The sequence below is a fragment of the Simiduia curdlanivorans genome, from assembly GCF_030409605.1.
In the GTDB taxonomy this organism is placed as follows: domain Bacteria; phylum Pseudomonadota; class Gammaproteobacteria; order Pseudomonadales; family Cellvibrionaceae; genus Simiduia; species Simiduia curdlanivorans.
In genome coordinates, this window is record NZ_JAUFQG010000004.1 from 2,520,344 (window position 1) to 2,751,029 (window position 230,686).

Here is a 230,686-nt window from a genome sequence, read left to right on the forward strand (position 1 = left end):
GGTATGCAAATCGTTGCTTGATCTAAATATATAACTAGGGCGCTACTAGGCCCGGTAGAGGAGTTAACCATGAGTATTGATTTTAACGGCCGCGTTGCCATCGTTACCGGTGCCGGTAATGGTTTGGGGCGTTCGCACGCACTGGAACTTGCAAAGCGCGGCGCCAAAGTGGTGATTAATGATTTGGGTGGTGCGCGCGATGGCAGCGGTGGTTCCTCTGCGGCGGCGAAAGCCGTAGTTGCCGAAATAATTGCAGCCGGTGGTGAGGCCATTGCCCACGGCGCTAATGTAGCGAACTTCGATGAAGTGCAAGCCATGGTTGCGCAAACCATGGAAACCTGGGGCCGGGTTGATATTTTAATTAACAATGCCGGTATTCTACGGGATAAAAGCTTTGCAAAAATGGACCTAGCGGATTTCCGTTTAGTGATGGATGTGCACGTAATGGGTTCAGTCAATTGCACCAAAGCCGTGTGGGACATTATGCGCGAGCAAAACTACGGTCGAATTGTGATGACCACCTCTTCATCGGGTATGTATGGCAACTTCGGCCAAACCAATTACGGCGCGGCAAAAATGGCGGTCATCGGTTTCATGAACACCTTGGTGTTGGAGGGGCAGAAGAATGATATTCGCATTAACTGTTTGGCACCCACGGCTGCCACGCGCATGACGGAAGATATTATGCCGCCAGAAATTTGCGCCATGTTGCAGCCCGAAGCCGTTACCGCTGGCGCACTAACCTTGTGCCACGAAGATGCGCCCAATCGCATGATTTTATGCGCCGGTGCCGGTGGTTACGCGTCGACCCGCCTGTTTGAAACTGACGGTGTTTTTATTCCAGAGCAAGAGCAGAGCCCCGAGGCTGTCTTGGCGCAATGGGAGGGCATTTGCGATATCGGCAATCAGGCCGAGTTAGCCAGTGGCTTGAAACAGTCGGAAAAGTTTTTGACCAAAGCCATGGCTTACGTGCAAGCCAATAAATAATATAGGGAAGCGCCACTATGAAAGAAGCCGTTATTGTTTCCGTTGCTCGCACGCCCATCGGTAAAGCCTATCGTGGTGCATTTAATAATGTAGAAGCACCGAGTTTATCGTCTTGGGCGATAAAAGCCGCGGTTGAGCGCGCCGGTATCGATCCGGCGGAAATTGATGATTGTGTTTGGGGTGCAGCTTTGCAGCAGGGCACGCAAGGTTTTAATCTGGGGCGCCAAGTGGCCTTGGCCGCTGGCTTGCCGGTGACCGTGGCGGGCATGAGTTTAGATCGTCAATGCTCCTCGGGCTTGCTGTCTATCGCCACGGCGGCGAAGCAAATTATTGTCGACGGTGCGCCGGTGGTGCTCGCCGGCGGCTGTGAGTCCATCAGTTTAGTGCAAAACGAACACATGAATATTCACCGCATGGTGGACCCAATGGCCATTGCGCATGCGCCAGCTATTCATATGCCCATGTTGGATACCGCTGAGATCGTCGCGCAACGCTACAAAATTTCACGGGACGCGCAAGACGAGTACGCGTTGGAATCGCAATTGCGCACCGCAAAAGCGCAGGCTGCCGGAAAGTTTGCCGATGAAATTGTGCCGGTGACCGCAACCAAATTGGTATTTGATAAAACCACCGGTGCGGCAACGGAAGAGCAGGTGACACTGGCGCAAGACGAGGGCAATCGCCCTTCGACAACGTTAGAAAGCTTGAACGCTTTGAAAACCGTGCGCGACGGCGGTTCAATTACCGCCGGTAATGCCTCGCAACTTTCCGATGGCGCAGCGGCCGTGATTTTAATGGAGCGCAAACTTGCCGAGCAACGCGGTCTTGCGCCACTGGGTATTTATCGCGGTATGGTTGCAGCGGGTTGCGAACCGGATGAAATGGGTATTGGCCCTGTGTTCGCGATTCCTAAATTACTCAAGCGCCACGGTTTAACCATCAATGATATTGGCCTGTGGGAATTAAACGAAGCATTTGCCGTTCAGGTGATTTATTGCCGCGATCAGTTGGGTATTCCCCAAGAGCATTTAAACGTTAACGGCGGCGCCATTTCCATTGGTCACCCCTACGGTATGAGCGGCGCGCGTATGGTCATGCATGCACTGATTGAAGGTAAGCGCCGCGGCGTTAAGTATGTGGTGGTGACTATGTGTGTTGGCGGTGGCATGGGTGCCGCTGGTTTGTTTGAGGTCATTTAATCGCTGTTAACACTCGCGTTTTTTTTGCGTTAACCTGTATTAATTTAAAAGCCCTTGTTGCGTTTGCAGCTAGGGCTTTTTTTTGGCCTTTTTTATAGGCCTTTTTTAAGGGTGCGGGCTGGCGTGGCGAACCACGGCAGCGCTATCGATGGATCGGGCAAAAGCGCCATATAGTGCCTGACTATCTTGTTGCAATCGGCTGGCGCAAAAGGCATCGGCATTGGGTGATTGCTGGTGAAGTAGACTCGACGCTTGCAAGCACAGCGCTAAGCGCTCCATGAAATAGCGCCCGTGACGCAAGATGTCCGTGCCCGCTTGGGTGAATTGTTGCCGAGTTTGCGTTAAATACTGTTGTAGCAAGGGCTGAACTTTTGCTGTCTTGCCAACCTCTAACCAAACCGCGTCGAGGCACTGCGGGCTTTTGCTGATAATGCGCATAAGATCTAAACATTGAACATTGCCACTGCCTTCCCAAATGGCGTTAATTGGCGCCTCGCGATACAAGCGCGCGAGCGGGCCGTCTTCCATCACGCCCATGCCGCCCATACACTCCATCGCCTCGTAAGCGTGGCCAGGTGTGCGTTTGCAAATCCAATATTTTCCCACCGCGGTACCAATGCGCAACAGTTGTTGCTCATGTTCGCTGCTGGCGTTATCCAACGCCTGTGCCATACGCAGGGTTAACGCCAACGAGGCCTCGCTCTCCAGTGCTAAGTCGGCAAGCACTTGGCTCATCAAAGGTTGATCGACTAAGTGCGCGCCGAATACCTGTCGGCGCTCGGCGTGGTGAATCGCCTGCGCCACGGCGGCTCTTTGCCCGGCGCTGGAACCGATCATGCAATCAAAACGGGTTAGCGAAACCATTTCTAAAATATTCGCCACGCCGCGACCTTCGTCGCCAATGAGCCAACCCAGAGCGCCGCGCAGTTCCGCTTCCGACGAGGCGTTGGATACATTGCCCATTTTATTTTTCAGCTGCTGAATTTGCAGGGGATTTTTGCTGCCGTCCGGGCGCCAGCGGGGTACTAAAAAGCAAGACAGGCCGCCGCTTGCATAGGCCAACACCAGGAAGCCATCGCTCATGGGCGCAGATACAAAATATTTATGGCCAACTAACTCATAGAGTTCACCAGCGCCTGGCTGGCCAACCGGGTAGGCTTTGGTGCTGTTGGCGCGAACATCCGAGCCGCCTTGCTTTTCCGTCATCGCCATGCCGAGGGTGAGGCCGCTCTTTTCATACCAGGGTTTATTGCTGGCATCGTAACGAGAGGACTGTATTAAGGGCTGCCAAGCCTCGGCAATATTAGCCTGTTTATTCAAGGTGGGATGGCTGGCAAAGGTCATGGTAATGGGGCAGCCATGACCCGCTTCAACTTGTGCTTGTAAGTAATATTTTGCCGCGCGGTATTGATGACCCTGGTCGCTAGGGTTGAGCCAAGGCGAGCTGTGCAGTTGGTGTTCTATGGCCGATTGCATGAGTTGATGATAGGCGGGGTGGAACTCTACGGCGTCGGTTCGATGGCCAAAGCGGTCGTGGCTTTTGAATTGTGGCTTATGTTGATTGGCAAGGTGGCCTAAATGCAAATATTCGGCGCTGCCACACAGTTGACCAAACTCGGTGAGCGATTTTTTTTCAGCTGTACCGAACCCGCGAGTTGCTTGAGTTAGCGCGCGGTCGTGTGCAAAGCTGTTGTAGTTTTCCAGCGCGCCCGATTGGTTTTCGACATTGTGGGTTTCCGCTAAAAAAGCTTGGGTGTTATTTTTCATCTGCTTCTCCTTTGCCTAAACCGCGCAGGCAAAATGCCACCAAGGGTTTAGTGGCGAGTCGATTGATTATTTTATGATTGGCTTGGTGCAGCACGGCTTCCGCCATGGCGCCAACGATGGCGACGGCGGCGAGCATGGCAGATTGTTGGGCAAATTCGTTGTTTTTTATGCCGGCTTCGATGACGCTTGCGAAGCGCTCAGCCCAAATGGCGCGGTAGCGCAAACGCGCGGCTTCCACCGCCGGCGACACAGGTTCGGCAATGAGGGCGTAGGCAAGCTTTGGGTTGGCGAGTGCGCGCTCGCAGAATGCACTGAGTAACATTTCTAAGGTTAATGCCGCGGCGGCGGTTTGGTTTACCGAATCAAAAACGGCGGTTATCTCGCGCTCTGTAGCGCGCTCAAAAATGGCTACGGCGAGGGCGTCTTTATTGTTGAAATAGCGATACAGGTTACCGCTCGCCATACCCGCTGCGGCCGTGACCTTGCTAATAGATAGATTTTGAAAACCAGATTTTGCCACCAGCTGATGGCCTTTGTGTAGCAGGCTTTCGAGGTTGGCTTGTTTGACTTGATCGGTGTGTTCGGTCGCTTGGTATGCCATGAAGTGAACCTTGATTCATTTCATGGCAGTAAAGCAGGTGTGGGTGGGGAGGTCAATGGGGTGAGCTGCAAGCAACAAGCAACAAGCTATAAGCTATAAGCTGCAAGCTACAAGCTACAAGCTACAAGCTACAAGCTACAAGCTACAAGCTACAAGCGAAAAGCGAAAAGCAAGAGCGAAAAGCAAGAGCGAAAAGCAAGAGCGGCAGGGTGCACATGAGGTGCTTGCTCGTGCCCGTGCTTGAGCTCTTGCTCTTGCTCTTGCTCTTGCTCTTGCTTGCAGCTTGACGCTTACAGCTTGCAGCTTGACGCTTACAGCTAAACCTTACTTCCCTTCTGGGTTATACACCCAAATCATGTTGTTTTCGTGTTTCGATGTATCTTCACCAATGATGACACGGCCGTCATCCAGAATGATGAGGTTGTCAGGGTTGCTGATGCTGTCGGTGGAGCAGGGGTTCACCGCCGCTGTCGCATCGTAGGGGCCGCCCACAACCACAGGTTCCATGCGGCTGGTGTTATAGTTGGCGTCCAAACCGAGGCGGTAAACCACACCGCACAAGTTTTGGTCCAACTGAATGTCACCGCTGTCATCGGCCATACTGCTGGCAATCTCGGACATGGCCACATACATGAAGGGCACTGTGTTGCCGGCCACGCCGTGGTAGTTGATGTTAATACCTTCCATTTTCCGGAACTCGGTGGTCGCGCCTTTTGCGGCGGCGGCTTTTAGGGTTTCAAGGAAGGCATAGCGGTCGTCGCCGACATTGTTATCGGCCCAGTTTTGAATCTCCGCGTCGGTGATGTAGTTGGTAGCACCATCCACGTAATCGGTTTCATCAAAGCCGTCGTAATCAGCAATCCATGTCGCCAGTTGTGCATTGGTGGCGCTACCTAGCTCGATCCAGGTCAGGTTCATACCTGCCCGCGCCGTATCAGAAGTGGCGTCTTGGGTAACTTTGGCTGCGTACAAGGTGCCGGCGCTCAGGTCGCCCGCGGTGCTGGCGATGAACTTGTAAAAGCCTTTGTGAGAACCGTCATCGGTGAGGTAGACGGTTTTCTGATCGGGCATCACCACGGCGTTTTCATGGGCCATACGGCCTAGCGTGAAATGCTTGACCGGTACTGGGTTGGCGGCCAAGGGATCGGTAATCTCGACGATGTAACCGTAGTTATAGGGGTTGGGGTAGGTTCCGCCTAAATAGTCCTGAATTAATTTCACATCATTGTAGCTAGGGTAGCCTGAGGTGTAGCTGGCGTCATTCCAGCGCTCGGTATTTTCGGCTTCGTAGTTTTCTTCCGCTACCAAGGGCGTGCCCCAGGGAGAAAGGGTGCCGAAACAGTTGATGATAGTGCCCAGTACAGCGCTGAAATCGACGTTCATCACATCGCCTACAGACCAGCTACCATCGGTGGCGCGGGTCACTTCCATGCGGCTCACGGCACCGGGGCGATCCTCCCAGCTGGTGTACAAATAGCCTGCAGAGCCGTCGGCGTTACTGGCGACAAAAGCATTGAAATCAGGGTCTTGGGATTGTTTGAGCGAGGCGTTGTTCGCCCCATTGGTAATGGCACCTAAACCGAAGGGCATCGCACCTTGGTAGGTATCGCCGGCGCGGCCCAGTACTTTGTAGCTGCCGGTGGCGAGAATCACTTGTGTCGCTTCAGTTGATCCCGAAGCCGGCACGGCAACGGCCGCTAGCTTAGGATCTAGTTGGTCGAGATCGAAACCTTCAATCACACCCACGGCGGCATTGTTGTCGGGCGCGGCCAAGGTGTCTGATGGATGTTGAACGTTAAAGAACAGTTCGCCGTTGTCGGTTTTGAAGAGCCCGGTAATTTCAGCGCCCAGGGGTACAGTTGCCAAACGGGTTAGGCGTGGTGCTGCGGTAAGGTCAGCGCCGTCAGTGCCATTGGTACCATTAGTGCCATCTACACCGGCGGCGCCTGCTGCGCCAGCGGCACCCGCAGCGCCATCTTTGCCATCGTCGCCGCCGCAGCCTGCCAGTGCGGCAGTTATTGCCAGTGCGAGTAGTGTCTTATAGTGAAGTTTCATGGGGTCTCCCTAAGTTATTGGTGATGTCGCGGTTATTAATGAATGGCTATCGCGCCACGGTTTCTTGCGTTATTTCGGGGGCTGTGGAAGAAGGCCATTGCAAGCGGATATCCCAACCCCGCACGCGGTGTTCGGCGCTGAGCGGTGCTATGGCTTCGTCAATATTTTTCAGCACGTTTTTTGCGGGTAACCAACTGGCATCGCGACCGAACACAAAGCGCTGGGTTCGCACCAGATGGGTGTAGGCTTTGTTGAGTTGTAAGGCGCGTTCCGGCGAGGGTGTGATCAACTGATAGACGTCGGCCTGGGCAACGGCTTCGACCTTTAATGAGCCGTCGGCGTTAAACCATCGCTGCTGCATTTCTTGATTTTGACGAAACTCATCGCCGCCACCGACCCGACGCAAGTACTCGGCTATTTCGGGTTCATTAGAGCTGATGCTGGGGGCGTCGGGCATGCCCTTAAGATTGATATAGCCCCAACCTTGTTTGCCCGTAATTTTGCGGCCAAAGGCAAAGGTTTGGTCAATGGTGCTACCAATTGCAGAGTGGCAGCCCATGCACGCCATGGTTTCTTCGTGGGTCTGTGGCCTTAGCTCACCTTGGCTGTCTTCGATAAAGCCCGTTAACATCCAGCCGAAATTGTTGTCCATGCCTTGGTCGTGATGATTAACAAAGTAGGGTAATTCTTCGTCAACTTTTTCTTTGCGCTCGCGTCGGTAGCGATTGTCAATTTGAGATTCATCTAGGCTGCGAATCTTTTTCATATGGCGCAATTCTTTAAAGCGCGTTGACGGGCCAATGTCGCCGGTGCTCGATACGCCAACATAGCGAACACTGTGTAAAAATTCGGTGCCAAGTGGATACTGTTGTGGCGTAACGGCTTGATCGCTCGCGTCGCCAAAATAATGTGACTGCCACACCAATTGTTCGACCGCCGTATCAAATTTGTTGTCGCCGTTAATGTCGATTTGGTAGTGAACTTCGTTGAACACGGGCACGCTGATAGCTGTGAGCGATTGAATACTCATTTCCACCAAGGACAGGTTGAGCCAGTAGATGCTCGGATCATCGTGGCCTTCGTGCTGGTAGAAGGCCGGTGGTAAACGCATGATGACATCATCCGTTGAGCCATTGGTGGGCCAGAAAGTGCTTGGGAAAGGTTTGTAATTAAAGGCAACCCAATGGCTGCCGTCTTTGGCTAAGCCATTTTCAGAGAAGGCTTTTTGTGGGTCTGCGTAGTGCGCAAGGTCCGGTAGGTAGCCTTGCCATTGCTGTGCTTCAAGCCGATTTTTTAATGGACTATAGTTGTCGGTATTGATGTATTTTAAGATCGCGCTATCTGACACTTGAGCGACATAATCTTGCCTGTCTTCAAATAGATTTTGCCAGTGATTTTTGGTGCCCACCTCTGAAAACATGTAAGTGCCTTGCAGTGCTGCATCGTCTAACCGGTTCATGCGGTACTGGTCTTTGGGGTAGGCTTGGTGACAGACATAACAGGGGTTGTAACGCTGTTCAGTTTTTGTGTAGCACTGCGCGGGAATTGGCGCCTCGCGGTTTAATAGTCGATCGTTTGGTTGATAAACCAGACGTTGGTCTACCGCTGGGAAGTCGCTGAAGGCGTGTGCGGGATCGCCACTAATGTCGCTACAGGCCGCGAGTGCAATGGCAAGTAGCCCTAGGGCAAAAAGTCTAGCGAATAGCAGCATGGTTAACCCTCTATTTGGTGGGGCTAATCTAGAGCAGCTTTGTGTCAAAGGTTTGTTAGTTTTATGGCAGTTAAGCGACACTTTTATGTCTTGTATAATAGTTGTTGCGGTAAATTGATGTGTATACGTTTAATCTGGTTAACTCATAAAAATATGGGGATTTTTATGCGGTATTTATTGCTCGGGCTACTGATAGTGGTCAGTGTTTCTATAGCGCAATTCTCTGCAGCACAAAGTTTTCGTGCAGTGGATCAGTCGGAGTTACTTTACCTACATTTAGACACTGGCTTGGTGGTGGTTGAGTTAAACAGTGTTTATGCACCGAACACGGTGGCGAGAATTAAAACCTTAGCGGGTGCCGGTTTTTACAATGGTAAAAGCTTCTATCGGGTTATCGATGGTTTTGTCGCGCAGGGCGGCGCCGGTGATGACGAGCCGGACCCCAGCCACTCACCTTTGCCGATGGAGGCCCGGCGCATGACCGCGCCGACCGAAGATATTACCTTGGTGCCGTCGCCTGATTTATTTGCGGCATTAACGGGTTTTAAAAACGGTTTTGCCGTTGGTCTCGACACCGATAAAAGGCGCAGTTGGTTGCTGCATTGCCCCGGCACCTTAGGCATGTCGCGCGCTAACGAGCCAGATTCGGCAACCACAGATTTCTATATCGTTATTGGCCAAGCGCCGCGCTATTTAGATGGCATTATGACGGTGTTCGGGCGAGTCATATGGGGCATGGATAAGGTGCAGCAAATTATTCGTGCCGATGTGACGGGCTCGGGCATTATCCCTGCCGATAAACCGCAAACACATATACGCTGGGCCGCCATTGGCGCGGCGCTGCCGAAGGCACAGCAACTGGCGTTGCTGGTGGAGGAAACCCAGGGCAAAGCGTTTGAGGATAAACTCAGTGATCGATTACAGCGCCCACAAGCCTTCTTTTACGAAAAGCCACCCAAGGTATTAGATGTTTGTCAGATTCCGCTGCGGGTTAAATTAGCGAACTGACCAGGCCAAAGCTGGACACAAAGAGCAACACAATACCGAGCCAGCGGTAGAAAATGCGCGCATCGGTTTGCAATAGTTTGTCGTGTAAACGGGAGCCGAGTTGGTGGCCGATAGCGGCGCAGGGCAGCAGCCAACTATGTTGCAGGAGTTGTAAATCGACCTTGGCCCAAAGAAATGCGGCCATTTTAATACTCACCAGAATAAACCAGAGTGCGAACAGCGTGTTGCGTAATTGCTCGCGCGCCACGTGAGTGGCGAAAACCGCAACAATCAACGGCGCGCCGATGAGTGAGGTGCCGCTTACATAGCCGCCTAACATGAGCAAAACCACGTCCATCCAAGGCTGTTTACTCACAAACGGTTTATCGAAAATATAACTCAAGGAGTAGAGCAGTACGATGGCGAAAATAATGCCCGTCATAATATGGTTAGGTAAGGCGAGTAGGCCAAACACCCCAATGAGTTTTGGCACCAGCATGATCAGCAGCGCTTTACTCAGATAAGGCCAAGCCACGCTGGGTGCGGTAGGAGTTAGCGGTTCGGCTATTTTATTGGCCCGCCCTTGCCACAGGGTGAGCGCACTAAATACTAATAGATGCACCGCAATGATCGGTAAATACACTAGTGGTCGATTGTCGATCAGCAGTAAAAACGGCAGCGACAGAACTGCACCGCCAAAACCTAAGCCTGAGCGCACGAAACCGCTCCAGACAAATATGAGCGCAATGCCCAAGTGGGCTAAGGGGCTTAGTTCGGGGAAAAACATAGTTTGCCGACGCTTATTAGCGGTTAGGTGTGCCGTTTACCGGCCTTTTTAAGTGCTTTCTGTGCCTCTTTTTCCGCCTCTAGGGCAGCTTTGCGGGCGCGCTCAGCGGCGATTTCTTCCAGCTCTGCACCAATAACTTCTGGGCTCTCTAGTGTAATGCGGCCCAAGCGTCCGGCGCGGAAATCGGATATGAGAATCTCCCCGGCTTTGTAGAAGTCCACTTGATTAGCCTTCATGCCGCCTCGGCGGGTGCAAATCGCGCTTAACAAGCCGTGGGTATCTTTAGGCAGTTGTTTGAGCGAATAACGCTCTTGCAAACCGGCTGGGTAGTGGGCCATGAGAAATTCGGCCAAGTATTCGCCGAGGTCTTCAAAATCGATCACCGTGTTTTTAATGGCGCTGGTGGCGGCTAAGCGGAAGCCGGTGTTATCGTGTTCGAGCTTGGGCCAAAGCATACCGGGGCTATCGAATAGAATGACGCCATCGGGCAGGTTGATCTGCTGCTGAGCTTTGGTCACGGCCGGTTCGTTGCCGGTTTTGGTCGCCGGGCGGCCGGCCATGGTGTTGATGAAGGTGGATTTTCCGACGTTGGGAATACCGGCCACTAACACGTTGATGGTGCGGTTTTGCTCGGCCTTGTTCGGCGCCAATTTTCGACACAGTTCCGGGATCAGGCTCTTTAGCTTGCCGGGGAAGCGCAAATCTACCGCTAGCGTACGGGTATTGCTGTCTTGCTCAAAGTGCGCCTGCCAGCGCGCCGTCAGCTCGGGATCAGCGAGATCATCTTTACTGAGTAGCTTTATCACGGGCTTGTCGCCGGCGGCCTCGGCGATGACCGGGTTTTGGCTAGAGTGGGGCAGGCGAGCATCGAGTATCTCTACTAATACGTCGATTCTGGGTAGCAGTTCAATCATCTGCTTGCGCGCTTTGTGCATGTGCCCTGGGTACCACTGAATGCTCATTTTTCGGCTCGTTTAGGGTCGATAGAATTGACCCGGAATTTTACCGGTAATTTACCCTCAAGGCGAACCAGGAAGGCTATACTCTGCAGTCGACCTTGGAGGTGAGAGTGCAGTTGGGGATTAAACAAGGGCTTGCAGTATTGGCCATAGGGGCACTTCCTACCGCAGGGGTGATGGCACAGGCTAATGACTTCGGTGTGACGCCGGCATTACTTACTTGGGTGCAGCTGCAATGGGGTGAGGCGGCTAGGGCGAGGGTGGAGGCTTGGCCTCAATCGATGCAGGAAACCAATGTAAGCCAGCCTGATGAGCTTGAAAAATTACGGCGCGCCAATGATTTTTTTAATCAAGTGCGTTGGCTCAGCGATCAAGAACACTGGGCTAAAGAAGATTACTGGGCCACCCCAATTGAAACCCTTGCCACCAATGCCGGCGACTGTGAAGACTTCTCCATTGGAAAATATTTCACCCTGCATCACACCCAGCTAGACCCCAATAAATTGCGCATTACCTACGTAAAAGCCTTGGAGTACAACCAGGCGCATATGGTGTTGGCTTATTATCCCAGCCCGAGTGCCGAGCCGTTAATTCTCGATAATATCAATAAAACTATTTTACCTGCGTCCCAGCGCACGGACCTGTTTCCCATTTATAGTTTTAACGGTGACGGCTTGTGGTTGGCAAAATCGCGAGACAAAAAATTGACCGGCGATAGCGAAAAAAGTTTACCCCAGTGGCGCGAGGTGAATGAGCGTATGCTGCGAGAAGCCGCTATAGAGTAAACCGACTATTTTTTGTTGCCGCGAACCGGCGGGCTATGCTGCGTTGACTGAAAGTGCCAACGCAGCATTAGAGGTTAGACTTTAAAACGGGCGATCAACGAAGTGAGCTCCGACGATGTTGCGTCGAGTTTGTTGGCAATTTCTGTTGAACGGCGTGCGGCGGAGTGGGCGTTTTGGGCTAGCTCTGCCATGCCTGAAACGTTTCTACTAATTTCTTCAGAAGCGTAACTCTGCTCTTCAGCGGCTGTGGCAATTTGCGTATTCATATCGCGAATACGCGAAACCGCTTCGGTGATAGCGCGAATGGAATCGCCGGCTTGACCGGCTAGGTCCACCGTTGCATGGGTTTTTTCCTGACCGTCGCGCATGGCGCGCACCGCCGTGGCGGCGCCACTTTGCACGGTTTCGATAATGGTTTGAATTTCTGCGGTAGACTCCTGAGTTCGCTGCGCGAGACCGCGAACTTCATCGGCAACCACCGCAAAACCGCGACCTTGCTCACCAGCTCGGGCGGCTTCGATAGCCGCGTTGAGTGCCAGTAAGTTAGTTTGCTCCGCGATGCCTTTAATAACACCGAGCACTGTGCCTACACTAGACGTATCTTGCTCTAGCTTGTCCATGGCTTGGGCAATCTTCACCACTTCTTGCGACAAGTTGTTAATCGCGCTCATGGTTTGATCCATTACATTGAGGCCAGCACGTGCGTTGGTATCGGCGGCCTGCGCAGCTTCAGCAGCACCGGCGGCGTTACCGGCAACTTCCTGCACGGTTGCACTCATTTCGTTAATGGCAGTGGATACCTGATCGGTGTAGTGCTCGGTTTTGCCGGTGTGTTGCGAAATTTCAGAGGCCGTTTCATTGATATTTTCCGACGCCAGCGACAGGGAACCAGAGGCGGTTTGCACCGCAGAAATAATGGCGACAATTTCTGACCTCATGGTCTCCAGGTTGCGCGTGAGTTGGCCTATTTCATCGCCACGATTACTGTTGAGTGGGTGGCTGAAGTCGCCGCGACCGAAGCGGTTGATGTCTTGCATCATGCCGTGGATGGGTTTGATGATGTTACTTTTTAAGGTAACACCGAGTGCTAATAGAATTAACACGGCGCCAACGATTAATGAAAAAGCTGCAATGGTCGTTACCCGTTGCGCTTGTACGTCTAGATCATTAGCGTCTTTTTGTACGAGTTGGGCAATTTGATTGGAGGCTTCATCTAAAAGTTTGGCTGGTTCGCGATCAATCCCCTTCACGGCTTCATCGCCGACGGTGGGGTTGAATTCACTAAATACAAAATCTTCGAAGCCCTTGTTGTAGGCAATGAACATAGCCTTGTGGGCATCTCGAAACTGTTCAACTTGGTTGCGGAAAGGGCTGCCATTCATGGCTTGTTCCAAGGATCGAGCCTGTTCTTGAATAAGCTCGTGTTGATCTTTAAAGCGCTGCCAATATTTTTCCCGGTCAGCTTCGTTAGTTCCTCGTAACAGAACATTTTTCCATTCTTGCACTTGTATTTTGAACTGGTAATTCAGATTACTTATGCCACGTTCGTAGGAAATCTGTTGCGCTAGGATTGAGCGGTATCCGTCGATGCTATTACCCAAACTTGATGCAGTGTATTCAGCCACAAGGAACATCACCAATAGACCTGCCCCTACAAGCGACATGAGCCTCGTTTGCATACTGCCAGTCAGCCAATTCATGGTTTCTCCACTGCGTTGAAAATGTTCTTAAAAAATACGTTTAAATAGTTAAATTAACTATAGAAGTGGTACAGCTTTCGTAAGTATATGCAAGATATCGGCAGTTGCCGGAAAACTTTAAGGCAGGGGGGGGGAATTAAGTTGTTGATAGGTAAAATAAAAAGGGTCGCGATCGCGACCCTTTTTATGAAAGTTTTATGACAGTAAAAATTACCAGCCAGTTAACTCTTTCAGTGCAGCGCCAATGTCGGCCAAACTGCGAACAGTTTTAACACCAGCATCTTCAAGGGCGGCGAATTTCTCGTCCGCAGTGCCTTTACCACCGGCGATGATGGCGCCAGCGTGGCCCATGCGCTTACCCGCAGGTGCGGTTACACCGGCGATGTAAGATACAACAGGCTTGGTCACGTTAGCTTTGATGAACGCTGCCGCTTCTTCTTCAGCAGAGCCACCAATTTCGCCGATCATCACGATGGCTTCGGTTTTTGGATCTTCTTGGAACAACTTCAAAATATCGATGAAGTTGGAACCAGGAATTGGGTCGCCACCAATGCCCACACAGGTAGACTGGCCGAAACCGTAGTCTGTCGTCTGCTTAACGGCTTCATAGGTCAAGGTGCCAGAGCGCGACACGATACCGACTTTACCTGGCAAGTGAATGTGACCAGGCATGATGCCGATCTTACATTCGCCTGGGGTGATAACGCCTGGGCAGTTAGGGCCGATCAAGGTAACACCCAGCTCGTCAACTTTTACCTTGGCATCGAGCATATCTAAGGTTGGAATACCTTCGGTGATGCACACGATCAGCTTAATACCGGCGTTAGCCGCTTCTAGGATGGAATCCTTACAGAAGGCGGCTGGTACGTAGATTACAGAGGCTTCAGCGCCTGTGGCTTCTACGGCTTCGCGCACGGTGTTAAATACCGGCAGGCCTAGGTGCGTTTGACCACCTTTACCGGGCGTTACACCACCAACCATTTTGGTGCCGTAAGCAATGGCTTGCTCAGAGTGGAAAGTACCCTGTGCGCCAGTGAAACCTTGGCAAATAACCTTGGTATCTTTATTGATTAAAACGCTCATTATTTGCCTCCCGCTGCTTTAACAACTTGTTGTGCAGCATCGGTTAAGCTGGTGGCGGCGATGATGTTCAAACCGCTTTCGCTCAATACCTTGGCACCCAGTTCGGCGTTGTTACCTTCAAGGCGAACAACAACGGGTACCTTAACGCCCACTTCTTTTACTGCGCCGATAACGCCTTCTGCGATCATGTCGCAGCGCACGATACCGCCGAAGATGTTGATCAGAACGGCTTCTACCGCATCATCAGATAAAATAATCTTGAATGCTTCGATTACGCGCTCTTTGGTTGCGCCGCCGCCAACGTCTAGGAAGTTAGCTGGCTTGCCGCCGTGCAGTTTAACGATGTCCATGGTGCCCATCGCTAGGCCCGCACCGTTAACCATACAGCCGATGTTGCCTTCGAGCGCAACATAGTTAAGTTCCCACTTAGCCGCATTGGCTTCGCGCGCATCTTCCTGTGAAGGATCGTGCATGGCTTTGATTTTTGGCTGGCGATAAAGGGCGTTGCCGTCGATGTTAATCTTGCCATCTAAGCAATGCAGGTTGCCTTCTTCGGTAATAACCAGTGGGTTAATTTCCAAAAGGGCAAAGTCGAAATCTTGGAACATTTTGGCAAGGCCCAAGAAAATCTTGGTGAATTGCTTAATTTGCGCTGCGTTCAAACCCAACTGAAAAGCCAGATCGCGCGCTTGGTATGGCTGAGCGCCAACCAAAGGATCGATAACCGCTTTCAGAATTTTCTCTGGGGTTTCTTCCGCTACTTTTTCAATTTCCACGCCGCCTTCAGTAGAGGCCATGAAAACGATGCGACGGCTAGAGCGATCGACGACTGCGCCAAGGTACAGCTCTTGGGCGATGTCGGTGCAAGACTCAACCAGAATGCATGAAACGGGTTGGCCCTTTTCATCTGTTTGGTAGGTCACTAGGTTGTTGCCTAGCCACTTCTTCGCGAAATCTTCGATTTCTTGCTTGCTAGAAACCAACTTAACGCCGCCCGCTTTTCCGCGGCCACCGGCGTGAACCTGTGCTTTAACTACCCACTTGTCACCACCGATTTCGGCGGCGGCTGCTACAGCCTCGGCAGGTGTAGTTGCTGCTACACCCTTGGATACCGGGAGACCGTATTCGGCAAATAGTTGCTTTGCCTGATACTCATGCAAATTCATGATGTCATTCCACTTTGTGCGATTGCTTTATGTTGCAGACCTTCGCCTACAGATGTTCATAACCACAATACGCTGTACCTGTGATGGTCAGCTAAGAAAACTAGCTGACCCCCTTTAGAACCCTCTCGGGCTTCATACGCCGTATTGTTATTATTTGCGCTTTTTACGGTTGGCGATGTGAATAGCGTGACCATTCACGGCCAGTGCCGCTTCTTTAACCGCCTCGGAAAGAGTCGGGTGACCAAAGATTGTCATGCCGATGTCTTCGGCACTCGAACCAAACTCCATAGCGATGGCAACCTGCTGAACCAAATCGGCTGCTGAGGGACCAACAATGTGCGCACCCAATACCCGATCAGTGTCGGCGTGTGCCAAAATCTTAACCATACCCGCCGTTTCGTTGGCCGCCATAGCGCGACCGCTAGCCGCGAAGGGGAAAACACCTACATTGTAGGGCTCGCCATCGGCCTTGAGTTGTTCTTCGGTTTTACCGACAGAGGCCACTTCTGGGTGGGTGTAAATAACGTTGGGAATGATGTCGTAGTTAACAATGGCTTTTTGACCGGCGATGCGCTCGGCAACGACTACGCCTTCTTCACTGCCTTTGTGTGCCAGCATTGGGCCGCGCACCACGTCGCCAATGGCCCAAACGCCTGGGGCGCTGGTAGAGCACAAATCGTTAACGTAGATGAAGCCGCGCTCATCCAAGTTGACACCGCAGTCTGCCGCTAACAAGTTCTGGGTGAAGGGGCGACGGCCCACGCACACGATCAACTTGTCGAACACTTCTTTCTGCTCTTTGCCGTCGGCATCGGTGAAGGTTACGGTAACGGTTTTTTTCTTGCCTTTGCCTGTCACTTCCGAGCCGGTTACACGACAGTTCAAGCGAATGTCTAAACCTTGTTTGGTGAGAATCTTGCTCGCTTCTTTGGCTATCTGCTGATCCATCATGGCCAAGAAGTTAGGCATAGCTTCGAGCAGAACCACTTTCGAACCTAGGCGGTTCCAAACTGAACCTAATTCCAAACCGATAACACCGGCGCCAATCACGCCTAAGCGCTCGGGCACGGCATCAATTTCAAGGGCGCCAGTGGAGTCGATGATCACATCGTTATCGACCGGAGCGACGGGAATATTTACCGGGATTGAGCCGGACGCGAGGATCACGTTGTCTGCAGACAAGGACTGTACTTTGCCGTCGTGGCCGGTGACTTCAACCACGCGGTTAGCCAGTAATTTACCGGTGCCGTAGAAAGAGGTCACGCCGTTGGCTTTGAACAAGCCGGCGATGCCGCCGGTTAACTGCTTCACGATGCCAGCTTTGCGCGCGATCATGGAAGGCACATCAATTTTTACATCTTTGGTGCTGATGCCGTGAATGCCTAAATCGTCTTTGGCCTCGTGGTACTTATAAGAGCTGTCTAGCAGTGCTTTAGAGGGAATGCAGCCTACGTTTAAGCAAGTGCCGCCGTTAACGCCTTGACCTTCGGCATTTTTCCACTTTTCCACACAGGCTGTTTTTAAACCGAGTTGCGCAGCACGAATAGCGGCCACATAGCCTGCAGGGCCAGAGCCAATTACGATAACATCAAATTTATCAGACATGTTTTGTCCTCAATACTGAATAAATGATGGGGAGCAGGGCTCCCCGAGAAACTAATAAACCCGCTGTTAAATCTCTAATAAAATACGCGCTGGGTCTTCAATCATGTCTTTGATAGCAACTAAGAACTGCACCGCATCTTTACCATCAATTAAACGGTGATCGTATGACAGCGCCAAGTACATCATGGGGCGAATCTCAACCTTACCGTTAACGGCCATAGGGCGATCTTGAATTTTGTGCATGCCCAAAATAGCGGTTTGAGGCGGGTTCAAAATCGGCGTCGACATCAATGAGCCGAAGGTGCCGCCATTGGTGATGGTGAAGGTGCCACCTATCATATCATCCATACCCAGCTTGCCGTCGCGCGCGCGCAGGCCGAAATCGCGAATGGTGTTTTCAACATCGGCTAAGCCCATGTTTTCGGTGTTGCGTAGTACAGGTACTACCAGGCCCTTTTCTGTGGAAACGGCAACACCAATGTCTTGGAAGCCGTGATATACCACGTCGTTGCCATCGATAGAGGCGTTAACGGCGGGGAAGCGACGCAGGGCTTCGGCAGCGGCTTTAACGAAGAAACCCATGAAGCCTAAGCGGGTACCGTTGTGTGACTTTTCGAAAGCCTCTTTGTATTTCTTGCGCAATTCCATCACCGGGCCCATATCCACTTCGTTAAAGGTGGTGAGCATGGCGGTGGTTTGGCTGGCTTCTAACAGGCGTTCTGCGATACGGGCACGCATACGCGACATGGGAACGCGTTTTTCCGTGCGCTCACCTACGGGCATAGCGATGCCGGCGCTTGCAGCAGTCGCTTTAGCGGGTGCTGCCGCGGCAGGCGCTGGCGCAGCTGAGGTGCCTTTCAAGTGATCGATAACGTCGCCCTTGGTGACGCGACCGCCCTTGGCAGAACCATCCACGGCGCTGACATTGACGTTGTTTTCATCGGCCATCTTCCGCGCCGAAGGATTAACCAACTTTTCGTTGTTGGCGGCTGCCGGTGCAGCGGCTTGAGCAGCTGGCGCTGCAGCACTGGCTGCTGGCGCCGCGCCTTCAACTAAGCGAGCGATGACTTCGTTGCTCTGAATGGTGTCGCCTTCTTCTCGGAGAATTTCAGCCAACACGCCATCGGCAGGGGCGACAACTTCTAACACAACTTTATCGGTTTCGATGTCAACGATAAGCTCGTCGCGGCTCACGGCTTCACCGGCTTTTTTGTGCCAAGTGGCGATGGTGCCGTCGGGTACTGATTCAGGGAACTGTGGAGCTTTAATTTCGATACTCATTGTTTTTCTTCCTTAGCCTTGGCCAAATCTGTGAGTGACTGTTACTTAACAGTCAGCGCGTCATCGATAAAACGGTTTTGTTCTTCAAGGTGCGTGGACATGTAACCTGCTGCCGGCGCAGCAGAGGCTTCGCGGCCAGCAAAGTTCAAATACGCCTTGGGTGCGATATTTGAAATCACACGACGCATATGATGTTGGCTGGAATACCAAGCACCTTGGTTCATAGGTTCTTCCTGACACCAAACGAAGTCAGTGAGTTTGCTGTAGGGCTTAATGGCCGCAACGAACTCTTCTTCAGGGAAGGGGTAGAGTTGCTCCAAGCGAATGAGAGCAACATCTTCCTGACCGCGTTCCATTCTGGCTTCGAGCAAGTGGTAATACACTTTGCCGGAGCACAAAACAACGCGTTTTACTTTCTTCGGATTAACCGTTGAATCACCTAATACATTGTGGAACTGGCCATTGGCTAATTCTTCTAGCGTAGAAGTGGCTAACTTGTGGCGCAAAATCCACTTTGGACTCATCACCACAAGTGGCCGACGCATGGGTCGAACCGCTTGACGGCGCAGCATATGGAACACTTGCGCCGGCGTGGTGGGAATGCAAATTTGAATGTTGTGTTCGGCACACAGTTGCATGAAACGCTCTAAACGTGCGCTCGAGTGCTCTGGGCCCTGACCTTCATAGCCGTGGGGCAGCAACATGGTCAGCCCGCATAAGCGACCCCACTTGTGTTCGCCCGAGGTAATAAATTGATCGATAACCACCTGCGCTCCGTTGGCGAAGTCACCAAATTGCGCTTCCCAAATCACCATGGCGTTGGGGGTTGTGGTGGCGTAACCGTATTCGAAAGCCAGTACCGCCTCTTCAGACAACAGTGAATCAAAAATGTCGAAGTTGGGTTGGCCTTGCTTCAAGTTTTGCAGCGGCACGTAACGGCTGGCATCTTTCTGGTTGTGAATAACCGCATGGCGATGGGAGAAGGTACCGCGCCCCACATCTTGACCGGTTAGGCGTACGCGAGTGCCTTCATCGATAATCGTGGCGTAGGCTAAAAGCTCGGCCATACCCCAGTTGATGGGCAGTGCACCGCTGGCCATTTTAATGCGATCTTCGTAAATTTTTGATACCTGACGCTGTACAACCACACCATCGGGAACCTCGCAAATTTGATTGGCAATTTTTTGCAATTGCTTGATCGGCACGCGGGTATCGCCTTCGGCAGTCCAGTCGTGACCAATGTAGGGCGACCAATCGACGAACAAGGTTTTATCGGGCTCGCTGACTAAACCACTGGCAACATGCTCACCGCGATCAAGTGCGGCGCGGTAGTTATCGGCCATCTCTTGCGCTTGCGCTTCGCTCAGTACCTGTTCTGCAACCAATTGCTCGGCATAAAGCGTACGCGTGGTTTTGTGGTTGCGAATTTTTTTGTACATGAGCGGCTGAGTAGAGGAGGGCTCGTCGGTTTCGTTGTGACCGCGACGGCGGTAACACACCAAATCGATAACCACATCTTTCTTAAACTCGTAGCGGTAATCCATCGCCAGCAAGGTGACGAACATCACCGCTTCTGGGTCGTCGCCATTGACGTGGAAGATCGGCGTTTCGATCATCTTGGCAACGTCGGTGCAGTACTCGGTAGAGCGTGCATCTTCGCGCAGGCTGGTGGTGAAGCCCACTTGGTTATTTAACACCAAGTGAATAGTGCCGCCGGTTTTGTAAGCGCGGGTTTGAGACATTTGGAAGGTCTCGGTTACCACACCTTGACCCGCGAAGGCGGCGTCGCCGTGAATGACTATCGGTACAACTTTTGCGCCGATTGGATCTGAACGGCGATCTTGGCGCGCGCGCACGGAACCTTCAACAACAGGGGAGACGATTTCTAAATGCGAGGGGTTAAACGCCATCGCAATATGAACTTCGCCGCCTGGTGTCATGATGTTCGACGAAAAACCTTGGTGGTATTTCACATCGCCCGAGGTAGTAACGAGCTTTTTGCCTTCGAATTCTTCGAAAAGTTCCGCCGGGTTTTTACCAAACACGTTAACCAACGTGTTTAAGCGACCGCGGTGCGCCATACCCAACACAATTTCTTTTGCGCCGTGTGCGCCGGCACTTTTTACTAGGCCGTCGAGCAGTGGAATCATCGCTTCGCCACCTTCGATACCGAAGCGCTTAGTGCCCGGGTATTTACTGTCGAGGTGCCGCTCTAAACCTTCCGCCGCGGTTAAGCGCTCCAGAATATTGAGCTTGATATCATTGGCATAGGCGGGGCGCGAACGGGCGCTTTCTAAGCGCTGCTGTAACCACTGCTTTTCAGAAAAGTTAGTGATGTGCATGATTTCTGGGCCGATATTGCCACAGTAGGTTCGCTCAAGCACGTCGATAATTTCGCGCAGCGGCGCTTCTTCTTTGCCGATAAACAGGTTGCCCGTTTGAAACACTGTGTCCAGATCTGCCGGGGTCAAGCCGTGGAAGGCCAACTCTAGATCGGGCACATGCTCGCGCTTCATTAAGCCTAGTGGGTCGAGCTTGGCGCGTTGATGACCGCGGAAACGGTAGGAGCTGATTAGCTGAACAACCTTAACCTGTTTGCGTTCGTGCTCAATGTTTGTACCACCGGAACCCGGTGCTGCTATCGGGCGCGCACGGTTTTTACCGAGTAATTCGAAATGATCACGGATGACGGAATGCGGTGTGTCTTGAACCACAACGCCGTCAACGCGCGGTAGTTGTTCGAAGTAACGACGCCATTCTTCGGTCACGGCCTTGGGGTCGTGTAAATAGGTATCGTAAAGATCTTCTACATAGGCCGTGTTCCCATCAGAGATATGGGAAGACTTCCGGAGCAGCTCCAACATGCTTTCTTGCATTTTACCCACCTGGTCGATGGGGTACTGTCTAGCTGTGAGGGCGTGAGTGGTTCAGGTCGTTTACACGCCCTAATGCCAACTACATTCAGGATTGGTTCGCACCAATCAAGCGGTTTACCCCATGAAAGCAGTGATGATATTCATCGCCCTCACAGATAGATCGAGCCTAGCCCGACATACCCCTGCTACTTACTAGCGTAATACTAGCCGTTTCATATGTGGCTTCTTTTGGAACCACACAGTTTAGTTCACTCGCTACAACATAAATGCCGTGCAAATAATTTTTTAGTAGGGCATAGATTCAGGAATGATAATTCCGTTCATCTGTACCTGGGTTCCGCACCTTTATAGACCATTCTTTGAATGGTGATCCTGTCGCCTATATTTTTTTAAGACTAACCCCCAACCGAGGTTGGGGGTTAGCGCGACATTCGGTATTACAGGCCTAGGCCTGCCGCTGATTATACAGCGCGTTGTAAAAGCATGTTACGTATGTGGCCAATGGCTCTGGTTGGGTTGAGTCCTTTCGGGCAAACCGCAACACAGTTTTGAATACCGTGGCAGCGGAATACGCTGAACGGGTCATCCAACTTCGCTAGGCGCTCATCGGTGGCGTTGTCGCGGCTATCGGCCAAAAAGCGGTAGGCCTGCAACAAACCGGCTGGGCCGATAAATTTGTCGGGGTTCCACCAGAAGGACGGGCAGCTGGTTGAACAGCAAGCACACAAAATACACTCGTATAGGCCGTCTAACTTTTCCCGCTCTTCGGGCGACTGTAAGCGCTCGATGGCGGGAGCCGGGTTAGAGTTTTGCAAATACGGCTGCACTTTCTCGTACTGGGCATAGAACTGGCTCATGTCGATCACCAGATCGCGAATCACCGGTAAGCCTGGCAGTGGGCGCAGCACTAACTTGTTGTTAGTGACGCACTCGGAGATGGGCTTAATACAGGCAAGGCCATTTTTGCCGTTGATGTTCATACCATCTGAGCCGCACACACCTTCACGGCACGAGCGGCGGTAGGCCAAGGACGCATCCTGAGACTTAATCAGTTCCAGCACATCCAATACCATCAGGTCTTTGCCCTGGGTATCTACCTCATAGGTTTGCATATGAGGGGCTTTATCTGACTCAGGGTTATAGCGATAAATTTCTACTTTTAACATGTCACCATTCCCCAGACTTAGTAAGTACGAGCCTTAGGCTCGAATGCTTCCATGGTTTTTGGCGTGAAGTTTACGCCGCGCTTCTCAACTTTTTTCTCGGTCGGGAAGAACATGGAGTGGCACAACCAGTTCACATCGTCGCGATCTTCAAAGTCTTCCCGAGCATGGGCACCACGAGATTCTTTGCGCTCTTCAGCGGCGATCGCCGTTGCTTCGGCAACTTCCAGCAAGTTTTGCAGTTCCAGTGCTTCAATACGCGCGGTATTAAAGGCATTGCTCTTGTCGGTGATGCCAACATTTTCAATGCGCGGGCGCAGTTCTGCCAGCTTCTTGATGCCTTCTTTCATGAACTCGCCATTGCGGAATACACCGAAATGGTTCTGCATGATGGTTTGCAGCTCTTTGCGCAGGGCTGGTGCGGTTTCGGTGCTGGTCGATGTGTTAATGCGATTTAAGCGGGCCATGGCGCGCTCGATGTCAGCATCGGTAGCGGCTGTATGCTCGACACCTTCGCGCAGGGCTTTCTCAATGAATAAGCCAGAGGCGCGACCGAAAACAACCAAGTCTAGCAGTGAGTTACCACCTAGGCGATTGGCACCATGTACCGATACACAAGCGGCTTCTCCGCAGGCATAGAAACCTTCGATGATGGCATCTTTGCCGTCTTTCATGGTCAGTGCTTGGCCGTGAACGTTGGTGGGAATACCGCCCATCATGTAGTGACAGGTTGGCACCACGGGCACCGGCTCTTTGACTGGGTCGGCGTGGGCGAAGGTGCGCGATAGCTCACAAATGCCCGGTAAGCGGCTTTCCAGAACTTCTTCACCTAAGTGATCGAGCTTCAGCAACACGTGGTCGCCATCTGGGCCACAGCCGTTGCCAGCTAAAATTTCCAATACCATAGAGCGGGCAACAACGTCGCGCGAGGCAAGATCTTTCGCGTTCGGCGCATAGCGCTCCATGAAACGCTCGCCGTGCTTGTTAATCAGGTAACCACCTTCACCGCGACAACCTTCTGTTACCAGTACACCAGCGCCGGCGATACCGGTGGGGTGGAACTGCCAGAACTCGATGTCTTGCACCGGGAAGCCTGCGCGCAGCGCCATGCCAATGCCGTCGCCGGTATTGATGTGTGCGTTAGTGGTTGAGGCGTAAATACGGCCAGCACCGCCAGTGGCGAACACGGTGGCGCGGGACTTAACGTAGACCACTTCGCCGTCTTCGATATTCATGGCGATAACACCAACGACGGCGCCGTCGGCATTTTTCACCAGATCAACAGCAAACCACTCGTTTAAGAACACGGTGTTATTTTTGATGTTGTTTTGGTACAGGGTGTGAAGCAAAGCGTGGCCGGTGCGGTCGGCTGCGGCACAGGTGCGAGCCGCTTGGCCGCCCTTGCCGAAATCTTTAGATTGACCGCCGAAGGGGCGTTGATAGATGCGGCCTTCCTCGGTGCGCGAGAAGGGCAGACCCATGTGCTCTAATTCATACACGGCTTCTGGGCCAACGGAACACATATATTCGATAGCGTCTTGGTCGCCGATGTAATCGGAGCCTTTAACGGTATCGTACATGTGCCAGCGCCAATCGTCCTGCGGGTCGTCGCTGGCAATCGCACAGGTGATACCACCTTGGGCCGAGACTGTGTGTGAACGGGTGGGGAATACTTTGGTAATTACCGCGGTTTTGTAACCGGATTGTGCAAGTTGCAGGGCTGCGCGCATACCTGCGCCACCGCCACCGATGACGATACCGTCAAATGAAATCGTACGCATAGTAGACATGTATTAAAGTCCCCAGAGAATTTCGATGCCCCAAACCAGATAGGTCAGGGTGATCACGCCTAAGCCCATTTGCGCCAGCAGGCGCAAGATGGTCGCTTTGGTACCCATTAATTGGTTGGTGAGATAGTCCGTTAACACGGCCCACAAACCAATCCAGGCGTGCGCAGCAATAGATAGGAGGGTTGCTAGGGTGAAGATGCGCATCCACAGCTGATTGAACAGCCCTTGCCACAGCTCGAAGGTTAAATCTGGCGTGCACGCAATGAAGCCTGCGAGAAAAATTGTGTAGGCGGCCATGACCACGGCGCTGATGCGCTGGATCAGCCAGTCGTAGAGACCGCTGCGCCCAAAGCTAGTTACGGCGGTTACCATATCCATACTCCTAATGCTGCAATAATAACGGCGGCAACTACCAACGCGATTTTCGCGCCGATCCGGCCACCTTCTAAGCTCTCGCCAACACCGGCATCCATAATCAGATGACGAATGCCTGCCACCATGTGATACGCAAGCGCGGCTAAAGTAGCCCACAGGACAAATTGGCAAAGCGGGCTTTGGAAGTGCTCTTTCAACTCTGCGAAGCTGGCCTCAGAGGTCAGGCTTGCTTCTAGAATCCACAATAGAACGGCTACGCCTGCGAACAGGACAACACCAGACATGCGGTGAAGAATAGAAACATAAGCAGTAATAGGAAGATGGATGGTGGAGATGTCGAGATTGACCGGTCTGTTTTTGTTCACGTTAAGTCACACCTTATTGCCCAGAATGTGGGCGGTTCGAGAGAGTATACATAGCACACAATCCCTCTAGCATAGGTAGCAATGAGGCAATTAACCAGCTACCCCCCCTGCAAGACGCGCGAAATTATAAGGAGCCAACATTTAAATTACAAACGAATTCCGGCACTTATGTCCGTATTTGGTGGGGGTTTTACGGTTTTTTTAGTTTGGGCATCCTAGCCAAAATTGCCCGCTGCCGTATTGCTGTTCGGATTGGTCGTTTTGTGTGCAGGCTGCACCAAATTGGGCAAGACTAAGGTCGCAATGGGCGGTTTTGGTGCTTAGCGCTATAATTGACTATCTATTTGACAAAAACAAACTTAACTTTATAGTTGTGCCCGCTCTAAAGGCCATTGCGGTGATTTAGTGCAATATAAGAGGGTATGCAAGCCCCGACGAAGAGACGATTACAACTTGCAGATATAGGAGTCCCAAGATGGCTGAGAAGAAAGCGCAACTGGTAATAGAGGGACGCGATCCCATCGATTTGCCGATGTACTCCGGTTCAACCGGTCCCGATGTTATAGATGTCAGCAGCCTAACGGCCAATGGGTACTTCACCTATGATCCTGGTTTCATGGCCACGGCGGCCTGTGAATCAAAACTGACCTTTATCGATGGTGCCAATGGTGTGCTTTTGCACGGTGGCTACCCAATCGAACAACTAGCAGATAAGTCAGACTATTTAGAAACGTGCTATTTGTTGTTGAATGGCGAACTACCTAACGCCGAGCAAAAAACAGACTTCGTAGACACCATCATGAGACACACCATGGTGCACGAGTCTCTTACAAACTTTTTCCGTGGTTTCCGCTACGATGCTCACCCCATGTCCGTCATGGTGGGTGTGGTTGGCGCTTTGGCGTCCTTCTACCACGATTCGCTCGATATCAATAACCCAGAACATCGGCAGATTTCCGCTCATCGTTTGATTGCGAAAATGCCAACCCTAGCGGCCATGTGTTACAAGCATCATATTGGTCAGCCGTTCATGTACCCAGATAATAGCCTGAGCTACTCAGAAAATTTTCTGCACATGATGTTTGGTACGCCGTGTGATGATCCAAAAGTAAACCCTGTTTTAGCGCGCGCCATGGATAAGATTTTCTTATTGCACGCCGATCACGAACAGAATGCCTCTACTTCTACTGTGCGTTTGGCTGGCTCTTCTGGCGCCAACCCCTTCGCCTGTGTGGCGGCGGGTATCGCAACCTTGTGGGGCCCAGCCCACGGTGGCGCCAACGAAGCCGTGTTGGAAATGCTTGAGGAAATTGGCACCGTTGATAACATCGACACTTACATTGCCAAGGCCAAAGATAAGAGCGACCCATTCCGCTTGATGGGCTTCGGTCACCGCGTTTACAAGAACTTTGATCCACGCGCTAAGGTGATGAAAGAGACCTGTGATGAAGTGTTGGCAGAGCTTGGTTTGGACAACGATCCCCTGTTAGCCATTGCTAAGCGTCTCGAGCAGATTGCCTTGGAAGACCCTTACTTCATTGAGAAGAAATTGTACCCCAATGTCGATTTCTACTCTGGCATCATCATGAAAGCTATCGGTATTCCCACCGAGATGTTTACCGTGATTTTTGCAACCGGTCGCACAGTGGGCTGGATTGCACACTGGAATGAAATGATTTCTAACCCCTACAAAATCGGCCGTCCGCGTCAGTTGTACACTGGCCACACCGCGCGCGATTTCGTCGCTTTAGATAAGCGTTAAGATGTAAAGATGTGCTAAAAAGCCTCGCATATTGCGGGGCTTTTTTGTTGGCGAGACGTAACAATTTTCGGTTCGGGCGCTCAATGTGTGGATGAGTTAAGCCGCTTGTTCGTCCTATCTCAAAATGATGGTTGGGTAAGATAATCGAGGTGATGTATGGGTAAGCAGCAAATGCCAGACGCAGCTACCGCTTTGAAAGGCCGAGACAAGGCGCTGGATATAACCGGTAAGCATTTTGTTAATGGTGTCAGCATCAAAGCGCCTTTTCCGGCGGGAATTGAGTTGGCTTATTTTGGTTTGGGTTGCTTCTGGGGCGCAGAGCGCCGGTTCTGGCAGCAGCGCGGCGTCTATGCCACGGCGGTTGGCTACGCCGGTGGCTACACGCCTAACCCAACCTATGAAGAGGTTTGCGGTGGCGACACAGGCCACGCCGAAGTGGTGCTTGTGGCGTTTGATCCCTCAGTAATTAGCTATGATGATTTGCTGCGCGTCTTTTGGGAGGTGCACGACCCGACCCAGGGAATGCGCCAGGGCAATGACTTGGGCACCCAGTATCGCTCGGTAATTTATACCACCAGCGATAAACAGCTCGAGCGCGCCAAGGCAACTTTTGCCGCCTTTCAAAAAAGTTTAAAAGCGGCGGGTAAGGGCGCCATCACCACGGAGATAGCGCCGGCGCCGGTGTTTTATTACGCCGAGGAATATCACCAGCAATATTTAGCAAAAAATCCGGCTGGCTATTGCGGTTTGGCCGGCACCGGTGTGTGTTTGATGCCCGACTAGGTGCAATGGGTTTCAGCTCGTGGCGACACGGGCTGAGCGATTTTCCTCTGTTACATAACTACACCAATCGCTCCAGCTACCGGGGTAGAGCGCGGCTTCTATGCCGAGCTGTGCCATGGCAAAAATATTGACGCAGGCGGTGACTCCAGAGCCGCAGTACACCGTTGGCGGATGCTTCAGGCTTGCTAAGTGTTGCTGGTTTAAGGCTCGGGACAAGCGCAGTTTTGCCGCTTCCTGGTCTAAGAAAAATCCTTCATCGTCGGTAGCGGTTTGCCACGGCAGGTTGATGGCCCCGGGAATGTGGCCGGCGATAGGATCGATTGGCTCGGTAATGCCCTGAAAACGCGCTAGCTCGCGCGAGTCAATTAGCTCGCCTATGCCGTTTTTGTTGACGATGTCTTGATGATCGCGAATCTTGAGTTGGCCGGGTGTGAGCTGTAGCGGCGGACCATCCTTAGCGCTCGATCTTGTTTCTGCTATTTGCTGGCTCAGCGAAAAATGTTGTTGCCATGCACCTAAACCGCCGTTTAATACCCTCACGTTTTCGATGCCGCAATAGGTCAGTAGCCACCAAGCTCGACAGGCGTAGGCGCCTTTGTGGGCGTCGTACAAAACAATCTGAGAATCTTGGCTAACGCCGCAATCCTGTAGCTTGTGTTGCAAGGCTGAGATGTTTGGCAATGGGTGTCTGCCGCCATGCTCGGCAACGGCAGATGATAAGTCCAGATTCAAATCTAAATAGTGTGCACCGGGAATGTGGCCTGCTAAGTATGCTAGGCGACCCGCCTCCGGATCATTCAATGCGAAGCGGCAATCGAAAATAACCAGCTTGTTTTTTTGCGCTGGTTTTTGCTCAATGAGGGTATTGAGATGGTAAGCGGAAATTAAATAGGGCATGGTGGCAGCTCAATGTTTGCAGACTTTTACGCTGGTGTAAATTCTCGGGCCCGGGTAAGTTCTAGTGTAATTTCTAGTGTAAGTTGGCGCGACTCAAAGTGATAGTCGTGCCGCGACCTCGCACTATTTGCCTGTGGGAAACTTGCCGCTCAGCTCGTAGGCGAAGGCGAGTATGTGTGCCACGGCGATATAAAGCGCTTCCGGAATTTCATCGTCGAGCTCCAGTTGCATGAGTAAGTTCACGAGACTTGGGTTATCGCACAGGGGGATGTCGTGTTCCTGCGCTAGAGCGACAATTTGCTCGGCTAACAGATTGTCGCCTTTTGCGATAACCCTGGGCGCGTTGTCGCCATCGTAAAACAGGGCGACGGCTTGAGTAATGTCTTTTTCGCTGAGTTCAGGCATGGGTATCCAGTAGTGGTTGGCTGAGTCGGTTGCTGGGGCTCGGCATGCGGCCCGCATGACAGTGGATTGGCTCAACCGCCAAGCCTTTTTGTCGGATGGTGTCTACCAATTGGCTGGCGCGATTTTCTATCAGTGCGAGGGTCGAAGGTTGTTCTGCCCAAAGGCTGCACTGCAGCCGCTCGTGTACATAGCGAATGCGGGCGTCGATGGTGCCGAGTGTTTCCACGTTAATGCTCAAGGTGACTTGCCAAACGATGTCGCGTTTTTTGTCTGTTTCTGAGCTGGCCGCGCCTTGCTTTTCTTGTTCCTCTTCGAGCCAATGTTTGCTGAAATGTAATTGCAGCGGTGTGACCTGTTGCTCTATACGCACCGGTAGCTCAATGGTCAGGTTTTTTAAGGTTTTACTGTCCGGTTCATCCACTAAATTGGCCAACTGTTGCGCCGTTATTTTGGCCAGCCACTGCTTGCCAATTTCTGTCAGCGCTTGTTTGTGTTGGGTTTTCTCGGCGCTGGCTTGGGGCATTTTTTCCAGTGAAATACCGAGTAAATTAAGTAGCTGTTGAGCCAGATTGGACGCCTTTAGCGCGTTGGGTTTTGCTGCCTCAGCGGCTGAACTGGGGACTTGCGGGCTGTCTGACAGCAGGGCAAACAGTTGCCAGAGTTGTAGTTTACTGTCTTGTGCTGGGGCTTTAATGGCGTCGACATTTGCTGCTTGCGGGTTAGCCCCTTGGTGTAATTGATTCAGTTTTGCTTCAGAGAAAATACCGCTGTTGTTAATCGCCGCTTTAAGCGCTGGCGCGCTGGTATTTGCCGGCAGGATTTGCGTCAGTGATTGCAGCGCGTTAAGCAGGGTTTTTTGGCCAGCGCTGGCAGGCTTGTTGGCTGTGTTTTGGTTGATCTGGTCGATCAAAAGTTGCAGCGCCTTTACCGCGTTTGCGCTCGATTGTTGTGCGGGCAAGGCTTGGCGCAACAGGGCCTGCAGGGCGTTTCTATCGGACGGGTTCAGTGGGTTTAGCTTGCCGCTGGTATTTGCCGGCTGGGCTTGTTGCTGATCGGCCGGCGCTTGTTGCGCGACTAGGCTCAAGCCCTGTGGCCCCAGCTGAATTTGAACGCGGCTGTTTGGGGTTAGCGCTTGATCGGTGATCATGTTAATCGACTGGCCGCGCAACAGCGCTTGTACCAGAAATAGCTGTTTGGCCTGCAGTAATTGCGCCCATTGCCCGAGAGGGTTTTGCGCCTGACTGGTGCCTGGGGTTGCGCTTAGGTTCGACCCTTGTTTCGACCGACTGGATGCTTGCTGCGCGATGGCCGCCAGCAGGCCCTTGGCTGAGTTGAGCTCGGCGCTTCCAGTCAAGGACGTTGGATGTGCGCCAAGGGCAAAGGCTTTTTCAAGAGTTTGTTGGGCTAAGGGCCTAAGTTCGGCGTTGATAGGCTGAATTTGGCTGATTTTGGCCCACAGTGAAGCGCCGGCAGCAAGACTTTGCGCGATATTACCCGAGGCTGTGCTGCTTGTGGAGCTGCTAGCCGCGGGTGCCGTGTTACTGGGAATGTGGCTGGCCATGAATGATTTGCCGCTCCTGATGTCGGTCGCGTATCGCGTTTGTATTTATGGGGCTCGGCAAATTTCTCAACCGTTCGTCGAGCAAGTTGTTGTTTTTTTAACCACATAGGCGGCCATTGTGGTCCCATCAATTGGCCCTAGGTCACATTTAGCTTTTTGATCTGGGTTTTAAGAGGTGATTGTGACCTAGGGGCTGGTTATAATCGAAACCCTTTTTACTATAGCTCGCTCCTTGTTATCGGCAGGGGTCAGTCTTAATCAATGGTGTGGGTACTTGCTAGAACTACGGGACTTCAGCTGCGAACGCGACAATCGATTGTTGTTCGCGGGCCTGCATGCCAGCTTTGCAGCCGGTGAGATATGGCATATCGAAGGTCCTAATGGCGTTGGCAAGACCTCTTTATTGCGCCAGTTAACTGGCATCTCGCGGGAATTTGGTGGTGAATTGCTCTGGCAAGGGCGGCCGATCGGCGAGTGTCGCTACGATTTTGCCTGCGCTTTGCTCTATATTGGCCATCAACCCGGTATCAAAACCGCGCTCACGGCCCGCGAAAATTTAATGGCTTACTGCCCGGAATCCACTAGTGCTCAAATTGAGCAAGCGTTGACCGACATTGGCTTGTACGGTTTCGAGGATGTTGGCTGCTACCGCCTGTCGGCCGGCCAGCTTCGCCGCGTGGCACTGGCGCGATTAGCCTTGAGCACTCAGCCCTTATGGATTCTCGACGAGCCGTTTACCGCCTTAGATACTCAAGCCGTGGCGGCGCTGGAGCAGCGCTTTGTCGCGCATGCCGCCGCCGGCGGCTGTGTAATTATCACCACGCACCAGAAGCCGAGCATTGACGCTCTCAAGGTATTGGCCTTAGGCGACTATCAACCCGAGGTGCGCTTTGTCTGACTCCTTGGCGCGCGCCTTGGCGCAGCAGTTTTCGCGCGAGTTAAAACTTGCCTATCGCGCCCGCAGCGATTGGGCCAATCCGATGATCTTTTTCCTGTTGGTAATCACTATGGTGCCCATGGGTATCAGCCCGGATGCGAAGTTTCTGGCGATTTTGGCGCCGGGCATGATTTGGGTGGTGGCGCTACTGGCAACCTTGCTCTCTCTGGACGCTTTGTTTCGCGCTGATATGGACGATGGCAGCCTCGATCAGCTACTTATTTCGCCGCATCCCTTGCCGCTATTGGTGCTTGCTAAGATAGCCGTGCATTGGTTGGTGACTGGCTTGCCGTTAACCTTGATGTCGCCGCTCTTGGGGCTTATGTTATCGCTCCCGGCTGAGGGCTATGTGCCGTTAATCATGTCGCTATTGATTGGCACCGCCTGTTTGAGCTTTATTGGCGCCATAGGTGCGGCCTTGACCGTGAGTTTGCGCAAGGGCGGGCTACTTATTTCGCTCATTATCATGCCGTTTTATGTGCCGGTGTTGATATTTGGTGCCAATGGTGTGAGTCGGGCGATTGAAGGTTTCGCCCATACTGGGCAGTTGGCAATTTTGGGTGCGCTATTGGCCTTAGCGGTTGCCACCGCTCCCTTTGCGGTGGCTGGTGCTCTGCGTATTTCCAGTGAGGGATAACCCTACAAATGACAACGATAAAATTTTAGTGAGGACGTAACGTGGCTTGGCAATGGTTTTATCGATTGGGTTCTCCGCGCTGGTTTTACGAAAATACCGGCCGCTGGTTGCCATGGCTGGCGTTGGTCACGTTTTCTTTGCTCGCCTTGGGTTTGGTCTGGGGCTTGGGCTTTGCTCCCATGGATGCCAAACAAGGCAACAGCTATCGCATTATCTATATCCATGTGCCGGTATCATTTTTAGCCTTGGCGGGTTATTACGTGATGGCCATCAATGGCGCCATCGGTTTGATTTGGAAAATGAAACTGGCCGATATGGTGATGAAATCGGCGGCGCCCATTGGCGCGGCCTTGACCTTTCTCGCCTTAATATCGGGCGCTATTTGGGGCAAGCCAACCTGGGGCACCTACTGGGTGTGGGATGCGCGCATTACTTCGATGCTGGTCTTGTTTTTCCTGTATTTGGGCGTAATCGCCTTGCAGGCGTCTTTCGTAAACCAGCAGACTGCCGCGCGCGCGAGCGCCATTTTGTCCTTAGTGGGCACGGTAAACATTCCCATCATCTATAAATCGGTGGATTGGTGGTATACCTTGCATCAGCCGGCCACCTTGAAGCTCACATCAAATTCCACTATCCATCCAGAAATGTGGTACCCGCTGTTAGTGATGATTATCGCCATGTATTGTTTTTACGCCTTGGTATTGATCCTTTTCACCCGCGCCGAAATTGTTAACCGCGAGCGTCAAACCCAGTGGGTGCGCGCGCTCAGTGGAGGCCAGTAATATGACGTTTCAATTTGATTCGCTGCACAGTTTTATCGCCATGGGCACACACGGGCCTTTTGTTTGGTCGGTGGTGGTCATCACGCTTTTGGTGCTGGCTTGGCTGGTACTATGGCCATTAAAATTACACCGCGATGCCTTGGCCGAACAGGCCCGTTTGGCCCGCATTGAAAAAGCCCGTCAAGATCACGCCGCGGCAACGTCTTCCCAATAGGATTTAAGTCATGCACCCGTTACGTAAACAGCGTTTGATGTTAGTACTTTTTGTGGTGGTGTTTGCATCCATTGCCGTTGGTTTGATTGTTTTCGCCCTGCGCGAAAATATTAATTTGTTTTACCCGCCGGAAAAATTGGTCAATGGCGAGGCGCCCATAGATCGCACTATTCGCGCCGGTGGTTGTGTGGTGCCTAAGTCGGTCATGCGCGACCAAAGCTCGTTGCAAGTTTCCTTTGCCATTACCGATGGCATTGCCGAGGTTAAAGTGACCTACGAAGGTATTTTGCCGGATCTCTTTGCCGAGGGCGAAGCGGTGGTGGTGAATGGCCAATTGCACAGCGACGGCGTGTTTGCCGCGCGCGAAGTGTTGGCCAAACACGACGAGAATTACACGCCGCCAGAAGTGGCTGACACCATGGCGAAAAATGCAGAAAAGCAGGGTGCTGAGCATCAGAAAACCTGTGGAGTACTAAATTATGGTTCCTGAGATAGGTCACTTCGCGCTCATTTTGGCGCTCGGGCTCGCGTTATTTTTGTCGACGATTCCGTTAATAGGCAGTTTCTCCGGGCGCGAATTATTTATGCGCTCGGCACCATCCCTCGCCACCGGCCTATTTGTTTTCGTCGCCGTAGCGTTTATTTGTTTGAGTCATGCTTTTTACGTGGATGACTTTTCTGTTAAGTATGTGGCCAATAATTCCAATAGCCTCTTACCTTGGTATTTTAAACTCAGCGCCGTATGGGGAGGGCACGAAGGCTCCCTGCTGCTGTGGGTGTTGATTCTAACCGTTTGGACTTTCGCCGTGGCGGTAAAGTCTGGTCATATGCCCATGGATATGCGCGCCCGCGTCTTGTCGGTGATGGGCATGATTTCGGTGGGCTTTTTGCTCTTTACCTTGCTCACCTCAAACCCCTTTGATCGCCTGTTGCCGTCGCCACCGGGGCAGGGCAGCGACTTAAATCCGCTGCTCCAAGACTTCGGTTTGATTATTCATCCGCCCATGCTGTACATGGGCTATGTGGGTTTTTCTGTTAGTTTTGCCTTTGCCATTGCTACCTTGATTTCTGGTCGCTTAGACAGCGCTTGGGCGCGCTGGTCTCGGCCTTGGACCAACCTAGCCTGGGCCTTTCTCACCATCGGTATCGCGCTTGGTAGCTGGTGGGCATATTACGAACTCGGCTGGGGCGGTTGGTGGTTCTGGGACCCAGTGGAAAATGCTTCCTTCATGCCCTGGTTGGTGGGCACGGCGTTGATTCACTCCTTAGCGGTCACGGAAAAGCGCGGCGTGTTTAAAAGCTGGACCTTGTTGCTCGCCATCTTCGCCTTTTCCTTAAGTTTATTGGGGACCTTTTTAGTGCGCTCGGGCGTGCTTACCTCGGTACACGCTTTTGCCACAGACCCAGAGCGCGGTTTGTTTATCTTGGCCTTCTTGTTAATCGTTATTGGCGGCTCGCTCACGCTCTACGCCTTCCGAGCGCCGGCGGTGAAAAGTTCGGTGTCTTTCGTTGGCCTTTCGCGCGAATGGTTTTTATTGGCCAACAATGTGTTGTTGATTGTGGTGCTCGCGACGGTGTTACTGGGCACGCTCTACCCGCTGATTGCCGATGCCTTAGGTTGGGGCAAAATTTCCGTTGGTCCACCGTATTTCAATGCCTTCTTCATACCCATCATGGGCGTGTTGTGTGTGCTATTGGCAATTGGGCCTTTGACCCACTACAAGCGCACACCGATTGAAAAATTGCTGCGCTGGTTGGCTTGGCCTTTCGCCGGCGCGTTGGTGCTTGGTGTAATTGTGCCCTGGCTGTACGAAACGCCTTATCAGTGGCAGGCGTCTATCGCTGTCGCTATTGCTAGCTGGATGGTGTTGGCGGCGCTGCGCGATTTGCTGAATAAAACGCAGCACCAACATAGCTTTTTGCACGGCTTGCGCAGAATGCCCCTGAGTTTCTTCAGCATGCATTTGGCGCACTTAGGCATGGCCGTTACCCTGATGGGGGTGGCCTTTGTATCTATCTATAGCGAAGAGCGCAATGTGCGCCTGTCGGCTGGAACCTCGCTCGATATAGAAGGCTACCACTTTGAGTTGGTTGAGTTGCGCCAAGTGCGCGGGCCTAATTATTTGGCCGATGAAGCGCATATTATCGTGTCCTCTGAGGGCCAGCCAATCGCCACTATGTACCCACAAAAACGCCGCTACCTCTCTGGTGGGAGTTTGATGACCGAAGTCGCTATCGATGCCGGCTTCTTTCGGGACTTGTATGTCGCCTTGGGCGAGCCGCTCGACAACGGCGATTGGGCCGTGCGCGTGCAGTTTAAGCCCTTCGTGCGCTGGATTTGGCTGGGGGCAATCTTTATGTGTTTTGCCGGTGTGATGACACTCTGGGACAAGCGCTATCGATACCGCGTGTCAGAAAGCGCCAGCGCCGATGCGTCAGTGCCCGCCAAGGCTTAAATTAAGGAAGGTTATTTTGCAGCGTTTGAAACTATTTTTACCTCTGCTGGTTTTTATTGTGTTAGCCGGCTTTTTGTGGCGCGGCTTGGCCTTAGATCCTGCGGCTATGCCGTCGGCCTTATTGGATAAGCCCATGCCAGTGTTTGCGCTACCGACACTGGAAAATGGCGCTGAAAAAGTCACCGAATCGGTATTTCACGGTTCGGTAACACTGCTCAATGTTTGGGCCACCTGGTGTATTTCCTGCCGCGTCGAACACCCCTATTTGGTTAAGTTAGCCGAGCAGGGCGTTCGCATCATCGGCCTGAATTACAAAGACGACACAGCGGAAGCCAAAAAATGGTTAGAGACGCTGCACAACCCCTATAGCTTCTCGATTATTGACGCCGATGGTCGCATGGGGCTAGATCTGGGCGTGTTTGGCGCGCCTGAAACCTATGTGGTGGATAAGCTTGGCGTTATCCGCTACAAGCACGTGGGCGTTGTGGATGAGCGCGTGTGGCGAGAAAAATTACAGCCGTTAATGCAAAGCCTTGGCAACTAATCAAGCGCTGGCCTAGCCGACATTTTGTTGATCCTGATCAAAACCTGCACGCCTTCACTTCGCTACTCTAGAACCATGGTAATAGAGGAGTGAATGCTATGTATATGGACGGTGTTGTGGCTTACGGGATTGTTATTGTTTTGGCAACTTGTGCTGTGGTTTGGTATGTTGGGCGCTATGCCTATCGTCACTTCAAGCAAGATTGTGACGCGATAGACCATCCCAATACCGAGGCTAAGTAACCTGCGGCAGGCAGTTAAAACTCTGACTGTGACATGACTAAACCTGCCTGAGTTGAGTATGGCGATGCAAATCATTGCCATACAACCTTTTCAGTAATGGCGTTCTGCTGTTACAGTTCTAGCTTTTATGTTCTCGAGCTTTAGCTATCGCGCTCGCCGCTTTGTGAGGTTGCGACGGCTTTTTATTATTAGAATAAAAGAAGTGGGGCAGATGGCCAAATTCATCCAAGAATTTTCACAGGCATTAAGTGCAGAGGCGTGCCAGCACCTGATTGATAAGTTTGAGGCATCGGGTCAGGCGCGTGCTGGGCAAACAGGGCAGGGTGTCGACCTTAGCAAAAAGCACAGCTTGGATTTAGTGTTAAATGAGCAAGCTGACTGGCAGCCTGAGCTGAATAGTCTGCAACAGATAACCTATCAAGGCTTATTGCATTACGTAAAGCGTTTTCCTTCCATCATTGCCGGCGCTGTTTCACCCACAGTATTAGATCCGGTAACCCAGCAGCCCAGTCAAATTACGCATGCTAACATTGCCCAGTTTGACGACCAGCTATTGTTGAATGTGATTCGCAGTATTTACCGATTAGGTCATATTAATTTACAAAAATACCCGAGTGGCGAGGGCGGTTATCATCATTGGCATTCGGAAATTTATCCCCATCCAACCGACCCTCAACAAGAAAGCTTGCACCGAGCGTTAGTGTTTATGTATTACCTGAATGATGTCGCGGAGGGTGGCGAAACGGCGTTTATTTATCAAAATATCAAGTTAAAACCGAAGGCTGGTAACTTAGTGCTTTTTCCGGGCGGCTTTACCCACACTCATAAAGGCGCAATTCCTCAGAGTGGCGATAAGTATATTTTAACCTCTTGGGTGTTGTTTAGAGCTGCTGAGGACTTGTACGGCAAGTGATGAAAGACTAAAGAAGAAGGTATTGCCTGTATCCACAGATTGAGTCAGACGAAATATTGTGAAGTGCCTTTTTTCCTGCTAATACTCTTCCTATTCTCCTTTTAAATTCAATTGTTTAGCCCAGTTAATTGGGCATTTAAGTGCTTGTATTGACGCCCTCTAATGTGCATACAGAGCGACGCTTAGCAAGAACCGCACTATAATCAAGGCGCTTAGCGAGGTGGCAGTTGGTTAACCAATGATGGTGGTGGAATGGATGCGATTGTTGTTGATGCGCTTTTACCGAAAAAATAGGCTAGTGCCTTGTGTTTCAGGCCTCTTTATTATGGCTATGTTATTGGTGTCTGCACCGTTGCAAGCTAAGCAGGCAACCGGGTTAGCGCTCGTAGAAGCCCACGCCGTCGGTGATTTACAGCCACATCTATTTCTCAATGAGCATACTGATCCAAATCTTACATTCGAACAAATTAAAACCAAAGCTTTTTATCCGGCCGGTGACAAAGCCTCCTTTCTGCCGTCGACTGATGGTGTGCGCTGGGTAAAATTTGAGGTTCTTAATCAGTCAGCTCAATCCCGTTCTCTGGTACTTGATGCCGGTGTCTCTGTTGCTCGGCAAGTGGATTTATGGGCCAGTAATCCAGAAGAATTGCTCGCTAGCGTTCATATCAGTCAACCGATTCATGCCCGCCCTCTATTTGAAGCAGGTATATTTTTTCCAATCACAATCGCTGCCGGTGAGGTTCGTACCTTCTGGTTGAGATACGACGTTCCCTCGCGCAATGCGAGTGCACCCAAGCTGCTGACCTATGATGAGGTGCTTCGTCAAGCCTATGTAAGCAATGGCTTCCAGTTCTTTTTCTGGGGCATGGTCATTGGCTTGCTCATTTACAACCTAATATTGGGCTTTAAAACACGAGAAAAAATATACGTTTACTATTCCATTTGGGTTAGCAGCTTTTTTCTCCTCTATGGTTCAAGTAACGGGAGTTTGTTTTACCTCTGGCCTGATAATTTTTGGATTGATGGCAAGCTAAACGGCTTCTATTACTTTACCTTTTTAGCCGCCATCGCGCTGTGTCAGTTCACTAAGTATTATTTAAACTTGCACGAGCGGTCCCGGTGGATGTGGTTAAGCCAAGATGTGATGTCAGTTATTTTCGCCTTCGCTTGTATCCTTACGGCAATTTTTGGCGTTAAGGTGGGTTTATTTTTCCAAACCTACGGAATGCTAGTGCTTTCTGTGATTAATTTAATAGTGCCTGCGGTATTGGTGAGCAGAAAGTCCGTTTCGGCTAAAAACTATCTTCTGTCATTCTCATTTATTTTGCTGGCGGCCTTTATGATGGTTTTGGCTGATTTATTCAATCTGCCAGGCCGGTTGCTGTTGAGAGAATTTGGTGTGGACAGTGCATTTTTGATCCAGATGTTGTTCTTGTCTATCGGGGTGGGCGGTCAACTTAATCGGCTAAAAGAACAAACGCAGGCGGAGCGCGCTAAGGCCATTGCGGCCGAAGCCGAAGCGCGGGTAAAGAGCAATTTTCTCGCCACCATGAGCCATGAAATACGAACACCTATGAACGGCGTTTTAGGTATGTCGGAGCTGTTAAGAGACACCCAGCTCGATCACACTCAGCAGCGTTATGTTGATACTATTCACCAATCCGGTAAAGCTTTGCTCTCTGTTATCAACGATATCTTGGATTACTCGAAGCTGGATGCTGGAAAAATGCAGGTGGAGGCTATCAGTTTTAATTTAGAAACTGTCATCGATGAGTGCGCGGCGCTCTTTAGCCTGGCCGCAGTCGAAAAAGGCATTGAGATCAATACCTATATGACAGCGGAAACGCCAAGGCTAATGGTCGGTGACCCGCATCGTGTACACCAGATTCTGTTAAATTTTCTGAGTAACGCTATCAAGTTTACTCAGCAAGGTGAAATTCTTGTGCGCGTTTCACTGACTGCGGATCAGCCTGCGGCTGCGGATGTTAGGGCAGATGCTTGTGCTCAAGGAGAAGGCGAGGCCATTAAAACTGACGCGCTTGTTCGGATAGAAGTAATCGATACTGGTGTTGGAATGACTGCGCAGGTTCAGGAAAATCTATTTAACGCCTATACCCAGGCCGATACTAGCATCAGTCGAAATTTTGGTGGCACAGGCCTCGGCCTGTCAATTTGTAAGCAACTTGCTCAGCTGCTAGGTGGCGAGGTGGGTGTTGCCAGCCAAGAGGCTAAAGGCTCGACCTTTTGGTTTAGTTTTCCGCTATGTTTACCACTCAATTCGGATTCGGAAGCGGCTGAATACGAATGTCGGGAGCTGGATCAGTTGCGTTTGTTGGTTGTGGATGATCACCCAAGTTTCTGTGAGTCCACGAAGGTGCGCGCCGAGCTTTGGGGTATGCAAGTAACAACCTGCGCCACGAAAGGGGAGGCATTAACTTTGGTGGCGCAAGCGTTGGCAGAAGATAGGGCGTTTGATGTGGCGATAGTTGATTTGCGTCTGCCGGATGGCTCCGGTGTTGAGCTAGCACAAGCGTTGAGCGATATTTCTAGCCTTAGGCTGCCACTGTTGTTGGTTAGTGCAACCCGGTATTTACCCCCTAAGGCCGAGTGGCGCGCGGTGGGTATTGCGGCCGTGCTTGAAAAACCCATCCCTGCACAAATGTTGCGGAGGTACTTGGCGCAACTTGTAGGTGTACAAAGCCGTGTGCAGCAACCGGAGCATAATCAGACTACGGTCGAGGGATTTGACTGTTTTCGAGTGCTGGTTGCCGAGGATAATGATGTGAACCGATTAGTCATCAAGGGCATGTTGAAAAAGTTTGGTGTCGAGCCAGTATTTGCCAGTGATGGTGAGGAAGCGGTCGCGTTATTCGATAGAGCACACAGTGACGGCACACCGTTTGATATGATTTTTATGGATTGTGAGATGCCAAATATGAATGGCTATCAAGCGGCAAGCCATATTCGCGAGTATGAAAAACAAGGCGCCTGCCCAGCCTCGGTGTTAATAGTTGGTTTAAGCGCCCACGCGATTTCTGATTACCGAGACAAGGCCTTCGCTGTAGGCATGGATAGTTACATTACTAAACCAGTTAGCCATGCGACCCTGATGGGCGAACTCCAGCGATTGACGGTTCGAATTTAACTCCCACTTAGCAAGTTGTTCGCTATCGATAGGCGGATTTTTTTTTGCTTAATTTTTCCTTGCCCTGTATTTCTAGCTTGGTGAAACAACGCCTTCGCTTAGTTTCTGCCTGCGCTTGGTCACTACCAGCGTTATGCTTCTGAGTCTCACGCATTATCAAACTCGCGCTTTAACTGCGCTACTTGGGCGCCTAGCTTTTGATAGTGTCGCACGCGCTTTTGTAGATAGAGAAACAGCAGGCACAAAAAAGGCGACAGTATTAAAAATGCAATCATTAAGTCGCTGGGCACTGAGGCCGGTAGCAGTAATTTTAGTATAACCAGCACGGCGGTGAAGCTTAGCGATATAACGCAACCCAATTGATTCAAACGCAGGTGTTTAATGCTGGCGGCGTAACTTAAGCGGCGAAACTGAAGCAGGCCATCTGTGCTCCAGTCTGTATAGTCTATAACCTTCCTGTGTATGTTGAACGCGTAGTAGAGCATGATGCCAGCGCTAAGCAGCATGATTGGGCCGGCGATGAGAGTGGCCAGCGAAGCCGGTAAACTGAGAAAAAATAGCCCCGCGAGAAATAACACGCAGGCTTGCACCAGATCTAGGTAAAACCACAGCTTGCGCTTGCGTTGCTGCGCACGCGCAACGCTAAAATCCAATGGCTTATCTGCCGGCTGACTTTGCCAAGTGGAGCGCAGTTCGCCTAAGCCTAGGTCATTCACATTATCGTTGTCGTGTTCTTTATGTTCCATCTTGAGTGCTCTCTACTCGAAATTGGTGCAATCGCTGTTAGCTATTCCAACCTGCGGCTGTAGGCGTTTATTTTTCACCTTCTAAGCGTGCCTTTAATTCTGTTTTGGCGCGGTTGATGCGAACACGCACGGCGCCGGCGCTAATTTGCAGTATGTCGGCAATCTCGGTTGCTGTTAGATCTTCCAACAGCAACATGATGACTTGACGATAAGGCGGGTCTAGGGCGCGCACCGCGTTTAGCAGCAGCTGTTGTTGCTGGCTGCGCTGCAGTTGCCCGGCTGGGCAGTCATCGTTGTGTTGGCTGTTGTCATCGAGCAACTGGGTTAAGTGCTCAGGTTCACAGGACTCAGCTTTATCGCGCACCTGGCGCGCTATGTGATCAACGGCGACATTGTGGGCGATGCGAAAGATATAGGCGCGTGGATTTTCCGCTGAGCTAATGCGCTCAACGGAATGCAGCATTGCACAAAAAATTTCCTGCGCTAGGTCTTCCCGCAATTGTTGATCTGCCTCATAGCCAGACAGCGTTCGCATAATGGCTGCCGAATAGGAGAGCCAAAGCTGCTCGATTCGCTGTTGTTTTTCTTGTTGACTGTCTATTTTTGATCCTGCCTTTTTTGAACGGCCAATATGTGAGGCCGTCTATCCTTTTTCGTTGCCGGCGAGCCTAGGTTTTATTCTGGTGCTGCTGTAGCTGCGCCTTCTCGGTAGTGTTGTGCCTTTGTCCTTGTAATAGGAGTCTGACGGATACGGCAAAGTGTTACACAATTTTTTTTGTAACACTTTGTGTGTCCTATCCGACTGAGGTTATCGAGCACATTGATAAGGCTGACAACCAGCCGGAGACAGTATGAAAATGACCAGGTTCCAGACGATCTTAAAGGCGATGTTAAAGCCGGTGGCTGTCGTAGTCAGCGGCTGCCTGTGTATTTGTTCTTCCGTATTTGCGGCACCAGACAGCTATGTATTGCATAACGCCAATCTCATTGATCCCTACAGCCAGTCCGTCATTAGCAACGGTTGGTTGCAAGTGACAGGCGACAGCATTGTCGCGTTGGGCACCGGTGCTGGGCCAGCCTCAGTGCAGCGCATTGATTTGGCCGGCGCTTACCTATTACCTGGGCTAGTGGACGCACACATGCATTTAACGGCGGGCCCGCTCTCGGTGTCAGTCGAAAACGGCGCGCCTAGCATCAGTATGGCGAGCCAAGAGGACATTACGCGTTTTCATGCGCTCGCGGCCTTGGCTAGCGGTGTGACCTCTGCCTTCAGCCCGGCCGGCGATCCAGTGGCCAATCAAGCTTATGCTGCTAATCAGCGCGCCGGCCTGTGGCGCGGCCCAGCCTTGAGTTATGCAGGTCTGAGCTTTGAGCCTACGCCTATTGTGGGTGGCACTGTCTATCCCCTTGACCCGCAAGCTTGGCGGCAGGAAATTGCACGTCAAAAGGCGCTCGGTGTGAGCCATATCAAACTTTATCAGGGCCTTTCTGAAGCTGAGTTGCGTCAGGGCATCGCACTCGCCCATGAGGCCGGCTTATCCAGCATTGCCCACCTTGATCAAGTGAGCTGGCAGTTTGCGGTGGACGCTGGCGTCGATGCACTCACCCATGCGCTGTTGCCATCGGCCGAACTGTTGCCGGCTGAGGTGCGGGCCGAGTACCAAGCCGGCATCGAACCCGGTAGCAGTCAGTATCTGTACCGTTGGTTTGAGCTGGTGGATTATGACGCGGCACCCATGCAGAAATTGTTCGCCAGTTTGGCGGCGCAAAAGGTCCGTGTGGATTTGACCTTGCTGGTCAACGAGATGATGTATTTCTACCCGCAGTTAGCGGAGTTGTACCCAGAGCGCCGTTGGCAGCAACACCCAGCCATCGCATCGACTTGGCGTCAGAATTTAGGGATGTCTGTGTATAACTGGAGTGAGCAGGATTTCGCCCGTGCGCAAGCGGCCTTTCCTAAGGTGTTGGAGTTGCTGGTGCGTTTGCACCGCGCCGGTGTGCCACTGTTGCTCGGCTCAGACAGTTATGCGGGCGGCGATTGGTTTTGGCGCGAGCTGGCTTTGCACCAATTAGCTGGGCTTGATAATTGGCACATTCTGCAAATGGTTACCAGTACGGCAGCACGGGAATTAAAGCTAGCAAACGTGGGGCGGCTTGAAACTGGTTTTTTTGCGGACCTCGTTATTCTCACCACCAACCCTCTACAGGACATTAGCGCAGTAGAAACCGTCGAGCGTGTTATTCAGCGAGGAAATATTTATTCGATAGCGGCGCTGCGTAAAGAACTTGATGTGTTATCAACCGATTCAATAACTGTAAAACAGGAGTAATAATCATGAACGATTTCCTTAATAACTATTTGGTAGTGGTAGAGCAGAGCAACGCGCTTCAGTTGGTGGTTTTTGCTGTGTTCTTTTTGCTGGTCTACTTTCTGCCCACATTGCTGGCCATCTTTTTTAACCGCCAGCATCTGGCAAAAATTGCGCTATTAAATGTGCCCGCAGGCTTTTCATTTATTGTGTGGGGTGGGCTAATATTGTGGGCTTGCACGGGTAGGGTGGGGCAGGTGTTGGCAAAAAAACTCGGCTAAGTGACGCCGGCTGGCAGCTAAGCCAGCCGGCGATTGGTGGCGGTAGCGTTGCCTTAGGGCTGCGCTATCTGGCTAACAGGAGGTGTCGCTGCGTTGTATGGTTGGCTCTGTAGCCCGCGCCAGCGCCACAAGAGTACCAATACAATGGTGCTGCCGAGCAATGAAAGTATGCTGCCCTCTAAGCCAAATTGACCGCCGCTGACCCAGTCGGGCAGATCCGCTAGTGTGGCTTTAAAATAACCACCAGTTTCGTGCCCGCTTACGTTAAAACCTAACACGCTACCTTGCATCCAGTTCCAACCTAAGTGTAGTCCAGTGGGCAACGCCAGACTGCGAGTGCGCCAATAGGCAAGGCCAAATATCAACGATGCCAACACCAAATCTAAACTGGCTCGCACGGCGGTGAGGCCGTCCATTTCCGGATTGCCGAGATGCCCAAGTGCAAAGACCATCGCCATGATAATTTGCGCAACCATGAAGCCGGTACCGTCGATTAAGCGCTGAAATATAAAACCACGGTGTAACAATTCCTCCAGCAAAGCACCTAGAAAAAAGGTGTAAAAGCCGTAGCCGACAAGCTTGGCGGTTGCGTCTGGGTTAACGTCGAAGGAAACTCCACCCATTAGCCATAGTGGCAGGGCGACCAGTAGCAGCCAAGTGGCGCCGCCGGCAACACCGCCGAAAAATTCTGAGAGCCAGCGGACGTTGCCTGCCAGTCCAACTTGCGCCATCGTTTGCCGTTTGAGTTGCACGCAAATTACCGTTACCCCAAGGACTAGGAAAACCGATGTAGCCTCTACCAACCAGGGCGGCGTATTAAGAGCTTTTAGTGCTCCAGTCAGCAGCCGATACAGCGGCTGCGTGGCGACAATCAAGCCAATGAAAAGGACTATCCACCAACCGTTCCGGATTTTGTTGTCGGCATTGAAGAAAATGTTTTTCACCCGCTTTATCCTTATGTTTATTTTTAAGGGGTCGAATATCGGCGCGCCGCTCACTTTGTGTCAAGCTGCTCGCAGTGGATACGCGTTGTTTAGAGGTTTACTCGCGACCGGTGGTTAGATGGCTTCGGCTTAGTGCTTGGTGCGATCATAAAGGGGGCTGATCTGTGTGCTGGTTAATCGCTCCATGCAACGGTAGCTTTTTATGGCCAATTATCGCGACGATGAGCCAAAGCATCGCGTTTAGTCGGCGCGCTGAGCGGCGGCTTTTATCATCTACCGCAGATGTTGGGATTGCTGCCGGCGTGTAAATTTGCGCTGCATTGAGGTTTCCACGATACTCTAGGCGATTCGTTGTCTACCTTGTTCATGCGCAGCCAAAGCGTGGCAAGCTGGATCATCAACGACTGGAATATTTTCCCGCCGACAGGCCCGACTATGAGCACGCGAGCCATTGACCGGTGTGGCAGCATTTATTCATTAGCATCTGGCCCAGCTTTTCGGCCAGAGTTCGAGCGGAACAGGTCATGAAGCAAAACAAAATTTACAATCAACTCGACGATGTCGTGGCTGAAATATTTGCGCGCGTGGGCAAGCACTTGGTTTTAGCGGCGCCACTCGGTATTGGCAAGCCCAATCGCTTACTAAATGCGCTCTATCTACAGGTAAAGGCCCAGCCTGAGACTGCATCGCTTACCTTGTACACAGCTTTGTCGCTAGACATCCCGTCTGCAAAAAATTGGCTACAGCAACGTTTTTTAGCGCCTTTCGTAGCGCGCCATTTTGGCGTCAATTACCCAGTCCTCGCCTACGTGCAAGATCGCGAGCAGGGCGCCTTGGCTGCCAACGTACGGGTGCATGAATTCTACTTTAGCCCGGGTAGTCAAATGGCGAACCCCGTGGCGCAGCAGAATTATATTTGTCAGAACTACACCCATGTCGCGCGTGATTTGGCCGACGCTGGGGTTAATGTGATTGTGCAACAAGTGGCGCGACGCGGTGAGCGCGTAAGCCTGGGTAGTAACCCGGATGTCACGCTCGATCTCATTGAGCGATTGGGAAAAGCCCAGCAACCCTGCCTGGTTGTTGCCGTGGTAAACCCACAGATGCCGTATTTAAGCGGTGAAGCCGAGCGCTCAATCAATGAGTTTGATCTGCTGCTTGACGATGGCGGCGCCGGTGACCAACTGTATGCCTTGCCGCGCGAGGCGATCAGCGCTACCGATCACGCGATTGGGCTTTATGCGAGCAGTTTGGTGAAAGACGGTGGCACGCTACAGGTGGGTATTGGCGCTTTGTCGGACGCTATTGCCAATGCATTAATTACACGTCATCAGCACAATGCTGATTATCAGGCCGCGCTTTCGCTACTGGCTCCCACCTCTGAAGAGCGCGCTTTAAGTTTGCGTATTGGCGGAACTTCACCCTTTGTGGCAGGCCTCTACGGCGCTACCGAAATTGTGATGGACAGCTTCATGCATCTGCGCAAAGCCGGTGTTTTAGTGCGCCAAGTCTACGATAACATTGCCCTGCAAAAATTACTGGACGATGATCAAATTCGCACACCCCTGCGCGACGAAGATACGGCGCTATTGATAGGCGCGGGGATTATCGAGTCGCCCCTAAATTTGGCTTGTGTGCAGCGCTTGCAAAGTCTCGGCTTGTTGCCCTTAACAGCTAAATTGCAAGGCGAGCGGTTAGTGCTTAACGACGAAGTATCGCTGGGCTTAGATTTAGCCGAACCGGACAATATCGCCCAGCTGAGTCGCCTATTAACGGGCCAATCACTGCAGGGTGGCCGCTATTTAGAAGGTGCTTTTTTCCTTGGTTCAAAGCCTTTCTATCAATGGTTAGGGGCGCTGGCTGGCGATGAGTGGCGCGGTATCAATATGCAGCGCGTCTCGCAAGTCAATGAGCTTTACGGCGGGCAAGAAATGCTAGACCGTGTGCAGCGCAAGCAGGCGCGGTTTTTTAATTCGTGCATGTTGCACACCTTGTTGGGCGCTGCGGCCTCGGACGGTATCGAAGACGGTAGGGTGGTTAGCGGCGTGGGAGGGCAATACAATTTCGTCGCCATGGCGCATGCCTTAGACGATGGCCGTTCAGTTATTATGTTGCGTGCCAGTCGCGTGCAAGACGGTCGAGCGGTATCGAATATTCGTTGGCAGTATGGCCATGTCACTATTCCGCGGCACCTACGGGATATCGTCATCACCGAGTATGGCATCGCCGATTTACGCGGCCAATGTGATGAGGAAGTGATAAAGCGCTTGCTCGCCATTAGCGACGCGCGCTTTCACGCCGAGCTGTTAGCGAGCGCTAAAGCGGCCGGTAAATTGGCGGCGGATTTCGAGCCGCCAGCGCTTTGGAGCCGTAACTTACCGGCCCGGGTAGCACCACTGGCAGAGCTTCCCGCCTTTAGCCGCTACCCCTTTGGTTCAGACTTCGACGCGCTAGAGTTGCGGTTGATCGAAGGTCTAAGCAGGTTACAAGCAAGATTCCAATCGCCTGTTAGCGCTGCGCTGTTAATACTGCGCTCATTATTGCCGGCGCGTGGCTCGGCCGATGTGCATCAGTGCCTAGCTCGCCTAGAGTTAACACGACCCAAAAGCCTCCGTGAATGGTTCGCCGCGCGGATGTTGGCGCGCTTGTTGTAAACTCTCAGGAGCAGCGCTTCATCACTGGGGCAAAAGAGATAACAAACCATCATTCAAGAGAATTCAATGTTAAAGCAATGTCCAGGTACGCTTACGGCGTTATTGATCTTTGCCCTAGCCCTAGTATCCGCACCGGCTATGGCTTGGAGTAATCACGCACCGGGTTCAGCATTGGCATTGGGCGTTATGCCTGAATTGGCAGAAGTGCAAGTCAAAGTCGAGCCGCTAGAGGATTTTCTACGGGCGCAGGCGCCGGCGTTGGAGGCACACTTGGCTGAACAAGCGCGTTTTGCCCGAGGGCATTTTCCACAAGTGCCGGAAGCGCCTGCAAGTTTGCATTTCGGCGCTGACGCAGCCGATCTTCGCACCGCTTTTTTACAGGCTTTACGCTTAAACCCCGAGATAAAATTAGCCGCGTTTGTGCAGTCGTTACCTGGCCAAGCGGATACGGAAGGCTTGCCACAACTTGGCGCCGGCGACGTGGTGATTTTTAACGATCTTGATGCCTGGCAAGCGTGGCAGTTTTTTGCCTTGCGCACTGGCCAAAATGTTAGTGCTTTGTCGGTTCTGGCCAGCGCCGCCGACGAGCCAGATTACGGCCACGACATACATTTATTCAGCGATAACCCCAGCGCCGTAGCAAGCCTTTATCATTTTGGCTTGCAGCCCTTTGGCGATAGCCGTTTCGAGCATTCTTCGCAAGCACCTTTTCACATGGGCTATTTTCACGAGTCGGCTATTATTTTTACTCTCGGTAGCTTTTTAAAAAATACCTTTGCCGATTGGCGTGCCTATCAATTCTTTTCGCTCGCGCAATTCGCCTTTGAGGCCGGCCATCCCTATTGGGGTTATCGGTTTATGGGTTGGGGCTTACACTATGTACAAGATCTCACCCAGCCTTACCACGCCACGGTTTTGCCGGGTAGTGGCACGGCAGATCTTCTGTGGATTTACGCCAAAGATAGCTTGGGCTTTAGTCATTCGAAGCAGACTGTTATCGCCCGCAATGCTGACTTTCACACCTATATTGAAACCTTACAATACCAGCGTTTGGCACTACTGCTTGCCAGTCAAGAGCTAGAGCACCCCTTGGTACAGGCTTATCGTATTAACACCAGTGAGCGCGATTATCCGCCCTATGACTCAAGCTATTTGCGCACTGTTATCGCAGCCGAGGCGCGTCAATCGGCGGATCAATTGGATGCATTGATTGCGCTTAATCAGGTTCAATTTCCTGCTGCACCGCAGCTTCTTGAACAATCACCCTTGCAAACGCTGTTGGTGCAGCTCACCGAGCGATTTGGTGTGCACTCACGCCATGCGGTACGTGCAGTGCTTACCGAAGCGTCTCAGGCTGAAGAGTAGCGGGGTACCCATCTCCAGCAGCCGTTCCAGTCAGTGGCCGCACTAAAGCATCATGAATAGATTTGTGTGAAAAATTGATACATGCCGGCAAAGGTTTGTGGGTTTCTCGTTTCAAATTGATGCCACGCCCGCAGGTCGAGCATCTTAGTATGTGACCCGTGGCTGAGTGTAAACTTGTGAAATGTCTCCGCCGTGTTGAAGGTAAAGCCTTTAAATAATAATTCATTTTTTGTTAAAATGGTTTCCAGCTCGGTGAGTGTAAAGGTGTGCTCCTGCGCATGAAATAGTAAATCTCTACACATGCTGGTTGAGTAGAAGTCGTTGGACTTAAGGCAGTTATCATATTTTTCTCTCTGCGCCGCAATCACCTCATGACGCATCTGGCGAATAGCCGCTTTTGTCCCTTCGCGCGAGTTTTCTTCTCTGAAACCCGCAATTTCTTTGCGCGCTATTTCACTGTAAAGGCCGAGCTTCATTACGCCGTTTTTTACCAGTAAGCCCTTTAGTATTTGTAACCCTGCAATGGGGTCTTGCATATGGTGTAAAACGCCCATGCACTCAATAACATTAAACCTGTCTTTAAGGTCTGATAGCTCAAGGATGTCGGCTTGGTAAAATCTAATGTTTGACAGGTTGAGTTGTGTTGCTTTCATCGTGGCGTAGGCGAGGCTGCGTCGGCTTAGATCTATGGCTGTGATGTGCACATTTGGGAATTTCAGTGCCAATGCGATGGGGTGCTTGCCAGTGCCGCAACCGGCAATGAGTATTTTTAAAGGCTTATCAAAATGTTTGGCTTTTATAAATGGTGGTTTGTTTATGCCATTATGCTTAGCGTAGCCGGCACTATTTTCTAATTTGCTGATATCATGCCAGCGCGGGTAGGGGTTGGCTTCATACTGGCTACCTACGAGCAGAGATACTGCATTGTTAATGGTGGTGAGTGGCTGGATGGCATTGGCGAACTCGAGCTCTTCTTCGTGCTGATAGAGAATTCTCTCTAGGCAGGGCTGGATGTCAGTTGGCCAGTCATTTATCGCATAGTTTAAGAGCTGTGCGCAGTAGGGCTGTTCACTTAAGGGTTCATAAAGGGAGGTTAGCAGCACCTGGGTGGCCAATTGCTTTGCGGTTGCGCTGGGTTTATTGAGTGTGTCCTTAATTTTCTCGTGAATAAGATTTACCGCGTTTGACTCGTTGGTTGAGACGAAGTGCACGTGTTCATTCAAGTCGTTTTGCAGTGCTAGCGCGCATAGGACCGCAGCATCGGCTAGCGCGAGTTTTTCCGTTTGAGCAAAGGTGTCTAGTAAATGTTTGCGTAGCTGGATGAGGAATAACTCAATGTCTGGGTCTGGTAACAAAGCTCGCTTCAGAATCTCTAGAAAAAACACATCTTGTTTAACGTCGTCATAGCGAGATGCATCAAGAATGTTAGTTTGCGCTCGGTTATCGAGTTGGTATTTGTATTTTATGAGGGAAGATGCCAGCGGCGCTATGATGGCGCTATCGAAACGTTGATCCTGTAGGTACTCTATCGCGCCTTTTTCTAACGCCAAACTGTATCTGGTCGCTTCTATGTGCTGCAAACAGTGCCGGGATCTGATAATCAGGTGTTCATGACAGGCGAATAAATTACTAGCGGTTGAGAAGTTATGAAACGCTTCGGTATATTGATGGTTCATGGCTTGTGCTTCAGCGGCTAACACATAACACAGTGGGTTTGAAATGCCGGTAGCTTCGAGTTCAACGACTGTTTTGATAACATCCTGCGCCCGCTCAGCGCATAAATATTGGCAGGCGCGCTTTAGTAGCACCAGATAAGGTTGCTTGATGAAACCACTTCGGCCGACCAGTTGGCGCAGCGCTTGCACATCCCCCGTGAGGAGACATCTGGCAATATCAATAATAAATAGATCGGCAGCGTTGTTGTCAGCTTTGTGGGAGGCGAGAGATAGAAATGTATCGCGGTCTAACTGAGTGATGGTATCTAAGCAAAACACGATTTTTTGATGGCTGACTGTGTCCATTTCTAGCAGTGCGGCATTCATAATTCCCCCTACTGGTATTGGTTGTATCTGGCTTTGCTTCTAGTTTTGCGCCGCTATGGCGGCCTGAAGCGTTTGTTTCTTGGTGCGTTACAGGCTTTATCGGCCGCTTCAAGAGTATGTTAAGAAGAATTGTTTGAATTCTCGGTTGAGGTAAGCGCGGTCTTAAGCTTGCCTGCAGTCACAACATTTTGCCCCTGAGGCTGCCTTCTACATTCGGCTGATGTTGAATGCGGGGAAGAGCCCCAGCGTGCGCCTTTTGGTCTAGGTACCTAAACATCAAGCAAGCCTGTTGGTTGATGCATTGGCATCCATTCCTACTTTGCTCCCGTATACAGGGCATGAAAACGCTGCCACGACATCGCCCTGAACCCACTAGTGCTGAGCTTGTGCATCTCACCATGGTATGGCTTGGCTATCTGGGCCTGTTGCCGTTTGCTGCGGCCTTGGTGTTGATGGCGTTTGCGCAGCAGGCCCAGCTAGGCATGTTGTTATTCAGCTGTTATAGCTGTGCGATTGCGACTTTCTTGGCCGGCAGCTTGTGGCAACCTCAGGTGTCTAATATCGCTTTGGCGCTGGCTTCCAATTTAGTCGTGCTGTTGGCCGTGGGGGCGTTGTTGCTGAGTTTTGTACGCCCAGTGGCGGGGCTGACGCTGTTGGCTCTTTGCTTCTACCTCAGCTTTTTTGCTGAGCGTTTTGCTGCCCGTTCACCGGCTTATGTGCGCATGCGCCGACGGCTCACGGGTACGGTAATTTTGTGCCATGCATTGGCGATTTATTGGGTATTGCAGATATGAGTGCGCTGACCATTTTTTACGATAGCCGTTGCCCTTTATGCGTTAAAGAAATGCTGAGCTTACAGCGGCGCAATAGCGGCCAATTGGGTTTTGAAGATATTTTTCAGCCTGATTTTAGTGTGCGCTTCCCGCATATTAACCCCGAGCGTGCCAACGCGGTATTGCATGGCCAAACGAGGGATGGCGAGCTGTTGCTGGGCTTGGACGTTACTGCGCATGCTTGGGCCTTAGTCGGCAACCCCCTGTTTAAGGTGTTGCGTCGGCCGCTGATAAAACCCATAGCCGATCTCGCCTATGAATTTTTCGCCCGGCACCGCTATCGCATTTCTTATTTGCTCACTGGTCAGGCGCGCTGTAAAGCCTGCGTTGATATAAAGCGAGTCGCTCCGTGAATAGGGCTTTGGTAATCGGTTTGGGCGGTATTGGGTCTGCGTTGCTAGAGCACTGGCGTGCCAGCGGTGCGTTTGATGAGGTGATCGGTGTGGGCAGCCGCGCACAAGGGCCTAGCTCAATACAGTGCTCGCATACTGAAGCCGGTGTGGCTCATACCGCGCAACAACTTTTCCCTTATGTTGGTACTTTTTCCCGCATCGCCATTTGCACAGGTTTGCTGCATCGTGGCGCCATGCAGCCAGAGAAACGGCTGGAGGATGTGCAGCTTGAATATCTGCAGGCGAGCTATTTTGCCAATGCCATCTACCCCTTGCTGTGGCTTAAAGCCTTGCTGCCATTAGTGCAACGCAATGAGTGTGTTATTGCCGCCTGCAGCGCTCGCGTGGGCAGCATTAGCGATAATAAATTGGGTGGTTGGTACAGTTATCGCGCCGCCAAGGCTGGCCTAAATATGTTGTTGCAAACCGCCAGCGTGGAGTATGCACGTCGCGCCAAGGGTGTTCGGTTGCTTGCGTTTCACCCGGGCACCACAAACACACCACTGTCGGTACCGTTTCAAGCGCGGGTACCGGAGCACAAATTGTTTACGCCAGATTTTGTTGCCGATCGTTTGAGTGCATTAATGGACGCTCGGCCAAACGATAATCGCCTACAATTTATCGATTGGAATCATCAACCGATTGACTGGTAGGTTTACACAATGCGTGTGTGGAAGCGTGTTGTTTAACGTTACAGGTGTTGCTAGCCGCCTTTTGAAGCTTCGGCGGCGTAGCGATGCAGGTAATCTGTTAGTTAAAACTGGTCACAAAATCCCGTATACCGTTGAGCAACATTTGCGTGGCTAGAATCACCAAGATCATGCCCATTAATCGCTCCAGTGCACGCGAGCCTTTGGTGCCAATTACTTTCATAATCAGAGGCGACGCCAGAAGTAGGGCAGACGAGGCGCCCCAAGCTAACAGTAATGCGACGCTCCAATCTAAAATTTGATCTGGCTGGTTTGAGCTGAGCAATAACAATACGGCAATGGTGGAGGGGCCGGCGATCATCGGCACCGCAAGCGGCACGATAAAAGGCTCGTCCACCTCAACTGCTTCACCGATATCGTGGCTGACAGGGAATATCATTCGCAGCGAGATAATAAACAACAAAACCCCGCCGGCAATGTTCAACGAGGATTGGGTTAAACCCAAAAAGGCCAGTATGGCGTTACCGGCAAACAAGAAAACTAACAGAATTACCAAAGCAATAATGAGCTCGCGCGCCAACACCGGCGTGCGACGCTTTTTATCTAGGCGCGACAGCACCGCGTTAAAAATGGGCACATTGCCGAGCGGGTCCATAATTAAAAACAGCGTCACCGCCGCCGGCGCGATATCGGTCCAATGCATAGTTTCATCTCTTACTTAAATCGAGGCTTAATAGCGTTACCGCGCTAGTTTAGCAGCTAGGCTGCTGGACAGGCAGTTGAGAAATGTAGCGCTAATGAGCTAGAACTGCCGATAGCGTCACGGTTGGCTGAAATAGGGTATTGGAAGCTGTAAAAGCTAGGAGGATGATTCAGATGCCAATTTTTTTATCTATTTTAGCTGTTCCCCACAGTGATCTATAGTGTTCAGTTCATTTTGTTCGGATAGGCAATTATTGCCAAGGAGAGTCTAACGTGCCAACACCCATTGAGCTAGCTTTAATGAGAACCCGAAAAAATGCAGCTAAAAGTGCATTACTGTTTTTTAAGGAAAAGAAGTCTGTTAAAAGTACCAATAATTTTTTCGATTTTACTAGTGAGAACGATCAGAACACCTTGGATACCTACCGCGGGGTAGCTGCTCGAAATACAATCGTAGATGCATTTGATGATGCCGCAACAACGGGTATTGGTAATTGCGATGAAAAAGGGCGTATTTGCTATTCGGCTCTGTCAAGCAATCCGCTGCTACAGCCGCCCGGTTCTGTGGTTACACTTTGTGAAGCAATACATTACGATCATGTGTTTGTTGTTGTCGCTAACGTTGCCGTTGTTGGTCCAACTTCACTCGGCGGTTTGGGATTGACGGCAATGGTTGTGGATGGTTGGACGCAGGATTGGTACTTTCCTAATCTTGGCTTATGGGATGCGAAAAAGAATAACTTGGGCAATACGCCAAATCCTCGGCAGGGCGTGATCCGTGTAAAAGTAAATTATTATCAGTTTCAGGCTTATACTATGCCGGCAATTATGTGAGCAAATGGGTTGTTACGGGCCGACTTTTAAAATACCAATGTTATTACTTAATGGTGTGCTGGTAACCAGAAGAAGCCATGATCATTGAGAAGGAATGGATAGCCGATGAACAACCAATCTGGCTATTTGGTTCAAAGGCGTAGCCGGCGCCAAATGTCGTTTCGAGCATAACTGGTTTTGTGGTTCCATCTAGCGTCGGCTCGCCTGTGATTCGCTCTGCGTTGGCTTGCGCCTCTATGTAAGAGTCGAAAGCGATAGGAGGGGGTTAAGTAAATCCAAGTCAGATATTTTCCCGCTAATTACCCGTGGGCGTGGTTTGGCTGTGCTGTCGGCTGATTTGAAAGGCGTGAATTATCTACTTGAATTACTGTATGTAAATACAGTAATCTGGTTAGCCGAACACTGTGTGAGGTCCGTATGCCGTCTTCTACTTTTGCAGCCGTGGCCGGCCAAGCTGCTACATCCGATGTGCTAGAGCAGCTCCTGCATACCCGTGCAGACATTTGGCGTGCTCGCTCCGCCACGCAGAGGCGGGAGGTTATTAGCACCGGTTTTCGGGCTCTTGATGCCGCGCTACACGATGGCGGTTGGCCTTTGGGGGCGACTACAGAGCTGTTGTCCGATGGTTTGAATTGGCCATTACTGTTGCCGGCGTTGATGCCGCGCTTACCTGGCTATGTTTTTCTCATTGATCCTCCCTGCGTGCCCAGCGCCGCCTACCTCGCCCATATGGGCGTGGCGCCTGAACAGCTATTGGTACTGCGCAATATCAGTGTGTACGACAATTTGTGGGCTGCCGACCAGGCTTTGCGCGCCGGCGCTAGTGCCTTGGTGTGCCAGTGGCTGCCCAACAAGGGGGTCGCGGATCGGGATTTGCGCCAATTGCAGCAGGCTGCCGTTAAAGGCGGCGCTTGGCATGTGTTGTTGCGCTCGCGCCAAGCGGCGCGCACAGCGGCGCCGGCCGCGTTGCGGTTAGCCGCCGACGTGTGTGATGCCGGTTTGCAGCTCACTGTATTAAAGCAGCGCGGAGGTTGGGCCGGGCAAGAGGTGCAGTTGGCACTCTGGCCGCAACTGGCGGCATTGGCGTTGCAGCCGGTGCAAAACTGGCCTGTGCATTTAGAGGATTTACCGGTGTTGCGGCAAGGTGTTGTGCCCCAGCGCGCGGCGCAGCTGGCGTCACTGGTCAATGGCTAAGGCAACGGCAGCTCAACGCGGTTTGCCAGCGCTAGGCACAGAGACAGGCCGGCTTTATGTGAGTTTGTATTTTCCCGCTTTAGCGCTAGATCATTGGCTGCGCGCAAGTCAGGAAAACTACCCGCTGGCGTTGTACAGCGGTCAGCGTGTGGTCGCGGTATCGTCTGCCGCGCGAGCGGCGGGGGTGGCAGAGGGCATGAGCGTGACCAGCGCCTTGGCGCTGTCACCTCAGCTTTGCTTGCGGGTATTCGAACCAGAACAGGGTTTGCATTTATTACAAAACTTAGCGCAATGGGCTTATGGTTTTACGCCCTACGTTGAGTTGGATGAACCGGATTTTTTGCACCTTGAAGTGGCCAGTAGTCTACGTCTCTTTCATGGACAGGCGATGCTATTAGAGCGAATGGCGCAGGAATTATCCGCATGGCGCTGTGGCGTTTTTATCGGCCTAGGGCCCACCCGCATGGTGGCTAAGCTACTGGCAAAAAACCAAGCCGTAGAGGCAGCCCCCAGCTTGGCCGAACAACAAACGGCGATAGCTGAGCAGCGCTTGGGTGTGTTGTTGAGTGCCTTGCCGGTGTCGCGATTAGATGTATCCGCAGCACTATTGAAGCGCTTGGCGAGCGCCGGGTTTCGCCAATTAGGCCAACTTATGGCGCTACCTTTACGCGAACTCGGTCAGCGTTTTGGTAAAGATGCCGTGGCTTATTTACAGCTTTTGTGCGGTCAGCAAGAAAAGCCGGTCAGTGCCTTAGCCTTAGCGCCGGCGTTTAACCAGCGCCTGGCTTTTATCTATGGGCTTACTGATGTGGCCCATCTGCAGGAGCCTTTGCAAGTATTATTGCGGCAACTACAGCAGTTCTTGCGTCAGCGGCAACTTATCACCCAGCGTATTTGCTGGTGTTTTTGCCATGAAGATAAAACCCAAAGCCAGATCATTGTGGCGGTGCAGAGTGCGCACAGCGATACGGATGAGTTTTATCAGCTCACCGGTTTAAAATTGGAAAACTTGAGTTGGTCTTCTGCTATTGCGCAGGTGGGTTTGGAGGCCTTAGGTCTGACATCGGCCGCACCGGTGGCGAAGGGCTTGTTTCGCGATATGCGCGATAAAAGCGATGATATTGAACGTTTAATTAATCGCTTCTATCAACGCTTTAGCGCCCAACAGTTTTATAGTTATAAGCTGCAAGCGGAGTATTTACCGGATAGGCAACAGTGCCAGCAGTTGGCCTTTGTCAGCAATAAAACCAAGGCCAGCAGCGCTGTTGACCTTGAGGTTGATCATTGGCTATGCCCCTGGCTACTGCATCCGCCGCAAGCGCTTTTGATGCGCGAAAAAAAATTAATGTGGTATAGCGACGGGCAGAGGCAAGAGCTAGAGCTGATGAGCCGGGCCGTGCGTTTTGATAGCCACTGGTGGCAACAGCGCGCGCGCAGGGATTATTTTATTGCCAAGGCGCGGCAGCATTACTACAGCGTCTTTTTCTGTCAGCAGCGGCGGCAATGGTTCATGGCCGGTTTTTATGTTTGCTGAGTTGCACTGCGTCAGTAATTTTAGTTTTTTACGCGGCGCCTCTCGGCCGGAAGAGTTAGTGCAGCGTGCGCACGCCTTGGGCTATCAAGCGTTAGCGATTACCGATGAGTGCTCCTTTGCTGGCGTGGTTAAGGCTCATGTAGCAGCACAGCAGCTGGGTTTTCATTTAATTGTGGGCAGTGAGTTTTGGTTGCATGATAAGCAGGCCAAGCTAGCCCCGGCCCACTTGATTTTACTGGCGCCTAACCGCGCCGCCTACAGTGAAATTTCCGCGTTGATTACCCGCGCCAGACGCCGTGCTGACAAGGGCAGTTATCAACTTTTTTTGCAAGAGTTGCAATTTGGCACCCAGCACTGCCTGGCCATTTGGCTACCGGTGCAGGCGCAAACGGTTGAAGATTGGCAGGGGCAGGGTGGCTTGTTGTCGCGTTATTTTAAGCAGCGCCTGTGGTTGGGTGTTGAGCTGCTGCAGCAATCATCGGATGAAATCTATTATCAGCGCTGTTATCTAACCGCGAGCCAGCAACGCATCAGTATGGTGGCGTGTAACGATATACATATGCATTGTCACCAGCGTCAACCCTTGCAAGATGTGTTGGCGGCTACGCGCTACAACTGCTCGGTGGCTGAATTAGGTGTGCGCCGCCATACCAATGCCGAGCGCTATCTGCGGCCGGTGGAAAAACTGCAAACACTCTACCCCGAGGCACTGCTGCAAGAGGCGGCGCACATCGCCAGCTTGTGTCATTTTTCTATGACCGAACTGCGCTATGAATACCCGCCCGAGGTGGTGCCAGAGGGGTTGACCGCAAGTGCTTATTTGGCGCAGCTAACCTATGAGGGCGCGGCCTTGCGCTGGCCTAACGGCACCACGCCAGCCATGGAAAAGCAATTGCACAAGGAGCTTGGTTTAATTGCAGAGCTGCGCTACGAGTATTATTTTTTAACCGTGCACGATCTTGTGCGCTATGCGCGAAGCCAGCGCATTTTATGCCAGGGGCGGGGCTCAGCCGCCAACTCGGCGGTGTGCTATTGCCTGTTTATAACCGAGGTGGACCCGGCGCAAAGTGACTTATTGTTTGAGCGCTTTATATCCAAGGAGCGCAATGAGCCGCCGGATATTGATGTGGATTTTGAACACGAGCGGCGCGAGGAAGTGATCCAATATATCTACCGAAAATACAGCCGCGAGCGCGCCGCCTTAGCGGCAACGGTGATTACCTATAGGCCCAAAAGCGCGATTCGCGATGTGGGCAAGGCGTTAGGTTTAGACCCGTTATTGCTCGACAACATTAGCCGTAACCTAAGCTGGTGGGATAAGCCCGCGCAGATGTTGGTGCGGTTGCAGGAAGCCAATATAAAATTAGAGGGGCGCTTGGTGCAGCAATTTGTCGCGCTGGTGCAGGCATTATTGGGTTTCCCGCGGCACCTTTCGCAACACGTGGGCGGTTTTATCATCACCAAAAGCCCGATCAGCACCTTGGTGCCGGTGGAAAATGCCGCCATGGCCGAGCGCACGGTTATTCAGTGGGATAAAGAAGATATTGAAGCGTTGGGTTTACTTAAGGTGGATGTGTTGGCGCTGGGAATGCTGACGGCCATTCGAAAAATATTTGATCTTATTAATAGCTACCAAACACCGCCGATACAACTAGCGCAAGTGCCGTCGGAAGATCCAAAAACCTACGCCATGTTATGCCGGGGCGATAGCGTAGGTGTGTTTCAAGTGGAGTCTCGGGCGCAAATGGCCATGCTGCCCAGGCTGAAGCCAAAAACCTTTTACGATTTAGTGATTGAGGTGGCTATTGTTCGGCCTGGCCCAATTCAGGGGGATATGGTTCATCCCTATTTGCGCCGCCGCAATGGCGAGGAAGCGGTTGACTACCCCAACGCCGATGTAAAAGCCGTGTTGGCGCGTACCTTAGGTGTGCCTATTTTTCAAGAACAGGTGATTAAATTGGCGATGGTTGCCGCCGGCTTCAGTGGCGGCGAGGCAGATCAACTGCGCCGCGCTATGGCCAGCTGGGGGCGCAACGGTAACTTGGCAGGTTTTCGCGATAAATTAATGCAAGGCATGGCCGAGCGCGGCCACAGCGAAGATTTTGCCGAGCGTTTATTTCGCCAAATGCAAGGCTTTGGCGAGTACGGTTTTCCGGAGTCCCACGCTGCCAGTTTCGCCTTATTAGTGTACGTATCGGCCTGGCTAAAGTGCCACTACCCAGCCGCATTTTATTGCGGTTTGTTAAACAGCTTGCCCATGGGCTTTTATTCGCCGTCACAGCTGGTGCAAGATGCGCGTCGCCATCATGTTGCGGTAGAAAATATAGATATTTGCGTGAGTCAGTGGGATCACAGCTTAGAGAATTTTCAGGCCAAGGCCGCAGTAGAGGCGGCGCCTTCTGTACGCCTGGGGTTTCGTTTAGTAAAAGGCTTGCGGCCAGACACGATTCAGCGCTGTATCGCTGCGCGGGACAAGAAATGTTTTTCCTCTTTGCAAGATTTACGGCTGCGCGCCCAGCTATCTGACGCGGAATTAGAACTGCTAGCCGGTTGTGGCGCTTTACGGCAATTTAATCAAGATCGCTTTAATGTGCATTGGGATGTCTTCGCGCTCGATCAGGCGCCGCTGTTTAATCATGCGCAGTTGGCATCTAGGGCGGAGTTAGCCAATAGCGAGGTCGCACAGCAGGCTCTGGCACTGCCGCAGGCGAGTAGCTATGACACCCTAGTGATGGATTACCAAAGTCACCATTTAAGTTTAACGGCTCACCCCATGCAGCTATTGCGCGAGCAGGCGGTCTTTAATGGCTGTAAAAATGCGCAAGCATTGTTGGGTGTGGCACACGGTCGCTTCGTGCGTGTTGCAGGTTTAGTGACCGGTCGGCAGCGGCCTGGCACAGCATCGGGTGTTTTGTTTATCACGCTGGAAGATGAAACCGGTAACACCAATGTTGTGGTGTGGGCATCATTGCAAGAGCGCTACCGACGCGCCATTCTCCAAGGGCGTTTATTGCTGGTGAAAGGGGTGGTGGAGCGCGAGGGCAGGGTGGTGCATTTAGTCGCAGGGCATATTGAAGACCACTCGCACTTAATGCCTGAATTGTTATTGAGTTCGCGCGATTTTCATTAGAGGCTAGCTATTTTTATTAGAGGTTAGCTATTTTTTCATTGAGATAAAGCGCACTTGCAGTACGGCCATTAGCTAATGAATATGTCAATGTTTTACGGCTGGCCTGTGCCTAGCTAGCTGAGTTTCATAGCTAGCTGAGTGTCTTAGGTGGCTGTGTGGCCTATGAACGCTGCATCACAGGATACGGGGCCTTCGATTGAAGGGCGGCTTGGCCCTGCAATCGCAACACGCCCTTATAACGAGGTGCGCTTATATATGCCGCCGCTTGACTCGATAATAACTTAACTGGCGCTGAGCCCGAGTTTCGACATTTCATTCAGCCATTTTTCCCTGGAAGCGTTGGTGGAACTTATAATGGGGCCGATCATTCTGCTGGTGACGGCGCCGAAACCGACGAATTTAAGGGTGGCGGTTTTTAACTGCCTGATGGCTGGCGCGCCTTGAAACAAAACGTAATACCAAGGTGGTGTATCCATAGTCATGACGATTCGAGTCGTTTTTCCTTGCAAGAGCTTTTTGGGGATGGACATTCCCTTCTCATATTGAAATGCAAAACCGGGTAAAAATGTTCGATCAATAAGCCCCTTAAGTTTTGCTGGCAGCGCACCCCACCAATTGGGGGTAAAAATAACGAGGTGTTCGCACCAAGTCAGCGCTGCTTGGAAGGCCTTGAGAGAATCCTCTAGAGGTTGATCCTTGGTATAGCCATCGGCTAGATCTACATTGAAGGTCATGTCTGCTAGATTTAGCAGCTTCACGTCATGCTTTTGTCGGGCCGACCTTGCGTAGGTATCGGCTAAGGTATTCACAAAGCTATCTGCTTTGGGGTTGGCCGCCAATACCAATACTCGTTTGCGCATTTTATGTTCTCGCGTTACCTAAAGAAAGCGCATTCTACCGTCTCCCCTTAAGGGGAGAGTCAAGTGTTGGTTAAGATTTTATCTGGGCATAGCAGGCATCCAAGCTGTTAATTTTTCGCTCGATATCCGTGCGTTGTTCGATGAGTTGCGCCCTTATCTCGGTCAAAAATACCTTTATGTTTTCCCAGTCTATTTTGCCATTGCGGTAACTGATAACCCCTTTGAGTTGAGACAGCGCCACCCCTAGCTCCGTTGCTTCCTTAATTAATAGCAGCAGCTCAAGGTCTTGCGTTGTATATACCCTATAGCGCCCCAATCGCGCGGGCGGCTCAATCAAACCTTGCGCCTCATAAAAACGAATGGCCTTGATGGATAAACCCGTTTTCTTTGCTGCTTCGCCAATATACATAACGCGGTATCTACTGCCTTAAAGTTGGATGCTAGGGAGACCTTGCCTTTGCAAGGCGGCTTACTAGTTAACACTCAGTTATTGAAAGGGTATCTGAAATGTCGTCAGGAGACATGTGATATTTCGTTGTGGCGCGCCTTTGGTGTTGGCTAGCCTTTAGATCTGATCGCCATGATTTTTCTAACACTATAAATACCTAAAAACTACGCGATGTATTGGCCCGTGAGCATAATACTGAGCTTGGGCCAAAAATTGATTTCTTCGCTAAAAAATCGCGTTGCTACAATGCCGGGGTAGGCCAACATCTTGTAACCGGGTAGGGCTTGGTTAAATACCCAAAAGCCTAAACCAAATGCGATGAAGCAAATTAAAACGCCTAGTAGCGCCCATTGGGCGCTAAATTTTACATCTGACATAGGAATCTCTTGACAGTTCTTTATCGGTTGGCAAGGTGGTAGCCTTAGTTTACCTTGGGATTATAAGTTTACCTTGGGATTATAAGTTTACCTTGGGATTATTGATCTTGGAGTTATGCAATGTGTGGTTATATCCGGCGCCACGTTGACCCGCGTACCCTGAATGAATTTCTAGCCTTACTTGGGGCTGAGGGAGATTACGAGGGCGCCGAAGATGAGACAGCAAAAATTCAGCACTATTATCCCGCCTTTGGCGGTGACCCTAAAAGAACAATCGATGGACTACTCATCCAAAAAGGGGGTGTCTTGAAGCAGGTGGATGCGACCTGGTGGTACGACTGCCGGGAAGTGGGTGGAGAACTTGAAGTCGGTCAAAGAACAACCTTCAATGCGCGCAACCTCACATCGTTCTACTGGCGCGACGCTATTCGCCATCGCAGGGCGATTGTTATTGCAACCGGTTTGGGAGAAGGAAAAAAGGTAGCCGGCAAGAATAAACACTATTTGGTAACAACCCAGCGATTAATGCTGCTGGGCGCTGTCTATCAGGAATTCCCCGGGCAAAAGTACAGCTGCGCCATCATCACACGCGATACCCATCCACGGTTTGAGCCCTATCACGACAAGGCTTTCCCCTTGTTTCTACCCTACAACGTAGAGTTTTTAAAGCTATGGATGAGCGACGCAGGTGACGAGCACCCGCAAATTGCTCAATTGCTATCAAACCCCAGAATTTTTGCAGACCTAGCGATTACCCCCGTCAAAACATTTAAAGGCGAACTCGCGACCGGCCTGACGGAATTCTTGCACGCCGACGAGCGAGATAGGTGCTAGCAGGTTGTTACAAGGTTGATATTTGAACTGTCTGCTTCTTGGGTATTACTGAACCGTTTTAAGTGGCGGGCCAGTAAATTCCGCTTCGATAATGACGTCAATAGTATCGCCCACGCCCATGGTCGAACCCGGTGCTGGTATGCCCATGGTAAGTCCGAAATCTGAGCGGTTAAAGTTACCGCGCGCGGAAAATCCAATTCGAGCATTGGGGTCAAAGGGGTGGCCGGCGTAGCCGCCGTTAAATGTTGCGTTCAAAATAACCGGCTTGGTGACTCCGTGTAGCGTCAAGTCACCGCTGATTCGCACGGTGTTGGTTTGTGTGGCTTCCACATGGGTAGAGCGAAATGTGATTTGACGAAACTGGGCTGCATCCAGCCATGCTGGGCTCAGTAGTGTATCGAGAAATCCCTCCGGCGGTGCTGGCAGCGCAAGTGAGCGCGGGTCGATGGTGGCAGTCACGCTCATTGCGTTTGGGTTGGCCGGGTCAAACTGCAGCTGTGCGGAGAAGCTTGTGAACCGCGCAGTGTATGCGGAAAAACCTAAATGGTTAACGCGAAAAGAGAGATCGGCGTGGGATGGGTCGATACCATAAGCGCCTGCAGGGGCTTCGGTGATAAAAGGTTTGGTTGCTTCTGGGGCTTGGTTTGGGGCGGCCCAAGTGCTGCTTGTTGTAAGGGTGAGAGCTGCGGTGAGTAGGAGTAGGTGTTTTAGGGTTTTTGTTTTCATGGGGTGGCTCGGTTGGGGAGTGCTGGGTGGTTAGGTTGAGGGTAGTGCAAGTTAAGCAATACTTATATGAAAATTTAACCTGCTAAGGGCTCAGGCAGCGGTCCGTTCACCCTCTAGAGCTTGAATCCGTCCCTTCAATATGTCGCTTGCAGACGACTTTTAATCCAGTGTCGGATTCAATAACTCTATTTTTTTAAACCAAGTGTTCTGTGATTTTAAATTGTTTCTACGTATATTGAATTTAACGTTTTTCGAATTGACTCCTCGTTTTCTGATAGTGGAGCGTAATCTAGCTTTCTGTTTAAGCTTTGGGATAATCTATTTACTTTTTTAGTATCATTGTTCTGAGTCGCGATATCTATCTCTATAACCGCTGGCAGAATATCTTCAATCCAATATCTTGCGGCAGCCTCTTTTTGTTCATTTTTATTTGCGTCTTTAATTAATTGGATTAGGGTGGTTGCTAAATCTAACAGGTATTTGTTTGTCATGATGTCACCAGCTCGTTGCTTTTGGCGTTAAGCCGTTTGGGATGGTGTTTCGAGAGTCAGGGATATATAGCTGCTCCTTTCCACCAGAAAGCTGCCATCCATTTGCGTTCTCTACTGATTGGGACGCAGCATCCCCAATCCAACCATTCAGACCATCCTTTGGAACTGTATATTCGACATACGCGCCGTTATTGTTCCAGTCCTCTAGAACAGCATAGCCACTACGCCATTCAGCTTTTGATGCGGGGAGTGGGTCAGTATTACCTGCACAGTATTAATGATGGGAGAATTTGAGTGATAACAATATCACGTGAAATTTCTCTTGCTGGCGGTGCCACTCCAGCGATGTAGTCACGTCTACTTTTATTCCAAAGACTAAACTCTGGATTATTCTCGGCGCGGCAGTGTCAGCTCGGGCTTAGTCCTATGGTCTCTTCGGAAAAATCAGCGCATACAGTTACGTCACCCGGTTTGCGCGGATGTTTTAGTGGAATATTTTTTTCAGCAAGTTCTAGGTTTTCGATAACCCAGTCAAGAGAGGTTGTTGGGAACTCTTCTTGTTCAATTTTAATTGAGTTGCTGAATTTACTGAGGGGTTCGGCTCTAAAGATAAAGTGTGATCTCGTTTTAGAAAGTTCGATTTTTTCGTTAGGGAATATTTCATAAAATAAATCTGTAACTTTTACTGCATGGGTGCTTATACTGTTAGGATAAATGATACCCAATTGTTCCAAAATTTTGCTCACAGTCTAATTGCCAATAGGAGTTAAGTTGATCGTTGTGACATATCCGCTACTTTGAAGATCCGAGAGCAGTGGCGTGTTGTATGTGCCGCCAAAGAAAGTCGGGTAGATTTCTGTGGTTTGCTCGCGTGCTACCTCGCCAATAAAGTTCTGTACTTTTTTATGCCAAAAAATTTTATAGTATCTAGTCTGGAAAATAATTCGATTATAAATTTTTACATCTATGCGGAGATGTTGGCGTTTACGTTCACGATGTGGTGTCGTTATATTTCTTGTATGTTTACATCTGAGTTTCCTCTCCAGCTTATTCTTTTGAACTTTCCTTCCAGTATTCCCAGATCTCGCAGATGTTCAAACACTTCCGATGGGCACCACTCTTTACCGTCGGAAAAGTAAATGCCCATATTCCTTAGTAGGTTAAAAATCTTAGCTTTATCTTTATCTCCTGAAGTCTCTATTTGTAGATGATTTCCGCCTGAAGCTCTAAATCCTGAAGCAATTAGTTTTTTCATTAACTCGTCGTCGCTGATAGATACTTTTATTGTATTTTGATCAGCTTTTTCGACAAAAGAATATTTCATATTCACTTTACAGTAATCTCCGCTAAGGTTGTTACGTCCTTGGTATCAATTGTTGGTATAGATTCGATAACTATCTCAGGAGCTCCACCAGGAAGGTGGTTTCCTGGTCCTAAGAAATATTGATTGCCTTCTAAAGGACTTCGAGTCATTTTGTCAGCTATATTATCAACTTTCCTGATTTTGAACCCCTCTTTTAGAGTTCCAGGTTCCAGTCCAAAGGCGTTTTCCAACTCTGCTACTTTAGCTGCACTTACACTAGATTTACCATTGAAATCACCGATAACATCTGAAATTCCCTTGCTGTCTGATATAAACGTGCCGTTCCGGCCAATCGTGGGATAATTGTCCCAAGCTGTAGGGCTGATGTTATACCCTGTATTATCTAGTAGCATTTGATTTTGGCGTTTTCTAGCTTGAATTACACGAGTTTCACCAGGGTTTTTGCTAAGATCTTTTTTGTCCTTTGGTTTATTCGAACTAGGCTTATCTGTCTTCGTCTGAGCCGGAGTATCCGTCTTAACATCATCAAAACTACGCTTAACACTCTTCGCTCCGCGTTTGGCTTTGTCGGCTAGGTATTTGCCGACTTTTTTGTTGGCGATGGCGAATTCTGACAGTAGTTTGCCGAGTTTTTCGAATTGTCTGATGAGCCTGGCTTTGCTGGCGATGGCGATGGCGACGCCTAGGCCTACGCCGCCGGTGAGTGCGGTGAGTATGGCGGTGAGTATGATCTCGAACGCTGCTGCACCGCCGAATTCGGCGACTTCTAGCCGGTGCTGGCTCAGCGCGAAATCTTTAATAAATATCCCTATGTCACGCATTAGCGGGCCGTCGGATGTGACTTGGTCGGCGAGATCTAGCGCCTTTTTAATGTCGTCTAGGCTGACTTTGGTTGGGTCGAAACCCAGTACGTCTATCAGTTCGCGCAGCTCGGCGTCTAAATTCAGGCTGGTGAAGGTGTCGTAGAAATTTTCTGTGCCAGAGGCGGTGGCCGCATTTTTAGCGTACCGATACAGCCTTAGCTGCATGGAAGTGAGGTCGTTAACTTCCTTGATCCACTTAGCGAGATCCCAGGCAGCGCCACCCAAGCCTTTAAGGCTGGCCCAGCGCAGCGCTAGGTCTTTGCCGAAATAGCTTAGCTTTTGGAACTCTTCATCAATCTTCGCCGTTTCGGCGCGCTCGGCGATTAAGATTTCATTCAGCGCCTGTTTAATCTTCACCCGCAGTATGGCGCGATCGTCGGCGACGGGTTGTAGGCTGTTGTCTTTCTCGATAATCAGCTGCGAGCGCTCGATGGCGTCGGCTATGCGGTCGTTGTTGCTGCGCACTTGGGTGAAGATGCTGGGCCCGTTAATGACACCGACGTTGACTTGCGGGGTACACAGGTGCCTTGGCAGGTGGTCTGTGCCGCCAAAGAAGGTTTGGTAGATTTCTGTGGTTTGCTCGCGTGCTAGCTCGCCAATAAAGGCCTGGGCCTGGCCTGGGCCGCGGAATAGATTTTTGTTTGAGCAGGTGTCGCTGCCCCAGCCGTGGGTAAGTCGATAGCGCTGACCTTGTGAATCCGTGAGGATGATTGACATGTCCTTGTCTCGTCCCAAATGAAGAGCCGGTATTATCTTTCGGTTTGGCTGAAAGTACACACCTTGGTGAGTTTATCGTCAGTTTTTGTCGATTGCTAGACGCTAATTGGTGCGATGGCACTGAATTGGGGTGCGGCAATGCTAGCAACTCGCAGTGCGCGATAGGTGCTAGAGCGCCTAGCTATCGCTGAGCAGATTGGCTTCATACCCGTTCTTAGCGCGGCCTTTATGCTTCGTGATAGGTCGGGATAATTCGCCGTAGGTGGACTTGAGCCCTGTGGTTATTTGTTAATAGGTTTGTTCTGGTGATTCTCAATCCGGTGCTTTTGTCCCACGATGAGAAGTGGTAGGTTGCTCCGCTGTCGGGGCTTTTACGCTGCGCCAAAATCCCAATTTTTTTGAGTCAATCATGTTGTAACACTTTACAGTGATAGTTAATTTACTAGGTTCGTAATGGACAATGTATTGAATCTATAAATAAAGCCTAATTGTAATGGAATGTGTTGGTAATTCGATTAAATTTTCTGACTTTAATCAATGTTTTTAAAAGGGGTTGTGCATATGTTGTAATTCTGGGTTAGGTTGTGTGGCTACTAAGTATATTTTTTTAATTTCCTTATTTTTCTAGTTACTTCTTCTTATTTTCAAATGGTAATCGGTCGGGCTTGTTGACTTCTTAATATTGTATTAACTAACATCTGGGTGTTGGAGATAATCCGATTATTAAAATTGACAGGAAGTTTAACAATGAAAAAGAATATTTTTATTTCGATAGTTTTTTCTGCAACGCTTGTTGCATCAGGCTTTGCTTTTGCTGGTGAAGCTTGTGATTGGTGGTGGTGGGATTTGGGCATTGTTTGCCATACGCCAAAATAAATTTATGAACGCTTGACACAGCTGTATGATAGCCAAATGGTCGCTGAATGTTTTAGTTTGAAGCTTCAGCGGCTTTTATGCTTGCCCTAATTTTTTATTAAGTATAGTTTGTCTTGTTTTATCCTTGCGTGATGGATGTTGTACTTAATTGCTTCAAGATATTTCCTTGGTCGTAAGAGCATGCAGGTTAATTGTCTTCAGCGTTGCTAAGAGATGCAGTATCATTTTTTAAATTTAATAATTTTTCCTTTTAAGAAATATTCTATTGGCATAAACAGCATCTAAATCGCCTGATTCGTTTTCGTGGTTGGCAGGGCGCCCATCGTAATTTTCAGAAAGCTTCAGTGTTCTTACTTATCTTTCAAGCTAAGTTATGGCATCCAAATTTAGCGTGTCAGTTAGCGGGACACCCACCTTGGTTCCGGCAGGCTCTTAGCTTTTTCGTGGAGTTACTGCGATATCTAGATCTCAGCAGCACCTGAACTTTTGCAAAGGCCATGGATGGCCTGCGAGCGACTCAATACAAGGATGTATTGATGGAGCGGCAAAAGTTTAGGTGGTGCTGGGATTTGGCACGAGCTTTGGTGTGGTTGCGGTTTGGTTTGCGTTTTTAAAAGCGTGTTAATTTCGGCGAAATAGGAAGTGCTGGGCTAGAAGTCTGGCGGACCGGACGGGAATAATTCAGGTCGTCCTGACCTTCACCCTTCGGGCGCCTAATCGGCGTCCAAAATTTCTGTCCTGAAATTTAGTGACTCGCACCCTTCGGGGCCGGCCATCCGCGCTTGTCAGCCGTTGCCCAAATTCGTTCCTGACGATTAGTGACTCGGATCATCGTGACCCTCGGGGCTATGCCCCAACAGCAAAGCTGTTGTCTCAATTTGTTCCCAACAAATTGATCGAACCCGTACGCGGGTGTGGGCTGTAAGGGTGTGGCCTTTGAAGGGGTAGTTAAAAGGGGGCTCAGTTCTAAAGTGAAATTGTAGCGAGAGTCGGGCAGTGGCGGACCGGACGGGACTGGCTCGGACGTCCTGCCCTCGGGGCGTTGCCCGAGGGGGCGGCCATCCGCGCTTGTCAGCCGTTGCCCAAATTCGTTCCTGACGAATTTGTCGAACCCGAGCGCGACTAGTGACTCGGGCCGTCCATGGCCCTCGGGCTTCGCCCACCGCTGTCGCGGATGCCCTAATTTGCTCCCGGCAAATTAGTCGCCCCGCCCAATCCAACACACAAATAAAAAAGCCCTCACGAGGAGGGCTTTTTTGTTTGTACTGGCGGACCGGACGGGACTCGAACCCGCGACCTCCGGCGTGACAGGCCGGCATTCTAACCAACTGAACTACCGGTCCGCATAACCGGTTGGCGTAAGTAACTGCTGTTAAATACTGCCTTATATGGTGGGTGGTACAGGGGTCGAACCTGTGACCTACGCCTTGTAAGGGCGCCGCTCTACCAACTGAGCTAACCACCCGTTGTTCAAGAGCCGCGTATTCTACTGATTAATCGACTTAGGTCAACAACCAAGTTGGGTTTTTTATGGGGTGTTCGCCGACTTTCGCGCTGCTGTGATTGGTGTGTAGGCGTTGCCCAGTGGCGTTGTTATACTCCGCGCTTCTTTTTGAGCCATGAATGAGGAATGCCGGTGGCAATTGGTACTAACAAGGTGGCGAAAGCATGGGCCAGGGTTTCGAAGACGGGGGCACTGCTGTTGCTGGGTGCGGCGTGTTTGTTGGCGTCCATCGGCGCTCAGGCGGTAATCGACGTTTATGAATTTAAAGACGAGAGCCTGCGCGCGCGCTATTTAGTGTTTGTGGAGGAGATGCGCTGCCCTAAGTGTCAGAACCAAAACCTCGCCGGTTCCGATTCGCCCATTGCCGGCGATTTGCGCAAAGAGTTGTATCGGTTGCTGGACGAAGGCAAATCCGATGAGGAGATTGTCGATTTCATGGTGGCGCGCTACGGCGATTTTATCCTTTATAAGCCACGGGTGCAGTGGAATACCTACCTGCTCTGGGGTGCGCCTTTGGTGTTGCTTGGTTTGGGTTTGATTGTTGTGGTGGCGCTGGGTTGGGCCAATCGCCGCAAGGCCACAACGCCGGCTGTTATTAGTGCTGAAGATCAAGCGCGGCTAGACGCGCTGTTAACGAAGAAATCATAGGAAAAGCAGATGACTGTATTTTGGATAGCGGCGCTGCTGATGGCGTTAGTGGCGGGCGTTTGTATCTTGTGGCCTCTGCTGGTTAAGGCGAAAGACGCGGCAGCGGGGCGGGGCGAGACCAATATCTCCATTTATCAAGGCCGCAAGACCGAGTTAGATGCGCAGTTGGCGGCGGGCGAGCTGGACCAGCAATCCCACCAAGCCATGCTTGATGAACTGAATTTTTTACTGCTCGATGATACGAAAGAGGCTGACGCGACAGCGCCGGCGAGCGCCACGGCCAATACCAGCCTTTGGGTGTTGTTGACGGCGGCGGTTTTATTGCCGTTGGTGGCGGGGCTTTGGTATTGGCAGCAGGGCGCCAGCCAAGAGGTGGCGCTGCGGGGCATGATGCAACACATCGACAGCCCACAGGATGCGGAAAAGGTGGTGCAGGTGTTGCGCGGCACAGTGGCCAAAGACCCAGAAAATACCCAGAACTGGTTCATGCTGGCGCGCCTATATATGGAGCTTGGCCAGTATGCCGACGCCACCATGGCGTATTTAGAAGTGGTGAATCGCGAGCCAGAGGCGGCCGAGGTGGTGGCGGAAATGGCGCAGGCGCTGTTTTTGGCATCGAATAACCAAATGACGCCAGAAGTGCGCAAGATCAACCAGCGCGCCCTCCAGCTCAACCCGGAAAACGGTACCTCGTTGGGCTTGGCCGGCATTGATGCCTTCGAGCAAAAACGCTATCAAGAGGCCATAGATCTGTGGCAGAAAGCCATGTCTAAATCCACCCCCGGCAGCCCGGCTTATAACGCCTTGCAGGGTGGTGTAGCCCGCGCTCAAGCGGCTTTAGGCGGCGATGCCGGCGCCAGTGAGCAAGTTGCCGCTGCGCCAGCACCGGCGAGTCAGCCCGATGCGAGCGCTAAGCCGAGCATTCAAGTGCGCGTGACGGCGACCAGCCAGGTGCCGTTAACGGGGCAAACCTTGTTCGTCTACGCGCGCGCTTGGCAGGGGGCAAAAATGCCACTGGCCATTCAGCGCTTGAATGCCAATAGCCTACCTTTAACGGTGACCTTGGACGACAGCATGGCGATGATGGCCGGTGTGTCCCTGTCTAGCGCCGGTGAGTTGGAAGTGATAGCGCGCTTATCCGCGTCTGGCAGCCCGGCGCCGCAACCGGGCGATTGGCAGGCCGCTACCGGGCCTGTGAGCCTTGCCCAAGGCAGTGTGGCGCTGGATTTAGAGATTGCCACACAAGTGCCACAGTAGGGTGAAATAGGGGCGACTTCTGTGTAGAATCGCCCCATCTTTGGGCGCCAAAACATGGCCGGCAGGGACAGCCTCATAGACGCGTCATCCACGCGCTGATTGAACGGCTCCCGTAAGGTTTAACTGCCCATAATTACAGAAAAATCAGTACCTTATTTAAAGAGTGAAACTGTTTCATGCGGCTTAAATGTATCAAGCTGGCCGGGTTCAAATCCTTCGTGGACCCAACCACCGTAAACTTCCCGTCTAACCTAGGCGCCGTGGTCGGCCCTAACGGTTGTGGCAAATCAAACATTATTGATGCCGTGCGCTGGGTGATGGGTGAGTCTTCCGCGAAGAACCTGCGCGGCGAGAACATGACCGATGTTATTTTTAACGGCTCGGCCGGCCGCAAGCCGGTGGGGCAGGCCTCCATCGAATTGGTATTCGATAACTCGGAAGGCAAGTTGCTGGGCGAGTACGCCAGCTATGCCGAAATTTCTATCCGCCGTAAAGTCACCCGCGATGCGCAGAATTTTTACTACCTGAACGGCAACAAGTGCCGGCGCCGCGACATTACCGATATCTTCCTAGGCACCGGCCTAGGCCCGCGCTCTTACGCGATTATCGAGCAGGGCATGATCTCCCGTTTGATTGAGGCGCGGCCGGAAGACCTGCGTATTTTTATCGAGGAAGCGGCCGGTATTTCTAAGTACAAAGAGCGCCGTCGCGATACCGAAAACCGCATTCGCCGCACCCATGAAAATCTCGAGCGCTTAACCGATATTCGCGACGAATTAGAGCGCCAAATATCGCGCCTCGAGCGCCAAGCCCAAGCGGCGGAAAAATACGGCGAGTACAAAAAAGAAGAGCGCGAGTTAAAGGCGCAATTGCAGGCCTTGCGCTACCGCGTGTTGGCGGAACAGGTGGCGGTAAAACGCACGGCGATTCGCGAGCTGGAAGTGGATGTTGAAGCCTTCGTATCGGCGCAAGTGAACAAAGACACGCTGATAGAAAAGTACCGCGTGCAATACACCGAGCTTGGCGACAAGTTTAACGAAGTGCAGGGCCGTTACTACGCCATTGGTTCAGACATTGCCCGCATCGAACAGACTATTACCCACACCCAAGACCGGGTGCGCCAATTAACTGTCGACCTAGAGCAGACCCGACGCGACTGCAAAGAAGCGGAAGAGCACCTGCGTTTGGATGCCGATAAAGCCGAGGGCTGGCAGGCCGAGCTACTGGAAATTGAACCTGAGTTAGAAATGGTGCAATCGGCCGGTGACAACTCCGGCGAGTTGCTGTTGGAAGCTGAAGAGCAGATGCAACAGTGGCAAATGGAGTGGGACGAGTTTAACCAAAGCGCCTCCGAGCCACGGCAAAAGGCCGAAGTTCAGCAGTCACGCATTCAGCACTTAGAGCAGGTGCAATCGCGTTTGCTCGAGCGTATTCGCAAACTGGATGACGAAAAGTCACAACTCACCGCCGGCGATGTGGAAGAAGAAATTGCCGAGCTGAGTGAGCAGTTGTCTGAGCTCGAATTAGACGGCGAAGAAAAGCGTGGTCGCAATGAACAAATCGGCGACGACATCAACGAACTGCGCGAAGCCAATAATCACATTAGCAACACGCTGGATGAAAAGAAAAGCCGCTTGCAAACCTTGCGCGGCCGCCATGCCTCCCTCGAAGCCTTGCAGCAGGCCGCCCTAGGCGAGCAAAACAAAGTTGTGACGCGCTGGCTGGAAAATCAAAACCTAGCCGATAAACCGCGTTTAGCCGAAGGCTTGCGCGTGCGCGATGGCTGGGACAAAGCGGTTGAGACTGTGCTGGGCAATAATTTGCAAGCCGTGTGCACCGATGGTTTAGATTCGGTGGCCGCGGTATTAGATAGCCTAACCCAGGGCCAGTTGTTGTTGGTTGATGGCTCGGCGCAAGTGACCGCCGCAACATCGACCAAAGCGACGACCTTAGATTCCTTTATTGAAGCCGATGTCAGCATCGCGTCTTTGGTGGGCCAAGTGTACGCCGTGGAATCCTTGGCCGAGGCCTTGGCATTGCGTTCAAATTTAAGCGCTAACGAATCGGTCATTACCAAAGATGCCATCTGGATTGGCCCCAATTGGCTGCGTGTTGTGCGCGACACAGATGCCACCGCCGGTGTGATCGCGCGCAAACAAGAATTAGAGGAAATCTCTGCTGAGATTGCTGAGCTTGAAGCGTTAGTTTCCAGCCAGTCCGAGCAACAAAGCCTTGGTCGCGAGCGCTTGAAAGAGTTAGAGCAAAGCCGCGAGCAGTTGCGTCGTTCGCTAGACGAACACGGTAAGCGCTTTAGTGAATTAAAGGCGCAATTGTCTGGCCGCCAGGTGCGGGTAGAGCAAATTCTGGAGCGCAAAAAACGCATCACGGCTGAGGTGAGTGAAGCGCGCGAACAAATGGAACTAGAGGCCGAGAATCTGTCCGAGGCGAGAATGACCTTGGAGGAGGCCATCGATGCCATGGAGCGCGATACCGGTAAGCGCGAAGAGTTAATGACCCGGCGCGATGGCATTCGCGCCAAGTTAGATGAGGCCAGACAAAAAGCCCGTCACGATAAGGATCGCAGTCACGAACTGGCCATGCGGGTGCAATCGCTCCGCACCCAGTTGCAAGCGATTCAATCGGGCATGTCGCGCTTGCAGGAGCAATCGGTGCGTTTAACCGAGCGGCGCGAGCAGCTGGAAGCAGCTTTGTCGGATAATCACGACCCGATTGAAGAATACAAGTTAGAGCTCGAAGCGTTGTTGGAAAAACGCGTTAGCATTGAAGCCGAATTAGGCACCGCGCGCAAAGCGTTGGAAACCGTTGAGCACGATTTACGTGCGGCCGAGCAACAGCGCAACCGCGCCGAGCAAGACGTGCAAAAAGTGCGCGGCAATTTAGAGCAGGAGCGTCTGGCGGCACAAACCTTGGAAGTGCAGAAGCAAGGTTTCGAAAATCAGCTGAAAGAAGAAGAGTTTGAGCTAGAGGCGTTGTTGGAAGCCCTGCCCGAGGATGCCCAAGAAGAGCCCATGGTGCAAACGCTGGAGCAAATCGGCAACCGCATCACGCGCCTAGGCCCCATTAACTTGGCGGCCATTGAAGAATATAAATCGGAGTCCGAGCGCAAACATTATTTGGATGCGCAGAATGCCGATTTGATGGAGGCGCTGGATACTTTGGAAAACGCCATCCGCCGCATCGATCGCGAAACCCGCACCCGCTTCAAAGAAACTTTCGATCAAGTTAACAGCGGTTTGCAGGAGCTGTTCCCGAAAGTGTTCGGTGGCGGCCACGCCTATTTAGAGTTGACCGGTGAAGATTTATTAGACACGGGTATCGCCATCATGGCGCGGCCACCGGGCAAGCGCAACAGCACTATCCACCTGCTGAGCGGTGGTGAAAAAGCGCTCACCGCTATCGCCTTGGTGTTCTCTATCTTCCGCTTGAACCCAGCGCCTTTCTGTATGTTGGACGAAGTGGATGCGCCGCTCGATGATGCTAACGTGGGCCGTTATGCGCGCATGGTTGAAGAGATGTCTGCCCATGTACAATTTATTTATATTACCCATAATAAGATTGCCATGGAGATGGCGCATCAGTTACTGGGTGTGACTATGCATGAGCCTGGTGTGTCTCGCTTGGTAACAGTGGACGTGGAGGAAGCGGCTGAATTGGCTGCTTCCTAATTATTAACTGAGATGTGTTCGACGCAAATTATGAAAGACTTTACTACTGACGCAACGAAAGGATTTCGCCATGCGTGAATGGTTAACGGTCATTATCGCTTGTTTGATTATTGGCGTATTGCTGGATGGCCTTAGGCGCATGCGCGCGGCCAAGCGCGGCGATATGAAAATGTCTTTGAGCATGCACAAGGGCACGAATAAAGATGACCTTGCCGCTTATGGTAGCGAGCTGCCAAACGGCGGTGCGCGCGTTGTGGCCAAGCGCGAAGCGCTTGCGGCGCAAGCAAAAGCGCCCAAGGCGGAGCCTGCCAAACCTGTTGTTAAAGCGGCTGCAGCGAAAACGTCCGCACCGAAAGCCTCTACACCTAAACCCGTCCCGGCGAAGCCCGCCAAACCCGCTGTGCCGCCGGTGACACAGGCTGAACTGGATTTAGACCAACATGTGCCGCTGCTAATGAACGTTGATGATGATCCGGTGGCCGAGCCGCTGGATATGTTTGAAGACGACGACAATCGGCGCGAACCCAGCTTTAGTGCCAGCGCCGATGTCGATGACGAAATTGATGCGGCCGATGCTGTTGAAGCAGAGGATGAAGCCGTTGACGACGAGCAGGATGATTACGACAGGGTGCTTTTTTCTGGCCGCAGTGAATCACCTCAAGCGTCCAGCGCTGCAAGCTTCACAGACGCTGACGAGGCGGATGATGACGCCGAGCCGGAGGAAGTTTTCGTGATCAATGTGATGGCGCCCAAAGGCGAGGTGTTTATCGGCGAGGCGATAAAAGACGCGATCTTAACCGCCGGTATGCGCTTTGGCTCGCGCAAGATTTTTCATATGCACGAAGACCTCGATGGCGAAGGTGCGATTCAATTCAGCTTGGTCAATATGGTGCAGCCGGGGGTGTTTGATTTGCACAAGATGGACCAAATTGAAACGCGCGGTTTGAGTTTGTTTATGACCTTGCCGTCTGAAGCTGAGAGCTTGCCGGCCTATGAGGCCATGGTTAAAGCGGCGCGGTTTTTAGCTGAGGATTTGGGTGGTGAATTGCGCGATGAGCAGCACAGCACCCTAACGGCGCAAACCATCGAGCACAACCGAGCCAGGGTCTCGGAATACGAACGCAAGCTGCAGCTAGCCAAAGCCCGTCAATAAACTTCAAAGGCGCTACGGCGCCTTTTTTACATAAGAAAAAGTATGACTGTTGAAACCTTGTTGGCCGAATACCAAGCCTTAAAATCCCAGCTGAATTACCACAGCTATCGCTACTATGTGTTGGATGATCCACAGCTGCCCGACGCGGAATACGATCGCCTGATGCAGCGCTTGCAAGACATTGAGTTGCAGCAACCCGCGTGGGTGACTGCCGACTCGCCCAGCCAGCGCGTGGGCGCTGAGCCGCTCAGTGCTTTTTCTCAAGTCACGCACGCCGTGCCTATGTTGTCGCTGGACAATGCCTTCGACGAGCAAGATATGCTCGATTTCAACAAGCGCCTGCAAGATCGTTTGAAAAGCAAAGACGATATTGAGTTTGCTTGCGAGCCAAAATTAGATGGCATCGCGGTGAGTTTGCTGTATCGAGATGGGCTTTTAGTGCAGGCTGCTACCCGTGGTGATGGTGCGATAGGTGAAGATATTACCGCCAATGTGCGCACCATCGGCTCTGTGCCATTGCGTTTACAGGGCGAGGGCTTTCCACCCTTGTTAGAAGTGCGCGGTGAAATTTATATGCCGCGTGCCGGCTTTGATTTACTCAATGATAAGGCCCGCGAACGCGGCGAAAAAACCTTTGTCAATCCGCGCAATGCGGCCGCGGGAAGTTTACGCCAGCTCGACCCCAAAATTACCGCCAGCCGACCGCTACAGTTTTGCTGTTATAACGTGGGTCTTGTAGAAGGCGGGGAACTGCCCGAGCGCCACACCGATGTTTTGCAAGCTTTGAGTGGCTGGGGTTTTTTAATTAATGCAGAAATGCGCGCTGTGCATGGTGTGCAGGCTTGCCTCGCTTATTTTGCTGAGCTTGGGGAAAAACGCCAAGGCTTGAGCTACGACATAGACGGCATTGTTTTCAAAGTTAACCACCGCACCTTGCAGCAGCAGTTGGGTTTCGTCGCGCGCGCGCCGCGTTGGGCCATTGCCCATAAATTTCCCGCGCAAGAGGAAATGACCCAGCTGTTAGATGTGGAGTTTCAGGTGGGCAGAACTGGCGCAATTACACCCGTCGCGCGCTTAGAGCCGGTGTTTGTTGGCGGCGTAACTGTGTCGAATGCGACGCTGCACAACCGCGACGAAATTGAACGCTTGGGCGTGATGGTTGGCGATACCGTTATTGTTCGGCGCGCCGGTGACGTGATCCCCCAAGTCGCCTCGGTTATTGTCAGTAAGCGCCCCGTGGATGCGCGCCCGGTGGTTTTTCCCAGCCTTTGCCCGGTATGCGAATCACCGGTGGTGCAAGTAGAGGGCGAAGCAGCGGTTCGCTGTTCTGGCGGTTCCGTGTGCCCAGCCCAAGTGAAAGAGGGAATAAAGCACTATGTGTCGCGCAAGGCGTTGGATGTGGACGGGCTGGGCGACAAACTGGTGGAGCAATTGGTAGATGAAGGCCTGGTTGCCTCCATCGCCGACCTTTACCATTTGCACGAAAGAAGAGAGCAATTATTGGCGCTCGAGCGCATGGGTGAAAAGTCGGCCGACAATTTATTAGCGGCGATTGAAACCAGTAAAAGCACCAGTTTGGCCAAGTTTCTATTTGGTTTAGGTATGCGCGAAGTGGGCGAGACCACGGCAAGATCCCTAGCCGCGCATTTTGGTAAGTTAGACGCATTAATTAAGGCGTCGCACGAGGATTTAATCGCGATTGATGACATAGGTCCCGTGTCAGCGGCCTCTATTGTGGCTTTCTTTGCCGATGCAAAACAGCTCGAGCAAGTACGTGCGTTACAGGCCGCGGGCGTGACCTGGCCTGAGCATGAACCCGTTGCCAAAGATGCGTTATTACTCGCCGGCCAAACCTGGGTGCTAACCGGCAGCCTTGAAACCTTGAGCCGCGATGAAGCGAAAGAAAAGCTCTTGGCGCTGGGCGCGAAAGTGGCTGGCAGCGTATCGGCAAAAACCCAGATGGTCGTGGCTGGGCCGGGTGCTGGATCTAAGTTGGCTAAGGCGCAAGCGCTCGGTATCGAGGTGCTCGACGAAGCTGGATTGTTGGAAAAATTTAAACACTGGGGCGTGAGCTAATGGGTAAGTGTGGCTGGTTATTTTTGTTGTGCACTTTGCTTTTAAATGCCGCCTGCACCACATCGCCACCGCGCAACCCAGACAACCTTTGCGATATTTTTCGCGAAAAAGATGATTGGTATGAGGATGCCAAAAACGCGGAGAAGCGTTGGAAGTCGCCCATCGCGTCGATGATGGCGATCATGCACCAAGAGAGTCGGTTCGTGGCCAAGGCGCAGCCGCCCAGAACAAAAATATTGTGGATTTTCCCGGGCCCAAGGCCGAGTAGTGCCTACGGCTACTCGCAGGCGAAAGATGAGACCTGGCGTTGGTACCAAAATAACAGCGGCAATAGTTGGTCTAATCGCGATGACTTCGGCGATGCGATTGATTTTATTGGCTGGTATAACTATCAAAGTGGGCGCTTGTCTAAGATTAAATCGAACGACACCTACCACTTGTATTTGGCCTACCACGAAGGCCATGGCGGTTTTAACCGGCGCACCTTTAACAGTAAGGCCTGGTTAAAGGATGTGGCGCGCAAAGTGTCGGCTCGGGCCAACCGTTACAACCAACAGCTCGATACCTGCCGCGAGGATTTAGAATCCTCTTGGTGGCCGTTTTAACTTATCCTGTGTACCAATTGTGCAGGAGCGATTGTTGCCCTTGGCGGTTTTCGGTACAGTGCTAAACAGACTTTTTGCCACTATTTAGAGATGAGGCTATGTGCTATGTATAACGATCAGGAGTCTATCGTATACGGTTGCATTAAAGATGTGAGCGGTGCTTTGAATGATCAAGAGCGGCGCAAGGTGAATGCTCGCGCTATGGGCTCGTTGCCCGATGCCGATGATTGGCCCTTTCTGTGCCGAGATATGTTCTCTACACCTGTTATCAATCACTCGCTTAGCCAATACCATACTGACGTTATGCATTTCGGTGCATCCTATAAAGCGGTGGAATACGAGTGGGAAGAGTGGCTGGCCAAGTTCGAAGACCTGTTGGCAGGCATGTACTGGGTCAGTGCTACGGTGCATTTAGAAACTGAATTGTCGGGCACCCATACCTTTACCTGGGAGTCTAATGGTAGCTATCACGCGCCCGGCTCCGGGGGCATTTCGGTACGCTGTGAATGGAGCCACGAGGGCGGTTTACACGTCTAATTCATGGAAACTCTACAGCTAGAGCAGCTGGCGCAAAGCGAGCTGCCGGCGTCACCTATCCGCCTCGCCTATTTTGATATCGACGGCACATTGCTCGATGCCGACGGCAAGCTGCCGGCGCCAGTGATTCAAGCTATCCAGCGCATCCAGCGCCAGGGCGTGTTAACAGCCTTTGCGACCGGCCGGCCACCCTTTGCCACCGAAGCGCTGCAGCGCCAATTATCCATGAATGCGCCGAGCGTGTTTTACACCGGCGCACTGTGTGAGGCCGAGACTATTTGCCACGCCGATCACACCTTGGCCCTGGTGGAGCTGGCGCCGCTGTTGATGCAGGCGCAGGTGTATGGTTTTCACGCGGAAGTGTATTATCGCGACCACTATCGCGTTGAAGCCATGAGCGATATTGGCCATGAACACGCGCGCCACTTGGGCGTCGCGCCGGTGCTTGATAGCATGAGCCGCTGGCCGGATCTGCCCATCTACAAATTGCTCTTGGGCGTTGATTTGACCCAGTGCCCGCAAGGCCTCGCGGCGCTGGAAAAAACTTGGCCGCAATTTCAATTCGCCTATGCCCATCTGCCGTCGCGCCCCCTGTGGCAATTTGCCAGCGTGGTGTCGCGCGAGGTGAATAAAACCACACTATTTCAGCAGTTGCTCACTTATCATGGCCTCGCGCGGGAGCAGGTCATAGCCTTCGGCGACGGCGGTTCTGACTGTGAGTTTTTATTGTCGGCTGGGGTGGGCGTGGCGATGGATAATGCGTCCTCGGCAGTGAAAGCCTGCGCCAACTTTGTGACTCGCTCGTCATCAAAAGATGGCGTAGCCTATGCCCTCGAAAGGCTAGTTCCGCCGCTTTAGGCAGTTATATTCAGTATTTGGATAGTGAATGATTATTGGTCGATTGTTTAAGAAAAAGGGTTCCCTGGCCTTGAGTCTGGCGGCTTGTTTAGCCTTTGTTTTAGCGGCTATTTTGGCCTGGGAGCTGCCTATGAGTGAAGTTTTACGCTTCACCTTGGCCAGCCTTTTAGCGCTTTTGGTAATCATGTTTGCCGCCGCCTTGACGGTGGTTCTAGTGCATCTGTTTGCGCATTTATGGCGTAAACTATGGCACCTTCTCTTTCGTAAAGATTAACTCAATTTTCATGGCTCAAGCCGACGTTAGTGTGCCCAGTGAATATGCCCGAACCCTGCTGCAAACCGTGGCGGAGAACGGCGGCAACCGCGATCAATTGATGGCGGAGCTAGGTATTGCGGAGGCTGAGCTCACGCCCGGTAGGGGTTTCTCTGCGCTTAAGTATGGCAAGTTGTATCAGCGCGTTATGCGGGTGATGCAGGATGAATGCTTTGGCATGTTCAGCGGCGGTAAAGTTCGGCTCGGCTCGTTTCGACTGCTCTGCCTCACGGTCATTCAGTCCACCAATTTGCGTCAGGCGATTGTGCGCTCGGGGGAGTTTTGTGAGATTTGCCGAGGGTTTTTGGTTCGCTCGCGCCTGCTCGAGCCAGCGCCAGGTGTGGCGCGGGTGGAAATGTGCGGCATTAGCTCGGTCTCGCCTGAAGCCTTTGCCGAGATGGTCAATAACGCGACGCCGAACCAAGTGCGCACCAGTCTTGCCGTGTGGCAGCGTTTCAACTCCTGGTTAATCGGTCGAGAGATTCCGCTCACCGGTATCTATTTTGCGTTTTCCTGCCCGGATGAATTTCGCGAAATGGCCGAGTGTTATCCCGCCCAGCTGCATTTCGATCAGGCTTTTACCGGCTACGAGTTCGACGCCAGCTTCCTAGACGCGCCGGTGGTGCAAAATCAAAATACCTTGATGGATTTCGTGCGCTCGGCACCTTACCACTTGGTGATAAGCGATAGCAGCCAGCAGAGTCTCAAGGCCAAGGTGAGGGCTATCTTGTCGAAAGATGTGAGTGGTAGCCAACCCAGCGCCGAGGACGTGGCCTCCCGCTTAAACCTATCGGTCACCACCCTAAGGCGCAAATTGCAAGCGGAGGATACCTCCTATCAGCGCTTAAAGGACGAGTGTCGCATGGAGGCCGCCTTTCACTATTTGAGTTGCCCAGAGTTGACCAATAGTTGCATTGCCGAGCGTTTGGGCTTTGACGAAAGCAGTGCCTTTTTCCGCGCCTTTAAAAAGTGGACCGGCGTGACCCCCGGCGACTACCGCAAAGGCCTAGACAAGCCTTAAATCCCCATCAACGGGCGCTTTTTGCGCCTACACTTGTGCCGAGGCCACCCCTAGGCGCCCAAAAATGTCAGCTAATGTGGTTGATTTCGCTATTGAGAGCCAAGGCGTAATAACGGATTCTGTGGCAATACCCAATCGAATAACCAGAGGTTGATGACATGAGTGATTACAAAGCCCCGTTGCGCGAAATCCAATATGTAATGTGGGAGCTGCTTGGCTATGAGCAGCATTACCAGTCTTTGCCCGGCGGTGACGAGGCGAGCTCAGATGTAGTTAACGCCGTTATTGAAGAGGGCGCGAAGTTCTGTGAGAACGTGTTGGCACCTCTTAATGCCGTGGGCGATAGAGAAGGCTGCACGTGGAACGATGGTGAAGTGACCACGCCAACGGGCTTTAAAGAAGCTTATCAGCAATATGTAGAAGCCGGTTGGCCCTCTATGTGTCACCACGAAGAGCACGGTGGCCAAGGCTTGCCGCAGTCCTTGGGTACGATCCTGAGTGAAATGGTAGGTTCGGCTAACTGGTCTTGGGGTATGTACCCTGGCCTGTCTCACGGTTGTATGAATACCTTAGAAGCGCACGGCACCGCTGAACAAAAAGAACAGTATTTAGGTAAGTTGGTTGAGGGCAGCTGGACTGGCACCATGTGCTTGACAGAACCTCATTGCGGCACCGACCTCGGTATGTTGCGTACCAAGGCAGAGCCCAATGCGGACGGCTCCTATAATATTTCTGGCACCAAGATTTTTATCTCTGCCGGCGAGCACGACATGTCCGAGAACATTATCCATATTGTGTTAGCGCGCCTGCCCGATGCACCGGCCGGTACCAAGGGTATTTCCCTGTTCATCGTGCCTAAATTCAATGTTAACGCCGATGGCTCAGTGGGCGATCGCAACACCCTGAAGTGTGGTTCGCTCGAGCACAAGATGGGCATTCACGGTAACTCTACCTGTGTCATGAACTTTGACGGCGCCAAGGGCTTCCTTATTGGCCCGCCAAACAAAGGCTTGAACTGCATGTTCACCTTTATGAATACCGCCCGCGTGGGTACTGCCTTGCAAGGTTTGGCGCACGCTGAAGTTGGCTTCCAGAAGTCTTTGGAGTACGCCCGCGACCGCCTGCAAATGCGCTCCTTGTCGGGTCCGAAAAACCCGGATGGCCCAGCCGACCCAATTATTGTGCACCCAGACGTTCGCCGTATGCTGCTGACGCAAAAAGCCTTGGCCGAAGGCGCGCGTATGTTGATTTATTACACGGCGCAGCAGGTTGATATCGTTGACCGCAGCACTGATGAAGACGCGCGTAAAGCCGCCGATGAATTGCTAGGTTTCTTGACGCCTATCGCTAAGGCCTTTGTCACCGAAACTGGCTTTGAAGCCGCCAACCTAGGCCTACAGTGCTTCGGTGGTCATGGTTTTATTGCCGAGTGGGGTATGGAGCAGAATGTTCGCGATTGCCGTATCTCTATGTTGTACGAAGGCACAACCGGCATTCAGGCGCTCGATTTGTTGGGCCGCAAAGTGTTGATGACCAATGGCGAGTCGCTCAAGCGCTTCACCAAGATTGTGCATAAGTTCTGTAAGGCGCAAGAAGGCAACGACAAGGTCACCGAATTTATTACGCCGTTAATGGCGATTAATAAAGAGTGGGGCGAGTTGACCATGCACATTGGCTTGCTAGCGATGGAAAACCCAGAGGAAGTGGGCGCTGCGTCGGTAGATTTCTTGATGTACTCAGGGTACGCCACGCTGGCTTACTTCTGGGCTATGGCAGCTGCCGATGCACAGGCTAAGTTAGACAGCGGCGCAGCCGATGCGGCCTTCTACGAAGCCAAGCTCAAGACGGCGCGTTTCTACTATCAGCGCTTGTTGCCGCGTACCCGCGCATTGGTTGATACCATGAAGTCTGGCGCCAACAACCTGATGGCTCTGGAAGCAGAACACTTCGCTTTCTAAACTGGATAGGGCCAAGTGGCATTTACTTTCCAGCAATTGCAGCAGCGATTCGAGACCAGCTTTAGGCCTGAACAGGCCGCTGGGATCGACTCGCTGTTTCAGTATGTCATTCCCGATGGCAGTAATTTCTATATGCGTATAAAGTGCGGGCAGTTAGATTTTAACGCCGGCGACGCGTCATCTACCGCAGACTTAACCATTACCATGGAATGGAAAACCCTTGATGAACTGTTTCAGGGGCGAGTTAGCGGCATGCAGGCCTTCATGTTTGGCCATATCAAAGTGGCGGGAAGCTTGGCCTTGGCGTCAAAGCTGATCGAGGTTTTTGCACCCATAGAATAAAGTTTGAGCTCTACAATACGAGGGGTAATGGCGTAGGCAATTACCTGCACAATAAACACCTAGCCGATAACGATAAAAGTGACGGTGGAGGAGGACACGTGATAGATACAAATAGCACTGTGGTTGAAGTGTTGAACAAAGCTTGCGAAACCTTTGCGGGTAACACAGCGTTCACTTGTTTAGGTCAATCCATGACCTTCGCTGAATTAGATCATTTGAGTTTACAATTCGCCTGTTATTTGCAACAGCGAACCGAGCTCAAGCCGGGCGATCGCATCGCGGTGCAGCTGCCTAATTTATTGCAATACCCTGTGGTTGTGTTCGGGGCCTTGCGCGCAGGCCTCACTGTGGTAAATACCAATCCGCTATATACCCAGCGCGAGCTCGAGCATCAACTCAATGACTCGGGTGCTAAGGCGCTTGTGGTGCTCGCTAATATTGCCGATGTGGCGGCACAGGTAGTAGATCGAACTGCTGTTAAGCAAGTGATTGTGACGGAAGTGGGCGATTTGCACCGGCCCATTAAGCGCTTGCTGATCAACTCGGTGTTGAAATACATCAAGCGCGAAGTACCTAAGGTGTCGTTCAAGCACCAAGTTAGTTTGCGCTCCACCTTTCAAGCGGGCGATTTGAATCGCTATGAGCCCTCTGCCCAAGAGCCGCAAGATATCGCTGTGTTGCAATATACCGGTGGCACAACTGGTGTCGCCAAGGGCGCGATGCTGACCCACGCTAATTTGGTTGCCAATATGCAACAGGTGCGCGAAATGCTCGGTGATTCGGTGAGTATTGGCAAAGAGCACTATGTGGCACCGCTGCCGCTGTACCATATCTATGCGTTTACCCTGCACTGCATGACCTTGCTGGCCGCTGGCTGCCAGTCGACCTTGATTCCCAACCCGCGCGATATCCCAAGCTTCGTGAAAATGATGAAGGGCAAACAGATCACCGGTTTTGTTGGCTTGAATACGTTATTTAATGCGCTCTGCCGCGACGAATCTTTTACCAAGTTAGACTTTTCTTCGCTACATACCACCGCCTCTGGTGGCATGGCGCTAACCACTGAAGCGGCTAAGCGCTGGCTCGAAGTTACCGGCTGCGTGGTGGGTGAAGGCTATGGCATGACCGAGACCTCTCCGGTTGTATCGTTTAATCCACCGGCGGCGATTCAGCAGGGCACCGTTGGTTTGCCCGTGCCTGAAACGGAATTAAAAGTCATCGACGAAGCGGGTAATACCTTAGCGCAGGGCGAGGCTGGTGAGCTTTGTGTGCGCGGGCCGCAGGTGATGAAAGGTTATTGGCAGCGCCCTGAAGAAACCGCCAAAGTGCTGGATGCCGAGGGTTGGCTCAAGACCGGCGATATGGCTGTTATTCAAGAAGATGGCTATGTGCGCATTGTGGATCGCAAAAAAGACATGATCATTGTGTCTGGTTTTAATGTCTATCCCAATGAAGTTGAGGATGTTATTTGTCAGCACCCAGGTGTGGTTGAAGCTGCAGCCGTAGGTTTGCCGGATGAAAAAAGTGGCGAGCAAGTTAAGCTGTTTGTGGTGGTTTCCGATACCAGTTTGACGGAAAAAGACATCATCGCCTTTTGCCGAACTAACCTGACCGGTTATAAAGTGCCGAGAAGCGTTGAGTTTAGAACTGAGCTGCCGAAATCAAATGTCGGTAAAATCTTACGGCGAGAATTAAAGCCGGCCGCCTAAGGGGTTAGCCTAGATTGCAAAATGCCAGCTCAATGCTGGCATTTTTGTATGAAAATTGTTCAATTTCAACCTTATCAAAGACATAGGCTTGCTTGATCGGCGATATTTCGTCAATCTAGTGCAATTCGTTGGACGTAGCAGGAATATCCCATGTGGCTCGATCTGCATCACCCCATGGGGCGTGGGAAAGTCGAATACCGTTTTTTGAAACCTGATGGGCACTTCAGTGTCCGTTTTTTACTGACTCTATTTGTGACTGTGAAAGTCATCGGGCAACGAGGCGCTGGCCAGGTTTTCCAAGTTGTTTCTCATCTAAGGAAGATTACCGTCATATGAAAAGTGCTCTTGTTCTTTCCGGTGGCGGTGCACGCGCGGCCTATCAAGTGGGGGTTTTACAGGCTTTGGCTGAAATCCTTCCGGCCAGCCAGAAAAATCCATTTCCCATTATTTGCGGCACCTCTGCCGGCGCGATCAATGCCCTTGCAATTGCCAGTCACACTGGGTCTTTTCGAGAGTCTGTGACCGATTTGGTTGGCATGTGGCAGAACCTAACCGTCGATCAGGTATATAAAAACTCTTTGGCTGATTTGCTGCGCGGGGTCGGAAAAATAGGGTTGTCTTTCTTTAATCAGGGCGTGGGCAAAGCGCAGCCCATTGCATTGCTGGATAATTCGCCCTTACATCAACTGATTCACGACAATATCCATTTCAAAAATATCGCACCGGCGATTGAAAGCGGCAACTTAGATGCGGTTTGTATTACCGCTATGGGTTATTCATCGGGTGAGTCGGTGAGCTTTTTTCAAGGTAAACCAGAGTTAAGAGGTTGGCGCCGCTACCATCGAATTGGTACTCCAACTCAGTTAGATGCCCGTCACTTATTAGCATCGTCGGCGATACCCACTATTTTCCCAACCGTGCGTATTAATAGAGAGTATTTTGGCGACGGCGCCCTGCGTCAATTGGCACCCATTAGCCCTGCATTGCACTTGGGTGCGGATAGGGTTTTTGTGGTGGGGGTGAGCGGTAATAGAAATCCTGAGCATTGGGGTAAGCGCCGGCCGGTGCGCCATTCACCCTCTATGGCGCAGATCATTGGCCATTTATTTAATGCGGCTTTCGTCGATAGTTTGGAGGCGGATATTGAACATTTAGAGAGGGTCAATAAGTTACTCAATATGGTGCCAGAGGAAAAGCGCAAAGAAGCGGGCTTGCCCTTGCGCACCGTTGAAAGTCTCATTATTTCGCCGTCCCAAGAGCTGGATAAAATTGCCGGTCGAAAAGTGCGTTATCTGCCGAAAACCTTGCGTTGGTTTTTTAGCTCCACCGGTGCAACGGCAAAAGGTGGCGGTGCGACAGCGGCGAGCTATCTACTCTTTGCGCCGCAGTTTTGCTCCGAGCTGATTGAGTTGGGCTACCAAGATACGATGTGGGAGGCCGATACTGTTAGGGCTTTCTTTGCTGAGAAGTAGGTGCAGTACGCGATCAGTGGTAAGTCTAGACGCGCCGTGAGTAAGGTGAGTAGCAGCCGATTCAGCTAAAATATAATAAAAGAACACGAGATTATGTAATGAATGATTCAACTAAGTCCCGTCGTGCAAAGGGCGAGCAAACCCGACAAAATATTTTAGAGGCCACGCTAAGGTTAATTGTTGCGCGTGGCCATCACGCGGTAACCCATCGCGCCGTGGCGGCGGAGGCGGCCGTTAACCTATCCTTGACCACCTATTATTTTAAAGATTTGCAGGAGCTTATCCGGCATGCCTTTGAATTTTATAGCGAGCGTACATCGAAGGCCGTGGGCGATATGTGGACTGCTATTAATAGCCATCTCGATTCCATGAGCGTGGACACGGTAGAGCAAAAGGCCGAGATCGCTGACTGGCTGGCGACCATGGCGGCTGAGTATATTTTAGATGAATTTAAAAATAAGTCCGATAATCTGACCTTGGAGATGACATTGTTTTATGATTTGCATCTTGAGAAGGGGTTGCGCGATATTGGTTATCAATTAAGAACTCGATTTAAGTCCGATTTTATTGCCGTGTGCCATCGCTTGGGGTCGGATCAACCTGAAACTGATGCAGCGCTCTTGTTAGGTGAAGTACAGAGGTTGGAGTACCAGGGTTTAGCCGAAGGTGGTGAACTCACTAGAGAGCAGATATACCAACAACTAAACCGTTTAATCCGCTTGATAATGAAAATTTAATTTCACTGTCTAGAGTGGGGCGCTCCTGCTTACCCGTTACTGTTCTCAGATTCAGTCGCCGTACATTTCCCGCCGCGCATTTTGGCCCGATATAGGGCTTTGTCTGCCCGTTCAAACCATTGCTCAAAGCTATCTTGTTGATGGTATTGGGCGATGCCAATGCTGCAACTAGCCGTGGGGGCGTCAGGGGTGGTTGCCACGGCCAATTTGTTGTGTATGCGCTCGGCGAGTGTGCTTGCGGCTTTTAAATCCGTGTTGGAACTGACAATAATAAATTCCTCTCCTCCCCAGCGCGCGCAAAAATCCGTTTCTCTGACGACTTTGGTCAGGGTGTTGGCAAAGGTTTTCAGGGTAATGTCACCGGCGTTGTGCCCGTATTTATCATTGATACTTTTGAATTTATCCAAGTCTAATATGAGTAGCGTTAATGGAAATTGCTGACGGCGCCAACGGGTAAGTTCTTTCTCTATATGCTCTAAAATACTTTTCCTATTGAGAAGCCCAGTTAAGTTATCGTGTGTTGCCAGAAACAAAAGATGTTGATGTTGGGTCGATAGTTGCGCGTGTACAGCTTTCAGCTCCATGTTTTTCTCGAGCAGTATGCTATTGACCTTTTTACTGGCTCGGTATCTTTCCAACAGCAAGAGCAGTATGAGGATGGAAGCTAGCGCAATTTTCCAAGCCAAGCTGTAATCGGTTTTGGTGGCGATGCTAATGGGGTTCCAGCTGCTGTAAATGCGAGAGTGATCCTGATGTGAGAAGTTGTCTATCGCTAAATTTAAAATTGCCAAGAGTTCTGGATTGTTCTTATGAACCGCAAGGCGCAATTCGTCCCCTTGGGGTAAGTCGGTGGCAATATGAAGGTTGGACAGACCGGCGTTTTGAATGTGCCGTGTAACGGCCAGCAGCGAACCCGCTACGGCGTCCACATCGCCACTCGATACCCGCATTAAGCCCGCAAGTTCCGATGCAACTCGTACCAAGGCGATTTCTGGATGCTCATTGCGCAAGTATTCTTCTTGCATGTAACCGTCGATGACCGCTAGGGATTTACCGTGTAAATCCGAGTAGCCTTTGATCTCGTTCAGGTGGTTGGTGCGAACCACCAACACATTGGGGTCTCTAAAATAAACATCGGAAAAGCTTGCATAGGTCTCTCGCTCTGCCGTGCGATTTAGCATGGGGATAAGGTCGCACCGGCCTTGCTCTAGGTAGTCTAGGGTTTGTCGCCAACGCGACGTTGGTACAAGCACAAAGGGGATTTCGAGGCTTTTGCTCAGAAGCTCCACATAATCTTTTGACATACCGATGTGAACGCCGTTTTTAACGGCTTCAAAAGGCATCCAGTTGGGGTCAACGCAATAGGTGAGTTGTTTCTTTGTGGTTAAGTAAGTGTGCTGCTCAGGGGTAAGCGCCACTAAACTTGCCTGTGTCGATAGCGCGAGGGTGCAGAGGTATAGGCTCAGTGACATTAGCGTCATTTTCAGTAGTCTGAGTGAAATTCTTGGCACTGTTGATCCTGATTGATGTGAGATTGGTCGCGAGCTTGAGAGCTGGTTTCAGTATAGATGTTATCGGGCAGTTTAGCGTTTGTAGGATGGTGCCTACTGCAATGTTAAAAAGTGCCAAGAGCGCGCCAAAAAAAAGGCCCGTATATTCATACGGGCCTTTTCCGATCATTGTCAGATCGCTTTCGGTGCGTTACTCGATTACATCACCACATCCTGAATCTGCACGGCGGCAATGCGCTTGCCTTCGTCTGCAGATTTTTGGAAGGACTCAATTTCATTGAAATTGAGGTAGCGATAAATCTCACCGCTCATGCTATCGAGCTTGTCTGCATAGGACAGGTATTCCGCCGGTGTTGGCAATTTACCCATCAGTGCAGCAACAGCAGACAGCTCGGCCGAGCCCAAGAATACATCAGCGCCGGTGCCCAAGCGGTTCGGGAAGTTACGGGTTGAGGTAGAAATGGCAGTTGAGTTAGGAGCAATACGCGCTTGGTTACCCATGCACAAAGAGCAGCCTGGCATTTCCGTGCGCGCGCTCTTGCGGCCGAAGATGTTGTAGTAGCCTTCTTCCATCAACTGGTGCTCGTCCATTTTCGTCGGCGGTGCAATCCACAGGCGAGTTGAAAGTTCTTCTTTGGCAGCGTCAAGCAATTTGCCCGCAGCGCGGAAGTGACCGATGTTGGTCATGCATGAACCGATGAACACTTCGTCGATCTTGCGGCCAGCCACCTCAGACAGCACTTTCGCATCGTCTGGGTCGTTCGGGCAGCACACGATAGGCTCTTTGATGTCGGCCAAGTTGATATCGATCACCGCGGCGTACTCGGCGTCTTTATCGGCTTCCATCAGCTCTGGGTTGGCCAGCCATTTTTCCATATTGCGTGCACGACGCTCAAGGGTGCGAACATCGCCGTAACCTTGCTCGATCATCCAGCGCAGCATGGTGATGTTGGAGGTCAGGTACTCTTTGATAGGCGCCTGATCTAACTTGATGGTACAGCCAGCTGCTGAGCGCTCGGCTGAGGCGTCCGACAGTTCGAAAGCCTGCTCCACTTTAAGATCTGGTAAACCTTCAATCTCAAGAATGCGGCCAGAGAAGATGTTCTTCTTGCCTTTCTTCTCAACAGTCAACAAACCTTGCTTGATGGCGTACAAAGGAATGGCATGCACCAGATCGCGCAGGGTGATACCAGGCTGCATCTTGCCAGAGAAGCGAACCAATACAGATTCGGGCATATCCAACGGCATAACGCCAGTTGCCGCCGCAAAAGCCACTAAGCCAGAACCGGCCGGGAAGGAGATGCCGATCGGGAAGCGGGTGTGCGAGTCGCCACCGGTACCGACGGTATCGGGCAGCAACATGCGGTTTAACCAGCTGTGGATGATGCCGTCGCCTGGGCGCAGCGATACACCGCCGCGGGTCATGATGAAGTCGGGCAGGGTGTGTTGGGTGTCGATATCCACAGGCTTGGGGTAAGCCGCGGTGTGACAAAAAGACTGCATGGTTAGATCGGCAGAGAAGCCTAAACACGCTAAATCTTTGAGCTCGTCGCGGGTCATTGGGCCGGTGGTATCTTGCGAGCCCACGGTGGTCATTTTGGGTTCGCAGTAAGTACCGGGGCGCACGCCTAGGCCTTCTTTCAAGCCACAGGCGCGGCCAACCATCTTCTGCGCCAAGGTGAAGCCCTTGGTTGAGGCGGCGGGTACATCTGGCTTGCGGAACAGGGTAGAGGGCTCCATGCCCAGTGCGGCACGGGCTTTTTCGGTCAAGCCGCGGCCAATGATCAATGGAATACGGCCGCCAGCTTGCACTTCGTCCAGAATCACATCGGACTTCAATTCAAACTCAGACAGTACCTCACCAGATTCGCTGAGAATTTTGCCGTCGTAGGGGCGCACTTCAATCACATCGCCCATGTTCATTTTGTCGACCGGGGCTTCGAATACCAGCGCGCCGGCATCTTCCATGGTGTTGAAGAAGATGGGGGCTACATTGTTGCCGATACAGACGCCGCCAGCGCGCTTGTTAGGTACGCCAGGAATGTCGTCGCCGAAGAACCACAGTACGGAGTTGGTGGCCGATTTACGGCTTGAGCCGGTACCGACTACGTCGCCGACGAAGGCAACCGGCAGGCCCTTGGCTTTGATTTCGGCAATTTGCTTAAGAGGACCGGTGGTGCCATTGTCGTCCGGCGTTAGGCCGTCGCGCGACATTTTGTACATGGCATTGGCGTGCAAGGGGATGTCGGGGCGCGACCAGGCATCGGGCGCGGGCGACAAATCATCGGTGTTGGTTTCGCCGGTGACCTTGAACACGATCATTTTGGTCGACTCGGGCACTTTGTTGCGCTTGGTGAACCACTCGCCTTTGGCCCAAGATTCCATTACCGCTTGCGCATTGGCGTTGCCAGCTTTGGCTTTTTCTTGCACGTCGTGGAAGGCATCGAACATGAGCAGGGTGTGCTTGAGCTCTTCGGCCGCTGCTTGCGCCAGCTTGGCGTCGTCCAGCAGGCTTACCAGGGTTTCGATGTTGTAGCCGCCCAACATCATGCCCAGCAATTTAACCGCTGATTCGGCGTTGATAAGTGGAGAGCTTGCCTCGCCTTTAGCGACGGCAGAGAGAAAACCGGCTTTGACGTATGCCGCTTCGTCCACACCTGGCGGTACGCGGTTAGTGATCAAATCCAACAGAGTGTCTTCTTCGCCCTTAGGTGGATTTTTTAGCAGCTCAACCAGTTCGGCGGTTTGCTCTGGGTTAAGGGGTTTTGGCGGTATACCTTCGGCGGCGCGCTCTGCGACGTGTTTACGGTAAGCTTCAAGCACGATGAATATCCTCTGTGTCTGTGATTAAAAGCGCCTGGCATGACCTTGGTCATTGGCTAGGTTGCTTTCGTGGCCCGGCTAGCGCTGGTGAGCACTCACTGGGAATCTGGTACGGCATGATTTTGCGCCGGCTGTGTACGCGGCGATGTGAATCATTGGGTAAGCCACTTTTCGGGCTCTTTGCGGGGTGGAAATTCTACCGGACTTACCGGTCTATGTTAAGTGCAGACCTTGTAAATCAACTACTTACATAATGACTATTCATCGAGTGAATGGTTGTTGGCTAGTGTTTTTCTGCCCCGCGGCCTGCCTAAGCATAGCAGCCTTATGTTGCAATGCTGGTGGATTTGGCGGTCTAGATTAGGGTATGGTTCCACCCCTGAAAATCACCTCAATTTAGCCTTGGAACGACCCGCTCAGCCATGTTTAAACCCGTAAAAACGCCCTGCGTTGGTATTTGCTCTACCGGTATCGGCGATAGCGTCTGCCGAGGCTGCAAGCGCTTTGCCCACGAGGTCATCGATTGGAATGCCTATAGCCACGAGCAGCGCGTGATTATCGAGCAGCGCCTAGCCGGGTTTTTGGTGCAGGTGGTGTCGCGCTATTTGGAAATTACCGATGTGGCGGCGCTTAAGGCGCAGTTGGCATTGCAGCGGGTGCGCTACCGCGACGATCGCGACCCCCACTGCTGGGTTTTTGATTTACTGCGCGCGGGCGCGAGCCAAATTCAGGCGCCTGAACACTACGGCTTACGGTTGTTGGTCGAGGCCGATTTGGCGCAGATTAAGTCCGATATCGATGCCGATTATTACGCCTTATCTGTGGCTTATTACGACGCCTATATCGCCCCCGGTTTGGCCTCCCAAGCCGGTTAAAAATTCATTAGCACTAACGACTTTCCTATGACCGCAATTCCAGAAATTAAGGCCTTTTTGCGCTGCGCTACACCGCCGCGCTGGATTGAGGCCGCACTCCAGGCACCCGATATTTTGCTCATTGACCACGCCAACTGCGAGCTTAAGGCGGCGCAAACGGCGCAGGGATTAATGTGGAAATACGGCATGAATAATGTCGAGAAAGGTCCTTATAACCTCGACGATTCGGTGGCTTTTACCCTGTTGAATAAAATGTCCCGTTTGGCGCGGGAAGAATTGCGGCATTTTGAGCAGGTGTTGGGCTTTATGAAAAAGCGCCAGATCACCTATGTACAGTTATCGGCCGCCCGTTATGCGGCCGAATTGCGTCAGGCAGCGCGCACCCACGAGCCGGCAAAGCTGGTTGATACACTGTTGATCGGCGCCATTATCGAAGCGCGCTCGTGCGAGCGATTTGAGGCCTTGGCGCCGCATCTCGATGACGTCTTGCAAAAATTTTACCTATCACTGTTGAAGTCTGAGGCGCGCCACTACCAAGATTACTTGGCCTTGGCCGGGTTGCTGGAATCGTCGGCGGTTATTGAAAAACAGCTGGATAAGTTTCTGAAGCTAGAGCAGAGCTTGATCGAGTCGACCGATACGGTGTTCCGCTTTCACAGCGGCGTGCCTTTTCATGGCGGAGCCGCTGGCGCCTAGGTTTGTGGCGCTACAGCGGCTGTTCGATCAGTTCGATGGCCTTTGGCGAAACGGCCAGATACCAGAGCGACCTGTGCCAATCGCCCAAAACGATACGTTCGGCCTGCTGGCCATTGAGGTTAACGGGGTGTCGCTTGGGCCTGTGGGTATGCCCGTGAACCAATAGGTCGGCGCGGTGGGTGAGCATCACTCGCGCCACTTCGTCGCGATTTACATCCATGATGTCTTCGGCTTTCATCGCCGCCAGTGAGCTGGTCTCGGCCCGTATCTTAGCCGCCAATTGGCGCCGCGCGGCGAGAGGTTGTGCTAATAGTGGCGCTTGCCACTGGGGGTTGCGCGCTTGGGCGCGAAATTCTTGGTAGTCCACATCGTCGGTGCAAAGCGTATCGCCGTGCATCAGTAGCACGACCTTGCCGTGTAAATCTATCACGGTTGGGTCGTTGAGCATTTTTGCGCCGGTGCGCTGACAAAATGCTTCGCCCACCAAAAAATCCCGATTGCCTTGCATAAAGTAGAGGGCGTGGCCGCTGTCGGCATAGGCCTTAAGCGCTGCCTGCACCTCGAGTGCGAGCGGGGCATCGTCGTCATCGCCAATCCAGGCCTCGAACAAGTCGCCCAAAATATACAGGGCATTAGCCTGCTGGGCTGCGTTGTTTAGGAAGTGCAAAAACGCCCGGGTGACGTCCGGGCGCGTTGCATCTAGATGTAAATCAGAGATGAAATAGCTAGTCATTAGGCGGTTACGGTGGCCTTTTGAATGATAACGGGTTCAACGGGCACGTCTTGGTGGCCGCCAGCGCTGCCGGTTTTAACGGCTTTAATTTGCTTGACCACATCCATGCCGGAAACCACTTTGCCGAACACGCAATAGCCCCAGCCCTGCATGTTTTTGCCGGTATGGTTTAAGAAGCTGTTGTTTTTCACGTTGATGAAAAATTGAGCGCTGGCCGAGTGTGGATCGGAGGTTCTGGCCATGGCCAGAGTACCCTCTTCGTTGGTCAGGCCGTTGTCGGCTTCGTTTTCAATTTGATCGCGGGTAGGCTTTTGCGCCATATCAGCGGTAAAGCCACCGCCTTGGATCATGAAATTGTCGATCACGCGGTGAAATATGATGCCATCGTAGAAACCATCTTCAACGTACTGCTGAAAATTGGCGGCGGTTTTAGGCGCTTTGTCGAAATTCAGCTCAATTACGATGTCGCCGAAGTTAGTTTGTAGGGTAATCATGGTATTTCCTCAAAATTCTACCGAATAACGGGTGTTGACCCGTTTGGGAGCCGGCTATAATAGCGCCTTTGTCTGCGCCCGTGAACCAAGGGCGCTCGAATTCACCCATTGTTGAGCTCACATGTCAGATACCAAGCCGCAAAATTTCTTACAGCAGATCCTAAGTCAGGATTTGGCCGATAAAAAGCACACCAAAATTGTTACCCGCTTTCCGCCAGAGCCGAATGGCTACTTGCATATTGGTCACGCGAAATCTATTTGTTTAAATTTTGGCCTGGCGCAGGAGTTTGGCGGCGAGTGCAATTTACGCTTTGACGACACCAACCCCGGTAAAGAAGATCAGGAGTATGTGGACGCCATCGCCGAAGACGTGCGCTGGCTGGGTTTCACTTGGGCTGGTGATATTAAATATGCCTCCAGCTACTTTGAACGCTTTTACGAGTGGGCCATACACCTCATTAAGGCCGGCGATGCCTACGTGTGTCACTTGTCGCCCGACGAAGCACGCGCCTACCGCGGTTCCTTGAAAGAGCCGGGTAAAGATAGCCCGCATCGCAACCGCAGCGTCGAAGAAAATCTGCTCGAGTTCGAGAAAATGCGCGCCGGTGAGTACGATGAAGGCGCCTGCGTGCTGCGCGCAAAAATTGACATGGCCTCGCCCAACATCAATATGCGCGATCCAATTTTGTATCGCATTCGCAAATTAGCGCACCATCAAACCGGCGATAAATGGTGCATTTATCCCACCTATGATTTTGCCCACGGCCAAGAGGATGCCATCGAGGGAATTACCCACTCAATTTGCACCTTGGAGTTTGCCGATCATCGACCGCTGTACGAGTGGTTCATCGAACATTTACCCGTACCAAGCAAACCGCGTCAGTATGAATTTGCCCGTTTAGAGTTAAATTACACCGTGACCTCTAAGCGTAAATTGAAGCAGCTAGTCGACGATAATTACGTAGACGGTTGGAACGATCCGCGCATGCCGACCATCTCCGGCATGCGTCGGCGCGGTTACCCCGCGTCTGCGGTGCGGAAATTTTGCGAGTTAATCGGCGTCACCAAAGCGGCCAGTACCGTAGACGTTGGCATGTTGGAGTTTGCCGTGCGCGATGAGCTCAATGAATCTGCCCCGCGCGCTATGTGCGTGTTAAACCCGCTCAAAGTGGTAATCAGTAATTTTGACGGCGGTACGCAAATGATGACCCAGCCTGTGCATCCCAATAATGCCGACATGGGCGAGCGCCAGTTACCCTTTACCAAAGAGTTGTTCATCGAGCGCGATGACTTTACCGAAGACACTAGCTTGTCGCGCAAGAAATTTAAGCGCTTGGTGTTGGGGGAGTGGGTGCGGTTGCGTGGTGCCTACATCATCAAGGCCGATGAAGCGGTTAAAGATGCGGCCGGTAATATTATCGAGATTAAAGCCAGCCTAGTGCCGAACACTGTGGGTGCGAATCCGCCTGAGGGTATTAACCCACGCGGTGTTATCCATTGGGTGTCGGCCACTGACAACGTCAATTGTGAAGTGCGGTTATACGATCGCCTGTTTAATGACGCCGCGCCAGATGCCGGCGATAAAAATTTCCTCGATGCCATTAACCCTGATGCACTCATTGTGATCAGCAATGCCAAGGCCGAGGCAAGTTTAGCTAATGCTGAGCCAGGCGTGGCTTATCAGTTTGAGCGCGAAGGTTACTTCTGCCTCGATAGCAAATACAGCAGTAAAGAAAAGCCGGTGTTTAACCGCACCATTGGTTTAAAAGATAATTGGGCTAATAACGTTTAGTTTATTTGAAGATGCAAACCCACACATAAATAGTTGGAATTAATGATGTCGTTACAGGTATACAACTCAGCCAGCCGTAAAAAAGAAGTTTTTACACCGATCGATCCGGCGGCGGTAAAAATGTATGTGTGTGGGCCCACGGTTTATAACTTGGTGCACATCGGCAATGCACGCCCGGTCGTGGTGTTCGACACCTTTTATCGGCTGCTGAAATCTCTCTATCCCTCGGTAACTTACGCCCGCAATATTACCGATGTCGACGATAAAATTATGAAGGTGGCGGTCGAAGAGGGTGTTGCTATTAGTGTGGTGTCGAGCCGCTTCGCGGCGGAATATCAAAAAGACATGGCAGCGCTGAACAATCTCGAACCAGATATCACCCCCTATGCCACCGAGCATATTGGCGAGATGATTGCGATGACCGAGCAGTTGGTTGCGAAAGGCCACGCCTATGAAGCCCAGGGGCATGTTCTATTTGCGGTTCAGTCCATGGCAGATTACGGCAAGTTATCGGGTCGTTCCCTGGAGGACATGTTGGCCGGCGCGCGAGTCGAAGTTGCGCCCTATAAAAAGTATGCCGGCGATTTTGTGCTGTGGAAACCGTCTGTCGACGGCGAGCCCGGTTGGGATAGCCCTTTTGGCTTCGGTCGCCCCGGTTGGCATTTAGAGTGCTCGGCGATGATCGAAAAGCATTTTGGTAACACCATCGATGTACACGGTGGCGGCAAAGATTTGATTTTCCCGCATCACGAAAACGAGTTGGCGCAAAGCTGCTGCGCGCACGATAACGAACCCTTTGTGAAGTATTGGATGCACAACGGTTTCGTCAATATCGACGGCGAAAAAATGTCAAAGTCTTTAGGTAACTTCCGCACCGTGCGAGAGTTGCTGGAAAGCTACAGCGGTGAAGTAATTCGCCTGGCGCTTTTAAGTGCCCACTATCGCTCTGATATGGATTTTTCCGTGGAGTTGCTCGAGCAATCTAAAACAAATTTAGACTCGTTTTATACCGCCCTGCGAGCGGTCAGTGATGTCGCCTTAATAGACCTAGATATTTCTGCATCCAAGTTCTATGCCGCGCTATTGGATGACTTGAACACACCCTTGGCAATTAGCGAGTTGCACGCGCTGTCGAAGTCTTTGAATAAGGCCAATGGAGTAGAGCGGGCGGCGTTGAAATCTGAATTTTTAGCCTGCGCCAGTTTACTTGGCCTGCTACAGCAAGATCCAGAGCAGTGGTTAACCCAAGGCGCCGATGGTGAAATTGAAGCGGCAGAGATTGAGGCATTAATTGAAGCGCGAGTGACAGCCAAGGCCAATAAAAACTGGGCTCGCTGCGATGAAATTCGCGATCAATTAAAAGCCGCCGGTGTGGTGTTGGAAGATAGCAAGGATGGCACCAGCTGGCGCCGAGAAAGATAATTCACTCGGAGTGTTATTGATGAATCACATGTTAAGCGGATTGAGGTTTCAGTGCGGCATTGTTTTTTTATTGCTAAGTGCGCTGGTACCTGTGGCGCAAGCGGATATGAGAGAGCTATTGGTTGATCCTGATGACGGTATGCTCGATGCCTCGGCCATGCTTAACACCGCCTGGGGTTTTATGCCGGTTGTGATGCCCATTACTGAACCCGCTGTGGGCTTGGGTTTAGCGGGGGCGGGCGTGTGGTTTCATGAAAAGCTAACCACCACGGCGTCGGGGAAAGTTTATTTGCCCTCGGTTTCGGGGCTTATGGCCATGGCGACCGAAAATGGCAGTCGCGGCCTAGGCGGTTTTCATCAACAATCCTGGGATGATGATAACTGGTCCTACACCGGCATGTTATTCGATGGCAAAGTCTACCTCGGCGCTTATAATGAGCGGCTTGATAAGCAACTCGATTACGATTTGGACGGCAGCTTTACCTTGCACCGCTTGGCCCGTCGTTTAAGTTCTGGCCTGAAGGCCTCGCTGGCCTATCAATGGGCACGCAGCGAAGTTGGGTTTGACGATATCCCCGATGCTTTCAATGATACCAACGCGGCTCTCGAGTTTGGTCTCGAATACGACAGGTTGGATAATCCGCTGTCGCCCATGAAAGGACTAAAAGCCAATTTGACGCTAAAAGATTTTAACGAAAATTGGGGCGGCGACAGCGATTTTCGAATGGTGAAGTTTGATGGGCGCTGGCACCAACCCATGGGCGAATGGCGCTTGGCAACTCGGTTATTATTGGAGCAGGCAACCCAACAAACACCGTTTTATAGTTTGCCCTTTGTGTCTCTGCGCGGGGTTCCCGCCATGGCCTATTTTGGTAACCAAGTCACTAGCCTAGAGGCAGAGGTGGGTTATCAGTTTAGCCGGCGTTGGTCCGGTATTGTGTTTGCCGGTTACGGTGAATCCAATAGCTCACTGCGCAGCATTCCCTTTCAATTCGATGCAAATATTAGCGCCGGTGGGTTTGGCTTTCGCTACTTAATCGCCAAAACCTATGGGCTTCACGCCGGTGTGGATGTGGCGCATAATTCTGACAGTGGCAGTGCCTTGTACATCCAAATGGGTTCCGCTTGGCATTAATGTCGCTCAAAAAGCGATTGTGTAGTCTAGGTAGAAACGGTTATCGGAATCGTCATCGTTAGAGCGAGCAATTGAGTTGTTCCAAATGTCGACAGTATCAATCGTGTTTTGGTAATAGGCGCCTATGTAACGAAAGGTTAGGCCTTTAACACCTTGATGAACAAAGTCGTACTCAAGCACTAAGTTCACCTCCCATTCGCTGCCCTCTACCGCATCATTGTCTGGATTGCTTTCGTAATCCTTGCTGGCGCGGGCACCGGTGCCTCTGGTGTAGGTCAGTGCCCACTGAAATCCGGGTAGAGTGTCGTTCATGTCATATCGGGTTTGGATATGAAATATACGCTCATCTGCGGCGACAAACTCCGAAACTTGACGCTGAGACCAGTCGCGCAAGGTGCCGTGATCTTTGCTGTACCAGTAGCCGTCGAAACCATCTTTACCGTTGCGCGCCAGCATCGTGCCGATATGAAATTTTTCGCCTTCATACTCTGCGAGTAAGCTAACTTTCCTGCCGTCGAGTCCGGTGCCGGCCCTGCGACCGCCGAAGGTGGAATCATAGAGAGCGCCGGCGTCTTGGGCGGCGTGGTAGCGCAGATTTACGTTGAGCTTGGTTTTTGAATTTACCTTAAAGCGGTAACCGGTGTTAATGGATTGACGCTCCAGGTACGCATCGGCCCGTCCCACTTCACCGATAAAATACAGTTGGTCGTTGGCGTAACTTATTCCGGCAATTTGAATATTTGAAATAGTATCACCGGCGTTGTTGGTAAATTTTTCATAGTTATTTGCATAGCGCGGGCTCCATCGATCGGTGTACAGGTAGTGGCCGGACCACCCACCTTTGCCTAGATGAACGGCTCGATGTAAAAATGTACTCGGTGTGGCTCGACTCGCGGAGGATTCGAGTAGGTTGTAGTCCAATACTTGCGCCCCTAGGCTTAGATAATTGTGCTCGTTGAACTTGAGCTTGCCATAGAGTTGGCCGATTTTTGCATAGCCATCGGCGAGGCTGCCATCTGCTTGCTGTTCGAATATATCGCTACTGCGGTTGTCGTCTGGGCCATAGAGTTTCAACGCAGCGTAAGCCGAGGCACCAACCTCCAAAAAACTTGCTAGCTGCTTGTTGGCATAGTTGATTTCAGCGGCTTGCCCCCATTGATTAATTAGCGAGCTGTCTTTACTGCTGCTATCGCGTCGCTTATTAAAATAGAGGTTGCGAAGTTTCAAATTGAGTTGATGTGGCGCGCGCCCGGGCTCAAGCAGTGCATCCACCCCTTGAAGGTCATCGGCTAGAGTGGCTAGGGTGGAGAGTGCCGCCGTGCATAGGAGACAGAGCGGGGGCAGCAATGTACTTGAGCGATTTTTGATCAGTCTTAACATGGCATCTCCGCTGGTATAAGCGCTGTCAGCAATACTAGTCAATGTGGTCTTTATTTGGCCAGATTTAACCCCTAAATTAACAAAATTCGCTGTCTTATCGACTAAGTCTGACACGGGCGATAAGTCGCATTATAATGCCCTACACTCGATAAAATGGCCCAATTCCTATGAGTCAGCCGCAATTTCGCTTCCGGCGTTTACGCCGTACCCAAGCGCTACGCCAACTGGTGCAAGAAGTGCACTTGAACAGTGCCGATTTTATTTGGCCGATTTTTGTCGAAGAAGATATCGATACCCCGGTGGCAATTCAAAGTATGCCGGGTGTTTATCGTTTCCCTGAAGACCAGCTGGCCGAGCAGGTTAAGTTAGCGTGGGATGCAGGCATTCGCGCGGTTTTACTGTTTGGCGTCTCTACCCACAAGGACAGTTGCGGTGCCGACTCCTGGGCCGAGCAGGGTTTGATGGCGCGCATGATTCGCGCGGCAAAAGAAGCGGCGCCCGATATGGTAGTTATCAGCGATAACTGCTTTTGCGAATACACCGAGCACGGCCATTGTGGTGTGGTGGTGGCCGATGATGTGGATAACGACAAGACCCTGGTGAATTTGAGAAAGCAGGTGGTTACGGCCGCGCGCGCAGGGGTCGACATGATTGCGCCCTCGGGCATGATGGACGGCATGATCAGCGCCATCCGCGACGCTCTGGATGACGCCGGCTTTAGTCACATACCGGTGATGTCTTATTCGTCTAAATTTGCCTCGGCTTTTTACGGCCCGTTTCGGGACGCCGTAGATAGTAATTTCAAAGGCACCCGCGCCAGCTATCAAATGAACCCGGCCAATGCGCGCGAGGCGCTGGCTGAGTCGATGATGGATGAAGCCGAGGGTGCCGACTTGCTTATGGTGAAGCCTGGGCTGGCCTACTTGGATGTGTTGGCCGCTATTCGCGCCAATAGCCAGTTGCCGCTTGCTGTTTATCAGGTGAGCGGTGAATATGCCATGATCAAAGCCGCCAGCAACGCCGGCGTGATCGATGAAAAGGCGGTGGTGTTAGAGTCTTTGCTGGCCTTTAAACGCGCCGGCGCCGATTTGATTATTACCTACTTTGCGCTTGATGCCGTGCGTTGGCTGAGCGAAAAATAATTATTATTACCGAGTGATTAATATGAAATCTGTGTCTTTGCTTGTGTTTGGTTTTTTGATGCTGAATATAGTTGCTTGTAGCCCGGAAGTGGGCAGTGACAAGTGGTGTAAAAATATGGCCGATCAGCCCAGTGGCGAATGGACGGCTAACGAAGCGGCGGATTACGCCAAGCATTGTGTCTTTAAAAAGCTTAAATAAATACCGGCCCCGTGCGGGGCGGTAACCTTCCTTAAAGTACCTTCACGTATGTTTTTTTCAGAGCATAGGCTACATTTTTTCCGGCCTTTTGTGGGCAAGTACCGCGAAGTAGTGGCCGAATGCGTACGCTTACTGTATCGACGTTTTTACACCGATCTGTCCGGCTATGGGCAGGGCCGAGATAGAGATTTTATTATCGATGTGTTTTCCGAGGCGATTGCTCGGGCACCGGTATTAGATAGCGACGATGAGTTCTCCGAAGGTCGATTTAAATCCAGCCGTGAACTGGCAGGTTTCATCCTCAATGCGCTGTTGGAGTATGGCTGGCTTGAACGCCAGCTGGACGAGGCGACCTTGCGTAGTTATTTTAGCTTTACCCGCATGGGGCGCGCCTTTACCCAGCCGTTTATCGATACCGGCAATAGCGACTACCGCTCGCGCAATCGCAATACGCGCAATACCCGCAACAGTTTGCAGGCCTTTTACGATAAAGGTGAAGTTTACGATTTGCTCGACGCCTTCGAATATTCCGAGCGCATTATTAGCGATTTTTCCGATGCCATTTCTGAGTTGGATGAGCGTCGCCTGCAGCTGGTGAAAGAGGTTGAGTCGCGCCAGCTTATCGAGCAAGCAGCCGATCAATTTTTTGATTTTATCGACACTGTATTTAAACCGGATTTAGAGGTTCGGCTCTCAGCTGATAACGTGGAAAAATACCGCGACCAAATTTCCTCGCTGGTCAGTAAAATCAGGCGCAGGAGGCCCTATGGCGCGGGCGAACACGCGAATTTACTGTGGCAAACGGTGATGGAAAAAAAGCTGCGGACTTTATTGCCTGGGCGCGTCATCGAGGGCCAGTCGCTGTTAGAAAATATTCTATTCGGTATCGAAGAGCGATTAAAAAGCGCCTGTGAAATTATGTTGCCGGCACTGCGTAGGGCGCTGAATAGTTTCACCGCTAGGGCCGATATTATTATTCGTCAGTTGAGCTATTTACATACGCAAGTTGATCACCCTGTCATCGACGCATGCCGAGTCTTGCGCGAACTGTCGGCCGAAGATCAAGAGGCGAGATTAACTTTGCTTGGTGAACAGTGGGCCTATTGCCGGCCTAATTGGCCTGCTGCAGATCAGTTCACTTTGCGCACGCGCGTCTCCAAGCGCACGGTGCGCGCGGCGGTTGAAGAGCTGCCCGAGCTGGATGTCGAAGCACAAAAAGCACAATTCATCGCCCAGGTACTCGATCAAGCCTTTCATATCTCGCATTTGCATTTGCGTAAATTTGTCGCCGAGCGTCTGCTGCAGACAGGACAAGTTCACAGCCGGCATTTACCCGTTAGCGACGCCGCCGAGCTAATGGCTATGGCGCACTTAATTAGCGTGCAGGGCGAGCGATTGAATTCGGATTTCCGCATTGATGTGACACCTGTGCAAACGGACGAGCAGGGCACTCAAGTGTTTTCGCCCTTGCACGCCAGCGACCCATATTTTACCCAGCGCGAGTCGTTCGTGCTGACCTTGGTAGATACTCGAGAACCAGAAATACATGTCTGACCTTAACGCGCTACTCGAAAAATCCTTGGCGGAAAAAGATTTGCATCGCCAGCAGTTCCAAAGCTTGATTCAACGCTTATTGGATTACGGCATTATCTGCCGCGATGAAAGTCAGATTGAAGCGGATTTCTATGACTTGTTTGTGCGCTGCGAAGGCATTGTGGACGATTATCTGTTAATGGCGGGTATTCGTTTTTACCACGACAAGCGCTTTGAGTATGTGCGTTTGGTGCCGCCCGGTGCGCGTGTCCCCGGCGTTGATGACGAGGCAAATGATGGCCCTGCGGGCGGTGGCTTGCGCGCCAATTTATCGCCTATGGCCGTGGCGTTAACCTTGGTGCTTGCGGTTGAGTATGAGAAGTCCTTGCGCGAGGCGCGGGTGGATGAAAAGGGTTGCGCGAGTTTGTCGCTCGAGGCGCTTAACTTATCCATGAAAAATTTATTGGGCCGAAGTCTACCCGAGCAACAGTTAGAGCGCCGCGCCTTGTTTCGCCAGCTGCGCCAGCTACGTCTTATTCGTATGGCGAGCGACGCCGATTTGCAACAGGGCGATAGCTGGTTGTTGATTCGGCCGATGATTCTCACTTTAGTAAACGAAGATGCCCTAGCGCCGCTATTGGCTGGCGAGGCTAAACACGCGTCATTGTTGACCGACGCGAATGGCGAAGCTGATGCTGATGAGGGTGAGCACTGATGTATTTGCAAAAATTTATCTATGTTAATTGGGGCAATATTCCCTTCGGCGAGTTTGAGTTTGGCCCCACTAATTTATTGTCTGGCGGCAATGGCTCGGGTAAAACTACGGCCGCGGATGCAATCCAAACGGTGATGACCGCCGCCCACGATGGCTTGTTTCACTTTAATCCAGGTCAAGATGAATCGACCCAGCGCGGGCGCGGTGGTAAACAGGTGCGCACCTTGCCGTCCTATGTGTTGGGTTGTGATGATGGCGCCTATGCTCGACCAGATTCTGCGTTTGGTTATTTAGCCGCGGTATTTGCGCCCCATGCCGGTGAGGATGCCGAAGCTTTCACGGCGCTACTGGCGATGAGTGCATTTGTTGAGCGCAGCGGCCAACAAAAAATAGCCCGTTTAGATGAACTTACCTTCTATGTATTGCCGCAAATTAAGTTGCTGCTTGGCGACTTAGTGCGCGAAGACAAGGGCGGCCGCTATGTGCTGCCGAGCGGGCAAATTAATCAGTTATTATGCGCGCGCTACGGTCGAGAAAAAGTCGAGAAATACGATCGGAAAAAAGCCTATTTGTGTCGCTTGTATGGCGCCTTGCGCGGTAAGGATGAGGCCGTTTCCGAGCGCGAAGCTATGAATGCGGCCCGTGCCTTTGCCCGCTTTATGGCTTACAAGCCGATAAAGGCCATTGATGAATTTGTCGCCAATGAAATATTGGAGCAGAAAGATATTGGCGAGGCTATTCGCGATGTCTCGGCCATGCTCAAGCGTATTCACACCATGGAAACCGATGCAAAATCTGTGCGCGAGGCGGCGGAGCGGTTGTTGGCCGCACGCAATGGCGCCGACAGTTTTATTGCCCATTGGTTGGAGTTGCAAGGCTTAGATTATGCCACGGCTAAACAGCACTACAGCGAAGGCCAGAAGGATTATCTAGCTGCGAAAAAACGGCAAAAGGATTTGCGCGCTTCAGTAGATAAGCTTGAGCGCGAAGCGCTACTGGCACAAGAGCGGGCCAATGCGCTGCAAGGCGAAGTTAATGATATTCGCTTACAGCAATTGCAGGTTCCAGCGCTGCGCGATAAAGAACAGCTGTTACAGCAGCAAGCGGCCTTGGAGGCAAGTTTGCACAAGGGCATGGTGCCCTTGCTAGCCGCTGTTAACCAACTGCAGCAAGAGCAAAACAACGCTGCTACCTTCGTTAAAATTCGCTCCGATATTTTACTGCAACAGCTGTGGCCGTCTTTAGCCGATAAACATGTGAGTGAACTTCTAACAAAAATTGCCAGAAAAATTGCCGGTGAACCCGCCGATGTACACGCCTTGGCGACTAAAGATTGGGTCGACTTAGCTCCCTTAGAGCAGCAGCTTGATCAAGCCTTAGTGTTACAACAACTACACAACCAATGGGCTGAACTCTGGTGTCAAACCGATGGCCATCGCGATGATTTGCGCCGGGTGTTAGAGCGGCAGGTGCAATTGGTTGAAAAAACCGATCGCTTAAGGCAGCAGAAAATTCAAGAGATTAGTCAGCTTGAGTCCCTGCAGGTTAATTACCCTGCGGGGGTTCGCTTGGCCCTCGACGCTATTCGTAGACAATTGCCCCAGGCCGATGCGCGAGTGTTATGTGATCATGTGGAAATCCTCGATGCCCAGTGGCAGGCCGCAATTGAAGGTTATATTGGTGGTGCGCGTTTTGGCATATTGGTGGAGCCAGAATTTGAAGCCAAAGCCATTGCCATTGTGCGTGGACTGCCAGGGCGCGATAACCGCGCCCGGGTTATTCAGGGCAGCAAAGCCGCGGCAGACAGCAGCCGTATGCAGGTTGAGCAAGATAGCATCGTCGCCCATATGCAATTTAGCCATGACGTGGCGCGCGATTATTTACTGGCTAGTTATGGGCAAGTGAAGTGTGTCGAGGATGCCAATGCGCTCAGAGGCGTGCGCCGCGGCGTTACTCGCGATGCAATGGGCGCGGCAAACTACACCTTGTTTCGCTGTGACATCGACGATGCCGAACTGGTGTTTGGTCAGCAGGCGAGGTTGCGTGCTAAAGCTGCTAAAGAACTTGAGCTAGAGCAGCTGCAACTGCAGCTGGGTGAAATTCGCGAGCAGGCTAGTTTGTTGCAGCAGCTTTACGGCTTAGTGGCCAAATTGGCGCCCAACAGTTACGCCGATATTATGCAATCCCTCATCGGAACTCAGCGAGAGTTGGAAGGGGTGGCTGTGCGATTGGCGCGTTTGGATGTTAGCGATCATCTCGCCTTAGAGGAATCCCTTGCCCAAGCCAGTGCATTACTGGCTGAGCAACAGGAAAAAATTCGTTCTGCACAAGAATTGCGCATCAAAGAAGCGGCACAGCTGTTACAAGTGGAGGGCCAATGTAAACAGTTGGATCAGCGCCAAGACAGTGCCTTGGAAGTGGTGGAAACCGCAGAGCAAAATTTGTTGGATGTGCAAAGTTTGTGGACTGACTTTAATCCCGAGCAGGCCATTGCGCAAGCCGATGACTGGGCCACATCGCGCTCATTGACGCAGTTGTTGGCAGAGCAAACAGCTTTGCGCGAAGCGTTAGGTAAAAATCTCCGTCGTTTAGATAACCACGTGATGGAGCATAACCAGGGGGCAAAATCCGCCGATCAAGTGGTGTTTGAACCTAATGTTGCCAATCTTGAAAGTCACGCCAACTTCTCGGCTTTATGCCAATTGCAACGCCAGTTAGACGGTCTGTATAACCGCTTTAAAAATAACATTCTCGCCACCCGTCAGGCTGATATCAGTGCTATGAGGGCCAGTTTTAACAATGCCTTCGTTACTAATTTATGCCACGCCATTTACCAGGCCATTAATGACGGTAAGCAAACCCTTGAGCAGTTGAACAAGGAACTCGAACACCATCGCTTTGGAGCAGATAGAGAAAGATTCTATTTTGGCTATTCTTGGGTGCCTGAATTTAAAGAGTACTGGCAATTCTTTAAAGCCGTGATCGACAACCCTGCCTTGGGTGATGGCGAGTCGCTATTCGAAATGAAACTGGATAAAAAGCACGTACAAGTGCGCGATCGTTTAATGGCTATGTTGTTGGATAAAGACGAGCAGCTAGCCTTGCGAGAGTTGTCCCGTTTGGCGGACTATCGCAATTACCGACGCTATGAAATATATAAAGAACCCGAGGGCAAAGAACCTATTGCCCTGAGCCAATACGGCACCGGATCTGGCGGGCAGCTAGAGACGCCGGCCTATATTATCCGAAGTGCTGCCATTACCTCGGCATTTAGATTTAGTGAAGGGCGTAGCCATTTGCGCATGGTGCTGGTGGATGAAGCATTCAGTAAGATGGATGAGCATCGCTCGAAAGAGGTGATTAATTATTTGACCCAGTCTTTAGGCCTGCAGTTAATGTTTATTATGCCGTCGAGTAAATCAGGGCCGTTTTTAGATTTGGTTAGCAATCAGTTTGTGTTTAGCAAATGCTCAACCTCTCAGGCCATTGGCGAGCTAAAGTCGCGCGTACTGGTGGATCGGCAGGTATTAAATCAGGATGCGGTTAAAAGCTTAATGGAGCAGCATCGGCAAACCTTACGTCATCAGGCAAGTTTGGATTTTCTCGAGGAGCTTGAAGGGTTGAATGACTGATTTTCCTCTAGTTCCAATTGGTTGTGATGCCATACTGACTCGTCTTTCACGTCGAGCGCGGCGTTTAAGGGTATCTGAAAATGGCGAATTTTCTTGGCTGTATGTATCCCATAATGATGAGAAGGAGCGGATTGCCTGGGATTTTTTTTACGAACTGCAACGCTTAGATTTTTTGGAGCTGGACAAAAAATCCCTAAAAGATGGTACTGAAGTTGCCGATTTTCGACTTACTGACCTAGGGAAACATGAGTTTGACAGATATACCGGAGCTGATGTCGAAAGGAAAAAGTCTGAAAATTGGAAGCAATGTCTTGAAACGTTGGATTTGACTCGTTTAACCAATGTTGATGCCTTGATTGAGCCGCTTCCGCGAATACCCGGTGTTTCCGATTTGGAATTGATTCAGGCTCATTTGGCCTGTTTAGACGGGTTAATCAATACGCCTTATGCTTTTACCCTTAGATCCCTAAGCGCCCAGTATTTTTGGGGCCTCAGTAAATACTTAGAGCGTTTAGGTGATAAATATCTTTTGGCTATATACGGAGATAATTTACGGAAACTAGCGCCTAGATCTATCTTGGTGAATGTTTGTCTGGCTCCTAAGCAGCAGCCTTGGATTTTTGTTGAAAACCTAGATAGCTTTATTCTATTGTCTGAATTAGGTGCACCGTTTCATGTCATTTATTGTGAGGGGTTTAAACTATCTTCGAGTCGAATTAGAAATAGAAGCAGCGTTAGCCTAAGTTATTCTTCTACTACGTCTAAGGAAGTGCTGGATGATTTTGAAAGAAGTTGGTTCGATGGCGGGCAGGAACAGACATTTTTTTGGGGTGATTTGGATTTTTCAGGCTTGAGTATTTTCCTTGCGTTGAAAAAGGTTTTTCCTGAATTGGAGCTATGGAGGCCGGCTTATAGCGTTATGCTAGCCGCTTTACATCGTGGACATAATTGGACGTGCAAGGGCGAGCAGCTTGCCCCAAGCTTAACTGGAAATATATTTATTGATACAGTAATTGTGCCTGAAATAATGAGATCAAAGCGCTTTTTAGATCAAGAATGGGTTTCGAGAACCCAGCTTTACGAAATTTTGTTTGATCCTTTGAAAAAGTGATATTAAGGTCTCACAGGGTGTTTTGTGACCTGACTTCGTTGATTCATGTCGCATTGATTGAGTGGGTAAGGCCCCGAGCTTAACTGATGTTGAGGCCTTCCCTTATGTAGTTAACTATTCGAGTTGGTTACAGCGCACGAATCTTCAAAAATTTACAACTATTCGTGGGTTCAATTTTTAATTGGGTGCCACTCATGCTATTGGTGGCTTCATAATTGTCCGGCACATTGAGCAGGCCGGTGCCATCGATTGAAATTACGTTTCCTCTAAAATCACAAGAACTATTGCTGTCGCTGTCCCATACGGCCAGGGTTTTGCCTGCGATATTTTCATGAAACTGAACGCAGTTGCCCTTATTGAGATCGACCTCATGCTGAGCGCCATTGCTCGCTAACGCAATACAGGTATCGGTGTTGCTGCCTGAGCCCGAGCCAGAACCTGCATCTGGCTGCGGAATAACCTTGCCGTTAATGCCAATGCGCGCCGTTGATACGATAAAGTCATCGAAGCTGGCAAATACATCCGTTTTTGGCTGCCATTGGCTTTCTGGTGCGCTCGAGCCGCCGAAAAAAGTTGAAAAGTAGAGGTGGTTAATTTTGGTGTTGCTGTGGCCAGCGCCGCGTACCCCGGAATTATCTGAGTCGTTACACACCAGTTGACCATCCAGCCATCCTTGCAAGATGCCGTTGCGCTGGCCCGGAGTATTTAATTTTTGGCGAATTTCAATGTGGTGCCATTGACCGGGTGTCACCTTGGCATGATAGCCTGCCGTGTCCCATAACAAACGATAGGGTTCTGCGCCGCTGCTGTTGTTAACTTCGTAGCCGTGCAAATAAAATTCGAGCTTGCCGCCTTCACGCCACATGAGCCGAGTGGTGAAGCCGTTATCGCCATAGGGAAAGTCAGTGCTGCCGGCTAAACCTGGGAGCTTGCCGCCTTTTACGAAGTCAAAATTCTGGTCGAACTTTACCCAGTAGGACATGTACATTTCGTCGCCGCTACGGCCTATATCCGTTTCCCATGTGGCGCCACTTGGGGTCGATTGATTGCCATTTTTTGGGTACTTTATTTTCGCCGCTATGCCTGTATGACCTGCGGCAATAATATTGACTCGACCTTCATCTGGCCCTTTGGCGTAGCGGGAACTCCAGGTACTTTTGATATCCTTATCGCTGGCATGGCCCACTGGCAGATTCTCAAAGCCATTGGAATAGATCACTTGCGCCTGAGATGCCGTGCAAAAGGCACAGAAAATCAGTGCAAGAGGGTAGTTGAGGTAGGTTGTAATAGGTGTTTTTTTCATCGGTTTTTGCTCTTTGTATTATCGTTTTTATGGCCAGAGATAGCGCATGTCGATACTTAGCTCTGGGGGTCAAGCTTCACTATATTGGGTAGGCTTTTTTGGTAAGGCCACCTTGAGGCAAGGCTACCTTATAGTCCTGTTTGCATTATGTCTGGGGTTTGGCCGGGAGGCTAGTGAAGAATTGGCGTTATTTTGTGCAAGCGATCTCTCGATGCTCAGCGCGCGAATTGGTCAAGATACGAATTTTCCCCTATGCCTATGCTGTAAGCCGCGTGTTATAGGGGTTTGAGGTGGATGGGCGAGCGACGCTGGCGCTGGCGGTTTAGCTGAAAGGGTTATATTAAAAGGCTAATTTAAGAGCAAAATATGAGTAATTATTCACTTTACCATGCTCTAGCTTTGGCATATTATTGATCCATCGTACCACTTAGATGTTTTGCCTTTTCATTGTTGGCTTTGCACCGTAGTCAGTTGTACAACATCAAACTACTAGGGAACCGACTGTCAGGTCGACAAGCCAAGGAGCATGGCGTTATGAATCATCCAGAAACTTTTGGGCTCAATATCCGTGAAATTTTTCATCGGCATTTTGGTATTTCGCGCTTAATACATTTTGCCGCCGGCCGTATGTGGCTTGGCTTTGGTGAAAATGATGAGCTTTTATCGGCACCGGATGTGCGCGGCTATCCAGATTTGTCCAAACTTTACCTGGTCACCTATCTCGATGAAAGTCAGTTGACTTACTTGCAGATTTTGGCGCCAGGCTTCGAGCCAGACTGCATGGTATTACCCAGCCGTCGCGCTAGCGCTTAAGGCAATACCCTAGCGTTGTAGCTGTCTGATCAGCAAGGTTAACGCCTTGCTGAGTTCCGCTATGCCTTCATCGGATGGTTTAATAATCAGCCAGGGCTGGCCAGAGCGGGGGTCTTTTATCCAGCAGCTGGGGCCATCGGCAATGCCTTTTCCGCAATCTGATTTTACATAGGGGTCTAGCCCGAAAACGCTGAAGCGCGCGTTATTGACGCGAATATCGCGGCTATCATTGTCTGCTCTTAGCAGTGTAATGAGCATGTCTTGCTCGATTATCAATTCATAAAAGTGTTTGTTGTCACTCGCTTGGTAAGGCGTGCCGTAGAATTGCAAAAGGCTATTGATGTGTCTTCTCAGGCCCTCTGAGGCGCTAGGGGCTTTGTAGAGCTTTTGTATCTTCTTACTGTATTCAGCTCCAGAAAGAGTTAATTGAGACGGGCCGCCCCAGGCGATATCTTGCGCATTCGACTGTGTATTCGAAACAGGTTTATTTTTCAAGCGAGTGATGCCGGCGAGGGACTCCTTATAGAAGCGTCCGGTTTTACCTGTTTGCCCCACGTATCGCTCGAAGGAGGCGATGGCTTTGGCTGTATTGCCGTCGTGCTCGAGCAGCAGGGCAATGAAGTAATCAAAATCAGCTGGCAGTGCAATTTTTAGCGCTTGGGCATCTTTTTTATGGGCTTTCGCCTCGGCGATATCGCCTCTCGACAGCGCCGCTTCGGTGGCCATCAATAATCTGTCGGCTTCAAATTGCGGATCTAAACCCAGACTACTGATGGGCAGGCAAGTGCAAAAAACAAAAACTAATACTGCACTAATGTGGCCGCGAGCGGCTGGCGGGGTTGGGGTCATACACAATCCTCTGTTATTGCTGGCAGCCGCGTTACTAGCGTGAGTTGCCAATAAGCACAAGATAGCACTGTGTGGGGTTAAGGTTAAGAGGACTGGAAAGCTGGGCCGAGGAACGGCCCAGTTGGTGGCCTAAGAGGCTTGTTCAAACACCTGATGCTCGTCTTCTTCGGGCGTTGCTGGTGCGCTTGCATGCTTATCGATATGGCGCTTGCTGCGCCACTTGGCGCCTTGCTCTTTTACCGCCCGTTCGGCCGAGCTAAATACGCTTTTTACGGCTAGGTGAACACTGTCGTCACTGTGACTAATATTCAGAGGTTTTCCGCCTTGGGTCATCTCTACGCTGACTTCGAACTGGCTGCCTTTGTGGTGATGTTGATGAGGGGCGTTTATAACCACGCGTTGTACGCTTAAACGCTCAGACAGGCGAAATAGCTTATCGAGTTTCTTCTGAATGGTGTCATTCAGTGCCGGTGACGATTCTAAATCTCTGTATACAATGCTCGCAGCTGACTTCATAGAAGTGCTCCTTAAGTTGCTTTGAAATTTTCGGACGTCCTGAGTTACATATTGGCACTGCGAAATAAAAAAACAATCCCTTTGGCTGGTTTTTTTTGATCTGCGTCACTTCTGGCTGTTTTGGTGCGCTTTTCGCTTTTGCAGGGAACTAATGGTGCACACCGCTGTCTGGCAAGGCCTGAGCTGGCTTGTTAATTTTCTTTTAATAAAACTTGAAAGTGAAAACTATGCCCTTAGATATATAGGGCGTCGCCGAATTCGGGGCGCATTATTTATAGGTCTGATCATCGATAGACTGAACTACTTATTGCTCAAATTGAGGATATTATTATGCGTAATTTTGACCTAGCTCCACTCTACCGCTCTGCCATAGGTTTCGATCGTCTCGCTGGTGTGCTTGACTCTCTGTCGCGCACTGAACAGAACCAGCCGAGCTACCCGCCTTACAATATTGAACTCACCGGCGAAGATCAATATCGTATCACCATGGCGGTGGCAGGCTTTGATGACGATGAAATTTCCATCAATGTCGATCAAAATAAATTAACCGTGTCCGGTCAAAAAGGTACCGAAGATAAACAGAAGCAATACTTACATCAAGGTATTGCCGAGCGTAATTTCGAGCGTCGTTTTCAGCTGGCTGATTACGTTCGGGTGGAAAATGCCAATTTGGCAAACGGTTTATTGCACATTGAATTGCGTAGAGAATTACCGGAGGCGATGAAGCCACGCACTATCGCAATTAATGGTGTAAAACCTAAGCACATAGCCGCTGCATAAGCGTTTGCCGCCCCTCAGATGCCCTCTGTGTTGGTGCGCCAGCACAGAGGCCTTTCATACCGATAAAAACCGTCCCTATTGGCGCTGTCTTTGCTGTCACTTGGTTTTTGTTGCCACGCAAGATCAACTCTCATTTTCTGCTGAAAAAAGTGAATATGACCATCACGAAAATTCAGAGGGCGATCTAGGATACTTGAATTTTTTAAGGCGCTTGGCCGATCCGTTGGTGGCGCGAATGCCGGCGGCGAGTGTTGGTTTGGATGTCGGTTGCGGGCCTGGCCCGGTGTTGCAATCCTGGTTGCAAGCCCAAGGCTTTGAGGTGGCGGTATATGATAAGTTTTATGCCCGCGACGAGGTGGTATTGCAAAAAAAGTACGATTTTGTCAGTGCCACTGAAGTGGTGGAGCATTTTCGGCAGCCAGGCTTTAGCTTATTGGCATTGTGGCAATTACTAAAGCCCGGTGGTTATTTGGCGCTGATGACCAAGCGCGTAATAGATTGCGACGCTTTTTCTCGATGGCACTATAAAAACGACTTAACCCATGTGAGTTTCTTTTCCGATGAAAGTTTCAACTGGCTAGCTGCCAGACTGAATGCGCAGCTAGAGTTTATTGGAAAAGATGTGGTGTTTTTGCAAAAGCCGCGGTTACACGGCGCTGAATAATTTTGCCCGTACCGTAGAGCGGTAATCGCTGGGGGTTGTCGCCAACAGTTTTTTGAATAGCCCGGTAAAATGGCCCATGTCGTGATAACCCACTTTGAATGCCACTTCACTAATGGAGAGGTTGCTGGTTTTTAACAAATCCTTAGCCGTTTCTATGCGAATTTCTTGCAGGTATTGCAGCGGTGATTGGCCCGTCGCGGATTTAAAGCGGCGGTTAAATGTACGCACACTCATATCGAAGCGCTCGGCTACTAAGCTGAGTTTTATTTCTCGCCCGTAATTGTCTTGCAGCCACATTTGAGCCTGCATAATTTCTTCATCTGGGTGGTGGCGGGTGCCACCGTCGAAATAACTCGTGGTTTCATAGGAGCGACGAATTTCGTGGGAGAAATGTCTTTCGACGTGCAGTGAAACTGGTTTGCCGTACATGCGCTGGATAAAATGCACGGTTAAATCTGCGAGGGCGTTAACACTGGCGGCGCAGTATAGGCTACCGGCTTGGGAGATAAAGTATTGGCGCTTTAGTTGCACCAAGGGGTAGTCCTTTTGGAATTGGTCGAAGTAATACCAGTGGGTAGTTGCCGCTTTATCGTTTAACAATCCGGCCTCCGCTAAAAAGCAGACGCCCGTGCCAACGGCGCTGATGATAACGCCATTTACATATTGCTCGCGCAGCCAGTCTAGCAGCGCTTTGTTTTTGCGAATGATAGGGCGGGGGTTGCGCCAGAGGCTGGGGATATAAATCATGTCCGGCTTCGGTACGTCGGTGAGATCGTACTCAGGCATAAGCTGGAAGCCGGCTCGTGTTTCCACGGGCGTTTTTTCAACCGCGACGGTGTTAATAGCGAGGCGCTTTACTTGCCGGTCTTGCCCAACCGCAGCACTTTCTGCGGCTTTGAGCATTTCAATGGGGAGTGTCGTACTGGTGGCAAGCATGTGCTCACAGAGTACAAAGGCAATTTGATGCATGTTTAACGCTTCGCTGATTTGTTTAATTTATCGGCAAACAGTTGTTTGGCTGATATGCCTAGAAACTTTGTCCGAACAGGCCGTTATCCTATGCCTTCAAAATGGTCAGTGGCAAGGGATAAACTGGTAATTTGGCTATAAATGCATAATTTGAGGCCAAAGTGCCTTGGATTTGCGACACTTTCCTTCATACACTCCCTCCATATTCCAGTGCGCCGTGTATTTTACCCGCTCTGGCCCATGATTTTTGGCTGCGATCTATTGAGTTAAAAGAGGCATCAGATGGTTAGGTTACCCGTTATTGTAGGGTTTGGTGGTTTTAGTGCGGCGGGTAGAAGTTCCTCGCACCACGCCTATCGCCGCACAGTCATCGACAGTTTAGACGCCAGCTCGCGCAATCAAACCCTGCTTGGTTTGGCGGCGATGATGAAGTTAGTCCGGTTCGATCAAGCAAGCGGCCTGTGGCTGGACTTGGCCGCCGGCGTGGATCAGCTGCTGAGCGAGCAGGCGGTGTTAGACAAGTACACCCAAGCGGCCTTGGATGGCAGCCTGATTCGTCGAATTGAGCCTCAATATTTCGATGTGGATGCGGTGGAGTGGCACAAAAGTGTCGCTTTATCACCTGAGTCTAGCCATGCCACCTTTCTTTCTCGCGAGCGTGATCTACCTGAGCCACTGCCGGCCTGTTGGCAGGTCTCTCCCGTGGATGGCGAGCCGGGCCGAGTCAAAGTTACCATTACCGACATTTTAGAAGCCAAGGTGGATAGTTTGCGTGAGATGCCGGTGAAAGCTGCGGGCCAGTTGCCCAGCGGTTACGACCCAGCCGATCACTACAATGCCCGTTTCCACCCACGTGCATTACAGATGGCTATTGTTGGCGCCTCCGATGCTGTGCACTCCCTGGGTATCGCTTGGGAAAAGGTAGTTGCTGCCGTAAGGCCGGACGAAATTGGCGTTTACGCGAGCAATGCCATGAGCCAGCTCGATGAAAACGGTTTTGGCGGCATGCTGCAACAGCGCTTAAAGGGCGGAAGAGTTAGCGCCAAGCAGTGCCCGCTCGGGTTGAACACCATGCCAGCGGATTTTATCAACGCCTATGTACTGGGTAGCGTTGGCCACACCGGCGCAATCGTGGGTGCCTGTGCGACCTTTTTATATAACTTGCAGGCCGCGATAAACGACATCACGGCCGGGCGTCGCCGCGTTGCTGTGGTGGGTAATGCCGAGGCGCCACTCTTGCCCGAGGTCATGGACGGTTATGGCGCCATGGGTGCTCTGGCCAGCGATGAAAACTTGCGCAAGTTGGATGGTTTAAGTCCAGAGCAGGAACCCAACCACCGCCGCGCTAGCCGTCCCTTCGGCGACAATGCCGGCTTTACTATCGCCGAGTCTACCCAGTATGTGATTTTAATGGATGACGCTCTGGCGCTTGAGCTGGGTGCCGATATTCACGGTGCCGCCACCGATGTGTTTATCAACGCCGACGGCTTCAAAAAGTCAATTTCGGCACCCGGCCCAGGCAACTACATCACCATGGCCAAAGCAGTCGCCAGCGCGATCGATTTGTTGGGCGCCGAGCGGGTGCAAAAGCATTCATTCATTCAGGCGCATGGTTCCAGCACGCCGGCCAATCGAGTTACGGAAAGTGAAATCTTCGATCGCTTAGCGGGGGTGTTTGGCATCGAGCAGTGGCCGGTGACGGCGGTTAAAGCGTATGTGGGTCACTCCTTGGCGCCGGCCAGTGCCGATCAACTGGTGTCTACGCTAGGTGTGTTTAAGTATGGCTTCATTCCCGGCGTTAAAACCATCGATAGGGTGGCTGACGATGTGCACCAGCAGCACTTGCTGATTCCCACTCACGATTTAGATCAGCGCAGCCACGCCATGGATATCGCCTTCTTAAACTCCAAAGGTTTTGGTGGCAACAATGCCACGGCCACTATTTTGTCGCCCAATTTGGTCAACGACATGTTGGCTAAGCGCCATGGCCAACAAGCCTTTGCCGCCTATGAGCTCAAGCGTGCCGAAACTCGTTTGGCCGCGAATGCCTACGATGAACGCGCTACCAAAGCACAGTTCGATACAATTTATAAATTCGGCGAGGGTATGATTGACGAGGCAGAGCTCGGTATCAGCACCACGTCGCTTTCGGTTCCGGGCTTCGCCCAAGCGGTTAATTTAGTTGTGCCGAGTGGCTTTAAGGACATGGTATAGCGAGCAATAAAAACGGCGCCCTAAGGCGCCGTTTTTAGTTCAAGCCGGTCGCGATTAGAAAGATAATTTCAACGATAGGTAGGGGCCAGCAAAATCGGCATCTATGTCAAAACCGTTTAGGCGCGATAAGTTGTGGCGCTTGTAGCCAAGCTCCGCGCCCACGTCTGGGATGGCATCGTACATGTAGGATAGGCGCAAGCTGTACTCGGTAAACTCAGTATCGTCGAAGCTGCCACCTTGGAAGTTGCCACCGACTGACAGGCCGGTAAAGGGCAGGTCGAAGTTCGCGTCGGCATAAAGGGTTGGCAAATAAGCGTCGGAGTTATCTTGATTTACCTGAGTGCCGCCTAGTACAACTTCCGAGGCGCCGTCGTAGCGACGCAGGCCTAAGCCTAAATCGAAGCTGATCCAATTATCGAGTAGCTCGTAGTAGGCCACTGCATCCGTGTGGTTGAGTCTGGTGCGGCTGGTGGCCGGTACGGTAATAAGCGTGCTGCTGCCTTTTGTTTCGAGTTCGTTGTATTGCAAACGAATGTTTGGCAGCAGTGGAATTGGATGTTCAATCGCCGCGTAGAAAAAATTATTATCCGATTTTTTGTAGTTGAGCTCATCCATAGAGTAGCCATAGAGGCTGCCATCTGGGTCTGCCTGCCAGAGGCCAAAGCCCATGTGAACACCCGCGGTATCGGCCACCGCGGTGCCGGCGCTCAAGCTCAAAAATAATGCGGCTGTCAGTGATTTTGCATAGGTCATATAACTCTCCATTTGGGGTATGACAAGCGGGCTGTCTCGACGCTGGTCGAGGCGAAAATTTGTGGCGGCATTATAGCTACATGAAAAGGAATTAAAATGCCTGTGTTACGCAATTTGCGTTTTACACAACTTAATAAATGCCAGTGCGGCGTTGCTTAAACTGCGTTGTGGGTGATGAATGCAGCCGAGCTGGCGGTTAATCTGCAAAGGCGTGCCATCTACCTTAGGTGCTAACTGCATCAACTCCTTTGACATAAGGGTTTTGGGCAGCAGGCTCCAGCCCAGTCCGATGCTGGTCATCATTTTAATGGTGTCTAAGGATTGGGTGGTCATGCTGACGTTGAGCCGAGCGCCGGCGTCGTCAAATAAGCGTTGAATAACTTGGGTGGTATGGGTATTGGGGCTGGGCAGGATGGCCGGTACGTCGCTTAGTTGATCCAAGCTCAAGCTGTTCAGTTGCGCCAGCGCATGGTCTTTGGCGCAAACGAAGAGTAGGTCGTCGGTCCACCAAATATCGCGTGCCACCTGCTGGTGATCTACTGGCTCAAGGGTAACGATGGCGAGATCGTGCTTGCCTTGTAACACTTCCTGGTAGGCGCGCTCCGAATCTAAAAACTGCAGCACTAACTCGACCTCTGGGTAGCGCTGGGAAAAACTTTTTAGTAGAGGCGGCAGGCGGTGTAGGCCTATGTGATGGCTAGTGGCCAGATATAATTTCCCGCTGACCTGATTGCCTAGCTCGGCCAGCAGGCGCTTGCTGTCTGCGAGGGCCTGCAGAATGTGTTGTGCCTTGGGTTGTAGTAAAAGGCCTGCTTGGGTAAGTTGCACCCGTTTGCCGATGCGGTCGAACAAGCGGCAATTGAGCTGGCTTTCGAGATTGGCAACCCGCTTGCTTACCGCTGGCTGGGTCAGGAAGAGTTTGGTGGCCGCCTCGGAGAAGGAGTTGCACTCGGCGACGGCGCAAAAGGCTTCAAGGCTTTGGGTATCCATGGATTACCTAGCGGCTAAGGATTAAGTGTGACGATATTTAATCAGTATTCCATTATGGAATCAATTTTATAAAAATAATGAATTTGTTTTATTGTTGGTGCGGCCATACACTGGCGCCATTCCTAGTTCGCAAGGGGGTTGGGCTGGCCTTTTCCGGTCTAACCTGTTGGCTTGCGACTGTGTTTTGAACTGTACCTCATTGCCAGAGAAGCGAGACTAGCCATGGTAGCCAAGACTCTGTACGACAAATTGTGGGATGCCCACTTAGTAAAACAGCGCGACGATGGTTCGGCGCTGATTTATATCGACCGCCACATTATTCACGAGGTCACCACGCCTCAGGCCTTCGAAGGGCTGCGTTTGGCGGGCCGTAAACCTTGGCGAGTGGATTCGATTCTGGCAACGCCAGATCACAATGTGCCCACCACGCAAAAAGAGCGTGCCGAAGGTGTGGCCGGCATCGAAGATCCAGTGTCCAAAATTCAGGTGCAAACACTGGATGACAACTGCGATGAGTTTGGCATAGTGGAGTTCAAAATTAACGACAGTCGCCAAGGCATTGTGCATGTGATTGGGCCTGAGTCTGGCGCCTGCCTGCCGGGTATGACCGTGGTCTGTGGCGATTCGCACACCGCAACCAATGGTGCCTTGGGCGCCTTGGCCCACGGCATCGGCACCAGCGAGGTTGAACATGTGATGGCAACCCAGTGTTTGGTGGCGAAAAAAATGAACAACATGCTGGTGCAGGTCGACGGTCGCCTAGGCGATGGTGTCACCGCGAAAGATGTCGTGTTGGCCATCATCGCAGAAATTGGCACCGCCGGTGGCACCGGTTATGCCATCGAATTTGCCGGCGAAGTGTTTCGCGCCATGTCTATGGAAGGCCGCATGACCGTGTGCAACATGGCGATTGAAGCGGGTGCCCGAGCCGGTATGGTGGCTGTAGATCAAATTACCCTAGATTACGTGGAAGGCCGCACCTACGCGCCCAAAGGTGAGAACTGGCACAAAGCTAAAGCTGACTGGGCCAATTTACACAGTGATGCGGGCGCCCATTTCGACAAGGTGGTTCATATCGATGGCAGCACCATTGCGCCGCAGGTGAGCTGGGGTACATCGCCTGAAATGGTATTGCCCGTTGGCGCCAATGTGCCAGACCCGGCCGCCGAGCCGGATCTGACCAAGCGCGAGGGTATGGAGCGGGCGCTGAAATACATGGGCTTAACCGCCGGGCAGCCCATTACCAGCATTAAGGTGGATCGCGTCTTTATTGGTTCTTGCACTAATTCGCGCATCGAAGATATTCGTGCCGCCGCTGCCGTTGTTAAAGGTAGGAAAGTGGCGGCTTCGGTGAAGCAGGCCATGGTGGTGCCGGGTTCTGGTGTGGTTAAGGCTCAGGCCGAGGCCGAGGGCTTGGATAAAATTTTAATGGCTGCCGGGGTCGAGTGGCGCGAGCCTGGTTGCTCGATGTGTCTGGCCATGAACGCCGATAAACTGGGCAATGGCGAGCATTGCGCGTCTACCTCAAACCGAAATTTTGAGGGCCGCCAAGGCTACGGCGGGCGCACCCATTTGGTGAGCCCAGCCATGGCCGCCGCGGCTGCCATTGCCGGTCATTTTGTTGATGTACGGGATTTTTAAGGAGCAACCATGAAAGCTTTTACGACGGTAAGTGGTGTGGTGGCGCCGATGGATCGCGCTAATGTCGACACCGATATGATCATTCCCAAGCAGTTTTTGAAGTCCATCAAGCGCTCGGGTTTTGGTAAGAATTTATTTGATGAGTTGCGCTACTTAGATGAGGGCTTGCCAGATCAAGACAGCAGCCATCGCCCGCTCAATCCAGATTTCGCGCTTAATCAGGCGCGTTATCAAGGCGCTAGTATTTTGTTGGCGCGCAAGAACTTTGGCTGCGGCTCGAGCCGCGAACACGCGCCCTGGGCGCTGGATGACTACGGTTTTCGCGCCGTAATCGCCCCAAGTTATGCCGACATTTTTTATAACAACTGTTTTAAAAATGGCCTATTGCCCATCGTGTTGACCGAGGCCGAAGTGGATGCCTTGTTCGCAAAGTTGCAGGCGGAGGAAGGTTTTTCACTAGAAATTGATTTGGCCTCCCAGCAAGTTCGCAGCGCCGATGGTGCTGTTTACCGTTTCGAGGTGGATGAGTTTCGCAAGCACTGCTTGCTCAATGGCCTAGATGACATTGGTTTAACCTTGCAAGATGCCGATGCCATAAATAGCTATGAAGCCGCTCGTCGACAATCTGCGCCTTGGTTGTTTGACGCTATAGTGCCGGCAAAATAACGGATTCGTGAATAAAGGACATGATTGTGACTAAAAAGATTTTAGTGTTGCCCGGCGATGGCATTGGCCCAGAAATAATCGCCGAAGCGCGCAAGGTGTTGGACAAGGTTAACGCACAGTTCGATTTGGGTTTAGAGTTTGAACAAGGGCTAATGGGGGGCTGCTCGATTGACGCATGCGGTGTGCCCCTGTCCGATGAAACGCTGGCGCGCGCTGCCGCGGCCGATGCTATTTTATTGGGCGCTGTGGGTGGCCCTAAATGGGATAAATTGGATCGCGCCATTCGCCCGGAAAAAGGCTTGCTGAAAATGCGTTCGTCGCTGCAGCTGTTTGCTAATTTGCGGCCGGCCATTATGTATCCGCAGCTAGCCGATGCCTCTAGCTTGAAGCCCGAGATTGTCTCTGGCCTCGATATTCTTATTGTGCGCGAGCTAACAGGCGGTATTTATTTTGGCGAGCCGCGCGGCATTCGCACCTTGGAAAACGGCGAGCGCGAAGGCTTTAACACTTATAAGTACTCAGAGAGCGAAATCGAACGCATCGGTCGCAACGCCTTCGAGATGGCCATGAAGCGCAACAAGCGCTTGTGCAGTGTGGATAAGGCTAATGTGCTTGAAGCGACGGTGCTTTGGCGCGAGGTGATGGACCGGCTGGCGCCCGAGTACCCAGAGGTCAGCCTGTCGCATATGTACGTGGACAATGCCGCCATGCAATTGGTAAAAGCGCCAAAACAATTTGATGTGATGGTTACCGGCAATATGTTTGGTGATATTCTCTCCGATGCCGCCGCAATGTTGACCGGTTCCATTGGCATGTTGCCCTCGGCGTCACTGGACAAAAATCGTCGCGGTATGTACGAGCCCTGTCATGGTTCTGCGCCCGATATAGCAGGTTTAGGTGTGGCCAACCCGCTGGCGACCATTCTGTCTGTTTCGATGATGTTGCGTTACTCATTGAATAAACCAGCCGCGGCTGATGCCATTGAACTGGCGGTTTCCAAGGTGTTGGATCAGGGCTTGCGCACGGGCGACATTATGTCGGCGGGCATGAAGCAAGTGGGTACTGTAGAAATGGGCGATGCCGTCGTGGCCGCGCTTTAATAAAATATTTAAATTATCACAGGTTGAAAGATAGCAATGCGAGTTGGATTTGTAGGTTGGCGTGGCATGGTGGGCTCTGTATTAATGGAGCGAATGGTTGCTGAAAATGATTTCGCGCTTATCGAGCCGATTTTTTTCACAACGTCAAACGTGGGCGGTACTGGCCCGGCCATTGGCAAAGATATTCCAACCTTAAAAGATGCCAACAGCATTGATGATCTCAAGGCGATGGATGCGATTATTTCCTGCCAGGGTGGCGATTACACCAACGCGATCTTTCCATCGCTGCGCGCCGCCGGTTGGGACGGCTATTGGATTGATGCTGCCTCCAGCCTGCGTATGAAAGACGATGCCATTATTGTCTTAGATCCGGTCAATCTCGGCGTGATCAAAGACGGTTTGAGCAAGGGCGTGAAGAACTTTATCGGTGGCAACTGCACGGTCAGCTTGATGTTGATGGCGTTGGGTGGTTTATACCGCGAAGGCCTCGTCGACTGGGTGTCGTCGATGACTTACCAAGCAGCCAGTGGTGCGGGTGCGCAAAATATGCGCGAACTGATCAGCCAAATGGGTAGCATCCACGCCAGCGTTAAGCCGCTGCTGGATAATCCCGCTTCTGCGATTTTAGACATTGATCGCCAAGTTGCCGCCAGCATGCGCTCAGACGCCTTTCCCACCGACAACTTCGGCGCTCCCCTTGCTGGTAGCTTGTTGCCTTACATCGATAAGCAGCTCGATAGTGGTCAGAGCAAGGAAGAGTGGAAGGGCCAGGCCGAGACCAACAAAATTTTGGGTCGCTCGGCGAACCCTTTGGCGGTGGATGGCTTGTGCGTTCGAATTGGCGCTATGCGTTGTCATAGTCAGGCGCTGACCATTAAGCTGAATCGGGATGTGCCCTTGGCCGACATTGAGCAAATCTTGGCCTCGGCGAACGATTGGGTAAAAGTGGTGCCTAACAGCCGCGAGGCGAGCCTGAAAGAGCTGACCCCCACGGCGGTCACGGGAACCTTGTCGGTACCTGTTGGTCGTCTGCGCAAGATGAATATGGGGCCCGAGTATCTGTCGGCATTTACCGTTGGCGACCAACTGTTGTGGGGCGCGGCCGAGCCGCTACGTCGTATGTTGCGGGTTTTGTTAGATAAATAGCATTTTTTGTGTAGTGATGTTCGATAAAGGGCTGCTTTCGCAGCCCTTTACTTTTTCTCCGAGTGCAAAATCTTCTAGACTGGAACCCTAGGGCTTGATGTTTTGCGTTGATTTTAAAAATGCTATTTAAATCAACCGGTTAAGGTTTTTGCACTGGCATCTTTAAGGTGTGAAGCCTGCCGCATCTCGCGCAATTTTTTAACACTATAGTGCCGCCTTATGCTGAAAAGTCTCGTTTTAGCCGCCACATGGGGATAGATGGGGAGCTATTCTTGTGTTGCTTGTCCGGCTCAATTGTTGATAAAAAGCTATTTATAATGCAGACTTACGAGCACTATTGAAGATATATTCTAGGTTTGTAGTCTAACTTCATGACCGTTATGACTCACTGAGGTGTTAGAGCACAATAAAGTGCCTCGCTTCAGTTGTAGAATTTTCGGGCTCGTTTGGGATGGCGCTAGACATAATTAAGGCCGGAAGTCGGTCAGTCTAACGTCAGGGAGATAATAAAAGGATCGTCATATGCGTCTTCGTAAGTTGGCTTTAGCAGTTGGGGCAACAGCTGCGTTGGTCTCCAATCTGGGTTTTGCCTTAGGTTTGGGTGAAATCAAGCTCAACTCGGCATTGAACCAACCTCTTGATGCCCAGATTAAGTTACTGCAGGTTCGCGACCTGAGTGAAGAGGAGATTATCGTTCGTCTCGCCACGCGCGAAGCCTATGAGAGGGCCAATGTTGATCGCATCTTCTTCCTCACCGGCTTAAAGTTTGAGGTGGTATTGGATGACCCCAATAACCCCCACGTGCGGGTTACCACTAAGGAAGATGTGCGCGAACCCTATCTGAACTTTTTATTAGAAACGCAGTGGCCCACCGGCCGCATGTTGCGCGAATACACTGTGCTGATGGATTTGCCCACCTTCAGTGAAAAAAATCAAAAAGCCGTTGCCGCGCCTCAGCAGCAAGCCGAACCGCAGCAAGTAAAACCGCGCCCCGAGGTTCGCTCGGCCACAGCAGCGCCCGCTGTTCGGCCCCCGGCACCAGCCGTGCGACCCGCACCGCGTACTCAGGCATCGGATGGATCTTACGCCGTACAGGCCAATGACACTCTCTGGGATATCGCCTTGATGGCGCGCCCCGATCGCAGCTATTCCGTCCAGCAAACCATGCTGGCGATTCAGCGCTTAAACCCAGATGCCTTTATTAACGACAACATTAATCTGCTTAAGAAGGGTAAGGTATTGCGCTTGCCCGCGGCGGATGAAATCTCCTCCTTGAGCACCCGCCAGGCCATTAACGAAGTGGCTTACCAAAACAATCAGTGGTCCGGTGGTGCAGCGTTGGATGCGAGTAGCCGCAGTGGTTCAGTGGCCGATCGTCAAAGCTCGCGCGAAGGTCGCGTTCAGTTGAGCGCAGGCGAGTCCTCTACCGATGTGTCTAGCGGTGGTGGCAATAGCCGTCAGCGCGAAATTTTGCAGAACGAATTAGCGATTGCGCAAGAAGAGCTTGGCTCTGCGCGCCGTCAAAACAGTGAGTTGGTTTCTCGCGTGGAAGATTTGGAAGCACAAATCACCACCATGGAGCGCATGCTAGAGGTTACTAGCGATGAGTTGCGCGCCATGCAGCTTACCGCGGGCCAAGAGGTTGGTGCTGAGGAGCCGGTCGTATCCGAGCCGGAAGCACAAGAACCAGAGGTAAAGGAGCCGGCAGCAGAGCCAGTTCGTCCCGCCAATACTGTGGTTGTTGCCCCTAAGCCAGAACCAACACTGATGGATATGGTGATGGACAACATTTTGTATGTTGCCATAGCCTTGGTCGCACTCTTGGGTGGTTTATTCTTCTGGAAGCGCCGTAAAGACGCCGAAGCGGAGCAGGAAGAGTTTGATGCTTTTGCCGAGCAGGACGAAGAGCCAGAGGAGGAATTTTCCTTCCCAGATGATTCCGATTTCGATTCGGCGCCAGACATCGAAGACGAGCCGGTGGAGCCCTATGAGGAAGTCGAAACTGCCGAGGCTGAAACCGCTGACGTGGCCGGTGAGGCAGATATCTACATCGCCTATGGTAAATACGATCAAGCCGAGGACATGCTGTTAAAGGCGCTGGATCAAGAGCCTGGCCGTGTCGATGTCACCCTTAAGTTGCTCGAAGTTTACGCCGAGACTCAAAACCTTGAAGCTTTCGACACCCACTATGCCGGTTTGCTGCAGAACGGCGATCGCGCCGCGAAGCAAAGAGCCGAAGAGTTGCGCGACTCTATTCCCGGTGCTGGTGATTTTGACCGCACTCAAGTGGCAGCGGTTGGCACCGCGGCTGCCGCGTCTACCTCAGCGTTTGATTTGGATGACGATGCCGACCCACTGTTGAGTCTGGCCGAAGAAGGTATTGATGAGACCGACTTCGATGGTTTAGAAGGTTTGGACAGCCTAGAGAGCGATTTTGGCGATTTGGCTGCTGAGCAGGGTTTGGTTTCTGATGAAGAGTTGGAGCTAAACCTCGATGATGCTGAAGTGTCTGAAAACGTCGATGAGTTAGATTTTACTCTGGATGGCTTGGACGATGATGCTGAGGCCGATGCCGAAGAATCGTTTTCACTCGATCTGGACGACAGCGGTGCCTCTGAAGATGAAGCGCTGGAACTCGATTTAGACTTGTCTGACGACACCGAAGAGTTTGCGTTAGACCTAGGTGACTTGGATGTTGAGCCTGCGCCAGCATCAAGCACTGCTGACCTAAGTTCTGTTGAGCCAGAGCAGCCGGCTCAGGAAGACGATGACTTCATGTTGTCCTTGGATGACGACCTAGAATTGTCTCTCGACGATGCCGCCGAAGCGGAAGCCGAAGTGGAAACCGAGAGCGACGACTTCGAGTTGTCCTTGGATGATGAATTAGCCGTAGAAGAGGATGAGGGTTTCGATTTAGCGCTGGACGACGAATTGAGCCTAAGCCCACCAGCAGATGCAGGTGACTTGGATGCCGACGAAGAGCTGTCTGTTGAGGCGGACGATTTTGACTCCGACGACAATTTCGGCGATATGGATTTGGCGGCCTTGGATCAGGAGATGGAAACCTTATCTGCCGGTCTTGATGACGAAGACGATTTGTCGTCTCTGGCTACTGAAACAGCTGCGCAAGATGAGATTGAAGAGTTTGATATTAGCGCTGACCTAGGCATTGAAGATGGCGCCGATGATTTGCCGCCTTTAGCTAGCCCATCGGTAGCTGCCGATGCGATGGATTCAGATCTAGACGACGATGATGCTGACGCGGAGTTAGGCTTCTTAGCCGATAGCGACGAGGTGGCCACTAAACTGGATCTTGCTCGAGCCTATATTGATATGGGTGACAGCGAAGGTGCTGCCGATATTCTGGGCGAAGTTATGGAAGAGGGCGATGCCCAACAGAAAAGCGAAGCGCAGGAGTTACTTAGCCGCATCGGTTAATTGAAACTTGCCAATGGGCCCTGTAAGCGTTAGCTTGCAGGGCTTTTTTATGTCCGACGGTTTATAGGCTGGCACGTGCAGAAAGAATACACACCGAATTGTGAGATATTGCCGGGCATGGCGTTGCCCGACGGCGTGCGGCGGGTGGCCTTAGCGGTTGAATACCACGGTGCCGGCTTCCACGGTTTTCAGCAGCAAGAAGCGGGAGTGCCGACGGTGCAGGCATCGCTGCAGCTGGCGTTATCGCAGGTGGCTAACGAGCCAATCACCATCGCCTGCGCTGGCCGCACCGATGCCAGCGTGCACGCAACCCATCAAATCGTGCATTTCGATACCCGCGCTCAGCGCTCGGTTAAGGCTTGGACGGCGGGCGTTAACGCCAATTTGCCCAGTGGTGTTTCGGTCAAATGGGCGGCTGAAGTGCCGGCGGCCTTTCACGCGCGCTTTAGTGCCCGCGATAGAACTTACCGCTACATCATCTTTAACTCGCCATTTCGTCCTGCCTTAATGGCCGACCAGCTGACTTGGTGCAAAGAGCCGCTAGATATCGAGTTGATGCAGGCGGGTGCTAAACACCTTCTAGGCGAGCACAATTTCAATGCCTTTCGCGCGGCGCAATGCCAGGCCCGTCACCCAAATCGCGAAATTAAACGCATTGATTTAGCCCGCAGAGGCAATTTAATTGTCATGGAAATTAGCGCCAATGCCTTTTTACATCATATGGTGCGCAATATCGCCGGGGTGCTGATGCGCGTGGGCAAGGGTTGGAGTGAACCCGCTTGGGTGGCTGAGGTTTTAGCCTCACAAGACCGCACCAAAGCCGCAGAAACGGCAGCGCCCTACGGGCTCTATTTAGTGCATGTGGCCTATCCAGAGCTGTTTGAAATTCCAAATATGCCGCCGGGGCCGTGTTTTTTGGCCGAAAAGCTGGGCGATTTCGGCCGTTAGCTGGGGGCTTTGCGTGCGCTTTTCTGCTACCATTCGGCCTCGATTTTTTTGAATGCTCGCGCCTGTTGCCGAGTGCGAGTGAAACGTGTGGGAGTTTGGCGCTTTGAAGCAACAGCGTACCCGGGTAAAGGTTTGTGGCCTGACGTCGGTCGATAATGCCCTTGCTGTTGAAGCCTGTGGTGTAGACGCCATAGGCTTGGTGTTTTACCGGCCCAGCCCGCGCTGGGTAGCTACCGATATGGCGGCGAAAATTGCCAGGGCTCTCGGGCCGCTTACCCATAAGGTGGGTTTGTTCGTTAACGCCTCGGCGCAAGACGTCGAGCAGGTGTTGGCACAGGTAGAACTGTCGGTTTTACAGTTTCACGGCGATGAGCCCGATAGCTTTTGTCAGCAGTTTAAGCGTCCGTTTTTTAAAGCCCTACGTATGCAAAATGGGGTGGATATTGGAGCCCTAATGGCGACCTACCCATCGGCCGCCGGGTTTTTGTTAGACGCCTACAAAAAGGGCGTGCCCGGTGGTACTGGCGAGTCCTTTGACTGGGCGCGGGTGCCAAAAAAATGCGCTCGGCCGCTGTTGCTGGCGGGTGGCTTAACGCCATTAAACGTTGGCGCGGCAATCGAGCAGACCGCCGTATACGGCGTGGATGTCAGTGGCGGCGTCGAATCTGCCCCGGGTGTGAAAGGTATTGATCTCGTGCGCGCCCTAATTCAGCAGGTGCAGCGCGCCGATCAGAGCAAATAAAATACGAGGCTTGGCCTCATGGATTGTGGAGTCGAATGTGTCAGACGTAGTAAACAAGCAGGGTTCACAAACAGTTGATTTTGATGCGGTGCCCGATAGCAAAGGGCGCTTTGGTGAGTTCGGCGGGCGCTTTGTGTCCGAGACTTTAATTCATGCGCTCGATGAGCTCGATGCCATGTACCGACGCCTGAAAAACGACCCGGATTTTCAAGCCGAATTCGATCGCGATTTGGCCCACTATGTGGGGCGGCCGTCGCCGCTGTATTTCGCCGAGCGGCTGACCGAGCATGTGGGTGGGGCGCGCATCTATCTGAAGCGCGAAGACCTCAACCACACCGGCGCCCATAAGGTGAACAACACCATCGGCCAGGCGCTGTTGGCCAAGCACTCGGGCAAAAAGCGTGTGATCGCCGAAACTGGTGCTGGTCAGCACGGCGTTGCCACGGCCACGGTCGCGGCGCGTTTGGGCATGCAGTGCCAAGTGTATATGGGGGCCGAAGATGTTCGCCGTCAGGCGCTCAATGTTTACCGCATGAAGCTGCTGGGCGCGGAAGTGATTCCGGTGCAGTCTGGTTCGCGCACGCTGAAAGATGCCATGAATGAGGCCATGCGCGACTGGGCTACCAATGTCGACAACACCTTTTATATCATCGGCACCGTTGCTGGCCCCGCGCCTTACCCGGAGCTAGTACGGGATTTCCAATGTGTTATCGGGCGCGAAGCACGCGAGCAATCGTTGAAACAAATCGGTCGTCTACCCGATGCCTTGGTGGCCTGTGTGGGCGGTGGTTCTAATGCCATTGGCTTGTTTCACCCCTTCTTGAAAGATACCGATGTGGCCATGTACGGTGTCGAAGCCGGGGGCGATGGCGTTGAAACCGGTCGCCACGCCGCACCGCTGAACGACGGTATCCCTGGCATCTTGCACGGCAACAGAACCTACTTGATGGAAGACGAAAACGGCCAGATTATTGAGACCCATTCGGTCTCGGCCGGTTTAGATTATCCCGGCGTTGGGCCAGAGCACTCCTTCTTAAAAGATGCCGGTCGCGCTAAGTATGTGGCCATCAACGACGACGAAGCGCTAGCGGCATTTAGAAGCTTGACCCGTATCGAAGGCATTATGCCGGCACTCGAGTCTAGCCATGCCGTGGCCTACGCGATGAAGCTGGCCAAGACCATGGCTAAAGACAAGGTGATTGTGGTGAATCTATCGGGCCGCGGCGACAAAGATATTTTGACGGTGGCTGATATCGACGGCATTACGGTGGATACATCGGGCAAGTAGTAGTGTTTACCCGCATTGCTCAAACCCTTAAAAAAATAGCGTAAAACAAGCTGCACAGGAATTTCGAATGAACCGCATTAACGCGTGTTTACTGCAACTCAAAGAGGCGAAGAAAAAAGCCTTAGTCACCTACATTGTCAGCGGTGATCCAGTACCGGGGGCAACACTGGCTACCATGAAACAATTGGTTGCCGAAGGCGCCGATATTTTGGAAATTGGTATCCCATTCTCCGACCCCATGGCTGATGGTCCGGTGATCCAGCTTGGGCACGAGCGCGCATTGGCCTATAACACTAGCCTGCGCGATACCCTCGCCATGGTGGCAGAGTTTCGAAAATCGGATCAAACCACCCCCGTGGTATTAATGGGCTACGCTAACCCCATTGTCCGTATGGGTTACAAAGCGCTTGCGGATGCAGCGGTCAGCGCCGGTGTGGATGGTTTTTTAACCGTTGATTTGCCGCCGGAAGAGGCACAAGAATTTAATCAGCAGTTAAAGGCTAGCGAGCTGGAAAATATCTTTCTGATCGCGCCCACAACGCAAGATGCCCGCATAGCGTCTATTACTGGTTTGGCTGGCGGTTTTCTCTACTACGTGTCGCTTAAGGGCGTCACCGGTGCCGGTCATTTAGATATTGCCTCAGTCACCGAAAAGGTCGCGCAAATTCGCGCGCATTCGAATTTGCCCCTCTGTGTAGGCTTTGGTATCAAAGACGCCGATTCGGCCAAGGCTGTGGCCGCCGTTGCCGATGGTGTGGTAGTGGGAAGTTTGCTGGTCGCTAAAATGGGCGAGCTGGCCGATAAGCCCGCTGACGATATTGCCAAGCAAGTTGCCGCATTAATAAAACCCATTCGCCTCGCGTTGAATGGTTTGTAACATTTATTATTTGAAACTCTAACACTGGGTGAGAACGACATGAGCTGGTTAGACAAAATTGTAACCAACGTACGTAAAGACTCTAAGAAGGCAGAAAGTAAAGTGCCTGAAGGTCTTTGGAAAAAATGTTTAAAGTGTTCCGCGGTGCTTTATCGTCCTGAATTAGAGCGCAATTTGGATGTTTGCCCTAAGTGCGAACACCATATGCGCATCGGTGCGCGCCGGCGCTTGGATATTTTCCTCGATGAGCAAGAGCGCCATGAAATTGGTGCCGACGTGTTGCCGATTGATCGCCTGAAATTTAAAGACATAAAAAAATACAAAGACCGATTGACCCAAGCACAAAAAGATACCGGTGAGAAAGACGCCTTGGTGGCCATGAAAGGTTTGCTTAAAGGTATGCCAGTGGTTGCAGTGGCCTTTGAGTTTGCTTTCCACGGCGGCTCCATGGGCTATGTGGTGGGCGAGCGCTTTACTCGCGCCGCGCAAGTGGCGTTGAAAGAAGGTATCCCGTTGGTGTGTTTCTCCGCCACCGGTGGCGCGCGTATGCAGGAAGCCTTGATCTCGCTGATGCAAATGGCGAAAACCAGTGCTGTTATCGAACGCCTGCGCATGGCCGGTGTACCCTATATTTCTGTGATGACTGACCCGGTGTACGGCGGCGTGTCGGCAAGCTTGGCCTTGCTGGGTGATATTAATGCCGCCGAGCCTGGCTCGCGCGCGGGTTTTGCCGGGCCAAACATCATCGAGCAAACCATTCGGCAGAAATTACCCAAAGGTTTTCAGCGGGCAGAATTTTTGTTGGAGCACGGCGCTATCGACATGATCATTCCGCGCGAGCAAATGCGCGATCGCGTTGCTGGCCTGCTGGCTAAGTTCACTAACTCGAAGGTCGCCTAACAAATTTATGCGCTTCGATAACCTTGCTGATTGGTTGCATTGGCAAGAGCAACACCACCCAAGTGCCATCGATTTAGGCTTGGCCAGGGTAAAGCAGGTGGCGGATAGGTTGGGGCTTACCCAACCTTGCGCCCAGCGCACTGTCATCACCGTGGCTGGAACCAACGGCAAGGGCAGTGCGGTCGCCACGCTCGAAAGTTTATGTCTCGCCAACGACGAGAGCGTCGGTGCCTACACTTCACCTCATCTGCTCCATTATAACGAGCGCATTCGCGTCGGCGGTGTGCCGGTGGATGATGGTTTAATTTGCCGCGCTTTTGCCGCCATTGATGCCCAAGCTCAGGACATAAGCCTCACTTATTTTGAATTCGGCACACTCGCGGCGCTGTGGATTTTCAATGAGTTACAGCTGCGCTTTTGGCTCTTGGAAGTGGGCTTGGGCGGGCGCCTGGATGCGGTCAATATTATTGATGCCGACGCTGCCCTAATTACCAGTATTGCGCTCGACCACCAGGATTGGTTGGGCACAGATTTAGCCGCCATCGGGCGAGAAAAAGCCGGTGTTTTTCGGCCCCATCAACTGGCGGTTTATATCGATAGCCGGATCGAAAACGCCGTCGTTGACGTGGCAAATCAGCTGGCGACGGATTTATCCCTCGTGGATCGCGATTTCTTCCTTGCGCAAGAGCAACAGCGCTGCGTTTTAACTTTTGGCCAGCACCAGTTGCGCTTCGATTTGCCGCAGTTGCCCTTGCCGAGCGTGTGTGCCGCTTTGGTGGCCGCGGTGAAATTGGCCCTGCCGATTCCCACCTTATGGCTAGCTGAGGTGCTGCCGGCACTGAGTGTTGCCGGGCGCTTTCAGCGCGTCGATTACCAAGATCGACAGCTGTTGTTGGATGTCGCGCACAACCCTGCTGCCTGCACGTTTTTTCTTCAACGCGTGGCGCAGCTTAGGCAGTTGGCGCAAGCTTCGGCGGATGCGGTCGGCGTCGCGGCGGTTAAAGGAAAGACGCACCTGGTGTTAGCCATGATGGCCGACAAAGACATAGACGCGGTGCTGCAGCTCTTAGGCGATGAAATTGGTCATTGGTACTTTCCTGAACTGAAGGGGGTCGGGCGCGCGGCGCCAGCTGAACTGCTCGCCAATAAGTTAAGCGCGCATAAGCCCGGGGCGGCGTTTAGTGTCCATGTGGATGTGGCTGAAGCCCTGCAAGCGGCACTGCGAAATAGTGCGGGCAATGATAGTATCTGGGTCTTGGGCTCATTTTTTACGGTAGCGGCCGCTTTAGCTTGGCTAGCGCAGGCGCCAACGGCGGCTGAAATATCATAATTGTAGGTTTTTAACCTAGCCGGAAGCGGAAACGAAGCGGCTAAAACAAGGAATACGTCGGTGGATGATAGTGTAAAGCAGCGTTTAGTAGGCGCCGTGGTATTGGCCTCAGTTGCGGTGATTTTCTTCCCGAGTTTGTTTGACGAGCCAGATAACCGCTATATCGGCGGCCAATCGCAGATACCGCCCACACCCCAGATTACCCCGGTGCAAATAGCACCAGCCGCACGCCCCGAGGGCATAGAGCCGGCCAAGGCGCCAGAGCAGATGTATCAAATGCTCGACGAGCCAGCGGAGCCTGAAGTTATTAATCAACCTAGCCTTGCCGAGCCAGTGCAGCCGGCGCTAAGCCAGCCCAGCAAGCCAGAGGTACGGCTGAACGAGGACGGCGTTCTCCAGGGTTGGGTTTTACAGGTGGCCAGTTTTACCGAGCTAAAAAAAGCCGAAGACCTACGCGATCGGCTCAATAAAGCCGGCCACGATGCCTTCATTCGTCCTCTGGTTAATTCCAAGGGGCAGCAGGTGGTACGGGTGTTTGTCGGGCCCAAGGCCGATAAACAGGCCATGCTGGCGCTGAAAAAGACCGTCGATCAAAGCCTTAAGGTGAATTCACTGCTTAGGGAGTTTAAGCCCTAGGCCGGTCGCTGTGTGATCGCCGCCGGTGGATGGAAAATACACCTACCGTTGGCCCGCCTCAATTGTTAGAATGCGCGCCTTGAAACCAAAGGAACACTTCCCCATGAGTTGTCTTGCATGAATTGGGCTGACTGGATGATCCTTGCGATCCTTGTCGTTTCGAGTGTCATTAGTATCTACCGCGGCTTCGTTAAAGAGGCACTGTCCTTGGCCGTATGGGTCTTGGCGATCTTCATTGCTATGTGGTTCGACGACAAGCTGGCGCCTTTACTCAGCGGTGTGTCAGATACGCCCTCGGTGGTCCACTCTCTGTCTTTTGCATTGCTCTTCGTTGGCACCTTAATTGTGGGCGCCATGGTGAATTACCTTATTAGCCAATTGGTTAAAATGACCGGCCTCAGCGGTACCGACCGTCTCCTGGGCATGGTCTTTGGCATGGCCAGAGGGCTAGTGGTGGTGATGGCACTGTTAATCTGGTTGCCGCATTTTTTGCCGGTTACCGAAGACCCTTGGTGGAATGAGTCTAAACTGATTCCTCAGTTTCTATCTTTCGAAGGTTGGAGCAAGCAGCTAGGCGACGACGTGTCGGGCTGGTTTGGCAAACTATTTAATGCAGTTGATTAGCGCCTAGGTGCGCAGTGCGCGCGCTATCGCTAAACATTTAAAGATTGGTGGCCACTGGGCTATCAGGCGCTCTCGGCAAGGATTGTTGAAAGGCCATTCATTTGTAACTGGCAGTCTTTGCTAAGGTGAGAACGGTATGTGCGGTATTGTGGGAATAGTTGGTAAAGGCAATGTCAACACGCAACTCTATGATGCGCTGACGATGTTGCAACACAGAGGCCAAGACGCCGCAGGTATTGTCACTTGCGATAAGGGTCGCCTAGCCCAAGTGAAAGCCAATGGCCTAGTGCGCGACGTGTTTCGCACCAGTCACATGTTGCGTTTGACCGGCACCATGGGTATAGGCCATGTGCGCTATCCCACCGCCGGTAGTTCTGGTCCCGCGCTAGCGCAGCCTTTCTACGTCAACTCGCCCTACGGTATTGCCTTGGCCCACAACGGCAACTTGACCAATGCCGACGAGGTGAGCAAACACGTTTTCCGCGCCGATTTACGCCATATCAATACCGATTCCGATTCCGAAGTGTTAATTAACGTTTTCGCCCACGAGTTGCACCGTTTAAACAAGCTGGTGCCTGAGGCCGGCGATTTCTTTACCGCTATTGAGGCGGTGCACGAGCGCGTCAAGGGTGGTTATGCCGTGGTCGCGTTAATTGCAGACTACGGCGTCGTTGCCTTTCGCGATCCCTTCGGCATTCGCCCGCTGGTTTACGGCAAGCGCGACACAGCCCACGGCGTCGAGTACATGGTGGCCTCTGAAAGCGTGGCGCTGGATACCTTAGGTTTTACCTTGGTTGGCGATGTGGCGCCAGGTGAAGCAATTTACATCAGCTCCAATGGCGATTTGCAGCGCCGTCAGTGCGCCAAGAATGCCGTGCTTCGCCCGTGTATTTTCGAGCATGTTTACTTCGCTCGCCCAGACTCCATCATGGACGGCATCTCTGTTTATAAGGCGCGTTTGCGTCAAGGTGAAAAATTAGCCGAGAAAATTTTACGCGAAAGACCCGATCACGACATCGATGTGGTTGTACCTATTCCCGATTCCAGCCGCGTGGCTGGTCAGGCTCTGGCGCAAACCATGGGCGTGAAGTTTCGCGAGGGTTTAGTTAAAAACCGCTATATCGGTCGCACCTTTATTATGCCGGGGCAGCAGCAGCGGAAAAAATCCGTGCGCCAAAAACTCAATACCATCGAGCTAGAGTTTAAAGGTAAAAACGTGCTACTGGTGGATGACTCCATTGTGCGCGGCACAACCTGCCAACAAATTATTCAAATGGCGCGCGAAGCTGGTGCCAACAAAGTCTACTTCGCTTCTGCCGCACCAGCGGTTTGCTACCCGAACGTCTATGGTATTGATATGCCATCGGCCAAGGAGTTAATCGCGCACGGCCACAGCACCGAAGAGATATGTAAAGAAATTGGCGCTGACTGGTTAATTTATCAAGAGCTGGAAGACTTGGTTGCGGCGTCTAGCGAGGGCAACCCAGAGGTGACAGAATTCGATTGTTCGGTATTTACCGGCCACTATGTCACCGGCGATGTGGATGAACTTTATTTGACCCGCCTAGATGCCGCGCGCAATGACAATGCGAAAGCCGGCGATGTGAAGAAGACAGTCGACGGCGATACCGTCATCGGACTACACAACGATATGCAGGAACTTGGCTAATACCATGTCGAAAAAGGATTTGGGGTCTAACGCCTACTTAGATCAGCAGCGAGCAATATTAAACGAAGCGCTAACCGATGCCGGTCTAGATACCTTGGCCGTGCGCGGCGGGCACTTGCGCAGCCCGGAAGGTGAGCACACCGAGGCGATGTTTATGACCTCGAGCTACGTGTTTGACTCGGCGGCAGCGGCAGCGGCGCGCTTTTCCGGTGAAAACCCGGGTAATGTTTACTCGCGCTATACCAATCCCACCGTGCGTTATTTTCAAGAGCGCATGGCGCTGTTAGAAGGTGGCGAGGCGGCGGTAGCTACGGCCTCGGGCATGTCGGCTATTTTGAGCACCTGCATGGCGCTGCTAAAAGCCGGCGACCACGTGGTGTGTTCGCGCAGCGTATTCGGCACAACCAATGCACTGTTTACCAAATACCTTGGCAAGTTGGGGATTGAAACCAGCTTCGTGACTTTGACCGATCTCGATTCTTGGCGTCAGGCGTTAAAGCCGCAGACCAAGTTGCTGTTTTTAGAAACGCCATCCAACCCTTTGTGTGAAGTCGCCGATGTCCCGGCTATTGCCGCCTTGGCGCGCGCACAGGGCGCAAAGTTGGTGGTGGACAACTGCTTTTGTTCGCCCGCACTACAAAAGCCACTCGCTTTGGGCGCGGATATTATCGTGCACTCGGCCACTAAATATTTAGATGGCCAAGGTCGCTGTGTCGGTGGTGTGGTGGTGGGTGCGCAGGCCGATATGGACGAAGTGCTGGCCTTTGTTCGCACGGCAGGCCCAACCATGAGCGCCTTTAACGCTTGGGTGTTTTTAAAGGGTTTAGAAACCCTGCGCTTGCGAATGGATGCCCATTGCGCCAGCGCGCAAAAGCTGGCCGAGTGGTTGGCCGGACAAAGCAAGATTGAGCAGGTTTACTACGCCGGTCTTCCGAACCACCCAGGCCACGCATTAGCGAAGCAGCAGCAGCGTGGCTTTGGTGGGGTCTTGTCCTTTAAGGTGGTGGGCGATAGAGAAGCGGCCTGGCGCTTTATTGATGCCACCCGTATTTTTAGTATTACCGCTAATCTCGGCGATGCTAAAACCACCATCGTGCATCCGGCCACAACCACCCACGGGCGCCTAAGTGCCGAGGATAAGGCGCAGGCAGGCATCACCGAAAATTTGATTCGACTATCGGTTGGGCTGGAAGATGTGAATGACTTAATAGCCGATCTAGCGCGGGGTGTAGATGCCCTTTAACGATATGCTGGAGCCCGTAGCCGGCGCCTGCGAGCAAATTGCCAGCGTGCTGCTGGGTAAAGACGAGCAGATTAAACTCGCGGTGACCTGCTTAATCGCAAAGGGGCATTTGCTGATCGAAGATCTACCTGGGATGGGCAAAACCACCTTGTCCCACGCCTTGGCGCAGGTGTTAGGTTTATCTTACAACCGCATCCAGTTTACATCGGACTTGTTGCCTGCCGATATTCTCGGCATCTCCATTTTCAATCAAGCCGAGAGCAGCTTTACCTTTCACCCAGGCCCCGTGTTTGCGCAAATTCTGTTGGCCGATGAAATTAACCGCTCCACCCCGAAAACCCAAAGCGCCTTGCTCGAGGCCATGGAAGAGGGGCAGGTGACGGTGGATGGCGAATCGCGTCCGCTGCCCGATCCCTTCTTTGTTATCGCGACCCAAAACCCCCTGTCGCAGGCCGGTACTTTTCATCTACCCGAGTCACAGCTAGATCGCTTTCTCATGCGCATCAGTCTCGGCTACCCCTCGTCAGAGGCCGAGCGCGCGCTTTTTTTGGGTGAAGACAGTCGAGAGCTACTCAAGCGCCTGAAGCCGAGTATCAGTTTGGCGCAGCTCAAGGCCATTCGCGCCAAAATCCCCGAGGTGCAAACCTCCGATGCGCTACTCGATTACCTGCAGCGCTTGGTCAATCACACCCGTACTGCATCGGGCTTCAGCTACGGTCTTTCGCCACGCGGTGCCTTGGCGCTCTTACGCGCGGCAAAAACTTGGGCGCTGTTGCACAAACGTCGCTACGTGGTACCAGAGGACCTGCAAAAAATGTTGCTGCCGGTGGCCGCCCATCGCGTTAAAGGCGCGGGCGAGCAGGGCGACCATCAAGGCCTTAGCCTGATTCAATCCACCTTAGACGCCGTAGAAGTGCTGGCCGGCTAGGCTCTGCGCTAATTCTGGGTAATTACTGCGCGCGTTAGTTATTCCGCGAGTCTCTCCAGCTTATCGCACTGTTCCGGGTATATACCGTTGTTGGGTCCAGAAGATGATTTATATGCCAAATTGAATCTCGACAGCGAGGGCCAATTTAGCTATACCTAAATCTGCTCGTACCTAATCCCGCTACAGGAGTTTAAGGCATGCACGCATCGCTCTTTGGCCAGTTTTTATTGCGCGAAGAATTAATCACTGAAGCTGAATTAAGAGATGCGAATCGCGATTTGCGGCTGCGCAACAAGTCCTTGGGCGAGCTGGCCATAGACAGCAATTTATTGAGCCCGCGGCAAGTGGCGGAGCTCAATCGAGAGCAGCGCACTACCGATTTACGTTTGGGTGAACTGGCAGTGTCGCGCGGTTTGTTGAGCGAAGAGGAGTTGGAGTGCCTGATTATTCTGCAAAAGGCGACGCAGGTTTCCCTGGGCAGGGTGCTTGTCGATCGCGGCGCAATTGCCGCGTCTGAGCTCGACGCTTTGGAGCTGAGGTACAGCGACGAGAGCAAGTTGGCGCGCAAACTGTGTGAAAATGCCTTACTCAGCCTGCCCCAAGCCGAAAGTATTCAATTGTGTTTAAACGAGTTGATTAAAGGTTTGCAGCGAATCTGCCGCCAGGTGGTATCGGTTAACTCGATACAGCAAGAGGGCCGGCTGCAAAAGAAATTACCCTACATCGTGTTACAAAAAGTCTCGGGGCCACGCACCTTTCACTTTGGTATGGCGGTACCGGCGGAACAGGTGCAGCGTATTTCCAGCTCCCTCAGCGGCGAGCCCGAAAGTGAGGGCTTTATTCCGGTCGCGGCCATGGAGCGCTTCTCCGATATTGTGGTCAAAAACGCCTGCGAAAAATTAAAATCCGAAGACACACCCTATCTAGCGGAGAAGCCCAAAGCCTTTTTTATCGGCGACCATCTACCGGCCTATAAAGAGATGGTGGGCGTACACATGTTGACCGATGATGGTGGTTTTGACGCGGTATTTTTTAGCCATTAGGCCATCTAGGCTTTCAATCATTCGCGGCTTGATTTAGGGTTGGCTTTTGGTTGATGGTCAGCCCCTTGATTAACACAGCTCACATCTCAGAGTTTTGGCGCACGCGCTTTCACGCGTGGATAAAGCGTCGCATCCTACCCGCGCGGCAGATCCAGTTAGGTCAGCGCAACCTCTTCATCTTTCCAAGCTTAAGCGGCCTAGGTTATTTCGTCTTGTTGGCGCTACTGTGGGTCATGGGCACCAATTATGAGAACACCCTGATCCTCGGTTTTATGTTTTTACTGCTCAGTGTGTTCGTGCTTGGCATTTTGCACACCTACAACAACATGGCCGGTTTGGTGTTAAGTCTCGGCGATGTACAGCCCGTGTTCGCCGGGGAAAATGCGGATTTTCGCGTCCGGGTTAGTCAAAAGCCGGGCTTGAATAAAGGTGTTGCGCTAGAGTTGAACTGGAAAGATGGGCCGCTTAATCACCTCACCTTGACGCACCTAGAGGCGGAGGCGAACCTGTGGTCGGCTTGCCCCAAGCGCGGTTGGCATGTGCCGGGCCGTATGCGCATTCAGAGTGTTTTCCCCCTGGGTATTTTACGCTGTTGGACCTGGTTAGATTTGGACGCCAAAGTGTTGGTTTACCCCTTGCCAATCGCCACCGAACACGCGCCTTGGCAAAGTGCCGAAGGCGAGTTAGATGCGCACTTTCAAAAGTCTGGCTCCGATGATTTTATTGGTTTGGAAAGCTACCAGCCGGGCCATTCTCTGCGTCGTATTTCGTGGAAGCATTACGCTCGCGGCCAAGGCTTAATGTTAAAAGAATTTGCCGACCCGCAAGGCCAGGCGCAAGCGCTCGATTGGGCATTTTTCGCCGGTATGGATGTGGAAAACAGGCTTAGCCGCTTGTGTTATTGGGTCATTTATTTACACCGTAAAGGCCTGCCTTTTTCACTCAAGCTACCCGGCGTTACTATCGACATGGGGCAGGGCGACGATCATCGCAACCGCTGCCTGTATGAGCTGGCGGTCTTCGGCCAGGACGATCTATGTTAATTGATCAAATTCCCCGCAACAGTTTGCTCTGGTTGTTATTTTCCCTACTTCTGTCAGTGGCGCCGCATTTAGTGCATCTACCCATTTGGGTGGTGGCAGCCGGTTGCGTGGTATTTTATTGGCGCTGGAAAATACACCAGGGTGTGTGGTCCATGCCCGGTAAGCTTATCAAGCTGATGTTGGTGTTGGTGTGTGCGTTTGGCGTTTGGCAGGGCTACGGTAGCTGGCGTGGGGTAGAGCCCACCACCGGTTTATTGATCGTTGGCATGTTACTTAAATTGCTGGAAATGAAATCCCGCCGGGATGCACTACTGGTGGTGTTCTTAGGCTTTTTTACCGCCAGTGCCCAGTTGCTGTTCTCGCAATTAATTCTCGATACCCTATATGCCGGTTTGTGTTTTTGGTGTTTGTTGGGTGCACAACAACTGTTGTTCAGCGAGGCGCAGCTGCAAATAAAATTGGCGCTTAAAAAATCCGCGTTGATGTTGGCGCAGGCCATACCCATCATGTTGGTATTGTTTCTGATGACGCCGAGAATCGCGCCGCTTTGGTCTATGCCCTCGCAAAAACATGCGGCCAAAACTGGTATCAGCGAAACCATGGCGCCCGGTGACGTGGTTGATTTAACCAAATCAGCGCGGCTCGCCTTTAGGGTCTCCTTTGACGGCGCCACACCGCCCCCCGCGCAACGATATTGGCGTGGTTTGGTGCTCAGTGAGTTCGATGGCCGCGCCTGGAAACAGCGCTCCTACGATTTTAATCCGGGTGGTCGCGGTCGCGATTTAAAACATCATGTTCCATCGCCGTGGCGCGCGAAAGTGGATGCCAATACGCCGCTAGATGCGCTGCTGAAATACCAAATTTTGATGGAGCCCACAAACCGCCATTGGCTCTTTACCTTAGGTGCGCCGCTCAATGTCCAAAGCCGACAACGCTGGTTGGTGACTATCGATCAAACCGTTGAAACACTGGCGCCGATTCAAGAGCGGCAGGCGTTTATGATTGAGTCGGTGTTGCAACAGGAAGCAGCAGAACTGCATCCGTCTATGCGCAAGCACTACCTATCGCTACCCGAGGGTTTTAACCCGCGCACCCTTGAACTGGCAAAACAATGGGCTTTCGAAGCGCAAGAGCCGGGCGCCATTATTGCGCGCTTCAATGCCTGGATTCGAAAGGGCTTTGTATACACCTTGCAGCCACCCCCTCTGGGGCGCGATAGCGTGGACGACTTTTTGTTCGAAACCCAGCGCGGCTTTTGCGAACATTTTGCCAGTAGCTTTGTGGTGTTTGCTCGCGCCGCGGGTATACCGGCGCGCGTGGTCACCGGTTATCAAGGTGGCGAATTGGCGGCCGACGGCGATTACCTACTGGTCCACCAAATGGATGCCCACGCTTGGGCCGAAGTGTGGGTTGATGGCCAGTGGCTGCGCGTCGATCCTACCGGGGCGGTTGCTCCCCAGCGCATCGAAGGCGGTTTGCGCGAGGCTATGGCCGATGATCTAACGCTACTCGGCGAACCGCTTTCTTTGATGCGCTATAGCCACCTGCAATGGCTCAACAGCGCGCGCCTGCAGTGGGACGAATTGAATTACTATTGGCAGAGTCAAGTAGTGGGCTTCGATCAGGAAAATCATCGCGCGGCGTTAAATAAATGGTTTTCCGGAATGGACTCGTGGCAGGTGGGGCTGATTTTTCTAGCCGCCGCAGCCTTACCGTTAATACTGCTGGGCCTGTGGATGATGTGGCAGGGGCGCCCAGCCCCCTTGCCGCCGGTGTTGCGCTTACTTAAATTATTTGAAAAGCGCCTGCCCGAAGCCGATGCTCGAAAAGCCGGTGAGCCCTTAGGCGCTTTCTTCGCGCGCCTTGGCGAGCAGCATCCCGAGCAGGCCAGCCAGCTACAGCGCTTGAGTTTGCTCTTTGATCGTTGTCTTTACGCCGGCTCGGTAAAATCCAGTGAATACCTCAAGGCGTTAAAGGTGCAAATATTAGCCTTTAAAGCTATTCGGTCCGCGCGAGTCAGCGGCGATAAAAAATCCATGAGTGATAAAGCAAGTTAACCCGTTACTACTAAAGAGAGATCATCAAAATGTTTAGCCATGTCATGTTGGGTGCAAATGATATTCAAGAATCGAAAAAGTTTTACGACGCAATATTGGGCGCTATGGGTTACAAGCCCGGTGTGATTGATGATAAGGGGCGCTGCTTTTATTTTACCAAGACCGGTGTGTTTGCCATTAGCAAACCCATCAATGGTGAGCCGGCTTGTAGCGGCAATGGCAGCACCATTGGCTTTTCCGCTAAAGATCCAGCTCAAGCCGATGCTTGGCATGCCGCCGGTTTAGCCAATGGCGGTAGCGCCTGCGAAGCGGCCCCGGGGGTTCGGGAAGGTGCAGGGGGTAAACTGTATTTGGCTTATTTGCGCGATCCTGCTGGCAATAAAATATGCGCGCTCTACCGAGTTGAATAAATTCCGAGTAGAACAGAGTCGAATCAAACAGAGATGCATGGGGGCATAGCCGCCAGATGATTCGGCAATAGGGCGCGAATTAAGTCCGCTAATCGGGCAGTTTACCTAGGTGAACTGCCCGATTTTTTTAGTTCGTTATAATTGCGATCGAAAGGCCAACAAACTTGCGGTAACCGCCACGTTTAACGATTCCACGCCGTTGCTCATGGGTATTTTCAAATGCTGATTACACAGCTTACCTATCTCTTCTGAAACCCCGTTGGTTTCATTGCCCATGACATAAATCGCCGCACCCTGCGGGTTGAAGTCTTTCACGCTCATGTGCGCGTGAGACGACAGCGCACATATCTGCGCGCCCTTGGTTTTAAATTGCTCCAGCGTTTCAGACAAATTATCACAGCGAATAATCGGGCAGCGAAACAGCGCGCCGGCGCTGGCTTTTATCACCAGTGGATCAATTTGAGCGCCACCTTTGGTGGGCAGCAACAAACCGGCAATACCGCTGGCCGCCACCGAGCGAATAATCATGCCCAAGTTTTGTGGGTTGGTGATGCCATCGAGTGCGATGAGCTCAAACTGACTCGGCAAGTTCTGTAAAAAATCATCGGCCTGTTGATAGCCGTGCAGAATTAAATCCACGGCTATGCCTTGGTCTTGCTTGGCGTTTTTAGAAATGCGCGATAGGGCCTGCTTGCTGTGGTAACAAATTTCCGCACCTTGCTGTTCGGCGATGCGAATAATGTCATCCAGCACGGCGGCAGGTTTATTGCTGTCGGCCAAGTGCAGCCGGTGAATTTCGATGCCCGGTTGTTGCAGTGCTTCCTGCACTGGCTTGCGGCCATAGATGGTCAGCAGCTTGTCAAAAAATTTGCGCTTCTGCTTGTAGGCTTCGGAGTCTTGCTGTTTCTGAGTCATGGGCTGTGTCGATATTTATGAGGGCTTTGGGCTGGTTTATGCTTGTTAGGTTTGCGCAGGCTTAATCCTAAGCAGCGCTTTCAGGGCGCTGAGTCGACCGGGTGGCTGCGCTTGCGTCTCGGCAATGTCTAAGGTTGCACGGGCTAACGCATGATACAGGTCTCGATCTTGGCTGGCATCGCTAAGATGCGCCAATGCGCCTAAGTGACTCGCGACAGTTTCTGTATCGCCACGGCTTATGGGGCCGGTGAGGCTCGCGCGGCCGCCGTGGTTAAACAGATTGTCGAGCGCGTTTTGCGCCAGTGGTTTGAGCAGGGCGCGGCTTTGCGCTTCATTCAAGCCCGCTTTTTGCGCGAGTCGTACGGCTTGATCGAGTAGCGTGACGAGGTGATTGCTGGCGGTGACTGTAGCGGCGTGGTAGCACGGCTTTGCTGCGGCATTAATGGCCAACCACTGACCGCCGATGGCGGTAAATAGATGTTTAGCCAGTTTGAGAGCGGCCTCATCGCCTTCGGCGGTGCAATAGCTGCCACTAAATTGTGCGAGAGACGTTTCCGGATTGGCAAATGAATGCACGGGGTGAACGCTCGCCGCCGAGCCAAAAGTGCCTAGGGCTTGACTGCTGCTATTGCCGGAGCAATGCAGGAGTAGGCCATTGTTTGGCAGCGCGGCATCGGCGGCAATTTTTTTGGCCGCTTGTTCGATCGAATCATCGGGGCAGGTGATTAACCAAATATCGGCAAGGTGCAGACTTTCGCTGCTGCTGCGCGCTGTGCCGGCGCCAATAAATGCCACCGCCTGTTGCGCACTGTCACGGCTTTGGCAAACCACATCGGCAAGGCTGACGAGCTTCCTGTCTACCCACAGGCGACCCAGCGTTTTGCCAACTTTACCGGCGCCGTAAATGGCGAGCGTGGGAATGTGTGTCATGGTGGCTGCGCGGTTATTCTCAGTGAGTATTTAATATATCGAAGGCAATAAAATAAAAAGGCGCACCGCGTGCGCCGAATGTGCTAGCGACGGCGTCTAGCTTGGTTTGCGAAGATAGCAGTCTTCATCGTTATCCAACAGGGCGCGCAACACATGCTGCCGGCTAAAGAGCCCGACGATTTTGCCGTTATCAATCACCGGGTAGTTCTTTGGTTTGCTGGCCAGCATGGTTTGCGCCATTTCGACAATACTGGTGGTGGGCGTAACGGTCAGCACCTCTTTGTGCATCACCTTGGTGACACTGCCAGGCTCCTCGCAGTAGAAGGCGTCATTGAGCATTTCTTTGATGCAATCCTGCTCAGACACAAAACCAACTAGGGCGCCGCCGGCACTCACGACAGGCGCGCCAATAACGTTGTGGCCAATAAGTTTAGACACAACCGCGCGTATATTGTCTTGATCGCTCACCAATAGCGGTTGGCGATTCATATAGTCTTGTACCAATATCGATTGCATAAGGGGCTCCTCGTCGAAACTTGTTACCTAAAGACTAGCAGGCTGTGGGGTAAATAGCTGCAAGCCGTGAGGCGGGAGCCGCCCCCAAAAGCTACAAGCCGCAAGCTAGAAGGCCGTGCTTCAAGCCCTGCAGGCTTTAACATAAGCCGCCATAGCTGCAGGTAAGCCCAGTGCAATGCAGTCCACCACGAAGGCGTGACCGATGGAAACTTCCAGCAGCGCCGGCACGGCTTGGCGGAAGGCGCCTAAATTGTGCAGGTTGAGGTCGTGCCCGGCGTTCACGCCGAGGCCAAGGGCAGTGGCGGCTTGGGCGGCGGCGCCAAATTGCGCGAGCAGGGCCGGCAGCTTTTCGGGATGCTGTTTGAAAGCCTCGGCAAAGGGGCCGGTATAGAGTTCAATGCGATCGGCGCCGAGCTTTGCCGCAAGTTCGATTTGGCTAATATCCGGGTCCATGAACAAGCTGACGCGCATGCCCTGATCTTTTAGTCGGGCGATGATCGGCGCTAGCTTGGCGCCGCTTTGGGTCAAGTCGAAGCCGTGATCGGAGGTCAGTTGAGCGTCGCTGTCTGGCACTAGGGTGCATTGGTCCGGTTTGCTGGCTGCCACCAGATCCATAAAGCCCGGGTAGCTACCCATGGCTGGGGCGAAAGGGTTGCCCTCAACGTTAAATTCAACCTGTTTAACGCCGGCCACCAGTTCCGCCAGCGCCGGCACATCGCTGGCGCGAATATGGCGCTGGTCGGGCCGCGGGTGCACGGTGATGCCGTCGGCGCCGTGGTCAATGCAGGCCTGCGCATGCGCGCAAACATCGGGGAAGTTGCCCTCGCGCGAATTACGGATCAAGGCAATTTTATTTAGGTTGATGCTCAGTGCAGTTTTCACGGTTACTCACAAATGGCTTGAGGCTGTGTGGCGCGGTTAAAGGCGGCTGGCTTTAATGATGCGAATGGGGTTGTTTGGCGCCTCGGGGTAGGCGCGAAATTGACCGCGCGGCTGCCGGGTAATGGCGTCAACCACATCAATGCCTTTAATCACCTTGGCAAACACGGCATAGCCGGGCATGCTCTTTTGTGGGTCTAAATGCGGGTTGCCGCGCACGTTAACGTTGATAAAAAATTGCGAGGTGGCCGAGTCTGGGTGCGAGGTGCGCGCCATAGACAGGGTGCCGTAGTTGTTGAGTAAACCGTTATTGGATTCATTCGCAATGGGGTCGCGCGTGGCTTTGGAGACGAAGTCAAAGGTCATGCCGCCACCTTGCACCACAAAGCCGGGAATTACGCGGTGAAAAATGGTGCCGTTGTAAAAACCTTGGTCCACATAGGTGAGAAAGTTTGCCGCGGTTATTGGCGCTTTATCGCTAAACACCTCGAGCACAATAACCCCTAAATCTGTGTCCAATTGCACTTTCGGATTGGCCGCCAAGGCGGGCAGGGTAAGGCTTAGCAAAGCAAGTGCAAAGAGTATTTTTTTCAGGTTCATAGGTAGGTCCATGACAAGCGAAATCGGGTTGATGATTGACGCGCGTTATTTGGTTTCAGGTACGTAATTTTGGTTTTAATTGGCCCATTCCGACTTGCGCTTGCGGCCGCTTAAACCTTGCACTATCAAGGTGAAAATCATGCCTACGCCTAAAATGCTCGCGCCGTAGATCCACTGGTTGTAGGTCTTATCTTTTTTCAGGCGCTGGTTGTCGGCCTTGATAATATCCACTTCGGTTTGCAGCATTTGATGTTTTTCGAGCAAGGTTTGGTGCCGTTGATTCAAGTCAATGGCACTGGCTGACACTTGTTTAACAGTGGCGAGCTCCTGTGCCAGTGCATCGCGCTGTTCAGTCAGGCTGGAAATGTTGTTAATGGCGCTGCTCTTGTCGCCGCTTAATTCGCGGTAATCCTTTTGCAGGTTGGCGTAGTTGGTTTTCAGTTTGTCTAACTCTGCCAGGGTTGATTCCAGCAGCACCGAGGCGGTGGGTTCAGCTTTAATATATTGGTTTCTAATCCAGCCCTGATCGCCAGTGCGTAGCTCTACCAAGGTCCACTCTCCATCTTCGCTAACCTCAACGAATTTCACCGCCGTACCCGAGCGCAAACCCTTGTGCACAATGCGGTATTGGTTGCCTTGGCCGCTGCGCAGGGGCACAAAGAGTTCGTCTGAAATGTAGCGAGTTTCCTGCGCATGGCTGGAAACGCTGAGTAATTGTGTGGCCAGTAGTAAGCAGCACCCAGTTAGAATTTTTTTCACGTGATTATCCGATCGATTAAAGTGGCTTAGTTTAAAAGTCTCGTTCGCGCTAGCGTGGGAATTAGGTCACGCTTAAGGTAAAACTTTTTTAAACGGCTTTACCTTTACGCTGGCATAAACACCGGCGGCAATATAGGGGTCAGTATCGGCCCATTGTTGGGCCGCGGCAAGGCTGGAAAATTCAGCCACGATTAAACTGCCTGAAAAACCGGCAGCACCTGGGTCTTCAGCGTCTATGGCGGGGCAGGGGCCGGCCAGAACGAGGCGGCCATCGTTTTGCAGTGCTACCAAGCGTTCGATATGGGCAGGCCGTGCGGTTTGGCGCAGTGGTGTGGAATTAGGTACATCTTCACTGATAATCGCGTAGAGCATGGTGCGTCCTTAATATGACCGAATTGCCTTGTTACCTTGTTGCAAACAACGCTCGAATTTAAGCCTCGTGCATGATGTCTTCAAGGTTTAGGTGGGTCAGTTTTTTAATGTTACTGAAAAGATAAAACAGTGTGAATATCATGATCGCCATGGCCGGCAGCGCGATAACCGGGTAGCTCAGCGCCGTCATTTTACCCAGCTCTTCATTAAAGGCGGCGGTGCCGGGTGCGCTCACGACAATCCATTTTGCCAACACATAGTTCAACACCGAGCTAAGCGCGAAGGAACTGGCCAGCAGGTAGGTGGCATTTCTCAGTACCGCTTCGAAGGCCATGTGGTTGCCAAATTCGTCCAGCGCGTGATTGACCACATCCACCTTAATGATTTGATCGTTGTAGAGAAAGGTGCGCACCAAAGGGAATTTGGTTTTTAACGAGAATAGGGTTGCCAAGCCTAACAGACCGGGAATGGCGGCCTCCTTGATGGCGATGTATTTGGGGTCTAATTCGAGCAGGCTAATGCCGCCGGTGAGCAGCACGCTAACCACGCCGAGGGCCGAGAAGAAGTTAAATTTGCCGCGCTGATAAAAATCTCTGGCACCGTAAATAATCGGGAAGGCGAGCGCGATAATCAGACCCAATTTTGTGCCTAGCCACTCGTCGTTGCTTAATTTGGTCAGGATTAAGGTTGGGATGATGATGTTGAACAGTAGGTTGATCAACATACTTTCGCGCTTGGGTTTTGCGTCTGTCCCGTTAGGTGATTGTGGCTCAACGTCGTTTTGTGCTTGGGTCATACGCTTCTCAATGGCAAAATGGGCGCTAGGCTGAGCCCATTCGCGGTTTGGTTCAATCCCGAGGGGGCTATTATTACTCGCTTATTCGACTTGCACACCCATACGCTGGCGTCTGACGGTATTCTAAGCGCTGAAGCGCTCTTGTCTAGGGCAAGTCTCAAGGGTGTTAATGTGTTGGCCTTAACCGACCACGACACACTAGACGCTATTCCTGCCGCGCGGCAGGCAGCGGCAGCTGTGGGCGTCACTTTAATCGCTGGTATAGAGGTGTCAAGTCAATGGCGCGGCCGCGGTATCCATGTGGTGGGCTTGGCGCTAGACACGGAGGCGTCGAGTTTGCGCGAGGCCGTGGCGCAAATGGCTGAAACCCGTGAGCTCAGGGCTGTGGCCATTGCTCGTGCGCTGGCTAAGGCCGGCTTGTCGGACGAGCAGGGCATACTCGCTAAGGCGCGCGAGCAAGCCGGCTCCGGCAGTATTGGCCGGCCGCACTTCGCCCGCGCACTGGTGGCAATGGGCAAGGTCACGTCTATGAATATGGCCTTTAAGCGCTATTTGGGCAGCGGTAAGCCCGGTGATGTGAAGCAACATTTTCCCGAGCTGGCCGACGCTGTGGCGTTGATTGTGGCGGCCGGTGGCGTTGCGGTATTGGCCCATCCACTGAAATACGACCTCACTCGCACCAAACTGTGCGAGTTGATGGCCGATTTCAGGGCCGCGGGCGGCGCGGCAGTGGAGCTTATTAGCGGCTACCAAGAGCCCAAGGCGACGCAAGACTTGGCGCGCTTGATCAATCAGTTTGAACTCTGTGCTTCACAGGGTAGTGATTTTCACATGCCCGACCAACCCTGGCAGGAGTTGGGCTGCACTGGGGTTATGCCAGATAGCGTCAAACCCGTGTGGCAATTGCCCGCTATTGCGACCTTGTTGAGCTAACGCACTGTTTAATAAGCGTTTTTCGTTATACTGCCGGTTAGCCTAGGGCAGGCCCGCAATGGGAGCTTGGTAAGGCTGCAGAGCTCGGTTAAGGCGCTGAGCCTAAATACACCTTAGCTCGCCAATACTGGTGAGTTTTTTAGAATAAAAATATTGATGACGAGGAGGCCAAGTGGCCCAGTTTTTCCAGATTCACCCAGAAAACCCGCAGCACCGGTTGATCCAGCAGGCCGCGGAAATCGTGCGCAAGGGCGGTGTCATTGCCTACCCAACCGATAGCGCCTACGCCATTGGTTGCCACATTGGCGATAAAAACGCACTCGATCGCATTCGCGCGCTGCGGCAATTGGATAAAAACCATAACTTCACCCTCATGTGTCGCGACCTATCGGAGTTGTCCAGCTACGCGAAAGTGGATAATCAGGTGTATCGGATGCTGAAAAACCACACCCCGGGCCAGTACACCTTCATCCTCGAGGCCACCTCGGAAGTGCCTAGGCGCCTGATGCACCCCAAGCGTAAAACCATCGGTCTGCGCGTGCCCGACAACGCCATTGCCTTGGCACTATTAGAGGAAATGGGCGAGCCGCTGATGAGCGTGACCCTGCACATGCCCGGCGATGAATACCCCATGACCGACCCCTACGACATCCGCGATGGCTTGCAGCACCAGCTGGATTTGGTCATCGATGGCGGCTATTGCGGCCTCGATGTTACTACCGTGATCGACCTAACCGGCGAGGTGCCAGAACTGGTGCGCCAGGGCATCGGCGACTTTAGCCCGTTCGAGCCAGCTTAGCCGGCGCAGGCGGCACTGGCTGGGTTGTTTAAGCCAGCCGCTCGAGGCTTTTGCCCGCTTGGCCACTGCAATGATTATTCATTGCAGTGGCGCCAAACGGGCTTCATAATGAGCCCCTTTTACCCACCAAGCCTGCTGAGACAGCAAACCGTGCTGAGAGTGATGACACAGTGAATCAGGAAGTTGACATTCCATCCGAGCTAGAGCCCGCTGAGGCAGTAAGCGACGAGGCTGTAAATGCCGAGCTTGTCGGCGCCGAAGCCGAGGCTGCTCAGCCATCGCTCGCCGCCGCGCCAGACGAATCTGCCCCCGCTGATCAAGGTGGTGCGAGCCTAGAAGTGGCCGATCAAGCGACGGCCAGTGCCCACCCAGATCAAGCCGAAATGCCTTGGGCCATTGTGCAGGGTAAGGCCTATACGGATTTACCCAAAGACCTCTACATTCCGCCAGATGCGCTGGAAGTTATTTTAGAGGCCTTCGAAGGCCCGCTCGATTTGCTTCTATATCTGATTCGTCGCCAGAATCTCGATATTCTCGAAATCAACGTTGCCGAAATCACCCGCCAGTACATGTCCTATGTGGACATGATGACCGCCATACAATTTGAGTTGGCGGCGGAGTATCTGGTGATGGCGGCCATGTTGGCCGAAATCAAATCGCGCATGTTGCTGCCGCGTTCCACCCTCGACGACGAGGAAGAGGAAGATCCGCGCGCGCAATTGATTCGTCGCCTGCAAGAGTATGAACGCTTCAAGCAGGCCGCCGAAGATTTAGAAGCGCTGCCACGGGTAGGCCGTGAAATTTTTCATGCCAGTGCCCAAGCGCCCGATCGCAACAGCACCCGCCCCGAGCCCGACGTGGATTTGAAAGAGTTGTTATTGGCGCTGTCTGAAGTACTGCGCCGCGCCGATATGTTTGAAAGCCACCACGTGCACAAAGAAAAGTTATCCACCCGCGAGCGCATGGCGCAAGTGTTAGACAGGCTAGCCCATCGTCAATTTATGCCTTTCGTGCACCTGTTTAAAGTGGAAGAGGGGCGCTTGGGGGTGGTGGTGACTTTCTTGGCCGTGTTGGAATTAATTAAAGAATCTTTGGTGGAAATTGTGCAAAACGAAAACTTTGCCGCCATCCACGTTAGAGCGAGAACGCAATAGTTATGTCAGAACAGTTTGATAATCCAGAATTGGACGCGGTTGAACCCGAAGCCATTGAAGACGCCGAAGCACTGGCGCAAGGTGATGAGGCCTTGGACGCTGAACCGGATGTCGCTGAGCAAGCCACTAGCGAGCCAGCCGACGGCTTAGATGACGACACCCCGGTGGTGAAGTTACCGCTCGATAAAGTGTTGCTGCGTAAAATTATCGAAGGCGTGCTGATGGCCGCTGGCCAGCCCATGAACGAGGCAAAAATTGCCGAGCTGTTCGACGGCCACGATAACTACGAAGCGCCGGCGAAAGATGAAATTAAAGCCGCCCTCGAAGATATTCAAGCCGATTGCGGCGAGCGCGGTTTCGAGCTGAAAGAAGTGGGCTCTGGCTGGCGCTTTCAAGTGCGCGCCGAAACGGCCCAGTGGGTTAACCGCCTGTGGGATGAAAAGCCGCAAAAATATTCCCGTGCGCTGTTGGAAACCCTGTCGCTCATAGCTTACCGTCAGCCTATTACCCGCGGCGACATCGAAGAAATTCGCGGCGTTGCGGTGAGCTCGCACATTATTAAAACCCTGTCTGAGCGCGAGTGGGTAAAAGTGGTTGGTCATCGCGATGTGCCGGGTAGGCCGTCACTGTACGCCACCACGCGCCAATTTTTGGATTATTTCAATCTGAAAAGTTTGGACGAGTTGCCATCGCTCAGCGAGCTGCGCGATATCGAAGAATTAAATAAAGAGTTTGATCTCACCGACAGCGAAGATACCGAGGAAGCCGAAGGCATCAAAGAGGCAGTGGCAGAATTCGATGAATCGGATGATGAGGCGACTGATAGTGAATCGCCAAGCGACGAAAACCTCGAAGCCGAACACGCGAGCGAAGACATGTTTGACGCCGACCAGCAAGCGCCTAATGTACTTGTCGAAGGCTTTGCCCTGCCCGCAGAGGCTGACGAGCTAGAGGATTTAACCGCTCATGTAGCCGAAGAGTCGCTCGACGAAGAGCTCGACGAAGAGCTCGACGAAGAGTTGGGCGAACCGGCATTTGAAACAAGCGATGACCCAACCGAAAACGAACAGACGGAATCTGCCGTGTCGGCCACTGAACCCCATGACGAAGATCCGAACGCGGTATGAGTAAGCAAACACAAAACCCCAGCAGCGCTAGCTTTTCCAGCGATGAAAAACTGCAAAAAGTGCTAGCGCGCGCAGGCCTAGGCTCGCGCCGGGAAATGGAGCGCTTGATCGAATCTGGTCGCGTAGAAGTTGATGGCAAACCCGCCACCTTAGGCGACAGAGTGGGCGCTGCGGCGAGCATTCGCGTCGATGGTAAAGCCATTACCTTCAGTGCCGGTGAAGTGAAGCGGCGCGTCTTGTTATATAACAAACCCGAAGGCGAAATCTGTTCGCGCTCAGACCCAGAGGGTCGACGCACCGTTTACGATCACTTGCCACCGCTGCGCGGCGAGCGTTGGATTTCCGTTGGTCGGTTAGATTTTAATACCAGCGGTTTGTTGTTGTTCACCAACGACGGCGAGTTGGCCAACCGCCTGATGCACCCATCCTCCGTGATCGACCGCGAATATCTGGTGCGCATTCAGGGCGATGTGGATGACGACATGCGCAAGCGCTTAAAAGACGGCGTGCAATTGGACGACGGCGTGGCGCAATTTACCGATATCGTTGACGGCGCCGGCGAAGGCCGCAACCGTTGGTTTTATTGCGTGGTCATGGAAGGTCGCAACCGCGAAGTGCGCCGCTTGTGGGAGTCCCAGGGCGTGCGTGTTAGCCGCTTAAAGCGCGTGCGCTACGGCAATTGTTTTATTCCCTCGCACGTGCGCGTGGGCCAGTGGGTTGAATTAACCGATAAAGAAATTGGCGACCTGTGCGCCACTGCCGGCATCGGCCATCGCCCCAGCGCGGAAAATATTGAAGATAAAGCCACGCGCGAACGCCACGAGCGCAAGTTGCGCCAGGGCGCGGCAAAAACACCTACGGCGCGGCAGTTGAAAAAGCCGCGCGCCGAAGGTGCCGGCTGGCAGGGGCACGACGATGAGCGCAGCAGCACGCAAGACGCGCCGCGCTCGAAAAAAGACAGCTTTAAAGCGCGCCCAGCTATTGATACCTCGGAAGCCAATAAGGGCAGTGGCTATAAAGCCAGTGCCGGCGCTAAAAAACCACACGCCGGTAAAGCCTCAACTCGCGCGGGCACGCGTTCTTCAGAGAAGTCCACAGACCGCGCTCGTGCCGATAAACCCAGCGCTAGTAAACCCCGTTCCAATAAACCGCGCACTGGCGTCAAGCGTTAATAAATACTATGGCGCACTCAACGCAAGCCACACAATTATTTTCCTACCCACGCTTTTGGGCCGAGTGTTATGGCCCTGCGCCATATTTGCCCATGTCGCGCGCGGAAATGGACGCACTCGGCTGGGATAGCTGCGACATTATAATCGTCTGCGGCGACGCCTATGTGGATCACCCCAGTTTCGGCATGGCGGTGATCGGCCGCTTTTTAGAATCCCAAGGTTTTCGCGTCGGTTTAATTTGCCAACCGGATTGGACCTCGGCCGATCCCTTTAAAGCGTTGGGCAAACCGAATTTATTTTTCGGCGTCAGCGGCGGCAACATGGATTCCATGATCAACCGCTACACCGCCGATAAAAAAGTCCGCAACGACGACGCCTACACACCCGGTGGCGTTGGTGGCAAGCGCCCAGATCGCTGCGTCTTGGTTTACTCCCAGCGCTGCAAAGAAGCCTATAGCGATGTGCCCGTCATTCTGGGTGGCATTGAAGCGAGCCTACGCCGCATTGCTCAATACGATTATTGGAGCGATCAAGTGCGGCGCTCGGTGCTGTTCGATGCCACCGCCGATATTTTGTTATACGGCAACGCCGAGCGCGCCATTGCTGAAATTGCCCACGGTTTGGCGGCCGGTAAAAGTATCGACGAATTAAGCAGCATTCGCGGCACTGCCGTGGTGCGCAAAACACCGCCCAAGGGTTGGACTGAAATCGATTCCTCGCGCATCGATTGGCCGGGCAATATCGACAAATTGCCCAACCCCTATGAATACCAACAGACGGATAGCACTGGCTCGGATGGCAATACGCAAGTTGGCCAGAAAGCTGGCGAGGGTATGTTGGGCGCGCAAAATAATGCGCCTAGCTGCCAGCAAAATGTGAGTATGCAGGCGGACGATGATGTGCAACCGGTGCGCATTATTCCCATGCCATTGGCCGGGCGCAGCTACAAAGATCCCGATACCTATATTCGCTTGCCGTCCTTTGAGAAAGTGCGCAATGATCCCGCGCTCTACGCCCACGCCTCGCGCGTGTTGCACCAAGAGGCCAACCCGTTTAACGCGCGGCCCTTGATTCAAAAACATGGCAACCGCGAAATTTGGGTTAACCCGCCGCCAATGCCGCTGGAAACCGACGAGCTAGATGGCGTGTTCGATTTGCCTTATCAGCGCAAGCCGCACCCGAGTTACGGAAAAGCGAAAATTCCGGCTTACGAAATGATTAAAACCTCCATCAATATTATGCGAGGTTGTTTTGGCGGCTGTACTTTCTGTTCCATTACCGAACACGAAGGCCGCATTATTCAGAGCCGTTCGGAAGCATCTATCCTGCGCGAAATTGAAGATATTCGCGATAAGGTGCCAGGCTTCACCGGCCACATTTCAGATTTGGGCGGGCCAACCGCCAATATGTATCGCCTAGAGTGTAAAGACTTACCCACGCTTAGCGCCTGCCGGCGTTTGTCTTGTGTGTTTCCCACCATTTGTAAAAATTTGGGCACCGATCACAAGCACACCACGCAGCTCTATCGCAATGCGCGCGCCATCCCGGGCGTGAATCGCATCTCCATCGCCTCGGGCTTGCGCTACGACCTCGCCGTGCGCAACCCTGAGTACGTAAAAGAATTAGTCACGCACCATGTAGGCGGCATGTTGAAAATTGCGCCCGAGCACACCGAAGGCCGGCCGCTAAACATGATGATGAAACCGAGCATGGAGAGCTATTACGAGTTCAAGCGCCTGTTCGATAAATATTCGAAAGAGGCGGGTAAAACCCAATACCTCGTGCCTTACTTCATTGCCGCCCACCCAGGCACTGAAGACGAAGACATGTTGAACTTGGCCTTGTGGCTAAAGAAAAACAATTTCGAAGTGGACCAGGTGCAAACCTTTTACCCATCGCCTATGTCGCTGGCCACGGCCATGTACTATTCACAGCGCAACCCGCTGAAAAAACTGAGCTATAAAAGCGACAAGCTCTACATTCCGAAAAATCCAGACCAGCGCAAATTGCACAAAGCCTTACTGCGCTACCACGATCCAAATAACTGGGGCTTTTTGCGCGAATCTTTAATCAAGATGAACAAAGGCCACTTGATCGACACGCTATTGCCCGCGCAAAGCACGCGCGAAAGCCGCGAGCGCTTCGTGCAAGGTGGCGCAAGGCAAAAAGCCAGCGGTAATAAGTTCGACAAAATCGCCGGCCTAAACCGCCCCAAGCCAAAGCCGAAAGGCGGCAAACCAAAAGGGCGGCGTTAACCCAGCCCGCTTGTGAGTTTTCAAAAGGCCGATGAGCATCCTCACCGGCCTTTTGTTTAACATGCTTGTAGCTTGTAGGGGCAGGCCATCCTGCTTGTAGCTTGTAAGGGGCCGAAGTGTCGGACCAGACCACCCGCCCTGTAGCTTGCGGCCTGCAACTAACAGCTTGCAGCTCCACTTTGATACACTCGCAACACTGTTAATTTGCGGACCAATCCCATGGCACTAAAGCCCACCATTTACAAACTCAATCTAGATCTCGCCGATTCTGATCGCCATCATTACCAAAATTACCAGCTCACTCTGGCCCAACACCCCTCGGAAACCGCCGAACGCATGGTGGTTCGCATCCTCGCGTTTGCGTTAAATGCGAGCGAAGCGCTCACTTTCACCAAAGGTATTTCTACCTCAGACGAACCCGACATCTGGGCCAAAGAAGACAATGGCACCATCGCGCTCTGGGTAGAAGTCGGCCAGCCCAAACCGGATCGCATCCGCAAGGCCGTCAATCAAGCGGCGCAAGTTCGCCTCTACGCCTTTGGCAAAACTGCAGATACCTGGTGGAATATAGAAGGCAAAGACATGCCCAGCTCAGACAAACTCCAAGTGGCAAGATTCCAATGGCAAAACGTGGTAGACCTAGCGCAGAATTTAGATCGCACTATTCGCTGGAGTATCAGTATTGCTGGTGGCGAGATGTATGTGGATACGGGCAGTGGGGTGGAGCATGTGGTTTTGGGTGGGTTTTAATTTTTTTTAACGCGCTAAAAGTTCTGCATAGTGTTTGTACTAAAGCTTTGAATAAGGACGCTAGTCTTTCACTGTTGGCGTCAATTCTTAATTGACCTCAATATTTAAAAAGCGAAAAGCGAAAAGCGAAAAGCGAAAAGCGAAAAGCGATGTGGGCGGGAGAGAAAGATAGCTTCGGGCACAGGCCCTTCATCCAGCCACATCACCGCTACATCAGTGCTGTCCTTGCACTGAGTCGCTCGCGCCACATCCCTGTGGCTTGTGAAGTGGCCGGCTGAAGGGCCTTGTCGTGTTTTGGTAGGGGGTTTGAAAGAAAGTCGACGCCTGTCGTGTTTCGTGGCGCCTTAATCGTCCTGGTGCGCTAAGTGGTTGTTGTAAATGGTTTTTTAGTGTGGTTCGATTGATGGGATTTTTGGATATACGACAAGGTGTTGCATTATATAGCGACACTTTGTCGCTTATTAAGGCTGTTAGGTTTTAGGGGGATGATATCGAAATTCTATACATAGTTTTTGGGTGGCTGCTCGGCCTATTAAGTCCAGTCATTGTTAATTCAATTAAAAATAACTATGACAGGAAATCCTTTCTGGCCGCAGCGAAATGTGAACTTACAGAGCTACAGTTTCAACTCTGCATTACTGGATTACTGCTGGCTCAAAAATACGGAAATTTAGACCGCGCCTAATTACTTGAGGTTCATCCTATACTAGAAAACCATAAGGGCAGTGATTCGCCAGAAAGAATATTGCAGTTTGTAAATGCTATGCTGAAAGCCAATGAAGAAGAGTTTAATGCGATGGCCGAAAGTCTGAAGGCCAACGAAAATATTGGTCAAAATCTCAAGAATCATTCTACTGTGCTTATTGATTCAAATGCAGATCAAATATCGAGCTTACCGATGGATCTGCAAAGCAAAATCTATGAGTTCAAAAACTTGCTTAACGTATACAATCAGGAAGTTCAGGTGGCAAAGGACAAGCTCATACTTACATTCGACTCGTCATTGACAGATATAAATCATAGAAGGTTAAAGTCCGGCCTTGTTGACACCTATTCAGATCTGCAAGGCGTATGTTCTAGGACTTGCAGTAAAATACAGGCGGTTTTGAATTATGAGCTATAAAAACCTAACAAATAAAAGCAGGCCGATGCGCAAAATGCACGCGCGGTTTTTTTAGGCGTTATATCTTTACGTGCCAATATCGACAAATGGGATACTGAAAAATAATGAAAATCGAATCTAAAGATACAGATGTTGAAAGTTTGCTCGTCGGTTCATATTTCCACATTCCGCGATTTCAGCGCCCTTATTCATGGGATGATGAGAATTTAAATGATTTTTGGGATGACGTTATAGTTAACCAGTCTGATGATTATTTCATTGGCTCAATGGTGGTTTATAGAAAGGATAAGCAGCAATATGGTGTTGTTGATGGGCAGCAGCGGTTAACAACTATAACTATATTGCTTTGCGTAATAAGGGATTATTTTCTCAGAAATGGATCTCAAGATCTTGCGGAAGGAGTGCATCAGCTAGTTGAGCGAAAGGATAGAAGTAATAAAAATGAGTATGTCCTTAAAACGGAAACATCTTTCCCATACTTTCAGGAATATATTCAGAAGTTTAATGAAGATCCTGAGCTGAACATAGATATTCAGTTGGAGGAACGAAATCTAAAAAATGCACATAATAGGTTCAATAAGCTAGTTGGTTCTGTTGTTAATTCGATTGATCAGGATGCGTCTATCAAGCCGGAGTACAAGATCGACCTTAAGGTTGAGAAGCTTGTTAATTTAAGGGATGCCGTTTTAAACCTAAATTTGATTTTTATCACGCTTGACAACGAAGATGACGCCTACTTGATATTTGAAACGTTAAATACAAGAGGAAAAGATTTAGCGTTAACTGATTTGGTAAAAAACCATTTTTCTAAAAACCTTAAGACAAAGGGCGATGTGGATCACACGAAGATAAAGTGGTCATCTATGCTCGATACAATTCATAATTCTTCATCCGATATATCGTCTGATAATTTCATATACCACTTTTGGTCGTCTCGATATGAGGCGGTGCCTTTAAAGAAATTATTTCCAAAAATAAAGAAAGATATCTCAAAGTCAAAAGCTAAAGATTATTTGGACGCATTGGTGTCGGACTCTAAGATTTACCGATCCATACATGAGGAAAATTTTGAGTGGTCAAAGAATGAGTCTGACGTTTCTGACTCGCTCTATGCGCTCCAACTATTTAAATTGTCCCAGCCGACCCCTGCTACAATGTCGCTGGTAAGGTCATATAAAGACAAAATTATAAAGTATAAAAAATTACGTGATACATTGAGCGCAATTGAAAAATTTCATTTTGTCTTTACTGCTATTACTTCCTCTCGGTCATCTGGAGGAATTTCTGCCATGTATTCATCGTTTGCAATAAAGTTGTTCAATTGTTCAGAATCTCAAGCTGCTTCAGATCTGATATCAGAGTTTGTGACCAAATTGAGAGACAAGCGACCTTCTATCGATGAGTTTAAAGTTGCATTTAGAGAAGTTGTTTATACTAATAAAAACTCTAAACAGAAGAATCTGGTTAGATATATATTGGAAAAGTTCTCTTTGCATTATTCATACAAATATCCAGTTGATTTCGATGATTTGACGATTGAGCACCTGTGTCCGCAGGAAAAAATAGGTCAAGGTGAGTGGCTGGAGTCATCAGTTGGGTGCTTGGGTAATTTGTTTTTTTTGGATCAAAAAATGAATGGCGAATTAGATGCCAAAAGTTTTGCTGATAAAAAGAAAATTCTTCGAGAGCGAGGCTATTCACTCAGTGAGTTTGTAGCCAATTCTAACAGCTGGACACCAGATCTTATTCTCAAGCATGCTGACAAAATGGCTGAAGTTGCATATAGCGAAATATGGAAAATATAACTAAGCCAGGCAAGATAGCGTTGGGGTTTTCGGGGTCAGACTCCTTGATTTTTTGACAAATGGGCCTGAAATAATTAGTTACTAGCTACGAAGTGCCGCTCTTGGGGCCCCTTGCGCAGCGGTGAGCGCAAGGTGAATTTTAGGGGGCAATTGGGCAGGACGCCCAATTGAGCGACGATCAGGCAGGAGCCTGTTTTCGCGACCCCTAAAATACACCTGTAGAGAACGTACCCGATAGGGCGCGTAGCCGGGGTACGTTTCTTTTGGTTCGTTTTCTTTTCGTATAAAAAGAAAATGAACAAGACTTAGCTCGGAGTACCTTTCTATTACGCAAAATCCGAGTGGTCTTCGCTCCGCTACGGCTGGTTCGTTTTCTATGACGCGAACAACGCGTGGTCTCCGCTACGCTACGGCTCGTATAAAAAGAAAATGAACAAGGCTCAACTCGAAGTACCTTTCTATTACGCAAAATCCGCGTGGTCTTCGCTCCGCTACGGCTGGTTCGTTTTCTATGACGCAAAATGCCCGTGGTCTTCGCTAAGCCACGGCTCGTATAATAAACAGGACATCCACGTTAAAATTCAATTTTTGAAATGAACGCGGCTTGATGAATAAATCCAAGCTAATTCAAAGCTGGTTTCTTGATTGAGCTTTTATGCACCGAAACACCAAATTAAAATCGTAGGCAAACCTACCAGTGGCAGTTCAGCGACGTGCAGAGGGATTTTGTGCGGTTTAACTAAGTATTCGACTGCTAGGGTGACTGTCACGTTAAGTTAATGTGCAAGTCAAAGAAAATTGGTTGGTATAATGACGGGCCGGGTGAGGTCGTCGAAAGATTGGAGCATGTCTTAGTGCCTTTCGTTGACGATGCTAGGTGTATAGTCACTTTTGAGGGTGAAACTAAGGAGGTTTCATTAACTCAGGGCAGTGCAGTGCAGTGCAGTGCAGTGCACTATTTTGGTCGTTAGTGATAAGCGTGCATATTATGTTTTGGTTTTTTCGTGTTTTCAGGTCTTAGTGCGATGAGCTTACCGTTTAATGCGCGGAAAATTGTAAGGAGGAATTTGGCGCGGAAAGCGTGTGCTCTGGTTCGTAGAAAAATAAAATAGCAAACACGGTGTGTCTTAGTGTTTGCTATTTTAAACAATATGTAGACATCCTGTCACACTTCCTAGCTGTATCCATTTCTTAGCCTAGCCGCTAAGCTTCAATAGGCCGCCTCTGTAGGTTGAACAATAATCTCATTCACGTTGACATCTTCCGGTTGTGCTATTGCATAAACCATGGCGTTGGCAATGGCACTAGGTTTAAGTGCTAAACGACGGAAATCGGTGAGCCACTGTTTGGCCGCCTTGTCGGTGGTTGTGTCGGCGAGTTCACTTTCCACAACGCCTGGTGAAATTACTGTTACCCGAATATTTTTGGATTCCAGCCTCAGGCCGGTGGAAATCGCCAGTACAGCATATTTCGTTGCGCAATAAACCGCAGCGGTTGGGAATACATGATGAGCTGCGATGGACGCTGTGTTAATAATGTGACCTTGGCCTCGCGCTTCCATGCTTGGTAGTACGGCTTCTATGCCATTGAGAACACCTTTGATGTTGACATCAATCATACGCTCCCACTCGTTAGTTTTTAAGGCCGCTAATGGCGCTAAAGGCATTAAGCCTGCGTTATTGATCAGTACATCAATATGACCAATATCCTTTACCACCGCATCGACTACGGCTTTGAAGTTATCGCGACGGGTAACATCCAGAGCGTAGGCTCTGGCGTTGCCGCCATTCTCGCTAATTTTTTTGCCAGTGCTTCGAGACGGTCTTTCCTGCGTGCAGTTAACATAACGCTGTGCCCAGCCTCTGCCAGTGCGTATGCAGCAGCTTCTCCTATGCCGCTACTAGCGCCGGTGATGAGGATGACTTTATTCGATGCATGTGTCATGTGGCTTTTCCTTAAATAGATGATTGCTAGATAAAGCGCCAGAATAGCGGGATAGCATTTTTCACTGCATACATAAACCTACGATATGATTGCCTATTTCTCCAACTACGGCCATTTTGGCTGGGAGCCGATTGATTGCCATATTAGAATTAGACAAGCCTTAATCCATGAGTGAGTACTATGGCTAGCAGACTAGAAAGAGAATTGCTTGGTTTGGTTGACCTCTTTACCGATCAGGAAGGCTTGAATGCCTCCGTGATACCTAATGTATCTTTCTTTAAAGCCACGCATAAAAATATAACACTGCCGCTCGTGTACGAGCCGTGCCTCTGTATTATTGTGCAGGGCGAGAAAGATGTGGTGCTTGGAAAAGAGATCTATCGCTATGGCGCCATGGAATTTCTTGTGGCTTCCGTTCACTTGCCTATTGTTGGAACTGTCACTCGGGCATCTTTAGCAAAACCGTATTTTGTCATTCAAATAGATATTGATATCCAGCAAATGTCGGAGTTGCTTGTGCGTATGGTGCGCCCAGCAACGGCTAATAGGGCTTCCGAGTGCGGGCTTTTTATTGGCAAGGTGGATAACGCCATGCTGGAGAGTGTGCATCGCTTGGTAACACTTTTACAGACGCCAGACGATGTACCTATTCTTGCTGAACATCGGTTGTTAGAGATCTATTACCGCCTATTACGCAGTGATTATGGTAATGCCATTGTACAAGCTGCGTTAAATGGCAGCTCGACGCAGCGGGTATCCATTGCTATTGAAAAATTGAGGCGCGATTTTTGCCTACCGGTCGCTGTAGAAGATCTTGCCAAACTCGCCGGTATGAGCGTGTCATCGTTTCACGCTCATTTTAAAGCGGTGACCAACATGAGCCCGCTGCAGTTTCAGAAAATGATCCGGCTTATGGAGGCAAGGCAATTTATGGTGGCCAATAATGCGGGGGCGGAGAGTGCTGCTTACCAAGTGGGCTATGAAAGCCCGTCGCAGTTTAGCCGTGAATATGCGCGCATGTTTGGCAGCCCTCCAGGGCGCGATAAGAGCCGGCTGAGGCAATAGGTTGTTGATTCAAACGGAATAGTAGATAACACTGGATTAGTATGAGCGCCCAATAACGCTGTCAAGCCCCACATTCAATAGGGTTTTAGTAGAGATGGATGAATCAAAACAAAAAATCGCCTTATTCATTGATGCCGATAATGCACCCGCGGGTAAGTTTGAAGATGTGCTGAGTGAAGTTGCTAAGTATGGTGTGGTTACCATTAGGCGGGCTTATGGCAACTGGAAGTCACCCACGCTGAAACAATGGGAAGACCTATTGCACGAGTATGCTATTCAACCGATTCAGCAATACGATCTCACTAAGGGCAAAAATGCCTCTGATATTGCCCTTGTGATCGACGCCATGGATGTGATGTACACCAAGAATATCGATGTAATGTGTTTTGTCTCCTCAGACAGTGATTTCACCCCTATGGTCACCCGGGCGCTTGCCGAGGGTAAGGTGGTGTTGGGCTTTGGCGAGCGCAAAACGCCAGCGCCTTTCGTCAATGCCTGCTCCAAGTTTCTGTTTTTGGATCAAGAGCCTAAACAGAGCGATGTGGTGTCTGCTAAGCCCAGCAATATTAAATCCGACACCAAACTCATCAATTTATTGCGTCAGGCCATTGCGGCTACTGAAGAGGAGAGCGGTTGGTCTGCCCTTGGCCCTGTTGGCTCGCACATATCCAATAAAACCTCGTTCGATACCCGAAATTACGGCTACAAAAACCTAAGCAGCTTATTCAAGGCGATAGACTTGTTTGAGCTCAAGCGCAGCGCCGGTAACTCTTATCTCGTGAGGGATGCGCGAAAAGGTAAGTCAAGTTAGCTGTTGTTCGTATTGGTTCAAGGATAATCGATGTTGAAACATGGTTACGTTATTGTTTTAGCGAGCTTGCTATTTTTTGTATTGGCTCTGGTATTTTACCCAAAGTATCCTGACGGTTATTGGATTGCGGCTAGCTTATTTGTGATATTTGGCTCTGAGTTTGGTTTTGGTCATTTGAAAAATAACCCCATCGCGGCTAATCGAATACAAGGGGCTTTCGCCCAGAGAGCCCTATCGTTAGCTGTGTGCACCTCAATCGTTTGCGTCACTTGGATTGTGTTAACCCGCCTGTAGATAGGTGACGTTACTCTACCTTGCGCTAACGATTTTTAGTGAGTTAGCATTTTATAAGTAGCAGGGCCACTACCGAGGGAGTGGCCTACAGTTACAATTGTTACGACCGAATAAGTTTCGATGATACGATCGCATTATCCATTCGCTTCTGCATGCAGGCTAAGCCCGCTAATATTAAGAGCACATGTCGTTGCTTTTAAAATTGACTTGGATAACGAGGCATATAGAAGCATTTGAACCCAGCGATAGGCTAAGGGTACTACTGGATCATTGCCGCAATATGTTCTGGAATGTCAGACAAATCGGCTGGCACTGGGGGGAAAGTTGTTAGGTTTACTACCTGAACCCCAGTTTCACGATCGGTGCAAACCAAAAATTCCACACTTTTTGCGCTTATGGCAACGCGTAAGCCATCGTCATCTTCGCGTAAACCATCATCAAACGCATCGGCTATGCCGCGTAACGAAAAACGAATAATGTGGTCAATGTTGAGTAGATCAAATTCGGCGACATGATCACCGGCGGCAAGTACTGAACAGAAGCCTGGCGACGTTGAGACATTGACCACTGGCTGATTGTTTTGATCGAGAAAAATACCATCAAAATTTTGGCTGCCTTCGGTGTTAGGTGGGCTGACGTTAAAAAAGGGTGAGCCTTCGGTAGATCCATCATTATCCTGTTTTTCGCCCAGCACACCAAAAATCAACACATCAACACCTTCGCCGCCATCGAAGAAGTCACTACCATCACCCGGTGACCAAATAAATACATCGTCACCGCCATTGCCAAAAGCGCGATCGCGATTGTCTGATCCGTTATTATCTCCGTCTACAGTGGAGGTAAAGTCTTCAGTGCCGCCTATGAGAATGTCGTTATCATTGTGACCAATGAGTAGGTCCACACCCAGCCCGCCGATTAAAATACTAGGGCCAGTGTTCGGCGCGTACAAAACATCACCGGCACGTAAGCTTTGGTTGGGTGAGCCGCCGGGGCCTCCGGGGTTTAACGACAGTAAAGCAGAGGTTTTTCTATTGCCATCGTTGCCTTCAACTAAGGTAAATGTTGTCGTTTCAGGCTCGGAGGTGGGCGATGAATTGTAGTCATCATCACAGCCGGTAAACAGCAGGCTTGCAGAAATTGCTATACAGGCCAGTAATTGTGTTTGGGTATTGATTGTCTTCATGAGAAATCCTAAGTAAATAATCCAATTAAAAAGTTAGGTGCGCCATCAGTTTATGATGTTGTAAGCATTTGGAGGCAGGTCACCCTCAGACACTCGTTCAGCAGGTGATTGGCGCAGATCAAATACCTCTAGTTCACCACTTCGTGATGCACATACTAAAAATTCGGTATTGGCTAGGTGAATCGCCACACGTAAACCGGTATCCAAACTGTCGGGATCGATATTGGGGTCGGCGGCTAATGCCTCGTCAAAAGCGTTGGCTGGGTTACGTAAAATAAAGCGAACCAGGTGATCGATATTCAGTGCATCCATACCCTCGGTGCCGCGGTCTACAATGTCACAAAAGCCTGGGCCTAAAACATTCACAACCGGTAAATCGGTACTGGGTTCAATAAATATTCCATCGAAGTCTTGGCTGCCAGGTTGGTTCGGCGGGCTTACGTTAAAGAAGGGCGCGCCTTCGGTATTGCCCTCATTGTTACGACTTTCACCCACCAGCCCGATGATTAAAACGTCTATACCTTCTCCACCATCGAAAAAATCATTGCCATCACCAGGGGTCCAGATAAAAACGTCATCGCCTAGATTGCCAAAAGCACGATCGCGATTAAATGGATTGAAATCTTCAGTGCCGCCGATGAGTACGTCATCGCCATCAGATCCGAATAACACATCAATGCCTAAGCCACCAATAATCACATCGTTGCTGGGTGTGCCGTACAGTTGATCACCAAATTGTAAGCTCTGGTCGCCGCCGCCATTAGTGCCACGATTTCCGGAGTAGAGTTGATTAATAGTGTTGTTAGCACCATTAATACTGCTGAGATCATTGCCGGTAATAATATCTGCGTTAGCCAGGTTTGTGGTAGCGCAGAGTAATGCGGCGGATAATAAAGAATGCCGAGTATTCATAATCTTCCCTTTCGTTGTTGTGTTTTTGTATGGCTTAATGGCGTTGCCTATAGGCCGTTATTAGCTCTACGCGGCTATACGGTAAAAAGTTGCGATATTTTTTAGGTTTTATTTTATCCGTCAGGTGTAGGCTGTGGTGATCGTCTAGCTGCCTTTTAGATCAACTATGTCTTTCAAAAAAATTTATTGAACTGCAACTTTTATTAACCTTGCATCGTGGCCCTTTTGATCAGGTTTTTTAGTGGCACAATGAAGGTCGTTAACGTGTAATGTTTCAGGCGGCGGGGTGTCGATGTGATGCAATGGCTGGATGCACGGTTTGTGCAGCACCAGAAAAATCCCGAAAGCGAAGATGCTAGTCTCTGGGTTTTAGCAATACCGAGTCGTGCTAGTTATTCCATTGTTTTCAAGGGATAATGACCGGACCTTGTTTGGTGTTGTTAATAACGTCGGGGTTAACGTTGTTATAAGTGTTGTTATAAGCGTTGTAATTGATGTTGTTATTCACGTTGTTGTTTGGGTCAACTCGGATCATCTGGTATGTCAACTCGAAAATTCTATCGCCCCGGCACTAGCCACTGGTCAACTGAGCAGGGCGCACCGATCAGTTTCCTTGACATTCGACGGCAGTTCGATTTTCGCGGTATTAAAATTGGTGCCTGGGTAACTGAAGCTGAAAAGCTGCGCGCGGCGCCGTTATTCTATAATGCGCTTTGTGACCTGATGACCATTTTGGGCGGTAACGAGTCGCTTATTTCATTGCGCGGCACCCTTGCCCTGCAATACGGCAGCGGCGGCGAAAAGGGCGTTAATGCCCATTATGAATTGGGTGCGCGCACCTTCGCCTTGGCGAAAAATGCCGGCCCAGGCAGCATGGCACACGAGTGGTTCCACGCCTTTGATCATTATATTGGCGCTAAGCTATTCGTCGAAAAAGTCAGTGATGATTTTGCCTCTTGCGCCTGGCTTAAGAGGCCAAAGATTGTAGAACATCCATTGAATAAGCAGTTAGTAGCTTGCTATCGCACGATTTTATTGGACGAGACGGGCACTAAGCCTAATGATTATGTTAAGCGCTCAAAGAAATACGATAGAACAATAGCTGCCAAATATTTTGGTCTGCCAGAAGAACTGTGCGCCCGCGCCTTCGAAGCCTTCATTCAAGACGCGGCCATTAAAAATATGTTTTTAGTTAAAGGTACAGTGCAGTCTGAAGAGGCGAAGTTGGGTTTGTACCCAGAAGGGCAGCACCGGTTGCGAATTAATGCCGCCTTTTCAGCCTATTTTGGCCAGTTGGGTGCGGCGTTAAAAAGATAGGGTTAAGGCAGAGGAGCGGCTAAATTTTCTCGTTGATTAATGTTGGCAGGGGTAGGCATGGGGCTACTCGATTGCATTTGGTTCGATGTTCAGATTATGGCAGGATATTAATCTACCAAAGTAGTATTAACTAGAGCTTGATCAGGACTTATGCCAAGTAAATTAAAAACGCCGCCCGAGTGGGCGGCTTTTTTAACCTTCGTTCCAACCTCGTTTAATCGGCTAGATCAAATCTATCGGCATTCATGACTTTTACCCAAGCATGAACGAAGTCTTTCACAAATACCTTGGCAGCGTCTTCGGCGGCGTAGACTTCGGCCAGTGCGCGCAATTGCGAATTAGAGCCGAAAACTAAATCCACTCGCGTGGCTGTCCACTTGACTTTCCCGGTTTTTCGGTCGCGGCCTTCGAATAAGGTTTTATCCTCGTTGCTAGCAAACCATTGGGTGCTCATGTCCAATAAGTTAACGAAAAAATCATTGCTTAGACTGCCTGGTTTATCGGTGAATACGCCGTGTTTGGTTGTGCCAACATTGGCGCCGAGGGCACGCATACCGCCAACGAGTACCGTCATTTCCGGCGCCGTGAGGGTGAGCAGTTGGGCGCGATCGAGTAATAGCTCTTCGGCGCTCACACTGTAGTTGCTCTTGAGGTAATTGCGAAAACCGTCGGCCACTGGCTCTAGCACGGCAAAGGCGTCGACATCCGTTTGGGTCTGATTGGCGTCTACGCGGCCCGGGCTGAAGGGTACCTTTATCTTGTGGCCAGCCTTCGCCGCTGCCGCTTCGATGGCTGCACAGCCGCCCAAGACAATCACATCGGCGAGCGAAACTTGTTTATTGCTGGTTTGCACCTTGTTGAAGTCGCGTTGAATTTTCTCGAGGCATTTCAGTACTTTCGCCAATTGTTCCGGCTCGTTTACCGGCCAGCCTTTTTGCGGGGCCAAGCGTAGACGCGCGCCATTGGCACCACCGCGCTTGTCGGAACCGCGAAAGGTAGATGCGGACGCCCAGGCGGTGGTGACCAGCTCGGCGATGCTGAGTTTGGCGGCGAGAATCTTGTCTTTTAATGCGCTCGCGTCTTTGCCGCTGATGAGTTTGTAATCTCGGTTCGGCAATGGGTCTTGCCACAGGAGTTCTTCAGCAGGGAAGTCGTTACCGAGGTAGCGACTAATTGGGCCCATGTCTCGGTGGGTGAGCTTGTACCAGGCGCGCGCGAAGGCGTCGGCAAACTCGCCCGGGTTTTGGTGAAAATGTTTAGCAATTTTGCGGTATTCCGGATCGGCAATCAGCGCTAAATCTGTGGTGGCCATCATCGGGGCATGGCGTCTATTGGGGTGATGGGCGTCGGGCACGGTATGTTTCGCTGCCGGGTCTTTCGGGGTCCACTGATGGGCGCCGGCTGGGCTTTTGGTTAATTCCCACTCGTAGCCAAATAGGGTGTCGAAAAAGCTGTTGTCCCAGCTGATGGGGGTTGGTGTCCAGGCGCCTTCTAAACCGCTGGAGATGGTGTGCTCACCCTTGCCGCTACCCATGCTATTGCGCCAGCCTAAGCCCTGCTCTTCGATGGGGGCAGCCTCCGGCTCTGGGCCCTTGTGTGATTCCGGGCCGGCACCGTGGGTCTTGCCAAAGGTGTGGCCGCCGGCGCAGAGGGCCACGGTTTCATAGTCGTTCATGGCCATGCGCGAGAAGGTCTCGCGAATGTCGCGCGCCGCGGCCGCTGGGTCGGGCTTACCGTTTGGGCCCTCCGGGTTGACGTAAATAAGCCCCATTTGCACGGCGGCCAGCGGGTCCTCCAGTTCGCGCTCGCCTGCATAGCGCTTATCGTCTAGCCATTTCTTCTCTGAGCCCCAATATACGTCTTCCTCGGCTTCCCAAATGTCGGCGCGGCCGCCGGCGAATCCAAAGGTTTTTAGGCCCATGGACTCTAGCGCCACATTGCCGGTGAGGATCATTAAATCTGCCCAGGAGATTTTGTTGCCGTACTTTTGCTTGATGGGCCACAGCAAGCGGCGCGCCTTGTCTAGGTTGACGTTATCGGGCCAACTGTTGAGCGGCGCGAAACGCTGCGAGCCGGAACCCGCGCCGCCGCGGCCATCGCCGGTGCGATAGGTACCGGCACTGTGCCAGGCCATGCGAATAAAGAAAGGGCCGTAGTGGCCGTAGTCGGCTGGCCACCAGTCTTGGGAATCGGTCATGAGCGCGGTGAGGTCTTTTTTTATGGCCTTCAAATTGAGCTTTTTGAAGGCGTCTTTGTAGCTAAAGCTTTCGCCCAGCGGGTTGGAAAGGGACGAGTGCTGGTGCAGTATTTTTAAATTCAGTTGATTCGGCCACCAATCCACATTGGCGGTACCAATACCACCTGCGCTGGTGAGGGCGCCGTGCATGACGGGGCACTGGTTTTGGGCTTGTTTGTCGGTGTTGCTCATCGTGAACTCCCTTGTGGTTGCTGGTGTGCGTTCGAGCCTAAGCACTTGACGCGGGTGATGAGTGTGCTGAGGTACACAGGCTGTCAGTGGCTAAGCATAGTTAATGGTGGAACATTTTTATTCTAATCTCCGAATATCGAGTTTTTGTGTCGCATCAAAAATACTGAGACGTTAAGCCAATGGTCGGCGTGTGTTAAGTCCTAGCTACTAGGAGTGAAGGGGTAGGTTGGATAGCTGCTGTTTCATATTGTCTTCATCTGGCGCGGTTAGGATCGGTAGGCCGCTAGTCGAGCCTTTTCCAGAGGTGCTAGCGGGGTGAAATGGCCTTGATAGCGCTAGTGTTGGCAGCTAGGCTGAGTGCTCGTTGATATTCAATTAAATAGGGAAGTGTGAGTATGAAAAAAGTATTCATTGCGGGTTTCGTTGGGGCAGTCTTGGCTTCTGGGTTTGCGTCTGCCGAGCAGGCACAGCACGGCAAGGTTGTAGCCGATGATGTGATAGCGGCGCAGCGTGCAGCACTGGCAAACAATACCGAGGGCAAAGGTTTCGGCCCGCAATCGCCGCGGGACATCGACGCCAAGGCAGGCAAAAACGCGCGCCTCTTTGGTGCGGCACCGGCCTCTACTTCAATGAACTTATGTAACATTCATTTTCATAAAAACGCCGAGCACAAAGGTGGGCAATTCACTGAGTATGCAGGTAATGGCGATGGTAAGGGGTATCAATCGGGTTATAAATATAGCGGCAAATTAACCGCGGCAGAATTAACACCGGTTGCGGTGGAGGTTTGCCCGAGCGAGCACAGCACCTTGTTCTCGGGTGATACCATTGAAGTACATTACGTTTATTCCACCGCGCAAGTGAGTCCCGGGCCAACCTTGGGTGCCTGTTTTAATGATGCTATTACCAATCCACAGCTACGGGTAGAGACGCAAGTTTATGTGTTGGTGAATGATGCAAAAGCATTAGATTTCGGCAAGCTTACCCAGCACGAAATGAAGAGTGGCTTACACCAAGCAACCATGATCCCACGCAATACTGGCAAACCCGTGCAATATGCTGGCTCTACTACTGGGCCTGATTACAATGAAAAGGCATCGCCCTTCCAAGTGACTTGGAGCGTTCGGCCAAAAGTGGCGAAGGTAAATATTGCGACGGTAGGGCAGTGGTGCAAGGGCAATAGCTTTAAAGAAGATCATGCCCACGGGGTGCGAAACTTGGTGATCAACCCTGATTTACTGTCAAAAATTTAATGTAAGGCTGTTAGCCTTAACGAACTAGAAACCGTTAATGTAAAGTTTTTACGAGTTAGCTTTATTCGATAATTTGAATTAATTATCTGTACCCAGTGGCCGGTTATTACCGGCCATTTTTTTATTAATATTTTATTATTCACACGTGGTTAATAAGTCGCCACATGGGTTCACTGGCGCTACATCGCTGTATATCTTATGGTTGTATATCCCTCGGCTGTATATTTTACGTGGGTTAATAAAATTGCTGGCTTTGCAATTTAGCATGACGCTTAGCATCAAAAGGAGCAGTAAGGATGACTTGTAGTAACACAAGCGGAGCGGCCAAGCACAGTGGCTTATGCAATGTTCATTATCCCTACACACGCATAGCGCCAAACAATGACGTTAGAGCGACGCATCAACGGGATTGCACCCTAGGCAAGACCATGGTGCCGGTGCAGGAGGTTGACCAGAGCCTCGGCTTCGAGGCCAATATGGATCTCATCAGCTTGGAGGATTTCATTCGGGAGATGGACGACAACGCAAAACTTGGCACCTACTGCCCAGCCGGTAAGCTGGGCGGGCGGGCGCACTTTTGTGTCGATAAAGGCCGCAGAAGTGTGGACGGGCGTCGCTTAGCTTGGCTTTGGGTTTTTCCGCAGGGCCAGGTGCGGCCAGCGCATAAAGTGATGAGCGATAACCCCACGCTAATTTGGACCAAGCAGCAGATTGTGGATGCCTATAAATCCGCAAATAATAAAACCCTGCCCATGTGGACGCGACACGTGGACCAACACTCAGAGTTGGCCATTACTTTTTGTCTGCCGTTTCCAGCCTAGGGTTCGACTGCCTTGTAGGGCTTAGCGCAGAATAGGCAACTTGATTTCAATATGTAGGCCAGTGGGCTGGTTGTGTAGCGCGCGAATGCTGCCCTTGTGCAGGGCGATGGTGCGCTTGGCGATACTAAGCCCTAAACCTACGCCGCCACGCATGCGATCGCGGGCTTCGTCGGTGCGATAAAAAGGCGCAAAAATTTCTTCAAGTTGCGCGCTGCTAACGCCTAGGCCTTGATCGCGCACATCGATAACCCAATCGTGATCGGTTTGCCTAAGATCCACTTGAATACCAGATTGCTCCGGTGCATGGCGTAGGGCGTTGCTTAAAATGTTATCTAAAACGCCGAGTAAAATGTTGCCGCGGGTCGCTACCAGCATGGGCTCTTGGGGTTGACTATTGAACTGCAGCTGAACTTGCTTTTTGCCAAAGGCTGGTTGTAGCTCTTCCAAAATATTTTTTAATAGCGCTTCTAAATCGATGGAGTCTTCGAGCGGCCAGGGCTCTTGGGTATTGATGGGGATGGATAGAATATCGGAGATAATATTGTTCAAGTAATCGGCGGCAAGCCGGGCTTTGGTGATATCTTCCGAGGCTTCGCCGCCGGTTTTTTGCTGGGCTAGGCCGAGGGCAAACTGAAGTCGCATGAGCGGTGAGCGCAGTTCGTGCGATACATCTTTAATTAACCGTTGTTGCGCATTCATCGCACTCTCTAAGCGTTCAGACATTTGGTCAAAGTCGGCCGCGAGGCTACCGAGTTCATCTTTCCTGTTGCCCATGATGGGGCCGACCCGATAATTGAGCTCGCCGGCGGCAATTTTTTGTGTGGCAGTTTTGAGTGCTTCGATTGGGCGAGACAGGTTGCGCGCCAAGAAAAAGCACAAAGTGCCACTAATGAGGATGGCGATTAATAAAATCGGCCAGAAATTCATCAGAAATAATTGTAAAAAAATGTTTTTCTTTTCGTCGGACGAGAGCACCACTAGCCGAATGGTGCTGCCGTCTTGCAGTTGTATGAGGCGCCCGAAGTAGTGCCGATGATCGCGTTCTAGGCGCTTAAAAGGCCGGCGTTGATCTAGTTTTTCTACCAGGGTGCTGACTGCTTTTGGCGGTGTCCGGCCGAGTAGTTCTTGGCCCTGTGCATTTACCGCAAAGATGGATCTTTGCATCCAGAAAGGCATGGACTTTAACTGTTGGGTAAATTCGGGCTGGGTGCTGTTAACGGCGTCGCGGGTTGCGATTTGCAATAGCCGCATAGCTTGTGGGTCTTGATTGAATATCCGTGATTTGGGCGGGCGCGGAAAACCATTCGGTTCCATCTCATGTATGACCAGAGCGGTGCCCACAACGATCAGTGTGGTAGCAAGCCAGAAACCTAAAAATGCACGCCAAAATAATTTGATCATTGGCTTGACTCTACCGTTAGCATGTAGCCCGCACCGCGAATATTAATGATCAGATCCTTGTGGCCACCGAGCTGTTGAATTTTTTTACGGATGTTACTTACGTGTACATCGATAGAGCGATCATAGGCGGTGAGTTTGCGCCCCAGCGCCTGTTCAGTGAGGGTGTCTTTAGACAGTACTTCACCGGCACTGTCGACCAGCAGTTCTAGCACTGTGTATTCGGCGCCGGTTAATTCGAGTTTAGTCTCGCCATATAGCGCACTTCTATTGCCGGGCAGAAGTGTTATCTCACCGACTTGCCGCGATGATTTGGTATTGTTGCTGGTTTCAGTCACCTGCTTTTTGGCCGCTTCGCTTCGGCGCAGAATGGCGCGAATACGAGCCAAAAGTTCGCGTGGGTTACAGGGTTTGGCGAGATAGTCATCGGCACCCAGTTCGAGGCCGAGAATGCGATCTACCGGGTCGCCCTTTGCAGTCAGCATTAATATGGGCGTGCTGTTGAAGCCGCCCAATTTTTTTAACAGTTCCATACCGGTCATTTCCGGCATCATCACATCAAGCACCATCAGCGAATAGCTGTTTTTGGCGAGCTCCTCGGCGGCTTCAAGGCCGGTGTGGCGCACGCAAACTTGATAGCCTTCGGCGCGCAGGTAGCTGGCTAACAGATCGCAAAGTTCTTGGTCGTCGTCGACAAGTAGCAGTGAGTGCATGGTGGTTTCTCTTGTTGGCGTTGAGGGTATTTTGCGGCTTCTTAGCGCCTATGTGCAGGGGCATTACGCTTCTTAACAGAATTTAACGAGCATTAGCACCCTTTTACAGGTCGCGCGCCTATTATGGACCTGTACCCAAACGCTAGTTCAGCAGCGAATCATGCCAATACTGAAACAGGCCTGAGCGGAAATTACTCTGCACTGAAATAGCTTAACGGGTAGCAGCGAAAAACCAAGGCCAATGATGCCATTATTTAGTTGAGAAGGAAGAGTCTATGAAATCGTTTAAGTCCTTAGTAAAGCCCGCGTGCGCAATAATTCTGACACTTGGCATGATCTCTCCTTTGGTCGTGTTCGCGAAAGATAATCATTGCAACGCTCACCCTCATCACCTAGGTGCGCAGCCCCAGCAGTTTAAGAAATTAGCTAAAAAGCTAGATCTATCTGACGAACAAAAAGTGCAAGTTCAGGCCTTGGCCGAGCAGATAAAGTCGGCGCGGGAAGCCGATAAAGGCAAGGTAAAGGCGCAGCGCGAAGCCTTCCGTAATCTGGTGGAGTCAAATGCCAGTGAGGCCGAACTTAAAGCCCAAGCCGATCAAATGGTGGCCGGTATGAGCCAGCATATGGTACAAGCTAGCTTAAATATGCGCGCCTTCAGGGCCATTCTAACGCCCGAGCAGTTGGCTAAAATGGATGCCATGAAAGCTGAGCGCGACGCTAAACGCGATGCCAAGCGCAAGAAAGCCGAAGAGAGGCGTGGTGAGAAAGAGTAATATTTAGCTACAAGGCGGGTGGTCTGGTCCGACACTTCGGTCCCCCACAAGCTAGCACCTCCAACGTGTAGGGGCTGGTTCGATAAAACAACAAAGGAGCCTGAGTGGCTCCTTTGTTGTTATGTCTGGGTTAAGCGTCTTCCGAGTCTTTTAGCGGCGGTCGTTTCTTGGCGATAGTTGGTGGTGCGAAACCGTCGCCTAGATCTGGGCCTTTGGCTGGTGCGCGGCGTTTGCCGATATTTTTCTGATCGCGATCGCGTACTTTCACTTTATTGTCTTTGTCTTTTTTCTTCGCGGCGCGCTCTTGCGAGGCCTTGCGATCAACCTTCTTCGGGCCCGCCGCCTTGCCCGAGGACTTCACTTTTTCTGGGCCCTTATAGCGCGACTCGAAACCGGGAATGGTGATGATCTCGAAGTTGGTGCCTAAGTAGCGTTCAACCCCGGCTTTGAGGTTCCACTCTTGCGGCGTAATAAAGCTAATGGCATGGCCCTCGGCACCGGCGCGACCGGTGCGGCCGATGCGGTGGGTGTAGTCGTCGCCGTTGCGCGCCATGTCGAAATTAATCACCAGTTCGATGCCGCCAATGTCTAAACCGCGCGCGGCAACATCGGTGGCCACCAAGACTTTTACGTGGCCCTTGCGCATGAGCTCCATCACCTTGTTGCGATCTTCCTGCGCCATGTCGCCGTGGATGGCGCCGGTTTTAATTTCTTGGGCGCGCAAAAATTGACACAGGTGATCCACTTGAACCCGGGTGTTGGTGAACACCAGCGCCTGCTCGTAGGGCACTGTGCGCAGCAATTGAGTGATGGTTTTTTGTTTGTGATTTTGGCCGTCGCTCAATACCACTTGCTGGTGGATATTGGCTTGGGTTTGGCGGCCGGTAGACAGGCTAATTTTTTCCGGCTTATTGGTCAGCTCGCCCGCCAGCGTGCCTACGCCGGCGTGCGACAGGGTGGCGGAGAACAACCAGGTGTTGCGTGCCTTAGTGAGCTTATTGGTAATGGCCACCATGTCGTCGTGGAAGCCCATGTCGAGCATGCGGTCTGCTTCATCCAAAATCAGCACGCGCAGTTTGTCCATGGCCGGTAAATTGCGGTTGAAGTGCTCGAGCAAGCGGCCGGGGGTGGCGATGATAATTTCTGGGTCTTTGCGCAATTGTGCGGCTTGGAATTTGTAATCGTCACCGCCGCTGATAATGCCCACGCGCAATTTGGTGAACTTGAGAATCAGCTTGGTTTCGGCCAGCAGTTGCTTAGCCAGTTCGCGCGTTGGTGCCAAGATTAACGCCAGAGTGCCTGAGTTGCTGGTTGGTTTCGGTTAAAATTCTTTGCACCAGCGGCAGTAAAAAGGCCAGCGTTTTACCGCTACCGGTTTTCAGACATCACCAGTAAATCTTTATACCGCTAAGGGCGGTGTCGTAGACGGCTTTTTGCACGTCTGTCGGCTCGGTAATGGTCTGGGCATCCAATGCCTTAATTAAGCGTTCATCCAGACCCAGTGTTTTAAACACGGCATATCCTCAAGCAGAGTGGCAAAAAGGGCGGGAGTATACCCGATTGCAGGGCGCTTGCCCCACAGGTTAATGACAAACCCAAAGGTTAAGTTGGCTACCGGTGACCGGACACCTAGGGCGTCGGCGACAGGGACGGCGCCGTCGGCGAGGAGAAGCTATTCACCTGCGCCCAAAATATTCGTCCTATCGCCTGCCTACTCGCTGAGCAAGCGCTAGGTTAGAAAACCTTTGACTGGCACTTTGCCCCTGCGCAGCGCGCCTTAATTGCGAGCTTTTAAGCCACTAGTCGCGATGTTCGTTGAATTGTAGTTCGGCTAGACGCCGATAGAGCGGCGATTGCTGCAAAAGCGCTTTGTGGGTGCCGGTGCCACCACTTGGCCTTGGTCCATCACCACAATGCGGTCGGCGTGTAATATACCGTGGGCGAGGCGGTGGGCGATGATGAGGGTGGTGCGGTTTTGCATCAGCTTATCGAGTGCATCTTGGACTTTGCGCTCGCTCTCGGTATCGAGTGCGCTGGTGGCTTCGTCGAGCAAGAGAATGCCGGGGTTTTTCAGAATGGCGCGCGCAAATGGCCACGCGCTGGCGCTGGCCGCCCGATAGCCGAACCCCTTTGTTCGCCTAAGTTGCTGCCATAGCCATCGGGCAGCTTGGTGATGAACTCGTGGGCGTAGGCGGCTTCGCTGGCAGCGAGAATTTCTCTGCCTCGCAGGCATCGGGGTTGCCGTAGGCGATGTTGTAGCGCACGTCGGCGGTAAACAGGGCCGGTTGCTGGGCACCAACGCCATGTGTTTGCGCAGTGCATTGGGTGTGAGCTGGGTATGTCGGTGTCGGCCAATCGAATGTGGAACCACTTTGTGGATCGTAAAAGCGCAGCAGCATTTCAAATACCGTGGATTTACCAGCGCCGATGGCCCTACGAGGGCAACAATTTCGCCCGCCTTAATATCGAGCGAGAAATCTTTCAGGGCGAATACATCCGGGCGCGACGGTAGCTGAAGCTCACTTGGTCAAAGCTAATGGCCGGCGGTTGCTCGGCAATCCGAGATAGGCTCGGCTGGTGCGGTGATCAAAGACGGCGCCGATAATAGCTCCAGTAACCGCTCTGTAGCCCCGGCAGCTCGCTGTAAGTCGCCATAGACCTCTGAAATGGTGGCCACGGCTGAGGCCACCATAATGGCGTAAAACACGAAAGCACCCAGTTCGCCGCCGGTCATGCGGCCTTCCAACACATCAGTGCCGCCAACCCAGAGCATGGTGGAGAGGGCGCCGAAACCATCACGATGACGGCGGCAATTAACACCGAGCGCTGTTTTACCCGTGATTTAGCGATGTTAAAAGCGGTTTCCACTTCTCGGGCAAAGGCTTTTTGCTCGGTTTCTTCGCGCGTGTAGCTCTGCACGGTTTTAATTTGGCGAATGATCTCGCCGGCGTAGGTGCCCACATCGGCGATAGAGTCTTGGCTCTGCCGCGACAGGGTGCGCACTTTGCGGCCGAAGTAGAGCAGCGGCACGATCACCAGTGGCACGCACAGCATCACCATGGCGGTGAGTTTTAGGTTGGTGATGAGCAATAGGATGAGCGCGCCGGTAAAGGTAAGGCTGGAGCGCAGGGCCATGGACAGGGAGGAGCCGATGATGGTTTGCAGCAAGGTGGTGTCGGTGGTGAGACGGGACATAATCTCGCCACTTTTGTTGGTCTCGAAGTAGCTGGGGTGTAAGTGCACCAGATGATCGAATACCTGGGTGCGAATATCGGCAGTCACCCGTTCGCCCAGCCAAGAGACCAAATAAAAACGCGCGAAGGTGCCGATGGCCATAAGTGCGGTGATGGCAAAGATAAACAGCACCGCTTGTTCAGTTGGGTGGTAGATGCACCCACAAAGCCTTCGTCGATCAAGAGCTTGACGCCTTGGCCTAACACCAGCGTGGTGCCAGCGGTAAATACCAAGGCCACCGCCGCGCCCACCAAGTTCCAACCGTAGGGTTTTAGAAACGGCCAAAGGTCTAGCAGTATGCTCAGGTCTTTCTTGGTTTTGGGTGTTTGTGGGTCGGTGTCCGCGCCGCCGTTGGTAATGGTGCTTTGATTGGCAAGGTGGGTTAAATCGGCACTTGAATCGGCACTCTGGTGAGTGTCCGGGGTTGAGCTCGTCATAGCGATACCTTGGGAAAAGAGGGCGCGCCGGGCTAGTCTAAGCCTTGGCCGAACACGTGTGTGTAGATAACTCTGCAGTAACAAGATGGTGCTCAATCTTGCGATTGCAAGGTAGGTGGCCGCGCCAGCTGGCGTCCTTTGGCCGAGGTTAATCGGCGCCTTGCCGCTGCAGCGCTGGTAACTCAGGTAGGGCGTAAAAGAACGCCGCGTCCAGTTGCGGGCTCTTCGCGCAGGGTTTTGATGTGATTGAAAAACACTTGGGGCGCCGGGTAGTGGCGCTTTAGGTGGGCCAGCCATTGTTTTAGCCGGTCGCCGAGGTATTTCTTCGGGAATAGTTGCTTGCCGGCTTGGTAGTGACTGAAAAGGAGCTGCAGCACCTGTGGCCAGGATAAGGGCTGGTAGTCTTCGTGGTTGACGTGGGCTTTGATTTGCGCGGCGAGGTCTGGGCAAGATAGCAGGCCGCGGCCGAGCATGACGTCCTCACAGCCGCTTTCGGCGCGGGCGCGTAAGTAATCGGCAACAGACCAGATGTCGCCGTTCACCACCACGGGAATCGCCAAGGCGGCATTGATCTCGCCGACACAGTCCCAGTAGGCCGGTGGTTTATAGCCGTCCACTTTGCTGCGTGCGTGCACCGTCAGGCGGTCGGCGCCGGCGTCGGCGGCCGCCTGGGCTATGTCTAAATAGCGGCTGCGGTCGTTAAAGCCGAGGCGAATCTTGGCGCTCACGGGCGTGGCTGTAGGCACGGCTTCGCGCATGGCCTTGACGATGTTGTAAATGCGCTCGGGGGTTTGCAGTAAACAGGCACCGCCGTCGTGCCGATTGACGGTTTTCGCCGGGCAGCCAAAGTTAATGTCGATGGCGGCGGCGCCCATGCTTGCCGCGCGGGCGCCACTAAAGGCCAGTAATTCCGGGTTGCCGCCGAGTAATTGCACCGCCACTGGGGTGCCGTTGGGCGTGCGCGCTATGTGATTGGGTGCTAGGTTAATCAGCTCTGGGCACAGCCGGGTGAAGACTCTGGGTGGTAGGCGGGTATCGGTAACGCGAATAAATTCCGTCACACAGCTATCAATGCCCCCTAAGCTAGTGAGAAGATCCCTGAGTTGGTAGTCGACAACGCCTTCCATCGGTGCAAGAGCAATAAGCGGCATGAGTATTCGTCGGTAGCGATAGAGATAGAAATGGAAAGAAGGCGGGCATCTTAACTAAACTTACTCCCGGCGCCAAAGTTTCCTGGGTCTTTTGCCATTTCGGGTGAATTTGGTTTCCCTTGTTACCGAACTTTGAAGATTGCTTAGAAATTTGGTCAAATGGCCACCGCTCAGCTGCGTTGAGTCGCACCTTTCCATTTATAGAGATAACAGCATGCAACAAGAGATTATTCAGCAAGGCGCAGATCTCATGCTCTACGGCATGGGTACTGTTTTCACGTTTTTGACTTTGCTGGTCATTATTACTGGCATTATGTCGAGCCTAGTGACGCGCTTTTTCCCCGAGGCCGAAAAGCCCGTGGCACCAGTGCCAGTGCCTGTTGGACAGGTTGATGCGCGCACCTTGGCGGTTATCAAGGCCGCTATCGAGCAGCATCGCAAGCGTTAATAATGTCGATCTTGTAACACTTTCTGCCTCGGGCCCTTGGTGCCGGCAGAGCATTCGGGCTGATCTAGCCGCTGAAGCTAGACGCTACGTACACACTACTTAAAGGGTTTTCCCATGACAGCCAGTAACAAAAAGCTTGGCATTACCGATGTGGTTCTGCGCGATGCGCACCAATCGCTTTTCGCCACCCGTCTCCGTATTGACGACATGCTGCCTATTGCCGCGAAGCTCGACCAAGTCGGCTTTTGGTCGTTAGAAACGTGGGGCGGTGCCACCTTTGACTCCTGTATCCGTTACTTAGGCGAAGATCCCTGGGATCGCTTGCGCGAATTGAAAAAGGTTATGCCTAACACACCGCAACAAATGTTGTTCCGCGGTCAAAACATTCTTGGCTACCGGCACTATGCCGATGACGTGGTTGAAAAATTTGTCGAGCGCGCCGCTCACAACGGTATGGATGTGTTCCGCGTGTTCGACGCCATGAACGATGTGCGCAATCTGCAAACCGCGCTGCAAGCGGTTAAAAAAGTGGGTAAGCATGCGCAGGGCACTATCTCTTATACCGTGAGCCCCGTGCATACCTTAGAGATGTGGGTGGATATGGGGCGCAAGCTTCAGGATATGGGCGCCGATTCTATCGCCATTAAAGACATGGCCGGTTTACTTCGCCCCTATGAAGGTTACGAATTGGTGAAACAATTGAAAGCCGCCTGTGACATTCCGGTGCATTTGCATTGTCATGCCACGACGGGTCTTTCGACGGCGACCATTCTGAAGTGCGTAGAGGCCGGTATTGATAACGTCGACACCGCGATTTCCTCCATGTCGATGACCTATGGCCACAGCCCAACGGAATCCGTAGTGGCGATTTTAGAAGGCACTGGCCGAGATACTGGTCTCGACATTAATTTGCTCGAAGATATTTCCAATTACTTTCGCGAAGTGCGGAAAAAGTACGCAACAAGTTTGAAGGTTCGCTGCGCGGTGTCGACAGCCGAATTTTAGTGGCGCAAGTGCCCGGTGGCATGTTAACTAACATGGAAAGCCAGCTGCGCGATCAGGGCGCCATCGATAAGTTTCGATCAAGTGTTGGCCGAAATTCCCAAAGTGCGCGAAGACTTAGGTTTTCTGCCGTTGGTTACACCCACCTCGCAAATTGTTGGCACCCAAGCGGTGTTAAACGTTTTGACCGGTGAGCGCTACAAGTCCATCTCGAAAGAGACCCAAGGCGTATTGAAAGGTGAGTACGGTGCTACACCGGCGCCGGTTAATAAAGAATTGCAGGCGCGGGTACTCGATGGCGGCGAAGCCATTACTTGTCGTCCGGCCGACTTGATTAAACCTGAAATGGACAAGCTGGTCGCCGAGTTGCGCGACATTGCCAAAGAGAAGGGCATTAACCTCGCGAAGGGCGATAACGAAGTTGACGACGTCTTTAACCTACGCCTTGTTTACCCAGATTGGCTTGAAGTTCCTAGAAAACCGCGGCGATGCCTCGGCTTTTGAACCAGCGCCAACGGGCAAAGAAACTGCGGCTGTTAGCAATGATAAAGGTGAAGAAGTTTACACGGTAACTGTCGAAGGTAAGCAGTACACAGTGAGTGTGGCCAATGGCGGCGATATTACTGGCATTTCGGCGCTGGGGTGCTGGCGCGGCTGCGCCTACTACGGGTGCACCGGTGAGCGGTGGCGAACCTGTGCCTGCGCCCTTGCCGGTAATATTTTCCGCGTCTTGGTCAAGCCTGGTCAGCAAGTGCAAGAGGGCACAGTGATAATTATTTTGGAAGCCATGAAAATGGGAACCGAATCAGTGCGCCCAAGGCCGGTGTTATTGGTGACATTCAAGTCAAAGAGGGCGACTCAGTTGCCGTCGGCGATAACTTGTTAAGTATCGCTTAGGAGCATTGAGTCGTGGATGGAATACTAACGCTCTGGCGTGATTCGGGTGTCTACCATATGCAGTCAGGTCAGTTGATCATGATTCTGGTGGGCGTGTTGTTATTGTTTTTGGCTGTGCGCAAAGGCTTCGAGCCGCTGCTACTGGTGCCGATTGGTTTTGGCGGCATCCTCGCCAACATTCCAGGTGCAGGCTTGGCTATGTCGGCGGTAGAAAATGCCATCTACTTCGCCAAGCCAGAGGTCATGGCTGGTTTAGCGCAGGTGATGGGGGTGGTTTACGAATCGCCAACTCAGTTGCTTGAAGCCTATCACCACGCCGGCGCTGCGGCCCACGTGGCGGCAATCCAAGTGGCCAACGATGCCAACTACTTTGATGGCATGTTGTATATGTTTTTACAACGTGTCGATTGCCAGTGGTGTTGCGCCTTTATTGATTTTCATGGGCGTTGGCGCCCATGACCGATTTTGGCCCGCTCTTGGCCAATCCGCGCACTTTGTTTTTAGGTGCGGCCGCACAGTTTGGTATTTTCGCCACGGTGTTAGGTGCCGTCGGCTTGTCGGCACTGGGGGTGATGAATTTTACCATTCAAGAGGCCGCCGCTATCGGCATTATCGGTGGCGCTGATGGCCCCACGGCGATTTATGTGACCAGCATGTTGGCGCCAGATTTACTAGGTGCGATTGCGGTGGCAGCCTATTCCTATATGGCGTTGGTGCCGTTAATTCAGCCGCCAATCATGCGCGCCTTAACTACCGTTGAAGAGCGCAAAATTTAAGATGGTGCAACTGCGCGCCGTCTCCCGGCGCGAGAAAATCGTTTTTCCCATCGCGCTGGTGATTCTGGTGGCGTTGTTGTTGCCATCGGCGGCGCCTTTGTTGGGCATGTTCTGCTTGGGTAATCTGATGCGCGAGTGCGGCGTGGTAGAGCGCTTAAGCGATACGGCGCAAAATGCCTTAATTAATATCGTGACCATATTTTTGGGTTTGTCTGTCGGCTCTAAGCTCGCGGCGGATAAATTTTTAGACCCAAAAACCATGGGCATTTTAATCCTCGGTATTGTTGCATTCTGTATCGGTACCGCTGCGGGCGTGTTGATGGCGAAACTGATGAATCGCTTTAGCAAAATGCCAATCAACCCTTTAATTGGCTCGCTCGGTGTGTCCGCCGTGCCAATGGCTGCGCGCGTATCGAATAAAATTGGTTTAGAGGCTAATCCGCAAAACTTCTTACTGATGCACGCAATGGGCCCGAATGTGGCTGGTGTTATTGGTTCAGCGGTTGCTGCCGGCGTTATGATCTCGATGGTTTCTGGTATGTAATGCCGATGCCTGTAGTATCAATATATCTAGTATCAATATATCTAGTATCGATACATCTAGAATCAATACCTCAAGTGTGAATGAAACAAGCTCGATTGAGTATTGAGTGAACATAAAAAAGCCCGCAATCGCGGGCTTTTTTACATTTATAGTAATGTAATGCTGGGTTGCAACGCTCAGTGTTCTTCGCGCGCGAAAGCGAGAGAGAAAGCTTTCGGGCCAACGTTCACCGCAGCTGTTGCCGACATCATGGAAAGCATGGTCTTCACGCCTTTTTGTTTGGCAAAGGTTCTGAATTCAACCAGGTCCGGGTTGTTTTGGATGTCTTCGAGCAAGCCGCCGTAGCTCATGACGATGGTATCCGTGGCTAAGCCAGACAGGATTGAGCTCTTCGCGTGCTCGAACAAATCCTTGAGTGCGCCCTGATAGCCTTTACTCTTTTTAAAGGAGTGGGTTTCACCATTGTGCAACTCGATCACGGGGTTGATGCCAAAAGTTTCTGCAAGCTTGTAAGACAACCAGCTAATTTTATGATCGCCTTTGCGCAGATTGCGGCGTTCGCGCATGTAGGACAGGTCGAATGGCACAATGTAGCCGTAAACCTTGTCGCGCAGTGCATTGATACGGGCAATGGCCTTTGCTTGTGATTCTTGTTTTTCATGGACGAGTTTAGCGAACTCGGCAACCAATACCGCGTGACCGCTAAACATCGAGTAACTGTCTAGCATGCGAATGCGAAAGGGCGTTGGGCGCTGGCTTTTGTCGCGAAACTTCGGCTCGTTAATCATCGCCGCTTCGGTAACCCGATTGTAGACCTGACTCTTGCGGCTGTTGATCGTGATTACATTGACGCGATCGTATTTGGGTAAAAAGTGCTGTTCAAAGATTTGGGTCACGTCGTCGACAGAAAGGGGCTCGGATTGCGCCGTGTTGTAGCGGCTGCGCGAGTGACCTCGGTAGAAGTCTGCCATTGCTGTGGCGTTGCGGTCATCTTGGTAGGTGCCGTCGGCATGGTGGATATAAATCGGCAAAATTTCTATGCCGTGCTTACATATAAACTCCGGTGATAAATCACAACTAGAGTCAACTGCAATTCCGATGCGGTTAGAACTTGAATTTTCCATGATAACCTCGCTTTCCATAATATGATGGCACTATAGAATTAAAGCGAGAGCAGCGGTATCAGCGCTTTGATCGACTTTCTGACAGGAAAACGCAGCAGTGCTTGTAAGCTTTGGCTTACAGTGGTGTCGCCAATATCAATAGGGCTGATTATTGAGCTCTTTGGTGTAGGCACACCTCTAGGGTTGCCAAACCGGTGTGGGCAATTAATTGCTGGCTGAGCACCGGGCCCTGGGCTAAATGTTCGATCCTGTGGTTCGCACCGGAAACGGTTGTGGGGCGGCTTAGGTCTAAATTGATGCCGATATCAACTAAGCCAGGTTTTGCCGCGCCGGTCACCATATTGGTGATCTCGCCCACCAGATCGCACAGCTCGTCGTCCGCATTGACGGGGTCTTGGCCGAGCATCCTTCGGAAAATATCGAGTATCAACTCCCGCGAAAAACTGATGGCCATGCTGCCCGACAGGGATTCGCTCTCCAGCGCTATCACGCCGGATACGGCGCCGCTGGCAGTGGCATCGCTTTTTACCGAGGTGGCACCGGGGTTGGATTCCAATTGCGCCATGGTTAGTAGCACTTGCTCGAGTGCGTTGTAAAATGGCTGAATCAACCTACTATTCATTCACGCAGAACCACTTATCAGCAGACAGGTCGATCAAGTATAGGAAGGATTAGCGCGCACTGGTGGCAACAAACTGGAATTTTCACAGACCAATAAGTTCTATAAACTACAGGGCAACTCCTATAATTGCGCGTGGCCTCTGGCTTATAGCGCTGGCTTGGCGAAGAAGCGTTATAGTGCCAGCAGCAACCGCTGTTTGCTCTAGCCCGCGGGGTCAGAACGCATGCCTTGCTGTCCGCCTAGTGTTAAGGTGCAATTATTAGAAATGTCCAAAAGCTAGCAATAACATTATCAAGAGGGATAGCGATTATGTACATCACTAAGGCTTTAAAATTCATCTCCTGCGCAGCGGTACTATTGCTGGGTGCGCAAACGCAGGCGCACGATAAAACCCCGGAAGTAACCATTGAGGCTATTCCTGTTGCCGAGGGTATCTACATGCTTACGGGCTCAGGCGGTAACATGGGCTTAAGTGTGGGCGATGACGGTGCCTTTTTGATCGATGATCAGTTCGCGCCATTAACCGATAAAATTCAAGCCAAAATAGCGACCTTGTCGGACCAGCAGGTTAAGTTTTTAATTAACACCCACTGGCATTTTGACCACACAGGCGGCAATGAAAATTTTGGCAAGCGCGATGCCATTATCGTTGCCCATCACAATGTGCGCACCCGTCTTGAAGCCGGTGGCGTGATCGAGGCCTTTAAAAAAGAAGTGCCGCCAGCGCCCAGCGTTGCGCTGCCCGTGATCACATTTGAGGAGTCGTTAAGTTTTCATTTCAATGGCGAGACCATTCACGTAGAACATCCGGCACCCGCCCATACCGATGGCGATGCCATTGTGTTTTTTGACAAGGCCAATGTGGTGCACATGGGCGACACCTATTTTAACGGTTTCTACCCTTTCATCGACGCCAGCAGTGGCGGCAGTGTGTTGGGTGTCATTCAGGCGGTCGACAGTGTGCTAAAAAAAATTGACGGCAAAACCAAAATTATTCCCGGTCACGGCAAGCTAAGTAATAAAGCGGAGTTGCAGGCCTATCACGATATGTTGGCGGCCGTGTATGCCGAGGTGAAAAAACTAAAGGCTAAAGGGATGTCTGTGGAAGCAGTGGTTGCCGCTAAACCCACCGCGAAGTTTGACGCCAAATGGGGCGCCGGCTTCTTGGCTCCCGATGTTTGGGTGGCTTTGGTCTACGGAGCGATGTAATGCGTATTTTTGAAACCAAAACCGCACCCAATGCCCGTCGAGTGCGGATGTTTTTGGCCGAGAAATCGCTATTGTCAACGGTTGAGTTTGAACAGGTTGATATTCAATCCGGTGAAAATTTAACCGAGGCCTATAAGCAAAAAAATGTTACCACGAAAATACCGGTGCTCGAATTGGATGACGGCACCTACATCGGGGAATCGATGGCGATTTGCCGCTATTTTGAAGCGCTGCATCCAGAGCCGGCGTTGTTTGGACGCGCGCCTAAAGAGCAAGCCATTATCGAAATGTGGCAGCGCCGCGCAGAGTTCTATTTATTTCTGCCGGTGGGCATGTGTTTTCAACACACCACGGGTTATTTTAAAGATCGTATGAAGCCGATAGCGGAGTATGGCGAAGACTGTGGCCGCCAAGCCTTGGCTTTTATGGAAAGCTTGAATACGCACTTGGCAAGCTCGGACTACCTTGCTGGCGACAGTTTTTCTGTCGCCGATATCACGGCCCTATGCGCAGTGGATTTTGCCCGTGTTGTGAAGCTGCGAGCAGCGCCTGAGTGGCAGCATTTACAGCGCTGGCATCAAGCTGTGAGTGCGCGCCCGAGTGCCAGTTGTTAGTTAAACGTTAAGCCGGTTTCACGTCACTGGGTGTTATGCCGGTCCAGCGTTTGAAAGCGCGGCGAAAGTTATTTACGTCGCTAATTTGAAAATAATCGGCCAGTTTTTGGTTGCTCCAGCCCTGGTCGGTCAAGAGGCAAAGTGCTTGTTGACCGCGAAGGCTATCTTGTAGCTGCTGAAAGCTAGTGCCTTCCACTTTTAACCGGCGCTTCAACGTTGCCGCACTTATCCTTAAATGTTTAGCTAGGTCGTTAAGTGTTGCTTGAGGCCGCGGCTTTAAAAAACGCTGCGCTAACATCAATAAACTGTGTTGCCTGGGCAGTGACGCCAGCAAGCCTTTGCATTCTTCTAGCCAAGGTTCAGCCTTAGAGCCTTTCGTGGTAATAACGTCAGCCATTGGCAAGTTCAAGCGCCAAAGCGGCGACGGGCTTTGTATCGACTGATCAAATATTGCGTAACTGCAGGTCTCGCTTAAGGGCAACTGCCAATGCAGGTGTATTTTTTTATGCTCGCTGATCCAGCCGTACACGAAGCTACTGGCCGCGAGTAAAAAGAAACGCGCGAGATCTACCCGGCCCAAGGGGCAGTAAAAATCAAGATGAATGTGTTGCTGTGAATGGGCTGGCCGAATTAATACCTGTGGTGCCCACAGGGCTTGATAGCGCGCCAGCAATCTAAGCCCTTGGTATACATTTGGCGTTTGCAGCAGCGCCTTGGCTAGGGGTTCATCGCTATAGAGTAGCCGGCTACCGAGTTGTAGCGGCAGATCCTCGGCGCCGAGCGAGCGGGATTGCCGCACTAGGCGAAATAACTGTGATGGTGCAATAAGGCGCTGGCTATTTTGAAGGTCGTGCGCGAACAATCCCGTGCCCGCTAGAAACATGTCGGGCTGATCGTGCCGCGCCGCAATTAATCCATAAAGCTCGCGTGCCAGAATTGGGCGTATTACCTTGTCGTTGACGGTAAACATTAGGCGCAGTCCTTTATTGCGCCGTGCCGGTAAGTTTGCGGTAATTGCCGCAGGGCGCGGGCAAAAAAGGCCTCGGCGCTTTCATTCGACAGGCGGCAGAGGCTTACACTGGTGACTGGGCTCGCGATAACGCGGCTGGCATTTTCCAGTAGTTGTTGGCAAATACCTTGCGCGCTATGCCAATCTTGATGAGGAATTAGTAACGCAAAGCGATTGCCGCCAAGCCGGCAGAAGCTGTCCTCACCGGTCAAATGCGCGAGCATGGCTTCGGCAAAACCTTGCAAGAGTTGATCGCCGCGATTCATGCCCAGTGTGCGATTAATGTCGCGTAGTTGATCGAGTTCGATCAAGGCCAAGAATAATGGGGTTGCCGTTTCGCGATCGCAAGCCAGTGCCAACTGCTGTTGGAAGTGGCGCGCAGTGTAGGCGTTGGTGAGCGGGTCGATAAGCTGGTGGTCGCGGTGAAAATTTTCTCGGCTGCGCAGCTGACGATTGATGAGGGCCTGTTCTTTCAACCAATTAAACAGTCCTACGGTTAGCAGCAGCATAGCCAGCGGCGCGCTAAAAGATTCCAAGTTTTGAAACAGGCGGGAATCGCTCGGGTAGCTGATGAATTCATCAAGTAAATCCAAACAGGTAAAACCCCAATAACAAAGTGCGCCAGCAAAGAGCCATTGTGTCACTCGTCCTGCTGGGCGCGCGCAAAGCAATAGCACTATCCATGTTAATGCCAATATACAAGATAAACCTTCGCCGGCGACATCGCCCCAGTGTACCGAGGCCTTGGCATCGCCCGCGTGCAAGGTTAGGGCGGCCAGCAGGGCGCCAAATAACGGGAGGGCGATCAGCCGCTTGGCGTGATGACGCAGGATAAATGCGGTGTAGTAGCGCAGTCGATAAATTAGCATCCGGTTAGCATAGCGAGCCAGTATGACAATTTTGTGCCTCGCCTTAATGCCTGTTGAGCTGATGTGACCCGGTCATATTGGTGCATGGGTTTGCGTAGCGATTGGCTTGGTTGACAAGAGATTGTCACAAAGCGGCGGCAGGATGGCGTCCATCAATTATTCCCGATGGAAACCTGTTATGAAAACGCGCATGAAACCCCTCGCCATAGCTTGCTGCTGGGCACTGACATCACCGGCTTTTGCAGCACCAGAGATAGAACAAATATTGGTTCTTGGGCAGACTGGCTCCGCCAGTAAATCCCTAGCGGCGCAGCGTCAAGCAAATAATTTAATAACCGTGGCCTCAAGCGACGCTATTGGTGATTTCCCCGATGCCAATGCCAGCGAGTCGCTACAGCGGTTGGTTGGTTTATCCATTGAGCGCGACCAGGGTGAGGGGCGCTTTGTACGAGTACGCGGCTTGGCGCCGGATTACAATGCGGTAACTATCAATGGCGCCCGGGTGCCTGCCCCTGAGGCTGGCCGTCGCGCCGTGGCGCTCGATGTTGTTCCATCTGATTTAGTCCAGTCCTTGACGGTAACAAAATCCCTAACCCCCGATATGGATGCCGATTCGCTCGGCGGCGCCATCGATATTAAAAGCAGCTCGGCCTTTGATCGCGATGGTGAATTTTTTAAATTCAGCTCTGAAGCGGGCTACAACGCACTGCAAGATGAATTTAGCCCGAGCTTATCAGCTGCCTATTCCAATCTGTTTGCCGATGAGACCTTTGGTGTGGCTGTAGCGGGTAGTTTTGTCGAGCGTAAATTTGGCTCCGACAATGTGGAAACCGGTGGTGGTTGGGATTTTGACGACGCCGCGCGCATGGTGGATTTAGAACAGCGCGACTATGTGATAACACGGGAGCGCCAAGGTTTGGCGGCTAACCTAGACTGGCGCCCGAGCGAGACTCAACAGTGGTTTTTGCGCGGCTTGTACAGCGAATTTTCCGATGACGAACAACGCAATGCGGTAGTGGTTGAGTGGGAAGACGGCGTCGATGTGAATGGCTCAACGGCCGAGGCCGCTGTGGCGCGCGAGTTGAAGCAGCGCAAAGAAACACAAACAATTCAATCGCTTTCCCTAGGCCTCGATCAGCAGATGGGGCAGTGGGAGCTAGGCGTTATGCTGGGCTGGGGGCAGTCGGAAGAGGATACGCCCGATCATATTGAATCGGCCTTTGAATACGACGGCGATTTACCGTTGTCGGTGACCGGAAGTGAAAAGCCCTTACTCGCCGGTGATCGATTCGATTATGCCGGCTATGAGTTAGATGGCATAGAAGTGTCTGAAACCTTTACCTCGGATCAGGACCAGAGTTTGCGATTAGATTTAACCCGCCACTTCGAATTAGCCGATGGTGAGCTAAGCGTTAAATTCGGTGCCAAGGCGAGCCGGCGCGATAAAGAAAACGACGCCAGTTTTTGGGCGCTAGAAGATCTCGATGACGCAGGCGTTGCCGAACAAGATCTTTTGCTGTCGGCGTATTTAGGTGCAGAAGCTGACTATGGCTTGGGCGATTTTGGCGCTACTACTAACCTGCAAAGTATCCGAGCACTGGTCGATCAAGTGGGGCTTGCGGGTTACGAAGACGACGTAGAGTCGACCCTGGGTGATTTCACCATGACTGAAGACATAGATGCCGGCTATGTCATGTTAACCGCTAATCTTGGCGAGTTGACACTGATCGGCGGTGCGCGCGTTGAAGCGACGCGTTTTTCCGCCAGCGGCTGGCGCTACGATGACGCCGCGGGAGAATTCAGCCCGCGTGCCGAAGACCACGAATACACCAATACCTTGCCGTCGCTAATAGCCCGTTACGATCTCGATCAAGACACAGTAGTGCGCGCGGCCTTTACCACTAGCTTAGTGCGCCCAACCTTTGAGCAAGCGGCCCCTGGTATGTTGCTTGAGGAAGATGACGGCGACGTGGAAGCTGAGTTCGGCAACCCGACCCTGGAGCCGCTAACGGCGAATAATTTCGACCTGGGTATCGAGCACTACATGGGCCGCTTAGGTTTGCTTTCGGCGGGATTGTTTTATAAAGATATCGATAATTTTATTTACAGTACCGATATAGCCGGCGCGGTGGATTTTGAGGATTACGCGAAGGCCGTGACTTATGTAAACGGAGATTCGGCCGAGCTTTACGGCTTGGAGCTGGCGTTGGTAAAACAGTTTGATAGTTTGTCTTATCCTTGGAATGGTTTATTGGTGAGTGCCAATGCTACCTTCACCGATGCCGAGGCGAGCATTCAATATTTTGACGACGGCGAGGCCTTTAACCGCGCGATTGATTTCCCCAGTCAGTCGGCACAAACCGGCAACTTGGCCTTAGGTTATCAAGATGAGACCTTTAATTTGCGTCTATCGGCAGCGTATAAGTCATCGTATTTATTGGAAGTGGGCGAGTTAGATGACCCCGATTACGACGTTTATGAAGACGACCACCTACAGCTGGATCTAATCGCGAAAGTGCACGTTAATAAGCAGCTGATGCTTTACTTCAACGCCTTAAATTTAACCAATCAAGCCTATTACACCTATGTAAACCAACCGCGCTTTAACGCCCAGTACGAAGAGTATGGGCGCAGTTTTCAGCTTGGTTTTAGTTACAGCGGCTTTTAATAGGAGTTAATACATGCGTATTTGTTGGATTGTGTTGGCCGCGCTGAGCGGTTTAGTCATGGCCTGTAACACGGGGCATTATAAATCGCTGGCGTTAGAGGCCAGTACTGACACCTTGGCGCTGCAGCAGTGGCACTTGAATGGCGGCCAGCTGGTGCTGGTTAAAGACGGCCTCGTTTGGCACAAGGATAAAGCCCAGCACCGCGTTGACGGTGAATTCACCAGCCTCGATGTGCGCTATCCCTTTGTCGCCGGTGTGGCCGAGGGCGGCCATCACTTACAGGTTTGGCAGATCACGGAAGCGGGGTTGCAGGCGCAATCGCAGGTACTGTTTGCCGATATACTGGCAGATGAGCAGTGTTTGTATTTGAGCCGGCAAAGTGGGCAGCTGTTTAGTTTTATTCAAGATGGCCGTGGCGCTAGCCAGCAGTGGCTCTTGGCCGAGACGGGGCAGGTCTTGGCAAAACCCTTGCGCGTGCGCGATCTCCCCGTTCCCAATGGCACTGGCTTGTGCACAGCGGACGACGCCCGGGGTTTTGTTTTCTTAGTGGAAGAGGGGCAGGGTATTTGGCGTTTGCCGGCGGAGCCAGAGGCCTTACCGGCTCGGCGGCCAGTGTTGCTCAATGAGCCTTTCGGTGAATTAACGGGCGATATTGAGGCGCTTGTCAGTTTACCCGAGGGTGATTTATTGGCACTGAGCGATCAACGTCTCTGGCATCTGCGTCCCCAGTCTTCGGGCTTGGCGGCTGATATGGCGCTACAAACCTGGGCTTTGCCCTTGGCATCGCCCGAGTGGCTCAGCGCTTGGTGGGCGCCGGCGGGCTTAACGGTTGCCGTGTTTGACGAGGAGGTTGCCCAGCTCTATACCGGCCTATTGCCGCTGAAAAAGCCGCAGGCCTTCACGCCAGAGCTGATTGCTCAAGTGCCCCCAGTGCGAGAAACACCGCCGGCGCGGCAGACCGGTGACGCCATGGATGACCCGGCAATATGGGTCAATGAAGCTAATCCGCTCAAATCTCGGGTACTCGGCACGCACAAAAAAAGTGGTTTGTATGTTTACGATCTAGACGGGCAGGCGCTGCAATTTTTACCCGATGGCAGGCTCAATAATGTCGATGTTAGAAACTATGGCTTGCGCGCTGGCCTAGGCTTTGACTTAGCGGTTGCCAGCAAGCGCGATGATAACAGTGTGCTGCTATACGGCATTGATAACACGGGCCAGGTACAGAAATTGGCGAGTTTTGAAACCGAGCTGGATGAGATTTACGGTATCTGTATGGGGCTGTGGGACAAGCAGCACCAGGTGTTTGTTAACGATAAAGACGGTCGCTTTCAGCAGTATCAGTTAACTCAGCGCGAAAAAAATTGGCACATGACACTGGTTCGACAACTAAAGCTCGATTCGCAACCCGAGGGCTGTGCCTTTGACGATCAGCAAGGCAGATTGTTTGTCGGTGAAGAGGGGCGGGGCATTTGGACCTTAAGCCTAAAAACGGGTGACAGGGTGTTTGAGCTGGTGGCCGAAGTGGGCGATGCGCTCAAGCGCGATGTCGAAGGTATGGCCATCGCACATTATGCCAATGACGAATCACTGTTAGTTGTGTCTAGTCAGGGCAACGACAGTTATTTGCTCTACGACACGGCGCCACCCTACGCCTATCGCGGTCGCTTCCGCGTCGGTTTAGCGCCGGCACTCGGCGTTGACGGCAGCAGTGAAACCGATGGCCTAGATGTGACAACAGTAGCGCTTGGAGCCGATTTTCCCGCTGGCCTTCTGGTCTTGCAGGATGGCCGCAACTTAATGCCGAGCGAGGGCCAGAACTTTAAGTTGGTGAGCTGGCGGGCGGTACTGGATACGCTCGAGCTGCGATAGGTTTTTAATCTTTACGCAAAATTTTCGCTCCTAAAATAAATTGCGTCGATAGGTAGCGTTGATAGATAGCGTCGAGCACCTAGGCTTGGGTGTTCGACCTTGCGTTATGTGCCGTTGAATGAGTGCGGTTAATATTTTCCCGTTAAGGATTCTGTTAGTTGATTTAGCGGTTTCAGCGTTAGAAATTCTCTAGTGGAAAGGGCAATACCTCTAGTTCAGGGGTTGCTAGGCAAGGCTTCACTCGCGCCAAAGAGCTCCTCGGCGGCTACTTTTAAGTCCTCTTGTTGCGGTGTTAAATCGTCGAGCACGCGCAGCAGTAAATTCTTCAGGTGCAGTAACTGGCTGTCAATTTGATCGTACATAACGCCCACCTCCAACAGCTGTTCTAGTTCATCTGGCTTGGGAGATTTCGTCATATCTTCGAGCCAGGCCTTGTGCTCATCTTGCAATAACCCAGCGCGAACAATAGAAATGGCCAAGCGACCGAGCATGGACGCGATGGAGCGATTAAGTGGGTGTTTTGTACCGGTGATGACCTTACGCGACAGCGTTCGAATGGCTTCAAAATAAGGTTGAATCTGCTGATGACGGTTTAACAGCGCCTGCGCACTGGTGCCCTGTGAGGGCGGTTGCTGAGGTTTAGGGTATTTTTGAAATAAGATAGCGGTGGCCTTAAATACGGTTTCAAAATGCAGGTGATCATTGAGTTTGAGTGCCGCCAGAATCATGATATGGGTGTGCGGGCCGTAGCCTGAATAGGCTTTATAGCTGGCCACTATATCGTCGGCTATGCCGATAATTTGCGAACTAATACTGAGTTCATCGCCAAATTTTTGGTTCGGGTAGCCAGTGCCATCGGTGCGTTCGTGGTGGTCGATCACGGCGGCTGTAACATCCTTTGGCAAATCGGGAACCGAGTCCAAAAACCGCTTGGCAATAATGGGGTGCGCAAGTAATGAGTGCCATTCGGCGCGGCTAAAGTCCTGCTTTTTATGGGCCAGCTCGTTGGGAATATAAAGAAATCCACAATCGTGGGTTAGTGCCGCCATAAAAATAATTTGCTGTTCGCGCTCGGAGCGCTGCATTTGCATGGCAATGGCAAGGCTTGCTAGTGCAGTAAAAACGCTGTCGTTGTAAATGTCGTGTAAGCGATTTGCCAGTACCGTTAAGGTTTGCTTTATCAGCGGGAATTTACCGTAGTAACTGCACATTTTTTTCAAGTTGCTGAGATAGTCATCGGAGCCAGTCACTACCTGCAGCCCCGGTACCGTGCTGCCAAATTTTTTCATGTAGTTGAACAGCTTCTCGGCATTGTAGGTTTCTGCGAGTTCAATGCTTTGCTCGATAGGTTTAACCAACTTATGTTGCACGATCATATGCGCGCGGCGCTCGCAGATATCTTCACCTTTTTTTAGAATAATGGCGCCTTGCCGATTGCAAATATCTTCTTTGGCCAGCACTTTTTGGGTTTGGTTCAATTGTGCGAGGTGTTGGCAGAAAAAGGGGCTGCCATCTTGTTGGCTGGCGTCCTGAATTGCCTTTCGCTCGAGCAGATAATGGGTTGTTGGGTTCATGCGGGGCGCTGTTCCTTTGCTGGTAACGTGAGCCTTATCCTAGTTTACATGGCGGTGGCGAATGATCAGTTTAGATGAGCATTCTGCTAAGTGGTGTTATCGGGTGAAAATACTTGTTTAAAAGCGCTAGAAATATTGAGCAGAAGATTGGGTGATAAACTACTACACAGTTTGCTGAGCGCAAGGAAAGTGTAGCAGGCAGATAAGCGATGGTCTGTTTGCTAGGTGGGGAGCACGTGCGAGAGCTTCACCGTTTGTAGGCTAAAGGTGGAGACAATATTTTTAACGCCTGGGAACTTTAAGATTCTACGCATACTGATATCGGCGAAGTCGTCGATATTTTTTGCCACAACGCGCAGCAGGAAGTCGTAATCACCACTGGTGGCATAGCACTCCATGATATTGTCTTCTAACTCCACCGCCCTGAGGAACGCCTCAGTGTCGGGTTCAGAGCGCTGATCGAGCGTAACCTGCACGAAGGCCGTCACGTCTAGGCCTAGCTTGCGTTGGTCGACAATGGCGGCGTAGCTAGATATGACGCCGGTATCTTCGAGTTGTTTAACGCGACGAAAACAGGGGGATTCTGATAGGCCGACCTTTTGTGCCAACTCGACATTGCTGGTGCGACCATTCTGCTGTAAAGCCCTGAGAATACGCCTTTCGCTTTCACTGAATTTCATGGTGGAATTCGCCATAATTTGCTCGAAAAACGGAATTATACGCGCAATTTTATCGGACGTCAGGCAGGTTGCTCGGTGAAACTAGGGAGCAGAAGGGGATTTAACCTATAGCGAAACTGAGCCCCTTGGCCTTAAACGCATGCAGGTGAATACCAAAACTACCGTCTACGTGCAGTTGTTTTATGAGATGGTCTTCAGTCAATTCGCCACGGCTGATGAGCGACAGATCGATAAACTCGTGTTTACAGGCTTCTTTTTGGCTATCGGTTACACAAATTATCTTGGGCAGGTGTTTGGTTTGCTCATTGGTTGCCAGCACTAAACCGAGTCGGCCATTGACCAGCTCGACAATTGTACCCGGTGGGTAGAGGCCAATAAATTTAATAAAGGCTAAGGTGAGTTCGGTATCGAATTGCTTACCGCGCTGTTCATAAAGAATCTTTAGTGCCTCGGTGGTTGGCCTGGCAGTCGCGTAGCAGCGGTGGCTGGTGATGGCGTCGTAGGTATCTACGATGGAAATAATCTTGGATAAATAGGAAATGTCTTCGCCTTTAAGTTTGCGTGGGTAGCCGGTGCCATCGATACGCTCGTGATGGGAATGCGCTGCGTCAATCACTTCTTTGGCAATGTCGGGGGTCTGTTGAAGCAAGTTACGACCGTGCACAACGTGTGCAGACATGGCCTTAAACTCTTTGGGTGTGAGCTGGCTGGGTTTGTTCAACACGCTCGGCGCGACACGCATTTTGCCAACATCGTGTAAGAGGCCGGCGGTGCCCACTTTGTAGAGCTCTTGTTCGGCGAGACCGAGGTGGCGGCCAAAGGCAATGGCTAAAATACAGACATTTAGACAGTGCTCCGCCGTATATTCGTCTTTATTTCGGATTTTCGACATCCACAGCAGTGCATCTGGGTTGCGAAGAATACTTTGCACACAGTGATGAACGGTGGCGTCTGCGTCGGGAATCTTAAGCGGTGGCCCTGAGGCGGCGCTGGTTAATATCGTGTGGGTTGCGAGCTTGCTGGCAGTGTAAATGCCACGGGCTTGGCGATGCTCTTGCTCGGCGCTGATAGAGATAGCTTGCGTGGGCGTCGATGCTTTTTTCGGCGCTGCCTCGGAAAGGGTGAGAAGAGGGTTGGCCGGGCTTGCCGGAATGGTCTTGGTGGTTACCCAGACGTGCTTGCAGTGGGCGCGTAAAATCTCGATTTGCTCGAGTTTCTCAATTTCAAAGCCCTGCAGCAAGAAGGGTGTGACCAGCCAGTCACAGTCAAGCTCAGACACAAACATGCCGAGCCGTAGTTCATCTATGGTTAATTTGGTGCTGTTTTTCAGGGGTTGATGTTGTGTGGGCACTGGGCTCTTCGAATCGTTACTTCATATCCAAGAGCCAGTGTAACAAGTCGTTGTGAGCGGAGCCACAGGACTATAAGTGGCTTACTCGTATTTGCACAAATAAGCGGTTTCAACGGTGATTTTGACACCAAATTTCAAATTGGCTTCAACAATGAAGGTTTCACCTTCGGCCATGTGCTGCCAGGTGTCGCTGCCGGGCATTTTTATATCCATAGAGCCGCTGACCACGGTCATGTATTCCCGTTGGCTGGTGCCAAACTCATATTCGCCAATGGCCATCACGCCAGTGGTTGCCGGTAGGGTGGCGGTTTGAAAGGCTATGGATGTAACCTTGCCGTCAAAATAGCTATTAACTTTAAACATAGTGATTCCTTTTCGCGTGAAGCGGGCATAAAAAAGCCCCGAATACGGGGTATTCAGGGCTTCAAAATATGGCTCCGGTGGCTGGGATCGAACCAGCGACCAACGGATTAACAGTCCGCTGCTCTACCGCTGAGCTACACCGGAAAAACGACTTCCTCGTTGGAAGTGGCGCGTATCTTATTGTTCGATATAGGTATGGTCAAGGAGTTTTTGTAAAAAAATTAAATGCGCTAAAGAGGTGGTTAATTGTTGATCAGTGTAAAAACGCGTTCCGCTTAGTGGTGGTTATTTGCCACTCGTCATAAATAGCCATTTATAAGGGCTAGAGGAGACCTAGTAACTATTAATAAGATTTTTTTTGCCTTAGCATTGACTCATATACAAAGGCAAAGTAACGCCCAGTTTGGCAGTTACATAGGTTGAAATTTATCGCGAGCCCTTAAAGGGCTTGGTCTAAGGTGTTGGTCGATTTTGGAGTAGTGTCTGGGTGATAAAACAGTCTGGTTTTACATTGATAGAGTTAATGATCACGTTGGTGATTTTAGCTGTTGTGATCGGTCTCGCTGCGCCATCTTTTAATAGTCAAGCTCAGCGTGCGAGAACGGACAGTGCGGCAGAGGAATTAAGGTCTGCTTTATTATTTGCACGCTCTGAAGCGGTGAAGCGTGCTCAGCGTGTATCTGTCTGCGTCGCTAACGCGGCGGCTACCGCATGCGACGCCGCAGGATCTTGGGAGAATGGTTGGATTGTGTTTGTTGATACCGCCGCCACTGATGCCGCCGCGACCCCTGTTGTTGGTAATGTATTGAAGCAGAAGGCGGGGCTTCCAAGTGGTCTTGATGTAGCGGCAGCGGCGGGGGCGGATAGTCGTTATTTTATACGCTATGCGGCCAGCGGAATGCTGGCTCGCTTGTCAAACCTTCCTGTTGACGTGACGTTTGTGCCTTCAGCTTGCGTTGATTCTAATGCGCGTCAGCTCACGGTTCAGCTGAGTGGTACAGCGGCAATATCTAGTATGGTGTGTCCATAATGATACAAAGAATGCATGTGAGCGCTCGTCATCAGAAGGGTGCAACGTTAATTGAAATTCTCATCACTGTGCTCATTCTGGCGGTTGGTTTGCTGGGTGTTGCTGCGCTTCAGACGCAATCGTTAAGTTTTAATCGCGACGCTTATCATCGCTCGCAAGCCAGTGTGCTGGCTTACGATATCATTGATCGAATGCGCTTGAATCGACAAAACATTTTGCAATATAACATTGGCGTTGCAGATGCTGATCCATCGGCAGGTAGTTTACCTGGAGACGATGTCATTGCTTGGCGTGCCTTGTTAGCGTCAGCGCTACCGCAAGGCATCGGCGGGATAAATTGTGATGCCAATGATTTTTGTACGATAGCTGTGCAGTGGTATGAAATTAGCGAGAGTGAAACAGTGACTTTCTCCTATGTGACCAGGTTGTAACGATGATGATGCGAAAAAATTCTGGTTTAACGTTAGTTGAGATTTTAATTGCAATGGCATTGGGCATTACGTTGATTGCCGGTGTGGTTCAAATCTTCGTGTCTAATAAACGCGTTTTTAGCAGTCAGCAAGCCTTGTCTGGCATTCAGGAAACGGGTCGGTTTGCTGTAGAGCTAATGAGCAGCGATATTCGTATGGCGGGCTATTTTGGCTGTATGAGTCGAGTCTCTCAGCTCACCAACACGCTAAATAATGCCAACGGTTTTAATTTTGATTTTACCAACGCCGTCGCTGGCGCCGATGTGGATAACGATGGCGGGGGCGCCGTGCCAGCTGGCTACCCTGCGGCTTTGACGGGAACCGATGTGTTGGTGCTTCGCTTGTCTACCGGTGATGCTTCAGCGGTTGTTGCGGTCAATGACGCCGACTCTATTTTTATCGACACTTATGCCGTCAGTACCTGCGCTGTAGGTACCGGTGTGAACGGCCTGTGTACTGGTGATCTCGTCGTCGTTTCAGATTGCTCCAAGGCTCGTGTATTTCAGGCGTCTAGCTTTGTTACTGCGGGTTCAACCACCTCTGTCTTTCATGCGAGTGCAGGCACGCCAGGTAATGCCATACCGGCATGGGGCGCTGGCATTGATCCCGCTGAAGTCTTTGATGTGGGCGCACAGTTAATGAAAGTTAGTACGGTTGCCTATTATGTCGCCGCAGGTGCTTCGGGCAGGCCAGCATTGTTTCAAGCAATTGATGGCGTAGCGTTTGAGCTCTTTGAAGGCGTGGAAAACTTTCAGGTGAGTTATGGCGTGGACACTAACAATGATTCCGTACCCGACAATTATCAAAATGCGAATGCAATAGCGGCAGCCAATTGGCAAAACGTACGCAGTGTGCGCATCGCATTACTGGTAAGTAGCATTGAAGATAATGTAGTGGATGAGGTTCAGCCTTTTACCTTTAATGGGGTGTTAACAACCCCTGCTGATCGTCGGCTTAGATTGGTATTTAATAATACCATCGGCATACGTAGCAGAACCCCATAACGCGCGGAGTAATATGTGATGACGGGAAAAAATGAAAGCGGCGTCGTGATGGTGATCGGGTTAGTGCTGCTGTTGTTAATGACTATTCTAGGCCTTGCCGCCGTGCGCGGTAGTGGTATGCAAGAATTGATGGCGGGTAATTACAGAGATAGGCAGTTGGCGTTCCAAGCTGCCGAGGCTGGCCTTAGGCAGGCGGAAGATCAATTGTCTGGCCAAGTGTTGCCCGCTTTTGATGGCTCAACGGCCGGCTACGTGCAAGCATTCAATGACGGCGCAAGGGCTCAGTACTGGAATACCTATAACTGGGCAACAGGGTCGCCTACGCCAACAACATCTATGGCGAATATTTCGGCTCAGCCGCGCTTTGCCGTGGAAGAGGTTGGTGTGGTTGAGGCGAGCGAAAGCGGCGGTGCGATTGATTATGCCAGCACCTTGAATAGCGAGTTAAATATTTTGTATCGAGTGACTAGTCGTGCCCAAGGCATGACCGATGGCGCTGTGGTTTTATTGCAATCAACTTACAAGCGGTAGGGGTAAATTATATGCCTAGTTTATTGATGAATTTTTCAAAGAAGGTGCGTACCCTAACGTTTGTTGCTACGCGTGGGTTAGCGTGTTTTATGGCCATGGCCACTACGCAGGCTGTGCAAGCGGTGGATCTGGCGCAGATCCCCTTATTTTTATCTCAGCCCGTTGTGCCCATTGTGATGTTGAACATGTCCAATGATCATCAGCTGTATTTTAAAGCCTATGATGATTATTCAGATCTGGATGGCGATGGATTTATCGAAACAACCTATACCCACACTAACAGTTACTACGGATATTTTGATTCAAACAAATGCTATGAGTACAACTCAGGTGTTTTTGAGCCGCGCAATATGGTGGATGCAAGTGGTTACTGTAATGCCGCTGGCGTTTCAAATCAGTGGCAGGGTAATTTTTTAAACTGGGCCACCATGACTCGTGTTGATGCGGTGAGAAAAATTCTATACGGCGGCATGCGCTCTACGGACAGTACTACTGAAACAATATTAGAGCGTAGTTTTTTACCCCAGGATGCCCACGCCTTTGCAAAGCATTATGCTGGGTCCGATGTTGCTCGATTAACGCCGTTCACCACCGTAACCACAGGTAATCCAACCTCTACGGGTAATGGTTTAACTATTTGTAATTCCACCGAACCTGCTAGCCGAAACCAAAAATCACAAACGGTGACCGATGCACCGCGTATGAGTGTAGTCAAGGGCAATTATAGCCTCTGGGCTAGTAATGAGCGCTGGCAGTGTCGGTGGGGGCATGGAACAAATGATAATAATAGCGCTTTAAGTGGTATTTTTGCTCATACTAGCTCGCCAACTAAAAGTAGTACGAATGGAGTTGATCGGGATTTAACTGTCCGGGTTAAGGTTTGCGATGCCGCGTTTCCTGAAGAAAACTGTCGTGCCTACGCTTCTGGTGCGCTAAAGCCGGCTGGCTTACTTCAGGAGTATGGCGAAGAAGGGCGTATCCATTTCGGGTTATTAACCGGCAGTTATGGCAAGAATAAGTCCGGTGGTGTATTGCGAAAAAATGTTGGCTCCATGGCCGATGAAATTAACGTCGCAACAGGTCAATTCTTGGCTGCACCATCAGGTGGAAGTATCGTTGCCACGCTCAATGCCATGCGTATATATGGTTATGACTTTAACGGTGGAACTTACCATGAAAGCGGTACAAACGACGATAATTGTAGTTGGGGTTTAAGTGGTTTTACGAATGGTAGGTGTTCGAATTGGGGTAACCCCCAGGCGGAAATATATGCTGAGTCCTTGAGCTATTTGGCGGGCGGTTCGGCTAACTTTGCGACTAATGACTCCACCAGATTAACCGGTTTAACTACCGCTACTTGGGCTGACCCCCTGAGTGCCGATAACTATTGCGCACCACTTAGTATTATCCAGTTTAATGCCTCCACCATTTCCTACGATGGTGACGAAGGTACAACCCTAATCCCGACAGCCACCGCGAATTCATGGACCAATGCCATTGGTGTTGCGGAAGGTTTGGTTGGTGAGACGGCCTTTGTTGGAAATTCAGGTGCAGTCAACAACAGCCTGTGTACGGCAAAGGTGCTCGGTAATTTATCTGACGTTCGCGGTACCTGTCCAGATTCGCCAAGGCTTGATGGTAGCTATTTGATGGCGGGCCTCGCTTATTTTGCGCGGACAAATGACTTGCGCGCGGGCAACAGTGCGGGTAATCAAGGCACCCAGAAAGTATTTACCTACGGAGTGGCTTTGGCGCCCGCAGTCCCTCAGGTTCGTTTAACTGTACCTGGTGGTAACAATGTAGTGTCAATACTTCCTGCTTGTCGTAATTCATCTATACCAAACGGGGGCGGTAACTGTGCGTTGGTCGATTTTAAGGTGGTGGCTCAAGTAGAAACCGCTACCACTAAGTCTGGCAGGCTCTACGTGAATTGGGAGGATAGCGAGCAAGGCGGTGATTTCGACCAAGATATGTGGGGCATCATCGATTATCAGTTAACCGCCTCTACGCTGACCGTTACAACCGATGTGATTGCCGATTCTACGCCGAATAAAATGGGCTTTGGCTATGTTATTAGCGGTACTGAAAGTGATGGCTTTAAGGTGCGCTCGGGGATTGATAACTTTACTTTTTCGTACTTGGAAGGTGGGGTTAGTACGGGTTGTACGAACTGTACGACCGCAAACCCAGCGGTGACATCGACCTACATTGTTGGAACCTCAAGTGGCGTCAACATCCCGCCACCACTGTATTACGCTTCGAAATGGGGTGGTTTTAAAGACAACCCTGATGGTTCGCCGAGAACAACGCCGGTTATCAATGCCGAACCAGAGACTTACTTCTATGCACAGAACCCTGCCGAGCTAGCAGAAGATTTGGGTGAGGTACTGAGTTCCGTGGCAGCGGGTGTAGGTGCTGCTTCTTCGGTTGCCACCAGCTCTACGCGCTTGGGTACCGACACCACCTTGTTCCAAGCAAAATTCAGTAGCCTAGATTGGAGTGGTACCTTGTCTGCCCTGGCATTGAATGCCGACGGCGAGGTTACCGGTACCCGTTGGGTATCTGAGGTGGATGCACCGCTACCAGCGCCGGCTTCACGCAATATCTTCACTTACACGGGCAGCAATGGCGTTCAGTTTAACTGGGGTAATTTAACCACAGCCCAGCAGGCGATCTTAAATGACGCCGATAGCCGTGGCGCTGAGCGGGTTGATTGGGTGCGAGGCACCTCGGTTATCGGTATGCGCGATAGGCCGGCCCGTATTTTGGGCGATATCGTTAACAGTAACCCAGTTTTTGCGGGCAAAAGAGATTATCGCTTCGACCGTTTATCGGCGGCGCTCGGTGGCACTAGCTATGCCGCGTTCGTGACCGCCAAGCAAAGCCGAGCCGATGTACTTTATGTGAGTGCGAATGACGGCATGTTGCATGCCTTCCGCGCTAGCGATGGCCGTGAATTATTTAGTTATATTCCGTCCAAGGTTTACCCGCAGCTATTAAAGATGAGCCAGCCGAATTATGGCTCTGCATCTAACCCCCATGAGTATTCGGTGAACGGCCAGGTTGTGGTGGGCGATGTTTATGTGGGCGGTAGCTGGAAAACCATTTTGGTGGGTGCCTATGGTGCCGGCGCCAGAGGTATATTCGCGCTAGACGTTTCTAACCCAGAGAGTTTTAGCGCATCGGATGTGTTGTTTGAGTTTGATGAAACTGACGATCCACTCATCGGAAATATTCTGGGGGAGCTAACCATTGCGCCGGTGAATGACCGTTGGACGGTTATCTTTGGCAATGGCTATAACGGTGCGGGCGAAAGAGCGGCCTTGTTTGTAGTTGATTTAGCTGACCCAACTAATTCGCTTTATACCAAATCGATTGTTGTTGATAACAGCGGTAGCAACGGCCTAGCGCCGCCAGCACTGCTGGCAAGTGGCAATGGCAATATTCTGTATGCCTATGCGGGCGATTTGCAGGGTCGAGTGTGGAAATTTAGTTTATCGGGGCCAGCGAGCAGCTGGGCGATGGACTATAGGTTGTTTAGTGCAGTGGATGGCAATGGCCAAGTGCAAGCTATTACGGCGTCACCGGTGCTGGGCTTAAAATCTATCAGTACGGGTCAAGCCGGCGTTATGGTGTATGTGGGCACTGGAAGGTATTTGCTCAGCAGCGACAATGCCGTAGGCACAACAGTCAATAGCATGTATGCATTGGCAGATTATGGCGCGACTATTCCCGACCGCAGTTCATTGTTCGCAAAAACCATTGCGACGGAAACAGCGACTAGTAGGTCTATTTCTGGTGATGACAATAGTTGGTATACCTCTACTCCAGTAAAGTCTGGCTGGTATTTAGACTTGCAAACGCCAAGCGTAGCCGCTGTATCGGGTGAACGTATATTCAGTAAGGCACAACTCGTTTATGACCGCCTGATTTTCTCTACTTTTATCTCTGCTCAAGAAGCCTGCGGCTTTGGTGGCAGTGGTTGGCTGATGGAAGTGGCCGGTGTCGGTGACCGATACGTTGATCATAGTGTGTTTGTTGATGGCGGTATGAAATTGGATTCTGCCGTGATGAGTTTGTCACCTATCTTAACGCTGGGTGATAAAGCTTGGACGAATCTGAATAAAATTACGGGCGAGCTTGAGACATTAGAGGGAAGCCTTCCTTCTGATAGCGTAGGGCGTATGTCATGGCGTCAACTTCAATAAATTGGGATGCAAAGATGAGGCAAGCGGCGGGTTTTACATTAATCGAGCTAATGATGGTGGTTGCTATTGTGGGTATTCTCGCGGCAGTGGCGATACCCTCTTATAACGACAGTGTACGAAAATCAAACCGCACCGATGGGTATGTGGTGTTAGAGGAAACCGCGCAGCGCCTACAGCGTTGCTTCACCGCTTACGGTGCCTATAACAATGCAGCCTGTACTGTGTATGGTCTGGTTTCTGGCGGCGCGGTTTTGAATTCAGAGCATAGCTATTACACGGTCGCCATTTCCGGTGAGTCGGCAACAGCTTATACCTTGACGGCCACCGCGGTGGCCGGTGGCCAGCAGGCTGATACAGGTTGTACCGCACTTGTGCTCACGAGTGCAGGCGCGCGTACGCCAGCGGCGTGTTGGCGGCGATAGTCTTTATCGAATCAGTTTCTGCCAGTTTGTGATTTATGACTTGGTTGTTTAATCCATACCTGGCAGAAATTTCAAGCTATGTCGAATCAGTAAGTGCTTCGGGATCGTTTACGCTAACGGAGCTTGACTTACTTAACCATCTGCGTCGAACCGAGCATGTACCAGCCGAGGTTATGTCTTCGCACGAACTCTACTGTGTTCATTTTCTTATGCGCAATGCGCTCTATCAGTTGGCACAAGCCGACGATACTGGCCTATGGCGATTCTCGCCGCTGGGCGTTGAGTGGATTAGCAGGGAATCTATTGCTCTTGATAGCGCTGTAAGCACCGATGTGGAATCTGTGAGCTTGTCTGAATATTATCTTGATATGGATAATATAGACATGAGCGAGAGTGCGGTGGATGACCTGTTAAGTAGTTTTTGGCGTGGCTATCAGCAATACGGACAGGGTAGGTGTGCAGATACAGTGGCGGCTTTGGCGGTTTTGGAGTTGCCTTCGGTTCAAAGCCTGACGGCGTTGAAAGCTCAATATCGGCGGTTGGTAATGGAAAATCACCCCGATAGGGGTGGTTCAAAGGAAAAAATGCAAGCGTTAACGGCGGCCTTTAGTGTGCTAAAACGCGGTCTAAAATAGATTTTTCGCACAAGCTGTATCTCTTCATTCAAACTTTTCGGCTTCTCATTGGCGTTAATAGCGCGCCAGCAGCATGACTTTAAAACTGCCGTTATCGGCAATAAGTTGGCAACTTTTGAATAGACCCTGCGCCCGTTTTTCAACGCCCACAAATTGATTGACTACTATTAACGCTTGGCCTTTTGGCGTGAGCCAGCGCTGCATGGCTTTGAGAAATTTTTCGGTGATATCGCCAGTTGGGGAGAAGCCTTGGTGGAAGGGCGGGTTGCATAAGATCAAGTCAACTGGCGCGCGCAGTGGCTCGCCACTTGCATCCAAACCCCGGTCGCCGGCAAACACCTCTGCCCATGAACCGCCGTTGGCGTTAAACGCGGTCAACGCCGCCGCGCAGTTATCGGTGGCCAGCCATTGGGTGTTGGGCCAATAGTGTTCGGTGATTAATTTCGCACCGACGCTTAAATAACCGTAGCCACAGCCAAGGTCGAGCAGGCGCGATGGCACCGGTAACTGAGCTGCTAGCTTCTCTAGCTGATCCAATAAAAACGCGCTGCCGTCATCGATTTTTTGCCAGCCAAAGGTGCCGGGCTTAGACATTAAATCGCGATCGCGCCAGACTAAGGTTGGGCGCAGGTCGGGATAGTTTTGGCAGTCTACATTAGCCTTTGCGTTTTCATTGACTTGAACAGTCACTGTGTAATCGTTACCCGACTTATTGATTTTTTTATTGCCAAAGCAGGCAGCGGCTTGGTCGGCAAGGCCTTTAATGCCTTCATTCTTCTGGCCAATGAGGGTAATGGTTGCGCCGGGTTTGAGGTGATGGGCCAGTTGATTTAACAGGTAGTGGTTAACTAATTTTTCCTTCGAAATTCGGAAAATAATTTTTTGATAAGCTTGAGTGTCGAAGCAAGGCGCCAAATCCCAGTCGGAAAACCACGCCTGTTTGGCTCGCGTTTTAGCGTGCGTGTCAATATCGTAGCGGTTGGTGATGAGGTCGGGCAGTTTTTCTGTGCTGGATTCCAACAGCGCTAAAACATTTTCATCGGCCAGCCAAAGTGTCTGCTCGCAAGCCTGCGCTAAGGTGTTGGACAACAGTTGATCGGTACTCGAGAGCTTGTGCGGTTTCATAGGGTTATATGCTGCTTATTTCTTCGGTCGTGAGCGGGCGATAGGAACCTTCGGTGAGTGTTGGGTCGAGGCTGATGTTGCCAATGCGCTCGCGGTGCAGGGCTATGACGCGATTATTTACCGCGCCGAGCATGCGTTTCACTTGGTGGTACCGTCCCTCGGAAATCGTGACCCGACATTGATTGTTGGGTAAAGTTTCGACGGTGGCTGGCCGCGTCGGGTGGGTTTCGTTGCGCAGCAAAATACCTTGACGAAATTGTTCTTCGGCCGTGTCTACCAGCGGCTCAGCTAGCGTGGCTAAATAGGTTTTCGCGCACTCTCTCTTAGGGCTGGTGACGCGGTGATTCCAGCGGCCGTCATCGGTAATGAGTAGCAGGCCAGTTGTATCTAAATCCAAGCGGCCAACAATTTGTAGGCCGTGTCGGTTGGGTTCGTCCAATAAGTCGAGCACCGTGGGGTGATGCGCATCGGTGGTGGCGCACAGGTAGCCCGCTGGTTTATGTAGCATGAAATAACGCGCGCCGGCGGCTTTGATATTTTCACCGTCGAGGCTAACCACATCGTCTGCTCTTACCGGAAAGGCTGGGCTGGTGACGGCGCCGTTGTTCACTGAAATACGACCCTCCTTGAGTGCCGCGTGCACTTGTTTTCGACTTAAATCAGTGGCTTGGCTTACCCAGCGATCAATGCGCATCGTTAACCTCTCGGTTCGGTTGTTCGAGCGCAACGTAGTATCGGTCGGCGAGGTCGCCTAATTGCGCTAGCGCTGTCGGTGTCATAAACGCTTTCTCGAGGGCAAGCACTTGATACACGCCGCGGTGAATGAGCGCTTGATTGTTATCGTCGCCAATATCCACTTGCAAGGTGGTGCGTAAAAAGCTGACCCAATTAGTTAAGATGATCCAGGCGTTATAGCTGAGGTCGCGTTGCTCTTGCGCCGTTGCCTTAATCAAGCCTGCGCTGGCCAAGGCTTGATGAAGTTGCAGGGTTTTAGCAAAAACCGTATCGAATGTGCGTTTGTGTAAGGCTGCCAAGGTGGCTGATTCACTCAAAATATGCTCGGTGTCGCGGTAGAAAAAGCGGCAGTTCCATAGGGCTTCGGCTAATTGTTCAAGCAGCGCCGCTTTATCCACCATGGTGAATGGCCTGTCGCTGGGTGGTGTCAGTAACGCTAATACGTGCGCTTGATGGCGCAGATATAGTTCGGCAATGATGTCGCTCTTGTTGCGAAAGTGGTAGTAGAGATTGCCCGGCGATATACCCAATTCAGCGGCTATATGGTTGGTGGTCACCACGCGCTCGCCGCGTGCATTAAACAGCTTTTGGCTGATGCTCAGAATGCGCTCGCGGGTGCTGGGCTGAGAGTCGGGTTTAAGGCTGGGCTGGGCGTTGGTCATGAGCTGTCGTGGCTGGGAGGCGGAGTGGGATTATACCTGCTTGACAGGCTAGAGCAAATACTCTAAAACTGCACCCAGTATTATTTCCCTGCCTTTGAGGAGTGTCTATGAACACCGCCGCGCCCGCGTTTACCGATGCAGATCTAAGTGCCGAGCAGCTACAGGGCTTGTTAACTGCCCAACGAACTAGCTACAGCAAGCGCCCAATGCCGTCGGTGGGCGAGCGCAAAGCTAACTTGCAGCGCTTGAAATCCATGTTGATAAAGCACCAAGACGCATTAATGGATGCAATGACAGCCGACTTTTCAGCTCGTTCGCGTCATGAAATGAAGTTGGCTGAAATTCTAAGCATGACGGAAATGGTCGACTACCTGTGCAAGCGTTTGGCGAAATGGATGAAGCCAGAAAAGCGACATTTAGCTCTGCACATGCAGCCAGGTAAAGCGCGGGTTTACTATCAGCCACTCGGTGTGATTGGCATTATGGTGCCGTTCAACTATCCCTTGTTTCTGGCTTTAGGCCCCTTGGCCACAACATTGGCAGCGGGTAACCATGCGATGATTAAAATGCCTGAAGCTACACCGGCCACTTCTGCGTTGTTGGCCGAGCTTATTGCCGATACCTTTACCGCCGATCACGTCACCGTGGTTAATGGCGGGCCGGCTGTGGCGGCGCTGTTTTCGGCGCTGCCTTTCGATCATATTTTATTTACCGGCGCCGGCAGTATAGGTAAACATGTCATGCGCGCGGCGGCGGAAAATTTAACGCCGGTAACCTTGGAATTGGGTGGTAAGTCGCCGGTTATTGTTGCCGATGATTTTGACATTGAAGAAGCCGCGAGGCGCTTGTGTTTTAGCAAGTCGATGAATGCCGGCCAAACTTGTGTGGCGCCAGATTACATTTTTCTACCGCGCAGAAAGCTCGATGCCTTTAAGGCGGCCTATAAAAAGGCCTTCAATGCCTTCTACCCAACCGTCAATAATAACCCCGACGTAACAGCTGTGATTAGCGATCGCCATAACCAGCGTTTGCAAGGCTGGGTAAAAGAGGCGCAGGAGCAGGGCGCGCTCGTTGAACCGGTAACCGATGAAGTGGTCACCGACGGCACGCGCCGCACGGTAACGCAATTAGTCACTAACGTGACCCGCGATATGACCCTGATGAAGGAGGAAATTTTCGGCCCAGTATTGCCTCTGTTAACCTACGATAGCTTGGACGAAGTGATTCGCTACGTGAACGAAGGCGATAGGCCTTTAGCCTTGTACTATTTTGGTTTCGATAAGGCGCAACAGCAACGGGTGCTGGATGAAACCCATTCCGGCGCCGTGGTATTTAATGAAACGATGTTTCATGTTGCGGTCGATGACTTGCCCTTCGGCGGCATTGGCCCTTCGGGTATGGGGCAGTATCACGGCAAAGAGGGTTTTTTAACGTTTAGTAAACCAAAATCAGTACTGTATAAGCCGCGCTTTAACGGCATGAAAATGCTCTATCCGCCTTACGGCGGTTTAGTCGATAAGGTCTTGGGTTTTTTGATTGGTAAATAGTTTATGGTTGGTTTAATGTCGGATTAAACCACTGGGCTGACAAGTTTTCTTGCCAGCCTTTTTCTTGCCAGTTGATTTGATGGATGGCGCTAATGAATTTCGGCGCTGCGTTGCAGTTTAGGCTTATTTTTTCGCCGCTCACCGGGTGAGTAAAATCTAAGCCCACGGCGCTGAGTAATAAGTGGTCGGCGCCGAACTGATGGGCAAAGAAGTGATTGTGTTTACTTTTTCCGTGCTTCGCATCGCCCACGATCGGATGCCCCGTGTGTTTCATGTGGCGGCGGATTTGGTGTTTTCTACCGGTCTTGGGTTTGCATAGGACAAGGGAGTAGTGGCTCACCGGGTATTTGTCCACCGCGAAAGGCAGTTCGCATCTGGCTTGGGTATAAAACTCCGTTAATGCGGTTTGCGGTTCTTTATCGCTGGCGCGATGTTTATCCGCAATGCGATCGAGTTTTACCGTCAGCGGATGGTCGCAGGTTTGGCTCTCCATGTGCCCACGACAGAGCGCGAGATAGTGTTTTTGCACCCGGTGCTCGGCAAAGTCTTCACTGAGCACGCGCGCCGTTTCTGGGTTGAGTGCGAATAATAAAACGCCCGAAGTGGGTTTATCGAGCCGATGAATGGGGTAGACGTGTTGCTCAATCTGGTCGCGTAACAGCTGCACCGCAAACCGGGTTTCATGCCGATCAATCGGGCTGCGATGCACCAATAAACCCGAAGGTTTATTGATGGCGACCAGGTGTTCGTCTTGAAAAATAATAGGGAGTTTTTCAGTCATCGGGTGCCGGCTGTCCGGTTAAATGCAAAGGTGAATTATAAAAATAAAAACCAAGCCTTTCCTGCGTCAGTGCTTGGTTTTAGCGAGAAGTTTTGGTTCGTTAAGCTTGCAGCTTGCAGCTTGCAGGGGGCGGAAGTGTCGGACCAGCCCCCCCGCCTTACAGCTCGCAGCCTGATCGAATTAAATCGATTTCTCGCCCGAATCCACAGACTGATAAATCAGCGTGTTAATCGTCATTGGGCCAACGCCACCGGGAACCGGCGTGTAGGCACTGACGCGATCAACCAGCGGTGCCAGTTCGATATCGCCAACACCACCTGGGTGATAGCCGGCATCGACAACCACGGCGCCATCTTTGATCCATTCGGCTTTGATGAACTCCGGTTTGCCCACAGCGCCCACCACAATGTCTGCCTGCTTAATGTGCTCGGCCAGATTTTGGGTGCGCGAGTGGCAGATGGTGACGGTGGCGTTGGCGCCGAGCAGCATCATTGCCATTGGCTTGCCCAGAATAGGGCTGCGGCCAACCACCACGGCGTGCTTGCCGGCCATATCAATCTTGTAGGCCTCGAGCAGGCGCATGATGCCTTTCGGCGTGGCACAACCGTAGGCTTCTTCGCCCATGCTCATGCGGCCAAAGCCTAAACAGGTGACACCATCGACATCTTTGTGCAGGGCAATGGCATCGAAGCAGGCGCGCTCGTCAATTTGTGCCGGCACCGGGTGCTGCAACAAAATGCCGTGCACGTTGGGATTGGTGTTGAGCTCGCCAATTTTCGCCAACAGCTGTTCTGTGCTGGTGCTACTGGGCATTTCTACCCGAATGGAGCCCATGCCAATGCGCTCGCAGGCATTGCCTTTCATTTTGACGTAGGTGGCGCTGGCTGGGTCGTCGCCCACTAGAATAGTTGCCAGAATGGGGGTTTGACCGCCGCTTTTGGTTTTCAGTGCCGCCACGCGGGCGCTCAGTTCTTGTTCTGTCTTTAAGGCAAGAGCTTTGCCGTCAAGTAGCAGTGCTGCCATGGCAGTGCTTTCCTTTATATAGGTGTTTAATGGGGGGGTAGTTTCAATCTGCCCGCGCATTGTCCCACAGCTGCCGCAGAGCGCCAATAGGCCGGAAAGAAGCGGGCGGTGTTGGTTGTGCCTGTGACTAAAAAGGCTAAAGTAATCAGGTACCTATTATGAAAAAATCCTCATATTTTTCGTTGACGAGGGCAGGGTGCATGGGTATGATGCGCTCCACTTGAAACGGCAACAGGCCGTAACGGGTATGTCGGAGTGTAGCGCAGTCTGGTAGCGCGCCTGGTTTGGGACCAGGATGTCGGGGGTTCGAATCCCTCCTCTCCGACCAATTTTCCTAGCGTTTGTTACACTTAGGTGTCGATCAGCGCCCGTAGCTCAGTCGGATAGAGCAACGGCCTTCTAAGCCGTGGGTCGCAGGTTCGAATCCTGCCGGGCGCGCCATTATGGCAGCCGGTCAGTTGTAACAACCACACCGTATTATGGTGGGCGTAGCTCAGTTGGTAGAGCCCTGGATTGTGATTCCAGTCGTCGGGGGTTCAAGTCCCCTCGTCCACCCCATTTTTCTCGCCTTAATCTTCGTTTTTATCTCTTACTCTCCTAGTTATAAGCTTGTCCCTTATGGGTTTTCGGGTTTCTGCGGCGAGTATTATTCGGCCGGTTGCACTTTTCTTTTGACGAAATCCCAGTTGCTACCTCATCGGCAGCTTAATAATAAAGGTCGTGCCCTTGCCAGGCTGGGATTCCACGCTGATTTGTCCGCCGTGATGTTCCGTAATAATGAAGTAAGAAACGGATAAGCCAAGCCCTGTGCCTTGACCCACATCTTTGGTGGTGAAAAAAGGTTCGAAAATATGCCGGCGTACATTTTCTTGCATGCCGGGGCCGTTGTCGGCAATTTCTATGCAATACCAGTCGTTGTCTTTATAGGTTGCGACCCTGATCGTGGGGTTTAGCGGTGCGCCATACTCTGTTTGTTGGAAGGCCTGAAAGGCGTTGCGCAGCAGGTTTAAAATAACTTGCTGTATTTCGATGGCCGAGCAAGTGAGGCTGGGTAAATTCGCGTCGTAGTTTTTTTCAATTTTTGGCAATTCGATATCGTCACCGGTATCAATTTGCATGCTGTGGGTGGCTAAATCGAGCGAGTTATCCAGTAGTTGAATAATGTCGGTGGGCGACTGGTCGCGATGCTGGCTGCGAGAAAATTCCAGCATGTTGCTGACAATACGCGCCGATCTTTCACCTGCTTCCCGAATGTGGTTTAAAAAAGTGGGAATGTCTCTGTGTTGCCAATAGCGGTCTAGCTGGTCTAGGTCTACGTTTAGCTTTTCGGCTTCCACTTTATTCATGGTTTGTTTAGCGTCGGTGCGCCGAATGATGTTCTGCACATTATTTAAAATGGCTGCAAGGGGGTTGTTTATTTCGTGCGCCATGCCGGCGGCAAGTTCGCCCAGCGACAGCATTTTTTCATTTTGGATCATCATGTGCTCAACTCGCACCCGCAGAGTTACATCGTCTATGCGGATGACGGCGCCGCCCATTTCTAGGGCCATGAGTGGGTAGACAGTTATGTCTGAATAACTAGCTTGATTGCCGCTACCTTGTTGTAGATTTTCCAGCGTTTGCGGAATTTGCGAATCGATAGCGGCTTCGATGGTGGCTTGAGAGATCACCAGTTCCGGGTAGACGTCATCGATAGTATTGCCAAGGGCGGCCTTAGAGCTGATGCCGATAAGCCTCTCCGCAGCCGCATTCCACAGGGTGATATGGCCGGCCCGGCTAACGCCGATCAGCACTGAGGGCATGGAGTTGATGATTGAGTGTAAGTAATCTTGCGTTTCCCTCAAGAGTTCTTCGGCTATCTCATGTCTGGCGGCGGCATCAGAGAGTTGATTGTTGGTATAGCGCAGCGATTCGGTGCGCTCTTCAATGCGGGTTTCTAAGTTTGCTTTGGCTTGCTCTAAGGCGTTTCTCGCCCTTTTGTACTTGATGCGGCTCTTTTGCAGCAGGCCAATCATCACTGCTTGCAGCGCAGCGAGTGCGAGCAGAGTCCAAAAGCCGAAATCCAGCTCACTAGCCATACTTGCCTGACACAGGTTGGGTGTGAGCAGTAAGGCACCGGCATAGGTTGTTCGCAGCAGGGTTGGGTGCTGGGATTTGGTGCTCTTTTCGGGCCTGTGCATGCCTGTCTCTCGTTGCCGTTCGGGGCTATTGTATAGCCTTTTTACGGTTCTCTGCTCTGGTTAATAAATGGCCAAAAAGCGTTTATAAATCAATTTGTTAGCTTTTTCAGTAAAGTGATTGACAGACTCCGCTAAAACGGTAGAATGCGCGACCTGAACAACGGGTGGTTAGCTCAGTTGGTAGAGCGGCGCCCTTACAAGGCGTAGGTCACAGGTTCGACCCCTGTACCACCCACCATATAAGGCAGTATTTAACAGCAGTTACTTACGCCAACCGGTTATGCGGACCGGTAGTTCAGTTGGTTAGAATGCCGGCCTGTCACGCCGGAGGTCGCGGGTTCGAGTCCCGTCCGGTCCGCCAGTACAAATAAAAAAGCCCTCCTCGTGAGGGCTTTTTTATTTGTGTGGTGGATTGGGCGGGCGAGAACCCGCGTACGGGTTCGACAAATTCGTCAGGAACGAATTTGGGCAACGGCTGATAAGCCGTTGGGGCGCAGCCCCGAGCACAGGGAAGTGCGAGTCATTCCCGTCCGGTCCGCCACTGCCCGACTCTCGCTACAATTTCACTTTAAAACTGAGCCCCCCTTTAACTACCCCTTCAAAGGCCACGCCCGCGTACGGGTTCGATCAAATTGTTGGGAACAAATTGAGACAACAGCTTTGCTGTTGGGGCATAGCCCCGAGGATCACGATGATCCGAGTCACTAATCGTCAGGAACGAATTTGGGCAACGGCTGATAAGCGCGGATGGCCGCCCCCTCGGGCAACACCCCGACGGCAGGGCGCCCGAGTTCTTCTTGTCCGCCTCACCACAGTCCGGCATTTGGCATCAATTCATTTACAAAGCGTACTAACTGCCTTTATACCAAAGCCTTAGCAGCCCTTTCTTTCTAATTTAGCTCGCAGTTTCAAGGCGGCACGTCATTCTATGCTTTTTGAGGCTTGAGGCTTGAGGCTTGAGGCTTGAGGCTTGAGGCTTGAGGCTTGAGGCTTGAGGCTTGATTCAAACTGAACCTTTCGTTCTGTTAGCAGTCTCAGGCTTTGCTTAAAGGTCTGATACGCGGTTTATGCCGTATATCAACCTGTCATGCAGATGTCATGAATATTGACTATGCTGGCTAGGCATTAAAAAGTTAAGTTATTGGATATGGAGATATATCATGCAGGATTATGTAGAAGAGTTGTTAGACTTGTTGGAGGCCGAAGAGGCAGAAGAGCCTTGGGTTAGTGAGTCTTTAGGTTTGTAGTTCCCCGTTAGCACCAGATTTGTTATTCCCTCCTTAATCTGGTGAGTTCATCACAGCCCTCATCCTTATTGTCGATCATACTTACACCTTCTATAGTTGATGAACTTATTATCCTCGTGGGTGTTGATCCTGCGGTTTAACCGATGTGGGTCGGTATGGGACTTGTGTTATGCCATTCGCGCCAAACGAGTTAGCTGAGGCGGTTTACGTCTTCAAAGGCAATCGAATTATCCGGGAAATGCTCTATCCCGAATTCGAGGCCATTCTCGATGGTTATGTCCCTATCCCTGATTTTGCCAACAAGCAGGTAAAGGGCGTTTACGTACGTATCAACTCGCGCTTTTTCGTTGCCGCTGCGGTGTTTTTTTACATTGAATTTGACGCCGAAGGCTTCCCCGATCGGCGTTGGAATATCCCCCTTGCTCAGCTTGCCGACACGGCCAAAAGCGGCCCCGATTTAGGGGCTGGCGCTATAGCCTTGGCCTGTGCGTCCCAGTGCGCTATCGAGTGGCATCAGCCCAAGCTGTGGGACCCAAGCATGGCCAGTGGCAAAAACAATTTTGCCATGTTGAAAAAGTCCGTGAAGGCCAATCGCTTGGGCCTCATTTTTAAGGCCGCCCAGGGCGATACGAATGTGCCTAATCCAGTGGCGCAAGCGAGCATGGATACAGCCTCGGCGCGGGCGCTAAAGGAAAAATATGAAACCGAGGTAAGAACCCACGTAGCGCAACTATTAAAAGAGCAGCGGTTTCGGATGGGGGTTCAGAAAAATCAGTTTCAAGAGCAGGTAGACACGCTAAAGTCTGAGCACCAAAGCCGGCTGGCGCGCTACCAAGAGCGCTTGGCTGAGCGCGATAAGGACATTGAAAATTTGCGTTTACTTAATGCGCAATTAAAGGAGCGCATGGAGTCGCAAATGGTGAAGATGGATGGCATACGCGAGTATTTCGAGCACAAACTGAAATCGGCGCAGTCGGGCGAAAAAGAAAGTATTGAATCGCTGCGCAAACAATACGAGCTAGAGATGCAACTGAAGGTTGAGGCCGCCACCTCTGAGCTAGAAGACATGATTCAAATGCGCGATATGGAATTAATGTATCGCAATGAGCAGGAATCGAGCTTAAATGAGGAAGTCGCACGGTTAAGGGATGAGGTGCAAAACCTCGTGAGTAACTCTGGCAATGAAGTGTTGAGCCACCTGCAGGAGCGCGGCATTAATTTTGTTGCCTATCAGCCAGGTGCCGGGCACATAACTATTCCCGTGGCCGATTTAACCGCCTATACCGAAAACCCTCAGGATTACGCGGCGCAAAAGTGTGGCCTGACCCCAGTGCAATATCGCACCTGGCTCGTGCACTACCAAAACCCGTCCTGTTGCGCATTAAACTCTGATGGCAGTGTTTGCAGTGCGCCGATCGATAGAGTGCACAACCCCAATGATTTTCACCCGGGTGAAAACGATCGCTGTGCTACCCACCGAACCGCTATTGTTCATGCAATGGCCGCATCTTCTTAGTGTAAAAATAGTCGCCTTCTCGTTATGGTTTTTATCGCTGAATCAATTGCCGAAACGGCGAGTCGGGTGCCGATGCAACGGGTTGCTTGGCAGCTCATGGATCAGCAGGGGCTGGAGCTTTGGGTTAGGCGCGACGATTTGCTACCGGCTTGGTGCCAAGGCAATAAATACTACAAGTTGTATCACAACCTAAACAGCGTCGGCGACGATCAAACGGTGGTTAGTTTTGGCGGCGCTTTTTCCAATCATCTACACGCACTCGCACTGGCTGCAAAAATGCTTGGCGTGGCATGTGTGGGTATAGTGCGCGGTGAGCGGCCGGCTCGGCTTAGCCCGACGCTGGCCGATGTAGAGGCCGCGGGGATGCGATTGGTGTTCCTATCTAGGCTCGAGTATCGGCGCTTGACGGCGGCGTCATCTGATTCTGAGCGGTTGGCTGCGGTAGCGGAGCTCATGGCATGTCACCCTTCAAGTATTCATTTGGTGCCCGAAGGTGGTGCCAATGCTGCAGGTATGGCGGGTTGTGCAGAGTTGGGCGCCAGTATTGCCGCACAAGCGGTTGCGCAGTTTGGCCAAGATTCGCCCTTTGATGATCTACTGTTGCCAGCGGCCACCGGCACAACCTTAGCGGGTTTGGCTAGGGGACTGCCGAAGGATTGGCGAATATCCGGGGTTTCTGTGTTGGGGCCAACGGTAAAAGGTGGTAGAAACAGTCTGTCAGACGTCATTACTGAGAATATCGGTTCGTTGCCTTGTGCGAGTTGGCGTTTATTAGCGGCTGATGGCTTGGGCGGCTACGCGCGCACCACGCCGGCGCTACTGGCTTTTATGCAGGCGTTTCATGCCGAGACCGGCATACTGTTAGATCAGGTGTATACTGGAAAGCTATTTTGGGTCATCGCCCAGCAGGCTCAACGGCAATTTTGGCGCCCAGGCTCACGTTTACTGGCACTGCACACGGGCGGTTTACAGGGGCGACGAGGGTTGGAATGGAAAAGGGTATGAAGGGTATGGATTTGGCATTAATGGAAGAGTCTTCGGCCTTAGATTTTGGTTGGGTAAGAACCTTGGTGCCCCTAAAAGCTATGGGCGACGCACATTTATTAGAGCTGTTACAGCATTGCCCTGCACAAATGGCCTTTAAAGGCCAGAATCTATTCGAAGCCGGTAGCTACGATCGTCAGCATGTTTATCTCTTGCATGGCGACGTTGAACTGCGCAAACCCGATGGTAGCTCGGAGCTAATAAAAGGCCGCAGTAGCTTATTTCCCCTAGCCGATGAGCAGCCAAGGCCTTGTTCTGCCGTGGCGCTAACCGATAGCAGTATTCTGCGTATTAATAGTGAGCAATTAGATAAGCTATTAACCTGGAGTCAGGTGGCAGAGTACTTGCAAATTGATACAGCCTATCAGCCCGAACTCGATGACGATGTTGATTGGATGTTGACGGTGCTTAAATCGAATCTTTTTTTTAAGGTTCCGCCCACCAATATTGGCGACATATTCACCCGCTTGCGGCCACAAAAAGTGGTTAAAGGTCAGGTGATTTTGCGCCAGGGTGAAATTGGTGACGGTTGTTATTTCATTAAAGAGGGTTGTGCGGAAGTGCTGCGCTCGGCCGACGGTGTGCAGCGGCCAATTCACCTGGCCGACATAGGCCCGGGGCGCTGTTTCGGCGAAGACGCCTTAGTGAATGAAACGGTTCGCAATGCCACGGTAAAAATGACCACCGATGGTGTTTTGATGGTGATGGATAAGCTTGATTTTATTCATCTGCTGAAGGAACCGCAGGTTAATCAGTTACCCCTAACGGCGCTGCAGTCGGTGCAGGCGCAGGCGGTGTTAATTGATGTGCGCACCGAAGATGAGTATGCACTCGGGCATTTGAGCCAGGCCGTCAATATTCCGCTCGGTCTGTTGCGGTTAAAAACTCGGATGCTCAATGTAGCGCAGGAATACGTTTTATATTGCGATACGGGTAGGCGTTCCCATGCGGCGACCTATTTACTGCAAAAACTGGGTTATAAAGTGAGCTATTTGCAAAAAGGTGTGAATCAAGATCTCGATTTGCGCCGGCAATTGGCGAGCAATAAAGGCGATTATTTATTGAAAGATGGGCGCGCAACGCCCGTGCTCGATTCGGGCCAGTAGTCGTTAACCCACATAAAGCGACGCTGTTCTAGCCAAAAGTTTGCACTTAATTTTACCTCTGCAACCAACAGCGCTTGCGCATTTTGCTGTTTGCTTTGAGCGCCCATGAGTTTGCTCAACTCATGGGTGTTAAGCAAAATAGGCGTTTCCAAATACAGCTGGCTGTAGTTCCCTAACTCCGCAGAGCTTAAGTTTTTTGCTAATTCTATCGGGCAGCTGGCCGGGCTTAACCAATACAGTCTCGGCAGCAATAGCCAATGGCTGTCCAGCTGTTCCAGTTGATCCAGCCAGTGTCTCATTTCTCGGTAATGTAGCCAGCGCCCGTGGCAGCAGTGTTGGTTCACAAGCGCTGATGTTTCTAATCCCCTTGAGGCTCGATAATGTTGGAATAGCCAGCCTTTCATCACCAGTTTTTGTTCGAGTGTCGCGCTGTCTAGGCTGGGCATGGCTTGATTCACTAACCATTGGTCTATTTGAACCCGAGCTCTCGGGTCGATGGCAAGTGGTAGTTGATGGTGTAAAAGTCGATCTAACTTTAGGTCTAATCTATCCCGACTGTTCGGTCCTATCCATTTTGTCTCGGCGTCGCTCAGCTTTGCCTCCAAGTAAAATTTAACCGCTAGCTCGTAGTGAAAATAAGTGTTTTGTTGGTTGCAATAGCTGAGTAAATCAAGCGCGCCTAACGTGGTGCCCGCATGGGTAATTTGCCGGTTGGCTGCGATGATTGTTTGGTTGAATTGATGGCTAATTAAAAGCTGCCAGAGCTGTTCGAAATACAAGCCCAAGCGCCTTTTTGGTTCGAGTAGGGGCGTTATGGGTAGATCAATATTTTGCCTTGGAGAAAGTGTATCGTAGTCTCGGCCGGCGATCGTGTTGATGTAGGTAGCTTTCGGTAGGTCGCTACTGGCGAGACTCCAAGCGAGGTCTAGCGCCTGTTGATGGGCGCGATTGGCAATGGTTTGGTCTGGAGTGGGCAATGTTTTTTGACCTCGCAGGCGTTATACTGTCAGGCCTATTATGCAGAGTACCAGCTAAATGGCAGAGTTTTCTACAATTGGCTTAATTGGTCGCCTTGGCGGTGATCGCGCTGTGTACACCCTTAAGCGGCTGGTTAAATTCCTCGAGCGCGAAAACAAACACGTACTGCTCGATGATACCCTGCTACGTGATTTTTCAGGCCACAACTGTGAAGTTGCCAGTAGAGAACAACTCGGCCAGCGCTGCGACCTTGTGATTGTGGTTGGTGGTGATGGCAGTTTGCTCGGTGCTGCGCGCTCCTTGGCGAAATACAAAGTACCCGTGCTGGGTGTAAACCGTGGTCGCTTAGGCTTTTTGACCGACATATCGCCCGACGATATCGAAGAAAAAACCGCGGAAGTGTTATCCGGCAAATTTATGATGGAGTCTCGCTTTCTTCTCGATATGGCGGTGACTCGAAATGGTAAGGCGGTGGGGCAGGGCGATGCCTTGAACGATGTTGTGCTGCACCCAGGTCAATTTATCCGCATGATCGAGTTTGAGCTTTATATAGACGGTCAATTTGTATATAGCCAGCGCTCTGATGGCCTCATAATTTCGACACCCACGGGTTCAACAGCCTATGCGCTCAGCGGTGGTGGGCCGATTATGCATCCGCGGCTTGAGGCTATCGTGCTCGTGCCGATGAACCCGCACACGCTCTCGAGTCGCCCCATCGTGGTAGATGGCAATAGCGAAATAAAAATTTTAGTAGGGGACCACAATACCACTTCGCCCCATGTTACCTGTGACGGCCAGACTCACGTGGTTGCAGAGCCGGGCGATGAAATTCATGTGCATAAAAAACCGCACCGGTTGCAATTAATTCACCCGTTGAACCACAACTTTTATGAAACGTGCCGCACCAAATTGGGGTGGGGTAGTCATTTAGTCGATTGAGGAGCGCCGCGAGGTAATGGCGATGACGACTTGTTCAGGCTACGACATCATTGGCGATGTGCATGGATGCGCTAATGCGCTCGAGCGCCTGTTAGATAAATTAGGCTACGAAAAACTTAACGGTGTATTTCGTCACCCAAGTCGACAAGCGATATTCGCTGGCGATATTGTCGATCGTGGGCCACATATTCGCGAAGCGTTACATATCGCTAAGGCTATGTGTGATGCGGGCAGCGCTCAAATGATTATGGGCAATCACGAGTTTGATGCCATCGGCTACCATACCCCAGCACCGAAGGATGGTTCGCGGAAATATTTAAGAGAGCATACCGAGCGTCACTCTCGCTTGATCGCTGAAACCTTAGCGCAATTTGACGACTTTCCTGATGAATGGGCCATGTTTCTGGCCTGGTTTAAAACCCTTCCTCTGTATATCGAAAAACCGAATTTCCGTGTGGTTCACGCTTGCTGGGATCAAAATTACATAAATGAATTTAATCGTCGCTATCCAGCCCTAAGGATTGATGATGATTTTCTCGCTGCAACGGCGGATACCAATTCTTTTGAGTGGCAATGCATTAGTCGGCTTACCCGAGGCCGAGACTTGCCGCTGCCGAAAGGCACCGCTATGCAGAGTGCCGAAGGCTTTGAGCGCCGCTCCTTTCGCGCTCGCTTTTGGGGCAGGAAGCCAAAAACCTACGGTGACTTGGCGTTTCAACCCGACCCTTTACCCGACGCCATTGCAAGCCAACCGCTTGGCACGGGTGATGACTTGGAAATAAACCGGTACAGCAAAAATGAAGTGCCCTTGTTTATTGGCCATTATTGGTTATCGGGAAAGCCAAAACCCATCGCGGATAATTTGGCCTGTTTAGATTACAGCGCTGTAAAGTATGGACGTCTCGTTGCCTATTCCATGGACGATGAAACAATACTCGACCCGGATAAATTTACCTGGGTTCATGTTGATATCCCGTGAGTATTATTAATGGAATGGTTTGAAGCGAAGCGATTGCCCTTGGCGCTTGATTTGGCCCCAGTACTGCGTTCTATGCAGCGCGCCAATATTCCTTGCTGGATCAGTGAAGATGCCGGTGAGCAGGTTATTTGGCTCGCCTCGGAAGCTCACAGGGCCATATTAGCGCAAACCTTACAGGCGCAATCTGACGGTATCCTTCAGGTGCCTTTGACGACCGGGACGACAGCGACCGAACCCAGTCGGAGTGCGTTTAATTGGCGCGGCTGCTGGGTGACTTTATTGGCGTTGATCTTGAGTGCGTTAGGTGGGCTTTTGGTTTATCTCGATGTGAATCTGCAATGGGTCCATTGGCTGACGTTTACCAATGTGCTTGTACGTGGTAATAGCCTTTACTTTACAGACTTACAATTTGTATTGGAGCAGCAGGAGTATTGGCGACTCTTAACCCCTATCTTTTTACATTTTGGTTTGTTCCATATTCTTTTCAATGGCCTTTGGCTGTGGGAGATGGGGCGGCGAATAGAAGTTAGACGCGGCGCCGGTAGCTTGATGGTGATTACTCTCTTGACCGGTATTGCGTCCAATTTATTGCAATACGCCATGTCGGGTCCGTCATTTTTCGGTGGCATGTCCGGCGTGTTATACGGCTATTTAGGTTACATTTGGATGTGGCAAAAATACCACCCCAGTGAGGGCTTTGGCTTACATTCTGGCGTCATTGGTTTTATGTTGCTTTGGCTGGTTGTTTGTTTTACCGGCTTGGTCGATGGATTTATCGACGGGCAGGTGGCGAATGGTGCTCATCTTGGTGGTTTATTATGCGGGATATGCTTGGGTTTGTTCGGCGTTATCACCCGCAAGCTCGAAGTACAGAGAGTCAAGAAAATTAAGTGATTTAACTAGATTACATAACGGTAGTAGCGATGGATTATCAGAAATTAGTAGCCTCCTTAACCCCTGAGCTTTACGCTAGTTTTAAACGCGCCATTGAATTGGGTAAATGGCCCGATGGGCGTGTGCTAACGGTTGAGCAAAAGCAAAGTTGTATACAGGCGGTTATTGCCTACGAACACTTGCATTTACCGAAGGAGCAGCACTCGGGCTATATTCCGCCGAAAGTCCATAGCCACTGCGGTAGCGATGGCGACGAGCTCGATCATGGGCAAGAGAAACCCATCAAGTGGCAACATTGATGCTTGCCTATACGGGTTACCTTGAAAAAATGCGCGTGACGTTAACTGAACAACGCAATGCCCAGGGCGCACAGTCAGTTGACTATAGTTTGCAGTTAGGGGAGGCCATTGTTCCCTTAAATTCGCTTATCGGTACGTCAATAAGGCTTGAGTTTTCAACGGCTATTGCCTGCACCCATTGCGGCCGAAAAACGAAAAAGAGTTTTAGTCAGGGCTATTGTTATCCGTGTTTTCAATCTTTGGCGCAATGTGACCGATGTATTATGAGCCCAGAGCTCTGTCATTTCGATCAGGGTACGTGTCGCGAACCCGACTGGGGGCAATCCTTTTGCATGACCGACCATGTGGTTTATTTGGCCAATTCCTCCGGCCTAAAGGTCGGCATTACTCGCGCTAGTCAAATTCCTACTCGCTGGATTGATCAAGGTGCTGTGGCGGCCATCCCCTTTGCTCGCGTTGCGACGCGTCAGCAAGCAGGCCTATTGGAAACTGCACTGAAACAGCATGTGGCTGATAAAACCAATTGGCGAACAATGTTAAAAGGCGAGCAAGCGCCAATCGATTTGGTGCTGGGGAGACAGGAATTGGCGCAAGCGGTAGCCGAAGAACTTACCCAGCTACAAGATAGATTCGGTTTGCAGGCTTTGCAGTTGGTTGATTCGCCGGTTGTTTCGATAACCTATCCAGTGCAGCAATACCCAGAAAAAATTACCTCGTTAAATGCTGATAAAAATCCAGATGTGGTGGGTTTGCTTCAAGGTATCAAGGGGCAGTACCTCGTTCTGGATACGGGTGTTATTAATTTACGAAAATATACCGGTTATGAAGTAACGCTTCATACGGGTGGAGAAACAGCGTGACGGCAAGTAACAGTGAAAAAGCCCAGACGATTTATTTAAAAGATTATCGCGAGCCCAGTTATTGGATTGATCAAACAGAATTGGATGTAAATATCCGGCCGAATTTGACACGCGTGAAGGCGCGTTTAAGAATTCGACCAAATAAAAACCTAACGGGCGAATTGTTGGTGTTGGCCGGGGAAGGTTTGACAACTCATAGTGTCACTTGGAATGGCCAGAGCTTGGAACAGAATGATTACATTATTGATGGCGATAGCCTGACCATTACATCACCTCTGTCTGAGGGTTGGCTTGAAACAGAGGTCAGCTTTAACCCGGAGGAGAACACCTCACTGGAAGGTCTGTACCGCTCGCGCACTATGTATTGCACCCAATGTGAAGCACAAGGCTTCCGTAAAATCACCTGGTATTTGGATCGCCCGGATGTCATGAGTGTTTTCTCAACCCGTATCGAAGCTGATAAAGCGCAATGCCCCGTGTTGCTGTCAAATGGAAATTTACTCGAGGCCGGTGAGCTTGACGCTGGGCGTCATTTTGCGCGCTGGGTGGACCCGTTTAAAAAGCCGAGTTATTTATTTGCCCTGGTTGCGGGTGATCTCGCGTGTAAAGCAGATGCGTTTACCACAGTAAGCGGTCGGCCAGTTGCCATCGAAGTGTATGTCGAGCCAAAGGATTTAGATAAGTGTGACCACGCCATTGATTCGCTCAAGCGTGCAATGGCCTGGGATGAAGCTCGCTATGGGCTCGAGTACGATCTGGACAGGTATATGATCGTGGCTGTGGATGATTTCAATATGGGCGCGATGGAAAATAAAGGGTTGAATATATTTAACACCTCTTGCGTGCTAGCCAACCCAAAAACCACCACAGATCTTGGTTTTCAGCGGGTTGAGGCGGTGGTGGCCCACGAGTATTTTCACAACTGGTCGGGTAATCGCGTCACCTGTCGAGATTGGTTTCAGCTGAGCTTGAAAGAGGGGTTTACCGTTTATCGCGATGCGCAATTTTCCGCGGATATGAATTCAGCCACGGTAAAGCGGATTGAGGATGTTAACTTACTGAGAAGTGCCCAGTTCGCCGAGGATGCTGGCCCGCTTGCCCATGCGGTAAGGCCTGAGTCATTTATTGAAATTTCTAATTTTTATACCTTGACGGTCTATGAAAAGGGCGCTGAAATTGTTCGCATGCTTGCCAATTTACTCGGTGCCGAAACCTTTCGCGCCGCGACGGACTATTACTTTTCTACTTATGATGGTCAGGCGGTAACCTGCGACGATTTTGTGGCTGCAATGGAGAAAGCCAGCGGCAGAGATTTTACCCAGTTTAAGCGCTGGTACTCTCAGGCGGGTACACCAGAGGTTACGGTGAGCGATAGCTATGACCCAGATGCAAATATTTATACGCTGAGTTTTACCCAGTCTTGCCGAGCCACGCCGGAAACAGTGGAGAAACTTCCTTTTCATATTCCCGTCGCCATGGGCTTGTTAGGTGAGGCTGGCTCGCTAAAATTACAGTCGAAGGATATTGCGTTAAGTGATGAGGCTGATAACACCCATACAGTTTTAGAGCTAACCGAGGCGACACAACACGTTGTTTTTACCAATGTGCTGGAAAAACCGGTACCGTCGCTTTTCAGAGGCTTTTCTGCACCGGTTAATGTGCGTTTTAACTATTCAGAGGCTCAATTAATTCGGTTGTTGAAACTCGATAGCGATGAATTTAATCGTTGGAGTGCAAGCCAGGAGCTCGCGGTAATTGCTGTCACAACGGCGTTACAAGAGCCGCCGGCCTTCACGCTTTCGCCCCAGTGGTTGGAGGCGTTGCGCGATATTCTCGAACAGCAAATGATTGAGCCAGCAGTGCTCGCTTATATGTTGCAGGTGCCATCGGTGAGTTACCTGCACGACCGGCTACCGCAGTACGATGTGCTAGACATATACGCTGCGAGGGAAAAGGTTGTTAAGGCCTTGGCGCTAAACTTAGAAAGCCAACTTACAAGTTTTGCTAGGTGTTTTGATGCCAATGTGGCCTATAAGGTAGACGCCGAGGCCGTAGGTCAAAGAGCACTTTGCAATGCGGCACTTTTATTATTGGCCCATGCCCAAGTGCGCTCGGCAAGTGAATTAGCCTTGGAGCAGTTTAAGTCTGCAAATAACATGACCGATCAGCTGGCCGCACTTAAAGCGCTATTGCTGTTTGACGAACCCGCGATAAGCGCCGAGGCACTAGAGGCGTTTTATCAGCAGTGGCACCATGAGGCGTTGGTGGTTAATCAATGGTTTAGCTTACAGGCAGCCGTAGAGTCCGATAGTGCGCTAACGCGGCTCGAAGCGTTAACTCAACACCCAGATTTTCAGTGGTCTAACCCTAACAAGGTTCGCGCACTGGTCTCGGTGTTTGGTAATCAAAATGTGACAGGTTTTCACTGCGCTAGTGGCGCTGGTTACACATGGCTTGCGGATGTGGTGGTCAAGGTGGATAAAAACAACCCGCAGCTGGCGGCGCGGCTAGTGACACCGCTGACGCGTTGGGCGAAATACGGTAGACGGGGTGAAAGGATGCGACAGGAGCTGGCGCGCATCGCGGCGCAACCCCTAAGCAAGGATCTGTTTGAGGTTACGGACAAGGCACTTAAGCCCGATTGATGCTTGGGAAAGGGGCTGACACTGCAAAGTAGTTTAAAAGCAGTAGTGGCAAAGGGTAAAATCGGATGCATTGGAGCGCGGAAGGAAAAGGTAGTGATGACTAGATTATTGGCGGCATGTTTGTTGGTTTTGGCGGTTGTGGCCAATGCCAATGCGGCAAAGTTATACAAAATTGTTGATGAGCACGGAAATATCACCTTTTCCCAGTACCCGCCAAAAGAAAAGAGTGAAAATACCGTCGTAGAAGGGGTAGAGGTGCGCGGTGCTGGCGCGGCGGAAACAGTTCGCTATGCAGGCTCTAGCGCCTATTGTGGCGATATTCGCTTGCCTAGATCCTATACTGGCTCCAGCGCTAGGTCGTCTGAGTATCGAGCTGAGTATATGAGTGAATCGGTTACTTATTGGCGAGAAAAGCTACAGCGCTTGGAACAGTCTGCGCAGCGACGGTCTCGGGAAAAGTTAAATAGCAGTAACTCTGGCTATGGTATTTCTAGTACAGCAGAGCGAAATAGTCGCTATCAGCAACAATTGGATGAAGATGCCAAAGAAATGCGCGAATTGCGCTGTGCTCTCAATTGGGCTGATAAAGAGAGCACTCAAAATGCCGAAGTACTCAGCGAAGGGCAAAGCGAGAACAAGCGATTGCAGACCGTTCACGACGAGCTTTCGCGCAAGATGGTGAACGAATGTGGGCGCGAACCGCTACTTGATCCAACCGATTCAACCAATGCCAAAAGCCGCAGGCAGTGGAAGGCGTGTACTAAAAAATACCGAAAAGGCTTGGATGACGTTGAAAGTGAGCTCTACCGTCGTTGATTTTTACGATCATTTGTGTAAGTCAATAACGGCATTTTGTTGGCAGGTATGCAAGTTCTAGATTCGTTAAATTTGCTCCTGCCGCTTGCATTCCATTGGGAATAGCGGCACTGCCGCAAACCCAAGATACAGGGCTCTGGGGTGAACCAGGTACGAATACCGGCGTTAAACTAACAACCTTACCCGTTTGGCCCTCGCCAATTTTATTGCCTAGTTCAAGGTGCAGTGCCCCTTGCTCTAAGGTGACGGCGCTTAGGTAATTGCCGATGATTTTTTCTGGGTCGGGCATGCCCAAGGTGTTGTTGTCGGCGGGAAATTCGCCCATGACCTTGTAGTAACTGATCACCTGCAATTGATAATCTTCAACTAAGGTTAGCGATTCTTCAATTTGAACTCTGGTCATTCGCCCTTTGGAATTGGGCATGGCGAGGGTGACCAATATGGCGATAATACTTAACACAATCATCATCTCGATAAGTGTGAAGCCGCGGTGTGTGTTTGGGTTAAGGTTTTTCATAGCTGCTAGCATAGCGTGTTCGTGCGCTAATATCAGCAGCTACTGAATTGTTATCAGCCTACTTTATGCACAAAGTAGAAAGCGATCCATTTTATTTTGGATGGTGTTTTGTAGCGACGTGGCATCAAAGCGCGACAGATCTTTGAGTAGGGATGGCTTTACCCTATGTAGGTGTAATATTGGTGCCGCTTTATTGAGTTCCCTTAAATCTTTATTGGTGATAACAGGCAAAAAGGGCTCAGAGCTGGGCATCATGTCGGCGACCTTTTTCAAACCGCTGGCGAAGGGCACGAAAATAAACTTACCTGTTCCCGGATTGCGTTTTGCAAGTAGTAAACCTTTTTGTCCTATCGCCTCGCCGGGAACGATAAATAAGCCCGTTTTTACCACGGCTTCGCTGCTCACATCTTGGTAAGTGTCGTGGTGGGCTTGTGCATTTGGCAACACCAATAGTTTGCTGCTGTCGGCAGTAACAGGCCAAATATTGTAATTGGCATATACTTGTTCGACAGTGCCGGAGAAAACACAAAGTGATTCCTCAAAGCGCTTAAGGAAGTTAACCGCCTGCTCCTTATAAACAATGCCGGCTAAATTCCAGATGAGTTGTTGGGACATGGCATTTCTCCTTAGACTTAGATTTTACCGTGGTTTGAGCCCTACACCCACGACGCACAACGCCTGAAATATGATGCAAAGCGCCATGTTGGTGGTTTGTATATTTCAAAATGCGATTAAAATTCACCAGAACGAGTGTCATAGGTATATAAATGGACTTTACAGTCAATGCGGTTTTATTACCTGCTCGCGACTATGTCTCAGGCGAGGCAAAATTGCTGGGCGAGCGGCAGGTGTCGGCGTCTGACCTTTTTGCCGTGCTGGAAGCTCGAGGTTGGTTGTCTTACTTCCAACACGTGCAAGCCGCACAGTTTGGTGTTGCGGGTTACTGGTGGCTGGCAAACCCTAATTTGGCTGCCGTACTTGATGGTGGTGCTGGCGTGATGCGGCATTGGATACCCAGTTTAACGGTGGAGATAGAACGAGCCGCTTCGGTAACGGTTCGGTTTAAGCACCCAGAGTCCAAGGCGAGTGTTTTTGCCGCGCTCCTGTTTTGGTTGCTGGTGCGGCAGGCGCAGGGCTCAAGAGTCAAAATGCGTGAAATTAACGTCAGCCCAAGTTTTCGTGATGCCGATTATATTCCTGTTTTCTCCGAGCACTGCGTATACACCAACGCCGCTGGCCAAGTGCAGATAGAGTTTAGTTTGGCCGTTTTTAATGCCCCCTTTGTTACTGCAAACGCCACCTTATTGCCTCTCTTTTCTGATAACTTGCCCTTTGCCCGATCCGACAGTCACAGTGAGTTGTCGGTAAAAATTTATCATTTAATGGACGCCGCTTCAGATTTAAGTGAGGTGAGCCCTGGTTGGGTAGCAGCCAAGTTGGCCGTCTCTGAGCGAACACTTAACCGGCAACTGGCAGAGTTGAATACCACATTTCGGGAATTGCTCACTCGATTTCGCAATGGCCAAGCTATTGCGAAACTGTGCGAAGGTGAGTCCATTGATCGCCTAGCCGATTATTTGGGTTTTTCCGAGCGGGCGGCGTTTGAGCGCGCATTTAAATCATGGCAAGGTGTCACACCAGCAAAGTTTCAGGCGCAGTATCGGCGCTTGTCGAAAGATGTTGATGTCGAGGCGCTCATTTCGCCTGATAGCCTACCTAATATTCCTGCAATTGGTGCCCAGTTACTGGCACTTGCTCAGCGCGATGACTCTAGTTTGGAGGATATGGCGGGCTTAGTTGAACAAGACCCTGTATTGGCCGCCAAACTTATTAGTATTGCCAGTAGCGCCTTTTATGGGATGAAACCTAGTTCCTCCATAAAAGATATCGTGGTGCGGGTTTTTGGTGTCGATAAATTAAGAAGCCTGGCCTTAGCTGTACTTGCCGCCGGTAGTTTTCGATTGATTAATTGCCCGGCCTTCTCCTTGGAGCGGTTTTGGATTTTATCATTGGGGGTTGCACAACTTGCCAATGATTTTTATCGGGAAATGGGGAAAACAACCGAAGTGCAAGCGGACATTTATTTGGCTGGTTTGTTACATAACATTGGCCGACTGGTGTTGATTCAATGCTTTCCCCACAAAATGCAAACATTGCTAGAACCTCTACAAAAACACCCAGCACCACAAGAGCTTCTTGCCATGGAGAAGCTTCGACTCGGTGTGGATACCAGCGAAGCGGGTGCGTTATTGCTAGCTCGCTGGCAGTTACCGCGCGCGGTGAGTCTAATCATGCGTCAGTTGGCCGTTGATAAGGTGGCCATGATTCCGGAAGCTCACCTGTTATTGATTGCTGAAGAGTTTTTGTTGGCCAATATTCAAGCGATTGAAAATAGTCTCGAACTACCTATTATTCAGCCATTTAGCGCAGATTTAAGCCAGCTCTTAAGGTTGCCAGACACTGCAGTAGAGAAAATATTGCTAGGCTTTCTTGAGCGTTTACCACAACTTCGCGCTGCGGCTGAATTGATCAATGGATAATAACGTTCGCATTGTTTGAATACCTAGCGATCAGTGATTGCAATCGACTACTATGGCATGTCGCTAGGAGGATGATGCATGGCTGTTGAATGGTTTTATCTGTTATTACTCGTTACCGGTTTTATCGCCGGTATTATTAATACCCTCGCCGGTGGCGGTAGTAATTTAACCTTGCCCGCGCTCATGATGATGGGTATGCCTGCCGATGTGGCTAACGCGACTAATAGAGTCGGCGTGTTATTGCAATGTGTTAGCGCTGCTAAGGGCTTTCACCGGTATGGAAAGTTGCCTGTTGAAGCAATCTTTCCTGTCATGCTACCCACCTTATTCGGCGGAGCTTTAGGCGCTGCAGCTGCCGTTATTGCACCCAATGAAATATTAAAACCTTTATTGTTGGTTACCATGATTGGTATGGCGGTCATTATTTTGGTTAGTCCGTCCGTTGTTGCGCCAGGGCAAGATGAACAGCCAAAGCGGGTGCAGGACTCACCAACCGGCATTGCTGGATTAATGTTTGCCGGGTTTTATGGTGGTTTCGTGCAGGCGGGTGTTGGGTTTGTCTTGTTGGCGGCCATCACTGGCGCTTTGCGTTACGATCTGGTTCGGGCAAATGCACTTAAAGTTATTTGTACCTTAGGTTTTACTCTTATCGCCTTGCTGATATTCATTGCCGATGATCTCGTGCAATGGTTACCCGGGCTGGTATTGGCTGCGGGCACTATGTCTGGCGCTTCGGTAGCGGTGAAGTTTGCAATAAAGGTAGAGGCCAAAGTACTCAAATGGTTCTTGCTGTTGATGACGTTATTTGCCAGTGCCGCCGCGCTGTTCATTCAATAGGAATTTATTGTTTTTATGCGAACTGCGCAGGGCCACTTGTTTACGAAGTTAAAGCATTCTTTTAAGGATATCTTTATCTCCGCCTTCCAGTTTGTGGTAAATCACTGCCGCTAGGTGAATAGCAACTAATGCCAGTAGAACCCACGGCGCAATTTCGTGTATCTCGTGAAATATCCCCGCTAATGATTTACTTTTTTCAAATACCAAGGGTACCGAAAAATTACCAAATTTCACCGCATATCCGGAAAAGTTGCTCATGGCCCAACCGCTAAATGGCACTAAAAACATCGCCAAATAGAGCAGGTGCTTGGTCGCTTTGGTCAATTTTATTTCTGTTGAATTAAACGCAGAGGGGAGAGCTGGTGCTGGTGTCAGTTTACTCCAGATTAACCTAATCATGACTAACCACAGAAAGATAAAGCCTGACGCCTTATGTAATAGTATGAGATCCATCCGGCCGGGAGCGTCATCGGCCAAGTCGGACATATAGGAGCCGACGCCAATCAATACAAACACCATAATGGCCATTAGCCAGTGCAGCAATTTGCTAAATCTATGGTAGGTGGTGGACGTGCTCAT

201 protein-coding genes, 8 tRNA genes and 4 pseudogenes (1 of these 213 only partly in view) are annotated in these 230,686 nt (G+C 51.4%); 127 read left to right on the forward strand and 86 right to left on the reverse strand.

The annotated features are described in order from the left end of the window. The 3 genes in view from QWY82_RS11045 to QWY82_RS11055 are tightly spaced (at most 48 nt apart) and all read left to right on the forward strand, a layout consistent with a single transcriptional unit that may run on beyond the window. Nucleotides 1-21, forward strand: partial view of a MaoC family dehydratase gene (locus tag QWY82_RS11045; RefSeq protein ID WP_290262261.1) — the 3' end only. Its footprint begins 438 nt before the window's first position; only the last 21 of its 459 coding nucleotides appear in the window; its start codon lies off the left edge, out of view; its stop codon occupies nucleotides 19-21. Nucleotides 22-69: 48 nt separating this feature from the next. Continuing rightward, the gene (locus QWY82_RS11050; protein WP_290262263.1) at nucleotides 70-987 is read left to right on the forward strand and encodes an SDR family NAD(P)-dependent oxidoreductase; all 918 of its coding nucleotides are present in this window, start codon (nucleotides 70-72) and stop codon (nucleotides 985-987) included. A gap of 17 nt (nucleotides 988-1,004) precedes the next feature. After that, nucleotides 1,005-2,186 (forward strand): acetyl-CoA C-acyltransferase, encoded by a 1,182-nt coding sequence (locus QWY82_RS11055; protein WP_290262266.1) that lies wholly within the window; start codon nucleotides 1,005-1,007, stop codon nucleotides 2,184-2,186. Between the two features lie 105 nt (nucleotides 2,187-2,291). Here the strand turns inward: QWY82_RS11055 and QWY82_RS11060 are convergent, their stop codons facing one another. The 4 genes from QWY82_RS11060 to QWY82_RS11075 form a co-directional block, all read right to left on the reverse strand. Then, nucleotides 2,292-3,953 (reverse strand): acyl-CoA dehydrogenase family protein, encoded by a 1,662-nt coding sequence (locus QWY82_RS11060; RefSeq protein ID WP_290262268.1) that lies wholly within the window; start codon nucleotides 3,951-3,953, stop codon nucleotides 2,292-2,294. Continuing rightward, the gene (locus tag QWY82_RS11065; RefSeq protein WP_290262270.1) at nucleotides 3,943-4,554 is read right to left on the reverse strand and encodes a TetR/AcrR family transcriptional regulator; all 612 of its coding nucleotides are present in this window, start codon (nucleotides 4,552-4,554) and stop codon (nucleotides 3,943-3,945) included. The genes QWY82_RS11060 and QWY82_RS11065 overlap by 11 nt, the downstream gene beginning before the upstream one ends. Before the next feature lie 324 nt (nucleotides 4,555-4,878). Next, on the reverse strand, nucleotides 4,879-6,609 hold the full coding sequence (locus QWY82_RS11070; RefSeq protein ID WP_290262272.1) for a PhoX family protein: 1,731 nt from the start codon (nucleotides 6,607-6,609) through the stop codon (nucleotides 4,879-4,881). Between the two features lie 46 nt (nucleotides 6,610-6,655). Continuing rightward, complete coding sequence (locus tag QWY82_RS11075; protein ID WP_290262273.1) at nucleotides 6,656-8,320, reverse strand: Aq_1262 family (lipo)protein; 1,665 nt, start codon at nucleotides 8,318-8,320, stop codon at nucleotides 6,656-6,658. Nucleotides 8,321-8,485: 165 nt separating this feature from the next. Between QWY82_RS11075 and QWY82_RS11080 the strand changes: the two genes are divergently transcribed. Then, on the forward strand, nucleotides 8,486-9,328 hold the full coding sequence (locus tag QWY82_RS11080) for a peptidylprolyl isomerase (RefSeq protein WP_290262275.1): 843 nt from the start codon (nucleotides 8,486-8,488) through the stop codon (nucleotides 9,326-9,328). Here QWY82_RS11080 and QWY82_RS11085 read toward each other — a convergent pair. Then, nucleotides 9,312-10,094, reverse strand: a complete 783-nt coding sequence (locus tag QWY82_RS11085) for a sulfite exporter TauE/SafE family protein (RefSeq protein ID WP_290262277.1) — start codon at nucleotides 10,092-10,094, stop codon at nucleotides 9,312-9,314. The genes QWY82_RS11080 and QWY82_RS11085 overlap by 17 nt on opposite strands. Before the next feature lie 23 nt (nucleotides 10,095-10,117). Beyond that, nucleotides 10,118-11,056, reverse strand: a complete 939-nt coding sequence (gene ylqF, locus QWY82_RS11090) for a ribosome biogenesis GTPase YlqF (RefSeq protein ID WP_290262279.1) — start codon at nucleotides 11,054-11,056, stop codon at nucleotides 10,118-10,120. A gap of 107 nt (nucleotides 11,057-11,163) precedes the next feature. Between ylqF and QWY82_RS11095 the strand changes: the two genes are divergently transcribed. After that, nucleotides 11,164-11,838 carry a transglutaminase-like cysteine peptidase gene (locus tag QWY82_RS11095; RefSeq protein ID WP_290262281.1) on the forward strand — a complete coding sequence of 225 codons (675 nt, stop codon included), beginning with the start codon at nucleotides 11,164-11,166 and terminating at the stop codon, nucleotides 11,836-11,838. Between the two features lie 74 nt (nucleotides 11,839-11,912). Here the strand turns inward: QWY82_RS11095 and QWY82_RS11100 are convergent, their stop codons facing one another. The 10 genes from QWY82_RS11100 to sdhC form a co-directional block, all read right to left on the reverse strand. Further along, entirely contained in the window at nucleotides 11,913-13,538 is a 1,626-nt protein-coding gene (locus tag QWY82_RS11100; RefSeq protein WP_290262282.1) for a methyl-accepting chemotaxis protein, read from the reverse strand. Nucleotides 13,539-13,748: 210 nt separating this feature from the next. Continuing rightward, complete coding sequence (sucD, locus tag QWY82_RS11105; protein ID WP_290262284.1) at nucleotides 13,749-14,621, reverse strand: succinate--CoA ligase subunit alpha; 873 nt, start codon at nucleotides 14,619-14,621, stop codon at nucleotides 13,749-13,751. Then, the gene (gene sucC / locus QWY82_RS11110; RefSeq protein ID WP_290262286.1) at nucleotides 14,621-15,787 is read right to left on the reverse strand and encodes an ADP-forming succinate--CoA ligase subunit beta; all 1,167 of its coding nucleotides are present in this window, start codon (nucleotides 15,785-15,787) and stop codon (nucleotides 14,621-14,623) included. Before sucC ends, sucD begins: the two co-directional genes overlap by 1 nt. Before the next feature lie 150 nt (nucleotides 15,788-15,937). Beyond that, complete coding sequence (gene lpdA, locus QWY82_RS11115) at nucleotides 15,938-17,392, reverse strand: dihydrolipoyl dehydrogenase (RefSeq protein WP_290262288.1); 1,455 nt, start codon at nucleotides 17,390-17,392, stop codon at nucleotides 15,938-15,940. A 66-nt stretch (nucleotides 17,393-17,458) separates the two neighbouring features. Next, on the reverse strand, nucleotides 17,459-18,673 hold the full coding sequence (odhB, locus tag QWY82_RS11120; RefSeq protein WP_290262290.1) for a 2-oxoglutarate dehydrogenase complex dihydrolipoyllysine-residue succinyltransferase: 1,215 nt from the start codon (nucleotides 18,671-18,673) through the stop codon (nucleotides 17,459-17,461). 41 nt (nucleotides 18,674-18,714) lie between these two features. Beyond that, nucleotides 18,715-21,549, reverse strand: a complete 2,835-nt coding sequence (locus tag QWY82_RS11125; RefSeq protein WP_290262292.1) for a 2-oxoglutarate dehydrogenase E1 component — start codon at nucleotides 21,547-21,549, stop codon at nucleotides 18,715-18,717. A gap of 461 nt (nucleotides 21,550-22,010) precedes the next feature. Beyond that, a complete protein-coding gene (locus tag QWY82_RS11130; protein WP_290262294.1) occupies nucleotides 22,011-22,715 on the reverse strand; it encodes a succinate dehydrogenase iron-sulfur subunit in 705 nt (234 codons plus the stop codon). Nucleotides 22,716-22,732: 17 nt separating this feature from the next. Continuing rightward, the gene (gene sdhA, locus QWY82_RS11135) at nucleotides 22,733-24,502 is read right to left on the reverse strand and encodes a succinate dehydrogenase flavoprotein subunit (protein ID WP_290262295.1); all 1,770 of its coding nucleotides are present in this window, start codon (nucleotides 24,500-24,502) and stop codon (nucleotides 22,733-22,735) included. Nucleotides 24,503-24,505: 3 nt separating this feature from the next. Continuing rightward, nucleotides 24,506-24,874 (reverse strand): succinate dehydrogenase, hydrophobic membrane anchor protein, encoded by a 369-nt coding sequence (gene sdhD / locus QWY82_RS11140; RefSeq protein WP_290262297.1) that lies wholly within the window; start codon nucleotides 24,872-24,874, stop codon nucleotides 24,506-24,508. Then, on the reverse strand, nucleotides 24,868-25,242 hold the full coding sequence (sdhC, locus tag QWY82_RS11145) for a succinate dehydrogenase, cytochrome b556 subunit (RefSeq protein ID WP_290262300.1): 375 nt from the start codon (nucleotides 25,240-25,242) through the stop codon (nucleotides 24,868-24,870). Before sdhC ends, sdhD begins: the two co-directional genes overlap by 7 nt. Before the next feature lie 475 nt (nucleotides 25,243-25,717). On the opposite strand from sdhC, the gene gltA reads away from it, so the two are divergent. Both gltA and msrA read left to right on the forward strand, forming a co-directional pair. After that, entirely contained in the window at nucleotides 25,718-27,004 is a 1,287-nt protein-coding gene (gltA, locus tag QWY82_RS11150) for a citrate synthase (protein WP_290262302.1), read from the forward strand. 156 nt (nucleotides 27,005-27,160) lie between these two features. After that, nucleotides 27,161-27,787 carry a peptide-methionine (S)-S-oxide reductase MsrA gene (gene msrA, locus QWY82_RS11155; protein ID WP_290262304.1) on the forward strand — a complete coding sequence of 209 codons (627 nt, stop codon included), beginning with the start codon at nucleotides 27,161-27,163 and terminating at the stop codon, nucleotides 27,785-27,787. A 12-nt stretch (nucleotides 27,788-27,799) separates the two neighbouring features. On the opposite strand, the gene QWY82_RS11160 is transcribed toward msrA, so the two are convergent. The 3 genes from QWY82_RS11160 to fliK all read right to left on the reverse strand — a co-directional run bounded on the left by QWY82_RS11160 (nucleotide 27,800) and on the right by fliK (nucleotide 30,650). Next, nucleotides 27,800-28,684 carry a sulfurtransferase gene (locus QWY82_RS11160; RefSeq protein WP_290262306.1) on the reverse strand — a complete coding sequence of 295 codons (885 nt, stop codon included), beginning with the start codon at nucleotides 28,682-28,684 and terminating at the stop codon, nucleotides 27,800-27,802. 123 nt (nucleotides 28,685-28,807) lie between these two features. Beyond that, a complete protein-coding gene (locus QWY82_RS11165; RefSeq protein WP_290262308.1) occupies nucleotides 28,808-29,089 on the reverse strand; it encodes an EscU/YscU/HrcU family type III secretion system export apparatus switch protein in 282 nt (93 codons plus the stop codon). After that, nucleotides 29,082-30,650: a flagellar hook-length control protein FliK gene (gene fliK, locus QWY82_RS11170; protein WP_290262309.1), complete on the reverse strand. Its 1,569-nt coding sequence runs from the start codon at nucleotides 30,648-30,650 to the stop codon at nucleotides 29,082-29,084. The genes QWY82_RS11165 and fliK overlap by 8 nt, the downstream gene beginning before the upstream one ends. Nucleotides 30,651-30,924: 274 nt before the next feature. Here fliK and ccmA point away from each other — a divergent pair, with 274 nt between their 5' ends. From ccmA to QWY82_RS11220, 10 genes are all read left to right on the forward strand, one after another. Then, nucleotides 30,925-31,548 (forward strand): cytochrome c biogenesis heme-transporting ATPase CcmA, encoded by a 624-nt coding sequence (ccmA, locus tag QWY82_RS11175; RefSeq protein WP_290262311.1) that lies wholly within the window; start codon nucleotides 30,925-30,927, stop codon nucleotides 31,546-31,548. Next, nucleotides 31,541-32,224: a heme exporter protein CcmB gene (ccmB, locus tag QWY82_RS11180; RefSeq protein WP_290262313.1), complete on the forward strand. Its 684-nt coding sequence runs from the start codon at nucleotides 31,541-31,543 to the stop codon at nucleotides 32,222-32,224. The genes ccmA and ccmB overlap by 8 nt, the downstream gene beginning before the upstream one ends. A 41-nt stretch (nucleotides 32,225-32,265) precedes the next feature. Then, nucleotides 32,266-33,006, forward strand: coding sequence for a heme ABC transporter permease (locus QWY82_RS11185; RefSeq protein ID WP_290262316.1), 741 nt, complete (start codon nucleotides 32,266-32,268; stop codon nucleotides 33,004-33,006). A gap of 1 nt (nucleotide 33,007) precedes the next feature. Beyond that, nucleotides 33,008-33,220, forward strand: a complete 213-nt coding sequence (gene ccmD / locus QWY82_RS11190; protein WP_290262318.1) for a heme exporter protein CcmD — start codon at nucleotides 33,008-33,010, stop codon at nucleotides 33,218-33,220. Between the two features lie 10 nt (nucleotides 33,221-33,230). After that, nucleotides 33,231-33,710, forward strand: a complete 480-nt coding sequence (gene ccmE / locus QWY82_RS11195) for a cytochrome c maturation protein CcmE (protein WP_290262320.1) — start codon at nucleotides 33,231-33,233, stop codon at nucleotides 33,708-33,710. After that, nucleotides 33,700-35,676 carry a heme lyase CcmF/NrfE family subunit gene (locus tag QWY82_RS11200; RefSeq protein WP_290262324.1) on the forward strand — a complete coding sequence of 659 codons (1,977 nt, stop codon included), beginning with the start codon at nucleotides 33,700-33,702 and terminating at the stop codon, nucleotides 35,674-35,676. Before ccmE ends, QWY82_RS11200 begins: the two co-directional genes overlap by 11 nt. 16 nt (nucleotides 35,677-35,692) lie before the next feature. Then, on the forward strand, nucleotides 35,693-36,220 hold the full coding sequence (locus QWY82_RS11205) for a DsbE family thiol:disulfide interchange protein (RefSeq protein WP_290262326.1): 528 nt from the start codon (nucleotides 35,693-35,695) through the stop codon (nucleotides 36,218-36,220). An 89-nt stretch (nucleotides 36,221-36,309) separates the two neighbouring features. Beyond that, nucleotides 36,310-36,462, forward strand: a complete 153-nt coding sequence (locus QWY82_RS11210) for a hypothetical protein (RefSeq protein WP_290262328.1) — start codon at nucleotides 36,310-36,312, stop codon at nucleotides 36,460-36,462. 211 nt (nucleotides 36,463-36,673) lie between these two features. Further along, a complete protein-coding gene (locus QWY82_RS11215; RefSeq protein ID WP_290262330.1) occupies nucleotides 36,674-37,375 on the forward strand; it encodes a 2OG-Fe(II) oxygenase in 702 nt (233 codons plus the stop codon). Between the two features lie 325 nt (nucleotides 37,376-37,700). Beyond that, the gene (locus tag QWY82_RS11220) at nucleotides 37,701-40,520 is read left to right on the forward strand and encodes a hybrid sensor histidine kinase/response regulator (protein WP_290262332.1); all 2,820 of its coding nucleotides are present in this window, start codon (nucleotides 37,701-37,703) and stop codon (nucleotides 40,518-40,520) included. 146 nt (nucleotides 40,521-40,666) lie between these two features. On the opposite strand, the gene QWY82_RS11225 is transcribed toward QWY82_RS11220, so the two are convergent. Beyond that, on the reverse strand, nucleotides 40,667-41,266 hold the full coding sequence (locus tag QWY82_RS11225; RefSeq protein WP_290262334.1) for a hypothetical protein: 600 nt from the start codon (nucleotides 41,264-41,266) through the stop codon (nucleotides 40,667-40,669). 67 nt (nucleotides 41,267-41,333) lie between these two features. Next, a complete protein-coding gene (locus QWY82_RS11230; protein ID WP_353958704.1) occupies nucleotides 41,334-41,897 on the reverse strand; it encodes an RNA polymerase sigma factor in 564 nt (187 codons plus the stop codon). Nucleotides 41,898-42,117: 220 nt separating this feature from the next. Between QWY82_RS11230 and QWY82_RS11235 the strand changes: the two genes are divergently transcribed. Continuing rightward, entirely contained in the window at nucleotides 42,118-43,596 is a 1,479-nt protein-coding gene (locus QWY82_RS11235; protein ID WP_290262336.1) for an amidohydrolase family protein, read from the forward strand. Between the two features lie 5 nt (nucleotides 43,597-43,601). Next, the gene (locus QWY82_RS11240; RefSeq protein ID WP_290262339.1) at nucleotides 43,602-43,856 is read left to right on the forward strand and encodes a superinfection immunity protein; all 255 of its coding nucleotides are present in this window, start codon (nucleotides 43,602-43,604) and stop codon (nucleotides 43,854-43,856) included. Between the two features lie 53 nt (nucleotides 43,857-43,909). Here QWY82_RS11240 and QWY82_RS11245 read toward each other — a convergent pair whose 3' ends face one another. Next, a complete protein-coding gene (locus QWY82_RS11245) occupies nucleotides 43,910-44,800 on the reverse strand; it encodes a CPBP family intramembrane glutamic endopeptidase (RefSeq protein ID WP_290262341.1) in 891 nt (296 codons plus the stop codon). Nucleotides 44,801-45,324: 524 nt separating this feature from the next. Between QWY82_RS11245 and QWY82_RS11250 the strand changes: the two genes are divergently transcribed. Both QWY82_RS11250 and QWY82_RS11255 read left to right on the forward strand, forming a co-directional pair. After that, complete coding sequence (locus QWY82_RS11250) at nucleotides 45,325-47,454, forward strand: acetyl-CoA hydrolase/transferase C-terminal domain-containing protein (protein ID WP_290262342.1); 2,130 nt, start codon at nucleotides 45,325-45,327, stop codon at nucleotides 47,452-47,454. Nucleotides 47,455-47,520: 66 nt separating this feature from the next. Next, nucleotides 47,521-48,819 (forward strand): hypothetical protein, encoded by a 1,299-nt coding sequence (locus QWY82_RS11255; RefSeq protein ID WP_290262345.1) that lies wholly within the window; start codon nucleotides 47,521-47,523, stop codon nucleotides 48,817-48,819. A gap of 50 nt (nucleotides 48,820-48,869) precedes the next feature. Here QWY82_RS11255 and QWY82_RS11260 read toward each other — a convergent pair whose 3' ends face one another. Then, nucleotides 48,870-50,861 carry a class I SAM-dependent methyltransferase gene (locus QWY82_RS11260; protein ID WP_290262347.1) on the reverse strand — a complete coding sequence of 664 codons (1,992 nt, stop codon included), beginning with the start codon at nucleotides 50,859-50,861 and terminating at the stop codon, nucleotides 48,870-48,872. A 338-nt stretch (nucleotides 50,862-51,199) separates the two neighbouring features. Here QWY82_RS11260 and QWY82_RS11265 point away from each other — a divergent pair, with 338 nt between their 5' ends. Genes QWY82_RS11265 through QWY82_RS11275 form a run of 3 tightly spaced genes read left to right on the forward strand, consistent with a single transcriptional unit; the run spans nucleotide 51,200 to nucleotide 52,739 of the window. Beyond that, entirely contained in the window at nucleotides 51,200-51,655 is a 456-nt protein-coding gene (locus tag QWY82_RS11265; protein ID WP_290262349.1) for a DUF3429 domain-containing protein, read from the forward strand. After that, nucleotides 51,652-52,047 (forward strand): thiol-disulfide oxidoreductase DCC family protein, encoded by a 396-nt coding sequence (locus tag QWY82_RS11270; protein ID WP_290262351.1) that lies wholly within the window; start codon nucleotides 51,652-51,654, stop codon nucleotides 52,045-52,047. The genes QWY82_RS11265 and QWY82_RS11270 overlap by 4 nt, the downstream gene beginning before the upstream one ends. After that, on the forward strand, nucleotides 52,044-52,739 hold the full coding sequence (locus QWY82_RS11275; RefSeq protein ID WP_290262354.1) for an SDR family NAD(P)-dependent oxidoreductase: 696 nt from the start codon (nucleotides 52,044-52,046) through the stop codon (nucleotides 52,737-52,739). The genes QWY82_RS11270 and QWY82_RS11275 overlap by 4 nt, the downstream gene beginning before the upstream one ends. 97 nt (nucleotides 52,740-52,836) lie before the next feature. Here the strand turns inward: QWY82_RS11275 and QWY82_RS11280 are convergent, their stop codons facing one another. Further along, nucleotides 52,837-53,439 carry a YhgN family NAAT transporter gene (locus QWY82_RS11280; protein ID WP_290262356.1) on the reverse strand — a complete coding sequence of 201 codons (603 nt, stop codon included), beginning with the start codon at nucleotides 53,437-53,439 and terminating at the stop codon, nucleotides 52,837-52,839. A 272-nt stretch (nucleotides 53,440-53,711) separates the two neighbouring features. Between QWY82_RS11280 and QWY82_RS11285 the strand changes: the two genes are divergently transcribed. The 4 genes from QWY82_RS11285 to QWY82_RS11300 all read left to right on the forward strand — a co-directional run bounded on the left by QWY82_RS11285 (nucleotide 53,712) and on the right by QWY82_RS11300 (nucleotide 60,130). Further along, nucleotides 53,712-54,272 carry a hypothetical protein gene (locus tag QWY82_RS11285; protein ID WP_290262358.1) on the forward strand — a complete coding sequence of 187 codons (561 nt, stop codon included), beginning with the start codon at nucleotides 53,712-53,714 and terminating at the stop codon, nucleotides 54,270-54,272. Nucleotides 54,273-54,689: 417 nt separating this feature from the next. After that, nucleotides 54,690-55,466, forward strand: a complete 777-nt coding sequence (locus QWY82_RS11290; protein ID WP_290262360.1) for an SOS cell division inhibitor SulA — start codon at nucleotides 54,690-54,692, stop codon at nucleotides 55,464-55,466. Beyond that, nucleotides 55,459-57,000, forward strand: coding sequence for a Y-family DNA polymerase (locus QWY82_RS11295; RefSeq protein WP_290262361.1), 1,542 nt, complete (start codon nucleotides 55,459-55,461; stop codon nucleotides 56,998-57,000). The genes QWY82_RS11290 and QWY82_RS11295 overlap by 8 nt, the downstream gene beginning before the upstream one ends. After that, nucleotides 56,990-60,130 (forward strand): error-prone DNA polymerase, encoded by a 3,141-nt coding sequence (locus QWY82_RS11300; protein WP_290262363.1) that lies wholly within the window; start codon nucleotides 56,990-56,992, stop codon nucleotides 60,128-60,130. Before QWY82_RS11295 ends, QWY82_RS11300 begins: the two co-directional genes overlap by 11 nt. 281 nt (nucleotides 60,131-60,411) lie before the next feature. Here QWY82_RS11300 and QWY82_RS11305 read toward each other — a convergent pair whose 3' ends face one another. The 3 genes from QWY82_RS11305 to QWY82_RS11315 all read right to left on the reverse strand — a co-directional run bounded on the left by QWY82_RS11305 (nucleotide 60,412) and on the right by QWY82_RS11315 (nucleotide 61,815). Beyond that, nucleotides 60,412-60,990 (reverse strand): NAD(P)H-dependent oxidoreductase, encoded by a 579-nt coding sequence (locus QWY82_RS11305; RefSeq protein WP_290262365.1) that lies wholly within the window; start codon nucleotides 60,988-60,990, stop codon nucleotides 60,412-60,414. A 70-nt stretch (nucleotides 60,991-61,060) separates the two neighbouring features. Beyond that, on the reverse strand, nucleotides 61,061-61,399 hold the full coding sequence (locus QWY82_RS11310) for a MerR family transcriptional regulator (protein ID WP_290262366.1): 339 nt from the start codon (nucleotides 61,397-61,399) through the stop codon (nucleotides 61,061-61,063). Between the two features lie 203 nt (nucleotides 61,400-61,602). After that, nucleotides 61,603-61,815, reverse strand: a complete 213-nt coding sequence (locus QWY82_RS11315; protein ID WP_290262368.1) for a hypothetical protein — start codon at nucleotides 61,813-61,815, stop codon at nucleotides 61,603-61,605. Nucleotides 61,816-61,935: 120 nt separating this feature from the next. Here QWY82_RS11315 and QWY82_RS11320 point away from each other — a divergent pair, with 120 nt between their 5' ends. Next, nucleotides 61,936-62,649 (forward strand): SOS response-associated peptidase family protein, encoded by a 714-nt coding sequence (locus QWY82_RS11320; RefSeq protein WP_290262370.1) that lies wholly within the window; start codon nucleotides 61,936-61,938, stop codon nucleotides 62,647-62,649. Nucleotides 62,650-62,694: 45 nt separating this feature from the next. Here QWY82_RS11320 and QWY82_RS11325 read toward each other — a convergent pair whose 3' ends face one another. From QWY82_RS11325 to QWY82_RS11345, 5 genes are all read right to left on the reverse strand, one after another. Beyond that, a complete protein-coding gene (locus QWY82_RS11325; protein ID WP_290262372.1) occupies nucleotides 62,695-63,375 on the reverse strand; it encodes a YceI family protein in 681 nt (226 codons plus the stop codon). 215 nt (nucleotides 63,376-63,590) lie between these two features. Continuing rightward, complete coding sequence (locus QWY82_RS11330) at nucleotides 63,591-63,866, reverse strand: hypothetical protein (RefSeq protein ID WP_290262373.1); 276 nt, start codon at nucleotides 63,864-63,866, stop codon at nucleotides 63,591-63,593. A 407-nt stretch (nucleotides 63,867-64,273) separates the two neighbouring features. Further along, the gene (locus QWY82_RS11335; RefSeq protein ID WP_290262375.1) at nucleotides 64,274-64,612 is read right to left on the reverse strand and encodes a hypothetical protein; all 339 of its coding nucleotides are present in this window, start codon (nucleotides 64,610-64,612) and stop codon (nucleotides 64,274-64,276) included. A 260-nt stretch (nucleotides 64,613-64,872) separates the two neighbouring features. Continuing rightward, nucleotides 64,873-65,196 (reverse strand): hypothetical protein, encoded by a 324-nt coding sequence (locus QWY82_RS11340; protein ID WP_290262377.1) that lies wholly within the window; start codon nucleotides 65,194-65,196, stop codon nucleotides 64,873-64,875. Then, nucleotides 65,193-66,770 (reverse strand): hypothetical protein, encoded by a 1,578-nt coding sequence (locus tag QWY82_RS11345; RefSeq protein WP_290262379.1) that lies wholly within the window; start codon nucleotides 66,768-66,770, stop codon nucleotides 65,193-65,195. Before QWY82_RS11345 ends, QWY82_RS11340 begins: the two co-directional genes overlap by 4 nt. Nucleotides 66,771-67,517: 747 nt before the next feature. Between QWY82_RS11345 and QWY82_RS11350 the strand changes: the two genes are divergently transcribed. Beyond that, on the forward strand, nucleotides 67,518-67,646 hold the full coding sequence (locus tag QWY82_RS11350) for a hypothetical protein (RefSeq protein ID WP_290262381.1): 129 nt from the start codon (nucleotides 67,518-67,520) through the stop codon (nucleotides 67,644-67,646). A gap of 1,266 nt (nucleotides 67,647-68,912) precedes the next feature. On the opposite strand, the gene QWY82_RS11355 is transcribed toward QWY82_RS11350, so the two are convergent. Then, nucleotides 68,913-68,989 (reverse strand) — tRNA-Asp (locus tag QWY82_RS11355). A 46-nt stretch (nucleotides 68,990-69,035) separates the two neighbouring features. Further along, nucleotides 69,036-69,111 (reverse strand) — tRNA-Val (locus tag QWY82_RS11360). 171 nt (nucleotides 69,112-69,282) lie between these two features. On the opposite strand from QWY82_RS11360, the gene QWY82_RS11365 reads away from it, so the two are divergent. The 15 genes from QWY82_RS11365 (at nucleotide 69,283) to QWY82_RS11435 (ending at nucleotide 87,522) form a co-directional block, all read left to right on the forward strand. After that, nucleotides 69,283-69,798 (forward strand): cytochrome c-type biogenesis protein, encoded by a 516-nt coding sequence (locus QWY82_RS11365; protein ID WP_290262383.1) that lies wholly within the window; start codon nucleotides 69,283-69,285, stop codon nucleotides 69,796-69,798. A gap of 9 nt (nucleotides 69,799-69,807) precedes the next feature. Then, nucleotides 69,808-71,055, forward strand: a complete 1,248-nt coding sequence (gene ccmI / locus QWY82_RS11370; RefSeq protein WP_290262385.1) for a c-type cytochrome biogenesis protein CcmI — start codon at nucleotides 69,808-69,810, stop codon at nucleotides 71,053-71,055. A gap of 176 nt (nucleotides 71,056-71,231) precedes the next feature. After that, nucleotides 71,232-74,741, forward strand: a complete 3,510-nt coding sequence (smc, locus tag QWY82_RS11375) for a chromosome segregation protein SMC (protein WP_290262387.1) — start codon at nucleotides 71,232-71,234, stop codon at nucleotides 74,739-74,741. A 70-nt stretch (nucleotides 74,742-74,811) separates the two neighbouring features. Beyond that, nucleotides 74,812-75,894, forward strand: coding sequence for a cell division protein ZipA (zipA, locus tag QWY82_RS11380; RefSeq protein WP_290262388.1), 1,083 nt, complete (start codon nucleotides 74,812-74,814; stop codon nucleotides 75,892-75,894). 42 nt (nucleotides 75,895-75,936) lie between these two features. After that, complete coding sequence (gene ligA, locus QWY82_RS11385; RefSeq protein ID WP_290262390.1) at nucleotides 75,937-77,970, forward strand: NAD-dependent DNA ligase LigA; 2,034 nt, start codon at nucleotides 75,937-75,939, stop codon at nucleotides 77,968-77,970. After that, nucleotides 77,970-78,575 carry a transglycosylase SLT domain-containing protein gene (locus QWY82_RS11390; RefSeq protein WP_290262392.1) on the forward strand — a complete coding sequence of 202 codons (606 nt, stop codon included), beginning with the start codon at nucleotides 77,970-77,972 and terminating at the stop codon, nucleotides 78,573-78,575. Before ligA ends, QWY82_RS11390 begins: the two co-directional genes overlap by 1 nt. Before the next feature lie 105 nt (nucleotides 78,576-78,680). Beyond that, nucleotides 78,681-79,112, forward strand: coding sequence for a hypothetical protein (locus QWY82_RS11395; RefSeq protein WP_290262393.1), 432 nt, complete (start codon nucleotides 78,681-78,683; stop codon nucleotides 79,110-79,112). 3 nt (nucleotides 79,113-79,115) lie between these two features. Beyond that, entirely contained in the window at nucleotides 79,116-79,970 is an 855-nt protein-coding gene (locus QWY82_RS11400) for an HAD family hydrolase (RefSeq protein ID WP_290262397.1), read from the forward strand. Nucleotides 79,971-79,998: 28 nt separating this feature from the next. Then, the gene (locus QWY82_RS11405) at nucleotides 79,999-80,244 is read left to right on the forward strand and encodes a hypothetical protein (protein WP_290262399.1); all 246 of its coding nucleotides are present in this window, start codon (nucleotides 79,999-80,001) and stop codon (nucleotides 80,242-80,244) included. A gap of 10 nt (nucleotides 80,245-80,254) precedes the next feature. After that, nucleotides 80,255-81,304, forward strand: a complete 1,050-nt coding sequence (locus QWY82_RS11410; protein WP_290262400.1) for an AraC family transcriptional regulator — start codon at nucleotides 80,255-80,257, stop codon at nucleotides 81,302-81,304. A gap of 158 nt (nucleotides 81,305-81,462) precedes the next feature. Continuing rightward, nucleotides 81,463-83,262 carry an acyl-CoA dehydrogenase C-terminal domain-containing protein gene (locus QWY82_RS11415; RefSeq protein ID WP_290262402.1) on the forward strand — a complete coding sequence of 600 codons (1,800 nt, stop codon included), beginning with the start codon at nucleotides 81,463-81,465 and terminating at the stop codon, nucleotides 83,260-83,262. A 15-nt stretch (nucleotides 83,263-83,277) separates the two neighbouring features. Next, nucleotides 83,278-83,604, forward strand: a complete 327-nt coding sequence (locus QWY82_RS11420) for an SCP2 sterol-binding domain-containing protein (protein ID WP_290262404.1) — start codon at nucleotides 83,278-83,280, stop codon at nucleotides 83,602-83,604. Between the two features lie 98 nt (nucleotides 83,605-83,702). Beyond that, nucleotides 83,703-85,313 (forward strand): AMP-binding protein, encoded by a 1,611-nt coding sequence (locus QWY82_RS11425; protein ID WP_290262406.1) that lies wholly within the window; start codon nucleotides 83,703-83,705, stop codon nucleotides 85,311-85,313. A gap of 332 nt (nucleotides 85,314-85,645) precedes the next feature. After that, complete coding sequence (locus QWY82_RS11430) at nucleotides 85,646-86,785, forward strand: patatin-like phospholipase family protein (RefSeq protein ID WP_290262407.1); 1,140 nt, start codon at nucleotides 85,646-85,648, stop codon at nucleotides 86,783-86,785. 98 nt (nucleotides 86,786-86,883) lie between these two features. After that, nucleotides 86,884-87,522, forward strand: coding sequence for a TetR/AcrR family transcriptional regulator (locus QWY82_RS11435; protein WP_290262409.1), 639 nt, complete (start codon nucleotides 86,884-86,886; stop codon nucleotides 87,520-87,522). Between the two features lie 29 nt (nucleotides 87,523-87,551). Here QWY82_RS11435 and QWY82_RS11440 read toward each other — a convergent pair whose 3' ends face one another. Both QWY82_RS11440 and acnB read right to left on the reverse strand, forming a co-directional pair. Beyond that, nucleotides 87,552-88,994, reverse strand: a complete 1,443-nt coding sequence (locus tag QWY82_RS11440; protein WP_290262411.1) for a diguanylate cyclase domain-containing protein — start codon at nucleotides 88,992-88,994, stop codon at nucleotides 87,552-87,554. Nucleotides 88,995-89,231: 237 nt separating this feature from the next. Next, a complete protein-coding gene (gene acnB / locus QWY82_RS11445; protein ID WP_290262413.1) occupies nucleotides 89,232-91,856 on the reverse strand; it encodes a bifunctional aconitate hydratase 2/2-methylisocitrate dehydratase in 2,625 nt (874 codons plus the stop codon). Between the two features lie 422 nt (nucleotides 91,857-92,278). Here acnB and QWY82_RS11450 point away from each other — a divergent pair, with 422 nt between their 5' ends. Both QWY82_RS11450 and QWY82_RS11455 read left to right on the forward strand, forming a co-directional pair. Next, entirely contained in the window at nucleotides 92,279-92,731 is a 453-nt protein-coding gene (locus QWY82_RS11450) for a DUF1289 domain-containing protein (RefSeq protein ID WP_290262416.1), read from the forward strand. A gap of 27 nt (nucleotides 92,732-92,758) precedes the next feature. Continuing rightward, the gene (locus tag QWY82_RS11455) at nucleotides 92,759-93,427 is read left to right on the forward strand and encodes a MiaE family protein (protein ID WP_290262418.1); all 669 of its coding nucleotides are present in this window, start codon (nucleotides 92,759-92,761) and stop codon (nucleotides 93,425-93,427) included. A 10-nt stretch (nucleotides 93,428-93,437) separates the two neighbouring features. Here the strand turns inward: QWY82_RS11455 and QWY82_RS11460 are convergent, their stop codons facing one another. Both QWY82_RS11460 and QWY82_RS11465 read right to left on the reverse strand, forming a co-directional pair. Further along, the gene (locus QWY82_RS11460; RefSeq protein ID WP_290262420.1) at nucleotides 93,438-94,160 is read right to left on the reverse strand and encodes a UDP-2,3-diacylglucosamine diphosphatase; all 723 of its coding nucleotides are present in this window, start codon (nucleotides 94,158-94,160) and stop codon (nucleotides 93,438-93,440) included. Further along, nucleotides 94,160-94,654, reverse strand: coding sequence for a peptidylprolyl isomerase (locus tag QWY82_RS11465; RefSeq protein WP_290262422.1), 495 nt, complete (start codon nucleotides 94,652-94,654; stop codon nucleotides 94,160-94,162). Before QWY82_RS11465 ends, QWY82_RS11460 begins: the two co-directional genes overlap by 1 nt. A gap of 121 nt (nucleotides 94,655-94,775) precedes the next feature. Between QWY82_RS11465 and QWY82_RS11470 the strand changes: the two genes are divergently transcribed. Genes QWY82_RS11470 through QWY82_RS11480 form a run of 3 tightly spaced genes read left to right on the forward strand, consistent with a single transcriptional unit; the run spans nucleotide 94,776 to nucleotide 99,003 of the window. After that, entirely contained in the window at nucleotides 94,776-96,446 is a 1,671-nt protein-coding gene (locus tag QWY82_RS11470; RefSeq protein ID WP_290262424.1) for a glutamine--tRNA ligase/YqeY domain fusion protein, read from the forward strand. A gap of 45 nt (nucleotides 96,447-96,491) precedes the next feature. Beyond that, on the forward strand, nucleotides 96,492-97,868 hold the full coding sequence (gene cysS / locus QWY82_RS11475; RefSeq protein WP_290262427.1) for a cysteine--tRNA ligase: 1,377 nt from the start codon (nucleotides 96,492-96,494) through the stop codon (nucleotides 97,866-97,868). Nucleotides 97,869-97,887: 19 nt separating this feature from the next. After that, nucleotides 97,888-99,003: a BamA/TamA family outer membrane protein gene (locus tag QWY82_RS11480; RefSeq protein WP_290262429.1), complete on the forward strand. Its 1,116-nt coding sequence runs from the start codon at nucleotides 97,888-97,890 to the stop codon at nucleotides 99,001-99,003. Nucleotides 99,004-99,009: 6 nt separating this feature from the next. On the opposite strand, the gene QWY82_RS11485 is transcribed toward QWY82_RS11480, so the two are convergent. Next, complete coding sequence (locus tag QWY82_RS11485) at nucleotides 99,010-100,383, reverse strand: OprD family outer membrane porin (RefSeq protein ID WP_290262431.1); 1,374 nt, start codon at nucleotides 100,381-100,383, stop codon at nucleotides 99,010-99,012. 167 nt (nucleotides 100,384-100,550) lie between these two features. Here QWY82_RS11485 and hemB point away from each other — a divergent pair, with 167 nt between their 5' ends. The 6 genes from hemB to QWY82_RS11515 are packed head-to-tail and all read left to right on the forward strand — an operon-like array spanning nucleotide 100,551 to nucleotide 108,715. Then, nucleotides 100,551-101,525: a porphobilinogen synthase gene (gene hemB / locus QWY82_RS11490; protein WP_290262432.1), complete on the forward strand. Its 975-nt coding sequence runs from the start codon at nucleotides 100,551-100,553 to the stop codon at nucleotides 101,523-101,525. 58 nt (nucleotides 101,526-101,583) lie between these two features. Further along, nucleotides 101,584-101,724, forward strand: a complete 141-nt coding sequence (locus tag QWY82_RS11495; RefSeq protein WP_290262433.1) for a DUF3012 domain-containing protein — start codon at nucleotides 101,584-101,586, stop codon at nucleotides 101,722-101,724. A gap of 48 nt (nucleotides 101,725-101,772) precedes the next feature. Then, nucleotides 101,773-103,278 (forward strand): Wadjet anti-phage system protein JetA family protein, encoded by a 1,506-nt coding sequence (locus QWY82_RS11500; RefSeq protein WP_290262434.1) that lies wholly within the window; start codon nucleotides 101,773-101,775, stop codon nucleotides 103,276-103,278. Continuing rightward, nucleotides 103,271-103,972, forward strand: coding sequence for a DUF4194 domain-containing protein (locus QWY82_RS11505; protein WP_290262435.1), 702 nt, complete (start codon nucleotides 103,271-103,273; stop codon nucleotides 103,970-103,972). Before QWY82_RS11500 ends, QWY82_RS11505 begins: the two co-directional genes overlap by 8 nt. Beyond that, on the forward strand, nucleotides 103,972-107,604 hold the full coding sequence (locus QWY82_RS11510) for an ATP-binding protein (protein WP_290262436.1): 3,633 nt from the start codon (nucleotides 103,972-103,974) through the stop codon (nucleotides 107,602-107,604). Before QWY82_RS11505 ends, QWY82_RS11510 begins: the two co-directional genes overlap by 1 nt. Beyond that, nucleotides 107,597-108,715 (forward strand): Wadjet anti-phage system protein JetD domain-containing protein, encoded by a 1,119-nt coding sequence (locus tag QWY82_RS11515; RefSeq protein WP_290262437.1) that lies wholly within the window; start codon nucleotides 107,597-107,599, stop codon nucleotides 108,713-108,715. Before QWY82_RS11510 ends, QWY82_RS11515 begins: the two co-directional genes overlap by 8 nt. A 127-nt stretch (nucleotides 108,716-108,842) precedes the next feature. Here the strand turns inward: QWY82_RS11515 and QWY82_RS11520 are convergent, their stop codons facing one another. Further along, nucleotides 108,843-110,018 carry a polysaccharide lyase gene (locus QWY82_RS11520; RefSeq protein WP_290262438.1) on the reverse strand — a complete coding sequence of 392 codons (1,176 nt, stop codon included), beginning with the start codon at nucleotides 110,016-110,018 and terminating at the stop codon, nucleotides 108,843-108,845. 534 nt (nucleotides 110,019-110,552) lie between these two features. Between QWY82_RS11520 and QWY82_RS11525 the strand changes: the two genes are divergently transcribed. Further along, complete coding sequence (locus QWY82_RS11525; RefSeq protein WP_290262439.1) at nucleotides 110,553-110,831, forward strand: hypothetical protein; 279 nt, start codon at nucleotides 110,553-110,555, stop codon at nucleotides 110,829-110,831. A gap of 9 nt (nucleotides 110,832-110,840) precedes the next feature. On the opposite strand, the gene QWY82_RS11530 is transcribed toward QWY82_RS11525, so the two are convergent. Continuing rightward, complete coding sequence (locus tag QWY82_RS11530) at nucleotides 110,841-111,680, reverse strand: hypothetical protein (protein WP_290262440.1); 840 nt, start codon at nucleotides 111,678-111,680, stop codon at nucleotides 110,841-110,843. Nucleotides 111,681-111,809: 129 nt separating this feature from the next. Beyond that, entirely contained in the window at nucleotides 111,810-112,196 is a 387-nt protein-coding gene (locus QWY82_RS11535) for an HPF/RaiA family ribosome-associated protein (RefSeq protein WP_290262441.1), read from the reverse strand. Nucleotides 112,197-112,526: 330 nt separating this feature from the next. On the opposite strand from QWY82_RS11535, the gene QWY82_RS11540 reads away from it, so the two are divergent. Together QWY82_RS11540 and QWY82_RS11545 are read left to right on the forward strand one after the other, a co-directional pair. Next, nucleotides 112,527-112,976: an Hsp20 family protein gene (locus QWY82_RS11540; RefSeq protein ID WP_290262442.1), complete on the forward strand. Its 450-nt coding sequence runs from the start codon at nucleotides 112,527-112,529 to the stop codon at nucleotides 112,974-112,976. Between the two features lie 193 nt (nucleotides 112,977-113,169). After that, nucleotides 113,170-113,640 (forward strand): class I SAM-dependent methyltransferase, encoded by a 471-nt coding sequence (locus QWY82_RS11545; RefSeq protein WP_353958687.1) that lies wholly within the window; start codon nucleotides 113,170-113,172, stop codon nucleotides 113,638-113,640. Here the strand turns inward: QWY82_RS11545 and QWY82_RS11550 are convergent. Further along, entirely contained in the window at nucleotides 113,623-114,609 is a 987-nt protein-coding gene (locus tag QWY82_RS11550) for a GlxA family transcriptional regulator (protein WP_290262443.1), read from the reverse strand. The two genes, QWY82_RS11545 and QWY82_RS11550, sit on opposite strands and share 18 nt — an antisense overlap. 282 nt (nucleotides 114,610-114,891) lie before the next feature. On the opposite strand from QWY82_RS11550, the gene QWY82_RS11555 reads away from it, so the two are divergent. After that, the gene (locus tag QWY82_RS11555) at nucleotides 114,892-116,823 is read left to right on the forward strand and encodes a beta-ketoacyl synthase (protein ID WP_290262444.1); all 1,932 of its coding nucleotides are present in this window, start codon (nucleotides 114,892-114,894) and stop codon (nucleotides 116,821-116,823) included. A 54-nt stretch (nucleotides 116,824-116,877) separates the two neighbouring features. Here the strand turns inward: QWY82_RS11555 and QWY82_RS11560 are convergent, their stop codons facing one another. Together QWY82_RS11560 and QWY82_RS11565 are read right to left on the reverse strand one after the other, a co-directional pair. Then, complete coding sequence (locus QWY82_RS11560) at nucleotides 116,878-117,576, reverse strand: TIGR04219 family outer membrane beta-barrel protein (RefSeq protein ID WP_290262445.1); 699 nt, start codon at nucleotides 117,574-117,576, stop codon at nucleotides 116,878-116,880. A 105-nt stretch (nucleotides 117,577-117,681) separates the two neighbouring features. Then, entirely contained in the window at nucleotides 117,682-118,566 is an 885-nt protein-coding gene (locus QWY82_RS11565; protein ID WP_290262446.1) for a LysR family transcriptional regulator, read from the reverse strand. A gap of 222 nt (nucleotides 118,567-118,788) precedes the next feature. Here QWY82_RS11565 and leuC point away from each other — a divergent pair, with 222 nt between their 5' ends. From leuC to QWY82_RS11665, 20 genes are all read left to right on the forward strand, one after another. Further along, entirely contained in the window at nucleotides 118,789-120,207 is a 1,419-nt protein-coding gene (leuC, locus tag QWY82_RS11570) for a 3-isopropylmalate dehydratase large subunit (protein ID WP_290262447.1), read from the forward strand. Between the two features lie 9 nt (nucleotides 120,208-120,216). Further along, entirely contained in the window at nucleotides 120,217-120,873 is a 657-nt protein-coding gene (gene leuD, locus QWY82_RS11575; protein WP_290262448.1) for a 3-isopropylmalate dehydratase small subunit, read from the forward strand. 26 nt (nucleotides 120,874-120,899) lie between these two features. Continuing rightward, a complete protein-coding gene (leuB, locus tag QWY82_RS11580; RefSeq protein WP_290262450.1) occupies nucleotides 120,900-121,973 on the forward strand; it encodes a 3-isopropylmalate dehydrogenase in 1,074 nt (357 codons plus the stop codon). Between the two features lie 36 nt (nucleotides 121,974-122,009). Continuing rightward, nucleotides 122,010-123,119, forward strand: coding sequence for an aspartate-semialdehyde dehydrogenase (gene asd, locus QWY82_RS11585; RefSeq protein ID WP_290262452.1), 1,110 nt, complete (start codon nucleotides 122,010-122,012; stop codon nucleotides 123,117-123,119). 522 nt (nucleotides 123,120-123,641) lie between these two features. Continuing rightward, nucleotides 123,642-126,557, forward strand: a complete 2,916-nt coding sequence (locus QWY82_RS11590) for a motility hub landmark protein FimV (protein WP_290262455.1) — start codon at nucleotides 123,642-123,644, stop codon at nucleotides 126,555-126,557. Between the two features lie 117 nt (nucleotides 126,558-126,674). After that, nucleotides 126,675-127,505, forward strand: a complete 831-nt coding sequence (gene truA, locus QWY82_RS11595; protein ID WP_290263526.1) for a tRNA pseudouridine(38-40) synthase TruA — start codon at nucleotides 126,675-126,677, stop codon at nucleotides 127,503-127,505. 103 nt (nucleotides 127,506-127,608) lie between these two features. Continuing rightward, nucleotides 127,609-128,247 (forward strand): phosphoribosylanthranilate isomerase, encoded by a 639-nt coding sequence (locus QWY82_RS11600; protein WP_290262457.1) that lies wholly within the window; start codon nucleotides 127,609-127,611, stop codon nucleotides 128,245-128,247. 37 nt (nucleotides 128,248-128,284) lie between these two features. Further along, the gene (trpB, locus tag QWY82_RS11605) at nucleotides 128,285-129,535 is read left to right on the forward strand and encodes a tryptophan synthase subunit beta (protein WP_290262458.1); all 1,251 of its coding nucleotides are present in this window, start codon (nucleotides 128,285-128,287) and stop codon (nucleotides 129,533-129,535) included. 67 nt (nucleotides 129,536-129,602) lie between these two features. Continuing rightward, complete coding sequence (gene trpA, locus QWY82_RS11610) at nucleotides 129,603-130,412, forward strand: tryptophan synthase subunit alpha (protein ID WP_290262459.1); 810 nt, start codon at nucleotides 129,603-129,605, stop codon at nucleotides 130,410-130,412. A 39-nt stretch (nucleotides 130,413-130,451) separates the two neighbouring features. Further along, on the forward strand, nucleotides 130,452-131,312 hold the full coding sequence (gene accD, locus QWY82_RS11615; RefSeq protein ID WP_290262461.1) for an acetyl-CoA carboxylase, carboxyltransferase subunit beta: 861 nt from the start codon (nucleotides 130,452-130,454) through the stop codon (nucleotides 131,310-131,312). Nucleotides 131,313-131,319: 7 nt separating this feature from the next. After that, nucleotides 131,320-132,642, forward strand: a complete 1,323-nt coding sequence (gene folC / locus QWY82_RS11620) for a bifunctional tetrahydrofolate synthase/dihydrofolate synthase (RefSeq protein ID WP_290262464.1) — start codon at nucleotides 131,320-131,322, stop codon at nucleotides 132,640-132,642. Nucleotides 132,643-132,702: 60 nt separating this feature from the next. After that, a complete protein-coding gene (locus tag QWY82_RS11625; protein ID WP_290262466.1) occupies nucleotides 132,703-133,278 on the forward strand; it encodes an SPOR domain-containing protein in 576 nt (191 codons plus the stop codon). A gap of 117 nt (nucleotides 133,279-133,395) precedes the next feature. Continuing rightward, nucleotides 133,396-133,902, forward strand: a complete 507-nt coding sequence (locus tag QWY82_RS11630; RefSeq protein WP_290262469.1) for a CvpA family protein — start codon at nucleotides 133,396-133,398, stop codon at nucleotides 133,900-133,902. 136 nt (nucleotides 133,903-134,038) lie between these two features. Next, on the forward strand, nucleotides 134,039-135,571 hold the full coding sequence (gene purF / locus QWY82_RS11635) for an amidophosphoribosyltransferase (protein WP_290262471.1): 1,533 nt from the start codon (nucleotides 134,039-134,041) through the stop codon (nucleotides 135,569-135,571). Nucleotides 135,572-135,575: 4 nt separating this feature from the next. Then, nucleotides 135,576-136,814 (forward strand): O-succinylhomoserine sulfhydrylase, encoded by a 1,239-nt coding sequence (locus tag QWY82_RS11640; protein WP_290262472.1) that lies wholly within the window; start codon nucleotides 135,576-135,578, stop codon nucleotides 136,812-136,814. 4 nt (nucleotides 136,815-136,818) lie between these two features. After that, nucleotides 136,819-137,742 carry an AAA family ATPase gene (locus QWY82_RS11645; protein WP_380736579.1) on the forward strand — a complete coding sequence of 308 codons (924 nt, stop codon included), beginning with the start codon at nucleotides 136,819-136,821 and terminating at the stop codon, nucleotides 137,740-137,742. Nucleotides 137,743-137,939: 197 nt separating this feature from the next. Then, nucleotides 137,940-138,785 (forward strand): hypothetical protein, encoded by an 846-nt coding sequence (locus tag QWY82_RS11650; protein WP_290262476.1) that lies wholly within the window; start codon nucleotides 137,940-137,942, stop codon nucleotides 138,783-138,785. 65 nt (nucleotides 138,786-138,850) lie between these two features. Further along, nucleotides 138,851-139,828, forward strand: coding sequence for a DUF58 domain-containing protein (locus QWY82_RS11655; protein WP_290262477.1), 978 nt, complete (start codon nucleotides 138,851-138,853; stop codon nucleotides 139,826-139,828). Further along, nucleotides 139,822-141,885, forward strand: coding sequence for a transglutaminase TgpA family protein (locus QWY82_RS11660; RefSeq protein ID WP_290262479.1), 2,064 nt, complete (start codon nucleotides 139,822-139,824; stop codon nucleotides 141,883-141,885). Before QWY82_RS11655 ends, QWY82_RS11660 begins: the two co-directional genes overlap by 7 nt. Before the next feature lie 29 nt (nucleotides 141,886-141,914). Then, nucleotides 141,915-142,295 (forward strand): VOC family protein, encoded by a 381-nt coding sequence (locus QWY82_RS11665; protein ID WP_290262482.1) that lies wholly within the window; start codon nucleotides 141,915-141,917, stop codon nucleotides 142,293-142,295. Nucleotides 142,296-142,430: 135 nt separating this feature from the next. On the opposite strand, the gene QWY82_RS11670 is transcribed toward QWY82_RS11665, so the two are convergent. The 8 genes from QWY82_RS11670 to QWY82_RS11705 form a co-directional block, all read right to left on the reverse strand. Continuing rightward, nucleotides 142,431-143,210, reverse strand: coding sequence for a TrmH family RNA methyltransferase (locus QWY82_RS11670; RefSeq protein WP_290262484.1), 780 nt, complete (start codon nucleotides 143,208-143,210; stop codon nucleotides 142,431-142,433). Between the two features lie 45 nt (nucleotides 143,211-143,255). After that, entirely contained in the window at nucleotides 143,256-144,140 is an 885-nt protein-coding gene (locus QWY82_RS11675; protein WP_290262485.1) for a Rossmann-like and DUF2520 domain-containing protein, read from the reverse strand. A gap of 96 nt (nucleotides 144,141-144,236) precedes the next feature. Further along, on the reverse strand, nucleotides 144,237-144,656 hold the full coding sequence (locus QWY82_RS11680) for a CBS domain-containing protein (RefSeq protein WP_290262487.1): 420 nt from the start codon (nucleotides 144,654-144,656) through the stop codon (nucleotides 144,237-144,239). A 120-nt stretch (nucleotides 144,657-144,776) separates the two neighbouring features. Next, entirely contained in the window at nucleotides 144,777-145,538 is a 762-nt protein-coding gene (locus QWY82_RS11685) for a pyridoxine 5'-phosphate synthase (protein ID WP_290262488.1), read from the reverse strand. A 36-nt stretch (nucleotides 145,539-145,574) separates the two neighbouring features. After that, the gene (locus QWY82_RS11690; RefSeq protein WP_290262491.1) at nucleotides 145,575-146,135 is read right to left on the reverse strand and encodes a peptidylprolyl isomerase; all 561 of its coding nucleotides are present in this window, start codon (nucleotides 146,133-146,135) and stop codon (nucleotides 145,575-145,577) included. Nucleotides 146,136-146,210: 75 nt separating this feature from the next. Continuing rightward, entirely contained in the window at nucleotides 146,211-146,894 is a 684-nt protein-coding gene (locus tag QWY82_RS11695; protein ID WP_290262493.1) for a TIGR04211 family SH3 domain-containing protein, read from the reverse strand. Between the two features lie 72 nt (nucleotides 146,895-146,966). Next, nucleotides 146,967-147,266, reverse strand: coding sequence for a YciI family protein (locus tag QWY82_RS11700; protein WP_290262495.1), 300 nt, complete (start codon nucleotides 147,264-147,266; stop codon nucleotides 146,967-146,969). A gap of 58 nt (nucleotides 147,267-147,324) precedes the next feature. Continuing rightward, the gene (locus QWY82_RS11705; RefSeq protein WP_290262497.1) at nucleotides 147,325-148,062 is read right to left on the reverse strand and encodes a VC0807 family protein; all 738 of its coding nucleotides are present in this window, start codon (nucleotides 148,060-148,062) and stop codon (nucleotides 147,325-147,327) included. Here QWY82_RS11705 and QWY82_RS11710 point away from each other — a divergent pair. The 9 genes and pseudogenes from QWY82_RS11710 (at nucleotide 148,054) to QWY82_RS11750 (ending at nucleotide 159,180) form a co-directional block, all read left to right on the forward strand. Further along, nucleotides 148,054-148,995, forward strand: coding sequence for a PHP domain-containing protein (locus QWY82_RS11710; RefSeq protein ID WP_290262498.1), 942 nt, complete (start codon nucleotides 148,054-148,056; stop codon nucleotides 148,993-148,995). The two genes, QWY82_RS11705 and QWY82_RS11710, sit on opposite strands and share 9 nt — an antisense overlap. Nucleotides 148,996-149,167: 172 nt before the next feature. Beyond that, nucleotides 149,168-149,794, forward strand: coding sequence for an L-threonylcarbamoyladenylate synthase (locus tag QWY82_RS11715; protein ID WP_290262500.1), 627 nt, complete (start codon nucleotides 149,168-149,170; stop codon nucleotides 149,792-149,794). Between the two features lie 338 nt (nucleotides 149,795-150,132). After that, the gene (locus QWY82_RS11720) at nucleotides 150,133-150,948 is read left to right on the forward strand and encodes a segregation and condensation protein A (RefSeq protein ID WP_290263528.1); all 816 of its coding nucleotides are present in this window, start codon (nucleotides 150,133-150,135) and stop codon (nucleotides 150,946-150,948) included. A 2-nt stretch (nucleotides 150,949-150,950) separates the two neighbouring features. Further along, the gene (gene scpB, locus QWY82_RS11725) at nucleotides 150,951-152,075 is read left to right on the forward strand and encodes an SMC-Scp complex subunit ScpB (protein WP_290262502.1); all 1,125 of its coding nucleotides are present in this window, start codon (nucleotides 150,951-150,953) and stop codon (nucleotides 152,073-152,075) included. Beyond that, nucleotides 152,072-152,944 (forward strand): annotated as a pseudogene (gene rluB, locus QWY82_RS11730) (23S rRNA pseudouridine(2605) synthase RluB); the annotation flags it as partial. The gene scpB and the pseudogene rluB, both read left to right, overlap by 4 nt. Nucleotides 152,945-153,255: 311 nt before the next feature. After that, a complete protein-coding gene (locus tag QWY82_RS11735; RefSeq protein ID WP_290262504.1) occupies nucleotides 153,256-155,502 on the forward strand; it encodes a YgiQ family radical SAM protein in 2,247 nt (748 codons plus the stop codon). Nucleotides 155,503-155,721: 219 nt separating this feature from the next. Next, nucleotides 155,722-156,252: a YaeQ family protein gene (locus QWY82_RS11740; protein WP_290262505.1), complete on the forward strand. Its 531-nt coding sequence runs from the start codon at nucleotides 155,722-155,724 to the stop codon at nucleotides 156,250-156,252. 745 nt (nucleotides 156,253-156,997) lie between these two features. Next, nucleotides 156,998-157,375 (forward strand): hypothetical protein, encoded by a 378-nt coding sequence (locus QWY82_RS11745; RefSeq protein WP_290262507.1) that lies wholly within the window; start codon nucleotides 156,998-157,000, stop codon nucleotides 157,373-157,375. A 104-nt stretch (nucleotides 157,376-157,479) separates the two neighbouring features. Continuing rightward, entirely contained in the window at nucleotides 157,480-159,180 is a 1,701-nt protein-coding gene (locus QWY82_RS11750; RefSeq protein ID WP_290262509.1) for a DUF262 domain-containing protein, read from the forward strand. A gap of 1,210 nt (nucleotides 159,181-160,390) precedes the next feature. Here QWY82_RS11750 and QWY82_RS11755 read toward each other — a convergent pair. Beyond that, nucleotides 160,391-161,124: pseudogene (locus tag QWY82_RS11755) on the reverse strand (SDR family oxidoreductase). A 180-nt stretch (nucleotides 161,125-161,304) separates the two neighbouring features. Between QWY82_RS11755 and QWY82_RS11765 the strand changes: the two are divergent. After that, complete coding sequence (locus tag QWY82_RS11765; protein ID WP_290262513.1) at nucleotides 161,305-162,189, forward strand: AraC family transcriptional regulator; 885 nt, start codon at nucleotides 161,305-161,307, stop codon at nucleotides 162,187-162,189. Nucleotides 162,190-162,283: 94 nt separating this feature from the next. Next, nucleotides 162,284-163,000, forward strand: coding sequence for an NYN domain-containing protein (locus QWY82_RS11770; RefSeq protein WP_290262514.1), 717 nt, complete (start codon nucleotides 162,284-162,286; stop codon nucleotides 162,998-163,000). A gap of 553 nt (nucleotides 163,001-163,553) precedes the next feature. Here the strand turns inward: QWY82_RS11770 and QWY82_RS11775 are convergent. Both QWY82_RS11775 and QWY82_RS11780 read right to left on the reverse strand, forming a co-directional pair. Continuing rightward, nucleotides 163,554-164,477: a hypothetical protein gene (locus tag QWY82_RS11775; RefSeq protein WP_290262517.1), complete on the reverse strand. Its 924-nt coding sequence runs from the start codon at nucleotides 164,475-164,477 to the stop codon at nucleotides 163,554-163,556. A gap of 45 nt (nucleotides 164,478-164,522) precedes the next feature. Then, nucleotides 164,523-165,389 carry a calcium-binding protein gene (locus QWY82_RS11780; protein ID WP_290262519.1) on the reverse strand — a complete coding sequence of 289 codons (867 nt, stop codon included), beginning with the start codon at nucleotides 165,387-165,389 and terminating at the stop codon, nucleotides 164,523-164,525. Between the two features lie 540 nt (nucleotides 165,390-165,929). Here QWY82_RS11780 and QWY82_RS11785 point away from each other — a divergent pair. Further along, nucleotides 165,930-166,706 (forward strand): CLCA_X family protein, encoded by a 777-nt coding sequence (locus QWY82_RS11785; RefSeq protein ID WP_290262521.1) that lies wholly within the window; start codon nucleotides 165,930-165,932, stop codon nucleotides 166,704-166,706. Nucleotides 166,707-166,920: 214 nt separating this feature from the next. Here QWY82_RS11785 and katG read toward each other — a convergent pair whose 3' ends face one another. Then, the gene (katG, locus tag QWY82_RS11790; protein WP_290262523.1) at nucleotides 166,921-169,134 is read right to left on the reverse strand and encodes a catalase/peroxidase HPI; all 2,214 of its coding nucleotides are present in this window, start codon (nucleotides 169,132-169,134) and stop codon (nucleotides 166,921-166,923) included. A gap of 395 nt (nucleotides 169,135-169,529) precedes the next feature. On the opposite strand from katG, the gene QWY82_RS11795 reads away from it, so the two are divergent. Together QWY82_RS11795 and QWY82_RS11800 are read left to right on the forward strand one after the other, a co-directional pair. Next, entirely contained in the window at nucleotides 169,530-170,387 is an 858-nt protein-coding gene (locus tag QWY82_RS11795) for a delta-class carbonic anhydrase (protein WP_290262525.1), read from the forward strand. 296 nt (nucleotides 170,388-170,683) lie between these two features. Beyond that, nucleotides 170,684-171,208 (forward strand): hypothetical protein, encoded by a 525-nt coding sequence (locus QWY82_RS11800; RefSeq protein ID WP_290262527.1) that lies wholly within the window; start codon nucleotides 170,684-170,686, stop codon nucleotides 171,206-171,208. A 21-nt stretch (nucleotides 171,209-171,229) separates the two neighbouring features. Here the strand turns inward: QWY82_RS11800 and QWY82_RS11805 are convergent, their stop codons facing one another. Both QWY82_RS11805 and QWY82_RS11810 read right to left on the reverse strand, forming a co-directional pair. After that, on the reverse strand, nucleotides 171,230-172,609 hold the full coding sequence (locus QWY82_RS11805; protein WP_290262528.1) for an ATP-binding protein: 1,380 nt from the start codon (nucleotides 172,607-172,609) through the stop codon (nucleotides 171,230-171,232). After that, complete coding sequence (locus tag QWY82_RS11810) at nucleotides 172,606-173,319, reverse strand: response regulator transcription factor (protein WP_290262530.1); 714 nt, start codon at nucleotides 173,317-173,319, stop codon at nucleotides 172,606-172,608. The genes QWY82_RS11805 and QWY82_RS11810 overlap by 4 nt, the downstream gene beginning before the upstream one ends. Nucleotides 173,320-173,594: 275 nt before the next feature. On the opposite strand from QWY82_RS11810, the gene QWY82_RS11815 reads away from it, so the two are divergent. Then, nucleotides 173,595-174,092, forward strand: a complete 498-nt coding sequence (locus QWY82_RS11815; protein WP_290262533.1) for a Spy/CpxP family protein refolding chaperone — start codon at nucleotides 173,595-173,597, stop codon at nucleotides 174,090-174,092. Nucleotides 174,093-174,222: 130 nt separating this feature from the next. Here QWY82_RS11815 and QWY82_RS11820 read toward each other — a convergent pair whose 3' ends face one another. The 8 genes from QWY82_RS11820 to QWY82_RS11835 all read right to left on the reverse strand — a co-directional run bounded on the left by QWY82_RS11820 (nucleotide 174,223) and on the right by QWY82_RS11835 (nucleotide 178,914). Next, entirely contained in the window at nucleotides 174,223-175,374 is a 1,152-nt protein-coding gene (locus tag QWY82_RS11820; RefSeq protein WP_290262535.1) for a DEAD/DEAH box helicase, read from the reverse strand. Between the two features lie 103 nt (nucleotides 175,375-175,477). Next, complete coding sequence (locus QWY82_RS11825) at nucleotides 175,478-175,606, reverse strand: hypothetical protein (protein WP_290262538.1); 129 nt, start codon at nucleotides 175,604-175,606, stop codon at nucleotides 175,478-175,480. Between the two features lie 317 nt (nucleotides 175,607-175,923). Further along, nucleotides 175,924-176,145, reverse strand: coding sequence for a hypothetical protein (locus tag QWY82_RS19945; protein WP_353958688.1), 222 nt, complete (start codon nucleotides 176,143-176,145; stop codon nucleotides 175,924-175,926). An 85-nt stretch (nucleotides 176,146-176,230) separates the two neighbouring features. Then, a complete protein-coding gene (locus tag QWY82_RS19950) occupies nucleotides 176,231-176,491 on the reverse strand; it encodes a hypothetical protein (protein ID WP_353958689.1) in 261 nt (86 codons plus the stop codon). Between the two features lie 134 nt (nucleotides 176,492-176,625). Beyond that, entirely contained in the window at nucleotides 176,626-176,841 is a 216-nt protein-coding gene (locus tag QWY82_RS19955) for a hypothetical protein (protein WP_353958690.1), read from the reverse strand. Then, nucleotides 176,823-177,428: an ABC transporter transmembrane domain-containing protein gene (locus QWY82_RS19960; RefSeq protein ID WP_353958705.1), complete on the reverse strand. Its 606-nt coding sequence runs from the start codon at nucleotides 177,426-177,428 to the stop codon at nucleotides 176,823-176,825. Before QWY82_RS19960 ends, QWY82_RS19955 begins: the two co-directional genes overlap by 19 nt. After that, entirely contained in the window at nucleotides 177,371-177,763 is a 393-nt protein-coding gene (locus tag QWY82_RS19965) for a hypothetical protein (protein WP_353958691.1), read from the reverse strand. Before QWY82_RS19965 ends, QWY82_RS19960 begins: the two co-directional genes overlap by 58 nt. Before the next feature lie 182 nt (nucleotides 177,764-177,945). After that, on the reverse strand, nucleotides 177,946-178,914 hold the full coding sequence (locus tag QWY82_RS11835) for a tRNA dihydrouridine synthase (protein WP_290262540.1): 969 nt from the start codon (nucleotides 178,912-178,914) through the stop codon (nucleotides 177,946-177,948). A gap of 214 nt (nucleotides 178,915-179,128) precedes the next feature. Between QWY82_RS11835 and QWY82_RS11840 the strand changes: the two genes are divergently transcribed. The 3 genes and pseudogenes from QWY82_RS11840 to QWY82_RS11850 all read left to right on the forward strand — a co-directional run bounded on the left by QWY82_RS11840 (nucleotide 179,129) and on the right by QWY82_RS11850 (nucleotide 182,581). Then, nucleotides 179,129-179,362 (forward strand): OadG family protein, encoded by a 234-nt coding sequence (locus QWY82_RS11840; protein WP_290262541.1) that lies wholly within the window; start codon nucleotides 179,129-179,131, stop codon nucleotides 179,360-179,362. A gap of 114 nt (nucleotides 179,363-179,476) precedes the next feature. Beyond that, nucleotides 179,477-181,261, forward strand: a pseudogene (gene oadA, locus QWY82_RS11845) (sodium-extruding oxaloacetate decarboxylase subunit alpha). Nucleotides 181,262-181,318: 57 nt separating this feature from the next. Next, nucleotides 181,319-182,581 (forward strand): annotated as a pseudogene (locus QWY82_RS11850) (sodium ion-translocating decarboxylase subunit beta). A gap of 176 nt (nucleotides 182,582-182,757) precedes the next feature. Here QWY82_RS11850 and QWY82_RS11855 read toward each other — a convergent pair. Further along, nucleotides 182,758-183,705 carry a DegV family protein gene (locus QWY82_RS11855; protein WP_290262543.1) on the reverse strand — a complete coding sequence of 316 codons (948 nt, stop codon included), beginning with the start codon at nucleotides 183,703-183,705 and terminating at the stop codon, nucleotides 182,758-182,760. A 148-nt stretch (nucleotides 183,706-183,853) separates the two neighbouring features. Continuing rightward, entirely contained in the window at nucleotides 183,854-184,327 is a 474-nt protein-coding gene (locus tag QWY82_RS11860; RefSeq protein ID WP_290262545.1) for a chemotaxis protein CheX, read from the reverse strand. Nucleotides 184,328-184,636: 309 nt separating this feature from the next. On the opposite strand from QWY82_RS11860, the gene QWY82_RS11865 reads away from it, so the two are divergent. Further along, nucleotides 184,637-185,536, forward strand: coding sequence for an MBL fold metallo-hydrolase (locus tag QWY82_RS11865; protein ID WP_290262547.1), 900 nt, complete (start codon nucleotides 184,637-184,639; stop codon nucleotides 185,534-185,536). Beyond that, the gene (locus QWY82_RS11870; RefSeq protein WP_290262549.1) at nucleotides 185,536-186,150 is read left to right on the forward strand and encodes a glutathione S-transferase family protein; all 615 of its coding nucleotides are present in this window, start codon (nucleotides 185,536-185,538) and stop codon (nucleotides 186,148-186,150) included. Before QWY82_RS11865 ends, QWY82_RS11870 begins: the two co-directional genes overlap by 1 nt. Before the next feature lie 7 nt (nucleotides 186,151-186,157). Here the strand turns inward: QWY82_RS11870 and QWY82_RS11875 are convergent, their stop codons facing one another. Beyond that, complete coding sequence (locus tag QWY82_RS11875; RefSeq protein WP_290262551.1) at nucleotides 186,158-187,120, reverse strand: AraC family transcriptional regulator; 963 nt, start codon at nucleotides 187,118-187,120, stop codon at nucleotides 186,158-186,160. Beyond that, nucleotides 187,120-188,028, reverse strand: coding sequence for a GGDEF domain-containing protein (locus QWY82_RS11880; protein WP_290262552.1), 909 nt, complete (start codon nucleotides 188,026-188,028; stop codon nucleotides 187,120-187,122). Before QWY82_RS11880 ends, QWY82_RS11875 begins: the two co-directional genes overlap by 1 nt. A 178-nt stretch (nucleotides 188,029-188,206) precedes the next feature. On the opposite strand from QWY82_RS11880, the gene QWY82_RS11885 reads away from it, so the two are divergent. Next, entirely contained in the window at nucleotides 188,207-190,696 is a 2,490-nt protein-coding gene (locus QWY82_RS11885) for a TonB-dependent receptor (RefSeq protein ID WP_290262554.1), read from the forward strand. A 13-nt stretch (nucleotides 190,697-190,709) separates the two neighbouring features. Beyond that, nucleotides 190,710-192,569, forward strand: a complete 1,860-nt coding sequence (locus QWY82_RS11890; protein ID WP_290262556.1) for a phytase — start codon at nucleotides 190,710-190,712, stop codon at nucleotides 192,567-192,569. A gap of 215 nt (nucleotides 192,570-192,784) precedes the next feature. On the opposite strand, the gene QWY82_RS11895 is transcribed toward QWY82_RS11890, so the two are convergent. The 5 genes from QWY82_RS11895 to QWY82_RS11915 form a co-directional block, all read right to left on the reverse strand. After that, entirely contained in the window at nucleotides 192,785-194,143 is a 1,359-nt protein-coding gene (locus QWY82_RS11895) for an HD-GYP domain-containing protein (protein WP_290262558.1), read from the reverse strand. Between the two features lie 221 nt (nucleotides 194,144-194,364). Then, nucleotides 194,365-194,823: an Lrp/AsnC family transcriptional regulator gene (locus QWY82_RS11900; protein ID WP_290262561.1), complete on the reverse strand. Its 459-nt coding sequence runs from the start codon at nucleotides 194,821-194,823 to the stop codon at nucleotides 194,365-194,367. A gap of 100 nt (nucleotides 194,824-194,923) precedes the next feature. Continuing rightward, a complete protein-coding gene (locus QWY82_RS11905) occupies nucleotides 194,924-196,174 on the reverse strand; it encodes a cyclic di-GMP phosphodiesterase (protein WP_290262563.1) in 1,251 nt (416 codons plus the stop codon). Nucleotides 196,175-196,255: 81 nt separating this feature from the next. Then, nucleotides 196,256-196,537 carry a pyrimidine/purine nucleoside phosphorylase gene (ppnP, locus tag QWY82_RS11910; protein ID WP_290262564.1) on the reverse strand — a complete coding sequence of 94 codons (282 nt, stop codon included), beginning with the start codon at nucleotides 196,535-196,537 and terminating at the stop codon, nucleotides 196,256-196,258. A gap of 69 nt (nucleotides 196,538-196,606) precedes the next feature. Beyond that, nucleotides 196,607-196,681 (reverse strand) — tRNA-Asn (locus QWY82_RS11915). Between the two features lie 343 nt (nucleotides 196,682-197,024). Between QWY82_RS11915 and QWY82_RS11920 the strand changes: the two genes are divergently transcribed. From QWY82_RS11920 to QWY82_RS11950, 7 genes are read left to right on the forward strand one after another with little or no spacing between them, the layout of a single operon-like run. Then, on the forward strand, nucleotides 197,025-197,567 hold the full coding sequence (locus QWY82_RS11920) for a GspH/FimT family pseudopilin (RefSeq protein ID WP_290262566.1): 543 nt from the start codon (nucleotides 197,025-197,027) through the stop codon (nucleotides 197,565-197,567). After that, nucleotides 197,567-197,998 carry a type IV pilus modification protein PilV gene (gene pilV / locus QWY82_RS11925; protein ID WP_290262569.1) on the forward strand — a complete coding sequence of 144 codons (432 nt, stop codon included), beginning with the start codon at nucleotides 197,567-197,569 and terminating at the stop codon, nucleotides 197,996-197,998. The genes QWY82_RS11920 and pilV overlap by 1 nt, the downstream gene beginning before the upstream one ends. A 2-nt stretch (nucleotides 197,999-198,000) precedes the next feature. Further along, nucleotides 198,001-199,041, forward strand: a complete 1,041-nt coding sequence (locus tag QWY82_RS11930; protein ID WP_290262571.1) for a PilW family protein — start codon at nucleotides 198,001-198,003, stop codon at nucleotides 199,039-199,041. 18 nt (nucleotides 199,042-199,059) lie between these two features. Beyond that, nucleotides 199,060-199,572, forward strand: a complete 513-nt coding sequence (locus tag QWY82_RS11935) for a pilus assembly PilX family protein (protein WP_290263532.1) — start codon at nucleotides 199,060-199,062, stop codon at nucleotides 199,570-199,572. A gap of 11 nt (nucleotides 199,573-199,583) precedes the next feature. Beyond that, nucleotides 199,584-203,780: a pilus assembly protein gene (locus tag QWY82_RS11940; RefSeq protein ID WP_290262573.1), complete on the forward strand. Its 4,197-nt coding sequence runs from the start codon at nucleotides 199,584-199,586 to the stop codon at nucleotides 203,778-203,780. Beyond that, nucleotides 203,762-204,202 (forward strand): type IV pilin protein, encoded by a 441-nt coding sequence (locus QWY82_RS11945; RefSeq protein WP_290262576.1) that lies wholly within the window; start codon nucleotides 203,762-203,764, stop codon nucleotides 204,200-204,202. Before QWY82_RS11940 ends, QWY82_RS11945 begins: the two co-directional genes overlap by 19 nt. 35 nt (nucleotides 204,203-204,237) lie before the next feature. Further along, a complete protein-coding gene (locus QWY82_RS11950; RefSeq protein ID WP_290262579.1) occupies nucleotides 204,238-204,837 on the forward strand; it encodes a DNA-J related domain-containing protein in 600 nt (199 codons plus the stop codon). Nucleotides 204,838-204,891: 54 nt separating this feature from the next. Here the strand turns inward: QWY82_RS11950 and QWY82_RS11955 are convergent, their stop codons facing one another. Genes QWY82_RS11955 through QWY82_RS11965 form a run of 3 tightly spaced genes read right to left on the reverse strand, consistent with a single transcriptional unit; the run spans nucleotide 204,892 to nucleotide 207,359 of the window. Next, nucleotides 204,892-205,962: a class I SAM-dependent methyltransferase gene (locus tag QWY82_RS11955; protein ID WP_290262581.1), complete on the reverse strand. Its 1,071-nt coding sequence runs from the start codon at nucleotides 205,960-205,962 to the stop codon at nucleotides 204,892-204,894. Between the two features lie 4 nt (nucleotides 205,963-205,966). Further along, nucleotides 205,967-206,656 carry a 16S rRNA pseudouridine(516) synthase RsuA gene (gene rsuA / locus QWY82_RS11960; protein WP_290262584.1) on the reverse strand — a complete coding sequence of 230 codons (690 nt, stop codon included), beginning with the start codon at nucleotides 206,654-206,656 and terminating at the stop codon, nucleotides 205,967-205,969. Further along, nucleotides 206,646-207,359, reverse strand: a complete 714-nt coding sequence (locus QWY82_RS11965) for a TetR/AcrR family transcriptional regulator (protein ID WP_290262586.1) — start codon at nucleotides 207,357-207,359, stop codon at nucleotides 206,646-206,648. The genes rsuA and QWY82_RS11965 overlap by 11 nt, the downstream gene beginning before the upstream one ends. A gap of 107 nt (nucleotides 207,360-207,466) precedes the next feature. Between QWY82_RS11965 and QWY82_RS11970 the strand changes: the two genes are divergently transcribed. Continuing rightward, entirely contained in the window at nucleotides 207,467-208,906 is a 1,440-nt protein-coding gene (locus QWY82_RS11970) for a coniferyl aldehyde dehydrogenase (protein WP_290262589.1), read from the forward strand. 1 nt (nucleotide 208,907) lies between these two features. Here QWY82_RS11970 and QWY82_RS11975 read toward each other — a convergent pair whose 3' ends face one another. Both QWY82_RS11975 and folD read right to left on the reverse strand, forming a co-directional pair. Then, nucleotides 208,908-209,687 (reverse strand): pseudouridine synthase, encoded by a 780-nt coding sequence (locus tag QWY82_RS11975; protein ID WP_290262592.1) that lies wholly within the window; start codon nucleotides 209,685-209,687, stop codon nucleotides 208,908-208,910. 180 nt (nucleotides 209,688-209,867) lie between these two features. After that, entirely contained in the window at nucleotides 209,868-210,710 is an 843-nt protein-coding gene (gene folD / locus QWY82_RS11980; RefSeq protein WP_290262595.1) for a bifunctional methylenetetrahydrofolate dehydrogenase/methenyltetrahydrofolate cyclohydrolase FolD, read from the reverse strand. Between the two features lie 251 nt (nucleotides 210,711-210,961). Between folD and QWY82_RS11985 the strand changes: the two genes are divergently transcribed. The 3 genes from QWY82_RS11985 to QWY82_RS11995 all read left to right on the forward strand — a co-directional run bounded on the left by QWY82_RS11985 (nucleotide 210,962) and on the right by QWY82_RS11995 (nucleotide 211,268). Next, a tRNA-Pro gene (locus QWY82_RS11985) sits at nucleotides 210,962-211,038 on the forward strand. 36 nt (nucleotides 211,039-211,074) lie between these two features. After that, nucleotides 211,075-211,151 (forward strand) — tRNA-Arg (locus QWY82_RS11990). A 41-nt stretch (nucleotides 211,152-211,192) separates the two neighbouring features. Then, a tRNA-His gene (locus tag QWY82_RS11995) sits at nucleotides 211,193-211,268 on the forward strand. A gap of 131 nt (nucleotides 211,269-211,399) precedes the next feature. Here the strand turns inward: QWY82_RS11995 and QWY82_RS12000 are convergent. Further along, nucleotides 211,400-212,890 (reverse strand): two-component system sensor histidine kinase NtrB, encoded by a 1,491-nt coding sequence (locus tag QWY82_RS12000; protein ID WP_290262598.1) that lies wholly within the window; start codon nucleotides 212,888-212,890, stop codon nucleotides 211,400-211,402. Between the two features lie 162 nt (nucleotides 212,891-213,052). On the opposite strand from QWY82_RS12000, the gene QWY82_RS12005 reads away from it, so the two are divergent. From QWY82_RS12005 to QWY82_RS12025, 5 genes are all read left to right on the forward strand, one after another. Next, a tRNA-Val gene (locus tag QWY82_RS12005) sits at nucleotides 213,053-213,128 on the forward strand. A 46-nt stretch (nucleotides 213,129-213,174) separates the two neighbouring features. Next, nucleotides 213,175-213,251: transfer RNA gene (locus QWY82_RS12010), tRNA-Asp, on the forward strand. Nucleotides 213,252-214,306: 1,055 nt separating this feature from the next. After that, nucleotides 214,307-215,653 (forward strand): hypothetical protein, encoded by a 1,347-nt coding sequence (locus tag QWY82_RS12015; RefSeq protein ID WP_290262601.1) that lies wholly within the window; start codon nucleotides 214,307-214,309, stop codon nucleotides 215,651-215,653. Nucleotides 215,654-215,677: 24 nt separating this feature from the next. Beyond that, complete coding sequence (locus tag QWY82_RS12020) at nucleotides 215,678-216,658, forward strand: 1-aminocyclopropane-1-carboxylate deaminase/D-cysteine desulfhydrase (protein WP_290262604.1); 981 nt, start codon at nucleotides 215,678-215,680, stop codon at nucleotides 216,656-216,658. Then, on the forward strand, nucleotides 216,643-217,803 hold the full coding sequence (locus QWY82_RS12025; protein ID WP_290262606.1) for a cyclic nucleotide-binding domain-containing protein: 1,161 nt from the start codon (nucleotides 216,643-216,645) through the stop codon (nucleotides 217,801-217,803). Before QWY82_RS12020 ends, QWY82_RS12025 begins: the two co-directional genes overlap by 16 nt. Here QWY82_RS12025 and QWY82_RS12030 read toward each other — a convergent pair. Next, entirely contained in the window at nucleotides 217,752-218,780 is a 1,029-nt protein-coding gene (locus tag QWY82_RS12030) for a DUF1853 family protein (RefSeq protein ID WP_290262607.1), read from the reverse strand. The genes QWY82_RS12025 and QWY82_RS12030 overlap by 52 nt on opposite strands. 58 nt (nucleotides 218,781-218,838) lie before the next feature. Here QWY82_RS12030 and QWY82_RS12035 point away from each other — a divergent pair, with 58 nt between their 5' ends. The 7 genes from QWY82_RS12035 (at nucleotide 218,839) to QWY82_RS12065 (ending at nucleotide 226,213) form a co-directional block, all read left to right on the forward strand. Then, nucleotides 218,839-219,720 carry an NAD(+) kinase gene (locus QWY82_RS12035; protein WP_290262609.1) on the forward strand — a complete coding sequence of 294 codons (882 nt, stop codon included), beginning with the start codon at nucleotides 218,839-218,841 and terminating at the stop codon, nucleotides 219,718-219,720. 22 nt (nucleotides 219,721-219,742) lie between these two features. Next, nucleotides 219,743-220,699: a metallophosphoesterase gene (locus tag QWY82_RS12040; protein ID WP_290262610.1), complete on the forward strand. Its 957-nt coding sequence runs from the start codon at nucleotides 219,743-219,745 to the stop codon at nucleotides 220,697-220,699. Nucleotides 220,700-220,708: 9 nt separating this feature from the next. After that, nucleotides 220,709-221,593, forward strand: coding sequence for a rhomboid family intramembrane serine protease (locus QWY82_RS12045; RefSeq protein WP_290262613.1), 885 nt, complete (start codon nucleotides 220,709-220,711; stop codon nucleotides 221,591-221,593). Between the two features lie 29 nt (nucleotides 221,594-221,622). Next, nucleotides 221,623-221,892: a YeaC family protein gene (locus QWY82_RS12050; protein WP_290262615.1), complete on the forward strand. Its 270-nt coding sequence runs from the start codon at nucleotides 221,623-221,625 to the stop codon at nucleotides 221,890-221,892. Continuing rightward, complete coding sequence (locus QWY82_RS12055) at nucleotides 221,892-222,752, forward strand: DUF2797 domain-containing protein (protein WP_290262618.1); 861 nt, start codon at nucleotides 221,892-221,894, stop codon at nucleotides 222,750-222,752. The genes QWY82_RS12050 and QWY82_RS12055 overlap by 1 nt, the downstream gene beginning before the upstream one ends. Beyond that, nucleotides 222,749-225,397: an aminopeptidase N gene (pepN, locus tag QWY82_RS12060; protein ID WP_290262622.1), complete on the forward strand. Its 2,649-nt coding sequence runs from the start codon at nucleotides 222,749-222,751 to the stop codon at nucleotides 225,395-225,397. The genes QWY82_RS12055 and pepN overlap by 4 nt, the downstream gene beginning before the upstream one ends. A gap of 96 nt (nucleotides 225,398-225,493) precedes the next feature. Beyond that, on the forward strand, nucleotides 225,494-226,213 hold the full coding sequence (locus QWY82_RS12065) for a DUF4124 domain-containing protein (RefSeq protein ID WP_290262625.1): 720 nt from the start codon (nucleotides 225,494-225,496) through the stop codon (nucleotides 226,211-226,213). Nucleotides 226,214-226,235: 22 nt separating this feature from the next. Here the strand turns inward: QWY82_RS12065 and QWY82_RS12070 are convergent, their stop codons facing one another. Both QWY82_RS12070 and QWY82_RS12075 read right to left on the reverse strand, forming a co-directional pair. Further along, nucleotides 226,236-226,730, reverse strand: a complete 495-nt coding sequence (locus QWY82_RS12070; protein ID WP_290262628.1) for a pilin — start codon at nucleotides 226,728-226,730, stop codon at nucleotides 226,236-226,238. Nucleotides 226,731-226,793: 63 nt separating this feature from the next. Continuing rightward, a complete protein-coding gene (locus QWY82_RS12075) occupies nucleotides 226,794-227,345 on the reverse strand; it encodes a hypothetical protein (protein ID WP_290262631.1) in 552 nt (183 codons plus the stop codon). Between the two features lie 152 nt (nucleotides 227,346-227,497). Between QWY82_RS12075 and QWY82_RS12080 the strand changes: the two genes are divergently transcribed. Both QWY82_RS12080 and QWY82_RS12085 read left to right on the forward strand, forming a co-directional pair. Next, a complete protein-coding gene (locus QWY82_RS12080) occupies nucleotides 227,498-229,270 on the forward strand; it encodes an HDOD domain-containing protein (protein WP_290262634.1) in 1,773 nt (590 codons plus the stop codon). Nucleotides 229,271-229,348: 78 nt separating this feature from the next. Then, entirely contained in the window at nucleotides 229,349-230,107 is a 759-nt protein-coding gene (locus tag QWY82_RS12085; protein WP_290262637.1) for a sulfite exporter TauE/SafE family protein, read from the forward strand. Nucleotides 230,108-230,155: 48 nt separating this feature from the next. Here QWY82_RS12085 and QWY82_RS12090 read toward each other — a convergent pair whose 3' ends face one another. Then, a complete protein-coding gene (locus QWY82_RS12090) occupies nucleotides 230,156-230,686 on the reverse strand; it encodes a cytochrome b (protein WP_290262641.1) in 531 nt (176 codons plus the stop codon).

What these genes read in the sequence shown, in the direction of transcription:
- sucC (WP_290262286.1), bottom strand. Translation starts at nt 15,787, where the DNA reads ATGAATTTGCATGAGTATCAGGCAAAGCAACTATTTGCCGAATACGGT.
- QWY82_RS11700 (WP_290262495.1), bottom strand. Translation starts at nt 147,266, where the DNA reads ATGCTCTACGCGATTATCAGTGAAGATGTACCTAATTCCACACCACTG.
- QWY82_RS11450 (WP_290262416.1), top strand. Translation starts at nt 92,279, where the DNA reads ATGTTTAAACCCGTAAAAACGCCCTGCGTTGGTATTTGCTCTACCGGT.
- cysS (WP_290262427.1), top strand. Translation starts at nt 96,492, where the DNA reads ATGTCGTTACAGGTATACAACTCAGCCAGCCGTAAAAAAGAAGTTTTT.
- QWY82_RS12045 (WP_290262613.1), top strand. Translation starts at nt 220,709, where the DNA reads ATGGAATGGTTTGAAGCGAAGCGATTGCCCTTGGCGCTTGATTTGGCC.
- gltA (WP_290262302.1), top strand. Translation starts at nt 25,718, where the DNA reads ATGGCTGAGAAGAAAGCGCAACTGGTAATAGAGGGACGCGATCCCATC.
- ppnP (WP_290262564.1), bottom strand. Translation starts at nt 196,537, where the DNA reads ATGTTTAAAGTTAATAGCTATTTTGACGGCAAGGTTACATCCATAGCC.
- QWY82_RS11750 (WP_290262509.1), top strand. Translation starts at nt 157,480, where the DNA reads ATGAAAATCGAATCTAAAGATACAGATGTTGAAAGTTTGCTCGTCGGT.
- QWY82_RS11895 (WP_290262558.1), bottom strand. Translation starts at nt 194,143, where the DNA reads ATGAACCCAACAACCCATTATCTGCTCGAGCGAAAGGCAATTCAGGAC.
- QWY82_RS11940 (WP_290262573.1), top strand. Translation starts at nt 199,584, where the DNA reads ATGCCTAGTTTATTGATGAATTTTTCAAAGAAGGTGCGTACCCTAACG.
- QWY82_RS11165 (WP_290262308.1), bottom strand. Translation starts at nt 29,089, where the DNA reads ATGCCTGAACTCAGCGAAAAAGACATTACTCAAGCCGTCGCCCTGTTT.
- QWY82_RS12065 (WP_290262625.1), top strand. Translation starts at nt 225,494, where the DNA reads ATGACTAGATTATTGGCGGCATGTTTGTTGGTTTTGGCGGTTGTGGCC.
- folC (WP_290262464.1), top strand. Translation starts at nt 131,320, where the DNA reads ATGCGCTTCGATAACCTTGCTGATTGGTTGCATTGGCAAGAGCAACAC.
- QWY82_RS11480 (WP_290262429.1), top strand. Translation starts at nt 97,888, where the DNA reads ATGAATCACATGTTAAGCGGATTGAGGTTTCAGTGCGGCATTGTTTTT.
- QWY82_RS11675 (WP_290262485.1), bottom strand. Translation starts at nt 144,140, where the DNA reads ATGACACACATTCCCACGCTCGCCATTTACGGCGCCGGTAAAGTTGGC.
- QWY82_RS11560 (WP_290262445.1), bottom strand. Translation starts at nt 117,576, where the DNA reads ATGACCTATGCAAAATCACTGACAGCCGCATTATTTTTGAGCTTGAGC.
- QWY82_RS12040 (WP_290262610.1), top strand. Translation starts at nt 219,743, where the DNA reads ATGACGACTTGTTCAGGCTACGACATCATTGGCGATGTGCATGGATGC.
- QWY82_RS12075 (WP_290262631.1), bottom strand. Translation starts at nt 227,345, where the DNA reads ATGTCCCAACAACTCATCTGGAATTTAGCCGGCATTGTTTATAAGGAG.
- rsuA (WP_290262584.1), bottom strand. Translation starts at nt 206,656, where the DNA reads ATGCGCATTGATCGCTGGGTAAGCCAAGCCACTGATTTAAGTCGAAAA.
- QWY82_RS11890 (WP_290262556.1), top strand. Translation starts at nt 190,710, where the DNA reads ATGCGTATTTGTTGGATTGTGTTGGCCGCGCTGAGCGGTTTAGTCATG.
- asd (WP_290262452.1), top strand. Translation starts at nt 122,010, where the DNA reads ATGCGAGTTGGATTTGTAGGTTGGCGTGGCATGGTGGGCTCTGTATTA.
- QWY82_RS11330 (WP_290262373.1), bottom strand. Translation starts at nt 63,866, where the DNA reads ATGACAAACAAATACCTGTTAGATTTAGCAACCACCCTAATCCAATTA.
- QWY82_RS11500 (WP_290262434.1), top strand. Translation starts at nt 101,773, where the DNA reads ATGTTTTTTTCAGAGCATAGGCTACATTTTTTCCGGCCTTTTGTGGGC.
- QWY82_RS11690 (WP_290262491.1), bottom strand. Translation starts at nt 146,135, where the DNA reads ATGAACCTGAAAAAAATACTCTTTGCACTTGCTTTGCTAAGCCTTACC.
- QWY82_RS11410 (WP_290262400.1), top strand. Translation starts at nt 80,255, where the DNA reads ATGGCTCAAGCCGACGTTAGTGTGCCCAGTGAATATGCCCGAACCCTG.
- QWY82_RS11220 (WP_290262332.1), top strand. Translation starts at nt 37,701, where the DNA reads ATGGCTATGTTATTGGTGTCTGCACCGTTGCAAGCTAAGCAGGCAACC.
- folD (WP_290262595.1), bottom strand. Translation starts at nt 210,710, where the DNA reads ATGGCAGCACTGCTACTTGACGGCAAAGCTCTTGCCTTAAAGACAGAA.
- QWY82_RS11735 (WP_290262504.1), top strand. Translation starts at nt 153,256, where the DNA reads ATGGCGCACTCAACGCAAGCCACACAATTATTTTCCTACCCACGCTTT.
- QWY82_RS11200 (WP_290262324.1), top strand. Translation starts at nt 33,700, where the DNA reads ATGGTTCCTGAGATAGGTCACTTCGCGCTCATTTTGGCGCTCGGGCTC.
- QWY82_RS11320 (WP_290262370.1), top strand. Translation starts at nt 61,936, where the DNA reads ATGTGTGGTTATATCCGGCGCCACGTTGACCCGCGTACCCTGAATGAA.
- QWY82_RS11860 (WP_290262545.1), bottom strand. Translation starts at nt 184,327, where the DNA reads ATGAATAGTAGGTTGATTCAGCCATTTTACAACGCACTCGAGCAAGTG.
- QWY82_RS11130 (WP_290262294.1), bottom strand. Translation starts at nt 22,715, where the DNA reads ATGTTAAAAGTAGAAATTTATCGCTATAACCCTGAGTCAGATAAAGCC.
- QWY82_RS11565 (WP_290262446.1), bottom strand. Translation starts at nt 118,566, where the DNA reads ATGGATACCCAAAGCCTTGAAGCCTTTTGCGCCGTCGCCGAGTGCAAC.
- QWY82_RS11935 (WP_290263532.1), top strand. Translation starts at nt 199,060, where the DNA reads ATGACGGGAAAAAATGAAAGCGGCGTCGTGATGGTGATCGGGTTAGTG.
- smc (WP_290262387.1), top strand. Translation starts at nt 71,232, where the DNA reads ATGCGGCTTAAATGTATCAAGCTGGCCGGGTTCAAATCCTTCGTGGAC.
- QWY82_RS11640 (WP_290262472.1), top strand. Translation starts at nt 135,576, where the DNA reads ATGTCGAAAAAGGATTTGGGGTCTAACGCCTACTTAGATCAGCAGCGA.
- QWY82_RS11855 (WP_290262543.1), bottom strand. Translation starts at nt 183,705, where the DNA reads ATGGAAAATTCAAGTTCTAACCGCATCGGAATTGCAGTTGACTCTAGT.
- QWY82_RS11290 (WP_290262360.1), top strand. Translation starts at nt 54,690, where the DNA reads ATGCCGTCTTCTACTTTTGCAGCCGTGGCCGGCCAAGCTGCTACATCC.
- QWY82_RS11840 (WP_290262541.1), top strand. Translation starts at nt 179,129, where the DNA reads ATGCAACAAGAGATTATTCAGCAAGGCGCAGATCTCATGCTCTACGGC.
- QWY82_RS11740 (WP_290262505.1), top strand. Translation starts at nt 155,722, where the DNA reads ATGGCACTAAAGCCCACCATTTACAAACTCAATCTAGATCTCGCCGAT.
- QWY82_RS11550 (WP_290262443.1), bottom strand. Translation starts at nt 114,609, where the DNA reads ATGCATCAAATTGCCTTTGTACTCTGTGAGCACATGCTTGCCACCAGT.
- QWY82_RS11525 (WP_290262439.1), top strand. Translation starts at nt 110,553, where the DNA reads ATGAATCATCCAGAAACTTTTGGGCTCAATATCCGTGAAATTTTTCAT.
- QWY82_RS11055 (WP_290262266.1), top strand. Translation starts at nt 1,005, where the DNA reads ATGAAAGAAGCCGTTATTGTTTCCGTTGCTCGCACGCCCATCGGTAAA.
- QWY82_RS11240 (WP_290262339.1), top strand. Translation starts at nt 43,602, where the DNA reads ATGAACGATTTCCTTAATAACTATTTGGTAGTGGTAGAGCAGAGCAAC.
- QWY82_RS12070 (WP_290262628.1), bottom strand. Translation starts at nt 226,730, where the DNA reads ATGAAAAACCTTAACCCAAACACACACCGCGGCTTCACACTTATCGAG.
- QWY82_RS11260 (WP_290262347.1), bottom strand. Translation starts at nt 50,861, where the DNA reads ATGAATGCCGCACTGCTAGAAATGGACACAGTCAGCCATCAAAAAATC.
- QWY82_RS11065 (WP_290262270.1), bottom strand. Translation starts at nt 4,554, where the DNA reads ATGGCATACCAAGCGACCGAACACACCGATCAAGTCAAACAAGCCAAC.
- QWY82_RS11390 (WP_290262392.1), top strand. Translation starts at nt 77,970, where the DNA reads ATGGGTAAGTGTGGCTGGTTATTTTTGTTGTGCACTTTGCTTTTAAAT.
- QWY82_RS11775 (WP_290262517.1), bottom strand. Translation starts at nt 164,477, where the DNA reads ATGAAGACAATCAATACCCAAACACAATTACTGGCCTGTATAGCAATT.
- katG (WP_290262523.1), bottom strand. Translation starts at nt 169,134, where the DNA reads ATGAGCAACACCGACAAACAAGCCCAAAACCAGTGCCCCGTCATGCAC.
- lpdA (WP_290262288.1), bottom strand. Translation starts at nt 17,392, where the DNA reads ATGTCTGATAAATTTGATGTTATCGTAATTGGCTCTGGCCCTGCAGGC.
- QWY82_RS11100 (WP_290262282.1), bottom strand. Translation starts at nt 13,538, where the DNA reads ATGAATTGGCTGACTGGCAGTATGCAAACGAGGCTCATGTCGCTTGTA.
- QWY82_RS12035 (WP_290262609.1), top strand. Translation starts at nt 218,839, where the DNA reads ATGGCAGAGTTTTCTACAATTGGCTTAATTGGTCGCCTTGGCGGTGAT.
- QWY82_RS11315 (WP_290262368.1), bottom strand. Translation starts at nt 61,815, where the DNA reads ATGTCAGATGTAAAATTTAGCGCCCAATGGGCGCTACTAGGCGTTTTA.
- QWY82_RS19950 (WP_353958689.1), bottom strand. Translation starts at nt 176,491, where the DNA reads ATGCTGCTGCGCTTTTACGATCCACAAAGTGGTTCCACATTCGATTGG.
- ccmI (WP_290262385.1), top strand. Translation starts at nt 69,808, where the DNA reads ATGACTGTATTTTGGATAGCGGCGCTGCTGATGGCGTTAGTGGCGGGC.
- QWY82_RS19960 (WP_353958705.1), bottom strand. Translation starts at nt 177,428, where the DNA reads ATGGCCATCGGCACCTTCGCGCGTTTTTATTTGGTCTCTTGGCTGGGC.
- QWY82_RS12020 (WP_290262604.1), top strand. Translation starts at nt 215,678, where the DNA reads ATGGTTTTTATCGCTGAATCAATTGCCGAAACGGCGAGTCGGGTGCCG.
- QWY82_RS11515 (WP_290262437.1), top strand. Translation starts at nt 107,597, where the DNA reads ATGACTGATTTTCCTCTAGTTCCAATTGGTTGTGATGCCATACTGACT.
- pilV (WP_290262569.1), top strand. Translation starts at nt 197,567, where the DNA reads ATGATACAAAGAATGCATGTGAGCGCTCGTCATCAGAAGGGTGCAACG.
- QWY82_RS12090 (WP_290262641.1), bottom strand. Translation starts at nt 230,686, where the DNA reads ATGAGCACGTCCACCACCTACCATAGATTTAGCAAATTGCTGCACTGG.
- QWY82_RS11250 (WP_290262342.1), top strand. Translation starts at nt 45,325, where the DNA reads ATGAAGCAAAACAAAATTTACAATCAACTCGACGATGTCGTGGCTGAA.
- QWY82_RS11540 (WP_290262442.1), top strand. Translation starts at nt 112,527, where the DNA reads ATGCGTAATTTTGACCTAGCTCCACTCTACCGCTCTGCCATAGGTTTC.
- QWY82_RS11590 (WP_290262455.1), top strand. Translation starts at nt 123,642, where the DNA reads ATGCGTCTTCGTAAGTTGGCTTTAGCAGTTGGGGCAACAGCTGCGTTG.
- QWY82_RS11660 (WP_290262479.1), top strand. Translation starts at nt 139,822, where the DNA reads ATGTTAATTGATCAAATTCCCCGCAACAGTTTGCTCTGGTTGTTATTT.
- QWY82_RS11970 (WP_290262589.1), top strand. Translation starts at nt 207,467, where the DNA reads ATGAACACCGCCGCGCCCGCGTTTACCGATGCAGATCTAAGTGCCGAG.
- QWY82_RS11060 (WP_290262268.1), bottom strand. Translation starts at nt 3,953, where the DNA reads ATGAAAAATAACACCCAAGCTTTTTTAGCGGAAACCCACAATGTCGAA.
- QWY82_RS12055 (WP_290262618.1), top strand. Translation starts at nt 221,892, where the DNA reads ATGCTTGCCTATACGGGTTACCTTGAAAAAATGCGCGTGACGTTAACT.
- QWY82_RS12015 (WP_290262601.1), top strand. Translation starts at nt 214,307, where the DNA reads ATGCCATTCGCGCCAAACGAGTTAGCTGAGGCGGTTTACGTCTTCAAA.
- QWY82_RS11215 (WP_290262330.1), top strand. Translation starts at nt 36,674, where the DNA reads ATGGCCAAATTCATCCAAGAATTTTCACAGGCATTAAGTGCAGAGGCG.
- QWY82_RS11930 (WP_290262571.1), top strand. Translation starts at nt 198,001, where the DNA reads ATGATGATGCGAAAAAATTCTGGTTTAACGTTAGTTGAGATTTTAATT.
- QWY82_RS11770 (WP_290262514.1), top strand. Translation starts at nt 162,284, where the DNA reads ATGGATGAATCAAAACAAAAAATCGCCTTATTCATTGATGCCGATAAT.
- ylqF (WP_290262279.1), bottom strand. Translation starts at nt 11,056, where the DNA reads ATGAGCATTCAGTGGTACCCAGGGCACATGCACAAAGCGCGCAAGCAG.
- QWY82_RS11270 (WP_290262351.1), top strand. Translation starts at nt 51,652, where the DNA reads ATGAGTGCGCTGACCATTTTTTACGATAGCCGTTGCCCTTTATGCGTT.
- QWY82_RS11400 (WP_290262397.1), top strand. Translation starts at nt 79,116, where the DNA reads ATGGAAACTCTACAGCTAGAGCAGCTGGCGCAAAGCGAGCTGCCGGCG.
- QWY82_RS11965 (WP_290262586.1), bottom strand. Translation starts at nt 207,359, where the DNA reads ATGACCAACGCCCAGCCCAGCCTTAAACCCGACTCTCAGCCCAGCACC.
- QWY82_RS11415 (WP_290262402.1), top strand. Translation starts at nt 81,463, where the DNA reads ATGAGTGATTACAAAGCCCCGTTGCGCGAAATCCAATATGTAATGTGG.
- QWY82_RS11350 (WP_290262381.1), top strand. Translation starts at nt 67,518, where the DNA reads ATGAAAAAGAATATTTTTATTTCGATAGTTTTTTCTGCAACGCTTGTT.
- QWY82_RS11085 (WP_290262277.1), bottom strand. Translation starts at nt 10,094, where the DNA reads ATGTTTTTCCCCGAACTAAGCCCCTTAGCCCACTTGGGCATTGCGCTC.
- QWY82_RS11235 (WP_290262336.1), top strand. Translation starts at nt 42,118, where the DNA reads ATGAAAATGACCAGGTTCCAGACGATCTTAAAGGCGATGTTAAAGCCG.
- msrA (WP_290262304.1), top strand. Translation starts at nt 27,161, where the DNA reads ATGGGTAAGCAGCAAATGCCAGACGCAGCTACCGCTTTGAAAGGCCGA.
- QWY82_RS11465 (WP_290262422.1), bottom strand. Translation starts at nt 94,654, where the DNA reads ATGATTACCCTACAAACTAACTTCGGCGACATCGTAATTGAGCTGAAT.
- QWY82_RS11470 (WP_290262424.1), top strand. Translation starts at nt 94,776, where the DNA reads ATGTCAGATACCAAGCCGCAAAATTTCTTACAGCAGATCCTAAGTCAG.
- QWY82_RS11680 (WP_290262487.1), bottom strand. Translation starts at nt 144,656, where the DNA reads ATGCAATCGATATTGGTACAAGACTATATGAATCGCCAACCGCTATTG.
- QWY82_RS12050 (WP_290262615.1), top strand. Translation starts at nt 221,623, where the DNA reads ATGGATTATCAGAAATTAGTAGCCTCCTTAACCCCTGAGCTTTACGCT.
- QWY82_RS11440 (WP_290262411.1), bottom strand. Translation starts at nt 88,994, where the DNA reads ATGTCACTGAGCCTATACCTCTGCACCCTCGCGCTATCGACACAGGCA.
- QWY82_RS11815 (WP_290262533.1), top strand. Translation starts at nt 173,595, where the DNA reads ATGAAATCGTTTAAGTCCTTAGTAAAGCCCGCGTGCGCAATAATTCTG.
- QWY82_RS12085 (WP_290262637.1), top strand. Translation starts at nt 229,349, where the DNA reads ATGGCTGTTGAATGGTTTTATCTGTTATTACTCGTTACCGGTTTTATC.
- QWY82_RS11805 (WP_290262528.1), bottom strand. Translation starts at nt 172,609, where the DNA reads ATGATCAAATTATTTTGGCGTGCATTTTTAGGTTTCTGGCTTGCTACC.
- QWY82_RS11900 (WP_290262561.1), bottom strand. Translation starts at nt 194,823, where the DNA reads ATGAAATTCAGTGAAAGCGAAAGGCGTATTCTCAGGGCTTTACAGCAG.
- truA (WP_290263526.1), top strand. Translation starts at nt 126,675, where the DNA reads ATGGCGTTGCCCGACGGCGTGCGGCGGGTGGCCTTAGCGGTTGAATAC.
- QWY82_RS11955 (WP_290262581.1), bottom strand. Translation starts at nt 205,962, where the DNA reads ATGAAACCGCACAAGCTCTCGAGTACCGATCAACTGTTGTCCAACACC.
- QWY82_RS11455 (WP_290262418.1), top strand. Translation starts at nt 92,759, where the DNA reads ATGACCGCAATTCCAGAAATTAAGGCCTTTTTGCGCTGCGCTACACCG.
- trpA (WP_290262459.1), top strand. Translation starts at nt 129,603, where the DNA reads ATGAACCGCATTAACGCGTGTTTACTGCAACTCAAAGAGGCGAAGAAA.
- QWY82_RS11050 (WP_290262263.1), top strand. Translation starts at nt 70, where the DNA reads ATGAGTATTGATTTTAACGGCCGCGTTGCCATCGTTACCGGTGCCGGT.
- QWY82_RS11535 (WP_290262441.1), bottom strand. Translation starts at nt 112,196, where the DNA reads ATGAAGTCAGCTGCGAGCATTGTATACAGAGATTTAGAATCGTCACCG.
- QWY82_RS11310 (WP_290262366.1), bottom strand. Translation starts at nt 61,399, where the DNA reads ATGTATATTGGCGAAGCAGCAAAGAAAACGGGTTTATCCATCAAGGCC.
- QWY82_RS11705 (WP_290262497.1), bottom strand. Translation starts at nt 148,062, where the DNA reads ATGACCCAAGCACAAAACGACGTTGAGCCACAATCACCTAACGGGACA.
- hemB (WP_290262432.1), top strand. Translation starts at nt 100,551, where the DNA reads ATGAGTCAGCCGCAATTTCGCTTCCGGCGTTTACGCCGTACCCAAGCG.
- QWY82_RS11460 (WP_290262420.1), bottom strand. Translation starts at nt 94,160, where the DNA reads ATGACTAGCTATTTCATCTCTGATTTACATCTAGATGCAACGCGCCCG.
- QWY82_RS12080 (WP_290262634.1), top strand. Translation starts at nt 227,498, where the DNA reads ATGGACTTTACAGTCAATGCGGTTTTATTACCTGCTCGCGACTATGTC.
- QWY82_RS11865 (WP_290262547.1), top strand. Translation starts at nt 184,637, where the DNA reads ATGTACATCACTAAGGCTTTAAAATTCATCTCCTGCGCAGCGGTACTA.
- ccmD (WP_290262318.1), top strand. Translation starts at nt 33,008, where the DNA reads ATGACGTTTCAATTTGATTCGCTGCACAGTTTTATCGCCATGGGCACA.
- QWY82_RS11555 (WP_290262444.1), top strand. Translation starts at nt 114,892, where the DNA reads ATGGTTAGGTTACCCGTTATTGTAGGGTTTGGTGGTTTTAGTGCGGCG.
- QWY82_RS11785 (WP_290262521.1), top strand. Translation starts at nt 165,930, where the DNA reads ATGTCAACTCGAAAATTCTATCGCCCCGGCACTAGCCACTGGTCAACT.
- QWY82_RS11395 (WP_290262393.1), top strand. Translation starts at nt 78,681, where the DNA reads ATGTATAACGATCAGGAGTCTATCGTATACGGTTGCATTAAAGATGTG.
- QWY82_RS11295 (WP_290262361.1), top strand. Translation starts at nt 55,459, where the DNA reads ATGGCTAAGGCAACGGCAGCTCAACGCGGTTTGCCAGCGCTAGGCACA.
- zipA (WP_290262388.1), top strand. Translation starts at nt 74,812, where the DNA reads ATGCGTGAATGGTTAACGGTCATTATCGCTTGTTTGATTATTGGCGTA.
- QWY82_RS11325 (WP_290262372.1), bottom strand. Translation starts at nt 63,375, where the DNA reads ATGAAAACAAAAACCCTAAAACACCTACTCCTACTCACCGCAGCTCTC.
- QWY82_RS11795 (WP_290262525.1), top strand. Translation starts at nt 169,530, where the DNA reads ATGAAAAAAGTATTCATTGCGGGTTTCGTTGGGGCAGTCTTGGCTTCT.
- leuD (WP_290262448.1), top strand. Translation starts at nt 120,217, where the DNA reads ATGAAAGCTTTTACGACGGTAAGTGGTGTGGTGGCGCCGATGGATCGC.
- QWY82_RS11505 (WP_290262435.1), top strand. Translation starts at nt 103,271, where the DNA reads ATGTCTGACCTTAACGCGCTACTCGAAAAATCCTTGGCGGAAAAAGAT.
- odhB (WP_290262290.1), bottom strand. Translation starts at nt 18,673, where the DNA reads ATGAGTATCGAAATTAAAGCTCCACAGTTCCCTGAATCAGTACCCGAC.
- purF (WP_290262471.1), top strand. Translation starts at nt 134,039, where the DNA reads ATGTGCGGTATTGTGGGAATAGTTGGTAAAGGCAATGTCAACACGCAA.
- QWY82_RS11225 (WP_290262334.1), bottom strand. Translation starts at nt 41,266, where the DNA reads ATGGAACATAAAGAACACGACAACGATAATGTGAATGACCTAGGCTTA.
- QWY82_RS11665 (WP_290262482.1), top strand. Translation starts at nt 141,915, where the DNA reads ATGTTTAGCCATGTCATGTTGGGTGCAAATGATATTCAAGAATCGAAA.
- QWY82_RS11975 (WP_290262592.1), bottom strand. Translation starts at nt 209,687, where the DNA reads ATGACTGAAAAACTCCCTATTATTTTTCAAGACGAACACCTGGTCGCC.
- QWY82_RS11300 (WP_290262363.1), top strand. Translation starts at nt 56,990, where the DNA reads ATGTTTGCTGAGTTGCACTGCGTCAGTAATTTTAGTTTTTTACGCGGC.
- QWY82_RS11880 (WP_290262552.1), bottom strand. Translation starts at nt 188,028, where the DNA reads ATGCTAATTTATCGACTGCGCTACTACACCGCATTTATCCTGCGTCAT.
- fliK (WP_290262309.1), bottom strand. Translation starts at nt 30,650, where the DNA reads ATGGCCAGCCACATTCCCAGTAACACGGCACCCGCGGCTAGCAGCTCC.
- QWY82_RS11485 (WP_290262431.1), bottom strand. Translation starts at nt 100,383, where the DNA reads ATGTTAAGACTGATCAAAAATCGCTCAAGTACATTGCTGCCCCCGCTC.
- QWY82_RS11430 (WP_290262407.1), top strand. Translation starts at nt 85,646, where the DNA reads ATGAAAAGTGCTCTTGTTCTTTCCGGTGGCGGTGCACGCGCGGCCTAT.
- QWY82_RS11080 (WP_290262275.1), top strand. Translation starts at nt 8,486, where the DNA reads ATGCGGTATTTATTGCTCGGGCTACTGATAGTGGTCAGTGTTTCTATA.
- QWY82_RS12000 (WP_290262598.1), bottom strand. Translation starts at nt 212,890, where the DNA reads ATGCACAGGCCCGAAAAGAGCACCAAATCCCAGCACCCAACCCTGCTG.
- QWY82_RS11645 (WP_380736579.1), top strand. Translation starts at nt 136,819, where the DNA reads ATGCTGGAGCCCGTAGCCGGCGCCTGCGAGCAAATTGCCAGCGTGCTG.
- QWY82_RS11345 (WP_290262379.1), bottom strand. Translation starts at nt 66,770, where the DNA reads ATGTCAATCATCCTCACGGATTCACAAGGTCAGCGCTATCGACTTACC.
- QWY82_RS11780 (WP_290262519.1), bottom strand. Translation starts at nt 165,389, where the DNA reads ATGAATACTCGGCATTCTTTATTATCCGCCGCATTACTCTGCGCTACC.
- QWY82_RS11950 (WP_290262579.1), top strand. Translation starts at nt 204,238, where the DNA reads ATGACTTGGTTGTTTAATCCATACCTGGCAGAAATTTCAAGCTATGTC.
- QWY82_RS11305 (WP_290262365.1), bottom strand. Translation starts at nt 60,990, where the DNA reads ATGCGCAAACGAGTATTGGTATTGGCGGCCAACCCCAAAGCAGATAGC.
- QWY82_RS11495 (WP_290262433.1), top strand. Translation starts at nt 101,584, where the DNA reads ATGCTGAATATAGTTGCTTGTAGCCCGGAAGTGGGCAGTGACAAGTGG.
- sdhA (WP_290262295.1), bottom strand. Translation starts at nt 24,502, where the DNA reads ATGTCTACTATGCGTACGATTTCATTTGACGGTATCGTCATCGGTGGC.
- leuC (WP_290262447.1), top strand. Translation starts at nt 118,789, where the DNA reads ATGGTAGCCAAGACTCTGTACGACAAATTGTGGGATGCCCACTTAGTA.
- QWY82_RS11670 (WP_290262484.1), bottom strand. Translation starts at nt 143,210, where the DNA reads ATGACTCAGAAACAGCAAGACTCCGAAGCCTACAAGCAGAAGCGCAAA.
- QWY82_RS11630 (WP_290262469.1), top strand. Translation starts at nt 133,396, where the DNA reads ATGAATTGGGCTGACTGGATGATCCTTGCGATCCTTGTCGTTTCGAGT.
- ccmE (WP_290262320.1), top strand. Translation starts at nt 33,231, where the DNA reads ATGCACCCGTTACGTAAACAGCGTTTGATGTTAGTACTTTTTGTGGTG.
- QWY82_RS12025 (WP_290262606.1), top strand. Translation starts at nt 216,643, where the DNA reads ATGGAAAAGGGTATGAAGGGTATGGATTTGGCATTAATGGAAGAGTCT.
- QWY82_RS11255 (WP_290262345.1), top strand. Translation starts at nt 47,521, where the DNA reads ATGTTAAAGCAATGTCCAGGTACGCTTACGGCGTTATTGATCTTTGCC.
- QWY82_RS11070 (WP_290262272.1), bottom strand. Translation starts at nt 6,609, where the DNA reads ATGAAACTTCACTATAAGACACTACTCGCACTGGCAATAACTGCCGCA.
- QWY82_RS11870 (WP_290262549.1), top strand. Translation starts at nt 185,536, where the DNA reads ATGCGTATTTTTGAAACCAAAACCGCACCCAATGCCCGTCGAGTGCGG.
- QWY82_RS11765 (WP_290262513.1), top strand. Translation starts at nt 161,305, where the DNA reads ATGGCTAGCAGACTAGAAAGAGAATTGCTTGGTTTGGTTGACCTCTTT.
- ligA (WP_290262390.1), top strand. Translation starts at nt 75,937, where the DNA reads ATGACTGTTGAAACCTTGTTGGCCGAATACCAAGCCTTAAAATCCCAG.
- scpB (WP_290262502.1), top strand. Translation starts at nt 150,951, where the DNA reads ATGTCAGAACAGTTTGATAATCCAGAATTGGACGCGGTTGAACCCGAA.
- QWY82_RS11520 (WP_290262438.1), bottom strand. Translation starts at nt 110,018, where the DNA reads ATGAAAAAAACACCTATTACAACCTACCTCAACTACCCTCTTGCACTG.
- QWY82_RS11885 (WP_290262554.1), top strand. Translation starts at nt 188,207, where the DNA reads ATGAAAACGCGCATGAAACCCCTCGCCATAGCTTGCTGCTGGGCACTG.
- QWY82_RS11160 (WP_290262306.1), bottom strand. Translation starts at nt 28,684, where the DNA reads ATGCCCTATTTAATTTCCGCTTACCATCTCAATACCCTCATTGAGCAA.
- QWY82_RS11650 (WP_290262476.1), top strand. Translation starts at nt 137,940, where the DNA reads ATGCACGCATCGCTCTTTGGCCAGTTTTTATTGCGCGAAGAATTAATC.
- QWY82_RS11530 (WP_290262440.1), bottom strand. Translation starts at nt 111,680, where the DNA reads ATGACCCCAACCCCGCCAGCCGCTCGCGGCCACATTAGTGCAGTATTA.
- QWY82_RS11945 (WP_290262576.1), top strand. Translation starts at nt 203,762, where the DNA reads ATGGCGTCAACTTCAATAAATTGGGATGCAAAGATGAGGCAAGCGGCG.
- sucD (WP_290262284.1), bottom strand. Translation starts at nt 14,621, where the DNA reads ATGAGCGTTTTAATCAATAAAGATACCAAGGTTATTTGCCAAGGTTTC.
- QWY82_RS11800 (WP_290262527.1), top strand. Translation starts at nt 170,684, where the DNA reads ATGACTTGTAGTAACACAAGCGGAGCGGCCAAGCACAGTGGCTTATGC.
- QWY82_RS11435 (WP_290262409.1), top strand. Translation starts at nt 86,884, where the DNA reads ATGAATGATTCAACTAAGTCCCGTCGTGCAAAGGGCGAGCAAACCCGA.
- QWY82_RS11810 (WP_290262530.1), bottom strand. Translation starts at nt 173,319, where the DNA reads ATGCACTCACTGCTACTTGTCGACGACGACCAAGAACTTTGCGATCTG.
- QWY82_RS11875 (WP_290262551.1), bottom strand. Translation starts at nt 187,120, where the DNA reads ATGTTTACCGTCAACGACAAGGTAATACGCCCAATTCTGGCACGCGAG.
- QWY82_RS11510 (WP_290262436.1), top strand. Translation starts at nt 103,972, where the DNA reads ATGTATTTGCAAAAATTTATCTATGTTAATTGGGGCAATATTCCCTTC.
- QWY82_RS11835 (WP_290262540.1), bottom strand. Translation starts at nt 178,914, where the DNA reads ATGCCGCTTATTGCTCTTGCACCGATGGAAGGCGTTGTCGACTACCAA.
- sdhD (WP_290262297.1), bottom strand. Translation starts at nt 24,874, where the DNA reads ATGGTAACCGCCGTAACTAGCTTTGGGCGCAGCGGTCTCTACGACTGG.
- QWY82_RS19965 (WP_353958691.1), bottom strand. Translation starts at nt 177,763, where the DNA reads ATGACGAGCTCAACCCCGGACACTCACCAGAGTGCCGATTCAAGTGCC.
- QWY82_RS11265 (WP_290262349.1), top strand. Translation starts at nt 51,200, where the DNA reads ATGAAAACGCTGCCACGACATCGCCCTGAACCCACTAGTGCTGAGCTT.
- QWY82_RS11125 (WP_290262292.1), bottom strand. Translation starts at nt 21,549, where the DNA reads ATGCAAGAAAGCATGTTGGAGCTGCTCCGGAAGTCTTCCCATATCTCT.
- accD (WP_290262461.1), top strand. Translation starts at nt 130,452, where the DNA reads ATGAGCTGGTTAGACAAAATTGTAACCAACGTACGTAAAGACTCTAAG.
- QWY82_RS11280 (WP_290262356.1), bottom strand. Translation starts at nt 53,439, where the DNA reads ATGCATTGGACCGATATCGCGCCGGCGGCGGTGACGCTGTTTTTAATT.
- QWY82_RS11405 (WP_290262399.1), top strand. Translation starts at nt 79,999, where the DNA reads ATGATTATTGGTCGATTGTTTAAGAAAAAGGGTTCCCTGGCCTTGAGT.
- QWY82_RS11075 (WP_290262273.1), bottom strand. Translation starts at nt 8,320, where the DNA reads ATGCTGCTATTCGCTAGACTTTTTGCCCTAGGGCTACTTGCCATTGCA.